Annotated in this window: 240 protein-coding genes, 6 tRNA genes, 1 other RNA gene and 4 pseudogenes (2 of these 251 only partly in view); 144 read left to right on the top strand and 107 right to left on the bottom strand. The window is 36.9% G+C overall.

Annotated elements, in window-relative coordinates; genetic code table 11:
- The 8 genes from MTT30_RS08695 to MTT30_RS08660 all read right to left on the bottom strand — a co-directional run.
- Positions 1-482 carry the beginning of a type VI secretion system domain-containing protein gene (locus MTT30_RS08695; protein WP_429801672.1) on the bottom strand. Its footprint begins 793 nt before the window's first position, so the window shows 482 of its 1,275 coding nt (coding positions 1-482); the start codon lies at positions 480-482; the stop codon falls past the left edge of the window.
- Positions 483-1,247 (bottom strand): type IVB secretion system protein IcmH/DotU, encoded by a 765-nt coding sequence (icmH, locus tag MTT30_RS08690; protein WP_429801671.1) that lies wholly within the window; start codon positions 1,245-1,247, stop codon positions 483-485.
- A gap of 8 nt (positions 1,248-1,255) precedes the next feature.
- Positions 1,256-2,650, bottom strand: coding sequence for a type VI secretion system baseplate subunit TssK (tssK, locus tag MTT30_RS08685; protein ID WP_429801670.1), 1,395 nt, complete (start codon positions 2,648-2,650; stop codon positions 1,256-1,258).
- 1 nt (position 2,651) lies between these two features.
- Complete coding sequence (gene tssJ / locus MTT30_RS08680; RefSeq protein WP_085658356.1) at positions 2,652-3,119, bottom strand: type VI secretion system lipoprotein TssJ; 468 nt, start codon at positions 3,117-3,119, stop codon at positions 2,652-2,654.
- Positions 3,120-3,364: 245 nt separating this feature from the next.
- A complete protein-coding gene (locus MTT30_RS08675) occupies positions 3,365-3,649 on the bottom strand; it encodes a hypothetical protein (RefSeq protein WP_429801669.1) in 285 nt (94 codons plus the stop codon).
- The gene (locus MTT30_RS08670) at positions 3,646-3,936 is read right to left on the bottom strand and encodes a hypothetical protein (protein WP_429801668.1); all 291 of its coding nucleotides are present in this window, start codon (positions 3,934-3,936) and stop codon (positions 3,646-3,648) included. The genes MTT30_RS08675 and MTT30_RS08670 overlap by 4 nt, the downstream gene beginning before the upstream one ends.
- A 632-nt stretch (positions 3,937-4,568) precedes the next feature.
- Complete coding sequence (locus tag MTT30_RS08665; RefSeq protein ID WP_429801667.1) at positions 4,569-5,129, bottom strand: hypothetical protein; 561 nt, start codon at positions 5,127-5,129, stop codon at positions 4,569-4,571.
- An 8-nt stretch (positions 5,130-5,137) separates the two neighbouring features.
- On the bottom strand, positions 5,138-6,073 hold the full coding sequence (locus tag MTT30_RS08660) for a hypothetical protein (RefSeq protein WP_429801666.1): 936 nt from the start codon (positions 6,071-6,073) through the stop codon (positions 5,138-5,140).
- A gap of 97 nt (positions 6,074-6,170) precedes the next feature.
- Here MTT30_RS08660 and MTT30_RS08655 point away from each other — a divergent pair, with 97 nt between their 5' ends.
- The 5 genes from MTT30_RS08655 to MTT30_RS08635 all read left to right on the top strand — a co-directional run bounded on the left by MTT30_RS08655 (position 6,171) and on the right by MTT30_RS08635 (position 9,753).
- Complete coding sequence (locus MTT30_RS08655; protein ID WP_429801665.1) at positions 6,171-6,809, top strand: site-specific integrase; 639 nt, start codon at positions 6,171-6,173, stop codon at positions 6,807-6,809.
- A gap of 81 nt (positions 6,810-6,890) precedes the next feature.
- Positions 6,891-7,142 carry a type II toxin-antitoxin system Phd/YefM family antitoxin gene (locus MTT30_RS08650; protein ID WP_087586862.1) on the top strand — a complete coding sequence of 84 codons (252 nt, stop codon included), beginning with the start codon at positions 6,891-6,893 and terminating at the stop codon, positions 7,140-7,142.
- Entirely contained in the window at positions 7,132-7,419 is a 288-nt protein-coding gene (locus MTT30_RS08645; protein ID WP_103580817.1) for a type II toxin-antitoxin system RelE family toxin, read from the top strand. Before MTT30_RS08650 ends, MTT30_RS08645 begins: the two co-directional genes overlap by 11 nt.
- Before the next feature lie 364 nt (positions 7,420-7,783).
- On the top strand, positions 7,784-8,113 hold the full coding sequence (locus tag MTT30_RS08640; RefSeq protein WP_429801664.1) for a plasmid mobilization protein: 330 nt from the start codon (positions 7,784-7,786) through the stop codon (positions 8,111-8,113).
- A gap of 47 nt (positions 8,114-8,160) precedes the next feature.
- On the top strand, positions 8,161-9,753 hold the full coding sequence (locus tag MTT30_RS08635) for a mobilization protein (RefSeq protein ID WP_429801663.1): 1,593 nt from the start codon (positions 8,161-8,163) through the stop codon (positions 9,751-9,753).
- A 525-nt stretch (positions 9,754-10,278) separates the two neighbouring features.
- Here the strand turns inward: MTT30_RS08635 and MTT30_RS08630 are convergent.
- From MTT30_RS08630 to MTT30_RS08600, 7 genes are read right to left on the bottom strand one after another with little or no spacing between them, the layout of a single operon-like run.
- Positions 10,279-13,257, bottom strand: coding sequence for a type I restriction endonuclease subunit R (locus MTT30_RS08630; RefSeq protein ID WP_429801662.1), 2,979 nt, complete (start codon positions 13,255-13,257; stop codon positions 10,279-10,281).
- A gap of 50 nt (positions 13,258-13,307) precedes the next feature.
- Complete coding sequence (locus MTT30_RS08625; RefSeq protein ID WP_429801661.1) at positions 13,308-14,609, bottom strand: DUF3732 domain-containing protein; 1,302 nt, start codon at positions 14,607-14,609, stop codon at positions 13,308-13,310.
- An 8-nt stretch (positions 14,610-14,617) separates the two neighbouring features.
- Positions 14,618-15,292 (bottom strand): AAA family ATPase, encoded by a 675-nt coding sequence (locus MTT30_RS08620; RefSeq protein ID WP_429801660.1) that lies wholly within the window; start codon positions 15,290-15,292, stop codon positions 14,618-14,620.
- The gene (locus tag MTT30_RS08615) at positions 15,289-15,765 is read right to left on the bottom strand and encodes a three component ABC system middle component (RefSeq protein ID WP_429801659.1); all 477 of its coding nucleotides are present in this window, start codon (positions 15,763-15,765) and stop codon (positions 15,289-15,291) included. Before MTT30_RS08615 ends, MTT30_RS08620 begins: the two co-directional genes overlap by 4 nt.
- Positions 15,746-16,891, bottom strand: coding sequence for a hypothetical protein (locus MTT30_RS08610; protein WP_429801658.1), 1,146 nt, complete (start codon positions 16,889-16,891; stop codon positions 15,746-15,748). The genes MTT30_RS08615 and MTT30_RS08610 overlap by 20 nt, the downstream gene beginning before the upstream one ends.
- Positions 16,891-18,210, bottom strand: a complete 1,320-nt coding sequence (locus MTT30_RS08605) for a restriction endonuclease subunit S (RefSeq protein WP_429801657.1) — start codon at positions 18,208-18,210, stop codon at positions 16,891-16,893. Before MTT30_RS08605 ends, MTT30_RS08610 begins: the two co-directional genes overlap by 1 nt.
- Positions 18,211-18,212: 2 nt before the next feature.
- Complete coding sequence (locus MTT30_RS08600) at positions 18,213-20,561, bottom strand: type I restriction-modification system subunit M (protein ID WP_429801656.1); 2,349 nt, start codon at positions 20,559-20,561, stop codon at positions 18,213-18,215.
- Between the two features lie 218 nt (positions 20,562-20,779).
- Between MTT30_RS08600 and MTT30_RS08595 the strand changes: the two genes are divergently transcribed.
- Positions 20,780-20,881, top strand: a complete 102-nt coding sequence (locus MTT30_RS08595) for a type II toxin-antitoxin system RelE family toxin (RefSeq protein ID WP_369406596.1) — start codon at positions 20,780-20,782, stop codon at positions 20,879-20,881.
- Positions 20,882-21,267: 386 nt separating this feature from the next.
- Positions 21,268-23,409, top strand: a complete 2,142-nt coding sequence (locus MTT30_RS08590; protein WP_429801655.1) for a tyrosine-type recombinase/integrase — start codon at positions 21,268-21,270, stop codon at positions 23,407-23,409.
- A 416-nt stretch (positions 23,410-23,825) separates the two neighbouring features.
- On the opposite strand, the gene MTT30_RS08585 is transcribed toward MTT30_RS08590, so the two are convergent.
- The 8 genes from MTT30_RS08585 to MTT30_RS08550 form a co-directional block, all read right to left on the bottom strand.
- Entirely contained in the window at positions 23,826-24,338 is a 513-nt protein-coding gene (locus MTT30_RS08585) for a hypothetical protein (protein ID WP_122863256.1), read from the bottom strand.
- A gap of 237 nt (positions 24,339-24,575) precedes the next feature.
- Positions 24,576-25,649, bottom strand: coding sequence for an ABC transporter substrate-binding protein (locus tag MTT30_RS08580; RefSeq protein ID WP_429801654.1), 1,074 nt, complete (start codon positions 25,647-25,649; stop codon positions 24,576-24,578).
- Between the two features lie 17 nt (positions 25,650-25,666).
- The gene (locus tag MTT30_RS08575) at positions 25,667-26,614 is read right to left on the bottom strand and encodes an aldo/keto reductase (RefSeq protein WP_429801653.1); all 948 of its coding nucleotides are present in this window, start codon (positions 26,612-26,614) and stop codon (positions 25,667-25,669) included.
- Between the two features lie 23 nt (positions 26,615-26,637).
- Positions 26,638-27,423, bottom strand: coding sequence for an ABC transporter ATP-binding protein (locus MTT30_RS08570; protein ID WP_429801652.1), 786 nt, complete (start codon positions 27,421-27,423; stop codon positions 26,638-26,640).
- Positions 27,420-28,442, bottom strand: coding sequence for a FecCD family ABC transporter permease (locus MTT30_RS08565; RefSeq protein ID WP_429801651.1), 1,023 nt, complete (start codon positions 28,440-28,442; stop codon positions 27,420-27,422). Before MTT30_RS08565 ends, MTT30_RS08570 begins: the two co-directional genes overlap by 4 nt.
- A 41-nt stretch (positions 28,443-28,483) precedes the next feature.
- The gene (locus tag MTT30_RS08560) at positions 28,484-28,786 is read right to left on the bottom strand and encodes a hypothetical protein (RefSeq protein WP_149706643.1); all 303 of its coding nucleotides are present in this window, start codon (positions 28,784-28,786) and stop codon (positions 28,484-28,486) included.
- A 97-nt stretch (positions 28,787-28,883) separates the two neighbouring features.
- Positions 28,884-29,783: a L(+)-tartrate dehydratase subunit alpha gene (ttdA, locus tag MTT30_RS08555; protein WP_429801650.1), complete on the bottom strand. Its 900-nt coding sequence runs from the start codon at positions 29,781-29,783 to the stop codon at positions 28,884-28,886.
- Positions 29,784-29,796: 13 nt separating this feature from the next.
- On the bottom strand, positions 29,797-30,216 hold the full coding sequence (locus MTT30_RS08550; protein WP_429801649.1) for a DUF2809 domain-containing protein: 420 nt from the start codon (positions 30,214-30,216) through the stop codon (positions 29,797-29,799).
- Positions 30,217-30,459: 243 nt separating this feature from the next.
- On the opposite strand from MTT30_RS08550, the gene MTT30_RS08545 reads away from it, so the two are divergent.
- Genes MTT30_RS08545 through MTT30_RS08530 form a run of 4 tightly spaced genes read left to right on the top strand, consistent with a single transcriptional unit; the run spans position 30,460 to position 33,249 of the window.
- Entirely contained in the window at positions 30,460-31,518 is a 1,059-nt protein-coding gene (locus MTT30_RS08545) for a hypothetical protein (RefSeq protein ID WP_429801648.1), read from the top strand.
- Positions 31,496-31,864: an ASCH domain-containing protein gene (locus MTT30_RS08540; protein ID WP_103580452.1), complete on the top strand. Its 369-nt coding sequence runs from the start codon at positions 31,496-31,498 to the stop codon at positions 31,862-31,864. Before MTT30_RS08545 ends, MTT30_RS08540 begins: the two co-directional genes overlap by 23 nt.
- 10 nt (positions 31,865-31,874) lie before the next feature.
- On the top strand, positions 31,875-32,789 hold the full coding sequence (locus MTT30_RS08535; protein ID WP_232037819.1) for a hypothetical protein: 915 nt from the start codon (positions 31,875-31,877) through the stop codon (positions 32,787-32,789).
- Complete coding sequence (locus MTT30_RS08530) at positions 32,776-33,249, top strand: GNAT family N-acetyltransferase (protein ID WP_122863436.1); 474 nt, start codon at positions 32,776-32,778, stop codon at positions 33,247-33,249. Before MTT30_RS08535 ends, MTT30_RS08530 begins: the two co-directional genes overlap by 14 nt.
- Before the next feature lie 2 nt (positions 33,250-33,251).
- On the opposite strand, the gene MTT30_RS08525 is transcribed toward MTT30_RS08530, so the two are convergent.
- The 6 genes and pseudogenes from MTT30_RS08525 to MTT30_RS08500 all read right to left on the bottom strand — a co-directional run bounded on the left by MTT30_RS08525 (position 33,252) and on the right by MTT30_RS08500 (position 38,103).
- Positions 33,252-33,566, bottom strand: a complete 315-nt coding sequence (locus MTT30_RS08525) for a hypothetical protein (RefSeq protein WP_429801647.1) — start codon at positions 33,564-33,566, stop codon at positions 33,252-33,254.
- Between the two features lie 96 nt (positions 33,567-33,662).
- Positions 33,663-34,409 carry a nickel pincer cofactor biosynthesis protein LarB gene (larB, locus tag MTT30_RS08520; protein ID WP_429801646.1) on the bottom strand — a complete coding sequence of 249 codons (747 nt, stop codon included), beginning with the start codon at positions 34,407-34,409 and terminating at the stop codon, positions 33,663-33,665.
- Complete coding sequence (gene larE / locus MTT30_RS08515) at positions 34,396-35,175, bottom strand: ATP-dependent sacrificial sulfur transferase LarE (RefSeq protein ID WP_122873473.1); 780 nt, start codon at positions 35,173-35,175, stop codon at positions 34,396-34,398. Before larE ends, larB begins: the two co-directional genes overlap by 14 nt.
- Complete coding sequence (gene larC / locus MTT30_RS08510) at positions 35,147-36,565, bottom strand: nickel pincer cofactor biosynthesis protein LarC (protein ID WP_429801645.1); 1,419 nt, start codon at positions 36,563-36,565, stop codon at positions 35,147-35,149. Before larC ends, larE begins: the two co-directional genes overlap by 29 nt.
- 35 nt (positions 36,566-36,600) lie before the next feature.
- Positions 36,601-37,227 (bottom strand): annotated as a pseudogene (locus tag MTT30_RS08505) (lactate racemase domain-containing protein); the annotation flags it as partial.
- Between the two features lie 156 nt (positions 37,228-37,383).
- The gene (locus MTT30_RS08500; protein ID WP_083827858.1) at positions 37,384-38,103 is read right to left on the bottom strand and encodes a transposase; all 720 of its coding nucleotides are present in this window, start codon (positions 38,101-38,103) and stop codon (positions 37,384-37,386) included.
- A 4-nt stretch (positions 38,104-38,107) separates the two neighbouring features.
- Between MTT30_RS08500 and MTT30_RS08495 the strand changes: the two genes are divergently transcribed.
- Positions 38,108-38,347, top strand: a complete 240-nt coding sequence (locus MTT30_RS08495; RefSeq protein WP_122873470.1) for a hypothetical protein — start codon at positions 38,108-38,110, stop codon at positions 38,345-38,347.
- 304 nt (positions 38,348-38,651) lie between these two features.
- Positions 38,652-39,866: an ATP-binding protein gene (locus tag MTT30_RS08490; RefSeq protein WP_429801644.1), complete on the top strand. Its 1,215-nt coding sequence runs from the start codon at positions 38,652-38,654 to the stop codon at positions 39,864-39,866.
- 42 nt (positions 39,867-39,908) lie between these two features.
- Here MTT30_RS08490 and MTT30_RS08485 read toward each other — a convergent pair whose 3' ends face one another.
- The 13 genes from MTT30_RS08485 to dnaG form a co-directional block, all read right to left on the bottom strand.
- Entirely contained in the window at positions 39,909-42,359 is a 2,451-nt protein-coding gene (locus MTT30_RS08485; protein ID WP_429801643.1) for an aminotransferase, read from the bottom strand.
- Entirely contained in the window at positions 42,349-42,711 is a 363-nt protein-coding gene (locus tag MTT30_RS08480) for a hypothetical protein (protein ID WP_429801642.1), read from the bottom strand. Before MTT30_RS08480 ends, MTT30_RS08485 begins: the two co-directional genes overlap by 11 nt.
- A gap of 152 nt (positions 42,712-42,863) precedes the next feature.
- On the bottom strand, positions 42,864-43,409 hold the full coding sequence (locus MTT30_RS08475) for a hypothetical protein (RefSeq protein ID WP_429801641.1): 546 nt from the start codon (positions 43,407-43,409) through the stop codon (positions 42,864-42,866).
- On the bottom strand, positions 43,387-43,689 hold the full coding sequence (locus MTT30_RS08470; RefSeq protein WP_429801640.1) for a hypothetical protein: 303 nt from the start codon (positions 43,687-43,689) through the stop codon (positions 43,387-43,389). Before MTT30_RS08470 ends, MTT30_RS08475 begins: the two co-directional genes overlap by 23 nt.
- Before the next feature lie 490 nt (positions 43,690-44,179).
- Positions 44,180-44,401, bottom strand: a complete 222-nt coding sequence (locus tag MTT30_RS08465) for a hypothetical protein (RefSeq protein ID WP_429801639.1) — start codon at positions 44,399-44,401, stop codon at positions 44,180-44,182.
- Positions 44,402-44,659: 258 nt separating this feature from the next.
- Positions 44,660-44,736, bottom strand: a tRNA-Met gene (locus MTT30_RS08460).
- 105 nt (positions 44,737-44,841) lie between these two features.
- Entirely contained in the window at positions 44,842-45,831 is a 990-nt protein-coding gene (locus tag MTT30_RS08455) for an argininosuccinate synthase domain-containing protein (protein ID WP_429801638.1), read from the bottom strand.
- Between the two features lie 59 nt (positions 45,832-45,890).
- Entirely contained in the window at positions 45,891-47,114 is a 1,224-nt protein-coding gene (gene pepT / locus MTT30_RS08450) for a peptidase T (RefSeq protein ID WP_429801637.1), read from the bottom strand.
- Positions 47,115-47,125: 11 nt separating this feature from the next.
- Positions 47,126-48,436, bottom strand: a complete 1,311-nt coding sequence (dcuC, locus tag MTT30_RS08445) for a C4-dicarboxylate transporter DcuC (protein ID WP_149719691.1) — start codon at positions 48,434-48,436, stop codon at positions 47,126-47,128.
- A 14-nt stretch (positions 48,437-48,450) separates the two neighbouring features.
- The gene (gene pepE, locus MTT30_RS08440; protein ID WP_429801636.1) at positions 48,451-49,149 is read right to left on the bottom strand and encodes a dipeptidase PepE; all 699 of its coding nucleotides are present in this window, start codon (positions 49,147-49,149) and stop codon (positions 48,451-48,453) included.
- Entirely contained in the window at positions 49,146-50,465 is a 1,320-nt protein-coding gene (locus tag MTT30_RS08435; protein ID WP_429801635.1) for an amidohydrolase, read from the bottom strand. Before MTT30_RS08435 ends, pepE begins: the two co-directional genes overlap by 4 nt.
- Positions 50,466-50,475: 10 nt before the next feature.
- Positions 50,476-51,711 carry a M20 family metallo-hydrolase gene (locus tag MTT30_RS08430; protein ID WP_429801634.1) on the bottom strand — a complete coding sequence of 412 codons (1,236 nt, stop codon included), beginning with the start codon at positions 51,709-51,711 and terminating at the stop codon, positions 50,476-50,478.
- 104 nt (positions 51,712-51,815) lie between these two features.
- Positions 51,816-53,495 carry a DNA primase gene (dnaG, locus tag MTT30_RS08425; RefSeq protein ID WP_429801826.1) on the bottom strand — a complete coding sequence of 560 codons (1,680 nt, stop codon included), beginning with the start codon at positions 53,493-53,495 and terminating at the stop codon, positions 51,816-51,818.
- A 55-nt stretch (positions 53,496-53,550) separates the two neighbouring features.
- Here dnaG and MTT30_RS08420 point away from each other — a divergent pair, with 55 nt between their 5' ends.
- From MTT30_RS08420 to aroC, 4 genes are read left to right on the top strand one after another with little or no spacing between them, the layout of a single operon-like run.
- Entirely contained in the window at positions 53,551-54,582 is a 1,032-nt protein-coding gene (locus MTT30_RS08420; protein ID WP_232524590.1) for a tetratricopeptide repeat protein, read from the top strand.
- Entirely contained in the window at positions 54,560-54,994 is a 435-nt protein-coding gene (rnhA, locus tag MTT30_RS08415; protein WP_021090299.1) for a ribonuclease HI, read from the top strand. Before MTT30_RS08420 ends, rnhA begins: the two co-directional genes overlap by 23 nt.
- Entirely contained in the window at positions 54,991-55,662 is a 672-nt protein-coding gene (gene rnc, locus MTT30_RS08410; RefSeq protein WP_429801633.1) for a ribonuclease III, read from the top strand. The genes rnhA and rnc overlap by 4 nt, the downstream gene beginning before the upstream one ends.
- A gap of 8 nt (positions 55,663-55,670) precedes the next feature.
- The gene (aroC, locus tag MTT30_RS08405; protein ID WP_429801632.1) at positions 55,671-56,738 is read left to right on the top strand and encodes a chorismate synthase; all 1,068 of its coding nucleotides are present in this window, start codon (positions 55,671-55,673) and stop codon (positions 56,736-56,738) included.
- Positions 56,739-56,815: 77 nt separating this feature from the next.
- Here the strand turns inward: aroC and MTT30_RS08400 are convergent, their stop codons facing one another.
- On the bottom strand, positions 56,816-57,412 hold the full coding sequence (locus tag MTT30_RS08400; RefSeq protein WP_429801631.1) for an autotransporter domain-containing protein: 597 nt from the start codon (positions 57,410-57,412) through the stop codon (positions 56,816-56,818).
- Between the two features lie 262 nt (positions 57,413-57,674).
- On the opposite strand from MTT30_RS08400, the gene MTT30_RS08395 reads away from it, so the two are divergent.
- Together MTT30_RS08395 and MTT30_RS08390 are read left to right on the top strand one after the other, a co-directional pair.
- Complete coding sequence (locus MTT30_RS08395; protein ID WP_429801630.1) at positions 57,675-58,937, top strand: DNA repair protein; 1,263 nt, start codon at positions 57,675-57,677, stop codon at positions 58,935-58,937.
- Complete coding sequence (locus MTT30_RS08390) at positions 58,927-59,235, top strand: YolD-like family protein (RefSeq protein WP_429801629.1); 309 nt, start codon at positions 58,927-58,929, stop codon at positions 59,233-59,235. The genes MTT30_RS08395 and MTT30_RS08390 overlap by 11 nt, the downstream gene beginning before the upstream one ends.
- Before the next feature lie 31 nt (positions 59,236-59,266).
- Here MTT30_RS08390 and MTT30_RS08385 read toward each other — a convergent pair whose 3' ends face one another.
- From MTT30_RS08385 to typA, 7 genes are all read right to left on the bottom strand, one after another.
- A complete protein-coding gene (locus tag MTT30_RS08385; protein ID WP_429801628.1) occupies positions 59,267-61,708 on the bottom strand; it encodes a molybdopterin-dependent oxidoreductase in 2,442 nt (813 codons plus the stop codon).
- A 20-nt stretch (positions 61,709-61,728) separates the two neighbouring features.
- Entirely contained in the window at positions 61,729-62,298 is a 570-nt protein-coding gene (locus MTT30_RS08380; RefSeq protein WP_429801627.1) for a hypothetical protein, read from the bottom strand.
- Positions 62,299-62,712: 414 nt separating this feature from the next.
- Complete coding sequence (locus MTT30_RS08375) at positions 62,713-63,402, bottom strand: tetratricopeptide repeat protein (protein WP_429801626.1); 690 nt, start codon at positions 63,400-63,402, stop codon at positions 62,713-62,715.
- A 19-nt stretch (positions 63,403-63,421) separates the two neighbouring features.
- Entirely contained in the window at positions 63,422-64,081 is a 660-nt protein-coding gene (gene proC / locus MTT30_RS08370) for a pyrroline-5-carboxylate reductase (RefSeq protein ID WP_429801625.1), read from the bottom strand.
- Positions 64,082-64,196: 115 nt separating this feature from the next.
- A complete protein-coding gene (locus MTT30_RS08365) occupies positions 64,197-64,325 on the bottom strand; it encodes a hypothetical protein (protein WP_429801624.1) in 129 nt (42 codons plus the stop codon).
- On the bottom strand, positions 64,322-64,831 hold the full coding sequence (locus MTT30_RS08360) for a hypothetical protein (RefSeq protein WP_429801623.1): 510 nt from the start codon (positions 64,829-64,831) through the stop codon (positions 64,322-64,324). Before MTT30_RS08360 ends, MTT30_RS08365 begins: the two co-directional genes overlap by 4 nt.
- A 379-nt stretch (positions 64,832-65,210) precedes the next feature.
- Positions 65,211-67,013 (bottom strand): translational GTPase TypA, encoded by a 1,803-nt coding sequence (gene typA, locus MTT30_RS08355; protein WP_429801622.1) that lies wholly within the window; start codon positions 67,011-67,013, stop codon positions 65,211-65,213.
- 161 nt (positions 67,014-67,174) lie between these two features.
- Here typA and MTT30_RS08350 point away from each other — a divergent pair, with 161 nt between their 5' ends.
- From MTT30_RS08350 to MTT30_RS08340, 3 genes are read left to right on the top strand one after another with little or no spacing between them, the layout of a single operon-like run.
- Positions 67,175-68,566 carry a flagellar hook-length control protein FliK gene (locus MTT30_RS08350; RefSeq protein WP_429801621.1) on the top strand — a complete coding sequence of 464 codons (1,392 nt, stop codon included), beginning with the start codon at positions 67,175-67,177 and terminating at the stop codon, positions 68,564-68,566.
- Between the two features lie 8 nt (positions 68,567-68,574).
- A complete protein-coding gene (locus tag MTT30_RS08345; RefSeq protein WP_021090228.1) occupies positions 68,575-69,282 on the top strand; it encodes a flagellar basal body rod modification protein in 708 nt (235 codons plus the stop codon).
- 5 nt (positions 69,283-69,287) lie between these two features.
- A complete protein-coding gene (locus MTT30_RS08340) occupies positions 69,288-70,889 on the top strand; it encodes a flagellar hook protein FlgE (RefSeq protein WP_429801620.1) in 1,602 nt (533 codons plus the stop codon).
- Positions 70,890-70,934: 45 nt separating this feature from the next.
- Here MTT30_RS08340 and MTT30_RS08335 read toward each other — a convergent pair whose 3' ends face one another.
- Positions 70,935-71,360, bottom strand: coding sequence for a hypothetical protein (locus MTT30_RS08335; protein WP_087586502.1), 426 nt, complete (start codon positions 71,358-71,360; stop codon positions 70,935-70,937).
- Positions 71,361-71,472: 112 nt separating this feature from the next.
- Here MTT30_RS08335 and ffs point away from each other — a divergent pair.
- Positions 71,473-71,570, top strand: an RNA gene (ffs, locus tag MTT30_RS08330) — signal recognition particle sRNA small type.
- Here ffs and MTT30_RS08325 read toward each other — a convergent pair.
- The 5 genes from MTT30_RS08325 to dnaA form a co-directional block, all read right to left on the bottom strand.
- Positions 71,557-72,792: an HD domain-containing protein gene (locus MTT30_RS08325; protein ID WP_103580290.1), complete on the bottom strand. Its 1,236-nt coding sequence runs from the start codon at positions 72,790-72,792 to the stop codon at positions 71,557-71,559. The two genes, ffs and MTT30_RS08325, sit on opposite strands and share 14 nt — an antisense overlap.
- Positions 72,792-73,412, bottom strand: a complete 621-nt coding sequence (queF, locus tag MTT30_RS08320) for a preQ(1) synthase (RefSeq protein ID WP_429801619.1) — start codon at positions 73,410-73,412, stop codon at positions 72,792-72,794. The genes MTT30_RS08325 and queF overlap by 1 nt, the downstream gene beginning before the upstream one ends.
- A 17-nt stretch (positions 73,413-73,429) precedes the next feature.
- The gene (gyrB, locus tag MTT30_RS08315) at positions 73,430-75,739 is read right to left on the bottom strand and encodes a DNA topoisomerase (ATP-hydrolyzing) subunit B (RefSeq protein WP_429801618.1); all 2,310 of its coding nucleotides are present in this window, start codon (positions 75,737-75,739) and stop codon (positions 73,430-73,432) included.
- A gap of 14 nt (positions 75,740-75,753) precedes the next feature.
- On the bottom strand, positions 75,754-76,827 hold the full coding sequence (gene dnaN / locus MTT30_RS08310; RefSeq protein WP_084041987.1) for a DNA polymerase III subunit beta: 1,074 nt from the start codon (positions 76,825-76,827) through the stop codon (positions 75,754-75,756).
- A 154-nt stretch (positions 76,828-76,981) separates the two neighbouring features.
- On the bottom strand, positions 76,982-78,292 hold the full coding sequence (gene dnaA, locus MTT30_RS08305; protein WP_054195855.1) for a chromosomal replication initiator protein DnaA: 1,311 nt from the start codon (positions 78,290-78,292) through the stop codon (positions 76,982-76,984).
- A 122-nt stretch (positions 78,293-78,414) separates the two neighbouring features.
- On the opposite strand from dnaA, the gene ruvC reads away from it, so the two are divergent.
- From ruvC to MTT30_RS08285, 4 genes are all read left to right on the top strand, one after another.
- Positions 78,415-78,894, top strand: coding sequence for a crossover junction endodeoxyribonuclease RuvC (gene ruvC / locus MTT30_RS08300; protein WP_178140253.1), 480 nt, complete (start codon positions 78,415-78,417; stop codon positions 78,892-78,894).
- Positions 78,895-78,910: 16 nt separating this feature from the next.
- Positions 78,911-79,600 carry an MOSC domain-containing protein gene (locus MTT30_RS08295; RefSeq protein WP_429801617.1) on the top strand — a complete coding sequence of 230 codons (690 nt, stop codon included), beginning with the start codon at positions 78,911-78,913 and terminating at the stop codon, positions 79,598-79,600.
- 134 nt (positions 79,601-79,734) lie between these two features.
- Positions 79,735-80,250 (top strand): S-ribosylhomocysteine lyase, encoded by a 516-nt coding sequence (luxS, locus tag MTT30_RS08290; RefSeq protein ID WP_072595298.1) that lies wholly within the window; start codon positions 79,735-79,737, stop codon positions 80,248-80,250.
- A 1-nt stretch (position 80,251) separates the two neighbouring features.
- On the top strand, positions 80,252-81,358 hold the full coding sequence (locus MTT30_RS08285) for a DNA adenine methylase (protein WP_429801616.1): 1,107 nt from the start codon (positions 80,252-80,254) through the stop codon (positions 81,356-81,358).
- Between the two features lie 49 nt (positions 81,359-81,407).
- Here MTT30_RS08285 and thyX read toward each other — a convergent pair whose 3' ends face one another.
- The 3 genes from thyX to MTT30_RS08270 all read right to left on the bottom strand — a co-directional run bounded on the left by thyX (position 81,408) and on the right by MTT30_RS08270 (position 86,101).
- Positions 81,408-82,037: an FAD-dependent thymidylate synthase gene (gene thyX, locus MTT30_RS08280; protein ID WP_429801615.1), complete on the bottom strand. Its 630-nt coding sequence runs from the start codon at positions 82,035-82,037 to the stop codon at positions 81,408-81,410.
- 118 nt (positions 82,038-82,155) lie between these two features.
- Positions 82,156-84,612: a flagellar hook protein FlgE gene (gene flgE, locus MTT30_RS08275; RefSeq protein WP_429801614.1), complete on the bottom strand. Its 2,457-nt coding sequence runs from the start codon at positions 84,610-84,612 to the stop codon at positions 82,156-82,158.
- A 121-nt stretch (positions 84,613-84,733) separates the two neighbouring features.
- On the bottom strand, positions 84,734-86,101 hold the full coding sequence (locus MTT30_RS08270) for a Na+/H+ antiporter NhaC family protein (protein ID WP_429801613.1): 1,368 nt from the start codon (positions 86,099-86,101) through the stop codon (positions 84,734-84,736).
- 119 nt (positions 86,102-86,220) lie between these two features.
- Here MTT30_RS08270 and pyrE point away from each other — a divergent pair, with 119 nt between their 5' ends.
- From pyrE to MTT30_RS08195, 15 genes are all read left to right on the top strand, one after another.
- Positions 86,221-86,829 carry an orotate phosphoribosyltransferase gene (gene pyrE, locus MTT30_RS08265; RefSeq protein ID WP_429801612.1) on the top strand — a complete coding sequence of 203 codons (609 nt, stop codon included), beginning with the start codon at positions 86,221-86,223 and terminating at the stop codon, positions 86,827-86,829.
- A 244-nt stretch (positions 86,830-87,073) separates the two neighbouring features.
- Complete coding sequence (locus MTT30_RS08260) at positions 87,074-87,763, top strand: response regulator transcription factor (RefSeq protein WP_429801611.1); 690 nt, start codon at positions 87,074-87,076, stop codon at positions 87,761-87,763.
- Entirely contained in the window at positions 87,753-89,180 is a 1,428-nt protein-coding gene (locus tag MTT30_RS08255; RefSeq protein WP_429801610.1) for a c-type heme family protein, read from the top strand. Before MTT30_RS08260 ends, MTT30_RS08255 begins: the two co-directional genes overlap by 11 nt.
- Before the next feature lie 96 nt (positions 89,181-89,276).
- Positions 89,277-91,343 carry a multiheme c-type cytochrome gene (locus MTT30_RS08250; protein WP_021090404.1) on the top strand — a complete coding sequence of 689 codons (2,067 nt, stop codon included), beginning with the start codon at positions 89,277-89,279 and terminating at the stop codon, positions 91,341-91,343.
- Between the two features lie 44 nt (positions 91,344-91,387).
- Positions 91,388-92,146, top strand: a complete 759-nt coding sequence (locus MTT30_RS08245; RefSeq protein ID WP_072595292.1) for an FKBP-type peptidyl-prolyl cis-trans isomerase — start codon at positions 91,388-91,390, stop codon at positions 92,144-92,146.
- Positions 92,147-92,166: 20 nt separating this feature from the next.
- Positions 92,167-92,838, top strand: coding sequence for a 4Fe-4S dicluster domain-containing protein (locus MTT30_RS08240; protein ID WP_072595319.1), 672 nt, complete (start codon positions 92,167-92,169; stop codon positions 92,836-92,838).
- Position 92,839: 1 nt separating this feature from the next.
- The gene (nrfD, locus tag MTT30_RS08235) at positions 92,840-93,805 is read left to right on the top strand and encodes an NrfD/PsrC family molybdoenzyme membrane anchor subunit (protein WP_429801609.1); all 966 of its coding nucleotides are present in this window, start codon (positions 92,840-92,842) and stop codon (positions 93,803-93,805) included.
- Positions 93,806-93,819: 14 nt separating this feature from the next.
- On the top strand, positions 93,820-96,435 hold the full coding sequence (gene ccsA, locus MTT30_RS08230) for a cytochrome c biogenesis protein CcsA (protein ID WP_429801608.1): 2,616 nt from the start codon (positions 93,820-93,822) through the stop codon (positions 96,433-96,435).
- A gap of 8 nt (positions 96,436-96,443) precedes the next feature.
- A complete protein-coding gene (locus tag MTT30_RS08225; protein WP_429801607.1) occupies positions 96,444-97,268 on the top strand; it encodes an SEL1-like repeat protein in 825 nt (274 codons plus the stop codon).
- Positions 97,269-97,342: 74 nt separating this feature from the next.
- Positions 97,343-98,464, top strand: a complete 1,122-nt coding sequence (locus MTT30_RS08220) for a nitrous oxide reductase accessory protein NosL (protein ID WP_429801606.1) — start codon at positions 97,343-97,345, stop codon at positions 98,462-98,464.
- Between the two features lies 1 nt (position 98,465).
- Complete coding sequence (locus MTT30_RS08215) at positions 98,466-98,651, top strand: hypothetical protein (RefSeq protein WP_054197437.1); 186 nt, start codon at positions 98,466-98,468, stop codon at positions 98,649-98,651.
- Positions 98,641-99,750, top strand: a complete 1,110-nt coding sequence (locus tag MTT30_RS08210) for an ABC transporter permease (protein ID WP_429801605.1) — start codon at positions 98,641-98,643, stop codon at positions 99,748-99,750. Before MTT30_RS08215 ends, MTT30_RS08210 begins: the two co-directional genes overlap by 11 nt.
- Positions 99,747-100,415 (top strand): ABC transporter ATP-binding protein, encoded by a 669-nt coding sequence (locus MTT30_RS08205; protein WP_429801604.1) that lies wholly within the window; start codon positions 99,747-99,749, stop codon positions 100,413-100,415. Before MTT30_RS08210 ends, MTT30_RS08205 begins: the two co-directional genes overlap by 4 nt.
- Entirely contained in the window at positions 100,412-101,365 is a 954-nt protein-coding gene (locus tag MTT30_RS08200) for a hypothetical protein (RefSeq protein ID WP_429801603.1), read from the top strand. The genes MTT30_RS08205 and MTT30_RS08200 overlap by 4 nt, the downstream gene beginning before the upstream one ends.
- The gene (locus MTT30_RS08195) at positions 101,362-101,871 is read left to right on the top strand and encodes a hypothetical protein (protein WP_103649230.1); all 510 of its coding nucleotides are present in this window, start codon (positions 101,362-101,364) and stop codon (positions 101,869-101,871) included. The genes MTT30_RS08200 and MTT30_RS08195 overlap by 4 nt, the downstream gene beginning before the upstream one ends.
- Positions 101,872-102,169: 298 nt before the next feature.
- Here the strand turns inward: MTT30_RS08195 and MTT30_RS08190 are convergent, their stop codons facing one another.
- From MTT30_RS08190 to rsmA, 4 genes are read right to left on the bottom strand one after another with little or no spacing between them, the layout of a single operon-like run.
- Complete coding sequence (locus tag MTT30_RS08190) at positions 102,170-102,943, bottom strand: pseudouridine synthase (protein WP_103568648.1); 774 nt, start codon at positions 102,941-102,943, stop codon at positions 102,170-102,172.
- 1 nt (position 102,944) lies between these two features.
- Complete coding sequence (locus MTT30_RS08185) at positions 102,945-103,898, bottom strand: KpsF/GutQ family sugar-phosphate isomerase (RefSeq protein WP_429801602.1); 954 nt, start codon at positions 103,896-103,898, stop codon at positions 102,945-102,947.
- Positions 103,899-103,907: 9 nt separating this feature from the next.
- Positions 103,908-106,037, bottom strand: coding sequence for a ribonuclease J (locus MTT30_RS08180; protein WP_429801601.1), 2,130 nt, complete (start codon positions 106,035-106,037; stop codon positions 103,908-103,910).
- Positions 106,003-106,845, bottom strand: a complete 843-nt coding sequence (rsmA, locus tag MTT30_RS08175) for a 16S rRNA (adenine(1518)-N(6)/adenine(1519)-N(6))-dimethyltransferase RsmA (RefSeq protein WP_429801825.1) — start codon at positions 106,843-106,845, stop codon at positions 106,003-106,005. The genes MTT30_RS08180 and rsmA overlap by 35 nt, the downstream gene beginning before the upstream one ends.
- A 106-nt stretch (positions 106,846-106,951) precedes the next feature.
- On the opposite strand from rsmA, the gene MTT30_RS08170 reads away from it, so the two are divergent.
- From MTT30_RS08170 to rlmN, 4 genes are read left to right on the top strand one after another with little or no spacing between them, the layout of a single operon-like run.
- Positions 106,952-110,236, top strand: coding sequence for a DEAD/DEAH box helicase (locus tag MTT30_RS08170; RefSeq protein WP_429801600.1), 3,285 nt, complete (start codon positions 106,952-106,954; stop codon positions 110,234-110,236).
- Positions 110,233-110,988: an imidazole glycerol phosphate synthase subunit HisF gene (gene hisF / locus MTT30_RS08165; protein WP_429801599.1), complete on the top strand. Its 756-nt coding sequence runs from the start codon at positions 110,233-110,235 to the stop codon at positions 110,986-110,988. The genes MTT30_RS08170 and hisF overlap by 4 nt, the downstream gene beginning before the upstream one ends.
- Positions 110,988-111,668 carry a purine-nucleoside phosphorylase gene (locus MTT30_RS08160; protein WP_429801598.1) on the top strand — a complete coding sequence of 227 codons (681 nt, stop codon included), beginning with the start codon at positions 110,988-110,990 and terminating at the stop codon, positions 111,666-111,668. The genes hisF and MTT30_RS08160 overlap by 1 nt, the downstream gene beginning before the upstream one ends.
- Positions 111,665-112,801, top strand: a complete 1,137-nt coding sequence (gene rlmN, locus MTT30_RS08155) for a 23S rRNA (adenine(2503)-C(2))-methyltransferase RlmN (protein ID WP_429801597.1) — start codon at positions 111,665-111,667, stop codon at positions 112,799-112,801. The genes MTT30_RS08160 and rlmN overlap by 4 nt, the downstream gene beginning before the upstream one ends.
- Positions 112,802-113,074: 273 nt before the next feature.
- Here the strand turns inward: rlmN and MTT30_RS08150 are convergent, their stop codons facing one another.
- Positions 113,075-113,989, bottom strand: a complete 915-nt coding sequence (locus MTT30_RS08150) for a pseudouridine synthase family protein (protein WP_429801596.1) — start codon at positions 113,987-113,989, stop codon at positions 113,075-113,077.
- A 185-nt stretch (positions 113,990-114,174) separates the two neighbouring features.
- Between MTT30_RS08150 and purB the strand changes: the two genes are divergently transcribed.
- From purB to MTT30_RS08070, 16 genes and pseudogenes are all read left to right on the top strand, one after another.
- Positions 114,175-115,506: an adenylosuccinate lyase gene (gene purB, locus MTT30_RS08145; RefSeq protein WP_429801595.1), complete on the top strand. Its 1,332-nt coding sequence runs from the start codon at positions 114,175-114,177 to the stop codon at positions 115,504-115,506.
- Between the two features lie 61 nt (positions 115,507-115,567).
- Positions 115,568-117,982: a pentapeptide repeat-containing protein gene (locus MTT30_RS08140; RefSeq protein ID WP_429801594.1), complete on the top strand. Its 2,415-nt coding sequence runs from the start codon at positions 115,568-115,570 to the stop codon at positions 117,980-117,982.
- Positions 117,983-118,087: 105 nt separating this feature from the next.
- Complete coding sequence (locus MTT30_RS08135) at positions 118,088-120,463, top strand: ribonucleoside-diphosphate reductase subunit alpha (RefSeq protein ID WP_429801593.1); 2,376 nt, start codon at positions 118,088-118,090, stop codon at positions 120,461-120,463.
- A gap of 132 nt (positions 120,464-120,595) precedes the next feature.
- Positions 120,596-121,444, top strand: a pseudogene (locus MTT30_RS08130) (ATP-binding protein); the annotation flags it as partial.
- 324 nt (positions 121,445-121,768) lie between these two features.
- Positions 121,769-124,051: pseudogene (locus tag MTT30_RS08125) on the top strand (ribonucleoside triphosphate reductase).
- Between the two features lie 84 nt (positions 124,052-124,135).
- Entirely contained in the window at positions 124,136-124,810 is a 675-nt protein-coding gene (locus MTT30_RS08120; protein WP_429801592.1) for an anaerobic ribonucleoside-triphosphate reductase activating protein, read from the top strand.
- Positions 124,811-124,884: 74 nt separating this feature from the next.
- A complete protein-coding gene (locus MTT30_RS08115) occupies positions 124,885-126,030 on the top strand; it encodes an iron-containing alcohol dehydrogenase (RefSeq protein ID WP_429801591.1) in 1,146 nt (381 codons plus the stop codon).
- 28 nt (positions 126,031-126,058) lie between these two features.
- Positions 126,059-126,700 carry an NAD(P)H-binding protein gene (locus MTT30_RS08110; protein WP_429801590.1) on the top strand — a complete coding sequence of 214 codons (642 nt, stop codon included), beginning with the start codon at positions 126,059-126,061 and terminating at the stop codon, positions 126,698-126,700.
- Positions 126,697-127,467, top strand: a complete 771-nt coding sequence (locus MTT30_RS08105; RefSeq protein WP_429801589.1) for an SDR family NAD(P)-dependent oxidoreductase — start codon at positions 126,697-126,699, stop codon at positions 127,465-127,467. The genes MTT30_RS08110 and MTT30_RS08105 overlap by 4 nt, the downstream gene beginning before the upstream one ends.
- A gap of 69 nt (positions 127,468-127,536) precedes the next feature.
- Positions 127,537-128,973: a subtype B tannase gene (locus MTT30_RS08100; RefSeq protein ID WP_429801588.1), complete on the top strand. Its 1,437-nt coding sequence runs from the start codon at positions 127,537-127,539 to the stop codon at positions 128,971-128,973.
- Positions 128,974-128,989: 16 nt separating this feature from the next.
- A complete protein-coding gene (locus MTT30_RS08095; protein WP_429801587.1) occupies positions 128,990-129,670 on the top strand; it encodes a putative quinol monooxygenase in 681 nt (226 codons plus the stop codon).
- Between the two features lie 7 nt (positions 129,671-129,677).
- Positions 129,678-129,806, top strand: coding sequence for a hypothetical protein (locus tag MTT30_RS08090; RefSeq protein WP_258030422.1), 129 nt, complete (start codon positions 129,678-129,680; stop codon positions 129,804-129,806).
- Between the two features lie 62 nt (positions 129,807-129,868).
- The gene (locus MTT30_RS08085; protein WP_429801586.1) at positions 129,869-130,429 is read left to right on the top strand and encodes an NAD(P)H-dependent oxidoreductase; all 561 of its coding nucleotides are present in this window, start codon (positions 129,869-129,871) and stop codon (positions 130,427-130,429) included.
- A complete protein-coding gene (locus MTT30_RS08080; RefSeq protein WP_429801585.1) occupies positions 130,426-130,650 on the top strand; it encodes a DUF2798 domain-containing protein in 225 nt (74 codons plus the stop codon). Before MTT30_RS08085 ends, MTT30_RS08080 begins: the two co-directional genes overlap by 4 nt.
- Positions 130,651-130,743: 93 nt before the next feature.
- Complete coding sequence (locus MTT30_RS08075; RefSeq protein WP_021091887.1) at positions 130,744-131,388, top strand: ferritin family protein; 645 nt, start codon at positions 130,744-130,746, stop codon at positions 131,386-131,388.
- A 100-nt stretch (positions 131,389-131,488) separates the two neighbouring features.
- On the top strand, positions 131,489-131,779 hold the full coding sequence (locus MTT30_RS08070) for a DUF5339 domain-containing protein (RefSeq protein WP_429801584.1): 291 nt from the start codon (positions 131,489-131,491) through the stop codon (positions 131,777-131,779).
- Between the two features lie 29 nt (positions 131,780-131,808).
- Here MTT30_RS08070 and rmuC read toward each other — a convergent pair whose 3' ends face one another.
- Both rmuC and ilvD read right to left on the bottom strand, forming a co-directional pair.
- The gene (gene rmuC / locus MTT30_RS08065; protein ID WP_429801583.1) at positions 131,809-133,377 is read right to left on the bottom strand and encodes a DNA recombination protein RmuC; all 1,569 of its coding nucleotides are present in this window, start codon (positions 133,375-133,377) and stop codon (positions 131,809-131,811) included.
- A gap of 79 nt (positions 133,378-133,456) precedes the next feature.
- On the bottom strand, positions 133,457-135,130 hold the full coding sequence (ilvD, locus tag MTT30_RS08060; RefSeq protein WP_429801582.1) for a dihydroxy-acid dehydratase: 1,674 nt from the start codon (positions 135,128-135,130) through the stop codon (positions 133,457-133,459).
- A 244-nt stretch (positions 135,131-135,374) separates the two neighbouring features.
- On the opposite strand from ilvD, the gene MTT30_RS08055 reads away from it, so the two are divergent.
- Together MTT30_RS08055 and MTT30_RS08050 are read left to right on the top strand one after the other, a co-directional pair.
- Entirely contained in the window at positions 135,375-135,578 is a 204-nt protein-coding gene (locus tag MTT30_RS08055) for a hypothetical protein (protein ID WP_429801581.1), read from the top strand.
- A 75-nt stretch (positions 135,579-135,653) separates the two neighbouring features.
- Complete coding sequence (locus MTT30_RS08050) at positions 135,654-136,004, top strand: hypothetical protein (protein ID WP_087586550.1); 351 nt, start codon at positions 135,654-135,656, stop codon at positions 136,002-136,004.
- A 35-nt stretch (positions 136,005-136,039) separates the two neighbouring features.
- Here the strand turns inward: MTT30_RS08050 and MTT30_RS08045 are convergent, their stop codons facing one another.
- From MTT30_RS08045 to MTT30_RS08030, 4 genes are all read right to left on the bottom strand, one after another.
- Positions 136,040-137,809: an aryl-sulfate sulfotransferase gene (locus MTT30_RS08045; protein ID WP_429801580.1), complete on the bottom strand. Its 1,770-nt coding sequence runs from the start codon at positions 137,807-137,809 to the stop codon at positions 136,040-136,042.
- A gap of 265 nt (positions 137,810-138,074) precedes the next feature.
- Positions 138,075-139,199: a cytochrome d ubiquinol oxidase subunit II gene (locus tag MTT30_RS08040; protein ID WP_429801579.1), complete on the bottom strand. Its 1,125-nt coding sequence runs from the start codon at positions 139,197-139,199 to the stop codon at positions 138,075-138,077.
- The gene (locus tag MTT30_RS08035) at positions 139,192-140,727 is read right to left on the bottom strand and encodes a cytochrome ubiquinol oxidase subunit I (protein WP_429801578.1); all 1,536 of its coding nucleotides are present in this window, start codon (positions 140,725-140,727) and stop codon (positions 139,192-139,194) included. Before MTT30_RS08035 ends, MTT30_RS08040 begins: the two co-directional genes overlap by 8 nt.
- 1 nt (position 140,728) lies before the next feature.
- On the bottom strand, positions 140,729-140,944 hold the full coding sequence (locus MTT30_RS08030; protein ID WP_072595258.1) for a DUF4492 domain-containing protein: 216 nt from the start codon (positions 140,942-140,944) through the stop codon (positions 140,729-140,731).
- A gap of 125 nt (positions 140,945-141,069) precedes the next feature.
- On the opposite strand from MTT30_RS08030, the gene MTT30_RS08025 reads away from it, so the two are divergent.
- From MTT30_RS08025 to MTT30_RS08000, 6 genes are all read left to right on the top strand, one after another.
- A complete protein-coding gene (locus tag MTT30_RS08025; RefSeq protein ID WP_429801577.1) occupies positions 141,070-142,704 on the top strand; it encodes a CTP synthase in 1,635 nt (544 codons plus the stop codon).
- A gap of 81 nt (positions 142,705-142,785) precedes the next feature.
- On the top strand, positions 142,786-143,364 hold the full coding sequence (locus MTT30_RS08020) for a hypothetical protein (protein WP_107775632.1): 579 nt from the start codon (positions 142,786-142,788) through the stop codon (positions 143,362-143,364).
- A 200-nt stretch (positions 143,365-143,564) separates the two neighbouring features.
- Entirely contained in the window at positions 143,565-143,687 is a 123-nt protein-coding gene (locus MTT30_RS08015) for a hypothetical protein (protein WP_257638069.1), read from the top strand.
- Complete coding sequence (gene recJ / locus MTT30_RS08010) at positions 143,677-145,251, top strand: single-stranded-DNA-specific exonuclease RecJ (RefSeq protein WP_103640673.1); 1,575 nt, start codon at positions 143,677-143,679, stop codon at positions 145,249-145,251. Before MTT30_RS08015 ends, recJ begins: the two co-directional genes overlap by 11 nt.
- 225 nt (positions 145,252-145,476) lie before the next feature.
- Positions 145,477-147,474, top strand: coding sequence for a TonB-dependent receptor domain-containing protein (locus tag MTT30_RS08005; RefSeq protein ID WP_429801576.1), 1,998 nt, complete (start codon positions 145,477-145,479; stop codon positions 147,472-147,474).
- A gap of 188 nt (positions 147,475-147,662) precedes the next feature.
- On the top strand, positions 147,663-148,247 hold the full coding sequence (locus MTT30_RS08000) for a hypothetical protein (RefSeq protein WP_429801575.1): 585 nt from the start codon (positions 147,663-147,665) through the stop codon (positions 148,245-148,247).
- A 37-nt stretch (positions 148,248-148,284) separates the two neighbouring features.
- On the opposite strand, the gene MTT30_RS07995 is transcribed toward MTT30_RS08000, so the two are convergent.
- The 6 genes from MTT30_RS07995 to MTT30_RS07970 form a co-directional block, all read right to left on the bottom strand.
- On the bottom strand, positions 148,285-148,917 hold the full coding sequence (locus MTT30_RS07995; RefSeq protein WP_429801574.1) for a protein-L-isoaspartate(D-aspartate) O-methyltransferase: 633 nt from the start codon (positions 148,915-148,917) through the stop codon (positions 148,285-148,287).
- Between the two features lie 60 nt (positions 148,918-148,977).
- A complete protein-coding gene (locus MTT30_RS07990) occupies positions 148,978-149,745 on the bottom strand; it encodes a carbon-nitrogen hydrolase family protein (protein ID WP_429801573.1) in 768 nt (255 codons plus the stop codon).
- Positions 149,746-150,237: a hypothetical protein gene (locus tag MTT30_RS07985; RefSeq protein WP_429801572.1), complete on the bottom strand. Its 492-nt coding sequence runs from the start codon at positions 150,235-150,237 to the stop codon at positions 149,746-149,748.
- A complete protein-coding gene (locus MTT30_RS07980; RefSeq protein ID WP_009494790.1) occupies positions 150,224-151,246 on the bottom strand; it encodes a ribonucleotide-diphosphate reductase subunit beta in 1,023 nt (340 codons plus the stop codon). Before MTT30_RS07980 ends, MTT30_RS07985 begins: the two co-directional genes overlap by 14 nt.
- 71 nt (positions 151,247-151,317) lie before the next feature.
- Positions 151,318-152,442: a PepSY-associated TM helix domain-containing protein gene (locus tag MTT30_RS07975; RefSeq protein ID WP_429801571.1), complete on the bottom strand. Its 1,125-nt coding sequence runs from the start codon at positions 152,440-152,442 to the stop codon at positions 151,318-151,320.
- Positions 152,443-152,659: 217 nt separating this feature from the next.
- Positions 152,660-152,735 (bottom strand) — tRNA-Ala (locus MTT30_RS07970).
- Positions 152,736-152,840: 105 nt separating this feature from the next.
- Between MTT30_RS07970 and MTT30_RS07965 the strand changes: the two genes are divergently transcribed.
- The 10 genes from MTT30_RS07965 to MTT30_RS07920 all read left to right on the top strand — a co-directional run bounded on the left by MTT30_RS07965 (position 152,841) and on the right by MTT30_RS07920 (position 156,527).
- Positions 152,841-152,915: transfer RNA gene (locus tag MTT30_RS07965), tRNA-Gly, on the top strand.
- An 8-nt stretch (positions 152,916-152,923) separates the two neighbouring features.
- Positions 152,924-153,010, top strand: a tRNA-Leu gene (locus tag MTT30_RS07960).
- 6 nt (positions 153,011-153,016) lie between these two features.
- A tRNA-Cys gene (locus tag MTT30_RS07955) sits at positions 153,017-153,090 on the top strand.
- Between the two features lie 32 nt (positions 153,091-153,122).
- Positions 153,123-153,278: a hypothetical protein gene (locus tag MTT30_RS07950; protein ID WP_167496266.1), complete on the top strand. Its 156-nt coding sequence runs from the start codon at positions 153,123-153,125 to the stop codon at positions 153,276-153,278.
- A gap of 58 nt (positions 153,279-153,336) precedes the next feature.
- A tRNA-Ser gene (locus MTT30_RS07945) sits at positions 153,337-153,426 on the top strand.
- 157 nt (positions 153,427-153,583) lie between these two features.
- Entirely contained in the window at positions 153,584-153,784 is a 201-nt protein-coding gene (locus MTT30_RS07940) for a hypothetical protein (RefSeq protein WP_429801570.1), read from the top strand.
- 139 nt (positions 153,785-153,923) lie between these two features.
- On the top strand, positions 153,924-154,847 hold the full coding sequence (locus tag MTT30_RS07935; RefSeq protein WP_429801569.1) for a tyrosine-type recombinase/integrase: 924 nt from the start codon (positions 153,924-153,926) through the stop codon (positions 154,845-154,847).
- Between the two features lie 62 nt (positions 154,848-154,909).
- Positions 154,910-155,065, top strand: a complete 156-nt coding sequence (locus MTT30_RS07930; protein WP_429801568.1) for a hypothetical protein — start codon at positions 154,910-154,912, stop codon at positions 155,063-155,065.
- A 7-nt stretch (positions 155,066-155,072) separates the two neighbouring features.
- On the top strand, positions 155,073-155,582 hold the full coding sequence (locus MTT30_RS07925; protein WP_429801567.1) for a hypothetical protein: 510 nt from the start codon (positions 155,073-155,075) through the stop codon (positions 155,580-155,582).
- Between the two features lie 12 nt (positions 155,583-155,594).
- Positions 155,595-156,527 (top strand): hypothetical protein, encoded by a 933-nt coding sequence (locus MTT30_RS07920; RefSeq protein ID WP_429801566.1) that lies wholly within the window; start codon positions 155,595-155,597, stop codon positions 156,525-156,527.
- A gap of 290 nt (positions 156,528-156,817) precedes the next feature.
- Here MTT30_RS07920 and MTT30_RS07915 read toward each other — a convergent pair whose 3' ends face one another.
- The 10 genes and pseudogenes from MTT30_RS07915 to MTT30_RS07870 form a co-directional block, all read right to left on the bottom strand.
- Positions 156,818-157,189: a hypothetical protein gene (locus tag MTT30_RS07915; protein WP_429801565.1), complete on the bottom strand. Its 372-nt coding sequence runs from the start codon at positions 157,187-157,189 to the stop codon at positions 156,818-156,820.
- A gap of 1,136 nt (positions 157,190-158,325) precedes the next feature.
- Entirely contained in the window at positions 158,326-159,120 is a 795-nt protein-coding gene (locus tag MTT30_RS07910; protein WP_429801564.1) for a class I SAM-dependent methyltransferase, read from the bottom strand.
- Positions 159,117-159,851 carry an ABC transporter ATP-binding protein gene (locus tag MTT30_RS07905; RefSeq protein WP_087580454.1) on the bottom strand — a complete coding sequence of 245 codons (735 nt, stop codon included), beginning with the start codon at positions 159,849-159,851 and terminating at the stop codon, positions 159,117-159,119. The genes MTT30_RS07910 and MTT30_RS07905 overlap by 4 nt, the downstream gene beginning before the upstream one ends.
- Positions 159,851-160,852, bottom strand: coding sequence for a FecCD family ABC transporter permease (locus MTT30_RS07900; RefSeq protein WP_429801563.1), 1,002 nt, complete (start codon positions 160,850-160,852; stop codon positions 159,851-159,853). Before MTT30_RS07900 ends, MTT30_RS07905 begins: the two co-directional genes overlap by 1 nt.
- Complete coding sequence (locus MTT30_RS07895) at positions 160,845-161,894, bottom strand: ABC transporter substrate-binding protein (protein ID WP_429801562.1); 1,050 nt, start codon at positions 161,892-161,894, stop codon at positions 160,845-160,847. The genes MTT30_RS07900 and MTT30_RS07895 overlap by 8 nt, the downstream gene beginning before the upstream one ends.
- Before the next feature lie 32 nt (positions 161,895-161,926).
- The gene (locus tag MTT30_RS07890) at positions 161,927-162,889 is read right to left on the bottom strand and encodes an ABC transporter substrate-binding protein (RefSeq protein WP_429801561.1); all 963 of its coding nucleotides are present in this window, start codon (positions 162,887-162,889) and stop codon (positions 161,927-161,929) included.
- Between the two features lie 930 nt (positions 162,890-163,819).
- The gene (locus MTT30_RS07885) at positions 163,820-165,235 is read right to left on the bottom strand and encodes a hypothetical protein (RefSeq protein WP_429801560.1); all 1,416 of its coding nucleotides are present in this window, start codon (positions 165,233-165,235) and stop codon (positions 163,820-163,822) included.
- 365 nt (positions 165,236-165,600) lie between these two features.
- Entirely contained in the window at positions 165,601-165,822 is a 222-nt protein-coding gene (locus MTT30_RS07880) for a hypothetical protein (RefSeq protein WP_429801559.1), read from the bottom strand.
- A 166-nt stretch (positions 165,823-165,988) separates the two neighbouring features.
- Positions 165,989-166,183 carry a hypothetical protein gene (locus MTT30_RS07875; RefSeq protein ID WP_429801558.1) on the bottom strand — a complete coding sequence of 65 codons (195 nt, stop codon included), beginning with the start codon at positions 166,181-166,183 and terminating at the stop codon, positions 165,989-165,991.
- A gap of 232 nt (positions 166,184-166,415) precedes the next feature.
- Positions 166,416-166,730, bottom strand: a pseudogene (locus MTT30_RS07870) (winged helix-turn-helix transcriptional regulator); the annotation flags it as partial.
- 14 nt (positions 166,731-166,744) lie between these two features.
- Here MTT30_RS07870 and MTT30_RS07865 point away from each other — a divergent pair.
- On the top strand, positions 166,745-167,029 hold the full coding sequence (locus MTT30_RS07865) for a hypothetical protein (RefSeq protein ID WP_261788557.1): 285 nt from the start codon (positions 166,745-166,747) through the stop codon (positions 167,027-167,029).
- Between the two features lie 10 nt (positions 167,030-167,039).
- On the opposite strand, the gene MTT30_RS07860 is transcribed toward MTT30_RS07865, so the two are convergent.
- The 5 genes from MTT30_RS07860 to MTT30_RS07840 form a co-directional block, all read right to left on the bottom strand.
- Positions 167,040-168,725 (bottom strand): hypothetical protein, encoded by a 1,686-nt coding sequence (locus MTT30_RS07860; protein ID WP_429801557.1) that lies wholly within the window; start codon positions 168,723-168,725, stop codon positions 167,040-167,042.
- Positions 168,712-168,969, bottom strand: coding sequence for an ABC-three component system middle component 8 (locus MTT30_RS07855; protein ID WP_087584939.1), 258 nt, complete (start codon positions 168,967-168,969; stop codon positions 168,712-168,714). Before MTT30_RS07855 ends, MTT30_RS07860 begins: the two co-directional genes overlap by 14 nt.
- Positions 168,959-169,492, bottom strand: a complete 534-nt coding sequence (locus tag MTT30_RS07850) for a hypothetical protein (RefSeq protein ID WP_429801556.1) — start codon at positions 169,490-169,492, stop codon at positions 168,959-168,961. Before MTT30_RS07850 ends, MTT30_RS07855 begins: the two co-directional genes overlap by 11 nt.
- Positions 169,482-169,667, bottom strand: a complete 186-nt coding sequence (locus MTT30_RS07845) for a hypothetical protein (protein WP_035160681.1) — start codon at positions 169,665-169,667, stop codon at positions 169,482-169,484. Before MTT30_RS07845 ends, MTT30_RS07850 begins: the two co-directional genes overlap by 11 nt.
- A 93-nt stretch (positions 169,668-169,760) precedes the next feature.
- Positions 169,761-170,066: an HK97-gp10 family putative phage morphogenesis protein gene (locus MTT30_RS07840; RefSeq protein WP_429801555.1), complete on the bottom strand. Its 306-nt coding sequence runs from the start codon at positions 170,064-170,066 to the stop codon at positions 169,761-169,763.
- Positions 170,067-170,203: 137 nt separating this feature from the next.
- On the opposite strand from MTT30_RS07840, the gene MTT30_RS07835 reads away from it, so the two are divergent.
- The 3 genes from MTT30_RS07835 (at position 170,204) to vapC (ending at position 171,570) form a co-directional block, all read left to right on the top strand.
- Complete coding sequence (locus tag MTT30_RS07835) at positions 170,204-170,350, top strand: hypothetical protein (protein WP_429801554.1); 147 nt, start codon at positions 170,204-170,206, stop codon at positions 170,348-170,350.
- Between the two features lie 561 nt (positions 170,351-170,911).
- On the top strand, positions 170,912-171,163 hold the full coding sequence (locus MTT30_RS07830) for an antitoxin (protein WP_429801553.1): 252 nt from the start codon (positions 170,912-170,914) through the stop codon (positions 171,161-171,163).
- Complete coding sequence (gene vapC / locus MTT30_RS07825) at positions 171,163-171,570, top strand: type II toxin-antitoxin system tRNA(fMet)-specific endonuclease VapC (RefSeq protein ID WP_429801552.1); 408 nt, start codon at positions 171,163-171,165, stop codon at positions 171,568-171,570. Before MTT30_RS07830 ends, vapC begins: the two co-directional genes overlap by 1 nt.
- 971 nt (positions 171,571-172,541) lie before the next feature.
- On the opposite strand, the gene frr is transcribed toward vapC, so the two are convergent.
- The 5 genes from frr to MTT30_RS07800 all read right to left on the bottom strand — a co-directional run bounded on the left by frr (position 172,542) and on the right by MTT30_RS07800 (position 175,521).
- Positions 172,542-173,099: a ribosome recycling factor gene (gene frr, locus MTT30_RS07820; protein ID WP_072595202.1), complete on the bottom strand. Its 558-nt coding sequence runs from the start codon at positions 173,097-173,099 to the stop codon at positions 172,542-172,544.
- The gene (locus MTT30_RS07815) at positions 173,089-174,048 is read right to left on the bottom strand and encodes a polysaccharide deacetylase family protein (protein WP_429801551.1); all 960 of its coding nucleotides are present in this window, start codon (positions 174,046-174,048) and stop codon (positions 173,089-173,091) included. Before MTT30_RS07815 ends, frr begins: the two co-directional genes overlap by 11 nt.
- 2 nt (positions 174,049-174,050) lie before the next feature.
- Positions 174,051-174,380, bottom strand: coding sequence for a preprotein translocase subunit SecG (secG, locus tag MTT30_RS07810; RefSeq protein WP_021091090.1), 330 nt, complete (start codon positions 174,378-174,380; stop codon positions 174,051-174,053).
- Positions 174,381-174,446: 66 nt separating this feature from the next.
- The gene (locus tag MTT30_RS07805; protein ID WP_429801550.1) at positions 174,447-174,830 is read right to left on the bottom strand and encodes a thiamine-phosphate pyrophosphorylase; all 384 of its coding nucleotides are present in this window, start codon (positions 174,828-174,830) and stop codon (positions 174,447-174,449) included.
- A complete protein-coding gene (locus tag MTT30_RS07800; RefSeq protein WP_429801549.1) occupies positions 174,823-175,521 on the bottom strand; it encodes a Bax inhibitor-1/YccA family protein in 699 nt (232 codons plus the stop codon). The genes MTT30_RS07805 and MTT30_RS07800 overlap by 8 nt, the downstream gene beginning before the upstream one ends.
- A gap of 170 nt (positions 175,522-175,691) precedes the next feature.
- On the opposite strand from MTT30_RS07800, the gene MTT30_RS07795 reads away from it, so the two are divergent.
- The 5 genes from MTT30_RS07795 to MTT30_RS07775 all read left to right on the top strand — a co-directional run bounded on the left by MTT30_RS07795 (position 175,692) and on the right by MTT30_RS07775 (position 180,513).
- Positions 175,692-176,336 carry a carbonic anhydrase gene (locus tag MTT30_RS07795; protein ID WP_072595207.1) on the top strand — a complete coding sequence of 215 codons (645 nt, stop codon included), beginning with the start codon at positions 175,692-175,694 and terminating at the stop codon, positions 176,334-176,336.
- Positions 176,329-178,173 carry a mechanosensitive ion channel domain-containing protein gene (locus MTT30_RS07790; RefSeq protein ID WP_429801548.1) on the top strand — a complete coding sequence of 615 codons (1,845 nt, stop codon included), beginning with the start codon at positions 176,329-176,331 and terminating at the stop codon, positions 178,171-178,173. Before MTT30_RS07795 ends, MTT30_RS07790 begins: the two co-directional genes overlap by 8 nt.
- 10 nt (positions 178,174-178,183) lie before the next feature.
- Positions 178,184-178,342, top strand: a complete 159-nt coding sequence (locus MTT30_RS07785; RefSeq protein ID WP_180997316.1) for a hypothetical protein — start codon at positions 178,184-178,186, stop codon at positions 178,340-178,342.
- Positions 178,343-178,388: 46 nt separating this feature from the next.
- Complete coding sequence (locus MTT30_RS07780) at positions 178,389-179,468, top strand: GGDEF domain-containing protein (protein ID WP_429801547.1); 1,080 nt, start codon at positions 178,389-178,391, stop codon at positions 179,466-179,468.
- Between the two features lie 106 nt (positions 179,469-179,574).
- Positions 179,575-180,513, top strand: a complete 939-nt coding sequence (locus MTT30_RS07775; protein ID WP_429801546.1) for a GGDEF domain-containing protein — start codon at positions 179,575-179,577, stop codon at positions 180,511-180,513.
- Between the two features lie 25 nt (positions 180,514-180,538).
- Here MTT30_RS07775 and MTT30_RS07770 read toward each other — a convergent pair whose 3' ends face one another.
- From MTT30_RS07770 to MTT30_RS07760, 3 genes are read right to left on the bottom strand one after another with little or no spacing between them, the layout of a single operon-like run.
- Entirely contained in the window at positions 180,539-181,822 is a 1,284-nt protein-coding gene (locus MTT30_RS07770; RefSeq protein WP_087577414.1) for a TRAP transporter large permease, read from the bottom strand.
- Positions 181,823-181,832: 10 nt separating this feature from the next.
- On the bottom strand, positions 181,833-182,375 hold the full coding sequence (locus tag MTT30_RS07765; protein WP_087586675.1) for a TRAP transporter small permease: 543 nt from the start codon (positions 182,373-182,375) through the stop codon (positions 181,833-181,835).
- A complete protein-coding gene (locus MTT30_RS07760) occupies positions 182,375-183,367 on the bottom strand; it encodes a DctP family TRAP transporter solute-binding subunit (protein ID WP_149725215.1) in 993 nt (330 codons plus the stop codon). Before MTT30_RS07760 ends, MTT30_RS07765 begins: the two co-directional genes overlap by 1 nt.
- A 444-nt stretch (positions 183,368-183,811) precedes the next feature.
- Between MTT30_RS07760 and sodB the strand changes: the two genes are divergently transcribed.
- Complete coding sequence (gene sodB / locus MTT30_RS07755; RefSeq protein WP_103618629.1) at positions 183,812-184,429, top strand: superoxide dismutase [Fe]; 618 nt, start codon at positions 183,812-183,814, stop codon at positions 184,427-184,429.
- Positions 184,430-184,924: 495 nt separating this feature from the next.
- On the opposite strand, the gene MTT30_RS07750 is transcribed toward sodB, so the two are convergent.
- Positions 184,925-186,091 carry a MalY/PatB family protein gene (locus MTT30_RS07750; protein ID WP_429801545.1) on the bottom strand — a complete coding sequence of 389 codons (1,167 nt, stop codon included), beginning with the start codon at positions 186,089-186,091 and terminating at the stop codon, positions 184,925-184,927.
- A gap of 99 nt (positions 186,092-186,190) precedes the next feature.
- On the opposite strand from MTT30_RS07750, the gene MTT30_RS07745 reads away from it, so the two are divergent.
- The 3 genes from MTT30_RS07745 (at position 186,191) to tpx (ending at position 188,544) form a co-directional block, all read left to right on the top strand.
- Complete coding sequence (locus tag MTT30_RS07745; RefSeq protein ID WP_429801544.1) at positions 186,191-186,646, top strand: DIP1984 family protein; 456 nt, start codon at positions 186,191-186,193, stop codon at positions 186,644-186,646.
- 216 nt (positions 186,647-186,862) lie between these two features.
- Entirely contained in the window at positions 186,863-188,005 is a 1,143-nt protein-coding gene (locus tag MTT30_RS07740) for a trans-sulfuration enzyme family protein (protein ID WP_429801543.1), read from the top strand.
- Positions 188,006-188,019: 14 nt separating this feature from the next.
- Positions 188,020-188,544: a thiol peroxidase gene (gene tpx, locus MTT30_RS07735; protein WP_429801542.1), complete on the top strand. Its 525-nt coding sequence runs from the start codon at positions 188,020-188,022 to the stop codon at positions 188,542-188,544.
- Between the two features lie 45 nt (positions 188,545-188,589).
- Here tpx and MTT30_RS07730 read toward each other — a convergent pair whose 3' ends face one another.
- The 4 genes from MTT30_RS07730 to MTT30_RS07715 all read right to left on the bottom strand — a co-directional run bounded on the left by MTT30_RS07730 (position 188,590) and on the right by MTT30_RS07715 (position 194,168).
- Entirely contained in the window at positions 188,590-189,141 is a 552-nt protein-coding gene (locus MTT30_RS07730) for a ribonuclease HII (protein ID WP_429801541.1), read from the bottom strand.
- Entirely contained in the window at positions 189,141-189,995 is an 855-nt protein-coding gene (locus MTT30_RS07725; RefSeq protein WP_429801540.1) for a hypothetical protein, read from the bottom strand. Before MTT30_RS07725 ends, MTT30_RS07730 begins: the two co-directional genes overlap by 1 nt.
- 78 nt (positions 189,996-190,073) lie before the next feature.
- Positions 190,074-191,168 (bottom strand): ATP-binding protein, encoded by a 1,095-nt coding sequence (locus MTT30_RS07720; RefSeq protein WP_429801539.1) that lies wholly within the window; start codon positions 191,166-191,168, stop codon positions 190,074-190,076.
- A gap of 36 nt (positions 191,169-191,204) precedes the next feature.
- The gene (locus MTT30_RS07715) at positions 191,205-194,168 is read right to left on the bottom strand and encodes an Eco57I restriction-modification methylase domain-containing protein (protein ID WP_429801538.1); all 2,964 of its coding nucleotides are present in this window, start codon (positions 194,166-194,168) and stop codon (positions 191,205-191,207) included.
- 257 nt (positions 194,169-194,425) lie between these two features.
- On the opposite strand from MTT30_RS07715, the gene rpsJ reads away from it, so the two are divergent.
- The 43 genes from rpsJ to MTT30_RS07500 all read left to right on the top strand — a co-directional run bounded on the left by rpsJ (position 194,426) and on the right by MTT30_RS07500 (position 220,677).
- A complete protein-coding gene (rpsJ, locus tag MTT30_RS07710) occupies positions 194,426-194,734 on the top strand; it encodes a 30S ribosomal protein S10 (protein ID WP_009295257.1) in 309 nt (102 codons plus the stop codon).
- Positions 194,735-194,754: 20 nt separating this feature from the next.
- On the top strand, positions 194,755-195,333 hold the full coding sequence (rplC, locus tag MTT30_RS07705) for a 50S ribosomal protein L3 (protein WP_002941563.1): 579 nt from the start codon (positions 194,755-194,757) through the stop codon (positions 195,331-195,333).
- Positions 195,330-195,944 carry a 50S ribosomal protein L4 gene (rplD, locus tag MTT30_RS07700; protein ID WP_021092445.1) on the top strand — a complete coding sequence of 205 codons (615 nt, stop codon included), beginning with the start codon at positions 195,330-195,332 and terminating at the stop codon, positions 195,942-195,944. The genes rplC and rplD overlap by 4 nt, the downstream gene beginning before the upstream one ends.
- A 1-nt stretch (position 195,945) precedes the next feature.
- Positions 195,946-196,227 carry a 50S ribosomal protein L23 gene (locus tag MTT30_RS07695; RefSeq protein ID WP_002941535.1) on the top strand — a complete coding sequence of 94 codons (282 nt, stop codon included), beginning with the start codon at positions 195,946-195,948 and terminating at the stop codon, positions 196,225-196,227.
- Between the two features lies 1 nt (position 196,228).
- The gene (gene rplB, locus MTT30_RS07690; protein ID WP_084041048.1) at positions 196,229-197,062 is read left to right on the top strand and encodes a 50S ribosomal protein L2; all 834 of its coding nucleotides are present in this window, start codon (positions 196,229-196,231) and stop codon (positions 197,060-197,062) included.
- A gap of 2 nt (positions 197,063-197,064) precedes the next feature.
- On the top strand, positions 197,065-197,346 hold the full coding sequence (gene rpsS, locus MTT30_RS07685; RefSeq protein WP_002941639.1) for a 30S ribosomal protein S19: 282 nt from the start codon (positions 197,065-197,067) through the stop codon (positions 197,344-197,346).
- A gap of 11 nt (positions 197,347-197,357) precedes the next feature.
- Positions 197,358-197,690: a 50S ribosomal protein L22 gene (gene rplV / locus MTT30_RS07680; RefSeq protein WP_009295259.1), complete on the top strand. Its 333-nt coding sequence runs from the start codon at positions 197,358-197,360 to the stop codon at positions 197,688-197,690.
- Between the two features lies 1 nt (position 197,691).
- A complete protein-coding gene (rpsC, locus tag MTT30_RS07675) occupies positions 197,692-198,390 on the top strand; it encodes a 30S ribosomal protein S3 (RefSeq protein ID WP_002941650.1) in 699 nt (232 codons plus the stop codon).
- Positions 198,391-198,392: 2 nt separating this feature from the next.
- Entirely contained in the window at positions 198,393-198,818 is a 426-nt protein-coding gene (gene rplP, locus MTT30_RS07670) for a 50S ribosomal protein L16 (protein ID WP_021091116.1), read from the top strand.
- A complete protein-coding gene (rpmC, locus tag MTT30_RS07665) occupies positions 198,805-198,999 on the top strand; it encodes a 50S ribosomal protein L29 (RefSeq protein WP_002941625.1) in 195 nt (64 codons plus the stop codon). The genes rplP and rpmC overlap by 14 nt, the downstream gene beginning before the upstream one ends.
- 1 nt (position 199,000) lies before the next feature.
- Positions 199,001-199,252 carry a 30S ribosomal protein S17 gene (gene rpsQ / locus MTT30_RS07660; protein ID WP_021091107.1) on the top strand — a complete coding sequence of 84 codons (252 nt, stop codon included), beginning with the start codon at positions 199,001-199,003 and terminating at the stop codon, positions 199,250-199,252.
- A complete protein-coding gene (gene rplN / locus MTT30_RS07655; RefSeq protein ID WP_002941516.1) occupies positions 199,252-199,620 on the top strand; it encodes a 50S ribosomal protein L14 in 369 nt (122 codons plus the stop codon). The genes rpsQ and rplN overlap by 1 nt, the downstream gene beginning before the upstream one ends.
- Positions 199,620-199,856, top strand: coding sequence for a 50S ribosomal protein L24 (rplX, locus tag MTT30_RS07650; protein WP_002941666.1), 237 nt, complete (start codon positions 199,620-199,622; stop codon positions 199,854-199,856). Before rplN ends, rplX begins: the two co-directional genes overlap by 1 nt.
- Positions 199,857-199,861: 5 nt before the next feature.
- The gene (gene rplE, locus MTT30_RS07645; protein ID WP_002941643.1) at positions 199,862-200,407 is read left to right on the top strand and encodes a 50S ribosomal protein L5; all 546 of its coding nucleotides are present in this window, start codon (positions 199,862-199,864) and stop codon (positions 200,405-200,407) included.
- 1 nt (position 200,408) lies between these two features.
- A complete protein-coding gene (locus tag MTT30_RS07640) occupies positions 200,409-200,594 on the top strand; it encodes a type Z 30S ribosomal protein S14 (RefSeq protein ID WP_002941532.1) in 186 nt (61 codons plus the stop codon).
- A gap of 9 nt (positions 200,595-200,603) precedes the next feature.
- Positions 200,604-200,999, top strand: coding sequence for a 30S ribosomal protein S8 (gene rpsH, locus MTT30_RS07635; RefSeq protein ID WP_021091129.1), 396 nt, complete (start codon positions 200,604-200,606; stop codon positions 200,997-200,999).
- A 189-nt stretch (positions 201,000-201,188) separates the two neighbouring features.
- Positions 201,189-201,725 (top strand): 50S ribosomal protein L6, encoded by a 537-nt coding sequence (gene rplF, locus MTT30_RS07630; RefSeq protein WP_429801537.1) that lies wholly within the window; start codon positions 201,189-201,191, stop codon positions 201,723-201,725.
- 10 nt (positions 201,726-201,735) lie between these two features.
- Complete coding sequence (rplR, locus tag MTT30_RS07625) at positions 201,736-202,092, top strand: 50S ribosomal protein L18 (protein WP_429801536.1); 357 nt, start codon at positions 201,736-201,738, stop codon at positions 202,090-202,092.
- 15 nt (positions 202,093-202,107) lie between these two features.
- On the top strand, positions 202,108-202,551 hold the full coding sequence (gene rpsE, locus MTT30_RS07620; protein ID WP_002941646.1) for a 30S ribosomal protein S5: 444 nt from the start codon (positions 202,108-202,110) through the stop codon (positions 202,549-202,551).
- A gap of 15 nt (positions 202,552-202,566) precedes the next feature.
- Positions 202,567-202,968: a 50S ribosomal protein L15 gene (rplO, locus tag MTT30_RS07615; protein ID WP_021089212.1), complete on the top strand. Its 402-nt coding sequence runs from the start codon at positions 202,567-202,569 to the stop codon at positions 202,966-202,968.
- Positions 202,968-204,230, top strand: a complete 1,263-nt coding sequence (gene secY / locus MTT30_RS07610) for a preprotein translocase subunit SecY (protein WP_107953396.1) — start codon at positions 202,968-202,970, stop codon at positions 204,228-204,230. Before rplO ends, secY begins: the two co-directional genes overlap by 1 nt.
- 1 nt (position 204,231) lies before the next feature.
- The gene (gene map / locus MTT30_RS07605; protein ID WP_149702549.1) at positions 204,232-204,990 is read left to right on the top strand and encodes a type I methionyl aminopeptidase; all 759 of its coding nucleotides are present in this window, start codon (positions 204,232-204,234) and stop codon (positions 204,988-204,990) included.
- 32 nt (positions 204,991-205,022) lie between these two features.
- Positions 205,023-205,241, top strand: a complete 219-nt coding sequence (gene infA / locus MTT30_RS07600) for a translation initiation factor IF-1 (protein WP_002848031.1) — start codon at positions 205,023-205,025, stop codon at positions 205,239-205,241.
- A 189-nt stretch (positions 205,242-205,430) separates the two neighbouring features.
- Positions 205,431-205,544, top strand: a complete 114-nt coding sequence (gene rpmJ / locus MTT30_RS07595; protein ID WP_002941545.1) for a 50S ribosomal protein L36 — start codon at positions 205,431-205,433, stop codon at positions 205,542-205,544.
- 3 nt (positions 205,545-205,547) lie between these two features.
- A complete protein-coding gene (gene rpsM / locus MTT30_RS07590) occupies positions 205,548-205,916 on the top strand; it encodes a 30S ribosomal protein S13 (protein WP_002941610.1) in 369 nt (122 codons plus the stop codon).
- Between the two features lie 22 nt (positions 205,917-205,938).
- Positions 205,939-206,331 (top strand): 30S ribosomal protein S11, encoded by a 393-nt coding sequence (gene rpsK / locus MTT30_RS07585; protein ID WP_021091081.1) that lies wholly within the window; start codon positions 205,939-205,941, stop codon positions 206,329-206,331.
- A gap of 25 nt (positions 206,332-206,356) precedes the next feature.
- Positions 206,357-206,983, top strand: coding sequence for a 30S ribosomal protein S4 (gene rpsD / locus MTT30_RS07580; RefSeq protein ID WP_148799576.1), 627 nt, complete (start codon positions 206,357-206,359; stop codon positions 206,981-206,983).
- A 14-nt stretch (positions 206,984-206,997) separates the two neighbouring features.
- Positions 206,998-208,014, top strand: a complete 1,017-nt coding sequence (locus MTT30_RS07575; protein WP_087578016.1) for a DNA-directed RNA polymerase subunit alpha — start codon at positions 206,998-207,000, stop codon at positions 208,012-208,014.
- An 11-nt stretch (positions 208,015-208,025) separates the two neighbouring features.
- On the top strand, positions 208,026-208,382 hold the full coding sequence (gene rplQ / locus MTT30_RS07570; protein ID WP_002941584.1) for a 50S ribosomal protein L17: 357 nt from the start codon (positions 208,026-208,028) through the stop codon (positions 208,380-208,382).
- 275 nt (positions 208,383-208,657) lie between these two features.
- The gene (locus tag MTT30_RS07565; protein ID WP_429801535.1) at positions 208,658-209,662 is read left to right on the top strand and encodes a hypothetical protein; all 1,005 of its coding nucleotides are present in this window, start codon (positions 208,658-208,660) and stop codon (positions 209,660-209,662) included.
- A 123-nt stretch (positions 209,663-209,785) separates the two neighbouring features.
- Positions 209,786-210,394, top strand: a complete 609-nt coding sequence (locus MTT30_RS07560; RefSeq protein WP_429801534.1) for a hypothetical protein — start codon at positions 209,786-209,788, stop codon at positions 210,392-210,394.
- Entirely contained in the window at positions 210,391-211,140 is a 750-nt protein-coding gene (locus MTT30_RS07555) for an ABC transporter permease (protein ID WP_429801533.1), read from the top strand. The genes MTT30_RS07560 and MTT30_RS07555 overlap by 4 nt, the downstream gene beginning before the upstream one ends.
- Positions 211,137-211,829 carry an ABC transporter ATP-binding protein gene (locus MTT30_RS07550; protein ID WP_429801532.1) on the top strand — a complete coding sequence of 231 codons (693 nt, stop codon included), beginning with the start codon at positions 211,137-211,139 and terminating at the stop codon, positions 211,827-211,829. Before MTT30_RS07555 ends, MTT30_RS07550 begins: the two co-directional genes overlap by 4 nt.
- A gap of 77 nt (positions 211,830-211,906) precedes the next feature.
- Complete coding sequence (locus MTT30_RS07545) at positions 211,907-212,824, top strand: NrtA/SsuA/CpmA family ABC transporter substrate-binding protein (RefSeq protein ID WP_429801531.1); 918 nt, start codon at positions 211,907-211,909, stop codon at positions 212,822-212,824.
- 208 nt (positions 212,825-213,032) lie between these two features.
- Positions 213,033-213,308: a NifU family protein gene (locus tag MTT30_RS07540; protein WP_021091089.1), complete on the top strand. Its 276-nt coding sequence runs from the start codon at positions 213,033-213,035 to the stop codon at positions 213,306-213,308.
- The gene (locus MTT30_RS07535) at positions 213,295-213,849 is read left to right on the top strand and encodes a hypothetical protein (RefSeq protein WP_021091130.1); all 555 of its coding nucleotides are present in this window, start codon (positions 213,295-213,297) and stop codon (positions 213,847-213,849) included. The genes MTT30_RS07540 and MTT30_RS07535 overlap by 14 nt, the downstream gene beginning before the upstream one ends.
- A complete protein-coding gene (locus MTT30_RS07530) occupies positions 213,827-215,110 on the top strand; it encodes a UDP-N-acetylmuramoyl-L-alanyl-D-glutamate--2,6-diaminopimelate ligase (RefSeq protein WP_429801530.1) in 1,284 nt (427 codons plus the stop codon). Before MTT30_RS07535 ends, MTT30_RS07530 begins: the two co-directional genes overlap by 23 nt.
- A 2-nt stretch (positions 215,111-215,112) precedes the next feature.
- On the top strand, positions 215,113-215,460 hold the full coding sequence (gene panD / locus MTT30_RS07525) for an aspartate 1-decarboxylase (protein ID WP_002941539.1): 348 nt from the start codon (positions 215,113-215,115) through the stop codon (positions 215,458-215,460).
- 3 nt (positions 215,461-215,463) lie between these two features.
- Positions 215,464-215,778, top strand: coding sequence for a YbaB/EbfC family nucleoid-associated protein (locus MTT30_RS07520; RefSeq protein ID WP_107785678.1), 315 nt, complete (start codon positions 215,464-215,466; stop codon positions 215,776-215,778).
- Positions 215,775-216,884 carry a DUF7488 domain-containing protein gene (locus MTT30_RS07515; protein ID WP_429801529.1) on the top strand — a complete coding sequence of 370 codons (1,110 nt, stop codon included), beginning with the start codon at positions 215,775-215,777 and terminating at the stop codon, positions 216,882-216,884. Before MTT30_RS07520 ends, MTT30_RS07515 begins: the two co-directional genes overlap by 4 nt.
- Entirely contained in the window at positions 216,881-217,780 is a 900-nt protein-coding gene (locus tag MTT30_RS07510) for a polyprenyl synthetase family protein (protein ID WP_429801528.1), read from the top strand. The genes MTT30_RS07515 and MTT30_RS07510 overlap by 4 nt, the downstream gene beginning before the upstream one ends.
- 134 nt (positions 217,781-217,914) lie before the next feature.
- A complete protein-coding gene (gene tkt / locus MTT30_RS07505) occupies positions 217,915-219,825 on the top strand; it encodes a transketolase (protein ID WP_429801527.1) in 1,911 nt (636 codons plus the stop codon).
- Between the two features lie 57 nt (positions 219,826-219,882).
- Complete coding sequence (locus tag MTT30_RS07500) at positions 219,883-220,677, top strand: undecaprenyl-diphosphate phosphatase (RefSeq protein WP_429801526.1); 795 nt, start codon at positions 219,883-219,885, stop codon at positions 220,675-220,677.
- A gap of 109 nt (positions 220,678-220,786) precedes the next feature.
- Here the strand turns inward: MTT30_RS07500 and MTT30_RS07495 are convergent, their stop codons facing one another.
- From MTT30_RS07495 to moaC, 3 genes are read right to left on the bottom strand one after another with little or no spacing between them, the layout of a single operon-like run.
- Positions 220,787-222,025, bottom strand: a complete 1,239-nt coding sequence (locus MTT30_RS07495; protein ID WP_429801525.1) for a hypothetical protein — start codon at positions 222,023-222,025, stop codon at positions 220,787-220,789.
- A gap of 10 nt (positions 222,026-222,035) precedes the next feature.
- A complete protein-coding gene (locus MTT30_RS07490; RefSeq protein WP_429801524.1) occupies positions 222,036-222,302 on the bottom strand; it encodes an HP0495 family protein in 267 nt (88 codons plus the stop codon).
- Entirely contained in the window at positions 222,277-222,753 is a 477-nt protein-coding gene (moaC, locus tag MTT30_RS07485) for a cyclic pyranopterin monophosphate synthase MoaC (RefSeq protein WP_180382178.1), read from the bottom strand. The genes MTT30_RS07490 and moaC overlap by 26 nt, the downstream gene beginning before the upstream one ends.
- 418 nt (positions 222,754-223,171) lie before the next feature.
- On the opposite strand from moaC, the gene MTT30_RS07480 reads away from it, so the two are divergent.
- The 8 genes from MTT30_RS07480 to MTT30_RS07445 all read left to right on the top strand — a co-directional run.
- Entirely contained in the window at positions 223,172-223,990 is an 819-nt protein-coding gene (locus tag MTT30_RS07480) for a hypothetical protein (RefSeq protein WP_429801523.1), read from the top strand.
- A gap of 12 nt (positions 223,991-224,002) precedes the next feature.
- Positions 224,003-226,591, top strand: coding sequence for a Sec-dependent nitrous-oxide reductase (nosZ, locus tag MTT30_RS07475; protein WP_429801522.1), 2,589 nt, complete (start codon positions 224,003-224,005; stop codon positions 226,589-226,591).
- Positions 226,592-226,674: 83 nt separating this feature from the next.
- Positions 226,675-227,430 (top strand): cytochrome C, encoded by a 756-nt coding sequence (locus MTT30_RS07470; RefSeq protein ID WP_072595072.1) that lies wholly within the window; start codon positions 226,675-226,677, stop codon positions 227,428-227,430.
- Positions 227,423-228,679 (top strand): nitrous oxide reductase family maturation protein NosD, encoded by a 1,257-nt coding sequence (locus MTT30_RS07465; RefSeq protein ID WP_429801521.1) that lies wholly within the window; start codon positions 227,423-227,425, stop codon positions 228,677-228,679. The genes MTT30_RS07470 and MTT30_RS07465 overlap by 8 nt, the downstream gene beginning before the upstream one ends.
- A complete protein-coding gene (locus MTT30_RS07460; RefSeq protein ID WP_429801520.1) occupies positions 228,672-229,349 on the top strand; it encodes a 4Fe-4S dicluster domain-containing protein in 678 nt (225 codons plus the stop codon). Before MTT30_RS07465 ends, MTT30_RS07460 begins: the two co-directional genes overlap by 8 nt.
- Positions 229,346-229,894 carry a c-type cytochrome gene (locus MTT30_RS07455; protein WP_103560094.1) on the top strand — a complete coding sequence of 183 codons (549 nt, stop codon included), beginning with the start codon at positions 229,346-229,348 and terminating at the stop codon, positions 229,892-229,894. The genes MTT30_RS07460 and MTT30_RS07455 overlap by 4 nt, the downstream gene beginning before the upstream one ends.
- Positions 229,894-230,355 (top strand): c-type cytochrome, encoded by a 462-nt coding sequence (locus tag MTT30_RS07450; protein ID WP_054197253.1) that lies wholly within the window; start codon positions 229,894-229,896, stop codon positions 230,353-230,355. Before MTT30_RS07455 ends, MTT30_RS07450 begins: the two co-directional genes overlap by 1 nt.
- A 2-nt stretch (positions 230,356-230,357) precedes the next feature.
- Positions 230,358-230,686 carry the start of a NapH/MauN family ferredoxin-type protein gene (locus MTT30_RS07445; protein WP_103644287.1) on the top strand. It continues 571 nt past the right edge of the window, so only the first 329 of its 900 coding nucleotides appear in the window; its start codon is at positions 230,358-230,360; the stop codon falls past the right edge of the window.

Raw genomic sequence — 230,686 nt, 5'->3', positions numbered from 1 at the left:
ATTTCTTCTTTTTTTTCTTCTATATAAAGCGTATCAAAACGTGTGCCAAGCTCTTGCGAAAGCTCAGGCACAAGATCATTAAAAGCTTTTGCGTCAGCTTGAGCCAAAGCTTTATCATTAGCTTGCGTAAAAAGCTCTATTGTTTGAGCTATTATCTTTTTTTTAGCAGGTAGTTGTTTTTCATTTTTTGCAAGCGAATTTGGCTCTTTTTTTAAAATAGATAGAAAAAAGGCAAAGGCTTTTATAAGTGTCTTAAAAGCCTCTTTGTCGTTTAAATTTATAGCAGAAATCGCTAAGAAATTTAAAAGCTTGGCGTCAAGACTAAATTCACTTAATGCCTTTAAAGATGAGCTAAATACGTAATCCCACTTTATGCTATCATGCATTAAAGTTTTATACTTTGACATTTCATCAGTTAAACTAATATAAAGCTCATTCTCTAAAAAATCTTCATTAAATTTATTACAAAAATTATCTTGCACTTACTTGTTATCCATAAAATTCTCTATCTTATTATTTAGGACACTATCGTTTCTGATATTGTTTTGATCCATAGAATATGTACTATATAAAAACGCGGCTGCGATCATAGCAACGGCTAGCAAAATGAAATAAAATTTTAAACGCTTTAGCGAAAATACCTCAAGAAAGCTTTTCTTTGTCTGTTTTAAGTAACTCTTTTCAAATACATTTTCATCAGCCTTTATTAGCGGAGAAACGGCCGCAGCTATATTTTCACAAAGATAAGAAATTTTTTCATTGCAATCTTCTTGGGTTTCATATTTTCCTTTATAACCAAGTACCAAACAAGCATATATAAATTCTAAGAAATCTTTATTTTTGCCAACATTTTCAAACCACTTATCCATAATGCCAAAGAATTTATTTCCACCTAGATTTTCATTAAAAAATCTTGTTGTCAGGGTATTATTGGCCCAAAAGCTGTTCATAAAAATTTCATTTTTTAGCAAGCTCTCATCTATAAAAACACAAAGGCAATATCTAAGCCTAATAATATCGTCTTCCTCGTAAATACCTAGATTTGATATCTTTGAAGTAGTGCTTAAGATATCATTTATCAATTTTTCACGTAAATTTGCCATTTCGCTTTGTGAAAAATTTTGTAATTTTGAAACCCTATTTGCCAAAAGGAGCAATGGCAACACATGATCTAGTGCAAGATTTGTGCCAAGGCCCAAAAGATTTGTTTGACTTAAAACTGAGGTTTCATTTTGATTTTCGTTCATTTTTATCCTTATAATAAAGCCCACATTTTAATGTCAGCATTCGGTAAATTTGCCGTTATATAAACGCTAATCACATTTTGATTTGCAAAGCTTTTAAAAATTTCATCTTTTTTGTCTATCTTATAGTAGATATAATCGTTTAACTTCGGTAAAGTACTAGGAACAACAGAAATTTGCTCTACGTTTATACCTCTTAGCTGTGAAGAAACTATGCCTTTTATATTTGATTGAGTATGGATTTTGCACTGCTCTTTAAAATTTTTAAGAAGATACTCATTTTTCGTATCGCTGTGAATAGCAAAATAAATTTCTGAGTTTTCAATAATGCTTGGATTATCAAAAATACAGTCATAAAAGCCGTGATTGTTTTTAACAATTTGCGCCATTATATATTTTGGAGATAAGATATGTGAGAACAAAAGTCTTAGATTATTTATCAAAGGCACAAAAGTTTGAGTTAGATTATTGTGATCGTAGGCTATAAATTCGCTAAAACTATTATCGTGGCTAAGTGCTAACAAATCAGCCTGGAAATCAACTAATTTTTCATAGAAATACTCTGGGTGAAATTTATCTTTCTTTAACAAATAAGAGAATATTAAATGCCATTTTTTTAGCATATTTAGTGTTAAATACGTTGAAAAATCAAGTCTATTTTTAGCTTGGTCAACACCTCCTAACAACCCAAAATAACTCTCTTGATGTTGCTTTGTAGCAAAGCTAAGCTCCTCTATAAAATTTGTTATAAAGGTATTTTTACTGATGTCAACACAAGTTGGAATAAATTTTTCATCAAGTGTTATTTGCTTATTTAGGTCTATATTTTTTATTTTACAAATTGGTATACTAAGCTCGTAAGGCATCTTTGAGCCAAATACTCCAAGAGATGATCTTTGGCTTGCTAGGATTAGATTTTCTTTATCTTGTGTAAAGGCAGAAGATAGTTCAAAATCATCTTTATCATCTAGCTCGTTTAATATATCGTTGCTAGCTTCATCATGCACTCTTGAGCTAATAAGTGCTTGCTTGGCTGTAAATTTTAAATTTGGTAAATTATTTTGCAAGCTAATATCGACCAGACCTGAGCTAATAGGTAGTTTTAACACTATAATGGCTGAGTTTAGTTCGCTTGGGCTTATCTCAAGCGGTTCTGGTAATTCATCTTGATCTGGCGCATTGAAAATCGTGCCATCTTGAGAGATACAAGAAATTTTAGTTAGCCCTACTTTGCCTTGAAGCAAAAGATCGCTTGAAATTTCTAAATCTAAAACACCGTATAAATTTGAAAAAGAAGAGATGGTTTTTAGGTTTAAATTTCTCTCAAAATATCTTTCTTGTTGCTCGAAATGAACCTTATCAACGTTCATTCCGTTATACCAAACGACTTTTAGCTTTTCAGACATTTTATTTGCTTGCTTGTATTTTAGAGCTACTAGCGTCTAAAACATTTACGCCATTTTTTGTTATTTCAAAAACTATATTTTTTTCTTTTATCTCTTTTGTAGCCTTATAAGCCTTGATATTTGTCTTGCTCTGATCAGCATAAAGTACCAAAATACCGACATACGGAACTTCGTCAGGATATACATTTGTAAAAGCATATCTATTTGTATTTGGCTGAATTTGTGTTTTTATAGAGTCAATCTTATCATAACCTAGTATCTCACCATTTTTCTCGGCTAGATCGATAATGCTAGCTTCTTTAAATTTAGCCACATCTCTTAATTTATAAGCTATGATAGTTATAGGAACATTATCGCCATGATAGTTCAAATTTGAATTTGGCATATTGCTTATAATAAGATCTTTTGCACATCCTGTAAGAAATAGCATAAATACTAAAAAAGATAGAAATTTAAATATTTTTTTCATGAGTTCCTTTACCTGATTTTAATAATATTATTTTTGCGTAATTATATCTAAAAATTTAGATGATGCTCATTTTAAAATTAATGTTCTTAAACAAAACTTTTATATCAGTTCTCATTCTTTTTTATCGTCTTTATTATTTTTATTATCTTTGCTACTCATACTATCTACAGCCACCTGTGTTATTCCAGTAAATATACTTGCCACAGCTTCAGCCGCGGTCTTATTCTACTCGCCCACTTTTATGTTTACCCTCTTGTTGCATTGTAAAGAAGCCAAAATACAAAAACTAAAAAAGAGTGGATTAAAGCGACACCACCTCTTTTTATTTCCATTTTTTGTATATATTCTTTTTTAAAATCGCTCTTTTTTATACCGTTTTTTATCATAAAACATACGTTTGCAAATATTAGCAATACAGCCATAGCATCAATATAGTGTTCTCCAAAGAAGTAAACTAATATTCTTAAGCAAATAAGCAAAAACACCACAACAGCAATTATTACTAAAAATTTAAGAAAACCGTTTTTCATTTTTTATCGTCTTTTTTATTTTTATTATCTTTACTATTCATACTATCGGCTACTGCCTGTACTATTCCGGTAAATATACTTGCCCCAGCTTCAGCCTCAGTCTGCAAATCTCCATCGCCAACTTTTATATTTTTACCAAAAGTCCCACCTAAAAACAATTTATTAAACGCTCTATCTTTATCCAAATCTTTTGATTTATTTTTAAGCTTAGAATATAGCTCAGTAGATGAGTTAACAAAAGCACCTCTGACTATTGCTGAGAATAAATTACCAGCACCTATTACCATACCGACTTATAAATTTATTTTCTTAAGTATATTAATGATATCCATAAGATAGACTCAATAACTGCATAGAATAAAGCTACGCTACCGTACTTTATCTCCATGTGTTTAATCTTTTTGATACCATTTTTTGCTATAAAAATAAAGATACGAATATACACATAGTATATATCGCATCTATATAATAAATTTCTCCGAAAAAGTATTTTAATAGCTTTACAAATAGTAGTGCTACGGCACATATTGCTATAACACCACTGAATACTATCGCAATTTTCTTCATTTTTTATTATCCATATAGGTAAAAGTACAAACAAAAAACGAGACCAAGAAAAGATTAGCTTCACTCCAGCCTCTAATATAGTATTCCATAGACTATACACAAAACAAGCTCTACAAACAATATCCAACCTATAGCCATTCTTTCACTTTTTCCATGCCATTTCCCATCTTGGCAATGTCGCCCAAATTTTAAATGAATTTATATGAAATTTACATGGCAAAAGAGATAGCACTATATTTTAGGCGCTTTTTGTCGTACTTGTCGTTAATTTAGTGGCTTGCCGAAGTCTAGAAACTAAGAGATATCTTTACCTACCCTAGATATCTTACCACAATAGTCACTCCATTCATATTTAATTTTTTTCTTGTTGTTTTTTAAGTTTTACAGACCTACATCTAAACCAAAAAAATAATATTGCGCCCACTAGTGCCACCACACCAGGAAGTAGACATATTTTTCCCGTTTTAAATGTAAAGACAACAAATAAAAGAATCAAAAGTGCTCCATAAAAAATTATCAAGCTAGTTGATGATATCACTGTACATATATTGTATTTAAAAGTTATTTTTTCTATACTCATATTATAAAGATCATCCATATTCATATTGTCTATTCTAATTTTATGAGTTACTTTATAGTATACATCTCTAAATTTTCTTTCTAAAGATAAAAAATAAGCATCTAAACACCAAAATAATATTATTAAAAAACCCAGCGCAATACTAGCATATGGCTCAAGCTCTTTACCCTTTTCATACATAAATGCGAGAAATGCACCAGTCATAGTTCCTGCCACTGTTTTTATCTGAAAAGAGTTGGTATTCATCCTTGTAATTGTATTTTGGATAAACTGTAAGTGTAGCCTTATATGTTCATTTAGTATAGGGTCTTTTAAATCAATTTTATCACTCATATTTTTCCTTACTTTATATATTCAACTAATTCGTCTTCGTTGATAATTTTATCTAACTTAGAATAATTCATAGGAAAATCAAACAATGGAAAATCACCAGGTTTTGCATTGCTAAATATTTCATCCAAGCTTACTCCACCATGTTTATACTTATCGCACCATTCTTTTTTAGTAAAGTAATTAGCAGATATTTGATTTTCATAGTATATCCAAGATGACAGGGTTTTATCTATACTAATATTGCACGAATTTGAAGTAGGCATAAATACAAAATAATCACATTTTGACATAATTTTCTTAAGCGATATCGCAAGCATAACATCAAAAGCTGAATATACTCGCCTTTGTAAGGCATTAATTAAATTTATATAAGCTAGCTTATGAATATCATAGCATTTTTCTTTTAGCTTAAGATATGGGTATATTTTTTGTATCTCATCTTGTGTTAAATCATAAATACGCTTTCCGCAAATATATTTTTTTATTTCAAAACGCATAAATTTTTCTATCTCATACATACTTTCCCACTCTTCTGAATCCACAAATACTTTTTTCTCAGTTTTATCTTCGATATATTCTTTCATTTTTAGCACCTCTGATATATCAGAATGAGAATGAGATAAAAAAACATTGTAAGTCTCTTTTGTTGAGAAGATAGCATCAGTAAGCCTTTCAACCTGCAAAATGCCCTCTTGTAGTATTTTTATGATATTACTTTTTTTAAAATTTTCAGCTATTTCTAATATTTCATCAGAATAGGTACTATTTTTTATTTCATTAAAAGATAAATTTGCAAAAGCATCTCTTATTTCATTGTCTATATCTAATTTTTCACGAGGGGAATCTCTAGATACTTCATCAATCTTGTCACTTTTATAAGGTTCTTTATAATATTTTTCTTGTATCAACTTAGTTAAATTTACCCCAGCATAAAAAATTTGCATTATTTACTCCTGCTTGTTTTTATTAAAAGTTATATTATACATCAACACGCTATAAAATAAGGCAGTTATAGCATTAAGTAAAAGAATAACTGCAAAAATGAACGTCAAGATAAACGTAGATCCTAGTGAGAGGGCGGTACTTCCATACGATGCATCAGAAGCTAGGAAGATCTTTGAGATAGTAACTAGTATCAAACAAAGTGGTAAATCGCCAAGCTCAAGGATAGAGGCGAGTGAGCTCTACTACGTCACAATGATAGCTGCTTATAGTGGCATGAGGATAAAAGAGATCACACAGCTTCATAAGGAAGATATAGCCTTAAAGGATGGAATTTACTGCTTTAGCATAAACACAAATGATGGCAAAACCACCAAGACTAAAAATAGCATTAGGTTTGTGCCTATCCATAGTAAGCTCATAGATCTAGGCCTGCTAGAATATGTTAATAGCAAAAAAAGCAGAAATATATTTAAGGTAAGCAATAAGGACTTCTCTGAAATTTTCAGAAGCCAGATCCAAAGAAAGTTTATAGACAAAGACTCTAAAAAGACCTTTTACTCTTTTAGGCACTACTTTATAGACTATCTAGTGCAGCGCGAGGTAGAAGCTAACCTTATAGCTCAGATAGTAGGACATGAAAAGCAGTATAAAATTTTGCTAAACACTTATGCCAAGCCTATTAATGCAAACACACTAAAGAGTAAAGTAGAGATGGTATCGTATGAAAATGAATAGGGGCAAATTTCAAAGCATGAGTTTTAAGACTATCTTTATATCTTATTTAGTATTCTTTTAGGTATTAAATAAAGGATAAAAATGCAAACCATACAAGCAAATTTTACAGCTAGCATAAGCGAGCTAAAAAAGTCTCCAGCTCAAATTTTAAAACAAGCTGGAGATAATGTCGTAGCTATACTAAATCACAATGTCCCTAGTGCATATCTAGTACCTAGCTCTGTCTATGAAAAGATGACAGAGATAATAGAAGAGTATCATCTAAGCAAAGCAGTAGATACTGCCCTAGCAAGTGGTGAAAAACCAGTAAAAGTAAGCCTAGATGAGCTATGAGTTAGAGTTCTTGCCAAGTGCTTTAAAAGAGTGGCAAAAGCTTGACAATAGCATAAAAGTGCAGTTTAAAAAGAAGCTAAGTGAGCGTCTAGAAAACCCAAAGGTTGCAAAGGACAAGCTACGAGGCTATGAAGATGTCTATAAGATCAAGCTAAGAGATGTCGGCTACCGCTTGGCATATCAAGTAAAAGATAGCGAGATCGTAGTGCTTGTGCTAGTTGTCGGCAAAAGAGAGAACAATGAAGTATACGAGATGCTAAAGGATAAATTTAACTAAGTATAAAGCTAGACTTTAGTCATCTGTGATTTGCTAGTAACTAATTTTATGTTATTAGCTTGTCCTATTTAAAGTGCTCTTTTATGATGAGCACAACCCCTATATTTTTATTATTTTTACCATTTTAATTTCATACCAGACTAAATTTCTAAGAGAAATTTAAAAGCTACAAAAATTATATTATATATTTCATAGTATTTTTAAAAAACACGCATTTTAGCGGCCTAAAGCCTATCAGATTCCTTGTTTTAGGCTGTGAAATTTTATAAAATAACCTTAAAAGATATTTAAAGAGCAAGTCTGCCAAAAATTTTATGACATAGGATTTTTGAGTGGCTTCTTCTTGGATTAGGAGTAAATTTACGTGAGTTCTGAAAAGATAAAAAAACGCAATGTAACCAAAGTCATAACTAAAAGACTTAGACTAAGTAATGCAGAATGGTTGGTAATTAATGATAAATTACAAGAAAGTGGCCTAACTTTCTCAAAATTTGCCCTAAGAGCTATGTTGTCTAAGCAGATTTATGCACCAATTATGAGAGAGCTTTTAGCTGAACTATCTAGACATGGACAAAACATGAACCAAATAGCTGCCAAATTAAATAGTGGGCAAAGCCTAGATAGAGTTGGTATTGAGATCATAGCGGACGATAATGATGTCTTACATAAAGTGTATGAAGCATTGGGTAAATAATATGTTGCTTGATTTACTTTGCATCAATACAAATAAAGGCACTAGTGATGCTAGTTAAATTTCTTCGTACTTATACTGGTGGTGGCCTTGGGAGCATAAATTATCTTTTAAATGAGAGAAAAGCTGCTGGAACAGCAAGAGTTATAAAAGGTGATGAAAATTTAACTAGAGCTATTATAAAAGGCATCACCTATAAACAAAAGACCTGCTTTGGTGTTTTATCATTTGAAGAGAAGTATGACTTTTTGACTGAAGAGCAAAAACTAAAAATCATTAAGGATTTTGAACGTGCTATTTTGGGTGAATATATGCTTGAACGTACAAATGTATTATGGGTAGAGCATTCTGATAAGGATGGACGGCTTGAGTTAAATTTCCTTATCCCTAAGATAGATCTTGAAACAGACAGGTCATTTAATCCTTATTTTGCCAAATATGATCAAACGAGAATAGATCTAATCAAAAAGATCATTAACGATGAGTATGGACTATCAAGTCCAGATGATCCAGCAAAAGAGCAAACTATATTGTCTAGCAAGAAAAACATCAATCATTATAAAAATTTAGAAGAGCTAGACCAAAAGCTGCACAATCTGGTTAAGCAAGGCTATATTAAAAATAGAGACCACATGATTGAACTTCTTAAACAAAATGGTATCGAAATAACCAGGATCAACAAAAAAGGCATAACGATCATACTGCCTACTAAAAAAACAAAAAATCGTCTAAAAGGAGGAATATACGATGCAGACTTCACCAGTGCTCAAAGACTTGGAGAACTCAGCCAAAGCTCAAGCAGAAGAATTAGAGAATTCCATGATAGAAATACACAAGCAGAGTGCAGAGAAAATAGGCGAAAATTTGAGGAGCTTATTGCTAAAAGAGATAGATTTAATCAAGAAAGATATGTCGAAAGAACTTCAAAAAACAATATCCTTGCATCACAAGGACAGATCGGTGATAATCTCGTTGTCAGTGGCTACCACACTAATTTTGGGAGTAGTAATTGGTTGGGTAGTGCACGCAATGATATTGAAGGAAGAAGTAGCTTGGACGATACCAAAACAATGGAGATACAGCCAACCTACTGCGGACAAGACCCAGAGAGAGTATTACATATCGATTCCAAAAGACAAAGAGATAATAGAGAACGAGAGCAGGAAATTTATATTAATGAAAATGGAGTAGAGGATGACAGCATTAGAGAAAGCATTGCTAGAAGAGAACGAGCGCTTGACCAAGATGATCGAAGACGAAAGGAACAGACACGAATTAGAAATAATGAATTTGCAACAAGACTGCGAGAAGGAGCTTGTGATATTACGGACAAATGTGACTGCGCTAACAAAGAAAGTCAAGAGCTTGAACAAAGATTGCAACGACGCCTTAACGGAATCTTTGCAGCAACAAAGAGATATGTACGAGAGTTCAATATCTTGCTTGGAAGAAAAATTAAAAAATTCAGAAGAAAAATTCCAAAATTTGAGAGAAGCATACGAGAGCTTACAGATAGAGCACAAGATGCTACAAGAATATGTAGAGAATTTATAGAGGAGCGTGAATACTCCAAAAAAACCAGCATACATCACCATGTAAGTGATGTATGCAAGGAAAAAACTCAAAGTCTAGATATGTTTTAAACGTAGAGGCTCTACTAAGTTTATTGCATAATCATCTAATTTATTACTTCCAAACATTATTTGTTACGTTGCCATTTTAAAAATATACTAAAATATATTTTGCAGATCACAAAAAATAATTTAGTCTAATTATTTTTTATACTTATGCCTGCCTTTAATAAACTTAAGCTTTTATTAAAAAAGCCTATCTTGCATAGCCACTTTAATAAAGAAAATATTTTTTTAAGCGTGGGTCAAGGGAGCGGCAAGCTCTCCTTGCGAGCCTCTATGGAGCTGTGAATGGTAACATTTTGTAGCTACGTAGAGTATGCTCGCCCTATTAGAAAAAACAAAAAAGAACCGATGCAAAAGTTAAGAGAAATTTTGGCAAAACCTAGATACAAACCAACCATTTAAATGTAGTATATTTGATATTACTTATCATAAATAATAATTGATAAATTGCTCCAGTGGTTCAACAGTAGCAATATAAAATTAAATATTATAGTAAATATTTTTCTAAATATAATACAAATATATTATATTTTAAACTCTAGTTTTCAAAGCCATTTCTATATTTTCCCTTAGCCCTAATTTAAACGCCTCATTTGTCGCAAAAAGCTTATAAAGCTCAAGCTCCTTTTTTCTCTCTTTGTTTATCACTTCATCTATTATTTTTTCGATAGCGAGTCTTCTGTTAATTCCATCTGTATTTTTCTCGTAATTCTCCTCAAAATCTTTATGGGCTCTTACTTTATCAATAATGTGTATAAATTTAGCCCTTTGCTCATCAGGCGTAGCGTCCCAGCCCTTAAACCATTTCTCGTTAAAATTTTTTATTATCTCATCTAGCGGATCTTTTTTCTCATCATCGGCGTAAGCGCCTCTTAAATTTGGATTTTGTGGCTCTAGCTCCGCCTCGCTTGGATCTAGCTCTATTTTTGCGCCAAGCTTTACTCTTTCTAGTCCGTAAGTAGAAAGATCGACCGCATTTAAAAGCTCATCTATCCTATCTTTGTCTTTATCTTTTACGACCATTTTAGGTATTAGAAATTTCAAAAACCAAAACAGCTTCTCGCACTCTACTATTTCATAAGGCATGATTGACGCCATCTGCGCGTAAATTTTTACAAACTGCTTCGCTTTTATCTTGTAGTCGGCTTTATCGTCATCTTCAAGGCAAAGTTTATTGTTAAATCTATCCGCCACCGCGTCTATCATAGATGATAATTTCCCAGACTCTTCGCCTTTAAAATAGCTCTCAAAAAACTCATCCACTTCGCTACGCTCATAAATTCCACTATCATCAAGTACTGATTTTAGTTCGTGTAAAACATTTATATCTGTCTCTTCTTTTAATGACGTTGATGTATAAAAAGGATCAAAAGATGCCTTAATATCTTCAATCTTGTTAAAAAAATCAAGCACAAAGAGATCTTCTGTTTTTTTAGAGTATTTTGGTGCAGCTCGGTTTAAGCGTGAGAGAGCTTGCACGGCGAGAACCCCATCTAGCTTTTTATCCACATACATCGCACAAAGCTTTGGCTGATCAAATCCTGTTAAAAATTTATTCGCCACCACTAGCAACCTATACTGATCGCTATCAAATTTATCGGCTATATCTTTTGAATCAAATTCGTTTATGCTATCTTCCGTATATTCTATCCCGTCAAGCTCTTTTTTACCGGAAAATGCGACGATAGCTCCAAATGGATCGCCGATTGCATGGAGTTTTTTAATAATAGACTTGTGATAAAGGATGGCTGTTTGTATATCGGCAGTTACCACCATACCTTTTGCTTTGCCTTTTAGTTTGTTTGTTTTTACTATATTGTTTATGAAGTGGTCTAAGATTATTTCCGTTTTTGTAGCTATAGTAGATGGGTTTTTCTCGACAAAGCCCCTAAGCCTTTTTTGCGCTTTATCCGTCTTAAAATGGGGATTATCCTCTATGGATTTTACTATCTCATAATAGCTTTTATATGTCGTATAGTTTGATAAAACATCTAGTATAAAGCCCTCTTCAATCGCCTGCTTCATTGAGTATAGATGAAACGGAACAAAACTGCCGTCATCTTGCTTTGTTCCAAATTTTTCAAGTGTTGAGTTTTTAGGCGTGGCCGTAAATGCAAAATACGAAGCGTTATTTTTCATTTTTCTACTTTGCATTACTTCAAGCACCATATCTTGCACGTCCATATCATCGTCAAAATCTTTTTTACCCATCGCTTCATTCATCTTATGATGCGCCGTTCCGCTTTGAGACGAGTGTGCCTCGTCGATTATGATGGCAAATTTCTTATCGCTAAGATCGCTTATGCCGTCTACTATAAAAGGAAATTTTTGAATGGTTGTTATGATTATTTTTTTACCGCTTTCTAAATTTGACTTTAGCTCAGCCGAGCTAAATGCCGGAGCGGCGATATTTTTTACCTCGCTAAAACTAGCTATATTTTCCCTTAGTTGTTTATCTAGTATCTTTCGGTCAGTTACCACTACGACGCTATCAAATAGCGGATACTCCATGTCTTTATCGCTTACTCCCTCTTTTGCGGGATATGTTTCTATGAGTCCATATGCGCACCAAGTTATAGAATTTGACTTTCCGCTTCCTGCACTGTGCTGTATGAGATAGGTTTTGCCGACTCCGTTGTTGCTTACGTCGTCTATTATTTTTCTTACTACGTCTAGTTGATGATATCTTGGGAAAAATAAATTTCTACTCTCTAGCTTGTCCGTATCTTTCCCGTCAAGCCTAACGAAATGTTGCAAGATATCTGCCAAAGACGTTTTAGAAAAAATTTCCTCCCAAATGTATGCGGTTTTGTGTCCGTTCGGATTTGGCGGGTTGCCCGCGGAGTTTTTATCCCCTTTGTTAAACGGCAAAAAGAAAGTCTTGTCTTTATCTAGCCTTGTAGTCATATATGCTTCATCGGTATCAAAAGTAAAATGCACCAAACATCTAGCGAAATTTAAAAGCGTATCTTTTGGGTCCCTACCTTTTTTGTATTGATTTATGCCGTGATATTTAGCCGTCTGCCCGTACCAGCTCATCGCGCTATTTTTAAGCTCTATAGTGATTATAGGAAGCCCGTTTATAAAGATCGCCATATCTATTTCGAGGCTTGGATTTTGCTTTGAATAGGCTAGTTGCCTTGTGACGCTAAACTGATTTTGGCTAAATTTCTTTCTAGTCTCATCGCCGCTTGAAGCTATCGGTGTAGGGTAAAATAGGGTAAAATTTACGTCAGCCACACTAAGGCCCTTTTTTAAAATTTTAAGCACGCCGTATTTGCTTATCATCTTGCTTAGCTGATAGAGTATCTTTTGTTTATAATTGCTATCTCTTTTTAGCTTGTCAAGCTCATCTTTTTGCGAAATTTCCAAAAAGTCAAAGAGCCTAGTCTCATCTATAGCATACTCTTTGTTAAAATCTTTGCTATACCCTTTGACATATCCTTGATTTTGCAAGAGATACTTTTCTATACTGCTTTCAAATGCTTCTTCGTTTGTCTTGCTAAACATTGCTTTTCCTTGTTATGTTTTTCTTTAATATTATAAATTTAGCGTTTCATTTACTTATTTATAAAACCCTTAGTTCTCCATCTTCTACCATTTACAAGATCTTCAAAATCCACGCTATCTAACTCTAACTTATCAGCATGATCTGTAATAATAATTTGTGGCTCTATTCCAGTTTCTTTTAGGATAGTTTTGCAAAAAAAAACTAATTGATTAAATAAATTTGTAACAGCTTTCAAATCTTCATCTTTTGTATCAGTTCCTTTTTTCTCTTCGATATGATCAATATTAAATTCATCATTCTCATCTTTTATTGAGGTTGGAAAATAAACTTGACTAGGTTGATCTAAGAATAAAATGGGCGGTATTAAAGATTTATTGCCTAAAGAACAAAAGAAGCTGTGTAGTGCCAAAAATAAAGTTATGTGACTATATAGCCAATTAGCGCCACTTCCCATAGATCTTAAATAAACTTTATCTTTATTTTCTTTTTCATGCCATAAATCAAAATTAGTTAGTGAAAATTTTAAATTTATTGGCTTGTATGAACTTTCAAAATCAAGCTTATTTCCAATTTCTTTCATTTTGTTATTGATATATTTTTCCGCTTCCTCAAGTTGTTTACCTAAATTAAATTTATCTTTCAGCAATTTTTCATATTCCGAAATCTCTTGTTCTGTCGCTTTGATTTTTTCTTCAATATTGTTATCTTCTCTATCTATGAGACTTTCAAGAAGATTTTCTATTTTTAATTTTACTTTTAAAGCCTGTTCGTTTAAGCTTCTGTTGTTTTCTAATGCTTTTGTGATATTTTTTAATTGCTCAATCTCATTTTTAATGCTTTTGAGTTTTTCATCTTTGTCTGATATTTCTTTTTTAATGTTATTTTTGTCACTTTCAAACGAGTCCAATAAATACGGAGATTTTCTAAGTTCAATATTTAGCCATTTTATAGCTTCTTCTAATTGATTTGCTTCATTAGCAATAACATTTGTCTCTTGTGTGCAAAATGGACATGTTGCGACATTGATACTAGCTTCGGCTATAGCTTGATTATTTGATAATTCTTCTTTATATTTTTTAGCATATTCTATTGAAGAATTAATATTGTTATATCTATAAACCAGCTTTCTTTTCTCTGATAAAAGCCTATTGTACTCTTTCTCTAAAGATGATAGTTTTTCAATAGATTCATCATTATTTTCATCAATAGATATATCTTTAGCAACAAGCCTATCTATATAATTTGCTGGATTGGAAAGAATAATATTTGAAGCTTCTTCAAAAAGTTTATTTCCGCTAATTACTTCATATTCCAGTAATAGGCTGTCAATCCTTTTTCTATTAAATTCCATTTGATTTTTTATAGCTTTTTTTCATTATCTAATTTTTTAAATTGTTTTTCACTATTAGCCAAATTTTGTTTTAATATATAATATTCTTGAGTAACAAATCCTACAAAAATTTTAAACTGATCGATAGTTTGTTCTCTCTTTTCATTTTCATCAAATCTATAAAATAACGAATGTTTGTTTGCTATTAAGTTTTGGTGTTGAATTAGGTAAGGAATAATATTTCTTACAGATGGTCGACCCTTCTTTTGTCCTGTGTATTGTGACACGCTTTTATCTTCATCTATATCATTTATATCAAGTCCAAAATAATGTCCTAAATTTACCTTAAAATCACTATTTGATATAAAAAATTTATTATCAAAATATTCCTTGTTAAGCACTTTTATATCTGGCAAATTTGATTCTTCTTTTAAAAATATTTTTTTATCATTTTCTTTTCTAGCCAAGACCAAGAATGTTTCTTTGATTGATAGAATTACAAAATATATATCCGCATTATCCGTAATAACTCCAGATGGAATGTTAAATTCGCTACTCCCCATACAATAATCAAATATCTCAATAATTGCGCTTTTGCCAGTTGAAGATTTGCCAGTAATTATATTTACACCTGTGGTAAATTGAACACTATGTATTTTGTCTTCTTTGTCAACCAGCCCAATATATTTGACATAACTTTTCATAACTCTTTAACCCACAGTTGTTTATAAATAGAAACCACATCCAAATTTTGAAAAATATTACAAAGCTTAGACGATGCTCTAAAGGCACTATCTAGACTTGCTATGCTATTTTTTTGCTCTTTTAAAAAAGCTACCGATAAATCATCGTTTAATTCCAACCATTTATTTTTAATGGCATATAAAATACATTGATTCGTAATCTCTTTGTATTCTTGAACTCTTTTGGGCAATCCATAAATATTTTCTCTTTTGCCTTTATCCTTACTATCTAAAAAAGTAAAAATGCTACTTGTTGTTCTCGAATTTTTAATTTTCTCCTGGCTAGTTTTGTGTAAAACCAATGGTAAAACCAAATATGATAATAATAAATTTTTAGGATTTGGCTTTAAATTTTGATAAAAAGCTACAAACAGTGGCGTAAAAACAAATATATTATTGTTGATCTTATAAACACTATCTACATATTTGCTCATCACTCACCTCTAGTTTCCAGACGATATTGTTTGGATTCTCGCTGTCATTTGCTAGCTCATGCAAAATACCATTTCGATACGATTTAGGCGTATCATTAAAATTATAAAAATTAGATGCCGCTTCGCCTGTTGTATCATTATAAAGTTTTTTGGACTTATTGATACGATTGCTAGAATTCACATCAAGCAAAGCATTCCTACGTTTTGCTTGAAAACTTTTAAGAAGTTCATCTTCATAATGCTTATACTCTTTTTGTGATATTTCATAGTTTTTTAGCTCCTCGTTAAGTATTGTCCTAGAATATATAAAATCACTTATAGCTTCACTTTTGACTTCGCAATAATCAATATTTTCTATTTTTTTCACAAATAAATAAGACTGATGCTCTTTTATAATATCATCTGTTATTGAAGGGGTTTCTATTTTTGGAAAAATTTTAGTTGTTGAGGTATATGTTTCTATTAAGGATTTAGTTTGCTTTCTGAAGTCTTTGTTTTTTATCTCCCATCCACCAGATGTAATTTCGGGTTTAATTATATAGCCAATAAGAGAATCTAAATATTCATCCTTTTTTTCTTCCAAAATTCCATCTGTTCTAGTTTCTTTTAGCTTCTTATACAAAACTTCATCATTATTGGCTTCGCTTTGAATTGTAAATTTCTCTAAAATTTCTAATAATTTATGATTTTTATCAGGCTTTAAAACATCATTTAGTAACTTTCGTGTTGAATCTGATTTCTTTTTTTGTTTATTAATTTTATTTGCTATTAAATTTAGTATCTGATATTTTTCGTCTTTATTTTTAGTATTCCAGTCAATAAATTTTGAAGACTTGCTAATTGTTTGTGTTGTTGATAAAATCAAATTTTTGTATTTAGTTGCTTTAAAATTATCATCTAGCCAATTTTTCAAAGTTTTCCAAACATTATGATCTAAATCTGTCAAATTCTTTTGATAATCTTTAACTTCGATTTGTATCCCGCTTGAACTCGTAACATCACCATATTTTTCAATCCAAACCGATTCGTCATCTTGCATTTCAAAACACTTTTCTAATGCAATTAGAAATTGATAAATTATAGGTTTAAATGTTTTTGTTGAATCATTGATTAAAATTTCGCTCATCATACGATCTTTACTTTCCCAGTTACTACGCTATCAATTAGTGACTCCTTATACTCTTTTAGACTTTTTATATACTCTTGCTCTAAATTTACTAATTTATCGATTTTGGATATCTTATTTTCTATGTATTCTACTATTTTTTCCTGCTCGTCTTTTGGGGGAAGCGGGATTAAAATATCACCAAATTTATCAAAATATAATCTTAATCGCATATCCATAATACCGCGAGAATATTTTTTCATTTCTTCTGAAAATACGTTTAATCTAAATAGTTCATGATAGAATTTTCCTATAATAGGTATCTTTGCTCTTAAAATATCATAAGCAGGACTTGTTACACCTTTATATTCAGAAAGCCCAATTGCACCCATCCATGCTAAAAGCTTATTTACAATAAAATCTCCCTTTTTTACCTTTAAGTATCCGTCTATTGTTGAAGCTTTATTTCCCTTTTCTATTAATTCACTTCTTGGTTTAACCCCTATATCTGTATATATTGAAAGTAACTTTTCTTTATTTCCTATTGGTGCAGGGTCTATTATTAGTTTAAAAATATTTTTAACTTTTCTTATCTCCCAATGGCTAGGAATTTCCCCGAGCCACTCTACGCCGCTGTCTTTAAATTTGGCATTTTTATTAAGTCCTTTGGTTACGGCGTTATTTATGATTATCTGTTTTTGCTCTTTTAGTAGTTCTATGAGTTTTACTTTCCCGCTTATCGCCGTATCTATTTTTACTATTTTCTCATCAAGATATGAAGCGATTTTTTCCTGCTCTTCTTTTGGCGGAATTACAACTTGTACATTTTTAAAAACATTTCTACCGATAATTTTTCTAGTAGTTCCTTTACCCAAACTAGAAAACTGACCAAGCACAAAATTATTATTGGTTAAATATTTTTTAAAACGATGTTCTATATATTCTTTATTAAAATGCAATCTTATAACATGATAAGAAAAAGATGTATTTTCAAGCTTTTCATCGACGAGAGCAGATAAACCTAAATCTTTATATGTTTCAGAACTTGGCAAAAAAATTAAATCCCCCTTTTGGACTAAATTTTTAATACGAATATTTTCAGGAGTTGTAACCTGTATGTATGGGATAGAATTATCCAATATATGTTTAGAATTTGAATAAATATCAGTAAAATTAATAATTTTTACAAATGGCTCTCTTTTTCTTATATTTTTATCAATACCACTTGAAGAAAAAAATCCAAGCACACCCAATCTAGCTATCTCCCAATGGCTAGGAATTTCCCCAAGCCACTCTACACCGCTGTTTTTATACGAATCATATCTTTTAAATTTATCCATAATCATTCGCCTAAAATTCCTTTGATAAGCCCGTCACTTAGCTTTTCAAGTTCTAAAATTTCGCTTGCCACCTCGTCTATGCTTCTCAGCGGTTTATGAGTGTAAAAATATCTATTAAAGCTTATCTCGTAGCCGATTTTAACGCTATCTATATTTATCCACGCGTCATTTACGTGCGGTTTTACCTCTTTTAAAAAGTAGTTCAAAATACTATCTTTTAGCGCGATATTTTCGCTATCTCTTAGATCGCTATCGCTTTCGTATTCGATGTATTCGTCTCTTTTCTCACCTTTAAAATAGCCAAAATTTTCAAGCTCATCGGCGCTACATCTTAGATGAGCGAGTAAATTTTCAAGCTTTTCTTTGTTTATTTTGCTTATCTTTTTTATCACTTTTGCAGCGCTTTCATCTTGCCACGAGACGGCGTTTAAGATAGTATTTATCTGCATTGCGGATAGCTTGATGTCTAGCTTTTTTATCGCTTTTGAAACTAGCTCTTTAAAGGCATTAAAATCGCTATATTCATCCGTACCGATCTCTTGTTTTAGCCTATTTGCGCTAGCAAATAAAATTTGGTGCTTTTGCCAAAGCTCTTTTGAGATAAGGGAGTTTTTTTGCTTTGCGTTTAGCTCTAGTTCCTCGGCTTCTAGGTACTTTTCTATCTCTTTTTTATGGTTGTGAAGCCCATTAAAGCACTCATCTTTAAATTTATCCAAGCACCATTTCATCGGCTCTTCTAAGCTTTTATCAAATTTTAAAGTCTTAATTAGCTCATCTTTAAACTGCGCTTTTAATCTTTTTGGGCGTTCGATATTTACTTTATAGTATCCAAAATCAGAGTTTGAAAAAATCTTAGATGAGATTTTTTTATCATCTACAAATTCGTCGCAAGTTTGGAAATTTTCGTAAATTTGCATGATCTTGGTGATATGTTTTGGTTCTAGCTCACAGTTTTTATCGCCTAAATTTTTCCTTAGCTTTGAGTATAGCTCGCTAGCGTCGATGAGCTGAGTTTTGCCCTGTCTGTGGGCTGGTTTGTTGTTTGAGAGTATCCAGATGTAGGTTGTTATGCCGGTGTTGTAGAAAAGATTATTTGGAAGCTGGATGATCGCATCTAGTAAATCATTTTCTATGATATATCGCCTGATATTACTCTCTCCGCCGCCTGCATCGCCTGTAAAAAGTGAACTACCGTTATGAACAGAGGCTATGTGGCTACCTAATTTGCTTATCAATGTAGGCTTTATCTTGTCTACCATTTCCATCAAAAACAAAAGCTGCCCGTCGCTGCTTCTTGGTGTGGCGTCACACTCACTGAAATTTCCCCAGTAGTCGCTAAGGCTCACGACAAATCTGCTATCTATTATCTTTTTGTCGTCTTTTATGTATCTTTGTTCGCTTGACCATGATTTGCCGTAAGGGGGATTTGAAAGCATAAAGTCAAATTTCATGCCGGCAAATTCATTGAGTGAGAGTGTGGAGCCGTTTTTGATATTTTCAGGGTCGTTGCCCTTTATCATCATGTCTGATTTGCATATGGCGTAGGTTTCGTCGTTTATTTCTTTGCCGTACAGATATACGTCGCTTTTAGCTCTTATCTCGCCGTTTTCGTCTTTGATAAAATTTTGAGACTCGGTTAGCATTCCGCCGCTTCCGCATGCGGGATCGTAGATGGTGATAACGGGCGGAATGGTATTTTTGATGGGGTTAAAGACGATATGCGTCATCAAATTTATAACTTCTCTAGGCGTGAAGTGCTCTCCTGCTTCTTCGTTGTTGTCTTCATTAAATTTTCTTATAAGTTCTTCATAAACGTATCCCATGCCAAGATTTGTAAGTGCAGGCAGTTTTTTGCCATCTGGATCAAGCGTCTCTTTGTCGGTTAAATTTATATATCGCGATGTAAATTTTTCCAAAACATCTAGCAATACGTCTTTGCTTGCCATGTGTTTTATCTGCGCTTTTAGTTTAAATTTGTCGATTATTTCTATAACGTTTTGGCTAAAGCCGTTTAGATACTCGGTAAAATTTGCCTCTAAAATAGCCGATGAGTTTGTCGCGGTGTTGTAGAGTTTTTGAAGCGTCCATTTGCTAGTGTTGTAAAAGACATAGCCACTCGCATCTTTTAGGCCGCTATCATCTAGCTCTTTAAGCCCGGCCGTGTTTATTTGAAAATCTATCTCGCTTAGCACGGCTTCTTTTGTGGGCTCTAAAAGTGCGTCAAGCCTTCTTAAAACGACCATAGGCAATATCACATCTCTATATTTGCCACGCTTGTAGACATCTCTTAAACAATCATCGGCGATCGACCAAATAAAACTAACTAATTTATTGTGCACTGCTTGGTTCATCGGTTAATCCTAAATTTGTATTTTGTAGAATATATTCTGCCCTAAAATAGATTTAAAAAACATATAAAATCATCTGTTTCCCAAAGCACTTTTTGTATATACTGTATTAGAATTAGCATTAACTTATGTGGCTCTAGAGATAATAAAAGAGTATCATCTAAGCAAAGCAGTAGATACTGCTCTAGCAAGTGATGAAAAACTAGTAAAAGTAAACATGGATGAGCTATGAGCTAGAATTTCCACCAAGCGCTTTAAAAGAGTGGCAAAAGCTTGACAATAGCATAAAAATACAGTTTAAAAAGAAGCCAAGTGATCACTAAAAAACCAAAAGGTTGCTAAAGGTCAGCTGCGAGACTATGAAGATGTCTACTTGAGGTAAAATTTTATCTAATCAGCAAAAATAAAAGCAAATTTATAGAAAGCATCTTGTAAAATAAATCTATCCTGAAAAAATGTACCGCTTTTTATAAAAACTGTACCATACTTTTAGGAAATTTTAAAGAAAGGGAAACTGCAAAAAGGGCAGTTAAAGTATCGATAAGTAGGACATCTATGGTGTCACGGGGGAGACTTGAACTCCCGACCTCCGGCTTATGAGGGTTTAAAAATAAACCTTGTGTAAGCACCAAAAAGACGGCACACAGCCAGTTTCACACTAGGTATCTGCTACATTTTGCTACAAAGTTATATTGCATATGCAACAAAGATGCAATATCTAGTCAAACGAAATGGCATATACTACTTTAGAGTAGCTATCCCACTATATTTGAGGCCTTATTTTGGTAATAAAACCGAATATATAACCTCCTTCCTCACAAAACGCTTTGATACAGCAAAAAATCGTGCTAAGATCTACTCTATAATTTTTAACGCGATCAAAAAGGCATGGAAGATGAATTTGAGCAGCGAACTTATAGAGCACTTGGTACTTATGCTTTTAAAAGCCAAGGAGGCCAAAAGTATCAAAGAGCATGATATGCTTGGCAGATATATAAATTTAGATGGACTACTATCACTAAATTTGTTTTTAAAACAGAGTTTAAAAGAAGATAGCTTGCCCAGCGCCATATCAAAAGAGGTTGATGATATCTGCAAAAAGCTATCTTGTACTGATTCTCACACCAAAAAGCTTCTTGGCAAAAGAGTGCTTGAAGCAACGATAGATAACATAAATCACATATCATATAAGATGTGCAAAAACCAAAAGCTACTAAATGATAAGCAACAGGCATTTGTGCCATTTGGCAAAAAGCACAAGAGTGTAAATTTAGGCAGTAAGAGCAAAGATAAGATAGCAGAGAGTATTAAAGAGGCTAACATAGATAGCTATCAAGACGACATAGAAGCTTTAAAAAAGCAGGATTTGGTGCTGCCTTTTACTAAAAAGTCTTTAAAGCACTCTGTTTGCGAGTTAAGAGATTCTATAAATGAGCTAGCTAAGCAAAAAGGCGCACTCACACAAAACGATATCCTAAGAATATTTGGTTGTGAGTTATTGCCAGATGGAGACAACGAGCTAAGTGATGATCTAAAATTTGGGTATGGAAATTTAAATGATCCTACCTTTGGTGGTCAGGTAAAGCTATACAAGGCAGATAAATATGAAGATAAGGGCATAGTTTTAAGTGACATTGAGGCTAAAGACCTTGCGATAGATGACACAAGCGATGCTAGTGGCATGACTTTCAATGAAGCTGTAAATTTCTTTCAAAAGCTCTTCTCAAATAGAGCTAAAAGTCTTAGATATAAACTAGACTCTTCTACTAAAAATGAGAGTAAAGCTAACTTGGTCACACTAAATAGCGCATTTGAAAACTATGTATCAAACACAAGCATTTCAAACAACTGGAGTGATAGCACATTTGGTCTTGTTAGACATGTAGGACGGCTAATGTCTATGAAATTTGGCGATGAGCTAGATATTAAAAAGATAAAAAGAGATGACTTGCTAAATTTTAGGAATGTCTTACTACAACTACCAACCAAACTCTCTCAAAATAGTCTCTATAAAGATAAAAGCTTAGATGAGATCATAGTTTTAGCAAAGGATAGACCAAAAATTTCTAAATCAACCATCAAGAAGTATATTGTTAGAGTTAGTGAGTTTTTTAAATACTGCTACGATAGTGACTATATAGATAAGAATCCAGCTATAGATCTGCAAATAAATATAAACCAAGATGACGTTACAAATAAAAACCCCTATGAAGATAGTGACGTAAACGCGCTTTTGGATATTGTGAGTAAGATTAGATCAAGTGGAGATACCAAAAGTCAAAGGATTAGCAAAGATGAGCTATTTTTCGTTACTCATATAGCAGCTTATTCTGGCATGAGACTAAATGAGATAATCCAGTTAAACACAGATGACATAGTTGAAAAATATAACATAGTATGCTTTAGTTTAAATACAAAAATAGATGTAAAAACAGGCAAGAGTAAGACTTTAAAGACTAGAAACTCTGTAAGAATAGTTCCTATCCATTCTAAGTTAAGTAGCATTGGGCTGTTTGAATTTATAGAGAGTAAAAAGAAGTTAGCTAGGAAATGCGGCAAAGCAGTTAGGCTATTTAGCTGTGATAATAAAGACTTTTCTGAGTATTTTAGAAAGAAGATCAATACTAAAGTTATAAAAGGTGGTGATAAAACAAGGACATTTCACTCATTTAGACATACTTTCATAAACAAGCTCATCCAAAGCGGCCAGAGGATTGAACATATAGCTGCTCTGGTAGGACACGAACAACAATACAAGATCACTATGAATACTTATGGCGAACCAGTAACTCCTAAAATTCTAAAGGATCTAGTTGAGGAGGTAAATTTTTATCAAGGAGGGGAAAGGTGAGCGTAGTAAAGATTGATTTATAATTTAAGGTTATTTAAGATTCTAAAATTATGCTTAATTTTATGATTTTTTAATATTTTGCTATATGTTATTTGATTTATCTTAAACGGATCGATAAACAACGAAAAACATAACCTAAACCAGCTTGCATCTGTATATATTGCATCTGCTATCAAAAAGCCATCTTGTATTTCATCTGGGCGAGGATACTTTTTGTCTAACAAGTCAGACAAAAGACCTCGTTAAGGATTATCCCTAAAACCCCATATTCATTATACAGCCTAAAAAATTACTGTATTTTGTTCCATAAGAACCAAACACTAATAACTCAAACGCATCTTTATTTTCAAAAAAATACCCTCCTTACTGGTTTGTCCAGTAAAGAGGGTACATATCAAAACCCTTCTCTTTTTCTTTTATAGAACTTTTGCGTTATATACTTCTTCGGGCTTAGCGGCCAATAGTCTTGCTGCCATATCTTTTTTCATCTGAATCAAAGTAGTCTCTTCTTCTTCACTTCTATCTTCTTTTCTTGATAATTCAATAAATTCTTTTAGTACAAAACCTGGCTTTATGGTTATAACAACTGTTTTATCTCTATACTTGAATTTAAAATAATATCTTCCATGGGGACTTTCTAAGACTTCTTCAGCTTCTTTTAAATTAATATCAACGGAAATTCTACCACCTGTTACGCATCTTGTTACCATTTCAAAAGCATCTAGCCCTCCCGGTCCCGGAAATGCTGTAATAAGATATATCTCTCTTCTTTCTAATAATTTCCCATCATCTAAAAGTGGAAAGGCTCTACTCATGACTTGAAATGCATGAGCTACTCCCCCGGGATAACCTACACCATGATAGTTTAGTAAATTATCAAAGCTATATTCTAATTCATGTCCTTTTTCTAATACTTTTATTTTATCCATGTTTCTTCCTTTCTTGTTAAAACTACTTCCTCAATATTGTAGCAACTTCATCATCTGATAATGTGTAATCATATGCATATTCAAAAAATTTCTTTAACTCTACTTCCATATCCATGTCTGAAAATAATTGTGGATACTGGATTTTTGCAGCCCATTTAACCATAAGCGGAGTTTCAACCCCGGGTGGATCCCACCTATACTTTTATTTTATCCATGTTTCTTCCTTTCTTGTTAAAACTACTTCCTCAATATTGTAGCAACTTCATCATCTGATAATTTGTAATCATATACATATTCAAAAAATTTCTTTAACTCTACTTCCATGTCCATATCTGAAAACAATTGTGGATACTGTATTTTTGCAGCCCATTTAACCATAAGCGGAGTTTCAACCCCAGGTGGATCCCATCTATAAACACCTATAGGAATTTTGTATACTTGTTTGTTAGCTACAGCTTTAATTGTTGACCAGTCTCTACCTTCCTGCTTATTTTCAAGAAAGTCTTCCGGCATTAAGTCTGAATGATTTCCTAAATAAATGATATCAGGGTTCCATAGCATCATTTGCTCCATATCCACTTCAGCTAATTTACCTTTAAGCTCGTGAGCCGGATTATAGGCTCCACTTGGTATCATCCAATGGTCGTATGATTTTACAGCTATTTTCATATCACTATAAAACTCTACAACTTTTGGTTTATCTTCATCTTTTATTTCAGCTAACTTTGATGCTACTTCATTAATTCCTTTGTCCATATATTCAACTAATAAGTCGCCACGTTCTTTCTTTTTAAGTACTTCAGATATTATTTTTATATTTTCTTTTATACTGTCAAATTCTGCCCTCTTTAAAGCTACTACCTTAAGTCCTGCCGCTTCCATTTTTTCAATTTCTTTCTCACTATTCAAATAAATAAACACTACATCCGGTTTTAGCTTCAATAACTCTTCCACGTTAACAACTGAGTCTTTTGAACACCATTTAGTATTCGCATTAGCTAGTTGTGGATACATGTTTTTTAAAACACTTTCTTCAAAAGCTTTAATAAAAGATGGGTTGCATCCTACAATTTTATCTGTCTTTCCATCAATTGCATATATTATAGACGGAAAAGGCTTGTCCACCGTTGCAATTCTTTCCGGTGTTTTTTCAAATTTAATCGTTTTTCCTCTAACATCAGTAACCGAGTATTCGCTTTCTTTTACCTCTTTAACTTCTTGCACTTGACTAGCTTCTTTTTCGCTGCCGCCATAAGCATTTAAAATTAATGCTAGTACTAAAAATAATAATAAACTAATCCTTCTTTTCATTTTTCCTCCTTTGAAAATTATACACTTAGTGGATAAACTCCAAACAAATCTGCAACTTCTTCTCTTAATATATGAGGTCTTTGTCTAAGAGCTTTGCCAACTTCTATCTTTCTTTCTAAATCAACTTGATTAATTCTTTCTTTTAATTTTCCTTCTTGTTCATTCCTTTCTTTAGCAGAGTAAGGTTCTTGATATAGGGTTTTAATAGCTTCATTAATTTCATCTTTTGAATTAAAGGTTCCCAGTATAGAATCTATAAAAGGAAAGGACAGAATATATGCATATGCCGCTTGAACCAAAGTTTGGTCTTCTTTTATACGAATAGCGTTAAATATATCTTCATAAAGCAACAAGTCTCCTGTTGCCAGCGGATTCATAGCTATTGTCCCTATATCTTTTTCATGAGTCTTCATTATTCCTTTTAATCTGTATTTGGAATTAATTATATTAAAGCCCTGTAAACTATAATCAAATTTATACTCCCCAATCATCTCAATTAGTTCTTTATTTTGTAAGTGTGAAGAAAAAGTAATATGCTTAATAAGTCCTTCTTCTCTTGCTTTTTCCATCTCTCTTATAGCTCCATAGTTTTTAGCTCCTCTCCATTCTTCAAAAGATTTTACACCCCAAAGACAAGTAAAGGAGTCAATACAACTTATTTCTAAATTCTTCAAAGAATTTTCAAGATTTTTTCGAAATGTTTTAGAATCTCCGGCATGTGTCTTTGACATAATATAAAATGGTTTTTTATGCTTCTTCATTTCTTTTATGGCTGCACCTAATATAAGTTCTGAACAATTGTTTCCATAAGTATCGCCGGTTTCAAAGAAATTTATTCCTTGTTTATATGCATAGAAGAAATTTTCTGCATGTTTATCTATATCTTGGGGATTCTTTAAGTGATGACTTCCCATAGATATTCTTGAAATTTGTATGCCTGTAGATCCTAATTTTCTATATTCCATTCATTAACCTCCTTCTAACAGTTCTATATGGTTTTATAAGGTGCAACTGTTTTGTATTCAACTTCTTCTGCTTGAAAAATTAAAATTTTAGCTTTGATCTGAAAATACTTTTGTAAGTTATCTTCAGTAATGGCTTTCGAACTTTCATCAAAGGTTGTTTTGTAGTCATTACCGATAAACAAAGTTTTGTTAGATATCTGCAATGCATGACTAGGAAAATGAGTGTTTATTATGCAAGCAGATTTTTTATTTACATTTATATGTTTAATTGCCTCTATGATTCTAATTTGATTCTTCATATCCAGGTTTGACTCCGGTTCATCTAAAATAAGAAGTTTTGGATTAGAAACAAGAGCTCTCGCAATCATAACCATTTGAAGCTCTCCTCCGGATAGCTCATCACAGTATCTATTTGATAGCTTTTCAACTCCTAATTCTTTTAAAGTTTCATAAGCTTTATCATAATCTTCCTTCGTAGGGATATGGAAAAAACTGTTTTCCTTGTCTAAACCCATCACAACCATTTCTAAAACCCCATAACTAAACACACTTTTCTTAACTTGAGGAACATAACTTAAGTTTTCCCATAATTCTTTTTCTGCATATTCATTTATATCTTTGCCGAACAATAAGGCTTTTCCCGTGTCCCATTTTAAAAACCCCATAAGACACCTTAAGAAAGTAGTTTTACCCACCCCATTGGGTCCAAGAATGGACATTACTTCTTCTTCTTTTAAATCAAATGAAATATCTTTTAAAATTTTTCTCTTGTCATATGAAAAAGTACCTTTTTTAACTTGGAGTATCATCTTCTTTCTCCCGAATTCTTTCTAAGTATAGTTATGAATAATGGCGCACCTATAAATGCTGTTAATATTGAAATTGGAATTTCATTGCTTGTAGCTGCTCTTGCAAAGGTATCTATCAGTAATAAATAAATTGCTCCCATAACACAACAAGTTGGAATAAGGTACCTATTATCATTTCCGATAACCATTCTCGCCAAATGGGGAATTATTAAACCTATCCATCCTATAATTCCACATACAGAAACTGTAGTTGCAGTTATCAATGTTGAGAGTAAGATAACCACAATACGTAATTTTTTTACATTAATTCCTAAAGACCTAGCCTCATCAGAATCTAGAGATAAAAGATTCAATTTCCACCTTAATAGAAAGAAGCCGAAAATACAAGGTATTATTATTATTGAACAAATAACAAGGTCTCTATAGGATACACTTGCTAAACTTCCCATCAACCACATAGTGATAGTTGGAAGCTTATCTTCCGGATCTGCTATATATTTAATAAATGATATTGAAGCATCAAATAGTGACTTTACAATTACTCCGGATAAAACTAACACATACAAATCTGTTCGTTTTTTTACTCTGGATAGGTTTAAAACTATATAAACTGCTAAAAGCCCCAGAAGCAAAGAAACATGCTGAGTCACTATCATGTCTAGGGATAATAATATAGATAAAGCCGCCCCAAAACCTGCTCCTGAAGACACCCCTAGTAAGTCCGGGCTAACTAAAGGGTTTGAAAAAACAGTTTGATATGCTGCTCCTGCCAGTGATAGCCCTGCACCTACTAAAACTGCCATAAGTATTCTAGGTAGTCTTATGTCAATTACTACACTAGTTTCATGTACGCCTAAGCCGCTAACATCTCCGGTTATTGTTTTGTATATAATCATAAATGCTTCATAGGGGCTAACCGGATATCTTCCTAGACAAATAAAAGTTAGTATTAAAAGCAATAGCAATACAGAGAGAACCAATATGCATAATTTTTTATTCTTAAAGAAACCTTTCCCCATTTATCTACTCTTTCTAATTAATAGTTATATTATAGCACTTGTTATATTTGAAAGTCAAGATATTGATACGCATATTCATCTTTAAAATGGTCATCATCATACTCTTCATATACATAATCATAATTTAACCTAAAATGCACATTACCAATGTACGCATCTACCATTGTTGTGTTAGCAGTCGGTTTTTTAGTGTAGGCTTCTATGGTCAGGCTTGCTGGCATAAAAGAGTTTTGGTAGTTAAATTCACTCCTAGCAATAACACATTTTTCATTTAGGTATGAATTGCAAAATTCTAAAAACTTAGCTCCTAATTCATCTGCTAGCTCTCTTTGTGTGCTAGCCAAATCTACAAACTGATGTGCCCCGTGAGGTAGATCACGTCGCCGATCTTGATATCCGCTAGATCCTCGGGCGCGATCGGCGTGGTTAAAATTTTCTTACTCATAGCGCAAACTCCTTGTGCGATTTTACGGCAAAATTTAGCCCCGCGTCCCAGACGATGTGCCCTTTACGGTGCAACCAGCAGCCCACGTTTACGGCGACGGCGATGACGCTAGGATGGCGAGCGCAGTTTTCGATATGCACGCCCATCACGGAGCTTGCGCCGCTCATGCCCTGCGGGCCCAGGCCGATCTTATTTATGCCATCTTCGAGCAGCTTTTCGGTTAGCGCGGCGCGTTCGTTTGGATTATGCGAGCCAAGCGGTCTCATCAGCGCCTTTTTAGATAGCAAGGACGCCATGTCGATCGAGGTGCCGATGCCTACGCCCACTAGCAGCGGAGGACAGGCGTTTATGCCGTAGCTGGTCATTATATCCATGACGAATTTCACGACGCCCTCATAGCCCATGCCAGGCATCAGCACGGTCGCCTTGCCAGGTAGGCTACAGCCGCCGCCCGCCATGTAGGTGTGGATTTCGCACTCGCCGCTATCTGGCACTATCTCCCAAAATACGCTCGGCGTGCCCTTGCCGACGTTTTTGCCGGTGTTGTACTCGTCAAACGTCTCGACGCTGTTGTGGCGCAGCGGAGCCTCGCGTGTCGCTCTCAGTACGGCCTCTCGTAGTAGCTCCTCAAGCTCGCCGATGAGCGGGAAATTTGCGCCACAGCGGACAAAAAACTGGATCACGCCCGTATCCTGGCAGGACGGACGGTCTAGCTCCTTGGCTAGGCGCTGGTTTTCAAACATCGTTTTGTAGATCTCCTTTGCCAGCGGCTGCGTCTCGCGCTCACTAAGCTCGCTTAGCTTCGCCGTCACGTCGTCAGGCAGCACTTTGCCCGTGTAGCCGACGAATTTCGCCATGACCTCGGTCATCTTTTGCACGGCTCTTTCTTTATCCATCGCTTCTCCTTTGTCAAATTTTACTTTCAAATTTTTCATAAGCGCCCGCCAGGACGCAGCCTGCAGCGTAGCAGAGCAGATCGGCGAAATCAAACGTTCCGCCGATCATTACTTTTAAAATTTTATTTTCTACGCCTAGAATTTGCACCGCGCCAAAATACTGCGCGAGCTCCAAGGCTGCCGCGAACGCGAAAATTTTAAACGGCAAATTTAAAGGCGGCGCGTTAAAAATAACCCGTGTCAAAACATAAAGCAAGATGACGGCCAGAACGTCACCCGCGTAGTGGCGCACGAAACCGCCCTTTACGCAGATCGCTATGTAAATTTCAGCCGCTAAAATCAGGACTGCCATGACCAAAAACGCTAGCCTCGTTCGCACGCTTTGCCTTTTTACTAGAGCTTCCTTTTGTAAGCTTAAATTTATCTCTTGCAACGCTTTCCTTTTAAATTTAGCCTTCAAATTTAGCTGTAAAAACCACGTTTCAAATCAAAGTGGGCTAAAACATCACATTTTTCACTTTGATTTGAAACGTAAATTTTTTTAATCTTTTTATTATCGTTTTAAATTCAAAAAATACCTTTAAAGATCCTTGCCGATATTGCGACGATGGCTTTAAAAGAATAAAATTAGATAATCTTTGATACAATTGCTTGGAAAATTTCAAGAGGTGTTAAAATGTCAAATATCCAAGAGAAATATATACGTGAAATTAACACATCTGATTCCTTTTTCGACTCTTTAAGGCAAGACTATAAAGGTTTTGATACATGGATAGCGAAAAAAGCGGACGCTGGCGAAAAAGCATATATACTCTTTGATGATACCAAGATAGTGGCTTTTTTGTATCTAAAAATAGAAAGCTCAATAGATAATACGGATATAAGTCCGGCACTTGACACAAATGTGACATGGCTAAAGATAGGAACTCTTAAAATAGATGCGCATGGGACAAAGCTTGGAGAGCGTATTATAAAGAAGATTTTTGATTTTGCCGTAGCAAACAATATTTATAATATCTATGTAACGTCTTTTGAAAAACAAGCACCTTTAATAAAATTATTAAAAAGATATGGGTTTGTCCAGCACGGCAAAAAAATCAATGAGCTAGTATTAATAAAAAATATACCGACTCAAGTGCAGGCACTAAAAAATGATATACTGCTGGACTATCCGGCTATTAATGCGACAAGCGACAAATATCTTTTAAGTATATACCCAAAATATCATACTGGTATGTTCTCGGACTCTATGCTAAACACAGAAAGCTATGACATACTAAAAGACATGTCTGAATCAAATAGTATTCATAAGGTGTATATAACGGAAATGAAAGGTGTCGAGCAACTCAAGAGAGGCGACTGCTTGCTCATTTATAGAACAAAAGATAAAAATGCCCAAAGCGCGAACTACTCATCCGTCGTAACCTCCTTGTGTGTTGTAGAAGAATATAAAGATTTATCCAGTTTTAGTGACTTGTATGATTTCATCAAGTACTGCAAGCCTCATAATATATTTACTGATGATGAATTAGAGAATATATTTATCAAAAAAAGTTACACAAAAATAATAAAAATGGCATACAATATATCATTTAAAAGACGTGTTATTTTAAAGAAGATTAGAGAAATTATAGGTTACGAAGAAGCCTACTGGGGTTTTGTGAAGCTTACAGATGAGGCTTTTTTTGCAATTTTAAAAGAAGGTTTAGTAAATGACAGCATTATTATCCATTAAGCCGGAATTCGCTGAGGCTATTTTTGATGGTACGAAAAAATTTGAGTTTAGAAAGGTAAAATTTAAAAAAAACGTTAATAAGATTAAAGTATATGCCACAAAGCCAGTTGGAAAAATTATAGGAGAATTTATAGTTGATAATATTTTGGAGGCAAGCCCAGAAGAGCTATGGGATAAAACGAGTATGGACGCTGGCATAGATAAAGAAAGATATCTAAAATACTTTAATGGCAAGAGTACCGGTTTTGCCATTAAGATTAAATCCGCAAATAAATATAAAGAGGCAATTTGTCCTTATTTGCAATACCCAAATTTTGTGGCACCACAATCGTTTATGTATATTTAGGAATGTAAAGATGAAAATAAACCCATATTGCACACAAGCTATATTTATAAATTTAGATTCAGATATCGCCGATAAAATAGAAGCAGTACTACATTTAAATATATTTTTGCCAAACGATAGAGAGTATTCGTATATAGAAATAGGTATATTGATTTCTAGAAAAGAGTATAATAATCTTGATAGAAATTTTAATATAGAGATCATGTTTCCATTTGACATACTTAAGGATGAATTTATAGACATAAAAGATAAGCTTCGTGATGGTAAGACATTAAATATGATTTTTAACGAAGAGACTCATTTGGATAAAAATAAATTAAATTTTAGACTAAGAGAATATAAGCTTGGAGATATAAAACTTTGTAAGACCACTATAAATAGCGATTCTAGTATAACAATGAGTGTAGAAGAAAAACAGAAAAACAGCTATTTTAGATTTAGGATTAAGAATATTAGAGATAAGATAACAGATACTGTTCTTTCAGATACAAAAGTCAATCCGTTTATAAAAATGATAAAAACAATTGGAATTTCAATAAATTTAGATAGGCAATTTACTAAACAATCAGACAAAAGGATAAAATTTAAAGAAATTAATACTTTCGTTATACTTGACTCTACAACTGAATTGATTGAAAAAAGCAGACCTATAAAAAGCTTTAGGGTTTTAGAAGATAATCTATGGAATCAATATATAGGAAGTGATGCAAATCAAAAAATGACGGTCTATCAATTTAAAGATAAAATATTAGGCGACGGTACGATAGACAATTATCAGCTTTTCTTAAAAAGCCTTCATCATAAAAGCTCAAAATTCGAAAAATATAAATTCTTATCATTCGTAATATTTGTGGCCATAATATCTAATGCTATTTACAATGCTATTTGCTGCTTATTAAAACGGTTTTTTAATGTTACCTTTTGACAATACAATCGACCTAACACTGCATCATACCCAGCTGATAAAGGCAGAGATACAGAATAAATATACATTATATAACTATATCAAAGATGCAAAAAAATACTATCCAAGTTTTGATATTTGGTATTTTACAAATGTACTGCCGTCATTAAAAGACGGGACAAAAAAAATTATAACTTCCTGTGATGATAATAATCTCAGGGGTCTTGCTATACTAAAATATAACGAAAAAAAATTATGCCACTTATCTGTTATGCCCCCTTATAAAAATAAAGGCTACGGCATAAAACTTTTTAAGCAAAGCTTTATAGAATTAGAAACAGAAAAGCCTTTCCTGACAGTGTCCGAAGAAAAATTAATAGAATTTAAAAAAGTATTTGATTACTTTGAATTTGAACTTACAGACATTATAGATGGGTATTACCGAAAAGGCAAAAAAGAGTATTTTTATAATCAAATATAATCCTACCCCTCAAACTCCAGATAAATCATATAGCTTATAGTGTTTAGATTGTGCGATACGCTTTTAATACTAAATTTTACATTTTCAAGTCTGGTTACGCCGGTTATTTTTAGTTTTATGCCGGCCCTTAGTTCTCTACCAGTGGCGGTAAGCGAGCCGTTTATTCCGCCGCGTCGTAGTTCGTTTAGCTTGGCTTCGCCCTTTTTAAAGGCTTCATTGTCTGATTTTGGCTCGGGGACATTTAGCTTATAGGTTTGCTCTCCGCCGCCGATCTTAGCTTGTTTATCTTTACCGTCTTTACTATCGTGCCACTGCACTATTACGGCTTGGTAGCTGTTGCGGTTTGCTTCTGTGATCGATAGGCTCTCGCACTCAAATTTATTCCGTTTATTTGTCTGAGTGCGGGCGTAATTTTACAAATGATTTATCAGACTTGCATTATACGCAGCGCCAAAGCCGTTATCGATATTTACGACGCTAACGCCGTTTGCGCAGCTGTTTAGCATCGCTAGTAGCGCCGCTAGCCCGCCGAAACTCGCGCCGTATCCCACGCTGGTGGGCACCGCGATCACCGGCACGCTCACGAGGCCTGCTAGCACGCTAGCTAGCGCACCCTCCATGCCGGCGACCGCGATCACGACCTTTGCGCCGCGTATCTGCTCTAAATTTGCGATCAGCCTGTGCAGCCCCGCCACGCCCGCGTCGCTAAATTTGCGCGCGTCGTTGCCTAGAAATCTCGCCGTCTCGTACGCCTCCTCCACTACCGCGCCGTCGGTGGTGCCTGCGGAGACTATCGCGATGTAGCTTTGCGTGAGCGCGGGCTTGCTAAATTTGACGCTGATGATGCGGCCGCGAGCGTTAAACTCCGCCTGCGGCAAGATTTCGCGCACCCGCTCAAAAACCCGCTCGTTCGTGCGCGTGATTAGGATATTTTGCTCTCTCGCGCCGATCGCTTCTGCGATGCGTAAAATTTCATCATCCGTTTTGCCCTCGCCGTAGATCACCTCGCCCGCGCCGTTTCGCAGGGCGCGCTGAGTGTCGATTTTGGCGCAGCCCACGTCGCTAAAAGGAAAATCCCGTAAAAACTCTATCGCTTCGCGTTCGCTTTTTTCGCCCGATTTTACGGTACGGATGAAATTTAAAGCCTCATCTTTCGTCATTTAAAATCTCCCCGCGAAGCCCCTTTAAATCAAGCAAAATATCATACTCGCCAAGCGCGGCGATCTCGCGTACGACGGCGCTAAAATCTCCCGCGCAAAAGCGCCTAGTCTCGCTCGCACCCATTTGCAGCTTAAAGGCTTTGCCGTCAAATCGCGCGCGAATGTTTAAAAATCCGTGCGAGATTAGCAGATTTTCGGCTCGCTCCACGAGCGAAATTTCCTCCGCGGAAAACTCCCTATCGTGCGGTAAACGCGTCAGAAGGCACGCGTAGCTGGGCTTATCCGCGGTCGGCAGTCCAAGCTCGCGGCTAAGCTCTCTAATCTCTGATTTTTTGAGGCCTTTAAGCGGCGAAAGCACGCCAAGCTCGTCTTTTGCTTTAAGCCCCGGGCGGTATTCGCCAAGGTCGTCTAAGTTCGTACCGTCGGCGACGTTTGTAAAGCCTAGATGCTTTGCCAGCTCGATTAGTCGCGTAAAAACCGCCTTTTTACAGACGTAGCAGCGATCTTGCGGATTATTTTTTACCGCTTCGGGTGCTTCTAGCTCTAAAATTTCATGCCTGATGCCGTAAGTACGGGTAAATTCCATCGCCTCTTTTATCTCGCGCCCCGACATATAGGGCGATTTTAGCGTGATAGCTACCGCGCGCCGGCCTAGCGTATCGGCAGCAACGCGCAACAGTAGCGAGCTATCCACGCCGCCGCTAAACGCTACGGCTAAATTTTCCAGCTTTTTTATATCATTTTTTAGAATTTCTAGTTTCGTCATATTTTTTTAAAGTCTCGTTTCTAACCTCGCGGATCGTCGTTTGAAATCTCTGCGCGGCTTTTCTGCAGTCCTCGAATTCGGGCTTGATTTTTAAAATTTCGGGGTAATTTCGGGCTAAATTTTCGTCCGTTAAATTTTGTTCGGCGTTAAAATCGCAAACTCGGCCACGCGAAATTTTAAGCCTTATTTTGCCGTATTTAGTCTCTACCTCGCAAAACTCGCGCGCAAGCTCCGTTTTCCTCACGGCGCACTCTCTAACTCCGATCGCCGTCGTATGCGCGAAAATTAGCCCCTTTATCCGCGCGGCGTCCTGCTTGCGGCACAGCGCGTTTAGCTCAAAGCCCGCGCGCCCCTTTTTCATAAAAATAGACCTGCTAAATACGTCCAGCGCGCCGCTATCTCGCAAAATATCGCACGCAAAGGCAAAGCTCTCGGCGTCCATGTCGTCGATATTAGTGGAGATTAAAATCCGCTCGCAAAGCTCGCCATAGCCGATCTGCACGCTCAAATTTGGCTCATCTCTCAAGCCTAAATCCTCGCTCGTTTCGCAAAGTATCACGCGAAGCGCGTTGGCAAAATCTGCGACGTCTTTATCGCCAGCGCCGTAGCCCGTGCTTAAAATTTTAAAATTTCGCGGCGACTCGCGGCGGTCTTGCTCCCTTAAATTTAGTGCGCAGGCCTTTAAAATCGCCGCTCCTGTGGGCGTAGTCATCTCGAAATTCGCTCGCCCTAGGCTTACTTGCGCGCCTTTTAAAATTTCGCAAACCGCAGGCGCCGGTACGGTCAGCCTGCCGTGAGCGCAGTGCGCAAAACCGCCGCCAAGCTCGATAGGCGAAGCAAAAATTTGCGGCGCACCCAAGGCCTCCAAGCAAATAGCCGCGCCCACTACGTCCGCGATGCTGTCCGCGGCGCCCACTTCGTGGAAATGTACTTGCTCTGCGCTGGTGCCGTGGATTTTGGCCTCGGCCTGCGCGATAACGCTAAAAATTTTGCTTGCCGTTTTTTTTACGAAAGCGCTTAGGCTAGAACCCTCGATAAGCTCTAAAATCTGCGTGAAATTTCGCGGATGCGGATGGTTTTGGGCGGGCTTATCCGCTCTAAATTCGGCGCCGTGAATTTTGCCGTTTAAATTTTGACGCGGGCTAAATTTAGCGCCTAAGAGGGCAAGCGGAATTTGGCTCAGATTTGCCGCGCAAACGACGTCTATTTTGGTTGCGGAGATACCGCATTTTAGCACTTTGCGCTTGCGTAGGTAAAATTCGCTAGCTAAATTTAGCTTAGCAAGCTGGGCGCAAAGATAGCTAAAATCCGCGCCCAGATCCACCAGAGCGGCCAAGTTCATATCGCCGCTGATGCCAGCGCTCGCGTCGTAATATAAAATTTTAGCCAAGCCTAGGCCTTAGGCACCGTCATCGAGCCAAACGGCAGGATGATGATTTTGGCGTCGGAGCTTAGTGCGAGCTTGTGGTTTTGCGTGATGCTCTCATACGACGCTGTGCCCGGCAAAAAGGCCTTTCTGCCGCCCGTGTAGCCCGCGAAATAGTGCGGCTCGACCGAGCCTATGACGATCACCTTTTTCGCCTCTGCTACGATTTTGTTTAGATACATCTGCGTGCCGTTTTTGCTCTCGCCTAAAAATACCATCTCGTCGTGCTTGGAGTCGTGATCGTGAACTTCGCCTTTGGCGTTAAGCTCCGCGTAAATTTCTTTGCCGAATATCATCTCGTACTCATCGAGCGTGCCCTCTCTATGGCAGCCGGTGGCGATGATGAAAATTTTATTTTTCTCGCGGATTTTTGGGTAAATTTGCTTTAAAATTTTAGCTGTAGGAGTCGGACGAGTGCCGTCGTTTACGATGATGACGATTTTTTCATCGCCAGCGATCAACTCATCAAAGCTTTTTTGATTTATCGGATTTGCCAGAGCCTTTGCGATGAGTGCCGTTTCGTCGAATTTAGCCACGGGGTTGGGGTTAAAAACTCCCAGTAAATTTTTTTCCGGAACGCTTAGGTCGATGATATCATCTTTGCCGTAGCGAATAGGAATTTGCACGTTTGCTCCTTAAGTATAATCATTAATTTTTTATCTTAGGATTATATATAAATTTTTCTTTTAAATGTATTTAAAAAGGGTATTCAATTTTTAAATTTATAGAGCGGATAAAATTTATTATGGTTCTTTGTCAATAGTGGGGGTGTAAAAACACCTCTATCTATTGCAAAGACGTAAATATATCAATTTTCTAAATCTTTCATAGTTTCTTAGTCCATAAGATACTCTTTTTATTACTTTTATTTTGTTGTTATTTCCTTCTACAAACCCATTGTTTATTTTATATTCTACTATATTTATTATCTCTTTTTTCCAACTTGTTATTGTATCTGCTAGTTTTATACTTTGCTTTATATTAAATACTCTCAATTTTTCAATTAATTGCTCTATTCTCCTTCTCATTGTCTTTACTGTCTTGCTCTCAAACATCTTGTAAAATTCTTTTATTATTCTATACATCTTTTTCAATGTCTTATCTACTTTTAATATCTCTTTTAATATTTCTTTTTGTCTTTGACTAAACTGACTTATTGGGCTTTTACTTAGTATTTTCCAATATTTTTTTAACTTCTTATACTTTTCATTGTCTTTGTTAAATAATTCTACTCTTAAATCTCTTAATGCCCATATCCCTTGTCTTATTACATGATATTTATCTGCTACTATTTGGGCCTGAACTATATTACTATTTATTACGCTTCTAAATGGCTTAAACATATCCATTACAACTACTTGTGGTTGTATTTCAAATTCGTTTATTATATTTTTTATTGTTTGTGAATGTCTATTTCTTAATATATCTACTAGTTTACGGTTTTTATCATACATCGCTAGCTGATATTTCTCTTTTTCTATATTTCCTTTAAATTCGTCTATATATATGACTGATGTATCTGGAGAGGTTTGTCTTTTTAGGGCGATTGCGTTTTATGAGGGAGATATTAAGCATATTTATTTTGTCGCAGAGACTAAAGGGTCTATGAACTCTATGCAACTTCGCCAAATCGAAGAATCTAAAATTCACTGCGCAAAGGAGCATTTTAAGGCTATAAGCAATGATAGCGTGGTCTATGACGTAGTGGATAGCTATAAATCACTACTGGATAAAGTTATGAGGTAAAAAATTTATTAGGAAGTTAGGTCGCAGTATAAAAGAGCCTGTGCAATATTCCAAAAATGGTTATTGTGCTGCTCCTTTTGAGGGAAAATTTGACTGCCATTTGTCAATATGAAAATCTGAGGTGATATTGCTTAAAACTCTACCAATAAAATACTCAGTATGATAGAAAATCACAGCGACTGACTTAATCTTACCAGTTTTAATTCGAATTAAATTTAAATATACAATTATCTTAACCAAAACATCCTTGCAAATTTATATAAATTATAGTATTATACTCCTAAATATTTAAGGATAAAATACTATGTACATCAAACGAGCCATAAGCGATGAAATAAAAGAGTATATGAAAAGCTTTCCAGTGCTTTTGATAAGCGGAGCTAGACAAGTTGGCAAATCAACCCTTGCTTTAAATTTAGATATACCAAACTACGTGACGCTTGATGATATAAATATCTATGAAGCAGCGAGAAACGATCCAAAAGGCTTTATAGAACATTGCGAGAAGCCTATCGTGATAGATGAGATACAAAGAGTTCCCATACTGCTTCTAGCCATAAAAGAATTTGTAGATAAAGATAGAACAAACGGGCAGTTCATACTAACTGGCTCTGCAAATTTAAAAGGCTTTAAAGATATATCAGACTCACTTGCTGGTAGGATAGGCATAGTGGAACTCTACCCGCTTTCTCAAAAAGAGTTAAGTCATAGTCATGAAAATTTGATAGATATTTTAAGTAGCGATATAGGCCATCTGGTGTTTAGAAAATATGACAACGACGGCTTATCTGAAAAGATCATAAATGGCGGTTACCCAGAGATCACAAAGATAAGCTCTGAAAAATCAAAATATCTCTGGTTTAGCTCATATATAAGAACATATATAGAATCAGACGCCAAAGAGATAGGTAACATAAGAAACATGGATAAATTTATCACTATGTACCGCCTATGTATGCTAAGAAGTGGCAATATCTTTAACAAAAACGAGCTATGCTTGGAGTCTGGGCTTGATAATAAGACATTTGATAGCTATTTTAGCGTACTAGAGCATACATACCAGATCCAAAAGCTTCAGCCGTATTTTAATAATGCTCTAAAAAGGCTTATAAAAACACCTAAAATTTTTGCTACTGACACCGGAGTACTATCGCATCTGCTACAAATTTCATCACCAAATGAGCTTGCTAGCTCGCCATACAAAGGCGCAATATATGAAACATTTGTATTTGACGAACTTCTAAAAGCAAATACTAGTAGTAAAAAACGAGCCAATATATACTACTACCGAACGAGCGATCAAAAAGAGATTGATTTTATACTTGAGATATCCGGTAAAGTCATAGCGGTAGAGGTCAAATCTTCAAAAACTATCAGTAAAGATGACTTTAAGCATATCTACCACTTAAAAGAGAATTTGCAAAGTAAATTTGATAAAGGAGTAGTCTTTTACGCCGGAGATACGGCTATAAAACTAGATGATGATATGTTTGCATTGCCGTTTGGTTTTATGGGGTGAGTGATGGCTAATAATTTGGCTTCTATAACAGCTTATAATAGCCTACCTTCCCAAACCATCATATTTTGACTTCACATTTTGCTCTATAGTTTTTATCTCACTTGATTGTTGTGTTGATTGCTCCATTCCAAAGTCCTTATCAAGTCCTTGATCGTATAGCTCTTGCTTTGTTATTTTTAGTGAATCAAATGATATATGATCATTTGTTAGATATATCTTATCTGTTTTATAACGCTCCTTTAGTTTATTAAAACCTTGCATATCCTGCCAATCTTTCATATAGGTTTTTATATTATAAATTAGGCCTTGGTAGTTAATTCGAACTATATCTGATAGATATTTTTTAAAGTTTTCTATTCTATTGATAAACACCAAATAGTACCTATTTATATCTAGATGACCATCAATACCTTTTACAAAGCCTTTATATTCATTTTGTGTAATACCTAGCTTTTTAATGAAATCATCATCATAAAATCCAGTTTTTATCTTTCTAGCTGCTTCATAAAATTTATCTCTAATGTAGATATATGGAGTATAGTGTCTATTTTGGTTAAAAGAGTAGACTGTGTTTTCTTCTGGCAGGTATAGGTATCTGCCACTCTTACCAGAAAGTATTTGATGATCTTTATATTTTTTAACCATAGTGCTCTCGTCAAAGCATTCTATTAACTCTTTTATAGGAATCTTTGATGATATAGCTTGGTAGCTTGTTCTTTTAATATGTGAGTTGGTATCTTTTGGTTCATGACCAAGCTCATATCTTCTTAGCTTTTGTAAATTTTCATATATGGCTTTAATATCCATATTATTAATATCTGTTTTTAAGCCAGCCTCTTCAATAGCTCTTGTATTATCAAAAGTTTTTCCTCTAATGCTTACAACCTCAGATCCTGGCACTGGAGTGTAGTGAAATTTACTAGGATGCAAGCTGGAGTTATTTACTATGTTATATAACCCAAGCTCTCTTGTTATCTCTTTTATGTATTCATCATATTCATTTAAGCTTGGAGCATCTGTTGTGGGTATGATGAGTTTAAATTTCTCTAATTTTGTATCCGGTGCTTGATAGGTGGTTGGGTATATGAAGCCTTTTATTCCTTTACTTTGTAGTAAATTTTGAGCATCATTTGCACTAAATTTAGAGTTATCTATATCATATATAAGCGTAGGAGTTATGCCATCAATACTACTAGCTTCTTCACTTTTTTCTTTGAAACTTGCCACTGTTATAGCTGAATAGTTTTTAAGTACAGATTTTAGGTTATATGGCTCTATTTGTATCGTTTTCCAGCTATTTAGCACTTGAGTTTTTGGGTCCTTATTTGGCGCGCTAAAGTCACTGCTTACACTTAATGTTATCTTTGGCTCATTTTTATTAGCTTGAAGTTCTACAAGCATTTGCTCTAGCTCATTAACTACGTGAAATAACGCTCCTTTTCTGCCATTATAGACTATCTTACACATTAGATCAGTTAGATTATAAGTTCCTTTAAACCCATCCACTCTTACTTTATATTTGTCATTTACCATTTCAGGTTTTACGGTGATGTTAAATTTTGCATTGATCATAGGCAAAAATTCTCTTATATCCACTGCATTAAGTTTCTTTGCCCTATCATAGTAGTCTTTTTTGAAACCATCATCTTCTTCTATCATTCTTAATAGATAATCAGCTGTAGAATTTTTAGCATCAGCTAGTAGCTCTTCAACACTTATATTTTGCTCTTTTATATTGGCTTTTGGCTCGATCACCACATCTGTTTCTATCTTCATCTGCGTATCTTTTTCTTTGCCTTTCTTAACCTTTTGTGCTGCACTTTTAAAGCTTTCATATTGCTTTTTTAGTTGGTCTTCATCCATGCTTAAAGGCTCTATATTATTCAAACCATACTTGTTAGATAAGATGTCATTAACTACTCTTTTAAATTTCTCTGCTGATTTAGCCATAATAGCTTTTACTTGTTGCTTGGCTGCACCTTTTGTATATATTACTCCACCAGTTTTTACACTATGAGTAAATTTCATATTTTCAAAAGAGACTATTAGATGAATATGAGGCTCTCTTTTTAGCGGTTCGCCATTTTTATGTTTCTTGTTTAATGTTCTATTTTCTAGCGCCCCTTCTAGGCGAGGAATATATGGCTCTTCTTTTATTATAGGCAGATGAGCTTCAGCATAAAAAAGTAGCTCATCTATGTCGTGATTTGGGAAAGTGAGCCTCAAAAAGTCCATTATAAACTCATCTATATTGCCACTTTCATATAGTCTGCTCCACTCCTCTGAAGTAAATGACAAGGATATGTGATAGTAGTTATATTTTTTACTCTTTTTCTTGCTCTGGTGCTTTTCAGACATCTCGATAAGATCTAAATTTCCAGCCAGTGGCAATCTATCATCTTTTTCATCTCTAGTTAGCTTTGAATCTCTTTTCTTACCAGTTTTTAGATAATCAGCTATGCCTTTTTCTCCCTTTGAGATCTTAACTATCATATCTACTCCTTATTAGGCTTAAAATTTCAGTTAGCACTGATTGAGTTTTGTACAAATCTTCTTGTGTCTGCAGTATCGTTTTTAAATCTATATTGACACTAGTCTTATAAGCTATATTTAGTCTCTTTGCTATTTGATTAATGTTATTAAAAGGTCTAGCAAAATATGTAATGATTGTTGGATATAGCTCTTTCTTTTTTATGGATTCAGAATTTATAGTGCCATTATCTATAAGATAGGAAATGATTTCTGATTTTGATATTTTTAGTTCTCTAGCTATATCAGATAATTTGCTATTTTGCTGAGAAGTGATCCTTATAGAGAGCACCTTATCCTTGATATTTTTTGGCATATGATATCCTTTCATAAAATGTGATAGTGAGAAGAAGCGTTTTAACGCTTCTTATATCTCGCATTGTAGCCCTCGGCAGAGCAAGATTATACAAAGTATGAAAACGAAGTGTCATACATTGTATGTGTCTTGCTATTAGAAAAATTTGCTTACTACTGAACATTGCCGTCACCATTTTTGTTTAGCCATTTAGTAAAATCTTCACTAGCTTTTTGGCTATCTTGGTTGTAGATATGGATAATAAAACCTTTAAGATTAGACACATCATAAAGTGCTTTATCTAGCCTATTTTGTAGTGCAGATTTGTTTTCATTTGTCTTATGGTTATCATAAAACAAGTAGCAAAAAAAGAAGGTCGCTTCTATAAACAAAAAAGCAATTAATGCATATACTATCTTTTTCATCAAGGAGCTAAAAGATGAGTTAATTTCTAATATAGTTTTATCTGCACTTTTTAGAGTTTTTTGAAAATTGTTTTGGACCTCTTTTGTTGCATTTATAAGTTCAGCACCTCCTTGCTCTATTAGCTCTATTTTTTCTTCAAAATCTCCATTAAAACTATCCGCAGTTTTATTAAAAAGCTCAATATTATTTCTAATATTTTCACTAACCTTATTGCCCATTTCAACATGTTTTTGTAGTGCAATTAAGGCATTTGCCGCAACTGCTGTATCACTACTCTTGATTGTTAACGCCATTGCTTAGTTCCTCACTTTCTTTCTTGTCTTCTTTGGACTCTGGAATATGATATGCATGAGAGGATTGATGTGTGTCTTTTGCATCATACTCTTTCCTCCATTTAGAAAACTCCTTATTTGATAGCTTGATGTTAAAACGACCTTCGATTACTAGCCTACACTCTTTGATTGTAGCTTGTTGTGGAAACAAGACTTCAAGGCATACTTGTTTAATCTCCTGTTTTGTTTTATTTTTTCTAATAGCCTTTAAATCATTTAAAATTATTTTTTTATTTGGCATTTTTTCTCCTTTTTGCCATTTAAAAAATCAAGAGACAGTAATAGCCATCTCACCAAATGGACATACCTATAGTGTGCCTTTTATTTTGATATGGTAGTTGTTGATAAGGTTTTTATTTAAGTAGTTTAAAAGTAGAGAACGATTACAATAAGGGTTCTCGCAACTTATCGTAGGGGTTCTCTTTAATTAAATACTTAAATAGAACCTCTACTTTTAATTAGTTTTATTCATGCTGGTTCCTTTTTTAATTAATATATTTTTAAAAATTGTGAGCATTATAATCTTTTTTTTATAGTCGAGTCAATGAATTTGATAGTAAGTAGAATAAAAAAATGATTTTATGTTTTAAAAAGCACGATATATCAAGGGGTTTTTGCTTATAATTGATTGTATAGCATAAAAATACTTATAAATTACTTAATGCTAGTATTTATATGAGGAATCAAAACAAATATCTTAAAATTACCAAATAAAAATTATTGCATCATCATCAATTGCGCACCAAATACTCTCCAAGCAAATTCTCAAATTTTGCCTTTAGATATTCTGGATCTTTTATCTTTATAAATGGCAGCCAGTATTTGACCACGCGCAGGATCTCGTGATGCTTATGTAGCCTATCTCTATTTTGTGTTTTATTGCTAGGAGATATGAATGAATCATAATCATCAAAAATATTTTTTAGCCCATATTCAATAGCTACAAGCGCCATTTCTACTATACATCAATACTCATTTTATTTAAGTCATGATAAAAATTTAACCCAGTAGAGTGACAGATTATATCATAGTAGATGATTCGTTAAAAAATTTTTACTTGTTTTTTAAAATTTTACAAAAAAACGTGTTAAAATTACTGCAAGCTTAAAAATTTGCTACATAAAATTTTATTTTGCTACAAACATTAAGCTATATTTTATGAAAGGTGACTGCAATATAATATTGTAGAAACATCGTAGTTTAGGTATTTATGGTGTCACGGGGGAGACTTGAACTCCCGACCTCCGGCTTATGAGACCAGCGCTCTAACCAGCTGAGCTACCGTGACACTTTAAAATAAGTTTCGGATTATATAATTTTTAAACTTATTTGTAGATAAAAACCATCTTTATCTACAAACACAAAGTAAAAGCACCAAGAATCGATAAAATATCTATTTTACGAAATAATTTTGAGCTAGAGATTTATCCTCAGGTGTGATGCTAAATTTCTCGCCAGCAATGCTAACCTCAAATTCATTTTCTTTGCTTGCTTTTGTATAAGCAATTGCGAGCCTTGCAGCTAACTCTTTATCAGCTTTACTAGCATTTTTACTTATAAAACTAACAGCTCCCACGATGTCATCGCTCTCTTTAAATTTTACCTGATCAAATTTATCGTTTGGATGTGCTAAAAGTGCGTTATTATCGCTCTCGTCACGTCCTATTATCATTTTAGCACCATCTGGCAAGCGCAGATGCCTACCAAGCTTTAGCCACGTTACATCGATATCTCGCATCTCTTTATCAAAATTTAGATAATCCTTTATCTTCACAGCAAAGCTCTCGATCGTTAGCAAACATCCGCCCCCAGGCGTTGCAAAGTCATCAAAGCCAAATTCCTTTGCCAAAGCAAGCTGCGGCTTTCTATCACGCCCACTTATGCCAAGTAGCTTCTCTCTATCGACCCAGCCCTCACGCTCAGGCTTTGTTGGCGGTAGAAGCTTGGCGCACATCGGACGAAGCACTAGATCGTCCTCATCATCAGCTAGACGTTTAACCTGGAAAAGTGCATCTCTGCGCTGGCTCATCGGCCTTTGTCCCACTACTTCACCTGTGATTATAAAATTTGCATTTTCGCTTTTTAGCATATTAAGAGCTGTTTTAAACATATATCCATGGCAGTCAATACATGGGTTAAACTGTTTGCCGTAACCGTATTTTGGGTTAAAAAGCACATCACGAAGATATTCATTTCGTAGATCAACGACCTTTAAGCTTGCCCCAGCCATAGCCGCACGCTTTCTTAATATCTCGTGCTTTTTCTCATCCGCACCAAATCCAGTATCCATATAAAGTGCGACTACTTCAATGTTTTGATCGCTTATTAATTTCATTGAGAGCATGCTATCAAGCCCTCCGCTAAATAAAGCTAAAGCCTTCATTTTTATCCTGAAAGTAAAATTTAAAGCCTAAATTTACTAAATCTAGGCTTTTATGAAGTTTATTTAGCAGCGTTAATTACGATTTTTTTGATGACTTCGCTCGCGGCTTTTAGACTGCTAACTGGCAAATACTCGAAGACGGAGTGAAAGTTATTTGCCCCTGTGAATAAATTTAGCGTTGGCACACCTTTTGCAGATATCACAGCGCCGTCATATCCACCACGCATAGGCTTTATATTTGGCGTGATATTTAGCTCACTAAAGGCATCTTTTGCTAATTTTATAGGCAGTGAGTTTTCATCTTTTAAAAATTTAAAGACATTTTCATAGCGTGTTTTTAGCGTGATTTCGCAACGCTCTCCATAAATTTTGTTAAAAGAATTTGCCATATCGCTTAAAAACTCAAGCCTTTTTTGAAATTTCGCCTCGTCAAATTCTCTTATGTCGATCTTGAGCGTCGTTTTTGCGCTGTTTCCGCTAAGCTCTTTTACCCAAAAATAGCCCTCTTTGCCCTCGGTGCACTCTGGCACTTCGCCGCCTGGCAAAAGCGAGATAAATTTATGCGCAAGAAGTAGCGAATTTACAAGCTTGCCCTTTGCATTCATCGGATGGGCCGAAACGCCTTTAAAGACCATCGTGCAGTCAGCCGCATTCCAGTTTTCATATATTAGCTCGCCTATCTCACAGCAGTCTAAGCAGTAACCAAAATCAGCTCCAAGCAAATTTACATCAAGTGCTTTTGCGCCAAGCAAGCCCTGCTCCTCATCAGGCACGAAGCAGATCACGATCTTGCCGTGCTTTACATCAGGATTTTGCATAAAGTAGCTAGCCATATTTACGATGCTAGCAATCGCAGCCTTATCATCAGCTCCAAGCAAGCTAGTGCCGTCAGTCACGACTATCTCATCGCCAACGTATTTTTTAAGCTCTGGATTGTCGCTAAATTTTAGATAAATTCTCTGCTCTTCGTTTAAGCAAATGTCGCCACCTGTGTATTTTACGATTTTAGCTTTGGTATCATTTTTTTGCTCACTACTTGTATCTAAGTGCCCAAAAAAGGCGATACTTGGAGCATTTTCGCAGTTTGCAGGAATTTTTGCTATCAAGATAGCATTGTCTTGCAAAATGATATCTTTTATGCCTAGCGAGCCAAGCTCTTCTTTTAAAAACTTAGCCAGCTCATACTCGGTTGGGTTAGAAGGCATGACACCTTTTAACCCATTTTCTTTATTTGTTGTGGTGTTAAATTTTGTGTAGTTTAAAAATCTCTCTACGATATCCATTTTTCATCCTTTTAGATGACAAAAAATGCAATCGCTACAACAGAGACAAACATCCCTAAAAATGTTCTTTTAGCGATTTCAACTGGACTAACCATCGCAATGCCTGCACAAACGATAGCAGCACCGGCAATCGGGGAAGCCGATCTACCTAAAGCACCAGCAATAGCTGCTGCCATACCAAGCTTATCTTGTTCAAAGCCAAGTGCAGCGGCGTTTGTTGTGACGGCTTCATTAAATGCAAATGTAGCAGCGTCGCCTGAACCTGTAACTATACCCATGATAAATGGCACAAATGTTCCGCCAAATTTAACGTAACTTTGATCTGTTTTTAGCCATGCGATGACCACATCAACGGCTCCACATGCCTTTAAACCAGCGACAAAAACACCAGCTGCGATGATGATGCCCATAACATCAGCATAAGCGTGGCCCATTCCGTTAAAAAATTCTTTTGTGATCTTTTGCGGATTTGTAAGCGTAGCAAAAATAGCTATGATAGCACCTAGTATCATCGCCTCAGCAACGCCCATCTTTGTCCATGCAAGAAAGCTATAATCTTTTGCAAGGCTTGTTCCGCCAATAACCAAGATAACAAGTGGAACTAGAGGCATAATAGCGTAGATGAAATTTACTTTAAATAGCGGTTTCTCTTCGCTAGCAGTACTACTTTCAAGAGTGAAATTTGTATTTTTTTGATAGTCTTTAAGCAGTATCGCAACAACAACTAACGCGATCACTACGATAACAAGAGCAGTAAATGCACTTGGAATTTGTACTTTTATGACATCTTGAACTGTGTAGCCTTCAACCGTCTTTTTAACAAGGTCAGCCACATAGACGTTGTGAGCCGATCCTGGGCTTAAAACTCCACCAAATGTCCCTGCAAAAACAGCAGCACCAGCCATAGCTGGGCGGATACCTGAAGCCATAAGAAGTGGTATAAGTGTCGCACCAACAGCGGCGGAGCATCCTGCAGCTGAAGGGATAGCGATATTTATAAAATAAGTTAGCACGGTTGTTGCGGGGATCAAGATAAAGCCTACATTTTTAAGTGGCTTTGTAAGAAGCGCAACAAGGTGTTTATCACACATTGTGTATTTCATAACAAATGCAAAACCCATACTAGCACAAATCGCTTTTATAAGCCCTGCTTTAGTCATATAGTCAGTAAAAGCGCTTAGTGCCCCCATTGGTTTTAGTGCGATTATACAAAGCACCAAACCAACACCTATTAGCACCGTTCTTGTCTCTTTTTTTAAGACAAGAAGTGCTACAACAGCTGCGATGCCAAGAATGGCAGCAATTAGCTTAAATGTTTCCATACCTCTCTCCTTGCTTAGATTTTAAATTTAGTTCCAACTTCTATTTTTTCTATCTCTTTTTGATACTCAAATTTTAAAATTTCACTGTGTCCTATGGCCTGGGCCTCGCTACCCTCTATGAGCAAAGCCGTGCCTTCAGGCAAAGCGTAGATAGTCTCTTTTGGATTAGCTATTAAAAATTCCTCCAATCTCTCCTCCCTGCTCTCGCCGTTATGGCCTGCTAGCTTGCCACTTATGAAGTGCGGATTTATCTGATGAGGAAAGATATTTAGACTATCAAATGACTTTGGCATAATGATAGGCATATCATTTGTCGTCATCATCGTCTTGCCAGCTATGTTTGCGCCAGCTGACCAGCCAAAATACTTTGCGCCATTTGCCACAGCTTCTTTTATAGGCTCGACTAAATTTAGCTTATAAAGCATGTAAAGCAGCATAAAGGTATTTCCTCCGCCAACTGCGATGCTTCTAGCATTTTTGATAGCTGAAATTTTATCCTCGTAGTGATGGATTGATTTTATATTGCTATTTTTTAATCTATCAATTACTTTTTGCTCATACTCGTCATTTGTTCGCCTAACTCCAGCGTAAGGGATAAATAAAATTTCTTCCTTGCCACATTCACCTAAAAATTCCTTAACCCAGTTTTTGCAGTGCCTTAAATAGCCAGTATCTTGATAGCTTGAAGCACTGATTAGTAAAGCATTTTTCATTTTTTTACTCCATTTAATTTGTAAGCAGATCTTAGATAGACATCAACCCCAGCCACCAAACACTCCTCATCAAAGTCGAATTTACAGTTGTGATGGCCTGCTTTTAAATTTGTGCCGATCATCATATATCCGCTCTTTGCGCCCCTATCTTGCAAAGCTCTCATAAAATGAGCAAAATCTTCACAAGCACCAAAATCAAGCTCTTTTACGATATTGTCATCATCTATAAATGGACTTTGCTTTGCAGCTTCATAGAAAATTTCAGTTACTTCTTTGTCGCTATCGGCTCCGTTTGTACCGCCAGTTTTTACGACTTTACTCTCTACGCCATAAATTTCACTCACACCTTTAACGATATCCATGCATCTTTCATACATAAAATCATTTAAATTTGTGTCTTCGCCTCTTGTTTCGCAAGCTAGATAGCCGTTTGGTGCTATGACGTTTCTGCCTTCACCTGCTTTTAAAACGCCTACGTTTATCCTAGTCACGCCTTTTGCATGTCTTGTGATGCCATGCATGCTTAACGCCATTTGAGATGCAGCTAAAAGTGCATTTGCGCCATCTTGTGGTGCACCTGCTGCGTGAGCTGAACGACCAGTGATATGTACGTCAAATTTTGAAGTTGCAAGTAGTTTATTTGTCCCACAGATGATGCCTCTATTGGTTTTTGCTTGAAAGCCGATGTGACCGCCTAATAGATACTCTATGCCATCAAGCACACCAGCAGCTTCCATAGCCACAGCTCCTCTTGTACCTTCTTCTGCTGTTTGGAAGATAAATTTAAATTTGCCGTTAAACTCATCTAAATTTTCAGCTATAAGTTTTGCCACACCAAGGCCTATTGACATGTGACCATCATGCCCGCAAGCATGCGTGATACCAGCGATATCTGAGCCAAAACCCTCTTTATAAGGTCTATGAGTAAGCTCGTCGCTCTCTGTCACATCAACACTATCAATGTCAAATCTAAATGCTGTAAATTTACCAGGCCTTTTCGTATCTATAAAGGCAGTTAGGCCAGTTAGGCCATCTTTCATATAAGGAAGATATTTTGCCTCTTCAGGACTTAGGAGTTTTTTGGCTCTTTCTATTGCTTTTTCGCATTGCTCTTTTGAGCCAAGGCCAAGTCTTGCATCAGCTTTAACGACTTTGTCACCAAGGCTTATTTCATAACCAAGATCACTAAGCCTCTTGGCTAGCACAGCGGTTGTAAAAAATGTAAACCAGCCAGTCTCAGGATGTGAGTGAAAATACCTGCGATCTTTAATAAGCTCATCTTTTAAAGAAAGAGCCAAATTTGCTATCTTATCCATAGGTTTCTCCTTATTCATTTGATAGTTTAATTAGTGCATTTGTTAAAATTTGTGTAGCTTTGAAAGCATCATCAAAATTTATAGCCTCTGCTATATTGTGACTTATGCCACCAACGCAAGGTATAAAAAGCATGCCAACGCTACTTGCAAGTTTTGTTAGATTCATCGCATCGTGTCCAGCTCCGCTTGGCAAAGTAAGCGTTTTTATGCCAAGTTTAGCAGCCTCTTCGCTTAGTAAATTTATAGCATGCTCACTAAGTTTTACTGGCTCATCACTACTTAATTCTCTTATCTCATAACTAAAATTTAGCTCACCGCTTAGCTCTTTTATAAAATTTCTAAGCTCTAAATTTAGCTCTTCTAAGCTCGCTTTGTCTATATCTCTTAGATCAACTCCAAGCCTCGCCTCACCTGGCACGACGTTTAAAACGCCTGGTTTTGCATGAGCGTAGCCAACGGTTGCTACAGCCGTTTTTTTGTTTTTAGCAAATTTATTTGCAGCGATTATTATGTGTGAAGCAGCGAGTAGGGCGTCATTTCGCATATTCATCGGAGTTGCACCGCTGTGATCTGCCTTACCATGAATAATAATCTCAAATCTAATAGGAGCAGCAATACCGCTTACTATACCAACGCTTATATCACTTCGCTCAAGCACTGGACCTTGTTCAATGTGAAGTTCTAAATATGAATGAAGTGAGTGTTCTTTTAAAATAGAATCATTTAAATTTTGTGGCTCAAGTCCAAATTTACTCATCGCCTCAAAGAGCGAGATACCATCTTCATCTTTTAGCTCATGAAGCCTTTGCAAACCAAGTTTGCCGCTTATTATTTTACTTCCGATAGTTGCTGTCTTAAACCGACTTGACTCTTCGCAGCAAAAGTTAATCAGCCAAAGCGGACGCTTTAGTTTAATGCCAGCTTCTTTTATCGAGGTTAATGCTTCAAGTCCAGCCATAACGCCAAGCGTACCATCATAAAAGCCGCCATTTGGCACGCTATCTATGTGAGAGCCTACGCAAGCTGGCTTCTCACCTTGATCACAGCCATCATCATAGACGGCAAAGATATTGCCAACATTGTCAATTTTAAGTTTAAAGCCATTTTCTTCTATTAAATTTATAAGAAAATTTCTAGCTTCCAAGTCTTCTTTGCTAAATGCAAGCCTTGTTAGCCCTCCACCTTTTAATGCTCCAAATCTGCTTATAGCATTAAAATTCGCCTCAAATCTTTTAAAATTTATCATAATAAATCCTTAAAAATAAAACTAATCTTAAAAACATTTATTACTTTGAACATTTTACATTTAGTTTTATGATTTAAAGCTGAATAAGTGTTAAATTTTGAAATCTAATTTTTTTGTAGCTTGTTATGTAAGCCTTTAATGATCTCTGAAATTTTTTGCATTATTTCGATTTTATTTGGTTTTTGTGATTTTCTAGTATCTTCGCGAAACTTCTCATAGTATTTTAGTTTTAGCTTTAAAATGGCCTCTTTAAGGCTATCTTCACTAGAAGCTATATTTGAGCTCTCATCAACATAAATTTCTCTAACAAGCACCGCATTATCTTCAATATTTGGCAATAAAACAGCCTGAAAATAATCTTTATGGTGCAAGAAGAATTTCTCCTCAAGCTCGTTTAAAACGATAGCTTCGTAATTTTTATTTGCTAGCATGCTCTTTAAAACACTAAATTCTAAAATATCAGTTTTATCTTTTTTTTGAGCCGTTTGCTTATTTGTTGTTGCAGCATTTGTAAAATTTTGATCTTGTCTATTTATATATCTTTGCCCATGAAGGCTAAAAGTATTTAGCTCTATTTTGAGCAAATTTGCGACTAACGACTCATAACTTTTTGCGATTATTGGCTTTAGAGAATTTGTAAATTCCACTATCTCTTCTAAACACTTTTGCTTTTGTACTGGGCGTGATATGTCGTATTTCTTGGCAATTTGCTCGATGTAAAACTCTCCAAGTTCAGTACCAGAACCAAACATCTCTTTTAGCTCGTCGCTTCTACCTGCAAAAACCATATCTGCAGGGTCTGCACCATCTTTTATGATAACAACACTTCCGTCTATCTCGTTTTGAACCAAAAGGCGAGATGATTTTATAGCTGCACCTATACCAGCTCCATCACCATCAAAACAAAGAACTACACTTATCTCTCCTCTTTTTAAAAGTGGTAAGTGATTAGTTGTAAGTGCGGTTCCAAGTACGGCAACAGCGTTTGTAAAGCCTGCAAAATGAAGCATGATGACATCTAAATAACCCTCTGTGATGATGATCTGCTTCTTTTCAAAGATGCTTTGCCTAGCTAAGTGGTAGCCGTAAAGTAGCTTTGACTTGTCAAAAACTATGCTTTGAGGAGAATTTACATATTTTGCAGGATGATCCGAGATCGTTCTACCACCAAAGCCAACTAATTTTGCCGTATGTGCATATATGGGAAATGTAATACGCTCGATAAAACTAGCATAAATTCCCTTCTCATTTTGCTTTACGATACCGACCTCAAGTGCCTCTTTTGGCTCGATATTTTCATTTTGTAAAAGCCTAATAGTACTAGCACTATCCCCAGCCCAACCAAGCTCAAATTTCTCGATCATCGCATCATTTATGCCACGTGAATATATATACCTCACAGCGGCTTCATGCTTGAAAAATTCGCTCCTATAAAAGGCATTTACCTTTTCTAAAATGTGCTTATTTTCTTTTTGTGTTGGAAGTTTATCGCTTGTGTATTCAAGGCTAAAATTTACAAGGCTAGCTATTCTCTCGATAGCTTCTGGATAGGTAAGCTTCTCATAATCCATTACAAATTTAATCGCATCTCCGCCAGCCTTACAAGCAAAACAGTGAAAAATTTGCCTGCTTTGACTTATGCTCATACTAGGATTTTTGTCGTCATGAAATGGGCAGACGCATTTGTAGTTTGCTCCCATTTTTTTGACTGGCACAAAGTGCTCTATAATGTCAACGATATCGATTTGATTTTTAAGCTTTTCAATGGATTTTGGATCTATCATAAGCAAAATTATACAACTGCTTTGTTATAATTAAAGTAAAATCTTATTACAAAGTATGAGCGTGGATATTTTTTTCATTGGGCATAGAGATCCGATATTTAGCCTTATTATTTTATTTAGCATTATATTGATGATAGCCGCGCTAAGCTATGCCTGGGGTATCTTTTCAAGCAAAGATGAGAAAAAACGCATTGAAAAATTTATAAGAAAATTTGACAGCAAAGATGGCATAAGCGACGAGCATAAGCAGATGCTACAAAGTCCGGAGATAGACGCTCAAAGCCTTTGTATGCTAGGGCAAACTTTCGCCAAAAATGGCGACTTTGAAAAGTCTATTAGCATCTATCTGATCGCCCTTGGCAAAGCTAGAGACAAAAATGAGAAAGAATTTATCCTAAACGAGCTTGGAGAGGTCTATTTTAAGGCTGGCTTTTTAAAAAAGGCTAGTGAGGTTTTTGAAAAGGCACTCGAGCTAAGTCCTAGAAATGTCATCGCACTTCGTTTTCTGACAATGATAGATGAGAAGCTCAAAAACTACAAAGAAGCACTTTATGCACTAAATTCGCTTGAAGAGCTTGGAGTAAATGTAAAAGATCAAAAAGCTTATATAAAGGCTATCAGCACGCTTGATGATAGAAATTTAAGCTTTAATGAAAAGATAGAAGTTCTCTCTCGTCTTAGCCAAAATTTTGAGCTTTTAAAACGCATGATCTTGGTGCTTTTTATAAGACACAATGAAAATTTAGAAAATTTAAAAGATTTTGCTCGTTTTGAAGATGTGATCGATCTGCTTTACAACCTAAAAACGCCTATAAATTTAAGCGATCCAAAGTACAAATCACTCTTTTACGCAAAGGGCGATATAGATGAGCCATGTGAAATTTATGGCTTTGAGCTAAACGTCATCAAAAAACTAAAAGACGCTAAATTTGACGCGGCTGGGCTAAGCTTTAACTACGTTTGCAAGAGCTGCAAAAACTCATTTCCTATGCATTTTTACCGATGTCCAGTCTGCCACGAGTTAGGAAGTGTTAAAATTTTATCCCACATCACAGAAAAACCAAGTGAAGATAGTAACACTTTTTAGTGACGGCTCGTGCCTTGGAAACCCTGGAGCTGGTGGCTGGGCGTATATATTGAGATTTAACGAAGCGCAGAAAAAAGCAAGTGGCGGCGAGGCATATACGACAAATAATCAAATGGAGTTAAAAGCTGCGATAATGGGATTAAAAGCACTAAAAGAGCCTTGTGAGGTGAGGCTATTTACCGATAGTTCATACGTGGTAAATAGCATAAATGAGTGGCTTTCTAACTGGCAAAAGAGAAATTTTAAAAATGTAAAAAATGTCGAGCTTTGGCAGGAGTATTTAGAAATTTCAAAGCCTCACAAAGTCGTGGCAAGCTGGGTTAAGGGGCACGCTGGACACCCTGAAAACGAGGAATGCGACCAGATGGCAAGAGATGAGGCATTAAAAATAAAAGATGAGAATGAAAGATGAAAATTTTAGAAGAATTTGAAAAGAATCTTGGATATAAATTTAAAAAAACTGCACTTTTAGAAGAGGCGCTAACACACAAGAGCACAAAGCAGGCTCTAAATAACGAAAGGCTCGAGTTTTTGGGCGATGCGGTGATGGATCTGCTCGTGGCTGAGTATCTTTTTAAAAAATTTAGCAAGATCGCAGAGGGCGATATGAGTAAGCTAAGAGCCGCACTTGTAAATGAAAAAAGCTTTGCAAATATGGCAAGGCATCTAAAAATGGGTAAATTTTTAAGGCTAAGCACGGCTGAAGAGAACAATGGCGGTCGTGAGAAAGATAGCATTTTAAGCGACGCATTTGAGGCAGTGATGGGCGCTATCTACCTTGAGGCTGGACTTGATAAGGTGCGAGAAATTTCGATCGCTCTGCTTGAACTTTGCTATCCACAGATCGACTTTGCACACCTCGAAAAGGACTACAAAACCGCTCTTCAAGAGGTCACTCAGGCCAGTCTTGGTGTCATACCAACATACGAGCTCATCGGCACGTCAGGCCCTGATCATAAGAAAGAATTTGAGATAGCACTGCTGCTAAATGGCGAGGAAATTTCAAGAGCCATTGGCAACTCTAAAAAGCAAGCCCAACAGCTAGCTGCAAAAATCGCACTAGAAAAAATCAAAAAATAGGAACAAGCTTGAATACATTTGGCAAAAAACTAACCTTAACAACCTTTGGCGAGAGCCACGGGGTGGCGATCGGTGGCGTGATAGATGGACTTCCAGCTGGGCTAAAGATCGATACAGATTTTATCCAAAGTGAGCTTGACAAGCGTCGCCCTGGACAAAGCAACTTTACAACCGCAAGAGATGAAGCCGATAAGATAGAAATTTTTAGTGGCGTCTTTGATGGCATGAGCACCGGCGCGCCGATAGGCTTTGCCATTTTTAACAACAACCAAAAGTCAAACGACTATGAAAATTTACGTGAAATTTTCCGTCCTGGTCATGCTGATTTTACATATTTCAAAAAATATGGCTTTAGAGATCACAGAGGCGGCGGACGCTCAAGCGCAAGAGAAACGGCCGTTAGAGTAGCTGGTGGGGCTTTTGCGCAGCTGCTTTTAAATGAGTTTAATATAGAAATTTTAAGTGGAGTGCTTGGTATAGGCAAAATTTTTAGCGACAAAATAGACTTTAACTTTGCTAAAAATTCTCAAATTTACGCACTTGGTAACGAAGAAGCGATGAAAGAAGTGGTAAATAAAGCTAGAAATGATCACGATAGTGTCGGTGCAGTTGTTTTAAGCGTAGTTAAAAATGCTCCAGCTGGTCTTGGAGAGCCACTTTATGATAAGCTTGATAGTGCCTTGGCGGCGGCTTTAATGGGTATAAATGGTGTAAAAGCCGTCGAGATAGGCGCTGGTATAAAAGCAAGCGAGACATTTGGGTCGGTAAATAACGATGAGATGGACGAGCTTGGCTTTTTAAGCAACAACGCAGGAGGCATACTTGGCGGTATAAGTAGTGGCGAAGATATCATACTAAAGAGCCATTTCAAGCCTACACCCTCGATATTTAAAGAGCAAAAGACACTAAATTTAGCTGGCGAAGTGGTAGATTTTGAGCTAAGAGGCAGGCATGATCCTTGTATAGGCATACGAGGAAGCGTCGTTGCAACCGCGATGATAAGGCTAGTTATCGCCGATATGTTACTACTAAATACTAGCACAAAGCTTGAAAATTTAAAGAAAATTTACGGCTAAAATCTATAAAATAAGTAAATTTAGTGGCCAAAAAGCCACTAAATTTTTAGAACCTATAAGCAAACTGAAGTTTTGCGCTACTTTGATCTTTTTTGCCAAAAGATTGTGCTATGCCAAAAATTTATGAGTGTTGCATAAGTTGGTGTATATCTTAGACCGACCTCAACCTCTGAGCTTGTGCCTTTTTGAGTTAGGCTGATCTCCTCGTCTTCTTGGATCACTGCTATTTTTGACTTGGTGTTAAATTTATACTCAGCACTAATTTTTCCATAAGGATTAAATTTACCAGCATCATAGGCTATCTTTGAGTAAATTTTAGCTCTGCTTGATGTAACGCTGCTAAATTTTAATGTGCTTTGTCCGATATCTGCCTCATCGCTACCGACATAAGAGAGTGTGTAGTTTAGCCCACTATCAAGCATAAAACTATCAAATTTTATCTTTTTGCCTACGCCAAAGCTAGCATTGTAATATGGCATTGAGATTTTATAATCCACATCTTTCGCATCAACCTTAGTTTGACTCCTACCAGCTTTTGCCATGAGATCGATATAAAAATCACGTGGTAAATTTAGTCTTGAAAAAATACCAAATCCATAGTTTCTAACTCTGCCATCTATTTTGGCATCTTCGTTGCTGTTATCAAATGTTGGTATAGCAAAAGCCCCAAGCATATACTCGCCATTTTTATTTTTACTTTGCTAAAATTTACATCACTTCTATCTGTTAAATCAATATAAACACCTGATTGTCTACTTTTTTTGATAGTAGAACCAATTATATTAACTTCGTTGTGCATTGCATTTACCCTAGCTCCACTAGTAAAATTTATCCATTTTACTTATTTTGTTTCTAAAAAATTTTTATTAGAAATTTTAGCCTTAAGATCGATTTTTCAAAAACGAACTTTTACTAATTTTCATCTATAATCACCCAATGAAAAACGAAGCACAAAAATTTTATGCCGTCATTGATCTAAAGTCCTTTTACGCCTCAGTTGAGTGCGTAGAGCGAGGGCTTGATCCGTTTAAAGCCGATCTAGTCGTGGCTGACGATAGTCGTGGCAATGGAAGTGTTTGCCTAGCCGTTAGCCCAGCTCTTAGAGCCAAAGGTGTGAAAAATAGATGCAGGCTTTTTGAAATACCAAAGGCTATAAAATTTATCATCGCACCACCTAGAATGCAGTTTTACATCGACTATGCGGCTAAGATTTATGAGATATATCTAAAATACGTCTCAAAAGATGATATCTATGTCTATTCTATCGATGAGGCCTTTATCGATCTTACTTCTTATGTTAAATTTTATAATACCGATGCAAAATCCATAGCCAAAAAGATAATGGATGAAATTTTAAAAACTACTGGCGTGACGGCCACCTGTGGTATGGGCACAAATTTATACCTTGCAAAAATCGCCCTTGATATCCTGGCTAAGCACAGTGATGATGGGATTGCATTTTTAGACGAGCAACTTTATAAAGAGCGTCTTTGGACGCATCAACCGCTAGATGACTTTTGGCGTATCGGTAAGCAAACTAGGCTAAAGCTGGAAAAACATGGAATTTTTTGTATGAAAGATATAGCAAATGCTCCGCGAAGCTTGCTTGAGAAATTTTTTGGAGTTGATGCCTATATAATGATAGATCACGCAAATGGCATAGAGCCAACGACAATAGCTGACATAAAAGCATATAAACCAAGCACAAAATCCTACTTTAGCTCTGAAATTTTACCAAGAGACTACGAGCGTTGCGAGGCGGTAGTCGTACTAAAAGAGATGGCTGATAGGCTAGCGCTTAGGATGATAAACAAAGAAGTAATGGCAAGTGGAATAACGATAAATATAAAATTTGCCGACAAACTCGAGCCACTACAACGCGCGAGCGTTCGGTTTAAGACACCAACAAATGTCTCAAGCGTACTAATGAATTCAGCCGAAGAGTTACTCTTAAATAAGATAAAAAATGTTGGGCTGATTAGGCAAATTAGCATCAGTGCAAATGACGTAGCAAAAGAAAGCCTAGCTCACTCTAGTCTTTTTGAGGATGACACTAAAGAAAAGGCTGTTTTAAAGTCCCTAAATCTCATAAAAGAAAAATTTGGTAAAAACTCGGTTTTAAGAGCGATCGATCTACTACCAGAAGCCACTGGGCAAGACCGAAATAAAAAGATCGGAGGGCACAAAAGTGGCGAGTAAAGATAGAGCAAAAATTTTTAGCTCGTTTAATCCCCTATCAACCTTAGAGCGAGCCTTGCGACAAAAAGAGCGAGAAAAATGCGAAAAACTAGAGCTTGATGAGAGCAAGGTCGATGAAATTTTTAAAAAGATAAGCGAGCTAAGGCCAGCTGATGAAGTATATGTGAGCTATCATGACGGCTATACCTATGCAAGTGCTAGTGGACTAATCTCTGACGTAAATTTCAAAAATAAAACTCTTATGGTTGTAAAAACTAGGATCAAATTTGAAGATATAAATGACCTAAAAATAATTTAGCCCCCAAACGAGGGCTAAATTTATATAAATTCTACAAAGATTGTAAAATTTTTGGTTTAGAAAATGCGGTGATCGGCTTGATCTCGCCTTTATATTTTTCAAGATCAGCTAGTATCGTATGTCCGCAGTTACTTTGAGCGATGCTAGATGTGCCTTTGTCGCGTGTTAGGACATTTATGCAACCGTGCTTGCAAAGGCTTCTTTCACCAAGCACTTCAGGGTCGTACCATGCACCCTCGCAAATAGCGATGACACGCTCTGGGATGATATCAGTGACAAGCGCTCCTACTAAAATTTCGCCCCTGTCGTTAAAGACTCTCACTACATCACCAGTTGCGATGCCTTTTTTCTTAGCGTCATTTATGTTTATTAGCATCGGCTCTCTTGCGCTCACTTCAGCGTAGTTTCTGATTATTGAGTTATTTAGCTGAGAGTGCAAGCGGTATCTTGAGTGTGGGGTTGTGATGCTAAATGGATATTTCTTAGCTTTTTCACTACCAAGCCACTCAAACGGCTCGATCCAAGCAAAGTGTGGAGCAAAGTCTTTGTAGCCAAATTTAGCAATAGTTGGAGAGTATATCTCTATCTTGCCAGATGGCGTACCAAGGCGATTTTTATGTGGATTTTCTCTAAATGCACTAAGTCTTGTGTAGTATTTTGTCTCTTCATTGTCTTTGTCAAATTTGACATAGCCCTCTTTCCAAAACTCATCAAAGTTTGGCATTTTGAGATCTAGTGCCTTAGCTTGTTCCACCGCGTCTGCGTAAAATTCTTTCGCCCAGCCAAGCTCATCTTTGCCCTCAGTAAAGACCTCTTCTCTGCCCCAGCGTTTGCAAATTTGTGAGCATATCCAATAGTCACTTCTGCTTTCGCCCATTGGCTCAACCACTGGCTTGTATGCCACGATATATTCGCTTGATGGGACACTTTGGTTAATGTCATTTCTCTCTACCTCAAGTGCCACTGGTAAGACGATGTCGCTTAGTTTAGCTGTGCTTGTCCAGTATGGCTCAGCTGTGATAACAGTATCAAATTTACGCCACGCTTTAACGGCATTATTTACATCCTGGTGTCTTGTAAACATCGAACCAGAGGCCATATAAGCTACTCTCATATGTGGAAGTTTGATCTTAGAGCCATCATAATCTATCTCTTTGCCAGGATTTTGCAAGGCTTCTATTGATCTTGAAGATGGGATGGTTACGTTTTTAAATTTCTTCCACGGAGCACCATCTACGTTTTCATATTTCTCGCTTATCCTAGTACTGATACCTTTTAGAGCGGGTGCTATCTTATCAGTGCTGCCGTTTCCGTAGTAGAGGTTAAACTCAAATCCAAGACCCTCTTTACCGATGTGGCCAAGCATCGCACTAAGAGTTACAATACCCCAAAAGCCCATCTCGCCGTGATCTTGTCTTTGAAGTGATCTGCCAGCGATGATAGTGCTTGGCTCTTTTGCAAGCACTGTTGCAAATTTAGCTATATCTTCAGCTTTTACACCACAAATTTTACTAGCCCAGTTTATATCTTTTACCACTTTGTCGGTTGTGCCAAGTAGGTAGTCTTTAAATTTATTAAAACCAACTGTGTATTTTTTGATAAATTCCTCGTCATAGAGTTTGTTTTCATAAAGATAGTGGCACATGCCAAGCATCATTGCTACGTCAGTGTTTGGACGAACGATGATAGTTTTAGAGTCAAGGTATCTTGTGGTGTCATTTTTAAAGACACATACACTATAGGTTTTAATGCCTGCCTCTTTTATCTTTTTGATGCCAAGATAGCCATCATGTGTTGGTGGCTGCCATGAAATTTGACCAGTTACAAGCGGGTCAGTACCCCAAAATACAATGTTCTTAGCATTTTTAACCATAGCTTCCCATTTTGTAGGAGCGTCATAAACCGCACTATTTCCAAGGACGTGAGGCATGATGACAAGACCAGCTCCAGTTGAGTAGTCGCCGCTCTCTTCGACGTATCCGCCAAGCACTTTTAGCATCCTGTGACCAACGGTCCTACCCCAGCTGATCTTACCGCTGCCACCCCACCAGTAGCATTCGCCGTAGATGCTCTCAGGGCCATATTTGTCAAAATTTTCTTTTAAGGCTTTTGCAGCAAGGTCAAGTGCTGTATCCCAGCTAACACGTACAAATTCTTCTTTGCCACGAAGCTCACTTTTTGCTGCGCCTTTTGCCTTTAAGTAGCTTTTTCTTACGTACGGATAGAGTACGCGACTTTCATTTTGGATGAGATCTGGCAAGCTATTATTCATTGTATTTGGAAATTTATCGCCCTCAAATGGATCAACGGAGACGATTTGATTTGAGTTGGTATTTGCCCAAAATAGACCAAATCTATTTGCTCCAAAAGTTTTGTTTTGGTCAAAAATAGTTTTTGTCACGCCCTCTATCTTGTTTGCCTGCGCTGCAGTGGCTGCAAGTGCAGAAAATTTTATGAAATCTCGTCTTTTCATATTTTCTCCCTTATGAAAATTTATTTTACTTTTTTGGCATTGTGTTGTAAGTATTTGAGCACTAAATTTAGGTCAGTTTCATCTAGTGCTACAAATTTCGCATCGACCATTCCAGCTAAATTTGCTGGCCACTGAGCCGCTGTAAAGCTATTTGGCTCATGAAGTCTATGACACGCAGAGCAGGTCTCTTCATAAATTTGTTGTGCTTTTACGTAAAGCTTTTTTGTGTCGCCACCAAGCGCGTCATTTGGCACTTCATAAACACCCTCTGCTTGGTACCATACTTCGCCATACTCATCTTCAATATCTTTTACTTTTTTAAAATTTGTCCCACTTTCATCATTAAAAGTAATAAAAACTTCCGGATTTTCTATGCTTCTTTGAAGCTGGGCTAAATAGTTCGTTGAAACCACACCATTAACCTTTATCTTGCTTGTCTTTTCACCTTTTTCTATAACCTCAACTGGCGTTAAAACTTCGATCTTTCCAATCATCTTGCCATCTAGCGTTATATTGGCATCTTTTGCGATGACATCGGCACTAAAAGCAAGACTACATGCTAAGACAGGGGCTAAAAATAGCATTTTCATGTTGCAATCCTTAAAAATAAAATTTAAAAAAATTTTATAACCTAATAACTTAAAATTACATTGTTATATTTAGATTTATTTAAGAAAATTAATATTTGCTTTTGTTAAAAATAAGGTTTAGTAGAAAATTTATAAATGAGTTTTGTTGATTGTCTTAATGATTAAAAGTATAAGCAAACACAAGCTTTGTAAAAATTTTACTTTTGGATATAGTGAAGTAAAAATTTAACCTTACTTCACTAACTACTATAAAAAAGTATGGCAGAGCTTTTATAAACTTAAACTAGCAAACTTCTTGCAGAATTCAAAAATATGCTAAAAGTTACTACTCTAAATTACTAGCTATGTTAAGACTTTATAGAGTTTTATCATTTTATCATTTTAAAATTTTTGTCAAAACGCCTTATTATCAATCTAACAGCTTTGCTTATCGCCTAGCTCGCACGCTTTTTTTCGCATTTGCTTTGCCTTTTTCGCGTCTTTTTTTACTTGCTCGTATCTGTTTTCGTTGAAATTTCCCTCATACAGCCACGCCGCCCTCTCGCAGCCGCCTACGTAGCCTAGCTTACACGAGCGCTCGTAATACTCCATCATCTCGCCTATATCGCCTCCCGTTCGCTCTATCATCCAGCCCACGTTGTAGCATCCGGGAGCGTATTTTTTGTTGCATAGAGTATTGTTTATCGCAAACGACTGCACCTCGTCGCCCAGCTCTTCTTGCATGAAATTAGCTAGCGCCAAGCAACCGGGCAAATACTCGTAAAGGACGCAGCTAGCCTTGTAATACGCGCTAATCTTGGTCTCGCGCTCGCTCTTATCTGCGGCTTTTACTAGGTTGTTTTTATAAAGTTCGCCTAGATAAAAGCAGCCCTCGCCGTCTCCTTTGGCGCAAGCTAGGCTAAATAGCCCCTCCGCCGCGCCGTAGTCTTGCTTTAAGTTTGCCGCTACCATACCCGCCTGTACGCACTCTTTGGTAGAGTTTAGGTCGGGATTTTTGCATTTTTTGACCTTTTCTAGCGTATCTGCGGCTAGCAATGGCGAAAGGTCCGGCTCGCTAGCGAATAAATTTAACGTCGCAAGTAGCGCAAATAATAAATTTTTCATTTTTATCCTTTAAATTTACCTAACCCCTCGCTTTGGCGATGCAAGCGGCGACGGCCTGCATCAAAGCGCCGCGAAATCCGCCGTTTTCAAGCGCGGCAAGTCCCTCGATCGTGGTTCCCGCCGGCGAGCAGACCTCGTCTTTTAGCGCGGCCGGGTGCTTGCCGCTTTGGATCAGACGCGCCGTTCCTTCCACGGCCGCACAGACAGTATCGTAGCAAAGCTGCCTAGGCAGTCCGCCCCGCACGCCGGCATCAGCCGCAGCCTCGATAAAGGCGCACGCATACGCGGGCAGGCTTCCCGCGATGCCTGTAAATGCGGCAAACTCGGCCTCGTCTATCTCGTAAATTTTACCGATTTTTGCGATTATCTCGCGCACGGTCTCTTTCTTGGGCTCGCTAAATCCCGCGTCAAAGCAAAGAGCCGTAGCCGACGCGCCGATGCAAGCGGCGATATTTGGCATCGCGCGAGCGATATAAACGCCCTCGCCTACGATTTGCCTAGTGCGCTTTATGTCAAAACTCGGCGCCAAAAGAAGCAAAATTTTGCCCGCAAGCTCGGGCGCGATCAGGCGCAAGATAGCCTCGTAGCTAGCGGGTTTAGTAGCCAGCACGACCGCGTCCGCTTCGCGCGCTAGATCCGCTTCGCTCGCTGCTATTTTTACGCTAAATCTTTGCCGCAAAGCCTCGTTTTTACTTCTGGCATAGGCTAGGATTTCAAATTTTGCCTCTTTTTCGCATTCGCGTTGACTCGCGTTTTTATCCGTTTGCGCTAAATTTTCCGTCCCGCGAGCCTCGCTACCGCCGCTGGATTTTCGCTCGTCCTCGGCCGAGCTTCGCCCCGCCGGGTTGCGCGCGCCAAAGCGCCTCTATCATCGCGCCGCCCATATTTCCGCCGCCGATGAAGCCTATTTTTACGTTTTTCATTTCGCCGTCTTTTTTAGAGTGCCGATTTTGACCGCTTTGCCCGCGATCGCCGTATTTACCGCCGCACTATCCGCCCAGATCGCGCCCGTAACCTGCCCAGGCGTCAAGGTATAAACGCCGCCCGTTTGCGCCTCGTCGCTCGCCTTAAACTCGTTGCCCACGACCAGCTCATAAACGACGTTCGTGTCGTTTTCAAATTTGATCGCCGCTTTTAGCGTCGGCTCCATTTTCTGTTTAGCTGCGCCCGCGTACTGCTCGAGTATGTTTTTGCTAAGCTTGCCGTAGACGTCGCCGTCTTGGCTTAGATATATCCGCACGGCGCGCTTATCCGAGTTTTTGCCGCCTTTTTCGCCCTTGCCGGCGCTAACGCTCATCTCATAGGCGGTTTCTCCCGTCGGGAAGTCCTTAAATTTAGCGTCCGGAGCGAAAACCCGCACGTTATCCGTTACCGTTTTCGTAACGTGCGTCTGCGGAGTTATACCCGTTAGCACGATCGTTGATTTCACGTCTGCGCCTTTGTCCGAAACAAGCGCGGAGATCGGCACGCGAGTAAGCAGCGTAGTCTCGTAGCAGCCGCTAAAAATAAACGCTGCGGCGAGAGCGAAGATAAATTTTAGTTTTTTCATCTGTTTCCTTTAAATTTTCGCCGATTCTAGCATAAACTAAGCATTTTTGTATTGATTATATTAAAAGTAAAAATAGAAAAGTAGGTATGGTATTTTAAAGCATAAATAGTTTTAAGGTTGATAAATTTTAATCGTCTTAAGCAAAGCCAACTTAAATAAATAATGCAAAAAAGATATGAGAAATTTATATAAATTTATTTGCTGTTTTTAGAGTTTAATTATTAGCCCCTTTACAAAGGGGCTAGATGACAAATTTTGATTAGAGTTTTGCTTTTCTTTTGCGCTCTGTTGGGTCTAAATAGCGCTTGCGAACGCGGATATTTATAGGCGTAACCTCGACTAGCTCGTCATCTTCTATCCACTCTAGCGCGCGCTCTAAGCTTAACTTTCTAGGCGGGACAAGTTTGATCGCATCGTCACTACCACTTGCACGCACATTTGTTAGGTTTTTGCCCTTGATAGGATTTACATCAAGGTCGTTTGGACGGCTGTGCTCGCCGATGATCATGCCCACATAGACTTTTGCCTGTGGATCAAGAAATAGCACGCCACGATCTTGCAAATTAAATAGCGAATAAGCAAGCGTTACGCCATTTTCCATCGATACCAGTGCGCCATTTGTTCTGTGCTCTACGGTGCCACTAAGTGGTCTAAACTCCAAAAAGCTGTGGTTCATAACGCCCTCACCTTTTGTATCAGTCAAAAACTGGCTTCTAAAGCCAATAAGTCCGCGAGCTGGGATCTCAAATTCGATCCTTGTTTGGCCATCGCCTGTTGGGTTCATAGAAACCATTTCGGCCTTTCTTTTGCCTAGTTTTTCTATGACTGTGCCTGTCGTATCATCAGGTGCGTCGATGACTAAAAGCTCGTATGGCTCGCATTTTACGCCGTTTATCTCTTTTACGATGACCTCAGGTCTGCCAAGTAAAAATTCATAGCCCTCGCGGCGCATATTTTCAGCCAAAATAGTAATCTGAAGCTCACCACGGCCACTTACTTTAAATTTGCCCTCACCGATGTTTTCGTATTTCATCGCGATATTTGTCTTCATCTCGTTTGCAAGGCGCTCATCGATCTTATTTGATGTGACGTGCTTGCCCTCAGTACCTGCTAATGGGCCGTCATTTACAGAAAACACAACGCTAAGTGTTGGCTCTTCGATGTGAAGTGGATCAAGTGGATGAGGATTATTTGGATCAACGACGCTATCGCCAACATCAAGCGCATCAAAGCCAGCGATCGCTACGATATCGCCAGTGCCAGCTTCGTTAATATCAGTTCTTTCAAGACCCATAAAGCCAATTAACTTTGAAATTCTACCAGTTGTCTTTGTACCATCAGCCTTTGCAAGCATGACATTTTGGTTTTTAGATATCTTGCCGTTAAAAATTCTTGCAATACCAATCTTACCAACATAATTGTCATAATCAAGAGTAAAAACTTGGAGCTGAAGCGGATTTTCGTCGCTACCACTTGGAGCTGGTACATGAGCTAGGATAGTCTCAAAAAGTGGCTGCATATCTTTGTTTTCATCACTTAGTTTTAACTTAGCGTAGCCATTTTTAGCAGCAGCATAAACTACTGGAAATTCTAGCTGCTCGTCATTTGCATCAAGTGCGACAAAAAGGTCAAAAATTTCATTTATAACGCGGTCTGGATCGCCTGCTGGCTTATCGATCTTATTTACGACAACGATTGGGCGAAGTCCTAGTGAGAGTGCCTTTTTGACGACGAATTTAGTCTGTGGCATAACGCCTTCTTGTGCATCGACAAGCAACAAAACGCCATCAACCATCTTAAGAACGCGCTCAACCTCACCACCAAAGTCAGCGTGACCCGGAGTATCGATGATGTTGATCTTTGTATCTTTGTAACGAATAGCAGTATTTTTAGAAAGGATCGTGATGCCACGTTCTCTTTCGATGTCGTTGCTATCCATGACACGTTCGCCAACGCTTTGATGTTCGTTAAATGTTCCTGACTGCTTCAAAAGCTCATCAACCATTGTTGTCTTACCGTGGTCGACGTGCGCGATAACGGCTATATTTCGTATTTTTTCCAAATTTTTCTCCGTTTATTAGTTTGCTATTTTTCGTTTGTCAGTTTTAAAATAGGGGCAGATTATAGCCAAATTTTTATAAATTTTAAGCTGATATCAAGAAATTAATTTTTGGAATAGATTTTGCATGTTTGGCATTAAGTTTAAAAATTTGAAAGGTTTAAATGCAAGCTTATACAGCGAAAAACAACGTAGATTTGCTGGCTCCTGCTGGAGGTAAAAAGCCCTCTGTTTCTAAAAAATCTCAAAACAACGGCGAATTTTTGTCGATGGTTTTAGATGCAGCTGCGAGCAAGGCAAATAGCGGTCAAAAAATCACTGAAAAAGATGTCAAAGAGATAGTAAAAACGGTTACAACTCAAAAAGAGACATTGCAAAAAGCACAAAGCGAAAGTGCGGCAAAAATTTCAACTGCACTTGAAGAAAATTTGGATGAAAATACAAAAAATGAGCTCTATGAAAATGCAAATTTCATGCAACTTTTGCAAGTTTTAGAAATTCTAAATGGCAATGAAAAAGTAAGTAAATTTCCAAATTTCAGCGACAAAATAGCAAATTTCTTAAGTGTGCCTGAAAACGTCGAAGAGCTTAGCAACGTTAAAAGCGTTAGCGATCTTATCGACCTTGCTAAGAAATTTGACCTTGGCCTTGAAAATATAGAAATTTCAAATGAAGATGTGCCAAAACTAAATGAGATGTTTAAAAATTTAGGTAAGAAAGAATTTTTTACACCGAAAAAGACCGAAGAGAAGCCTTTTTACCTAAAAGAGCTAAAAAATGAGGTCGAGCAAACCATCATCAAAAATGAACCAAAAGAGGTCGTAAAGCTTGATACCTTATTAAAAGAGGTAGTGGCAAATCCAACTAATGAAACTAAAAATTTAGTAAAAGAAGAGCCTAAGAAGCTAGATAGTGAAGTAAAGCTTGATGATGAGATAGTGGATGTTGAGCCAGACGAGCAGCCTAAAGTAAAGGTAAATTTACGCGAGCAAAAGGCGCAAAAAGCCCCAACTCTCGAGTCGCTACTCTTTCCTGAAAGAGAACAACAAAAAAATGAGAATTTTGAGAGCAAAGAGACATTTAACAGCGATAATAAATCAGAACTAAATCAAATGGTAAAAGATATCGCTAGTAGCGCCAAACACCAGCTTCAAACAAAGGCTGAGATAAAAGAGACGCTTAGTAACTTCTCTTCTACGTTAAAAGAACAGGTGCAAAACTATAAAGCTCCGATCACTCGTTTTAACATCACGCTTAATCCACTAAATTTAGGAGAAGTTGAGATCACTATGGTAAATCGCGGCAATAATTTGCATGTAAATTTTAACTCAACCACAGCTACGATGAATTTATTTTTACAAAATCAAGCCGAGTTTAAAAATAGCCTTGTAAATATGGGATTTACCGAGCTTGAGATGAATTTCTCAGATCAAAATCAAAGACAAGATAAAAAAGAACAAGCAAAGAATAAATACAGCTCAAATCAAAGCGATGAGAGCGAAAACACTCAAGCGGAACAAAGCTTGCTTGAGCTAGTAATACCAAGATATATTTAGGAGAGATCATGGCTTCAGTTTCAGATATAACTACACAAACAACACAACAAAAAAATGCCGAGAAAAAGGCAAAAGCAAAGCAAGATGCAGCAGCCGGCACAGGAACTAACCCAAATGCGCAGCTAGATAAAGATGCATTTATGAAGCTACTTTTAACAGAGCTTCAGTATCAAGACCCAACAAGCCCTATGGATACTGAAAAGATGCTCACACAAACTAGCCAACTAGCATCACTAGAGATGCAACAAAATACAAACTCAGCTATGAAAGAGCTTGTAAATCAGTTAAAATCAAATGCAAATGCCTACGCTATCTCAGCTCTTGGAAAAATGGTCTCAACTGGTTCAAACTCAGTTTTACTAACAGATGAGCAAAAAACTGTAAATTTTGCACTTTATTTTAAATCAGATCTTGCAAATGGTAAGCTCGAAATTAAAAATGCAAATGGAGAGGTCGTCCGTTCAATCGATATAAAAGATCTAAAGTCAGGAGTTCGCAGAATATCTTGGGATGGCAAAGATGATTCTGGAAAACAATTACCAAATGGTGCATATACAGTCTCTGTTAATTATACTGGAAAAGATGGTAATTCATACAAGACTCAAGTAGGTAGCTATCCAGTTGAGGCAGTAAAATTTGTAGATGGTAAAGCCATGATAAAAATCGCAGGCGAATATGTCCCAATGGATAAAATATCTGAATTTTACGAAGGATAAAAGCCATGATGAGAGGTTTTTACAACGGAATTAGTGGTATTAAAACACAAAGCTTTGGCATGGATGTTTGGGCAAATAATATTTCAAATATCAACAACGTAGGTTTTAAAGCTTCAATCCCTGAGTTTAAAAATTTAATCAATCAACATATGGCTTCCGCTGGAAGTGGTCCAACTAACAATCAAGTAGGTCTTGGAGCTACGAAACAAACGACAGCTTTAAAGATGACAAATGGTAGTTTTCAAAATACTGATAATAACTTTGACCTAGCCATAGGTGGTAAAGGCTTTTTTGGTGTCGTTGATAAAAATGGTAGAAACTACTACACAAGAACAGGTAGCTTTGATATAGATGGGGCTGGAAATTTAGTAGATAATAAAGGCAACTTGCTTCTTGGTACGTTAACAAGTTTTACTCCAGTCACCCCAAGTGCTAATGCTCTTAGAAAATATGGTCAAACAAAAGGTACCACGCAGGCATTTACTGCAAAAGAAGAAGATCTAAAACTAGGCGATACTGGCTCACAAAAAGGTATAAATTTACCTCATTTTTTATATATGCCAGCCAAGCAAACAAAAAATATAAATTTAAAAGGAAACCTAGACTCAAGCCTTATAACAGATAAGCGAACAACAGCCATTGATGCGGCAAATTTTAACTATACACTCGATAATACAAACAAAACTATCTCGCTAAATGGGCAAGTCCCGCTAAGCCAGACAAGATTTGGTGCAAAAGCAGGTGACAGCGTGGTAGTAAAAGTAAAAGACGGTGATGGTAAAATTAGTGAGTTTTCAACCACACTAGAGAGCGATGGCAGCTGGCATATAAATAATAAAAGCCTAAAATTTATGGATTTTGCTAGCTTAGATGTAAAAGCCGAAGTTACATCACTAGTTGAAGTAGCTAATAAAGAAAAACTAAGCTCAGAGATATATAACAGTGATGGTACAAAGAGCTTAGTAACTATAAATTTTACAAAGCAAATCCCTCAAGGTGGCAATCAAACCATTTGGAATGCTACAGCTACAATAACCGATGCTAATGGTGTTGTACAAAATACAGCTATGGGAACACTTACTTTTGATGGTACCGGTAGGCTTGTTGCAAATACATTAACAAGCGTTGGAAACGTAGCTTTAAATTTTCTTGGCGATGGAGATGCAAATGTTTATAATGGCATAACAAGCTCGGCCAATTCAAAAAAAGACTTTGTCATAAAAGCAGATGGCTACGCCGAAGGAAATCTCTCAAAATATAGCGTCGATGACCGTGGAAATATCATGGCAAATTTTGACAATTCTCGCTCATTTATAGTTGCAAAAATAGCTCTATATCACTTCCAAAATGAGCAAGGCGTATCAAAAGTAGGTGATAATCTCTATGAAGCAACTCCAAATTCAGGTGAAGCATTTTTTTACAAAAATAAAGCTGGTGAGACCATTTATGGAGCGCAAATTTTAGCAAACAAGCTTGAGATGAGTAACGTCGATCTTGGTCAAGCGCTAAGTGAGGTTATCGTTACGCAAAAGGCTTATGAGGCTAGTGCAAAAAGTATCACAACAAGCGACGAGATGATTCAGACTGCTATTCAGATGAAGAAATAATTTTTATGCTAGTTGATGATTAAAAATTTAAAATGAATGATAATTTTAAGAATAGAGTTTAACTTCGTTTATCAAAAACTCGTAAACTCTTTGCTGAACTAAAATTTCTTCCTCACAGCCACTCATCAAGCGACGAAGATGTGAAAAATCTATCTTTTTGGCGTATCTTTTATGATCTTTTAGGTCTTTATCAATGCTTAAAAGTAGTGCATCAAGTGTGATTCTATCGTTTCTTTTAACTCTGACTACATACTCTTTAACAGTTTGGATCAAAAAGTCTTTTCTGGTTTGGTCATTTTCATAAATTTCATTTGTAATGTCATTTAAAACAAAAAAATCATCTTCATCTGGGTCAAATTTAGCTGAAATCATAGCAGCAAAAATTTTTGCACGAAATTCTAAAGATTTGTGATGATAGATAAAAAAATCTCTAAAAGCTGATAAAAAACGAAGTTTAAACTTTCCAGACATTACTCTACTTTTTATGAAATTTGGGCTGATTATATACTTTTAAAGCTAAATTTTTAAAAATGTAACTATAAAACAAAATTTAAGTATAGTTTCTGTATGATTGCGAAGCTCCTTCTTAGACCTGTGTAATGCTTTTTATGAGCACCGCTTCAGGGTGGGAACACAGCAGAGCACTTGTATTAAGTGTGTGCCGCAGTCATCTGAGAGGGGGTCTTTCTAAACCAAAATGCTCATTAAAATCATCGCAAATTTCTAGAAAATCCACTCCATCAATCTTAGGTTTTTCACTAAAAAATTTATACATATTATTAAAGCCATCAGTTAGCTCTTTTGACTTGACGCCGTAGCTTATAGAAATTCCGGCTTCTATGTAGGCTGAGAGCTTGTCGCAGTATTTTAGCGCTTTGCCGTCGATCGGGTTAAATTTATCCTCATTTACGTTTTCCATAGTCCCTTCGTGGCAGATGATCTTGCGCTCATAAGTTCTATTTTCAAACTCATCTTTGATAAATTTCTCGCCATCTTTTCTGATACCAAGGATGTAGCTAAACTCGTCTTTGATTTTTTCAGGCACAAATGGCAAAATCCTCTCATCAATAAGCCTCATCTCATACTCGCTGATGATCTCATTTAGCCCTTTTACGCCATATTTTACAGGGCTTATGATGTCCCTTGTAAGGCTCTCTGGCAGATCGTGAAATAGCGCGCAAAAGAAGTTATTTTCTAGGCGTTTTTTGCAAGCTTTTGCTTTTAGTGAGTAAAAATAACTAAGTATCGCAACTACTAGCATATGTCCTAAGACCGCAGTTTCTGGAATGCGAGGCGTTTGTGCCCAGCGCTTTTGAAACCTTAGCCTACCGCTTAGATCAACAAGGCGGGCTAATTTTTGATTCATAGCGATCTTTCTAACGCCAATTAGCTCATAATAATCCTCCATCTCCTCTTCAACCTTAGCTTTAAGCTCGTCGATGTCGCTTAAAAACTGACTCGTTTGATAGACGATGGAAAATTCCCATCTAGTGGCAAGATAGCTAGCTGCTTTTAGGATAAGGCGTTCTTTTTCATGCTTTTTATCACTTTTAAAATAACTTTTAAATCTCTCTAAAAACTCCCCATCTTCAATATCTGAAATAAGGCTATCAAGATTACTTAAGACCCAGCTATTTATCTGCTCTTTTTTTGTCTTTTGGATGTGGTGAAAGACGTCTGGACGTATGTCTGTGACTACAACCCTACTTAAAAACTCAAAAATTCCAGCCTCAATGATATAGTTCATATCGGCGTCTTGCTCTTGTTTTGCTATGAAATAAGCGATGATAAATTTATGAGCTTGCTTATCAAGCTCGACTAAATTTGTCATCTTTGGATAGTCGTTCCAACGTGATATAGATGCTGCTTTAAAGATATGTTCTATAAGCTTAGCACTTATCATTATTTATCCTTTTTGACTACTTTTGGCTTCTTATCATCGGCATAGCTTATCTTTCTAAAGCCCTCTTTATTTGAGCTTCTTCTTGGTTTGTCATCTTTTTTAAATTTATCATCTCTGCTGCCTCTGCTACCACGATCACTTGTACTTCGTCTCTCACGTGGCTTATCGTTAAAGCTTCTCTCCCTACTTCTTGGAGCGTATTCTTTCTCTTCAGCTGGCTTTTTTACCACTAGATCAGAGCTGATCTCGATAACCGTATGGACATTTCCACGTGGGTTAAAGTCACCAACTATCTTCATAAATTTAGGCTCAAGCTTTTTCTCTAAAACAGAGTAAATTTCATTTATACTATCTTCGTGGCTGATGTTGCGGTTCATAAAGCTATTTATATAAAGCTTTATCGCTTTTAGCTCGACAACAAGCTTGTTTGGTATGTACTCAAGATATATCGTCGCAAAGTCAGGATAACCAGAGCGAGGGCAAAGGCAGCAAAACTCAGGCAGAGTGATCTTTATGACATAGTCCCTTGTTTGCTTATTTTCCCAGACCTCAAGGTCACTCTCTACGTCAAATTCTTTCAAAATTTTCTCGCCATATTTCATCTCTAGCTCTTCGCTCATTTTTTATCCTTTTTCTTTTAAATATCTAAGTGTTTAACATCTTTTGCGTGGTCTTGGATGTAATTTCTTCTTGGCTCGACCTCATCGCCCATGAAGAGATTAAACGTATCAGAAGCACTTATAGCATCGTTTATATCGATCTTTAAAAGTCTTCTGTTCTCAGGGTTCATCGTAGTCTCCCAAAGCTGCTCAGGGTTCATCTCACCAAGACCTTTGTAGCGCTGGATATATGCACCTTTTTTCGCATTTTTCTCTACTTCATCAAGCACGTCTATAACGTCACTATGCAAGTCTAAGCCGCGCTCTTTTATCTTTTGGCTAATGTAAAGCGCCTCTTCATAAAGTGGATTTGTGAATAAATTTTCATTTACTACAAGCTCTTCTAAGCCGCTTTCAGTTTGCACATAAATTCTAACCTCATCTTCGCTAACGTAGTGGTTTAGGATATTATGACCCTCAGCCTTTAAGAAATTCTTTAAAATTTCAAAAATTTCATTGTAGCTTTTTGAGACGATGTCTGGATTTTCTATCATATATCGGATCGCTGAAAGGACGTTAAAGCGTTTTTCAAGCTCTTTTAAGACACTTCTATAAGCTGCAACGATCTTTAAGAAATCAATCAAATCAGCACTTCCAATGCCCTCTATATCAACGCCCTCGATGCCAGTTTCGATAAGAAATTCATTTAATGCCTTTTCATCTTTTAGATAAATTTCTTTCTTACCTTTTTTATAGCGGTAAAGTGGCGGCTGAGCTAGGTAAATATGACCATTTTCTACAACTTTATTTAAAAATCTAAAGAAGAAAGTTAAAAGCAGTGTCTGGATGTGACTACCATCGACGTCGGCGTCGGTCATGATGATGATCTTATGATATCTAAGCTTCTCAGCGTCAAATTCATCTCCAATGCCGCATCCAAGTGCTGTTATCATATTTTTTATCTCATCAGACTTTAAAATTTTATCCAGCCTTGCCTTTTCAACGTTTAGAATTTTACCCTTAAGCGGTAATATAGCTTGGAAAACTCTGTCACGTCCCTGCTTAGCAGAACCGCCCGCAGAGTCGCCCTCCACTAGATATAGCTCGCTAATTACTGGGTCTTTACTTTGGCAATCAGCTAGTTTGCCAGGGAGTGTACCTACGCTCATGCTCTCTTTTTTGCGAGTTAGATCCCTAGCTTTTTTAGCAGCTTCTCTACCACGAGCTGCCATTAGGGCTTTGTCCATTATCGCTCTTGCTTCAATAGGATTTTCTTCAAAATACTTTGTAAGCACGTCAAAAACCATCTTTTGAACTATAGGTTTTACATAACTTGAGCCTAGCTTACCCTTTGTTTGTCCCTCAAACTGCGGCTCTGGCACTTTTACGCTAACAACTGCAATGAGACCCTCGCGGATATCTTCTCCAGTTATCTTTGTATCTTTTTCACGTGCAGCAGCGTTTGCTTGAACGTAGTTTGTGATAACTCTTGTAAGACCCGCTCTAAAGCCAGCCTCGTGAGTACCACCATCTGGAGTTTTGATGTTATTTACAAAACTTAGTAAATTTTCACTATAAGTGTCGTTGTAAAGCAGTGCAAAATCAACAAGCACGTCATCTTCGCCGCCACTAAATGATACTGCTTTACTGACAGCATTTGCCTTATTCATATCAGTTACAAAGCTCTCAAGTCCACCCTCAAAATGAAAGCTCTCGCTTCTGCCATTTCTTTGATCTTTAAAATTTATAGTTATCTTTGGGTTTAGATAGGCTAGCTCGCGAAATCTTTTTACTAAAATTTCATCATCAAATTCAGTCACCTCAAATATGTTATCATCTGGCCAAAACTCGACTTGAGTGCCTGTGCGGTTTGTAGTTTTTATGACTTCAAGATCGCTTTGAGGGATGCCTTTTGCAAATTCTTGTCTGTGAAGCTTGCCATCGCGTTTGATATTTACGACTAACTTTTTAGAAAGGGCATTTACGACAGATACACCAACGCCGTGAAGACCGCCAGAGACTTTATAAGTGTCCTTGTCAAATTTACCACCAGCGTGAAGCACAGTTAGAACAACAGTCGCAGCTGAAATTTTCTCAGTCGGGTGCATATCCACTGGGATACCACGGCCATTATCACTAATGATCGCTGAGCCTTCTCGTGTAAGCTCAACGTCTATCGTATCGCAGTATCCTGCCATCGCCTCATCAATAGAGTTATCAACGACTTCGTAGATCATATGGTGAAGACCGCTTATATTAGTATCGCCTATATACATGCCCGGGCGTTTCCTGACCGCCTCAAGACCTTTTAGTACTTTGATATTTTCTGCGCCGTAATTATTTTCCATAATCTTGCCTTATCTTATAAATTTATCGGCATTATTACTGTTGTTAATTCTTTTGAATTTACAACAAATGCTAGTGAGCTTTCATTAAATCCAAGCTCAAAATTTTCATCCTCGATGCTACTTAAAAAGTCAAGTAGATATCTATTTTTTATACCTATAAAAAATTCATCTCCAAGCTCTAAACCAGTTTGATAATCTATCGTAGTTTTTGCTTCAGAGTTATCTTCTATAACACTTTCAAATGTTATATTGTCCTTCGCAAAAGATATTTTCATTGTATCACTTAGCATTGAGATAGTTTTTATACCCTCTATCATCTTATCTCTACTTAATTGAAGTCTTTTTCTAACCTCTTTTGGTATGACACGCTCGTAATCTGGGAATTTGCCATTTATAAGTTTTGTGAAAAATTCAAAATTTTGACTTTGAGCGATTAATATATTTTCATCATAGTAAATTTCTATCTTGTCAAAAAATAGTTTTTGTATTTCATTGATAGCTTTTTTAGGGATTATTAGTGAAAATTCTTTTTCGGTTGGTGTTTGAAATCTAAATACACTAAGTCTTCTTGTATCAGTACCAACGATATTTATAAAGTCTTTTTTAATATCAAGAAAAGCTCCGTTTAGTTCAAATTTTGGGTTATTACTATCAATACTTGGTAAAATTTTCTTTAAACTTCTTCCTAACATAACAGCGTCAACGTCAAATTTTGATTTACCCTCAATCGTTGGAAACTCTGGAAAATCTTCAAATTTATACATTGGAAGTTTATATTTTGAGTTTTTTTGTTTTATGTAAAGATAGTTATTTACAGTTTCTAACATTACTTCTTCATCTTTTAGACTTTTTATAATGTCAAGTAGTTTTTTGCCATTTGCAGTTGCGTAACCTTCATCAACGATTTTTACATTACTTAGTTTATATGCTAGACCTATTTCATGATCAGTTGCTTTTATATTTAAAACACCATCTTTTGCTGAGATATAAATGTGAGAAGTTATAGCACTAAGATCTCTTTTTTCAAGATATGGATTTGTATTTGTTACTATGCTTTCAAGCATATTTTTGTTTATTAAAACCTTCATTAAAAACTTCCTTCTATTTTTAAATTTAATTTTTTTGTTTTAGTAGGTGATGTTAAAAAGTGAAAAGTGCTTTTAAACACCGAAATACAGCTATTTGAAATGTGAAAAATTATATTTTCTTTTTCACATTTATTCACAAATTTCATATTGTATTTTATCCTTTTGTCAAAATTTTGTTTTTTAATTCAGTAACTTTTAGACTAAAAATTTCATTAGTTTGTATTAGCTCATTTATCTTTTTAATATTATGACTAACGGCACTGTGATCTTTCATACCAAAATAGTTTGCAATTTGTGGCATTGAGTTTGTTGTAAGCATCTTTGCAAGATATATGATGATTCGTCTTGCTTCTACGATATTTGTAACTCTTGATTTGCTTTTTATATCACTTTGTTTAATATTTAGTTCTTTACTAACTATTTCAACGATAGTATCGAAATTTATATTTTCACGTTTTTCTTTGATCAGATCTTTTAATATACTTTTTGCAAGATCGAGTGTGATCTCTTCTTTCATAAGAGTTTTAAATACGTTTAAATTTATGATAGCTCCCTCGATCTCACGGATATTATCCCCCATGTTTGTAGCTATGTAGTTTATGACCTCTTTATTTAGATCGATTTTATCAAACTCGCATTTTTTGATGATGATGGCTATCTTTGTATCAAGTTCAGGCGGCGTAATATCAGCCATAAAAGCCTTATCAAATCTTGAAATCATCCTATCCTCAAAGCCTTTCAGCGTTTTTGGAGGTCGATCTGAAGTCATAACTATTTGACCATTTTTTGCTAAAAGTTCATTATATGTGTTGAAAAATTCCTCTTGAATTTTATCAGTTTTACCAAGAAACTGTACGTCGTCTATTAGTAAAACATCGCAGTTTCTATATTTTTCACGAAATTTTGGCATTGAGTGGTTATTTATGTGACTAGTAAAATCTATCATAAATTGTTCGCTAGTTACGCAAATAACGGTTTTTCCTTTATTTAGGCAGTGATTTCCGACTGACTGGAGTAAGTGAGTCTTTCCAAGTCCTGTTGTTCCGTAGATAAAAAGTGGGTTGTAGAGCACGCCTGGTTTTTCTGCGGCTGCTTTTGCGCTTAAAAATGCGTATTGATTTGAAGCTCCACAGACAAAATTTTCAAATGTGTAGCTTGGATTTAAAATGCTACTTTGTGTTTTTATTTGCTTGACGTTTATTTGATTTTGTTTTGATACCTTGCTACTTTTAGTAGATGAAATTTCTATATTTGGTTTTATGCCTGTTCTAACTTCATATAGATGAGCGATTTTATCAGCATATCTTGTATTTATAAATTTAGCCATCAACTCATTTGGTGCAGTAAATACGATAATATGATCGTCTGAAGCCTTTTCATTAAATTTTAATTGTTTGATATAACTTTGGTATTCTTCAGGTGAAATTTGTGTTGAAAGATTTTCTAAAATTTCGTCTGCTATCAAATTTTTATGCCTTAAATTTCGAGAATTTTTATAGTGATACTATCTTAATTTTAATAAAACCTTTGTTAAACTCCGACAAACTTTTTCACATCGTGAAAAAGTCGTGAAAAAGTATTGAAAAGATAGTGATGAAAATTTTAGGAATCGATCCAGGTACGAAGAATTGCGGTTACGCGATACTTGAAAAAAATAAATTTAAAACTACTCTTCTTGAAGCAGGACTCATAAAAATAAAACCAAACACACTTCAATATCAAATTACCGAGCTTTGCGAGGGGCTTGATCTCATCTTTAAAAATCATAAATTTGATGAGGTCGCCATCGAAGATATATTTTTTGCTTACAATCCAAAAACGGTTTTAAAGCTCGCTCAGTTTCGAGGGGCACTTAGCCTTAAAATTTTACAGCTTCATGGTGATTTTGCCGAATACACGCCGCTTCAGGTGAAAAAGACGGTCACTGGCAAGGCTAAAGCTGATAAAGAGCAAGTAGCGTTTATGGTGAAGAAAATTTTAGGTATAAATAAAGAGATAAAACCGCTTGATATCACCGATGCGATCGCGATTGCACTAACTCACGCAAATAATTTAAGAATAAGCTAAATTTGATAGGAAAAAGATGGCAATAGTAAAAGCATTATTAATTGGCGAGGTGAAAAACTATGGCTCGCAAAGTGCGACTGATAAGCTAAATTTACCTTGGAGCTCAGCTATATTTAAAGTAGCTCAAAATGGTGAAATTTTTGCAAATGAGCTTGGCTTTGTGGGCGATAGCGTCGCTGATACAAAACACCATGGAGGCCCTGAAAAAGCTATATTTGCAAATTCGTTTTCAAACTATGCCCAGTGGGAGAAATTTTTGGGATTTAAAAATTTAGCTTATGGAGCTATGGGTGAGAATTTATGCATTGACGGTTTTGATGAGAGTAGTATCTGTGTAGGTGATATACATAAAATCGGCTCACTAGTCCTTCAAGTATCGCAGCCAAGAAAGCCTTGCTTTAAACTCTCAAAAAGATGGGGCAATGAAAATATGGCTACTCACATCTTTGAAACTGGCTTAACTGGCTGGTACTACCGCGTCATCACTCCAGGATCGTGCAAAGTGGGCGACGTGATAGAAGTTATAGAAAAAGATCCAGTTCATATGAGCATTTTAGAAGTAAATAGACTTTTTTGCGCTCCAAGTAAAAATTTAAATTTACTAGAGAAATTTAACTCTCTTACCACTCTTCCAAAAAGTTGGTATAGTGATATGGAAAGACGTATTCAAGGTATTTATAGTACAGAATATATGAGAAATTTATAATAGTAAGTAAAATTTTTATTATTTTAATACCCACAAATATTCAAATATTACAAGGCTTATGTAAAATTTTGCATGAGCCTTTAAATTTTAAACATTTTTTACGCTAGAATTACCAAAAATTTAAAGGAGAAGATATGCCATTACTTGATAGTTTTTGTGTAGATCACGTAAAAATGCAAGCCCCAGGAGTAAGACTAGCAAAAAGTATGAAAACGCCAAAGGGTGATGATATAAGTGTTTTTGACTTGAGATTTTGCAAGCCAAATGAAGAAATTTTGCCAGAAAAAGGTACTCATACATTAGAGCATTTGTTTGCTGGCTTTATGAGAAACCATCTAAACGGCAATGGAGTAGAGATCATTGACATCTCACCGATGGGCTGTAGAACTGGCTTTTATATGAGCGTGATCGGTACGCCTAGCGAAGAAGCCGTAAAAAAGGCATGGTTAGCCTCTATGAAAGATATCTTAGAAGTTAAAGATCAAGATAAAATTCCAGAGCTAAATAAATTTCAATGCGGTACTTACAAGATGCACTCACTTGATGAAGCACACGCCATAGCAAAGAAAATTCTTGATCTTGGCTTAGTCATCATAAATAACGATGAGATCAAGCTTGACGTTGATGCTATGGGACTAAAAAAGCACTGATTTGAAGCCAGCAAAACAAGAAAATCAAGCCTATTTAAAAGAGCAAATTTTAACCTATCTTGGTAATAAACGCTCTCTTTTAGGCTTTATCGAGCGAGGCGTAAAATACGCAAAAGACGAGCTTAAAAAAGAGAAGCTTAGCTGCTGCGACCTCTTTAGTGGAAGTGGCGTAGTGGCTAGGTTTTTAAAGCAAAATAGCGAATTTTTAGTTGCAAACGACTTGGAGCTTTATAGCTTCATCACAAACTCATGCTACCTGCAAAACGCCACAAATGAACTAAAAAATGAGATAAATTTCTGGCAAAAAAAGCTTGAAAAAGAGATAGAAGATAATCTTTCTGAAGGCTTTATAACAAAACTTTACGCCCCACAAGATGATAAAAATATTACCGAGGGCGAGCGGGTCTTTTACACAAGAAAAAATGCTATGTTCATTGACACTGCTAGAAGGCTTATAGATGAGCTAATGCCAGAGGAGATGAGAAAATTTTTCATAGCTCCACTACTTTATAATGCAAGTGTGCATGCAAATACGAGTGGAATTTTTAAAGGTTTTCATAAAAATAAAGAGGGCATCGGTCAGTTTGGTGGCAGGGGGCAAAATGCCATCTCAAGGATCACTTCTGATATAAATTTGACTAAGCCAATTTTTTCAAATTTTAGCGTGCCTTTTGAGGTCTATCAAAAGGACGCAAATTTGCTCGCAAAAGAGCTTGATGGGCTTGATCTAGTCTATCTTGATCCACCTTATAACCAGCACCCATACGGCTCAAACTACTTCATGCTAAATCTCATCGCAAGCTATGAAGAGCCAAGTAAAATTTCAAAAGTTTCAGGTATCGCAAAGGACTGGAACAGATCAGTTTTTAATAAAAAATCATCAGCAAGCGAGGCATTTTTCGAGTTGATAGCAAATTTAAAGGCAAAATTTGTGCTTATCTCGTTTAACTCAGAGGGCTTTATCAATCAAGATGAATTTGATCAAAACCTAAATAAAATTGGCAAAGTTCATCTGCTTCGCCAAAAGTATAATGCCTACCGCGGTAGTAGAAATTTAAAAGCTAGAAACATCCACGTAGACGAACTTCTTTACGTTTTGAAAAAGTAAATTTACCTATTTCATCACTTCTAAACCATAAATCGCACTAACTCAAATGTTAGTTTGACTCATATTCTGGCAAACACTTCTCAAATATAAATTTATGCTCATCAGGTAAGGCATCGTAGATAGCATTTGCTAAATTTCTTATCTCCCAAAGGGCTGATTTTGAGCTACGAAGTGAGATAAAATTTTGCAAGCTTCTAGCGTTTATACTCCATGTAAGCTCTGTCTTATAGCACTCTGGCAAGCAGTATTTTACGATATCTAGGCTTTTTGTAGTTGAGGCTAAAATTTCACGTAAATTTTCAAGCGCTTTTATGCTCGCGTTATCCACTAGCTCGTCATTTGTTAGTACGATAAATTTAGCCGCACGCTCAAACTGTCCTACTTCAAATTTCTCCTCTTTTTTTAGCTCTTTTAGTGTGTAGCGGGTTGATTTGACGCTTAGACTTGCCAAGCGGTGACGAGCTAGCTCTTGAAGTAGCGCACGAGAGATACCTTGGATGTAGAAGTTATAGTATAGGTGCTCTAAGGTAGAGGCGTGTTTAAATTTATTGCCTACTCTATCTATTAGCTCAACATCTTTTTCGCCACCGTTGTCGCCTTTATCAAAGCTTTGCCAGCATGTTCGGATAGCGTGAGAGCAGATATTTAGTGGAGTGTGATTTAGTAGTGTTACTTGCATTTTTTCTCTTTTGTAAAATTTTTTAACATTTTACAAAAATAAGGCTGATTTTATTCGTAAATTTAAAGCATAAATTTCAAAGGGAGGCAAACGCTCCCTTTTGTAAAAGTCTTAGTTATTATTGTTTTAATTGAAGAAGTGTATTTAGCATCTCATCGCTTGTTGTGATAGTTTTTGAGTTTGCTTGGAAACCTCTTTGGATTACGATAAGATCTGTTAGCGCACGGCTTAGATCGACGTTACTAGCTTCAAGTTTTGAAGCCGCGATCGTTCCCTTATCGCCTGTGCCAGCTGCACCGATAACTGCTTCGCCTGAGTTTGCAGTTTGTGAAAAGACATTTCCGCCCTCGCTTTGAAGACCTTCGTTGTTTGTAAAGGTAGCAAGTGCTACTTTAGCTAAGCCAAAGCTTTGACCATTTGAAAATGAGCCTATTATCGTTCCAGTCTCATCTATTTTTATGCCATTTAGAGTGCCGCCTGTGTAGCCATCCTGTGAGATTGAGTCAGTTGATGAGTCTTTATCAAAGCTTGTTAGTCCGTTAAAATCAGTTCCCAAACCAAAATTTAGATTGACACTTTGTCCACCTTGTGAGCCATTGTTAGCTGAAAATGTTATCGTTGATGGGTGAAAACTTGCAAGAGAGCCATTTGCGTTAAATCTAGCTGTTCCAGTCACAACGTTATCTGGGCCTTCTCCTGAATAGTTTATCTTAGCAGGCTCTGGCACTTGGATCACCATATTCCACTCAGTTCCGCCATCTTTTGTAGTGCCTACTTTTGCCCATTTGATACTAACTGTGTGTTTTGAGCCAAGTGAGTCAAAAATTTCAGCCGTTGAGCCATGGCTTGACATCATCATCTTACCGCTATTTCTTAGAGCTTGACCTGGGCTTAGTGCGCCATCAAGTGCTTTCATCATAGTTGTAAGTCTAACATTTTCATTTACAGCAGCAGTACTAGCATCTTTTGCTGGCTCTGTTAGTCCGGTAACTGTCATATAAAGGGCTTGATCGGCCACGTCATCTGCTGGATTTTCTAGTTGAAATTGACCAGATTTATTTACTGTTATCTTAACGCCATCATTTAAGTTGCCAGCTGCTGCTTTAAGGCCAGCTTTTATTTTATCGTCTTCACTTGCAGTAGGGTTTTGAGTTACTAGAGCTGCTACAGCTGCGTCATATTTGGCTTTATAAGGTGGGTTGATCACACCAGAAACAGCAGCACTTGTAGGTAATCCAAGTGCTTTTACCCTTTTTATCTCGGCTACAGCACCAGTATCGGCTGGTATTGTTCCATTGCCATCACCATTATAATCAACATATTCTCTAGCATCTTTTTGCATAGCACGGCGAAGATCTTCTGTTGTAGTTACTTGTCTTGGCTTTGCATCATCGTTTTGGTGAATAGCTGTTGTTTGAGAGCTTGTATAGACATATTGGTAAGCTGTGATAATGGTTGTATTTGTTAAACCACCACCTGGAGCTGCTGCTAGGTCGTCGCCAGGATTTACTGTTAGGTGTATGTTTTTTGTCTCTTTTGTAGTGCCAGAGTTGTTTCTATTTATGAGTGTTAGCTTATTTCCCTCTGAAATTTCAGCACTAACGCCAGTTTTGTTATATTGGGCATTGATAGCAGCTGCAACATCACTGATGCTATATACAGTTTTTGGACCTATTGTTTCGCCATTTAAGGTTATATTTAAAGTTCGAGCTCCACCAAGTGAACCAATATTTGGATTACCGCTACCAATAGTAAATTTATGCGTTTTCGCATTTGCGTAGCTTACCCAGATACCTTGTTTATCTCTTAGGGCAAGGCCATTTCCAAGCTCGTCAAATGTAACACCAAGATCAACGCCACGCTCTGTTAAAATTTGCTCGTTTCTTGAGTTTGTAAAAAATTTATCGTTATTTACATCATTTTCGTTGTGAGCTTCATTTGCACTTACTTCGCCGTCATTGTCATAGTCTATGCCATTAGCGACAGAGTCTAGTGAATAAATAGGAGTGCTTCTTTGTCCTATGGTATTGCCTGAGTCAAGGTTGCCTTTTATCTTTACTTCTGTTGTTGCTCTTGCTGGAGTAGTAAGACCCTCTTTGATCACAATATTTTTTATCGGTCCTGTTGAGTCGATAGTGCCAGTCTCTTCATCTCTTGTCCAGCCTTGAACGATATAGCCACTATTGTTTACAAAATTTCCAGCTTTATCACGGACAAAGTCACCATTTCTTGTATAGTATCTTGTTGTTCCGCCATCTGGAGATACGACGAAGAAACCATTTCCTTGAAGTGCAAGGTCTGTTTGCTTATCAGTAGATGTTAGTGTGCCTTGTGAGAAAATTCTTGTAGTTGAGTTTATAGTCGTTCCTAGACCTATTTGCATAGCATTTTGACCGCCTAGCTGACCTTGTGGAGCAGTAGCAACTCTTGGAGTTTGGCTTAGTATATCAGCAAAATTTGCACGGTTGTATTTATAACCATAAGTATTGACGTTTGCGATATTATTGCCTTCTACGTCCATGGCTATCTGGTGGGCTTGTAGGCCTGAAACACCAGACCAAAGTGATCTCATCATTGACTTATCCTTTTTGCGTTTTAAATTTTTATATTTTTTAAAAAGCAAAAGATGTTCCAAAATTTATATTGATAAAAAGCAGAAGAAATAAAAAGAAATTTGGCGTTAATTACGCCAAAATTTATCCAAGTATCATTGCACCTACGATGCCACCGATGATAAGTGGGATATTGAAAAATATAAATGTAGGCACACAAGTATCATATATGTGATTGTGCTCATTATCAGCATTTAGACCGCTTGTCGGCCCAAGTGTGCTATCGCTTGCTGGGCTTCCAGCATCTCCTAGAGCTGCAGCTATGCCAACTAACAAAATGATGGCTGGCACGCCAAAACCAAGATTAAGACAAAGTGGCACATAGATAGAAGCTAAGATCGGTATCGTACCAAAGCTAGTGCCTATACCCATTGTGACCAAAAGACCGATAAGCAGCATCAAAAATGCACCGCCTATCTTGCCGCCAGATACCAAGCTAGCGTATTTTACAAGCTCATCTATGCCGCCACTCTCTCTTAAGATAGTGCCATAACCTGCCGCAACTAGCATGATAAAAGCGATAAATCCCATCATAGCAAGGCCGTTATCCATGATCTTATCTACTTTTTTATACTCGATACCGCCAAAAACGACCATAACCAAAAGTCCAAGTAATGCGCCAAGAGGTAGCAGCTCAGTATAAATTTGCACACCAAAAGCCACAACTGCACCAGCTAAAACCGCCCACTCTTTTTTAGTCATCTCAAGGCTTTTTGCGCGCTCGATCTCATCAAGCTCTTCTTTTTCAAATTTTGAAGTTTTATAAACTCTTTTTTTACCATAAAAAAGTATGGCAAGGATAAGTCCAATAAGCATCGAAGCGCCACCTATCCACATAACAGAAGAGATATCAGAAATAGATGTGGTTATGCCGTTATTTGCTAGCTCTTTTTTTAGGATATTATGAAAAAGCAGACCAAATCCAACGCTAAGGCTTACATAAGGTGCTTGAAGACCAAATGTCAAAGCACAAGCAACAGCACGTCTATCTATTCCCATTTTGTTCATAATAGCAAGAAGCGGCGGGATTAAAATAGGTATAAAAGCTATGTGAACTGGGATTAAATTTTGAGATAAGCACGCTATAAATGCAATAGTTAGTATAAAAATCACTTTATTCGAGCTAAGGAATTTACTCAAAGCATTTATCAAGATAGCAGTTAAATTTGTATTTGCGATGGCAGCTGCTAAAGCACCAAGTAAAATATAACTAAGCGATGTCTCAAGATTTCCTTGCATACCGCTTATGAGGCTTTGTGTAGTCTCTTTTAGGGCTGTAAAGAGGCTATCGATCCCACCTGCAATGCCACTTTCAAATCCACTAAATCCATGCTTATACATTACTCCCGCAACAAGAGCAGAGATAAGGATAGAAAGCAAAATGTTAAAACGCAATAGACAAAGTATTGTCATTACCAAAATGCTAAAAACAACAGGGTTAAATATAAGCATGAGCGTCCTTTTTGTGAGTGTTGAGAGATTATACAAATGTGTGGCTTATTAAATTTTAAAAAGAGTGGCTTAAGTGGGCTTGTGTTAAGATTTTGAGTAAATTTTAAAAGGAAAAAACGATGGATTTAGAGAAAATTTATAAAGAGGCTGGAGCGTATTTGGAGGGACATTTTTTGCTAAGCAGTGGTAATCACTCACAGTTTTATCTTCAAAGCGCAAAGGTGCTTGAAGACCCAGCTTTGGCAGGCAAGCTAGCTGATGAGCTCACTGCTGTGATAGAGAAATTTGGCATTAAATTTGATAGTGTTTGCTCGCCAGCACTTGGTGGAATTTTGGCTGGTTATGAGCTCGCACGTGCGGCAAAGAAGCGTTTTATCTTTACAGAGCGAGTTGAAAAGATAATGAGTCTTAGACGTGGTTTTGAGGTGAAAAAGGGTGAGAAATTTATTATTTGTGAAGATATCATCACGACTGGCGGCTCAGCACTTGAAGCAGCGCACGTAATAGAGAGCCTTGGCGGCGAGGTAGTTGGCTTTGCAGCGCTTGCAAATCGCGGCTTTTGTAAGGTTACAAATTTAGACAATGAGGCTAAGCCAAATGCAAAACTGCCAAGCGATAAGCCGTTTTTTGCTTTAGGAAATTTTGAGTTTGAAATTTATGAGCCTGAGCATTGCCCACTTTGTAAAAATGGAAGCAAAGCGATCAAACCTGGAAGCAGAGGCAACTAAAATTTATACTATAAATATAGCTATCTTTCTTTTTTAAATTGATCGATAGCTAAAATTTTTAGAAAAATCCAAAAATAGTACTTATAGAAAAATTTTAATCAAGACTTCAAATCATTTCAACAAAAATTTATAGTTTAATTTTTAAAAGTAATCTGTCTTTTATATTGGTATGAATTATTTTTTAGATAATCTTATTTTTTAAGCTACCAAGTGATAATATCTGCTCAAAAAGCGAGATGAAGCTATGCAAGAATATGATATTTTAGACATTTTATCAAACAAAAAGGTCCTTTGCCTTGAAGATGAAGAGGCGATTTTAAAAAATATTTGTGCTTCTTTGGAACTATTTTTTGCCGAAGTAAATGGCGTAACAGATGGCTATGATGCACTTGAGCTAGCGATGAGCGATGCTTATGATGTTTTGGTGCTTGATATAAGCGTGCCAAATATCGATGGCCTAGAGATCGCTAAAAAAGTAAGAACTATAAATCAAAAAATTCCTATCGTGATCTTATCAAGCCATGTCGAGCAAGAGTATTTGTGGAGAGCAGTTGAGTTAAAGATCACAAGGTATCTTGCAAAGCCATATGATAAAAAGTCATTTATAAAAGCCCTAGAAGACGTTGCTTTAGAGCTTGTTGGACGCAAGCCGACTATTAGGCTAAATGATGAATTAGAATACGATTTTGGTAAAAAAGTACTTTATATAAATGGTGAAATTTCTCATCTAAGTAAGAGTGAAAGTAGGCTTTTGGAGTATTTTTTAAACAACAAAAATCAAACTATAACTTATGAACAAATTTTTGATTATATTTGGGAGTATGAGCAGCCAAGCAAAGAGGCGATAAAGACGATCGTAAAAGAGCTTAGAAGGAAGCTTGGCAAAGATGTGATTAAAAATTTATACGGTGTAGGTTATCTTTGTGAAATATAAATTTCAGCTAATCGTTAGTGTTTTTATCTTTGTATATCTCTTAATATCCGCACTTGTTTTAAATTTTTATAATAATCTTGCAATGAAAGATGCCAAAAAAGAGGCGTATTATGTGCTTGAGAGTATAAATTCTGTAAGAGAGTACATCGCAGGCGTTCAGCGTCCGCTAATAGAGCAGCTAAAGCATGATGGTATTATAAAAGAGGATTTTTTTGACGAGAGATTACTCTCATCTTCATATATAAGCCGTGAAATTTATAATATCCAAAAGAAAAAATACAATCTTGACTTTGACTATAAACTAGTCGCCATGGCACCTTTAAATAAAGCTCATGAACCAAATGAATTTGAAGCGCAGGTATTAAGAGGCTTTAAAGAGAATAAATTTAGTGAATTTTCAAAGATTATAAAAGATGAAAATGGCTCACAATTTTTTGTAGGGCTTCCTATAAAAAGTCAAAATACATCTTGTCTAGCCTGTCACAATAGCGAAAGTGCTCCAAAACAGATGTTGGATCGTTATGAAATTCCAAATGGAAAAATTTCTGAGGCAAGTGAGATGATGGCAATGCTATCTTTTAAAATCCCACTACGTGCCATTTTTTCTTACCATTTAAAAGAGGTTGTCATCATAATGAGCGCGATAGCCTTTATATTTGGGATATTTTTGCTACTTGTTTATAAGATGCATAGGCGTGGCGAAGAGAGTAAAAGGCAGACCGAGCAGCTAATGATACATCAAAGCCGCCTAGCCTCAATGGGCGAGATGATAGGCAATATCTCACATCAGTGGAAGCAGCCTTTAGCTCAAATCAGCTCAGCTTTAATAAATTTAGAACTCTATCAGGAGCGAAAAAAGCTTGATGAAGCAAAAATTTATGAGTTTATAGAAGAGACTAGCAAGCAGATAAATTTTATGTCTGAAACGGTTGATGATTTTAAAAACTTTTTTAAACCAAATACTTTAAAAAGGGAGTTTAGCGTAGAGGAAGTGGTAAATCAGACTATAAAAATTCTAAACGCCTCACTTAAGAAATATCAAATCGAAATAGAGATCGATATAAGAGAAAATTTTACGATTTTTGCGAATTTTAATGAAATAATCCAAATTTTAATAAATATTATAAATAACGCAAAAGATGCATTTAAACAAAGTTATGTAAAGCCAAGAGTAATAAAAATTTATACTTTTATAAAAGATAATCGTAAAAATTTATGCGTGCAAAATAATGCAGGAGTGATAAAGGCTTCGTTTTTAAAGGTTATCTTTGAGCCACACTTTAGCACAAAAGAGTCTGGCAGCGGGCTTGGCCTATATATGAGTCGGCTAATCGCTAGCAAAAATAACGCCCTAATCTTTGCTAGAAACGTAGATGAAAATAGTATTACATTTACAATTAGTTTCGAAAATTTATAATTTATTAAAATTCCCCCTTTTCTACCCTTTTTTGGTGTTAGTATTATCAGTATGAAATCATTTTGATTTTAGGATAAAAAATTTAAAGGAGGGCACATGAGAAATCTACAAAAAGCCTTAGCTGGTTTGCTCATGGGTGTTAGCATCTTCGCTTCACAAGCCTGTTGCGAAGAGCATAATATGCAGATGTCCGATAAAGCACGTGATGTTATCGCAAATCCTAAAGGCACACTGCAAAGTAGAGGTGTTATCTCCTTGCAAGACTACGTTGTAGAAGAGCAAGAGATGTATAACTGGTTATTTAAAAACCACCCTATTTTTACAAAATATGGTGGTAAAACCGTCGGTAAAATGGTCGTTCACGACCGTGGCTTAGAGTGGCTTGCCGAGGGACATGGCTTTGATATGTCAAAGCTTAGTAAAAGAGATGGCGGTAAGGGTTATAGCTCTATGATGTATAGAATTCCAGCCACTTCATCACTTCAATTTCCTAACAAATTTGTAGGACCAGAAAAGTGCGGTGAGTGTCACCCAGCTCAGTATGAAGTGTGGAGCAGATCTCGCCACGCAACTACTATGCGTTTCCCTGGTGAGCACCCAGAGGTTAATAACAACCTAACTGAGCCAGTATTTGACAAAGATACTGCTTCTATCCTTCCAAAAGGTATTACTCCAGATGTTATCTACGCAACCGTTGGTCACTTAAGAACCAAAATGGGCTACGTTGATGCGTGGCTACTTCGTGGTACTTACTACGTTGAGGGCGGTTTGCTAAGAGATGGTACAGGTCAGATCGTAGCTGGTGGTAACCAATGGCAAAGAACATGGGCGTTAAATTTAGACGACGCAACTGTTAAGAAAATCAAAGAGCTTGTCCCAGAATTTCCTGGCACTCTTGAAGAGTACGGCGACAATGGCGGATATGTCAGAGGTCTTGCCTCATACGCCGCAAAACATAAAAAATCAATGTTTTTCCAAGCAAACTCATCATATTGTGAAGTTTGTCACCCAGTTAAATTTGATTTCAAATCAAAAGCAGAATTTTACGCAGCACTTGGTAACGCTAAAGAGCTTCAAAAACACACTATCTCAAAAGGCGTAAGCTGTGAGGAGTGCCACGGAGCTGGCGGTCACCTTGATGGAGCTACAAATTTTAGAACATCAAACTGCGAACGCTGCCACCAAAGGTTTAACTTTAGCCCAGATCTAGCTCGTGCTAATCCGCTTAATAACGGTAAGCTTGATCTATCACTTAGCTCTAAATTTAAATCAATGGGGCCAGGATGTGGTTCTGAAGGTTCACAATCATACTTTACAGCTCACTATGACAAAGGTATGAGATGTGTTACTTGCCACGATCCACACGACAATACAGGTCCAGTTGTAGGTGATAAGAGTGTAACAGGTATGAACTATAACTCAGAGCAAGGCTATCTAAGCTCATTCTATACTAAACCAAAAATTAGAAAAGAGTGTAAAGATTGCCACGAGACTCAAGCATATATCGCATCTAAAGCAGATACTCACAAAGACAATACTTGTGCATCTTGCCACATGCCATTTATGATGAGTTGTGAGAATTTCTACGCTGTTCAGTTCCAAGACAACGCTGGTTTTGATACTCAAAGAAGATCTCACATCTGGAAGATTATGGTTGATCCAAAAGAGAAATCTCTAGTACCAGGCGATGCTGCTAAAGGTCCAAGAGATGCTAAAGATTGGCACTTTGAGAGAGATAAAAATGGCCATAACTACGTTGACTTGATGTGGGCTTGCGCTAGAACATCTTGGGCTGATAAAGATATGAAAGATACCAAAGGCTGCCATAGCCCAGTACTATCTGAGCTAAAACCAACACTTCACTTCAAAAACCAAAAACAAGTTTATGATGAAGTCATGGGATGGCAAACTCCAGTTAAGAATGAATTCTCTGAAGTTAAGATTGGTATCGAAGGACTTTACTCACTACTTGAGACTAAAAAACTTGATGCAAGTGATAAAGTAAGAGTTTATGAGCTTATCCAAAATGCTCAAGAGATCATCGATATGGTTGAAAAAGATGGTTCGTGGGGTATGCACGGATTTAAATTTACTAAACAAAAACTCGATGCATCAAAAGAGTATATAAAAGAAGCTCAAAGAATTTTGAATAAAAATTTATAGCATTTAGGGGCTAGTTTTAGCCCCTTTAATCTTAAGGGTTTGATATGAAAAATAAGGTTTTAAAATTTACGCTACTTCTTAGCTTAAGTGCTTCTGGCTTGCTTGCAAATGTAGATTCAAATGAGTCTTATGCAATGGGAGCAACAAGTGGTGGATATGTTTTAAAAGGGTTGCTTGAACAAAAACAAATAGGCATTAGCTACGATGCTGAGGCCGTTATCAAAGGTTTTAGTGATGCACTAAAAGGAGAGCTAAAACTAAGCGATGATGAGATAGCAAAGCTACTAAATAAAAGAGCTGAAAATTTAGACAAGATAGTAAAAGAAAAAGAAGCCGCCATACTTAAAGAGAATTTAAAGCAAGGTAAGGCTTTTATGGATAAAAATGCAAAAAATAAAAATGTAAAAACGACAAAATCAAAATTGCAATATGAAATTTTAAAATCAAGCAAAAAGGGAGCGACTCCAAAACAAGAGAGTATCATCATAGCAAACTACAAAGCTAGCTTTATCGATGGCAAGGTCTTTGATGAGACAAAAGAGGCTCCAGCTCATCTTTCTATGCTAAATTTGATCCCAGGTCTTGAAGAGGGCTTAATGCTCATGAAAGAGGGCGATAAGTTTAAATTTGTTATCCCGCCAGAACTTGCGTACGGCGATAGCGGCATGGAGGGCATACCTGGAGGCGAGACTATCGTTTTTGAGATAGAGCTTGTTAAGGTCTTAAAGCCAGGTGAGTTAGCCGAGGCTGCAAAGAAAATTCACGAAAAAGAACTAAATGAGGGCATCAAAAAGCCTCATTAAGATATAAAATGGAGTTAAAAATGCAAAATCAAAAAAATAGAAGAGCCTTTTTAAAAAGCATGGTAGTTGTGGCTGCTGGTGCTGGTGCGGCAAGTAGTGGTTTTGCTTTTAAGAGTGAAGAAAGTGTAAAAAAACCACATTTTGGTATGATATTTGACCAAAATAAATGTGTTGGCTGTACAGACTGCGAGATAGCTTGCAGAAAGGTAAATTTAGTCCCAAAAGGGCAGATGAGACTTTTTATAGAAGATAAGACTAATCCTAAAAATTTACTCGATAAAAGATTTGTAAGAGTATCTTGTCAGCAGTGCGTCGATGCGCCTTGTGTAGCTGTTTGTCCGACCAAGGCTTGTCATAAAGACGAAAAAACTGGTATACAAACTACAAACATAGATGATTGTATCGCCTGTAAATACTGCATCGTAGCCTGTCCATATGATGTGAGATATATCGATAAGGTTACGCACTCAGCTCAAAGCTGTAACTTTTGCGTAGATACAAATTTAAAGGACGAAAAAGAGCCAGCTTGCGTAGAAGCTTGTAGATATGAAGCGATCGTCTTTGGTGATCTTAACGATGAAGATTCTCACATCAGCAAGCTACTAGCCGTAAAAGATAGCATAAGGCTAAGAGCAGAGCTTGGCACAAAACCAAGCCTTAGATATATTCCTAAAGTAAAAATGGGGGTGTAAGATGGATGGTGCATTAAATTTTACTGCAACATTTTCGCATGGAGTAGAGTGGGGCTGGCCGATCGCTGTTTATCTTTTGCTAGCTGGTATGAGTGGTGGAGCGCTAATCGCTGCCATACTTTTAAAACACTATAAAAAGCAAGAGAACTTTAGTCCATTTTTCAAGGCTGCTTCGCTTTTAGCCTTTGTTAGCATCATGCTTGGTATGGTTTGTTTGATAGCTGATCTTGAAAAGCCGCTTTTATTTTGGAAAATTTTGATTAATTATAATTTCACATCAGTTATGTCTATCGGTGTTGCTGGACTTTGTGTATTTATACCGCTTAGCTTTTTGATGTGCCTTTATGCATTTAATGATGAAATTTCAAATTTCTTAGCCAAAAGTTTAAAATCCTTTAGCGCTCTTTTTGCACTAATAATGAAAATTTTAATACCGCTTTATCCATTTTTAAGTCGTATTTGTCTTATTTTTGCTGTAATAATTTGTGCTTATACTGGATTTTTGATCTCAGTTTTGATTAGATTTCCACTCTTAAACACAGCTGTGCTTCCAGCTTTATTTATAGCTTCAGGACTAAGTGCTGGCATAAGTGGTAGTAGCTTGGTCGCAGCAGCTTTATTTAAGGAAGATCCACATTCAAGCGACCTTCATTCGCTTCATAGCGTAGAATTTAGCGTTTTGGGAGCTGAAATTTTACTCATTTTAATGCTTTTTGTATCGCTTTTGCTTGGTTCAAGTTATCAGCAAAATGCAGCTGTTGCTTTTTATAGTGGCGTTTGGGCAAATTTCTTTTGGCTTGGTGTTGTGCTAGTTGGCTTTATTGTGCCTTTTGTTTTAAATTTTGCATTTGGTAAAAAAGTAGCTAGCCTAAAATTTAGCTTTTATATCAGTTCATTAGCGGCTGTTATTGGTGTTTTACTGCTTAGGGTGTTTATACTTTATGCGGGACAAACTTATAGCATCTAAGGCAGAGGCGAGCGATGAGAATTTTAAATATCTACCGCTTGTCTTTGATATTATTATTTATTCTTGCTTTTGGTGCAGGACTTGCGACCTTTTTAGAAAATTTTTATGACACACAAACGGCCAGAGTGCTTGTTTATGAAGCGCTTTGGTACGAGTGTGTTATGTTTGCTTGCACCATTTGTTTAACCATTAGTATCGTAAAAACCAAGATGTATAAAAAATTTGGCGCATTTTTGATACATCTTGCTTTTATTGTTATCTTCATCGGGTCTGCGTTTACAAGGTATTTTGGCGAAGAGGGCGTGCTACATCTAAGAGTTGGCGAGAGCGGCAACACCATGCAAAGCGTAAAGCCTTATCTTATAGTCGAAATGCTTGGAGAAAATTTTAGTTATCCATTAAAATTAAGCTTATTTGGTAAAAACGACTTTGAGTTTAAAAAATTTATAGATGGCAAAGAATTTATAATTAACTTGCTTGGATATAAAAAAGATGAGAAAAACGCTCCTGCTACGCTTAGTTTAGAGATAAGCTTTAACGGCGAAAAAAAGAGTATTAAACTAAAAGGCGGAGCTGGATATGAGCTGGAGCCTAGTGTGCTAAGTTTTGGTGGGCAAGAGGTGAAATTTTACTTTAGCTCAAAGGCTTTAAATTTACCATTTTCATTAAAACTTGACGAGTTCATTTTAGAGCGATATGCAGGGCTAAATAGTCCATCATCTTATACAAGTAAAGTAAGTATCGCTGGCGGCAAGTACGACATCTCGCTAAATAATCCACTGACAATTGATGGCTATAAAATTTTTCAGTCTTCATACGATCCTGATGAGCTTGGAAGCGCTTTTGAGATCAGCCGTGATCCTGGCAAAATCCCAACTTACATAGGATATTTCTTGCTTTGCCTTGGCTTTGTGGCAAATTTATTTAGTAAAAAGAGCCGATTTTTTAGACTGCTAAATTTTATAAAAGGTTCGCAAATCGCATTTTTGGCGATTTTACTTTTAAACGCTACTCCAAATTTTGCTAATGAAAATAATAAAAATTTAGAGGCACATGCAAGCAAATTTGCCAAAATTTTGACTCAAGCTGATAGCAGAATCGCTCCAGCTGGCTCTTACTCAAGAGCTGTGATAAGTAAAATTTCAACCAAAACTACGCTATTTGGGCTTAGTAGCGAGGAGCTAATGCTCTCTTTTGCCATCTCGCCAAAAGAGTGGATGGATAAAAGAGTAGTAAAGATCACAAGTGAGCGTGTGGGCGAGCTTTTGGGAGTTAATGAAAAATTTGCTAGTTTTAACGATGTTTTTAACGAAAATGGCGAGTATAAGCTGGCTAAATTTGTAGAAGTTGCAAATGAAAAATCCGCCTCAAAAAGAGATAAATTTGATAATGACGTGATCAAATTTGACGAGAGATTAAATGTCTTGTATCTTGCACTAAAGGGAGAAATGCTTAAATTTATCCCAGCTAAAAATGGTGATAAGCTCACGTGGCTAGGCGTAAATGAAGCCTTTGGCTCAAGTGAAATTTCAAACGAGTTTAAAAGTATTTTGGGCGCTTATATAGAAAATTTAAGCCTTTGCGTAAAAAGTGGTGAGTGCAAAGAAGCTGATAGGAGCTTGGAGAAAATTTCAAGCTATCAAAGAAGCACTCTAGGCTCCCTTGCGCTAAGCGAGGCAAAGGTGGAGCTTGAAGTGCTTTATAACCAAATGGAAATTTTTAAATTTCTTATATATTTTTACATGATCCTTGGGCTAGTTTCGCTCGCTCTTGGCTTTTATAGGCTATTTTCTGGAAAGAAATTTAGATTTGAGAGCGCATTAAGCCTTGCATTTTATTTTGGTTTTACGGTGCATTTGCTAAATTTAGCTCTTCGTGCTTATATCTCAGGACATGCACCTTGGAGTGATGCTTATGAGAGCTTAGTCTATATTTCGCTTGCAAGTGTACTAGCTGGAGTTTTATTTTTTAAACATCAAAACTTTGCTCTTGGAGCTGCTTCACTTTTTGCAAGTGTGAGCTTGCTTGTAGCTCATCTAAATTTTATAAATCCACAAATAACAAATCTAGTCCCAGTTTTAAAGTCATTTTGGCTTAGCGTGCATGTAAGTGTCATCACAGCAAGCTACGGCTTTTTAGGCTTTAGCTTTGTGCTTGGGCTTCTTGGGCTTCTTTTAATGGCTATAAAAAATCAAAAAAACGAGCAAAAGCTTAGTGAGCAGATAAGATACCTCGCTGCAACTGATGAGCTAAGCCTCATCATAGGACTTAGTTTGCTAACTATTGGAAATTTTCTTGGCGGCGTCTGGGCGAATGAGAGCTGGGGCAGATACTGGGGCTGGGACAGCAAAGAGAGCTGGTCGTACATTACGATAATTATTTATGCCATTGTACTTCATTTAAGATTTATCCCAAGATTAAAAAATATTTTTACCTTTTTAGTAGCTAGCGTGCTCTCTTTTGGTTCAGTTATTTTTACCTATTTTGGTGTAAATTTCTATCTAAGCGGACTTCACTCATACGCAAATGGCGATGGATTTAGCGTTTCAAATTTGCTTTATTTGCTTTTAATGCTCTTGGCTTTGCTAATCGCCTTTGCTTATAGAGGTAAGGATATAAAAGAGATTTAGGAGATATGATGAAAAAGAGTTTAGTTTTATTGTTTGCTTGTTTGGGGCTATTAAATGCTGGCTATATCAAAGAGGCTTTAAACGCAAAAGAAGATCACAACAAGCTAGCACAAATTTATGAAGATGCTTGCGATAAAGAGAAAAAGGCATCAGGCTGCTACAATCTAGCTGTGCTTTACAGCAGAGGTGATGGTAATGTCAAAAAGGACGAAGCAAAGGCGGCGATGCTTTATGAGAAAGCTTGCGATCAAAATTTTTCTATGGCTTGCAGTAATCTTGGCTACGCCTATGAAAAAGGCAAAGGTGTGGAGAAAGACCTAGAAAAAGCGGTTAAATTTTATGAAAGAGCTTGTAAGGATAATGAGGGTTGCACGGAGCTTGGCTTGCTTTATGCAAATGGCACCGGCGTGACAAAGGATCTTAAAAAGGCAAAAGAGCTTTACGAAAAGGCTTGCAAGGCAGGTGATGGCATAGGATGTAGCAATCTCGGCTATCTATATGCGCAAGGTGAAGGTGTAGAGAAAGACTATGCAAAAGCCAAAGCAAACTACGAAATGGCTTGTGCAAACGAAGCTGGCATAGGGTGTGATAATCTCGGCTTTTTATATGTATATGCACAAGGCGTTGATCAAAACCTCACAAAAGCCACAAAACTTTATGAGCAAGCCTGTATATATGGATATGAAAAGGGCTGCAATAATTACGCTATCATGCTAGCTGAAGGCAAAGGCGTAAAAGAAGATATAGAGAAAGCACGTGAAATTTTTACTAGAAGCTGCAAAAATGGCTTAAAAGAAGCGTGCGAGAATTTAGAAATTTTAGGAAAGCATTGATGCTTGATAAAGTTAGCCTAGCGGCATTTAAAGCTTATAAATATAAAAATAAAAAAATACTAAAGGAGATAATTATGATTTTACGTTCTATCTTGGGTTCAGCACTGTTAGCTACCTTGATTTTTGGTGCCTTGGCAAATGAGCAAACTGTCAAAATGAAACCGATGTTTCAAAGCGTGGATCCTAGCAAGGCTACACTAGTAGGAAGTGGCGAGGGTAAGGAGTACTGCGCCGTTTGTGGAATGAATTTGGTTAAATTTTATAAGACCAATCACGTATATAACGGCAAGCAAGTAGCATCACTTCACTGCTTATACGAGCTAACAGAAGGTAAGATCCCAAGCGACGCACAAGTCGTCGATACTAAAAATCTAAATTTAATCGATGTAAATAAAGCCTTTTATGTCGTTGGTAGTAGTGTCAAGGGCACAATGACTAGAAATAGCAAATATGCCTTCTCAACTGAGGCTGATGCGAAAGAATTTCAAGCAGCAAATGGCGGCGAGATAATGAACTTTGCCAAAGCTTACGAGGTAGCTGGACAAGACTTCGCAGGCGATAATAAGATGATCAAAGCTAAGCGTGAAGATGGCGTTTACGCACATGGTAAGGAATTTTACGAGGCAAACTGCGACAAAACTGATCCAAAAAGCTTTAAGGTTATCTCTGAGCTAAAAGCTCATCTCAAAAAAGTATGCGACGCAAAAGAGGCTAACAAAGCTCCAGAGTACGACAAGCACTTGCAAGCCGCTGCTCTTTATCTATGGGACGCTCCGGCAAATTTAAGTACTAGCAACCAAGCTTCAAAACCTAAACAAGAAATAAAAAAATCTGAGAGAATAGTCGTGCCAAAAGGTGCAAGATGTGCGGTATGTGGCATGATTGTCAAAAATTCTCCATGGGCGACACTCATCAAAGCAGATGGCAAGGATTATTATTTTGATGGTGTAAAAGATATGGCACAATTTTATTTTGCGGACGGTAAAATGAAAGATGCTTATGTGAGTGACTATTACACGCTAGAAAAGCTTGATGCAAAAGATGCGTTTTATGTTCACGGCTCAAACGTTTATGGGCCAATGGGTGATGAGTTTATCCCATTTAAAGATGAAGCAAAGGCAGAGAGCTTTTTAAAAGATCATGCTGGCAAAGGTGTCATAAGATTTGACGAGATAAAGAATTTTATCGGTAAATAGTGTGAAATTTCTAGTTTTTTTGGCGTTATTTTTTGGACTTTCTTATACGCTTTTAGCGGCACACTATCTTAGCTTTGATCATAAAGCAAAGCAAGATGAGCTAAGAGAAATTTCTAAGATAACAAGAGCAAATGCTGCTTTTAGTTTTAATCAAAAGGGGCAAAAAGGCTTTGTCTATGATAGGTAAAAATTTTATAAACTACGCCGTGGTTCTGCTTTTTAAAGATAGAAAGGATCACCTTTTTAGCTTTTGCCTCTTTGCACTCATTATCTTTGTGCTAAGCTCGGTACTTTTCATCTCTGGATCGATCCAACATGATCTTATAAATTTAGTAAAAGATAGATCCAGTATCGTAGTGAGCGCATTTCGTGCTGGCAAAAATGATCTCATGCACCCTGGCTATATCTATGACATCTCGAAGATTGATGGCGTAAGTGATGTAAGGGGTGTAGTTGATGGAGAGTACTACTTCGTTCAAAAGCGTGTTTGGTTTCATCTATATGAAGATGATAGCTTAAAAGAAGATGAGATGATCGTCGGAGAAGGTGTAAAGGCAGCTATGAATGAGCTTTACTACGATGAGAGCTTTAATTTTCTAACTGAAGAGCGCATGATACCAGTAAAGATATTAAAGACCATGCCGGCACAAAGTGGCTTAATCACAAATAACGCTATATTTTTGCATCCAAATACGCTAAGGGCTATCTTAAATTTAAAAGATGAAGAGTTTACGAAGCTCTACGTTGAGGTGCCAAACACAGATGAGATCAGTGAAGTAGCTTTAAAGATAGAGAATTTATATCCAAATTCTTTTGCTCTTAGTATAGAAGATGAGGTGGCTAAAGTTAGGCACCTTTACTATTATAAAGGTGGAATTTTTATGAGCATTTACGTTAGCGTTATGCTTATATTCTTTGTCTTGCTTAAAAACCAAATTTCACTCGCTTATGGTAGTAAGAAGCGCGAAATAGCTATTTTAAGGAGCATTGGTTTTTGTATAAAAGACATTATATTTTTAAAATTTATACAAAATTTCATCGTTAGTGTTAGTGCTTTTTTACTCGGTATTATGCTGGCTTATTTCTTTGTTTTTGTATTAAACGCCCCACTTTTAAAAGGGATATTTTTAGGTGATGAGCTTTTAAATTTTACAAATTTCACGCCTATTTTAGAGTTTGATAAGCTCTTTTTGATCTTTGTTTTTGGCGTGATACCATTTTTAGCATTTGTGCTCATACCTTCATGGAGAGTAGCAAGTAGTGACATAAATGAGGGGCTAAAATGATAAATATAAGAGGTGTTAGCCTAGTTTATAACCAAAACAAACAAAATGAGTTTTGTGCTTTAAAAAATATAAATTTAGATATTAATGACGGCGAGCTAGTAATACTAAAAGGCATTAGTGGAAGCGGTAAAAGCACCCTACTTTCTCTTATTGCCCTACTTCAAAAGCCAACTAGTGGAGAAATTTTGATAGATGGCACTAACATTGCAAAGCTACCTGATGCCTTTTGCTCCGAGTTTAGACACAAAAGGCTTGGATTAGTTTTTCAAAATTTTAACCTCATCGAGGGACTAAGTGTATATGAAAATTTACTAGCTCCATTTGCTCTAACAAATTTCAAGGCAAATGTGCGAGATGAGATGATAAGAAAGGCTCTTGAGCTTGCAAATATCGCTCATAAAAAAGATGAGAACGTATCAAATTTAAGTGGTGGCGAGCGTCAAAGATGTGCGGTAGCTAGGGCTTTATCTATGGATGCTAACATCATCTTGGCTGATGAGCCAACGGCAAATTTAGACAGACAAAACGCACGTGCATTTTTAGGCTTGCTAGAGTCTTTTAAAGCTCTAAAAAAGAGTATTATTGTCGCTACTCACGATAGTATTTTTGATGAGCTAAGTGCAACAGATAGGGTTGTTTCTTTACAAAACGGAGAGATAGTATGAGTGTCTTTTTATCAAACGCCGTTATTGCCTTTTTATTAGCGGAGTTTGTACTGTTAGTTTTGATGAGTATTTCGCTCTTTTACGTCGTTAGGATCGTGAGGTCGTGGGACTACAACGCACTAACATCGCTTCAATACTCGCTTGAAAAACAAAACTATCTTGTAAATACGATCTTGCTTTTTTGCGTCTGTATCAAGATCGTATTGTTTATATTCTTTGCACTTTGCCTAAATGAACTCTCTGACATCGTACCTGGTGCCATGTGTTCAGCTGGCGTGATCGGCTCAAATAAATTTGGCGGCATCCTGATGCTCACTAAAATTTTGCTGATCTTTGGACTTGGTATTTGGTTGGTTATAAATAAGCTTGACTTGCAGGCTCTAAATTTCCCTTATTTAAAGAAAAAATACGCCATTTTTATCTGCCTTTTTGTCATGATATTAGTCGAACTTGGTATAGAAATTTCGTTTTTTTACAATATCCCACTAAAAGTGCCGGTCTTTTGCTGTTCTGTTACTTTTCAAGCTCCAAAGCTACCATTTGGCTATACAAATTTTGGCTTAGTGAGTGCATTTTATGTGCTCTTTTTTGTCATTTTGGTGCTAAATTTTTTAAAGCAAAGTATGGCGAGCTTTGTGGCAAATTTGTTGTTTTTGGTGCTTAGCTACTATGCCATTACCTACTTTTTTGGCCTTTATGTTTATGAGCAGCCAAATCACAAATGCCCATACTGCATGCTAAAAGGTGACTATTTTTATATTGGCTACCTCATCTGGGGCAGTTTGTTTCTCGGTGTATTTTACGGCCTTATGCCATATCTTGTTGAGATTATCACAAAGACAAACTACTCACACAAGCTTAAATTTTCATCTATCTGGCTAAGTGTTTGCGTGCTGATCTGCGCGCTTTATGTCCTAAAATATTATTTGTTAAGAGGATTTTTATTTTGATAAAACAAATTTTTTCTTTGTGTTTGTTAGCTCTAGTCTTAGCCGTACTTGCCTATAATGCCGATATAAGTGATGATAAAATTTTGGTTTTAAATAACGGCAAATCAGAGCCGATCGAAGAGCTAACACCAAATAAATATATATGTTATGAGAGTAGGACACTCATCGCTGATAATAACGATACAGCCCAAGCTATCATGCCAAATGGCAATATCTACTTCTTTAACGATATTACAAATTCTTTTATATGGTATATGGCAGAAAAAGATAAAGAAAAGATAAAGCTATATGTATACACAAAGGATACAAACCGCTATATCCTAGCACAAGACGCTTGGTACTCAAGGGTTGACATCACACCGATGGGATATGGCATAGGGGCATATGAGTTTCACTTGTATGGCATATGTGATAACTATTTTAAAGAGGTTTTGCTTTACGCAGCACGTGGAGAAACGTTGCTAAATCCATACATAAATATCCTACTTTCAGAAAATAAGATATAAATTTGTAGGGCTCTAAATTTAGTAGAGCTCGTTTGGTCGATTTTAGTATTAAAGGTTTTTTCGTTTAGCTTTTATAGGTATAACATCCTTTTTAATCTTCTAAATCACAACAATTATCATTAGCTCATCCGTTACAAATTTTTAATTGTTCAGCTACTATTGATCACTATTTGTTTTTTTGGTAGATTTTCAAAACAATTTATCTATCATCCAAATAGACTTTTGTGGTTTTGGTGAGTGTTTGTAGTAGAAATATGTTTAGCTTGCCTCTCTTTATTAGAGAAGGCAAACTAAAATATTAGTATCTAACGTTATTAACTTTTAAAAAGTCTCTTAGGTCTTCGTATTCGCTATTTTCGAAGTAGCGCCATTTGCCAGGCTTTAGCATATCAAGGCTAACACGCCCAAAACTAACACGTTTTAGATCCATCACTTCAAGGTCAAAGCAGCCAAAGAAACGGCGTAGCTCTCTGTTTTGACCCTCGTTGATGATGACCTTTAGTTTTGTGTAGCCACCGCTTGAGCCAAAGACTTTGTAAGCTAGAAATGGCTTAAATTCCATTGATTTTATAGTGGTTTTTGCGTGAGCGCCTTTGGTGGCGTCCTTGGCGAAAAAGCCATTTGTCATCGCCTCAATTACCTCTTTTGTCACTTCGCCTTTTACTTTTAGATAGTATTCGCGCTCTAAGTCGCTATTCATCAAAGCTGTGGCGATCGCTGGGGCGTCAGTTAGTAAAAGTAGACCTTCGCTCGCATAATCTAAGCGCCCTACGCTAACAAATTTTGCAAATTTCTTATCTAATGTGTCGTAGATCGTCTTTCGTCCGCGGTCATCTTTTTTACTAACAAGCTCACCCTTTTGTTTATGATAGACGATAACAGTAAATTCTTTTTTTAGCTTTATCAAACGGCCGTTTATACGCACTTTATCATCTTCATCCACGCTTGTGGCAAGGTCGCTAACCACTCGTCCTGCTATGCTAACCTTACCAGCTTTTATCAGCTCATCTGCCTCACGGCGTGAGTAGTTTGTGTTATGTGAAATAAATTTATTTAGTCTTGTTTTTTCCATTTTATAGTCCTAAATTTGCAAGGTCATGGATGTGTAAAACGCCCACGGGCACGCCATTTTCTACAACGGCTAGAAGCTGAATTTTATACTTTTCTATTAAAGCTAACGCATCCACGGCTAACATTTCCTTATCGTTTATCTTTTTTGGATGTAAAGTGGCATATTTCATAGCTGGCTCATTTAGATCAAAGTCTTCTCTCATAAGCGCACGTCTAAGATCACCGTCGCTTAAAATAGCATCTAACACACCATCTTTATCGACGATTAGGACTGTGCCAAGTTTACCGTGTGTCATAGTATCGATTGCTTTTTCTAGACTCGCATTCCAGCGAACTATCGGTAAATTTTCACTTCTCATCACATCTTTGACCTTTAAAAATAGCCTCTTGCCAAGGCTACCACCTGGATGAAAATTTGCAAAGTCCTCTTTTTTAAAGCCTCGCTTTTGCATTAAACAAACAGCTAACGCATCGCCAAGAGCTAACGTTAGCGTGGTTGATGCTGTTGGAGCGGCATTTAGTGGGCACGCCTCTTTCTCTACGTCAATGCCAATAAATGCATCGCTAAATTTACCAAGCGAGCTTGTTTTGCTCCTTGCCATTGCGACGATCTTTACGCCAAAGCGCTTTACGTGAGGTAAAATTTTGATAAGCTCATCGCTTTCGCCACTAAAGCTAATGGCTAACAAAACATCATCCTTTTCTATCATGCCAAGGTCGCCATGCATAGCCTCTGTTGGGTGTAAGAAAAAGCTTGGTGTGCCGGTGCTTGCAAGCGTGGCAGCGATCTTTGCGCCTACGTGACCGCTCTTGCCTACGCCTGTGACTATGACCTTGCCTTTTGTATTAAATATCAAATTTACAGCATCTTCTATCTCTAAGTTTTTAGCATGTCTTAAAAGCTCGTTTGCTTCTATCTTTAAAACTTCGGCTGCGATTTGGTTGATTGTTTGCATAAATTTCCCTTACATTAGATAGATAATTGGCACGATAGTTGGGTACTTTTTGACCTTTCTAAAGATATGCTTTCTGATCACTTGACGCACTTGTGACTCGAGCAGTCTGCCATCTTTTAAAAGCTCCTCTTTGACGTTGCTTAAAAACTGCGTCAAAATTTCTTGCATCTCTTTGCTAAACTCCGCATCTTGTTTATTGCCCACAAGGCCGTAGCTAATGACGCGAGGCTTGTTTATAAGTTTTGCACCATGACGTGAAATTTGAGCGATTATCATGACGACACCTGCTTCGGCAAGATTTTGTCTATCGATGACGACATCGTCTGAGATTTGTTTATTTATTTGATTGTCTATGAAGACTTTGCCGGTTTTTACCGTTTTTACACGTTTTAAGTATTTTTGACAGATCTCCATTTGATCGCCATCGCTCATTAGATAGATGTTTCTCTCATCCACACCACAGCTAATGGCCGTCTCTTTGTGCTTTGCGATGTGGTTGTATTCGCCATGCACCGGTAAGAAAAATTTTGGTTTTATAAGACGTAGCATCAGCTTTTGCTCTTCTTGTGCCGCGTGACCGCTGACGTGGATCTCGCTAAAGTCTTGATAAGCGACGCTTGCGCCTGATTTTATTAGGAAATTTAATACAGTTGAGATGCTGCTTTCATTGCCAGGGATCGCCTTTGAGCTGATGATGATCTGATCGGTTGGCTTTATTTTGATGTATTTGTGTTCATCAGTAGCCATTCGGTAGAGTGCGCTCATAGTCTCACCCTGAGAGCCTGTGGTAACGATCAGCACTTCGTTATCTTTAAATTTGCCAACCTCGTTTGCATCGATAAAAATTTTCTTATCAAGTTTGATGTAGCCAAGCTCCATTGCAGTATATAAATTTCTCTCCATTGATCTACCGATGACACAGACTTTGCGGTTGTATTTTAGCCCCCACTCGATCGCCTGATAAACGCGGTGGATGTTGGAGCTAAACGTACTCATTATCACGCGTCCTTTGGCCTTTGAGAAAATCGCATCAAAGGTCTTGCCAACACTACTTTCGCTTTTAGTAAAGCCCTCTCTGTAGCTGTTCGTACTATCGCTCATTAGACATAATACGCCTCTTTCGCCGTAGTATGCTAGTCTGCCAAGGTCAGTTGGATAGCCGTCGATCGGCGTATGGTCGATCTTAAAGTCGCCCGTATGGATGATGGTGCCCGCCTTTGTCGTGATCGCAAGTGCGGAGGCGTCGATGATGGAGTGAGTGATATGTATCCACTCGACCTCAAAGTCGCCTATTAGATATGGCTTTCTTTTCTCGACAGAGCGGAAAAGTGAGCGCTCCTGCTTTAAGCCGTGCTCTTCAAATTTGTTATTTATCATACCAAGTGGCAAAGGCGTGGCGTAAATCGGAAATTTAAACTCTTTGTAAAAATATGGTACTGCACCGATATGATCTTCGTGCGCGTGAGTGATTATGACACCTTTTATTTTATCTTTTATTTTGCGAACGTAGTCAAAGTCAGGGATTAGTATATCCACGCCGTGCATGCTCTCGCTTGGAAAGCTCATTCCGATATCAACGATGATGGCGCTAGTTTCGGTTTCAAAGATAGTCATATTTCCGCCGATCTCGCCAAGACCACCAAGTGGAGTTATGCGAATTTTATGCTCACTTGAGTTTAGATACTTCATCGGCTCCAGACGAAGCTCGTGAACGGCCTTGTTTGCCACCATTGCACTTGCGATATCTTGCTGCCATTGTTCATTGCCGTTTAGTTTAGCTGGTAAATTTTTCTTTGGCTTTTTAGCCTTTTTTGGCTTTTCTTTTTGTTCTTGTGTTTTGGTTTTTGTTTCTTGCGATTCTTGTTTTTGCTCTTTTGGCTTATTGTTTTCGCCATTTTTATTTTGATTTTTGTTATTTCTTGGCTTTTTTGGGCGAGAATTTTGGCTCTTTAGCTCGGCGTGCGTTTCAGTTTCAGCTTGCTCTACTGCAAAGAAATTATCTATCACGCTTTTGCTTGCTAGTGAGGTTTGCTCGGTAGTTTCGCCCTCTTGTTTTGGTTTATTTTTTGGTCTAAATCTTCGTCTTTTGTTGTTTTTGCTTTGGTTAGTTACAACTTTCTCTTCGTTTTTGTCGTTCATTATCTTCCTTTAATCTTTCAAATACTTTTAGATAAGAATCGACATCTAGCTCGTGCGGACGTAAATTTTGAGCTAAGCCTAGGTCTTCAAAAATTTCTTCTAACGCATTTTTGTCAAAATTTGTAGATAAATTTTTCAAAAGCGTCTTTCTTGGAGAAGCAAACGCAGCTTTTAAAAATACTTTAAAAGCTGCGTATTGTTTTGCATCTTTGAAAATCCCGTCTTTGCCAAAAATATTTTTTGTTTTTTGTAGTTTGATGACTGAGGATGTGACCTTTGGAGGTGGATTAAAAAGCTTTGCATCCACGTCAAACAAGAGCTCACATCTGCCCTGGAGTGAAGCGAGGATCGATAAAGCGCTAAATTCTTTATCCTTGCTCTTTGCACTAAATTTAAGAGCAACCTCTTTTTGTATCATCACGATAAGTCCAAGGCATTTTTCGTCATCTATCGCATTTAGTATCATCTTCGTAGCAACGTAATAGGGTAAATTTGCGACCAAAAAGTAGTTCTTGCTACTTAGTCCGCCCTCTTGCTGCCACTGCTCTAAAGCATCTTTACAAAAAAGTTTTAATTGTCCATTTTGGATCTCATTTGCAAATTTGGCCTTTAAAATTTGAAATAGCTCACAATCTATCTCAAAACAGGTTGTCTTATAAATTTGCAAAAGTCTAAATGTCAAATCACCTAAGCCAGGCCCAATCTCAACGATGTTTGCTACATCATTGGGTATCGCTTGGATGATCTTATCTAGTGTCGCTTTGTCCTGTAAAAAATTCTGTCCAAAGTGCTTTTTTGCCTTTATCATAGCCGCGATATTAGCCAAAAATTACTTATACAATGATTACAAGTTTAGTTTAATCATATATAAAATGGACTATAATCACTAAATAACAACAAAATAAGGCACAAATTTGAGTAAGGCAAACACCTTAAAATACTTTTTATTATCACAATATTTAGAGCCAAAAACCTTAGACGAGCCAAAAAAGACAAATACCAAATTTAAAAAATCAATAGATCTTGACATCGCAAATTTCGATGAGAAATTTCTACAAATTTTAAGGGCATTTGACAGGTCGCTTTTAAAAAATGGTATAGAAATTTCAATTTATGGTGGCATTTTTGAAACTGACCTGCTTGCTCTTTTTATCTCAAAGATGGCAAATGTGAAATTTGAAAAAGAGCAAATTTTAGAGGAACTGCGCTCTGAGCAAACGAGCTTTGATAAGGCGTTTTGCTATAAATTTAAGCTTACTGGTGATTTGGTATTTTGCAAAGATGATCAAAATTTTGCTTTAAAAGATGTAAATTTAGATGATGATTTAACTTTATTTTTTACACCAAACTCATCTGATGATCTTTTCATCTCAACAGCTCCTTGGGCAATAGCTCGCCTAGATTATCTAAAAGAGATAAGCCAAAGTGATTTTAGCAAAGAGTGTGAGCGCATCAAGGATAAAATTTCTATCCACAAAGAGAAAATGAGGCTTAGCGACTATGTAAAAGTAGTCCATGAGGAGCTAAAAAGCTCGCTAAAGACGCCATTTTGCAAAGATGTGATCAGGCTTGAGATAAGGATAGTTGATTCAAATTTCAAAGAGAACGATACCCTTTTAAATAGCTTTTTTATAGATGATATAAATTTACTCATCAAATTTTATGAGTCAGGCAGGACGCACAAGCTAACGGATCAGTTGTTAGACGAGGGCAGTGAGAATAAATTTGAGAGACTTGACGTTAGAGATGAGCTAAACCAAAGGGCGGTTAGGGACTTTTTTAGGGCTGAGCGTTACCCAAGATCGGCCTTTGCAAGTGATTACGCTTTAAATTTCTCGCAGCAAATGGCGTTAAACAATATCATGGAGAAATTTAAAGAAGGAAGTGGTGGGATTTATAGTGTAAATGGCGCTCCAGGCACTGGAAAGACGACGCTTTTAAAGGATGTGATGGCTGAGGTCGTGACGCTTAGGGCGATGAAGCTCGCGCAAATGAGTAGACATGATATCTTTGAGCCAGTTCGAGATAGTAGCGATAAGGTGCTTTATTTCACTCTAAATAAAGAACTTCAGGGCTATGAGATGGTTGTTAGCTCTTGTAATAACGGTGCGGTTGAAATTTTAAGTAAAGAGCTTAGCCAACTAAAAAGCATCGGTAGTTACGCAGGCGAGATTGATTATTTTAAATTTATAGCTACAAGGCTTCTCTCGGCTGATGAAAAGACAAATTTTGGAGAAAAATCTTTTATCTCAAAACCTGCATGGGGGCTTTTTTGCATACCTCTTGGCTCAAAGCAAAATAAGTCAAATTTTGTTTTTAACGCGATTAATGGCGTAAAGATCGAAAAAACGCATAGTCAGTTTGAAGATATTTCAAAAGAATTTAAAGAATTTATAGAACAAGATGGCTTTTTAATGGGGCTTGGCAAATACTTGGCTACTGGAGAAGGAGTTGATGATTTTGATGCGGCAAAGGAGAAATTTAATCAAGCCCTACACGAAGTAAATCTACTTTTTAGTGAGATCAGGATCAAAGAAGAGGAGCTAAAAAGTATAAATAGCGAGCTTATAAATATCGATAAAAGACTTGATAACTATAATTCAGCAAAGCAAATAGGCGAGCTCTTAAGGCCACTAATAGATGAACTAGATTTGAGCAAAAATGAGCTAGAGCAAAAGGTGGCTGAAGCTAACGAGCTAACAAAGCTTATTGGTCAAAATGAAATTTTACAAGAGTATCTAAGTGCGCCTATAAAGCCATCATTTTTTATTTTCCAGCAAATTTTAAGGACGCAAGCTTTTGAAAAATATAACAATGAAGTGCAAAAAGTTAGTGAAATAAATCACCAAATAGCTGAGCAAAATTTGAAAGCAAGCAAGCAAAATAGTGAAAATAAAGAGAAGAGTGAAGTAAAATTAAACGAACTAAAAGCTCAAATAACTCAGCTTGAAGAGAAAATTTTAGAGCTTAATACCAAGATAGACCATTTCAACAAGCTTAATAATGACTTTATTAGACGTCAAAAATTAATTGGCAGAAGTGAAGAGCTTGATAGCTTTTTAAATGGTAGTTTTAATCAGAGTAATGAAGAAATACAAAAGAGTATGCCATTTATGATGGAGCATGGCCTTGATGAGAAATCCCACAAGACGAAGCTTTTTAAGGCAAGAATCAAGCTTTTTAAAGAAGCGCTTAATCTGCATAAAGCCACTATCTTTGCTTGCAAAGAAGCTGTTAGAACAAATTTACGAGCTCTTAGTGTTATATTTAATGATGAAAAAATGGCTGAGAAAAACGGGCTTGAGACTAGAGATAGACGTGAAATAATAAAAGGATTGTTTCTACTAACGCCAGTTGTTAGTTCTACTTTCGCATCTTTTAATAATACCTTTAAAGAGCTACTAAATGGTGATATAGGCTTGCTCTTAATAGATGAGGCAGGGCAGGCAAATTTAACTAACGCATTAGGTGCACTGCTTCGTTCAAACATGGCTGTGGTGGTTGGTGATCCACTTCAACTTGAGCCCGTTGTAACATTGCCACCAGCTTTAAATAACGCCATTTTACGCTACTGCGATGCAAAGGATGAGTTTAATCTACTAAAATCATCAGTTCAACTTCGAGCCGATAAAGTACAAAATATTGGTACATATATAAAAGGAGAGGGTAAATCCATTTGGGTTGGTTCGCCACTTATCGTTCATAGAAGGTGCGCCAACCCTATGTTTAAAATTTCAAACGAAACAACATATGATGATATGATGATACTTGGCAGAAGTAGTGAAAGTAAACTTAGTGATCCTAATATCAAAACAGAATGGATTGATGTTAGTAGTGATGAATGGATAGGTAATTATAATAAAGCTGAAGGCATGATCGTTAAAGAGCTTTTAGATGGTAAGCTAGCCAAGCTAAAAGGTAGTGTTAAAATAATAACACCTTTTAAAGATGTTTGTAAAAATTTAAAAGGGGCTGGTACTATTCACACCATGCAAGGTAAAGAAGCTGATGTTGTTATCTTTGTTCTTGGTGGTGCCACAAAAGGTGCTAGAGCATGGGCTGCTAGTACGCCAAATTTACTAAATGTAGCACTAACAAGAGCGAAAGAGGTTGTTTATATAGTTGGTAACCGAGAAAATTGGTCTAATTTGCCATATTTTGAGGTAGCAGCTAGAAAAATAGATAAAGGACAGATTTGAATCATTTTGCAAAACGTATAATCCCATGCCTTGATGTAAAAGATGGCAGAGTTGTAAAAGGTGTAAATTTCGTAGGACTTGTCGATGCTGGAGATCCTGTCGAAATAGCTAAAAGATACAATGACGAGGGCGCTGATGAGCTTTGCTTTTTAGATATCACTGCCTCTCATCTTGGGCGTGATACGATAGTTGATGTCGTAAAAAAGGTTGCAAGTAAGCTTTTTATCCCACTAACAGTTGGTGGCGGTATACGCACGTTAGATGATATATCACGCCTTTTAAATGCTGGCTGCGATAAAGTAAGCTTAAATTCATCAGCCATACAAGATCCAAATTTGATTGATGAGGCAGCTAAGAAATTTGGCTCGCAATGTGTCGTAATTGCGATCGATGCTAAAAAGATTGAAAATGGTTATAGTGTTTTTATAAATGGTGGCAGGATCGATACCAAAAAAGATGCCTTTTCTTGGGCGAAAGAGGTCGAGTCGCGTGGAGCAGGGGAGATATTGCTAACCTCTATGGACAATGACGGCGTCAAACAAGGCTTTAACCTTGAGCTAACAAGAATATTTAGTACGCTTTCTATACCAACTATCGCAAGTGGTGGTGCAGGTAAGATGGAGCACTTTAAAGAGGCTTTTGAAGCTGGGGCTGATGCGTGTTTAGCTGCTTCGATATTTCACTTTGGCGAAATCGAGATAAAAAAGCTAAAAGAGTATCTCAAGGCAAATGGTATTGAGGTTAGGTTCTGATGTTAGTTATCTCTGCTGGAAAAAATGAAATTTTTGACTTTGCTTTACCAATGGGTGTGGGGCTAGTTGATATGGCGATAAATTTGACAAAATTTTTGCAGAAACGAGCATGTATTGTGGTAGATGAAAAGGGTATAAATTTAAAAAATATCGATCCGCACTATCTTGCAAAGATTGAAGTTAAATTTGCAAACTCATCAAATCCAGAGCTACAAAATCTAAGCCAAAATTTGACAAAAAATCCCGAGCGAAATTTATACCAGATGCCAGAAAAGATAGTTTTTGTTGGCTCGGCAGGTTTATATAAAGATGGTGAAATTTTACAAATATACGAAAGCTCGGTTGGGGTAAATATTGAAATTTCTAGCATAGAAAATAGATCTTACTCGCCTATCGAGTGTGAAATTTCTTCTATCGTTTCACGTGGAACTATCAAAACAAATTCATCAAATTTCATAACTACAGACAAAAATTTGGCTCATAAGATGTTTGAAAAGGGTTATTTTTTAGAAAATATGGAGTTTTTTTCTGTTCTAAAAGTGGCTCAAATTTTTAAAATTCCAGCTTATGGAATTTTTGTAGCGACAAATTTTTGTGATGAAAATGCACATGCTGATTTTATAAAAAATCACTCTACAGCCAAAGAGCTACTAACAAAATATGTAAAGGAAAATATGTGATAAATTTGCTTGATCTTAGTATTGATGAGCTAAAAGAGTTAGTTTCTCCACCATTTAGAGCAACACAAATCTACGAGTGGATATATAAAAAAAATGCAACCGAATTTAGCCAAATGCTAAATTTACCTAAAGATATGCGTCAAGATCTGGCTGAAAAATTTTATATCGATCCTTTAAAATGTGTAAAATTTGAGCAAAGTAGTGATGGTTCGATCAAGTATCTTTTTGAACTAAAAGATTGGCTAAAGATAGAGAGTGTCTTACTCCCGATGAAAGAAGAGATTAGTGATGAGAATGGAAAGATCAGTCGCCATGCTCGCTATACGGTTTGTGTTAGTTCGCAGGTTGGCTGTAAAATGGGATGTGCTTTTTGTCTAACAGCAAAGGGCGGGCTTGTTAGAAATTTGACTGCAGGCGAGATTGTGGGGCAAATTTTATGGATAAAAAGAGAAAATAAAATACCTTATGAAAGACGTATAAATGTCGTTTATATGGGTATGGGTGAGCCACTTGATAACCTTACTAACGTTAGTAAAGCGATCAAAATTTTAGCTCTAAATGAGGGTCTGGCCATATCGCCACGCCGTCAAACCGTTTCAACTAGTGGTCTTGGTAGCCAGATAAAAAAGCTTGGCGAGATGGATCTTGGTGTGTTATTGGCCATATCGCTTCATGCTGTTACTAATGAGCTTAGAAGCCGCCTAATGCCGATAAATAAGGCATATAATATCGAGGCTGTTATGGATGCTGTTAGGGGATTTCCTATCGATATGCGAAAGCGTGTAATGTTTGAATACCTCGTTATCAAGGATTTAAACGATAGCGTGAGTGATGCTAAAAAGTTGGTAAAACTACTTCATGGCATAAAAGCGAAGGTAAATCTTATATATTTTAACCCACATGAAGGTAGCGAATTTGGACGACCTGAGCTTACCAGCATGCTAAGATTTCAAGAATATCTAAGGGATCATGGCGTTACTTGCACGATCAGACAGAGCAAAGGGCTTGATATAAGTGCGGCTTGCGGACAATTAAAACAACGCAATGAAAATGCAAAATTTAAAGCTATTTCCAGCGATAAAAATTTAAAAACACATTCGCTTGAAAATAATAGTAAAGCCAGTGTGAGTTAGAATGAGTGCACTTGATATAGCCGAAATAGTCTTTGTTGCTGTTGTGGTTTTACTTGGACTAGGGCTTATTTTAAAAGTTTTAAAAGATGAAAAAGATAGGCATAAATTCTAAGCCTTAACATCAAGATAAAGCCTAGCTCTCATAAAGAAATAAAATGGAGCATTAATTGCATAAACTACAAAATTATCATTATGGTATTTAAAAGTGATAAACTTTGGCAAAACGTAGGTAAAGGTTTATGAGAAATAGAAATTTATTAAAAAAATTTTGGACTAAAGTAAACTCTCTTTTGCAAATCTATAAAACTCGTTTTCAGCGTCAAATTTGCTTTTTATATTATAAAAAATTTCATCAAATTTAAAAGAAATCTCGTCCGAGTGAAGCAAGAGCCTTTTTGCTCCAGTTAAATTTATCCGTTCACGCTCGCTCATCTCTTTATCTAAAATTTTCTCGATCTGCGGACGTGACAAACCATAAAGTGGTTCGCCAAGTATCTTGTGTTTCACATGAAACAAATGTAACCGAATTTGATGTTGTCTGCCAGTGAGTGGAATAGCCCGAACCAAAGTCGTATTGATATCGTCAAAATATCTGATCGGCAAAATTTTAGTCAAAGCACTCTTACCGTTTTCGCAAATTTGCATTCGCATTTTTACATCGTCGTAGTTGTTTGCTAGATCCATTTTGGCATCGATCGTAAATTCTCGTTCGATCTTGCCTTGTACCATCGCGACGTAGCTTTTAAAAACCTCTCTGTCTTCAAAAATTTTCTTTAGTCTAATCGTAGAATTTCTGTCTTTTCCAACGACTATCACGCCACTCGTCTCAAAGTCTAGCCTATGTGCCACGCTCGCATCTCGTCCAAAAAGCGTGTAAATTTCATCATTTAGTGAGTATTCACAGTGTCTACCATTTGGATGGCTCAGCACCCCGCTTGGCTTGTCAAATACAGCAAAGCTTTCGCACTCAAAGATCGGCTTAAGTCCCTTTGGCTCAGCCTCATAGTCGATCAAAAAAATATCGCCACTCAAAATGGCATTTTTCTCACTCACGACACTGCCGCCACATATCAGCCTACCTTTATCTATTAGTCGTTGCGCCTCTCTCATACTAAAGCCAGTTTTCATTAAAATTTCATACGCTTTTTGTTTGTTTGCAGTGGCAATAAATTTATTTACGTATGGCAAGGTAATCCTTTTAAAAACGAGTGAGCTATCTTAAGCACAAATTTATAAGTATATAACCGACATTTCAGCACGGATTTTATATAATCCAAACTTAAATTTTATAAAATTATACGATGTGATTTTTGGCTTTCAAGGCTAAAATTTACTTTTATGATAAAGAAAAACTAATACAAAAAGGTTCAACAATGGTCGAAAGATACTCACGCAAAGAGATGGCTGATAAGTGGAGTATGCAAGCAAAATACGACGCTTGGCTCAAGGTAGAAAAAGCTGCTGTTAAAGCTTGGAATAAGCTTGGCTTCATAAGTGATGGCGATTGCGAGAAAATTTGCAAAAACGCTAAATTTGAAGTGGCTCGTATCGATGAGATAGAAAAGACGACAAAGCACGACGTCATCGCATTTTTAACAAGCGTCAGCGAGAGCCTTGGTGAGGAGAGCAGGTTCGTGCACTACGGCATGACCTCAAGCGACTGCATCGACACAGCTGTCGCCCTTCAGATGAAAGAGAGCCTAGAGCTCATCATCAGCGACGTAGAGGAGTTTATGCAGGCAGTCAAAGACAGAGCAAACGAGCACAAGCACACGCTCATGGTTGGCAGAAGCCACGGCATCCACGGCGAACCGATAACCTTTGGCCTTGTACTTGCCATCTGGTATGACGAGATCGCAAGGGCGCTAAAGCTTATCAAAGACGCAAAAGATACGATCAGCTATGGCAAACTCTCAGGCGCTATGGGAAATTTAGCCCACGCTCCGATGGAATTTGAAGAGCTAACATGCGAAGAGCTTGTCCTAAAAGCTGCCCCAGCGTCAAATCAAGTGATCCAGCGCGACCGCTATGCCCATGTGGTAAGCGCCATCGCAGTTCTAGCCTCTACTTGTGAGAAGATCGCAGTTGCCATTAGACACTACCAAAGGACCGAGGTTTATGAGGCAGAGGAGTACTTTAGCCCAGGACAAAAGGGCTCAAGCGCGATGCCACACAAACGCAATCCAGTCCTTAGCGAAAATATCACCGGCCTTTGCAGGGTGCTACGCTCATACGTCACGCCAGCGCTAGAAAATGTCGCCCTTTGGCACGAGCGCGATATCAGCCACAGCTCGGTTGAGAGATTTATCCTGCCAGATATGTTTATCACGGCTGATTTTATGCTGGTTCGCATCAAAAATTTGATAGCAAATTTAGTCGTCTATCCAGAAAATATGATGAAAAATTTAAATTTAACAGGCGGACTAGTCTTTTCACAGCGTGTACTTTTGCAGCTGCCACAGCGTGGAATTTCTAGAGAGGATGCCTACAAGATCGTTCAGCGCAATGCTATGAAGGTCTGGGCAGACTTGCAAGAGGGCAAAAAAGCGATCGACGAGCAAGGCCACAGCCTATTTTTGCAAAATTTGCTAAACGACGAGGACCTAACTAAGAGCCTTAGCAAAGATGAGATTAAAGAGTGCTTTGACTACAACTACTACACCAAAAACGTAGACAGAATTTTTAAGAGAGTGTTTGGACAATGATTAAGTGTAGATATGATACATTTTTAAACTTATTGCACAAATTAGTTTTAAGAGAGCTTGCTTGACATCATCATTGGAAGCATCAGATGCATTTAATTTAGCCAATGAAAAACTAAAAGAAATTTTTGGCGATGACAAAGTTTGTAAATGCACTTTAGGTGGAATTAATGGCATTGAGCAAACACATATTGTAAAAGAAATATGTCAAATAGATACTATAAATAATAAAAATTTACGAGATATTTTAAAGCAACACAATATAAAATTTCAAAATTGTGAATTTAGCTTTTTGGCAATAAACGATTTCAAAAATATAGAATTTAATAATTGTAAAATTGAAATGTTTGACTCTAATACATCTAATGCAAATATAAAAGAAAAATTAGTTTTTACAAAGTGTGAATTTTATTCAAAATCATATAATATAAACTTTGCTTCAACAAATTTTAAAAATATCGTTTTTAAAGAGTGCACTTTTAAATCAAATATAAATATAAAGAATGCTAAATTTCAAAATTTTATATTTATAAAGTGCGATGTTTTTGGCGATTTTATAGCTAACGACTGCACTTTTAAAAATGCAAAATTTAAAAATAATAAATTTAACGGCTTTGCTAATTTTAAAAATACTATTTTTAAAGACAATGCCTACTTTAACAATTCCGAATTTAAGCAATTTGCAGATTTTCATGAGTGCAAATTTAAAAAAATAGCTTCCTTTTACGGAACAAGATTTCATAAAACACCAAATTTTAGCAGTGTAACTTTCTTAGAAAAGCCGATTTTAATTAATATGAAATTTGATTCGCATAGCTTTAGTGGCATAAAACAAGATTGTGATGATGAGATAAAAAGAAGACTTGAAAACAACAAAGAAGCTACTGAAACAGAAATTTATCAAAAAGTATATTCTGACTTTAGAAACTCATTTTCTATATTAAAACACATGTTAAATCAAAATGAGAATCTAATAGACGCAAGCAACCATCACAAAGCAGAGCTTTATTGTAAGGAAATGGGACTTGATTATGAAATTAAAAATGATGAAAAATCAAGAGTAAATTTTAATAAAAACATAAACTCATTTGAAAAAAGAAATGTAAATTATTTATATTCTAAGATACTTTTAGTTGTATTTGCAGTTATCATGACAACCTCTTTATTCTTTTTGAAATTCTGTAAAGAATTCGGTTTTTTGGAGAGTTTTGTTTATTCATTGATTGGTAGCGTTGCATTATATGGCGCATATATAATAGTCGCAGGACTTACATACAGCATATTTAATATAAAATATTTTATTAATCTTATAAATATCACATTATTTAAAATGAAATTGCCAAATATAACTAAATGGGTTGAGGCGTTGCAATTATATCTATACCGAAAAACTAGTGATCATCATACAAATTTAAATAAAATTTTTCATTTTACTTTACTGATGATCGTAAGTTATTGGTCGTGTCTGTTTTGTATTAATACAATAGGCGAAATTGGTTTAAACGAAACAACATATTTTTGTTTAAATTTAATAACGCTTGCCCTGCTTATATTTATACCAATACTTAGTAGTGAAAAGATAAGCGACGTAGGCACTTTAGTTATCTCGTTTTTATTTACCATTTTTTTATTTATTATTTTTATCTTACAAAATATATCATATATAACTTTTGGTATTTTGCTGTATATGCTTATTTTTTCTTTTGCATATTTTATTTTTAATAGGAGTAACAACCTAGCAATTATCCTAACGAAAACTCTTACTTATACCGGATTTATTATAGTATTATTAAAGAGTCCAGAGCTTGTAAATCCAACATTAAACATATTTAATAAAGAAAATATAGAAAATAAAATTTTGTCAGAAAAGCTTGCTAAATTAGATTATAAAGATCTGGCAAATTTAACAAGACTATCGTTTGGGGATTACAATATCGATACAAATGTAACATTTCTAGAAAGCAATATAGTAAATCAAAGAGGGCTTATTATAGCTAACAAAACAACATTAGAGAATGTTTTAGGTATTTTGTTTCTAAAAAAAGAAAAAGAGGAATTGGATAAAATCCTAAAGAATCTCCCCAATAAAGACAATTTAAATACAACACTAAAAGAACCTAAAAATAGGAGTATTGCGCTAGATTTGATTTTTGCAGCAGATAAAGTACATAAACGCGGTCTTTACGATATGGAGATAAGTGATAAATTTAGGTTAAGATTTGGTCTTGCCGACGAAAAAGAGATCCAAAAAGAAGTAGATTTGATTATTTATAATCTTGCAAGAGTTGAAGATATATTGCAAAAAATAGCTCCTATCATAGAAAAACAAAAAAATTATCTTGACATTTACAATTCGATAAGACTAGATAAAATAAATTCACAAACATACAAATCGACATATATTTCATATGTTATTATTATGGTTTTGTGTTTGTATTCATTAACAAAAACATCACGTAAAAATTCGGTAGTATCATAGCCACAAGAATTGTAATTATTGGTAGGTAAAAAATGAGAATATTCTAAGTAGTTTAAAAACAACCGTTAGATACAATTATAGTAATTATAAAAAGAAAGAGAGTAAATGAAAGTAGTAAAACGCAACGGCAGAACAGAAGAGCTTGATATCAGCAAGATCAAAAAATACACAAACGAAGCGGTTCTAGGGCTTAGCAACGTAAGCCTTAGCGAGCTTGAGGTAGACGCGAAAATCCAGTTTAGAGATATGATAACTACTGAGGAAATTCAGCAAACTCTTATAAAAACAGCAGTCGACAAGATTGACATCGACCGCCCAAATTGGACATTTGTTGCTGCGAGACTATTTTTGTTCGACCTTTACCACAAAGTGACCGGCTTTAACGGCTACAATCACCTAAAAGACTACCTAGTAAAAGGCGAAAAAGTAGGCCGCATCATCCCTGGGCTAAAAGAGAAGTACGATCTTGAGGACCTAAACGCTTATATCAAGCCTGAGCGTGACCTTCAGTTTGCATACCTTGGTATCAAGACGCTTTATGACCGCTATCTCATAAAAGATAAGAATGGTATGCCAATCGAGCTGCCACAGCATATGTTTATGGCGATCGCGATGTTTCTTGCGCAAAACGAGCTAGACAGCCAAGGCTGGGCTAAGAAATTTTATGACCTCATCTCTAAATTTGAAGTAATGCTGGCCACCCCAACGCTCTCAAACGCAAGGACTACACGCCACCAGCTAAGCAGCTGTTACGTAGGCAGCACGCCTGATAATATCGAGGGCATTTTTGATAGCTACAAAGAGATGGCGCTACTTTCAAAATTTGGCGGCGGTATCGGCTGGGACTGGAGCAAGGTGCGTGCGATGGGTGGTAGTATCGACGGACACAAAAACGCAGCTGGCGGTATCATACCATTTTTAAAAGTGACAAACGACATCGCAGTGGCGGTCGATCAGCTAGGAACTAGAAAGGGCGCGATCGCTGTTTATATCGAGCCTTGGCACATGGACGTGAGCGATTTTCTCGACCTTCGCAAAAACTCAGGCGAGGAGAGACGCCGCGCACACGAGCTTTTCCCTGCGCTTTGGATAAACGACCTATTTATGAAGCGTGTCAAAGAAAATGGCCGCTGGAGCCTCTTTGACCCAGCTCAAGTAAGCGACCTTTGCGACCTTTACGGCGAGGAGTTTGAGAAGAGATATTTAGAGTATGAAAACGATGAAAATATCCAGAAAAACACCATTCTCGCAAAAGAGCTTTGGAAGAAAATTTTAACTAGCTATTTTGAAACGGGCATGCCGTTTTTGTGCTTCAAAGACAATGCCAACAAAACGAATCCAAACGACCACGAGGGCATCATCAGAAGCTCAAATTTATGTACCGAAATTTTCCAAAACACAGCGCCAAACTACTATAAGATCAAGATCACTTATGAAAACGGCGGCGAGGAGCTATTTGACGAAGAAGAAGACGTCACTGTCGATAGTGGCATAACTAAAAAGGCCAAAAAGCTTAGCGCGCTTGATAGCCTAAAAGGCAAGCAAATTTTTATCGTAGAAAAAGAGAGCATTGAGGGCAAAACGGCAGTTTGCAACCTTGCAAGTATAAATTTAAGCAAGATAAACAGCAAAGAGGACATCGAGCGTGTCGTGCCGATAGCCATCAGAATGCTTGATAACGTTATAGACCTAAATTTCTACCCACACAAAAAGGTAAAACACACAAACCTAGCTTCTCGCTCGATCGGCCTTGGTGTCATGGGTGAGGCGCAAATGCTAGCTGAGAAAAATGTAAAATGGGGCAGCTATGAGCATTTGGCGCTAATAGATAGCATAATGGAAAACATAAGCTTCAACGCGATCTACGCTAGCTCAAATTTAGCCGTAGAAAAGGGTATCTATCCAAAATTTGAAGGTTCAAAATGGAGTAAAGGCATCATGCCGATAGACACTGCAAACGAGAACGCAAAAGCGCTTTTAAACGACAAAGGCGGGCTATTTGACGAAAATGTCTGCGACTGGGACAAACTAAGAGAAAAGGTTAAGCGTGACGGAATGAGAAATGGCTACCTAATGGCGATCGCTCCAACTAGCTCGATCTCGATCCTTGTTGGCACTACTCAAACTATCGAGCCAGTCTATAAGCGCAAGTGGTTTGAGCACAACCTAAGCGGTATGATCCCAAATGTCGTGCCAAATTTAAGCCCTGATACTTGGCAGTTTTACACGCCAGCTTATGAGCTTGATCAGAGAATTCTTATAAAAGCAGGCGCGATCCGCCAAAAGTGGATCGATCAAGGTCAAAGTCTAAATATCTTCATGAGCTTAGACAAAGCAAGCGGCGGATATCTAAGTGAAATTTACACACTTGCATGGGAGCTTGGACTAAAATCAACCTACTATCTACGCTCAGAGTCACCAGACAGTGAAAAACTAAACGACGTAGCTGACCGCTCGATCGAGTGTGAGGGGTGTCAGTAAATTGTATATAAATTTATAATTGGCAAGGACTCAAAATGGTAGAAGAGGACTTTATAAAAATTATTGAAGTTGATGAAAGTGGAAAGTTAAAGCATAGAGAAAATACTAAATTAGAATTTTAAATTAGAATTTAAAGCCAACTATAATAAAAATGATCTAATAACGTATTCAAAAACGATGGTCGCCTTTGCTAATAAAAAAGGTGGCTATATAGTATTTGGAATTAGTGATAATCCAAGAAAAGCTAATGGTATGACAAATGATAATTTTGACAATATCGACAATAAAGATATTAGTGAAGTTCTTAATAACCACTTTTCTCCAGAAATAGAATTTGAAACTTATAGTTTTTCATTCAGTGGTAAAAAATTTGGTGTTTTCGAAGTAAATGAAAGTAATAATAAACCTGTAGTCTGCATAAAAACAGATGGGAAAAAAGACAATAAACCCATAATTAATGAATGTGATATTTTTTATAGATATAGTGCAAGAAGCGAAAGAATAAAATATCCAGACTTAAAAAGTATTTTTGATAATAATATAGAGTTAGAACGTATAAAATGGAAGGAACACATAGAAAAAATAGCAACTATAGGTCCAAGAAATATAAAAATGCTTGATTTGATTAGAGGTAAAGTTGTCTTGGATGGTGATAGAAGTATAGTTTTAGACAAAAAGCTATTAAAAAATATAAAATTTGTTGAAGAAGGAAAATTTGTTGAAAAAGATGGAGCCCCAACGTTAAAACTAGTCGGAGAAATTCAAAATGGGGAACTAATATGCCCAAAAATAAATCTAGAAGACGATTATTATACGGCAAAGGATTTATTTCAAGAATTAGATCTAAAATTTGCTACAATTTATATGCAACCTTTGGTACGCGAATTTGGTCTAGATAAACAAAATGGCTTCATGGAGACAAAGAAAGGAAATAAGTATTATAGTATTAAATGCTTAGAGTATCTAAGAAACAAAAAATAACAAATGATGATATAAAATCGCTGTGTAAAAAATACAAAAACTGATTTTCACGTTTTTAAATTTTTATAATAACTAAAATTAAAGCTAGAATTTTCAAATCTACTATTTTAAAAAGTAAAACTAAAATAATTATTTAAGTAAGATAATCAAAAATTAATTTAAAATACTTAAATAACGTAAATTTATGCTTTAAGAAAACTTCATAAAATTTTATATTTTTTGATAAATATTATTAAACAAAATAAAATAGTTATCTATTATTTAAGCTTTCTTGTCCTATACTTTTAAACTTTATATTGAAAAATTTAGAAGAAAGAGCGAGTAATGCGTGAGATTTTGAAGAGAGATGGCACAAGACAAGAATTTGTAGCATATAAGATAGTAGATGCGATAAAAAAAGCATTTGCTAGCGAAAATTTAGCTTATGATGAGAAAGTTTTTACAAATGTTGTCCAAGATATCTTTCAAAAATCAAGTGCGATAACAGTCGAAGACATCCAAGATGCGATCGAAAAAGAGCTATTTAATAGCGGATATTTCGATGTTTTAAAGAGCTTTATGCTCTACCGCCACACGCATAAGCTTCAACGTGAGCAAATTTTAGGCCTAAATGACGATACAACCTACATAAATTCAACTCAAACGATAAATGAGTATATAAACGGCACCGACTGGAGAATTTCTGCAAACTCAAATACAAGCTATTCAAACGCAGGGCTTATCAACAATACTGCCGGTAAAGTCATAGCAAACTACTGGCTAGACGCTGTTTATAGTAAAGAAGAGGGTCTTGCTCACAGAAACGGCGACTATCACATACATGATCTTGACTGCCTTACAGGATATTGTGCTGGTTGGAGCTTGCGAGCCTTGTTAAATGAGGGCTTTAACGGCGTTCGTGGCAGAGTTGAGAGTAAAGCACCAAAGCATTTTAGAGAGGCGCTTTATCAAATGGCAAATTTCTTAGGAATTTTGCAAAGTGAATGGGCTGGCGCTCAAGCGTTTTCTAGTTTTGATACCTACCTTGCACCTTATGTTTTCAAAGATGATCTAAGTGATGCTGAGATCAAAAAGGCGATCACTAGCTTTATTTTTAACTTAAATGTACCTGCGCGCTGGGGACAAAGTCCATTTACAAACGTAACTATCGACATCACTTGCCCAAGCGACCTAAGAGATCAGATCCCAACGAGCGATGATATACACCTTTTTTCAAATGTAAAAGATGAGAAAATTTTGAAAAAAGCAAACGAGCGTGGCAGAGAAAAACTAATCGATATGACTTATAAGGACTTTGAGCCTGAGATGGCACGCATAGACAAGGCATTTTATGAGGTTTTGACAGCTGGTGATAAGTGCTCACAGCCTTTTACATTTCCGATACCAACGGTAAATATTACAGAGGATTTTGATTGGGATAGCGGAGTGGCGGATGTACTCTTTGAAAATACTGCCAAAATGGGCTCAAGCTACTTTCAAAATTTTATCGGCTCACAATACACTTACGATGAAAATGGCAACAAGATAGAAAACGAAAAAGCCTACAAACCAGGACATGTCCGCTCTATGTGTTGCCGTTTGCAGCTTGATCTAAGAGAGCTTTTAAAACGAGGTGGTGGTCTTTTTGGTAGTGCTGAGATGACAGGCTCGATCGGAGTTGTGACTATAAATTTGGCTCGCCTTGGATACAACTACAAAGGCGATAAGGTCGCACTTTATAATAGACTTAGCTATCTTTTAGAACTAGCCAAATCGACACTTGAAAAAAAGCGCAAATTTATCCAAGAGATGTATGACAGAGGGCTTTATCCTTATACGGCTAGATATCTAAAGCACTTTAATAACCACTTTAGCACGATTGGCATAAATGGTATGAACGAGCTTCTTAGAAATTTCACAAATGATAAGGAGAATATCTCAACAAAATTTGGACGCGATTTTGCTATTGAGATGGTTGAGTTTTTGCGCGATAAGATAAGGACATTTCAAGAAGAGACTGGAAATTTATATAACCTTGAGGCGACTCCAGCTGAGGGCACAACGTACCGCTTTGCCAAAGAGGATAAAAAGCGCTATCCAGACATCATCCAAGCAGGCGGCGGGGAGAATATTTACTACACAAACTCAACCCAACTTCCAGCAAATTTTACAGACGATGCTTACGAGGCACTTGATTTGCAAGATGATCTTCAGACTTCATACACTGGTGGCACAGTATTTCACCTTTATATGAAAGAAAGGATCAGCTCACCTAAAGCTTGTAAAGAGCTTGTAAAGAGCATAATCTCAAATTATAAGCTTCCATACATCACGATAACGCCAGTATTTAGCGTTTGTTCAAAACATGGCTACATTGCTGGAGAGCATGAATTTTGTCCGCTTTGTGATGCAGAATTAATAGAAAAAGAGAAAAACAATTCCAAATAAGGAGAGGAAATGACAGAAAAAGAAATTTTGGAAAAAGTACAAGACAAACGCACAAAATGCGTAGTCTATACTCGTGTTATGGGTTATCATCGCCCAGTTGAGAGCTTTAACCTTGGTAAAAAAGGCGAGCATAAAGAGCGTATTAAATTTGATGAATACGCAAGTTGCTGCAAAAGATAATCACCGCAGCCAATAAAAACATAAAAACTCAAATAAAAAAGGCACAATCTTCTGTGCCTTTTAAATCTCAAAAGGTCCATAAATTTGCATAAAGTCTTTAGTATAACGCCATTTACTACGCTTGATTATCCAGACAAAGTGGCTGCGGTAGTTTGGTTTGCAGGCTGTAATATGCGATGCGTGTATTGCTACAATATAGAAGTTGTAAATTCAAATGGCAATATAGAAATGGCTGAGGTTTGTAACTTTTTAGACCGCCGCATAGGTAAGCTAAATGGCATCGTCTTTAGCGGTGGCGAATGCACGGCAAATCCTTTGTTTTTAAAACTTGCAAGAGAGGTTAAGTCAAGAAATTTTTGCCTAAAGGTCGATACAAATGGCTCTCATATTGAGATTTTAAAAGAGGCGATAGGCGAAGGGCTGATTGACTATATCGCACTTGATTTTAAAGCACCAAAAGAGAAATTTATAGGCGTAACTGGCTCAAATTTATATGAAAAATTTATTAGCACACTAAAATATCTGCTTGAGATAAATTTTGATTTTGAAGTAAGAACAACCGTGCATGCAGATTTTTTAGATGAAACAGATATTTCTTTGATGTCTGAAATTCTTTATGACCTTGGATATAGAGGTAATTATTATTTGCAAAAATTCCTTAGCACAGGTGAAAATTTTGGAAATTTGGTTGATGCTAAAAGCAGCTTTGATCCGAAAAAAATCATCTCGAAACTTCCTATCAAACTAAGAAATTTTTAAATTTCTACTCATTATTTTTAACAAAAATTTTTGCTTTGCAAAACTATAATCATTAAAACTAATAAGGAGAAACTATGCAAAATTTTAGCTTTTTAAACCCTACAAAAATAGAATTTGGCAAAGATAAAGAGCAAAATATCGGCAGATACATGAAAGAATTTGGCGTTAAAAAGACGCTCATCATATATGGCAGTGAGAGGATCAAACAAAATGGTCTTTTTGACCTAGCAGCAAAGAGCTTAAGTGCAAATGGTGTCGAGTTTTACAAGATCGGTGGTGTGAAGTCAAATCCAGTGCTAAGCAAGGTGAATGAGGCTATAAATTTAGCAAAAAAACAAGGCGTCGATAGTGTGCTAGCCATAGGCGGTGGCTCAGTGCTTGACACGGCAAAGGCCGTGGCTGCTGGAGCTAAATATAACGGCGACGTTTGGGACTTTTTTACCGGCAAAGATCCAAGCGAAGCGCTTATGATCTTTGACATCATAACGCTTGCTGCAACTGGCTCAGAGATGAATGGCGGCTCGGTCGTCACAAACGAAGCCACAAAAGAGAAATTTGCCATGCACGGCACTTGTCTTTACCCAAAAGTATCGGTGGTAAATCCGCTTCTTCAAGCAAGCGTTAGCAAGGAGTACTTGGTCTATTCAGCCTCTGACATCATCGCTCACAGCATCGAGGGCTACTTTACGGCGAGCGTTCAGCCTGAGATCATAAATTTATACATCGAAGCAAACATCAAAACCGTCATGAAAACGACTGAAATTTTACTAAAAGAGCCAGAAAACTATGGCGCTAGAAGCGAGTTTGCTTGGGCTGCTACGATGGCGCTAAATGGCTTAACTTACGTCGGCACGGCTGGTTACTCTTATCCAAATCACATGATCGAGCACGCCATAGGTGCAGTGGTTGATTGCGCGCACGGGGCTGGGCTAAGTGTGGTGATGCCAGCTTGGATGAAGTGGTATAAGAGTAGAAATTTAAAGGCATTTAAGCGCTTTGGCAAAGAAATTTTTGGCGTGGATGACGCAGACGAGGCTATTAAAAAGCTAAAAGAGTGGTTTAGCAAGATCGGCACGCCAACAAGTCTCATCGAAATTGGCGTTGATGAGACAAATTTAGACGAGATCATGGCACTAGTTTATGACTATGCCAAGGGCAGGGGCTTGGAGCAAATTTATACAAAAGAGGCAATAAGTGAAATTTTTGCCTTAGCGAGATAGAATTTATCTAAATTTACAAAGGAAAGATATGAAAAAGATCGCCCTTATAGCTGGAGCTAGCGGTGCTGTGGGAAGTGAAATTTTAAAAGATTTATGCGAGAGTGAGCACTATAGCAAGGTGGTTGCTCTCGTTAGGCATGAGCTAGAATTTACTCACGAAAAGCTTGAAGTAAAAGTAATAAATTTTGACGAGCTAAAAGATGAGGTGCCATTTATCGCTGATGATGTCTTTTGCGCGCTTGGTACGACGATGAAAGTGGCAAAGCACAAAGAGCAGTTTTATAAAGTCGATGTGACCTATCCGCTAAATTTTGCAAAATTTGGCTTGGAGTGCGGGGCAAAACGCTTTGTCTTGCTCTCGGCTGCAGGTGCTAGCAGAAAGTCAGGCTCATTTTACCTAAAGGCAAAAGGCCAAGCAGAAGCAAAGATAAAAGAGCTTGGATATAGCTCATTTCACATCGTTAGGCTGCCGCTTATTGAGGCTGAGAGGAAGGAATTTAGGCTTGGCGAGTACATGGCGATAAAGGCGTTTAAATTTATCCCAAAAGGCTTTTTTGACGAGTATCGTCCGATGAAGGCGGCTGATATCGCTAAAGTGATCGTGCAAGTAGCGCAAGATGACCACAGCGAGGGTGTCAAAATTTATAGCCCGATGGAGTACGCGAAGTGAAAAGATACATCGCCATCACTGGAGCAAGCTCAGGTATAGGAGCAGCCGCGGCAAAGGCATTTGCAAGGCGCGGGGAGAATTTGATCCTTGTTGCTAGACGTGGTGAGCTTTTAGAAAATTTAAAAAGCGAGATAGTTAAATTTTCGGGTGTTGATGTTGTCATAGATATTTGCGACCTCTCAAAGCAAGAAAATGTCCTCTCTCTTTGGCGAAATTTAGAAAAATTTGAGCTAAAAGCGCTTATAAATAACGCTGGCTTTGGCGACTATAATAAGGTCGGCGAGCAAAATTTAGAAAAAGTGGCGCAGATGATAAATTTAAATATTATCTCACTTGTCACGCTCTCAACGCTCTTTACTAAAAAGTATAAAGACAAAGATACACAGCTTATAAATATCTCTTCGATAGGTGGCTATAAGATCGTGCCAAACGCCGTCACATACTGCGCTAGCAAATTTTTCGTAAGTGCCTTTAGCGAGGGGCTTTACCACGAGCTAGCACAGGACAAGCAGGCAAAGATGCAGGCAAAAGTGCTAGCCCCAGCTGCTACAAAGACAGAATTTGGCATGGTAGCAACCAGCAAAAAGAGCTACGACTACGACAAGGCGTTTAAAAAGTACCACACGAGTGAAGAGATGGCGGAGTTTTTGCTTCGTCTTTATGATAGCCATTACTGCGTTGGCGCGGTGGATAGAGATAGCTTTGAGTTTAGTCTAAGTAAGCCAAAATTTGACTACGCTATCAAATACGAGCCAAAAGATAACTAGGCGCTAAAGCCCTGGTAGCCTACGCCAAGGCTAGTAAAGCAAAAGTAGGACAAAATGAAAAGGCAGATCATGAAATGCGTTAGAGTTGCTATTTTAGGGGTTTGTTTGGTAGGCGCTTGCTTTGGCAGCGAGCTTAAATTTGATGAGAGTAAATTTGAGCTAAAAAGCGTACAAGTTGGCGAGAAGACGCTTAAATTTAGAGCCTACGAGGGCATAGTCTATGTGGCAAAGCCAGCTAGCGACTACGAGGTGCTAAATTTCTACGTGCCAGAGGGTAAATTTGACGATAAAACTACGGCTATTTTTATGCCAAATGGCATAGGCGGCTACATGCCAGCCAAACCTCAAAAGCCAGAAACCAAAAACGAAAAGCCAAATGCCACTCTTGAAGCGCTTCTTAGAGGCTACGTCGTGGCAAGCGTTGGCGCTAGGGGCAGGACGCTAAAAGATGGCGAGAAATTCATCGGCAAAGCCCCAGCTGCGATAGTTGATCTAAAAGCGGCCGTTAGATATCTTAAATTTAACGACAAATTTATGCCAGGCGACGCAAATAAGATCATCTCAAACGGCACGAGCGCAGGCGGTGCGATGTCGGCACTTCTTGGCGTTAGTGCAGAGGCAAAAGAGTATGAGCCATATCTTAAAGAGCTAGGAGCTGCAAGAGCAGAAGATCAAATTTATGCCGTCTCAGCCTACTGCCCTGTTACAAATTTAGAGCATGAGGATGAGGCGTATGAGTGGATGTTTGGGGATTTGGATAAATTTGAGAGGATTGATTTTTCAAGTCCTGATGCGAGCTCTTTTAACGACAGGAGTAAAAAGCCAAAGATGATCACAGGCGAGCTAAACGCCACGCAAAAAGAGCTCTCACGTGAGCTAAAGAGTAAATTTCCAGCCTATCTAAACTCACTAAATTTAAAAGACACCAAGGGTCATGCGTTAAGTCTTGATGAAAAGCGCGAGGGCAGCTTCAAAGAGTATATAAACGCCCTGCTTTCAAGAGCATTTACAGCTTCAAAGAGTGGTGATAAAAATACGCTAACACCTAAATTTATCACGCTTGACACGCAGGGCTGCCAGCTTGGATATACTTTTAAATTTGAAGACTTTATCGCCTCGCTAAAACGTGCTAAAGCACCAGTCGCCTTTGACGGCCTTGGGCTAGAAAATCCTGAAAACGACCTTTTTGGCGATAGCAAAACGCCCGCAAAGCACTTTACTAAATTTGCAAAAGAGCGAAGTGGCGGCGAGATGGCAGAGGCTGGCGTCATAAAGATGATGAATGCGATGAACTACGTCAAAAATAAAAATTCGGCGAAATTTTACCGCATAAGACAGGGCACAAACGACACCGACTTAGCCCTTGCCGTACCTGCTATGCTCGCGCTTTCGCTTAAAAATGCTGGCAAAGAGGTTGATTTTGAAGCGGTCTGGGGACAAGGACATGGTGGCGACTACGACCTTGATGAGCTTTTTGCTTGGATGAAAAGAGTGGTAGAAAGATAAATTTATAGGAGTTTTGATGTTTAAAAAACTATTTTTATTAGTACTTTTGGCGACTTTTGCCTTTGGAGCGGAGGCAAAAGTGAGCTTACACGAGCTACTAGCGACGCCAAATAATAAGACTTTGCTAAAAGAGCTTGGCAGGGAAAATATTCTTAGCTCCAAGAGCGAACCAGGCACGCAGGCGATATTTTTCATGAGCGCAAAGAGTAAGCCGGAGCTATTTTATGTGCTTGAGTTTTACAAGGATGAGGCAACTTATAAAAAGTATACTAGCTCAGAGCACTTTAAAAAATTTGCAAGTGAGAGTGCTGAAATTTTAGCTAGTAAAAAGGCTTTTAGCGTAAAAAAACGAGCTGCTTTTTCTAAAAATTTAACCCCAGAGCGCCTAAAAGATGCCTACTTTCACATGACAAATTTAAGCCTAAAAGCAAAAAGCGATGCGAAATTTGAAAAGATCATCAAAAAATATATGCAAAAAAGCGTAGATGAGGGCACACTAGCCCAGTTTGCATTTAGCCTAAAAGAGACACCTAACAAGTGGGTGATGGTTGAAATTTACAAAGATGAGTCTAGCTTTGAGAGCTACCGCCACAGCGAAAATTACAAAGCTTATGCCAAAGAGCGAGCAGGGCTCATAGATGAATTTGATGGCTTTGCTCTCAAGAACGAGACCTCATTTAGCAAGGTAAAATTTTAGGAGATTTATGAAGAAAATTTCACTTTTTTGTGCACTAGCACTTGTTAGTAGCACGGCTTTTGCCCTTGATAAGGCAGGATGCGAGAGTTTAAAAGATGTGAAAATTTTAAACAACGAGATGATAGATGCGGTGTGAATGAGAGTGGAGATACCAGCAAGGCAAGTAGCTTTGTTTGCAAGTAAATTTAAGGAGAGAAAATGAGTGAAATTTTAGTTGTATCAGGTCACACTGACCTTGAAAATTCCTTTGCAAATAAGATAATTTTGAGTGAGCTAAAAAAGCAGGTGTCAGAGGCTAAATTTGACATACTAAGCGAGCTTTATAAAAACTATGCTATCGACGTAAAAGCCGAGCAAGAAAAGCTAGTAAAGGCCGATATGATCGTACTTGTTTATCCATTTTTCTGGTACGGCGTGCCATCACTTTTGCAAAAGTGGTTTGAAGATGTGCTAGTTCATGGCTTCTCTCATGGCAGTAAGGGAGATAAGCTACATGGCAAAAAGCTAGTGCTTTCATTTACCTCTGGTGCGTCTGAGGAGCTTTATAAAAAAGATGCGCTTCAGCGCTACGAGATAGAGGAATTTTTGCCGCCACTTAAGGCACTAGCAAATACTTGTGGCATGGAGTTTGCAGGATATGTTTATAGCGGAGGGCTATCATATCAGAGTAGGCACGATGAGGCAAAGCTTGCTTTGATGAAGCAAAAGGCGCTTGATCATGCAAAGAGGCTAGGCGAGCTGATAGGTAAAATTTCATGATACCAGCAAAATTTTATAAATATGTTTTTGCGTTTATAATGTCAGCATTTATGGCGTTTTTTATGTCATTTGTGCTGACATATTTAAATCTTGGTTTTATTGATGGCTTTGTAAAAATTTGGCTAACCGCTTACGTAAAAGCCTTTGTGGTAGCGTATCCTGTGCTTTTGCTAGTCTCTCCATTTGTAACGAAACTCACACAAATTTTATGCAAAGAATAAAATAATAATATACGTTATCAATAAAAATTATTATTTACTTATTTTAATTATTTGGTTATAATCCGATCAAAATTTATCAAAATAGGAGTCAAAATGAGACAGTACGAAACATACAAATGCGAGAAATGCGGCAACGAGATCGAGGTACAAAAAGTTGGTGGCGGCACACTAACCTGTTGCGGCGAAGAGATGAAATGTGTGACTGAAAATTTAACAGCGGTAAATTTGATGAAGGCATTTGCTGGTGAGTCACAAGCTAGAAACAAGTATGAGCTTTATGGTGATCTAGCCAAAGAAGCAGGCTATCATGCTATTGCTAGACACTTTTACGAAGCAGCTGAAAATGAAAAATGGCACGCAAGAGCAGAGTTTAAAAAATATCACGAGCTAATGAACGATCCGATCGATAAGATGGATAAAAATTTACTTGATGCGGCAGCTGGCGAAAACTACGAGCATACAACGATGTATCCAGACTTTGCAAAGATCGCAAAAGAAGAAGAGCTAAGAGATGTTGAGAGGCTATTTAACGCGATCGGCAAGGTAGAGGTTGAGCATGAGAGGGAGTATCTAGAGCTTAAAAAGATGCTTGATGAAGAGGGCTTTTTTGAGAGCGACGAGGAAGATATCTGGGTTTGTGAGGTGTGCGGACACGTTCACAGAGGCAAAAAAGCTCCAGGTGCTTGCCCGCTTTGCAAAGCTCCAAAAGAGTATTTTAAGCGCGAATTCCTAGGCTAAAAAGCCAAAATAGTCAAGGTGTTTACCTTGACTATTAATTTAAGTTATAAAATATTATAAAAATGATACAATCCTTTCAAATTTTCACAAGGAGAAAGAGATGAAAAAATCACTTTTAGTTTTAGCTACTCTTGGCTTTGCACTAAGCCTAAACGCTGCAGATCTTACAGATACTTGCAAATCATACTTCTCAGATATCGACAAAATGGTCGAAGCTTACAAAAAAGCCGGTCAAGAGCAACAAGTAAAAATTTATGAAGATCAAAAGAAACAATCAATGGAACAATTTGCTGCACTTCCAAAAGAGCAACAAGACGCTACTTGCAAACAAGCTAAAGAGATGTTTGCTCAAGTAATGGAACAAATGAAAAAACAAGGTCTTTTAAAATAAATTTTATGGCTAGTTTTTCTAGCCATATCCTAATCCTCTTTTTCTAATTCGTTATTTACGCCGATCTCTTTTACTTCTATATCTTTTTGATCGTCTGGAGACAAGCGTTTAAAATTTTCAAGTCTACTAACAAGACCATCTCTACCACTAAAACTTGATGCAAGGGCGTTAAAATGTTTGTTTGCAGTATTTAGTGTATTGCTAAGTCTATTCATGTGCTCGGCTACATTGCGGACTTTATCATAAATTTTAATCGCACTCTTTACGATATTTTTGGCCTCTTCATTGCCACGCTCTATGCGCCATAAATTTGCCACTGTGCGAAGAATAGGCATAAGCGTAGTGTGAGATACTAGTATTACGCGCTTTTGAAATGCGTAGTCAAAAAGTGAACTATCAAATTTCATAGCTTCGATATATGCTGGCTCAATTGGTATAAACATCAATACAAAATCAGGACTATCAGGTACGATCTCACCGTAATTTTTGCTATTTAAGCTATCTATGTGATTTTTCATAGAAGCAATATGCTCTTTTAATGCTAAATTTAGCTCCTCCTCATTGCTGGCTGTGATAGCCTTTTCGTAAGCTATAAGTGAGACTTTAGAATCAACTATTAGATGCTTGCCATCTGGTATCTTTACTATAAAATCAGGAATAAGACGTTTGCCTTCTTCGTTTTTGAAATTTTGTTGTGTCAAGTAATGCTCATCTTTTACAAGTCCAGAAGCCTCAAATGTGCGTTCAAGCTGTATTTCACCCCAGTTTCCAAGTGTTTTATTGCTACCTTTTAATGCAGTGGCTAACGAGTTTGCCTCTTTTGACATCGAGATACCAATCTCACTTATGTGCTTAATCTGCGTTCCTAGCGCGCTCATGCCTTTAACGGATTCGTCGTGGACTGCATTTACGCGCTCTTGAAAGGTTGAAATTTGCTCCTTTAGCGGCTTTAGTAAAAGATCTAAAGAATTTTGGCTATTTTGTGTGAAATTTGCACTTTTTTCTTCAAATATTTTATTTGCAAGATTAGAAAATTCCAAATTTAACTCATTTTTTACTTTTAATAAATTTGCCTCTTGCTCTTTTAGGCTATTTTCTTTTGCTTCTATTTCATTTCTAAGCACAGCCATATCACGTTTTAATCTATTTTCTCGCTCACTTGCTTCAGCTAAAGCATTTTTATTTTGATTTAGCTCGGCTAGAGTTGCAGTGAAATTTGCCTCGTTATTCTTAGCTCGTTCATTTGCTGTACCGATACTCTCTTTAAGCTCATTTATCACGCGCTCCATCGCATCTTCAGCTTCGTCTTTTTGTGCTATTTTGGCTTTTAGCGTATCTATCTCACTGCTAAGCTCGTCTATTCGCTCGTGATTTGACATAAGCCTTGCTTTTTGCTCGCTGATTAGTTGCAGATTTTCACTATTTTTAGATACTAAATTTGTTAGATTTGATGAAATTTCAAAATTTTCTTGCTCTTTTTGTGTCAAATTTCTTTTTAGCTCGAGTTTGTCTCTATTAAATGAGTAGATAACAAATATCGCAATCAAAAATAGTACTCCTAAAAATATGGCGGCATAAAAATAGAAATCTTGTTGCATTTAGTATCCTTAAAAAATGAAGAAATTTTAATATTTTTATAAAAGCAAAGAGGCTACTCCTTGCTTTTATGATAAATTTTTATGCTTCTAGCACTGCTCCGTTGCTTGCGTTTGTGACTAGTTTTTGATACTGCCTTAGCCAGCGAGAGGTTAGTGCCTTATCTACTGGCTTAAATTCTGCTCTTCTCTTTGCGATCTCAGCTTCACTTAGGCGCACGTTGATCTCGTATTTATCGACGTCTATATCAATGATATCGCCATCTTGTAGCAAGCCTATCATACCACCCTCAGCTGCCTCTGGGCTCACGTGACCGATGCTTAGACCCCTTGTCGCTCCGCTAAAGCGACCATCTGTGATGAGAGCCACGTCTGCGCCAAGGCCTCGTCCCATGATGAGTGAAGTAGGGCTTAGCATCTCTTGCATACCAGGGCCTCCACGTGGGCCTTCGTAGCGGATGACGACGACGTCGCCTTTATCTACTTTACCGCTTGAGATACCAGCTATCGCTTCGTCTTGTGAGTTAAAGCAGACCGCTTTGCCGCTAAATTTACGCTCGCCAACGATGCCAGCTGTCTTGATGACACAGCCTTGCTCGGCTAAATTTCCAAATAAAATGGCAAGTCCACCAACTTGCGAATAGGCGTTTTCTACTTTGTGAATGATGTTTTCATCTTTGATGTCACTTACCTTTACGCGCTCTCCTAGAGTTTCGCCGCTAACTGTTAGGTTGTCCAAATTTAGCATGCCATTATCTCTGCGTGAAATTTCTTTTATCACTGCATTCATGCCACCAGCCCTGCCGATGTCCTCCATGTGCACGTTTGGCAAGCTTGGACTGATCTTAGCGATGTGAGCGATGTTTTGGCTGATTTTATTTAGCTCTTTGATGTCTAAATTTACGCCAGCCTCTCTTGAGATGGCTAGCATGTGAAGAACGGTGTTGCTGCTACCACCCATTGCCATATCAACGACAAGCGCGTTGCGGATCGCTTTTTCATTTAGTATGTTTCTGATTTTAAATTTCTCATCAAGTGCGATTTCACAGATCCTGCGAGCAGCCTGTCTAATAAGTTCCTCACGCTCTGGAGTTAGCGCTAGGATAGTGCCGTTGCCAGGGAGCGCTATGCCCATCGCCTCGCAAAGCGTGTTCATAGAATTTGCTGTAAACATACCGCTACAGCTACCACCACTTGGACACGCGTTGCACTCGATATCTTTTAGCTCGGCCTCATCTATCTCTTTGGTCTCAAATTTACCAACCGCCTCAAACGCAGTCGCAAGGTCGATTGGCTTGCCATCTTTTGTGTAGCCTTTTTTCATAGGGCCACCGCTTACAAACACGGTCGGTACATTTACTCTTAAAGCGCCCATAACCATGCCAGGGACGATCTTATCGCAGTTTGGCATACAAACAAGCGCATCAAGCGCGTGCGCGTTCATCACGGTTTCTATCGAGTTTGCGATGATTTCGCGGCTAGGCAAGCTATATAGCATGCCTCCATGCCCCATCGCGATGCCGTCATCTACGCCGATGCAGTTAAACTCAAATGGAATACAGCCATTTTTACGAATTTCATCTTTTAAAATTTGTGCATATTTGTTTAAGAAAAAATGCCCAGGTATGATCTCTATAAAGCTGTTTGCAACGCCGATAAAGGGTTTAGCAAAGTCATCGTCTTTTAGTCCAGTCGCACGTAAAAGTGAGCGGTGTGGGGCTCTTGTGTAGCCTTTTTTTATTATGTCGCTTCTCAAATTTGATCCTTTTTTAAAATTTGAGAGGATTTTATCACATATAAAGTATCAAAGATTTTAAAAAAAATTTTGCAAATTTAAAAATTTTTTTATTACATAAATAACACATTAAATTTGTAAAATTTATCCAAAAAGGATGAGCTAAATAGCTACGAAATTTCGGTAATTTTAATCAAAGCAGTATGCAAAATAATAACGTAAAAATATTATCAATGTGTTATAAATATTGATTTATAGGGCTTTATTGTACCTTGGTACAATTTACAAGACCTATGAAAATTTATACAATGCGATAAAATTTTTTAACAAGGATGAGAAAATGATCGCAAAAACAGAGGGCATAAAAGTGACGCCAATGAAAACTAAAATTTTAAATTCTGGCGCAAACTTTTATGAAAATAACTTCACAAATACAACTTTAATTTTTCCTTTTTACGCGAAGAAGTAAAACAACTTCTAATCTCCAAAACAAGAGCGATTTAGCTTTTATTTTAAATTTAATTTATAGTTAAGAGAGTTTTATATGCAAAGTGAAAAAACAGAAATTTTACTTGATGAAGTAAATGAAACAATAGATTCGATATTTAGAACCTGTAATAAAAATGGTGGAACAAAGAAAGCTTTGGAAAATAGAAAGCTAAATAAAGAAATTTTAAAAGATAAATTTGTATCGATCTTTTTAAAATTTGACCAGATAGACGATGATAATTTTAAAAGCACAGTTCTTGCAAGTGATGAGACAAAAGAGCTAAGCGATATGGTAAAAGCATTCGAAGCGGATAAAGATATAGACTTGCCAGAACTAGAGCGAGCGATAAATTTTAACCTTACTAGAATCAAAGAAGCAATCTATAAATTTCAAAATAACAACTAAAAGCTGGTGCGAGAAAAATCTCACACCAGATACTGCTAATAACTAAATACCTCCGGATCAATAACCATCGCCCTATAAGCAACATCATCTCTTGAAGCAGAGTCCACATCCATCTCAAATTTGATCTCATTTGTCTTTGGATCGATCTCAACTAAGACCATTTTGATAGTCTTGTCAGGGCGAAGTAAATTTACGTTTGAGCTTGAGATAAAGTAGGTGCTTTTATCCTTTTGCCACTCGACATTGCTAGTAACCGCGCTATAAAAGTCAAAGCCACGCTCCTTTCCAAACTGCCAAGTTTGTTCAACCGTGCCCTTTTTCTCATCTATCTTGTACTCAACCGCACGTGAGTATTTATCCTCTTTGAAAGCTGGCTGCTCCATACCTCTGCCGTCGCCATTATCAAAGACGCTTAGGTGTTTTACACTGCCTTTGTTGTCGTATCTTGGCGTTAGCCATGCGGTGTGCTGAGTCCATGACCAGTCAAATTTGCCCTCGCATTTTGAGTTTTCACATTTGATCTTGTTGCCTTTGCTATCAACTGGAGTTAGCACTTTGGCTTTAAATTCTTCACTCCAGCCTTCAGGCGAAGCTAGTATCCACTTGACCTTTTTGTCGCGGCCAATTTTGACGATGCCTTGGTGGCGAAGTGAGAGAATGATGCTATCGTCGCTCTCGTCATACGAGATAGAATTTACATGAGCCCAGTTTCTACCTGTGCCAGTAGAGGTGATGTCACCAAATGGCTGATCGTCGCTTATCTTTATCTCTTTTGCGTCCATATCGATGTTTAGGCAAACAGCTCTTGCATCAAGCGCTTTTATAAGGTTGCTGCGGTAGACGTTGTTGCCAAAAATTTCATTTAGATCCCACTCTTCGACCACTTTGCCGGTGCTATCTACCTCGATGATGTGGTCTCTTATAGTGTGAGAAATTTTGCCATCTTTGTGGTGGTAGTTGTATTTGCCAACTCTAAGAAGTGCGTGATCATCTTTTAGTGGCATCACCTCGTGGCTTAGATCGATGTAGCCTCTTGGAAGCGGACGGTTATAAATTTCTTTTCCCATAAGGTCATATCTTAGATATCTTTGCGCCATGCCAAAGCTGATATCGCCGTTTTTGAGCTGATGAAAGCCCATCATCATACCCCCATCCATCACTCTTCTCTCGCTGCGGTCATAAAATTTCTGATAGTCAAGATACCATCTGACCTCGCCTTTGGTATCTACGATGTAGTTTTCGGTAAAGTCATTCCAGCTAGCAGCTCCGCCATTTTTCCAATCAAGTGGTTTGTAGACGCTTGTGATCGTGTTGTTTATGAGATAGAGCCTGTTTTTAAATGCAGGATCGACCTTTTTGACGCGAGTCTTTTGCATGTGTGAGAACCTATAATCACGGCTATATGTGACGATAGGCTGGGCATAAATTTTATACGTTTCTACCTTTTTAGCTCCGTTAAATGTGTAGCTTACGACTACTTCATTTAGATAGTCAGGGTAAAGCCCCCAAATAGGCACGCCGTCATGTGTGAGCAAGGCATGCTCTGAGACATTGTAGTCGATATCGATACCACCATCTGGCTTGCCTTTTACTTTGACATGGATATCTTTGATATCTTTGCCAGCCCTATCTATAACCGCAGTTAGCGGCGATACGTCGTAAGGGTTTATAAAGACTGATCCAAGCTCGCCTTGAACCTTCACGTGATGAGCCAGGACTCCAGCCTCTAGTGGTGTGATACCTATACTAAGACCACTAACCAAAACAGCCGCAAGGGCAACAGAACCTAAGAAATTCTTGCTCATTTTCGCTCCTTTAATAAAATTTAATGATATCTTACTACCCAAATTTCACACAAAACTAACGCTTATATGAAAAGTGGCTTAAGTAAATTTATAAAAGAGTCGTTTTAAAGGGTAAAAATAAAAAGAAGAATTTAGGAGCAAAAGCCCCTAAATTTTAGTTATTTGCTTCAAATTTCTTTAAAGCAAATAGTACAAATTTGTAGCTAGCAAACAATGTCACTGGCCAAAGTATCAAAAAAATTCCTGCTTCTAACATCTATAATCCTTAGTATGCGTGATGATCGTTTTTGATCTCGTCTTGTGTGATCTTCTTGCTGTCTATCGCTCTCCAAACTATGACGATGTAGGCAAGCACTACTGGCACTAGCAAACTAACATAGGCCATAACGCCAAGTGTATAGTGGCTAGAGCTTGCATTTTTGATAGTTAGCGAGCTAGAAAGGTCACTAAACGATGGATAAAATGCTGTGCCATTTAGACCTGTTATCAAAAATAGTGCAGTCACAGCAAGCGTAACGCCAACGCCGTAAGCAAAAATTCCACGAATACTTTTTGTAAATGCCCCTTGGAAAATTCCAACAAGTACCAAAACAACGCCAATAAGAAGCAATATACCAACGATAGGCATTTCGATCAAATTTATAGCGTATTTGTAAGGCATAAGGCTAACTACGCCATTTGCGTCGTATGCAAAGCCATCTTTTGTAAGCACCCAAGCAAGAAATCCTAGAAAAAATGGCAAGAATAGCACGGTGTTGATAAGTAGCTGTTTTCTGGCGTTTTGTATAAATTCGCCATCTGCGATGTTGTTTATAAGATATAAGCAGCCGCCTATGCGAGATAGGAAAAACATCGCTATGCCAAGCAAGTACAAGTAAGGATTTGCCAAAGCTTCAAGGCCACGAAATGGAGTCTTCCACTCGACAAAGTTGTGCTCATTTAGCACAAAGTCACTGCCGCTAAAAAATGTACTAACAGCCATACCGATAAGGATAACGCCAAGTGAGCCATTTATGAAAAGGAAAATTTCATAAGTTCTAGCTCCTAAGAAGTTATCAGGCTTTTTTCGGTACTCGTAGCTTACAGCTTGGACGATAAAGCAAAATAAAATAGCCAGCCAAACCCAGTAAGCACCACCAAAGCTAGTAGCGTAAAATAGTGGAAACGCCGCAAAGCACGCGCCACCAAACATAACAAGCGTCGTAAATGTAAGCTCCCATTTTCTACCGATAGAATTTATGAGCATATCTTTTTTAAGCTCATCTTTGCCAAGGCTAAAGATGAGCGACTGACCGCCTTGAACGAACATCATAAAGACCAAAAGTCCGCCAAGAAGGCTAACTATAAACCACCAATAAATTTGTAAATTTTCTAAGCTTAAACTATGCATGGTCGTTAAATCCTATCTTTATTTGCTTAAGCATGATTTTGATCTCGGCAATCAGCAAGACCGTAAATAAAACAGCAAATAATGTAAATGAAATTTTGATATTTGAGTCTGCTAAATTTGTAGCCCCAACGCCAACGGTCATGAGATCTTGTATCGCCCAAGGCTGACGACCAACCTCTGCTACTATCCAGCCAGCTTCAGCTGCTATGTAGCCAAGCGGTATGGTAAAGAGGCAGACCCACAAAAATACTCTTATGTTTTCAAATTTATATTTTTTTGAAAGATTTAGATAGAGCGTAATAGCAAAAAGAGCTATAAAATATGTACCAAGTGCTACCATGATGTGGAAGCTATAAAATGTAAGCGCAACTGGTGGCACAGCCTCTTTTGCGTCTTTAAGATAGCCATATCCTAAGAAATTTAGGTTGCTTTCTAAATTTGAAAGCGAAGTTTTCATTAGGCTCTCGTCATTTGCTTTTTTAGCCTCTTTGTAGTTTTTAAGAGCTTCAATAGCTACTTTGCCCTTTGCCATCTTCTCTTCAACGCTTATTAGATTGTGCTCGCTATTGCCATAAAGTAGGTCATTTATACCTGGTGTAAATGAGTCAAGCTCTCTGTTTGCCATGATGCCAAGTGCGTAAGGCACCTTTATCTCAAGCAAAAATGGCTCGCTCTCGTCGCCAAGCTTTTTAGCTAGGTTTAAAATACCAGCGGCAACTAGACCAGCGTTTTTCTCGCCATTATAAAGTCCTTCCATCGCAGCAAGCTTCATAGGCTGCTTTTGAGCTACAAAATATGCGCTCTCATCGCCACTAAGTAACAAAAATGCCGAAGTGATAAGGCCAAATGCGCTAGCAACCACGATACTTTTTTTAGCTAGCAAGATGTGGCGTTTTTTGATTAAAAACCAAGCAGAAATTCCTATCACAAAGATAGCTGAGATGGTGTAGCCGCTAGTTACTGTGTGTAAAAATTTGCTAATGCCAAGAGGATTTAGCGCAACTTCAAAGAAATTCTCCATCTCCATTCTGGCGGTATCTGGGTTAAATTTCATGCCTATTGGGTATTGCATCCAGCCATTTGCGATTAAGATCCAAAGCGCGCTTAAATTTGAACCAATCGCGACAAGCCAAGTTGAAAGCAGGTGAAATTTCTTACTAACCTTTTCCCAGCCAAAAAACATAATGGCAAAAAATGTACTCTCCATGAAAAATGCGAGCAAGCCTTCTATCGCAAGAGGAGCGCCGAAGATATCGCCGACAAACCAGCTATAATTCGCCCAGTTTGTACCAAACTCAAACTCCATGATGATACCAGTAGCCACACCGATAGCGAAATTTATACCAAAGAGCTTTAGCCAAAATTTCGTTATCTCAAGCCAGGCTTTGTCACCAGTTTTGACATATATCGTCTCCATAATGGCGATGATAAAACTTAGCCCCAACGTAAGCGGGACAAACAAAAAGTGGTAAATGGCAGTCAGCGCAAACTGAGCCCTAGACCAATCAACAAAATCCATCTCAGACATTTTATTCCTTTATTAAATTACGAATTACAAATTCGCTTTTTTCTTCGTCGGTTTGAAATTTGGTATTAAGGGTCTCGTCAAAGATGAAGACCTTTAAAATTCCAAACATAATGATAAGCTTTATTATTATGAGAAGCCATAATTTCTTGCCTATTTTCATGTTTTTAAAGCCCTCTATATATAAAGAGGCAATGATGTTTAAGTAGTTTTTTATCATAGTTTTTGAAGTCTATAACAAAAAGACTTAAAGAATAATTTTTAAAATTTATACGATTAATGCCTTACTAAATATTTAAGGGGTATAATCCGCAATTAAAAAATAAATAAATTTAAGGAAATTTAATGGCAAAAGAGACGAAGTACATTTTTATCACAGGTGGTGTTTTAAGCTCGCTTGGAAAAGGCATCGCAGCTGCGTCTATCGCGACTCTTTTAAAAAATTCCGGACTAAAAGTAAGTGTTTTAAAAGCTGATCCATATATCAATGTAGATCCTGGCACGATGAGTCCGCTAGAACACGGCGAAGTTTTTGTTACGGATGATGGTGCAGAGACAGATTTGGATTTGGGGCATTATGAGAGATTTTTAGATGAGAGCCTAAGTCAAGATAATAACTTCACAACGGGCAGAGTTTATAGCTCAGTGATCGAAAAAGAGCGCCGTGGTGACTACCTTGGAAAGACTATTCAAGTGATCCCTCACATCGTTGGCGAGATAGTTGATCGCATCAAAAAAGCAGGTGAGGGCAAAGATGTGCTCATCGTTGAGATTGGTGGAACAGTTGGCGACATCGAGGGCTTACCATTTTTAGAGGCGATAAGAGCTTTAAGAGTAGAAGTTGGCAAAAAAAGAGCGCTAAATATCCACCTAACGCTTGTGCCATTTATAAAAGTGGCTGGCGAGCTAAAGACAAAACCAACCCAGCATAGCGTAGGAGAGCTAAGACGTATAGGCATAACACCAGATATCATCATCTGCAGATCTGAAATGCCACTAAACCGCGAGCTAAAAGATAAGATAGCAGCAAGCTGTGGTGTTGAGAAAAATTGTGTCATAGAGAGCTTGGACAGCGCAAGTATCTATCAAATTCCACTTTCATTTTTAAAGCAAGACATACTAACTCCAATCGCTGAAAATTTAGGCTTTAATGAGCTAAAACCAGATATGGCAAAGTGGGATAGTCTAGTAAAAAGGATAATCGCTCCAACAAATGAAACTACAATAGCATTTGTAGGTAAATATATCGACCTAAAAGAGAGTTACAAGAGCCTAACTGAGGGCATCATCCATGCTGGAGCAAATTTAGACGCTAGGGTAAATTTACGCTGGATAGATAGCGAAAAGATAGAAGAGAACAATGTAAATGAGCTTTTAAAAGACGTTGATGGCATCTTGGTCGCTGGCGGCTTTGGCGAGAGGGGCGTTTTAGGCAAGATGCAGGCTATAAAATTTGCTCGTGAAAATAAGATCCCTTATCTTGGAATTTGCCTTGGTATGCAGCTAGCACTCATTGAGTTTGCAAGAGATGTTTTGGGCTTAGAAGATGCAAATTCTATGGAATTTGACAAAGAGTGTAAAAACCCTATCATCTATCTAATCGATAGCTTTATCGACGCTCACGGCAAAAAACAGATAAGAACGCACACAAGCCCACTTGGCGGCACGATGAGGCTTGGAGCATATAACTGCGACATCAAACCAAAGACACTTTTAGCTGAAATTTATGGCAATGCAAAGAGTGTAAAAGAGCGTCACCGCCACCGCTACGAGGCAAATCCAAAATATAAAGAAATTTTTGAGAAAAATGGTCTTTTGGTAAGCGGTGAGAGCGATGGACTTATAGAGGCTATCGAGCTAAAAGGCCATCCATGGTTTGTGGGCGTGCAGTGTCATCCTGAATTTACTAGCCGTCTAACTAAGCCAAATCCTGTGATACTAGGCTTTATAAAAGCAAGCTTGGCCAATCACGTAAAATGATAAATTTGCAAAAAGTATTTAAGTAAAAATAAAGTATATGATACATAAAATTGTAGTGCAATTACTATTGAGAGGATTAACATGCAAAATTGTGTTTTAAAAGGTATTTTAGCACTTTCACTTGCTAGCTCATTTGCATTGGCTGAAGGTGGATTTGCTGGAGTTGAGGGTGGCTATGATTTTAGCTCAAAGCTAACTAGTGGTGGTAGCATAAAAGATAATAGACCAAACATAGGCATAAAAGGTGGTTATGATTTTGATACAGCTAGAGTTTATGGTGGATATTTCTACCATGCTAAAGCTAAAGACAGCTATAGCAATATAGTGGATGCAAAATGGACAAATCATAAATTCGTAATAGGTGGTGACTACACACCAACCATAGCTGACAACTTTAAACTAGTTGCTGGTCTTTATACTGGTCTTTCAGTGATCAATTTTGATGCTACTGCTAATACAAATGCGGGCAGACTAATATATGATGTTACAAAGTCTGGCTGGTTATTTGGTGCTAAACTAGGTGGTGAGTATAGTTTTGATAAAAATAATGCACTTGAATTTGGCTTAAAAGCTGATAAGTCTTGGTATTCTTCATCTGATTATATTGATCTTAAAACAACAGATGTTGGCGCTTATCTAGGCTACACATATAAATTTTAATTTTTGGGGTCTTATGGCCCCTTATTTTTACTTAAAATTTCTCTTATTTTTTACTTCAAATTTACAATGGCTAATTTATAAAGAGTATCAATTTAATAAAAGTTTTTTGCCCTAAAAATCTTACTTTCATTTAAAATTATAAGAAATTAAATTTCAAAAAGATATAATCCAAGCATTCAAAATAAAGACGAAAGATTGCGATGAAAAAGAAGTATTTTTATAGCCAAATTTTTGGCAATATGGGTGTAAATTTAAGTGAACAAGTGGCATTAAATAAAGTTGGTAAGTTCTTTAAAAATTCTTGCCAAAACCATGCTAAATAAAGAGGATATAAGGAATTTACTAGCGCATAGATTTTGTAACGACATACATAAAAAAATTAGTGAAATTCCGACACCAAGTGCCTTAAAAGATATCTATAAAGGCGCTAATCGCATAAAAGAAGCGATTGAGAAAAACGAGCGCATAGCCATTGTGGGCGATTATGATGTTGATGGTGTGGTTTCAAGCGTTATTTTAGCTGAGTTTTTTGATGATCTTGGCATAAAAGACTACCTAGTAAAAATTCCAAATAGATTTAAAGATGGATATGGGCTAAATCCTGAGATAATAGATGAACTCTCAGCCGATGTAAGCTTGATTATCACCGTTGATAATGGCATCTCTGCAAACGATGCGGCCATTATCTGTAAAGAAAAAGGCATTGATCTTATCATCACTGATCATCATATGCCTCCAGCTGTTCTCCCAGAAGCTTATGCGATCATTAATCCAAAACAAGAAGACTGCAACTTCCCAAATATTGAAATTTGTGGTGCTGAGGTCGCTTGGTATTTGGTTGGAGCACTAAAGGATGTTTTTGGGCTAAATTACGATATGAGCAAATTTCTAGAGCTTTTAGCTATCGCGATAATCGCTGATATGATGGAGCTAAGAGATATGAATAGAATGCTTGTTCGCCTTGGCATTTGTAAGCTAAATGCGTCTAAGCGTTCTGCATTTCATGCTATAAAAGAGTTTTATGGTAAGGAAAAATTTGAGTGTGATGATATTAGCTTTCTTATAGCTCCGCTTATAAATTCAGCCGGACGCATGGACGATGCGATGAATTCATTTAACTTTTTGCGCGCAAAGAGCATAGAAGAGGCTTACAACTACCTTGATACGATCATTGAATTTAACAACTCCAGAAAAGAGGAAGAGCGCCAACTATTTGAGTGCTCGCTAAAGGACGTAAAAGAAGATGATGAAGTCATCATCACTTGGGGTGAGCAGTGGCACGAGGGTGTGATAGGCATCGTAGCTAGCCGCCTAGCAAAGCACTTTGCAAAGCCAGCTATCGTCTTTAGTATCGATAAAGGCCGTGCAAAAGGTAGTGCTAGAAGCATTGGTAAGCTTGATATATTATCTCTTATAGCAAGCCACGAAAATTTGCTAACAAGCTATGGCGGTCATAAAGGAGCGGCTGGACTTACACTTGCGCCTGAAAATTTGGTGAAATTTAAAGAAGCGATAAATAAAAGTTGCTCATGCCTAAATATGCAAGAGTGTAAAAGCTCAGACGAGCTACTTGGTGACATAATGCCAAGCGAGATAGACTTTGAACTGCTTGAAATTTTAGAATTTTATGAGCCATACGGACAGAAAAATCCACGCCCAGTCTTTAAGATAAAAAATGCTCTTGTTAAAAACGAAAGACTTATAGGCAGGGATCAAAATCACCTAAAGCTCATCTTACAAAAGGATAATAAAACACTTGAGGCTCTATTTTTTAACTTTACAAGACATGCTAGAGTTGGCGAGATGATAGATATTATCTTTTGTATATCAAAAAATTCATTCCGTGGACTTGTTACTCCACAGCTACTCATAAAAGAGATTTTATAAATTTTATCTCGGTTTTATAATGCTAAAATTTTAATAAAACCGAGATTGCTTCGATTTTAATTCACCAAAATCATTTCTTTATATATTAATGTAGCCCGACTAAAATAATACTATTTGAGTCAAATTTCTGTATTGTAAAATTAATGTTATATAAATATTTATACTTTATTTAAGTTTATTTTTGCTTTAATTTTAATTTTAAATATTAATTTCATAGGACTAAACATGAAAATTTCTTACGTTTTAGCATTTGCTTTAGTACCAAATTTAATGCTTGGTGCTGAAGAAACGATAGACCTGGCTCCGGTTACCGTTTCTGCAAAGATACAAAAATCCATTCTTGACGAACCGACAAAGGCTCAAATAGTAGGCAAAGGCGCGATACTAGAAAACGGCGACATCGCTAAATCGCTTTTAAATTTGAGCGGCTTTACGATGGAGCGTAAGGGCGGAGGCGGCAGCGAGGTTTATTACCGCTCGCAGACGGCGGCTAGACTGCCGGTACTAATCGACGGTAGCACGCTAAACGGCGGTTGCGGTATGCGAATGGATACGCCCATCACTTACATCTCGGCACAAAATTATAGCTCGGTTCGCATCGTAAAAGGCCCGCAAGACGTCAGATACGGTGCACTCATTAGCGGCGGTATATTTTTCGATAGAGAGATAGCAAGGCTGTCAAAACCGAGCTTTGGAGGAAACGTAAGCGTACTTGGTGGTAGTTTTAGAAGATTTGAAACTGCTGCAGACGTAGCGGCGGGTAACGAGCTTGGCAGCTTAGAAATTTCCGGCGGACACTACCAGAGCGGCGATTATAAAAGCGGCGACGGACAGAAAATGCATACGCACTATAAACGCAACAGCGTTTCGCTCGTGGGTACACTAACGCCCACGGATACTACCGCATTGCAGCTAAGCGCGGACCTGGGTAATGGAGAAGCGGCTTATGCCGATAGGATGAGGGACGGCGTGCAGTTTGACCGCAAGTCTTTCGGACTAAAATTTGAACAAGACGTTGGCGAGCACAAGATCAGGCTAAGCTCGTACTATCATCAAATCGATCACATAATGGACAACTTTACCATGCGTCCGGTGGTGCCGGGCGTTGGACGCGGCAAGGGATATAGCATCAGTCACCCGATACGCGATATGTACGGCTTTAAGGCTGAGGGCGAGTTAAATTTCGATAATCTAACCAGCTTCATTGGCGCCGGTTATTCGCAAGACTCCTTTAAATGGCGAGGCGCCGGAACGGGCGGAGCCGGCGTATCTAAAGCCGACATGGACGCCGCCCTATCAAAGCCGCACGTAAAACAGCGCAAGGTAACGTATAAAACTATATACACTCAAAACGAATACATCCTTGAAAACGACTACGGACTTTTCGGCGGACTTAGGCTAGATGTCGGCGAGAGTAAGCAGCTACTAACGCATAAAAGTAGGAGCGAAAATTTATTCTCCGGCTTTTTTAGATACGAAAAATATCTACAAAATTTAACGCTTTATGCGGGACTAGGTCACGCGCAAAGGTTACCGGATCACTGGGAAACGAATCAAGACCCAGATCTTAAGCTAAATAAAGAAAGAAACACTCAGCTTGACTTCGGTACCGTGCTAAAAGATAAAAACTACGAGCTAAACGCGAATTTCTTCGTCTCGAAGATGGATGATTACATAATGATAAAGTATAACCCTATGGGTATGTCTTCAAGCGCATTTAATACCGATGCTTTACTATACGGCGGCGAGATCGAGGGCGATACGCTACTGGCCGATATATTTAGACTGGGTGCCGGCATATCCTACGTCTACGGCAAGGTGACTAAAAAAGCGGGCGGCTTAAAAGACGGTGACGCATTGCCTAAGGTTTCTCCTCTAACGTTTAAACTAAGCGCCGGTCTAGAAAAGCCAGACTGGTTCGTCAAAGCCGACTTCTACGCTAACGCGTCGCAAAACCGTGCGCAAAAAGGCTACGGCGACGTGGGCGGCATGGACCTGGGCAAGAGCGATAGCTTTTGGACGCTGGGGCTAAGCGCGGGCTATAAATACAAAAATTATCAATTTTTGCTAGCGGTGGAAAACCTAAACGACGCCAAATACGCCTATCATAACTCAAAAGGCGGCTACGGCGGCGGTATCGCAGGCTACGAGACTATCCCGAACGGCACGAGGCTTTATGAGCCCGGCAGAAGCTTTTGGGCGAAATTTAAAGTGCATTTTTAGGGCGTAACTTAATAAATTTGGCATGGCTATGGGCTTAGGATTTGCCCTAGAGCTGTGCCAAATTTAAGTATTTTTACTTCTTATATTCTTAACAATACTCACGCTTACTACATTTACTATTAGTAATAAATTTATAGCCAAATTAAAAGCTTAGATATAAAATCTCAGAAATTTTTTAAAGGATAGATATGAAAAATTTACTTGTAAAATCAAGCTTGATTCTAGCTTTGGTAAGCTCAGCAGCACTAGCTCAAGGTGCATTTGTTGGTGGTGAAGGTGATTATTCGTTTAACTCAAAAATCAAAACAAAAAACATAGCAAGTAGTGAGAAAAATAACTTCAAAAAAGGTCACTATGGTCTTGGCTTTTATGGTGGTTATGATTTTGACAGCTATAGAGCGTATGGCGGTTATTATTATGACTTTAAAGCCAGGAAAAATGCTGGCGAATCAGATGCAAAATGGAGTAAGCATAAATTTTTAGGCGGTGTTGATTATACCCCAAGCATCACTGAAAATTTTAAAGCCGTTCTTGGCGGATACACAGGTCTTGGCTACTTGAGCGTTAGAGAGAGATTTAATAACGAAACAAGTAAGAAAAATTTTAAAGGCTTGCTAGTTGGCGCAAAAGCGGGCGGTATCTACTCATTTGATGAGCATAACGCGATCGAGTTTGGTTTAAAAGCTGATAAGACTTTTTATAAGAAAAATAGCGGCGCTCAACTAAGAGATACAAGTGTAGGACTTTACACTGGCTATACTTATAAATTCTAATCTTTTTGGCAAAGCTTAGGCTTTGCCTCTCCTTAGCTTACGCCCTACCTTCAAGAAGTGGCACAAAAAGGCACTCGTCCAAGTATTCCTTTTTTAAATTTCCGTTTTCATCTTTTCTAAATTTAGCGATAAACTGTTTACCATCTTCTTTCATCGGAGCGACCAAGATGCCGCCATTTTTTAGCTGGCTAAATAAATTTGGCGAGATCTCATCAGCAGCAGCCGAGAGCAAGATACGGTCAAACGGTGCGTAGCTTCGCCAGCCGTTGTTGCCGTCGTCATATCTTACGTGTACGTTTCTGATTTTTAGTGCCTCGAAGCGTTTTTTTGCCTCCATAGCCAGCTTTTCTATTCGCTCGACACTAAAAATTCTATGTGCAAGTTTGCTTAAAATAGCTGCTTGATAGCCACTGCCGCAGCCTATCTCTAGGATGTTATCCATATTTTCGCACTCTAGCGCCATTGTCATTTTTGCCACAGTTAGCGGCGAGCTGATCCATTGATTGCCCAGTATGGGCTGCGCGTCAAGCTTATAAGCATGGGCGGTGATGGGTACAAAAATTTCACGCTCAGTGGTAGCTATCGCATCGAACAAAAGCGGACTTAGTGTGATCTCGTCGGCTATATCGCTAGCTAAATTTTGGCATTTTATCGCTTCTAGTTGGGTCAAAATTTATATCCTAAATAAAAATTAAATCGTTATTATACGATTTAAAACTTATCTTAAAATTTATAAAATCCCTAAATTTGTCTTGATCTCTTTTATTAAATTTGCATCAAAAATCGTTTCTTTAACAAGTGTGCCATTTGGTAAAAATACACCAGTAACTTCTAATGCAAGTGAGCTTGAGATCATGACGTAGCAGTTGTTTGCGATCGCAAGCGCCTTGCAAAGGCTAAGATAAGCATCCTCTCTAGCCTTGCCCCACATGGCTGGTACCATGATGATGTCACATCCTTTTAGCTTTGCCCAAAGCCTGCTATCGCGTAGTTCAAAGCATATTAGCACGCCAAGTTTGAGTCCTCTAAAATCAAAGGCATTTATATCGCTCACATCGCCAGCGGCAAAAATTTCATGCTCCAAATTTGGCCGAAAAAGCTCAGCCTTAAATTGTGAGTGAAAGACATTATTTGAGTTAAGAAGCAAAAATTCGTTATAAATTTTTGGCTGGTGCGGATTTAGATTTGAAATTTGAGCGAGCCCTGCGCTTTTGTTTAGGCTACTAAGGTGCGTAAAACCAAGAAATTTATTTGGACTAAGTGCCTCTTGCAAGCGTTCAAGCAGCATTGCATCAAAGCTGCCTATCATGCCACCAAGCATAGCTTTGTTCGCCCCTGCAAAAAAACCGTCAAAGTCATATCCGCTGATGCAAAGCTCGCTTGCAAGAATAAGTGAGTTTTCAGGCGCAGCCTCAACTAAATTTGCAAGCTCCTCTAGGCGATCGGTTGCGTTTTTTGCCTTTAAAGTTAGGCTTATTAGGTTTAAATTTTCGCTCATTTATTTTCCAAATACAAATGTTATGGGTTTTTCATCATGGCAGTCTTTTGGAATTTTGCAGTTTATATCCGTGCCACCTATGTTTGGTGTAGCTTTTAAAATAACGCTTATAGCTGTGATTTTATCATTTCGCTGAGAGAGAGGATCATTAAAAACCCAGACTTCAAAGCCAAAACCTCTAGCCTCATCATGTGAGACCACTCTTACCTCTTTTAGGTCTTTTGGCTCAAAGCCACACTGCTTGTTTATGCCAAGCATCACGTCATTTCCTAGCACGGATCCTAGTGGCGCGAAACTTGGTGCAATTTCGCCGTTTGGCATCTCTTGATAGACTTCCGCTTGGCTTGTCTCTTTTATCTTGACAAGCTTGTAGGCGTAGAAATTTTCGAGATTATTTTTATTTGCTTGATCAATTATTCTTTGGCTACTGCTCGCACACCCTATAAAAAGCATGCAGGCAAGGGCTAAGATGCCATTTTTAAAAGTCATCAAAGCTGATGCTTCCCTTGCTGTAGTTTGTCACCTTTGCTTCAAAGAAATTTGACTTTTGGTCGTTAAATTTCGCAAAGTCATCGACCCATTTGATCGGGTGAGCGACGTTGTATTTACGCTTTAGACCGATCGCAACTAGGCGCTGGTCGATGAGATAGTGGATGTACTGCTCGATGATATCGTCTGTAAAGCCCATTATCTGATTTTGAGTGATGTATTTGCCCCATTTTATCTCTAAATTTCCAGCCTTTTCAAACATATCATAAATTTTTGCCTCAGTTTCAGGCGTGAAAAGGTCAGGTCTCTCTTTGCGGACCGAGTTTATCATGTTTTGAAATAGCAACAAGTGTGTGATCTCGTCGCGTTGTATGAAGCGGATCATCTGCGCTGAGCCTAGCATCTTGCCAGCACGTGCTAGAGCGTAGATCGCTGTAAAGCCACTGTAAAAGTAGATGCCCTCTAAAATTTGGTTGGCAACCATCGCAAGAAGTAGTTTCTCGTCAGTCACTTCGCCTGCAAGCTCCTCATAGACGCTTGAGATGTAGTCGTTTTTTTCACGCAAGACGTCGTCATGTTTCTCCATCTCGTAGATGAGGTCGGTGTTGTCACAGATCGCCTCGACCATGACGGCGTAAGACTTGCTGTGGTTTGCCTCTTCGTAGGCTTGGCGGCTTAGCACGGCGTTGATCTCTGGTGCGGTGATGTAGGGGTTGATGTTGTCAGCTAGGTTGTTTGTCTGAAAGCTATCCATCGAGATGAGCTGGCTCCAGACGAGATCGTACATGCGTTTTTCAGCCTCTGTGAGGTTGTAGGCGTAGTCGCGCACATCGTCGGTGGTATCGACCTCCTTTGGAAACCAGGTGTTTGCCTCCATGAGGTCCCAAAGCTTTAACGCCCACTCGTATTTTGCCTTGGTGAAATTTAAAATACCGTGTGGGTTGCCGTTAAAGACTCTTCTATCGGTCAAATTTTCATTTGAACTTGGGTTGTAGATACGTTTTCTATTCATAAATTTCTCTCTTGTTTGTAGTAAAAATTTCTCAAAATCTTACCCAAAGCAAGGTAAAAATTTACTTTTATTTAGAGTGCCTTGGTCCTTTTTATGGTCATTAAAAATCCAGTTATGATCAGTAAAACTGCGATCACGCATGATACTGCAAATACGATCTGACCGATCTCACCAAACATCTCACCAGTATGTAGACTAAGTACTTTGCGACCAGCCTTTTTAGCCTCTGGGATGCTCTCACTCTTGCTAACAAGTTTATTCTCTTTGATCTTGCCAGCGCTAGCGTCAAGCTTTAGTTTGCCCACTTGGCTCTCGCTAGTTTCATAGTTTATAGTGTAGGTGCTTTGGTTGTTTTCAGGCACGTTTATCGTAAGAGTTTTTAGCTCTAATGTGACATTTTCTTTAAAAATTTGCTCCGCAGTCTCTATCTCTTTAAATTTTTCGTCGCTTATTGGGATCAAATTTCTTTGTGTCATGGACTTCTTCATCTCGCTTGGCTTTAGGTCGAAAAATATGCTATTTACGCTGCTTCTGACCCAGCCATAAGACCAGTAAAGGCCAGTTAGCGACATCACGACAAGCAGGATCGCCACGTAGGTGCCAAGGCTCGTGTGGAGGTTGTAAAAGCAGGCATAGCCCTTTGCGTTTGGCTTGATTTTGAGCGAATTTAGCAAATTTCGCTTAATCGCTGGGGCGTAGAGGATGAGACCGCTTATGGCAAGAAGTGCCATGATGATCGAGCTAATGGCGACTATTTGCTTGCCGATGTTGGCTGGGACTTTGCTATCAAGCAGGGCAAGGCCTAAATTTCTATGAAGGCTTAGGATCACCACGCGAGCTTTTTCACCCCAGTCCTCGCTGATCACCTCGCCACTTCTTGGATCTATGAAGAAATTTAATTGCTTTTTATCCTTTGTAATGCTTATACGATAAGCTTCATTTGCTCCACCTATTTGTAAGCTTTCAAGCGTATCAAATTGAATCTCACTTTTTGCTTTAGCTAGGAGTTCATTTAAGCTTAAATTTTCTTTTTCGCTAGGAACTAAGTTTATAAAATTTTTATTTATCGCACTTTTGATCTCTTCTCTATAAGACGCAAATGGGGCTGAAAGAGTCATGAATATTAGTGGAATAGCCGCAATTAGTCCAATTATTAGGTGAATGTTGAAGATGATTTTTCCTTGTTTTAAAAACATTTTTTTCCTTTAAATTTTAATAGCGAATATTATTTTATTTTTTGTTAAAGCAAGATAAAAATTTATAAAATTATTTTTTAGTTATTAACTTTTACTAATGTTGATAAGGGTCTTAATATTAATTACCCATTAAATTTTTACATATTGGTATCTTATTTTTGGTAATAAGTTATTTTTAGCAAAAGGTATAAATTAATGATAGATACATTTAGATTTATGGTGGAGTTAAGCGGGATCGAACCGCCGACCTCTTGAATGCCATTCAAGCGCTCTCCCAGCTGAGCTATAACCCCAAATAGATTTTGGCATTCTATCTTTTTATGGCTTACAATATTTTGAAATTCGTTTTAGTAAAATAAAATTTTAAGCAATTTTTGGATAATATTGCAAACTTTAACGCGGGAATAGCTCAGGGGTAGAGCACAACCTTGCCAAGGTTGGGGTCGCGAGTTCGAATCTCGTTTCCCGCTCCATTAACTTAGCCCGAGTGGCGGAATGGTAGACGCAAGGGACTTAAAATCCCTCGGTAGTTTTTATCGTACCGGTTCAAGTCCGGTCTCGGGCACCACGATATGGCGACATGGCCAAGTGGTAAGGCATGAGCCTGCAAAGCTTTGATCCCCGGTTCGAATCCGGGTGTCGCCTCCAAACTTCAAAAATAACTACTCAAAGGAATAATAGTGAGAAATTTATTTTTAGCAGCTTGTATAGCATTTTTTGTAGCTGGTTGTTCAAATACTTGGCATGGCGTAAAAGAAGATACTCATAATGCCAAAGAATGGACCAAAGAAAAGATAAATGATGGAGCTACATATATTAAAGAAAAAACAGAGTAAATTTTAGAGATTATAGTAAATTTTAAGCAAAGTTGGTTATAATCACAAATCTTTAATTCGGGAGATGGCTGAGCGGTCGAAAGCGGCGGTCTTGAAAACCGTTGAGGTGTGAAAGCCTCCTGGGGTTCGAATCCCTATCTCCCGGCCACAACCACTCTTAAAATATATCTTCAGATATCTGTATTTCAGCATTTTTAAGCAGCCTATATCACCATATTTTCGTCTCAAATTTCGGACGATTTTATTTTGTTACACCGAATTTGGATTTCTGTTACATCGTTTACTTATTAGATTAGGAGTTTGCAATGACTTCTAAATTAATAACTCGAATCAAAAATAGACCAAGCTACTACTATTTCGATAAGGCTTTGAAAAATGATAAAATTATCACCGTCAAATATTGTCTATTTACGGACAATGAGTTTGAGGCCAAAGCCATCGCTTTAAAAATAAAAAACGAAGCCGATAATAGACGTAATTCTGCTCAAACCAAAAAAATTTATTGATTTACCGTTAAGATACAAGATACGCACCATTCAAAAAAATATTAAAAACAAATCGCATCGACTATCGACGACCGAATATAAAGAAATATTTGAAAAAGTTATATCGGGTATTTATGGGATTACCAAAGCCGACAACGATATGTTTGTCAATAGAAAAGAATGTCAAGAAAACGATAGGCCAAAGAAAACACAAAAATCAATAAAATTTACGGATATAGCATCCAGATACGCTCAAAACGAAAGTAAGAAGTCAAATAGTAAAAATACCGGATACTATCAGAGGGTAGCCAAAGCACTTGACATTTATTTTAAGCACAAGCAGATAACCCAAATTTCTTACCAGGACTGCGAGGATTTTCAATTACATCTCTTAAATAATAAAAGGCTTAACAAAAAGACCATCAATAACTACACGTGCTACGCAAGTAGAATGTTTGACTATGCTATCAAAATAGGCCTTATATCTCAAAACCCGTTTAAGCTTTTAAGCTCGTTTAAAATTTCCAAAGATCAAAAATCGCCGAAGGATAATTTTAGCATGGATGAACTCGTTAAAATTTTTAAGACGGATAAAAAAGAGCTTAAAGATTATATGGCGTTTGCCTTGCACACTGGACTTAGGCTTAGCGAAATTTGGAGCTTAGATGAAAGTAGCGTAAGCGAGCGAGACGGTATTAAATTTATCAAAGTTCAAACTGCCAAGCAAAAAGGCGGAGATGTTAAATTTAGAGAGCTGCCGATACATAAAAATATATATCGTCTAAGCGATATGAAGTGGTTAACGAAAATAAAAAAAGGCAAAAGCGATTGTAATTATCTTGGAAAAAGGCTTAACAAACATATTCATACCGTTTTACCGGACTCCAACGTAAGCTTTCATAGGCTAAGGGCAAATTTTGCGTCCGCTATTAAAAATTACTCCCTAGAAAATGGTTTTACGGATGTTACCTCGGTACTACTCGGGCACGCTACCGATCTAGCAACAGACGTATACGCCAAGGATATCTCGCTAAAAGCAAAGCTAAAAGCTATGAATGGTCTAAATATATTTTCCAATCTCTAGCGATGAAATTCTATTGAATATCTTTAGCTAGTTATATATAATTTGGCAAAAAGAGGTGAAATATGAAGAAAGAGATTTTAAATTTACTTGACGAAGAAAACGCAGACTTCGGTAGGCTTTATAAGTTTTACTCTGGCATAAAAAAGGCTTTTATAAACAAAACAGACAATATCAAGATGGGCTTTATCGGAAACACCCTAGATAAAGGAGCAGCTTGAGAGAGATATGGACTATTGCCTAAAGAATTATGTCAGAAATACAAAAGACAAAGATAAATGGCTAAAAAGAGCGGATATTTTAAAAAAATTAAACGACTCAAAGCCTACCAAATATTATATTCAAGTCGTTTTCAAAGATACTGCAATGAAAATTCAAAGCGTCATGAATTCGGTTAACGAACTTGATATGCAAAATGAGCCAAAAACAAGCGTAATAGATCTTAAAAATTACGATATACCCGAAGAAGTAATAAAGTACGGCATTTTAACGGATGAAAAAGTAAAAGGCGGCAGATTTATCAATAACCAATTTGTATCCGACAATATTGCAGGGTACTTAGAGAGCGAAACGCTTAAAAAATTACCGAAAAAGCAAAAAGAGCTTTTACCGAAAAATCAAAAGCTAGAAATTAGTATAAATTTGAAGACCATATGCAATAAATTTATAGAGCGCGAATGTGATAAACGAGGATACACGCAAGAAACAAGGCTAAGATACATAAAAGACGTGAACTGACTAATTAAATATATGGAGGAAAATAAAATATACGAGATTGAAAAATTAGATGTAGATGAATTTCAAAACCATATATTTACAAAAAAAGATGAGAAAGGTAAAACAATAAGCAAAAAAACATTAAATAATATAATAGGTAGGTTAAGAATTTTTTTCGACTATATGGTATTAATAAAGCAAGTAAACAATAATCCGTTTGAAAAACTTAGTAACTACGGGGTAAATAAAAACGTAACAGATAAAAGAAATTTTACCCTTGAAGAGCTCAAAAAGATATTTAGTGGCAAACATGATAATACGCGCAAAGAAATTTTAGATTGTTTAAGATTTTTATTATTAACGGGTGTCAGGACGGAGGAATTTTATAATTTAAATAAAGATAGTTTTTGCACGGATTGCAATCATCCGTTTTTAAAGGTAAAAACCGCGAAGCAAGGCGCCGGAAAGGTGTTTTATAGAAATGTGCCTTTACATCCATTATTGAAAGACCTTTATAAACACAGCTGGGTTGCAAAAATTAAAAAAGTATATTCAAACAAAGGAACTCTATCGAAAGCTCTCAATGCCGAAATAGATAAGGTAATAAAAGATAATACGGTAAGCGTCCATAGACTTAGGGGAAATTTTGCTAACGCGATCGATGAATGGCTGGTTCTTGCTGGCTTTAAGGACTATGTGGGTACGGATAAGAAATTGCTCGGGCATTCGGAAAATTTAAAAAAAGACGATATCGAAGATCAAGTAAAATATAAAATAACCAAAACTATACTGGGTTATGCACCCGATATGACACAGGGTACATACTCGCAATCCGAGTATGCGGATTCAAAAATATTAGCGATACGAGGGCTTAACGTCTTTGAAGGCATGTTTGAATATTTGAATATCCCAAAAAATCAAATCGGACACGTAAAGCCTAGAAAATCTAGAAAAACAAAAAAATAAACCCATCGCCATGATTGCAAAATGAAATAAGACACCGTAATCTGCCGAATTTTGATAAAACTTAGTATGTAGACATGGGTATAAAATCGGTTTTTCGGTTTGACTGGTAGTCGCAAGCCCAAATTTAAAGCTATACCCAAATAGCCCCGCTATTATGGCAAAGAGTTCGCTTCCGGCTACCACTAGCTCGGCTCCGTATTTTATATCTCTTAGCACGGGTTTTATGGAGGCTAGTTTTATTTTTGAGCTTGCGGTTTTTTCGCCTTTGCTCGGCCCTTCGGCAGCTTTTGCTATGCTTGCGTATTTTTTATCGTTTCTATTACGCCTTTAATCTCATCGGGTAAATTTTCGTCAAGCTTTTCCGGAATCGAAACGTATAAATTTTCCTTACTTCTGGTTAGTAGCACATAAATTTTTCTAAAAAATAGCTTGCGGTCGTTTTTTAGCGTCGTTTGCAGAAACGGCAAAAAGTTGTGTATAACGATATTTTGAGCCTCAAGGCCTTTGATAGATTGCATCGTAAGTACGTCTATGCTTTTGTCCCTTGGCAAGGCGTATTCTTTTATGGCCTCAACCGATTTTTTACTATTGATTAAAACTACGCTAGTTTCGTTTATGGGCAAGGACTCTAAAACTCCCCTAAGCTGCGAAAAATCATCCATCGCCTTTATATTCACGCTTCCGTCTTGCAGTACTCATTCGATATCTTCCAGAAAGCTTTTATCTAAGAGCAAGTGACATCATTTATCATAATAATGTGCTTTGTTTTAGTATAAATAGAGATGATGGCAAGAGTACTAAAAATATAAATTCCATAAGGCTCGTGCCAGTACATAGCAAGCTAATAGAGCTTGGACTAATGGAGTTTGTAAAACAAAGAGCTAGTGCAAATAAAAGCATCTTCAAAGTAAGCAATAAAGACTTTTCAGAAATTTTTAGATCACAAATACAACAAAAACTAATAAGTAACGATAAGCAAAAGACTTTTTACTCCTTTAGGCACTATTTTTTATAGATACGCTTGTCCAACAAGAAGTAGAGCCAAATATCATAGCTCAAATAGTAGGACATGAGAAACAGTATAAAATTTTATTAGGAACATATGCTACAAATATAAATGCTAGTGTATTAAAAGCAAAAGTTGAAATGGTAAGTTACTAATATATCTCATAATACATTTTATTACGTAACTTTACTTCACTATACCTTACTATACTTAACCTAACTTCACTTAACCATACTTCACGTGACTTCACTATACGTAAAATACGTAATTTACATTACTATACTTAAGTATACCTATTTTACGTGGTTTTACTTTGGCATACATGTTTTACCTTACTGTACTTTACTATACGTGTTTTACGTGGTTTTACTTTATGTAACATTACGTAAAATTATGCTACCATACACTTTAATTATCTAGATTCACTTCTATTAAACATCAACATATAAAAATGTTGATAAACTTACTTAGCAAGCTCAAACTGAGCTTGCTGTAAGGTCTTGGCAGACGGCCAAAATTTTTATTTGGCCGAGCAAAAGAAAAATATAAAAACTTAGATGAGATTTATACACTAAATATGACTTTTAATGATAAAATGTCTAAGTTTTTCTTAATAAAACCTTGTTTGACTTCTTACAAAAAATAACAATGAGTAAAATAAAAACCAATACTTTATCGTAAGTTTTACTAAAATTTGATATTTCTACCTCAACGTTTTTTAGTAGCTAAAATAAAAAATAAAATTATAGAAACTTAAATTTTTAGATAGAAAAATAAGTACCGGCTTATACTTTATTTATCTACTCTTATGAAAGCCCAGTTCATATATTCTTGTTTTTGCTCAAAGTGGTTGCCGTTAAAGTACTTATTGAGATTATAAACTTCCGGCTCCGTAAGCTCTCTCGAAAGTCCCCATTGTATTTTTTTAACAAGATCGTCGATAGTTTCAGGTATTCCGTCACCGCATGAAGTTTGTATATACTCTAGCTTTGGAAGATATCCCATTTGGAATAAAATATTTATTAAATATATAAAGTCTGGTCTTTTTTCAATATTGCTTCCAAGAGCATTTAAAACGTCTTCATTAATGAAACTACCGACTTTAAAAGTAATATAAAGGGCTTTTTTTGTCTTTGAAAGTAATTTCTCTAGGGCTTGTTTTAAGTCATCTACATCAAGGCAACGAGATGCAAATGTAATATCGCACTCAGGTACGTCGCTAAAGTCGTCTTCGAATGCTTTTTGCGCGAATTCAATATTTTTACAATTAAAATCCCGAGAGTTTTGTTTTGCGAATTCTAGCATTTTCGACGAAAAATCATAACCGTAAATTTTGTCTACCTTATTTGCTGCGGCTATGCTTAATGCTCCGGCACCGCATGCGAAATCAAGAAGCGTTCTTGCGCCCTCAAAATCGACTCTTGAGATAAAATCTTTAACATAGCCGCTCTTAAGTACGCTCTCGCTAAAGCTTGCTGCCTTAACGTCCCATTTGGCTACTGATTTCCTAATAAAAGAACTATTTGTTCTTTGCTCCTTATAAAGCTTATTAAAATCCAGCCTATCGTAATTAGAAGGTAATATCATAATTTGTCCTCATATTTTTGATAATCTATTCCGTAAATCTTATCTATATTTGATGGATTTATCAATTCATCGCACTTTCCAAAATCTAGTATCTTGCCGTCCTTTAAAAACAATACTAGATTTGAAACAAATTTAGCGTGACGAGGGTAATGAGTGGTTTGTACGAAAGTATACCCCTCGTCTTTTAGCGTCTTTATCATTTCAAGTAGTTTGATTTGATTGCCGAAGTCAAGCCCGGTCGTAGGTTCGTCCATAAAAATAACTTTGGCACCTTGTACTAAGGTTCTAGCGATATATGCCAGCTGCCTTTGTCCGCCGCTTATTCTAGTATAAAGTTCATCTTTTAGCTCTAAAATACCCATTCTTTCCAATGCATACTCGGCAAGTTTTTTATCGGCAAGGCTAAAGTTAGAAAATAAAGACGTTCTGCACAATGCGCCCATTAATACTATGTCAAATACGCTATATTCATATGACGGGGCATGCGTTTGAGGAACGTAGGCTATAAGCCTCGCAAGTTCTTTTTTTTCGTAACCCCTTACGCTTTTACCGCATATATTTACCGTACCCTCGAATTTTAAAAATCCAAGCATAATACGCAGGAGGGTGCTTTTACCGCTACCGTTTGCGCCCAGAATACTAAGCGTATCGCCTTTTTTGATACTAAAACTTATACCGTTTAGTATATTCTTATCTTTGTATCCGAATTTTAGATTTCTGATTTCTATCATTAAAAACTCTTTTTAGCTCTACGAAGCACTAGAATAAATATAGGTATTCCAAACAGTGAAGTTACTATACCTATCGGGACTTCAAAAGTAAACATAAGTCTCGAAAAGTTATCGCAAAAGAGTAAAAATATAGCACCTATCATAGCTGAACTAGATAATACGGCACGATTATCCGCCCCAAATATAAAACGAGCCATATGTGGGACTATGAGACCTATCCATCCAATAATGCCGGCTATCGTTACGCTTAAGGCGCTAATAAAAGTAGCAACCAAAATAACGAAAATTTTAACCCTAGCAATATTTATGCCCAGACTTTTGGCCTCTTCTTCTCCCAAACTCAGCGCATTTAAATATTTGCCGCTAAAGGCCAACAATAGTATTCCCGCAAACATCGGTAGAATCGAAATTTGAATAAAATTCTTTGAAGCAAACCCTAGGCTACCCATTAAAAAATAAGTAATAGCCGGCAATGAGTCGTTTGGATCGGCTGCGTATTTTAATGCTGATAGTAAGGATGTGAAAAGAGAACCGCTAATAACGCCACCAAGAACCAATACTATAATACTACCTGAGCGCGAGTAAAAAGCCGATATACTTAAGGCCGTCAGTACCGCTATAAAACCAAACACAAAGGTACTGAGCTGAATAAGATATTCGTTTAATCCAAAAAACATTCCTATGGCGGCGCCGAATCCGGCACCGCTTAAAACCCCAAGTATTGATGGACTTACTAGAGGATTTACAAACATGGCTTGGTATGCTGAGCCAGAAATAGCCAAACTAGCGCCTATCATAATGCAGGCCATTATTCTAGGAAGGCGAATTTCCGTTATCAAAGTGTGCATAACTTGATAATTTTTTAAGTCTTCGCCTTTTATAACGGCTTTAAAATACGTTAGATAATCTTCCGCATTAAAGCCATATTTTCCTATTAGTACCGAAAGCAACATAAACCCTAGCAATAAGATACTTAAAAACGTAAAGGCTTTTTTACTCACCTATAAGCTCTTTTACTTGGTTGTCGCTTATGTCAACCTCTAGGAATAATTTATAAAAGTCCTTAACTTCCTTATTCATATTGAATTTAAATACATCAGGATGAGTTAAATTTATAAGCCATTTAAGCCCTATGAATCTCATAAATGAAGGCGGGCGATCAAACCAAGAAAACGGTTCGCGAGGTAAGTAATAAGCTCTTTTATTTTTTACGGCTTTTAGTATTTGCCATTTAGGATCGTCATAGATTTTATCATAAAAGCTCTTCTCGAAAATTAATATAATATCAGGATCGTATTCGGCTACTTGTTCAAAGCTAATTTTGATGTGCCCATAAGCCGTAGCATCCGGGTTTCCGCTACATTTATGTACATTTTCGGCACCGCTTAGCTCTATAAGCCTAGTGTGCCATGAGCCCTCGCATTCGGTAGCTAGTCCATCGGGATCTTCGGCATAGTATATTTTAGGCTTAACAACCGAGTTTTTTACTATATATTCATTAAGCTCTTTTGAAATATCCATGGTTTTTTTAGAATACTCTATTAGCTTTTTTGCTCTATCTTGCTTATCTAAAATTTTACCCAAAACTTCAAGAGAGTCGATATAGTCTTCTAATTCATAGCCTTTTAAGTACAGCATAGGTTTTTTTATTTCACCCAGGGTTTCTTTGAATTTCTTTTGAGTATTTTTAGAATCAGAATTTACCAGTATCAAATCAGGATCTAGCTTTAAAAGCATTTCCATATTTGGAATTTTGCCTTGCCCGAAAAATCCTCCTACTACCGGCTGGTTAATCATGCTCTCTTTTAGGTACGGCTTTTCTCTTTTGCCGAAACTAGAATTTATACCGCTGACTTTCTCAGGAGCAACGGCATATAGCAAAAATAGTAACGGCGGATTACTGGCGTAAACTTTATTTGGGACTCCATTTAAAGTCTGAATATCTACGCTATTTTTTGATATAAATTCATCAATCTGTTCGTTTGTCATAGCAAACGAAATATTTAGAGAAATAAACAATAAACACAAAATATGTTTTAACATAGCATTATCCTTTTTTATAAATTTATCTTTAATTATAGAAACAAACTCTTGTCGGGCATCTTACCGCCCAAAAGCTTTGGATTAAACTCAAAAATAGTTTCAAAAAATAACATTATCTCATCTTGCATATCGCGAGCTTTTGTTACCGTCAAATTTGCCCTATCAAATGCATTAACCAGTGCCGGCTCTGGAACCGGTAGATATTCGGCTCCTATTTTGGCAGCGCTTTGCTTATTATCTTTAATCCAAGATAGAGCGTTAGTTAAGTCGTTATGAAGCGTATCAAATAGAGGCAAATTTACTTTATAAAAATCTACGTCGACTATAATGCCCGCCATCGGAATGTACGGCTTGGTATTAAAGCTTTCTCCCCAGACCTTAGGGATATCTACTCCGTAATGTATTGCTATCCCCATTTTCTTCCCGCGTAGTATGGTTGCTGCCGGAAGAGGTTGAGGGGCTATTAAAATATCATAATCTTTTTGCAAAAATAATCCTGCAGCTTCCGGCGGCGTCTGCGTATACGTAATGTCTATTTTGGAAATATCTACTCCTCGTTTTTTACAAAGCGCTCGCAGAACCAAATCAGGCATATCACCCTTAAAAGGAATTATTAATTTTTTGCCGATAAAATCTTCAAAAGTTTTTATATTCTCATCTTTTACCATGGCTTGTATCGTACCAAGGCTAAGCAAATTTAGCATAGCTAAATTTAAGCCGTGATTTCGCATGTTTGCTCCCACGTTTGATGGCGCCATAGTGATTTTTATTTCCCCATTAGCTACGCCTGCTCGGAGTTGATCCGTACTTTTCCAAATACGTAACCTCACGTCATGAGTCTTTGCTAGCTCGCCTTGTAAGCTTGCTACGGCCATTATCACGCTAGGGATTGCCGGTGCGCCCCACATCGTAAAATTTTCCTTTGCAAAAAGATTGGGAGCCATCGCTGTTACACTTAATGCTGCACTAAGCCTCATAAAACTACGTCTATTCATATTATCTTTCCTTAATATATAATATAGTTGTCTTAAAAACTAATAAATATCGCCATTTCTAATATATGTAATACCAAATTGAGATCCAGCGTTTTTACATATTCTCTACTGATAAACTCAGCTTATCTTTTTAAAATAATTCTTGGCATCCCATCTAACTCCACAGTGTTTTTAAAGTTTAATTCATCTATAAATGTCTACTCCTAAAAACAATCATTCCTTGGTATGCAACCGAATTGATTTTTGAGGAATATACCTTAAACGACATTTGACATATAAAGTAGCAAAAACTCAGATCCTTTATAGACTTTACAATACTGGATTTACACTATTTTAAAATAGTACTGTCGTAACAACTTGGCTGATAGCTAATCTCATTTAAAATATTTATAGATATAATTATGATTTTTTATATCAAAAATTAAAAAAAATTATAGTGCAATAATTTTTAAATAAACTTGATATGAAGTAATAAAATATTCTATATAGTTATATAGAATATTATTTCCACTATTACTATGTAATATTTGATTTAGATTCGGTATTCAATATATTATAAATTTTCTTTTTTATATCTCTACATTTTTAAGTAAAGTGTTTTTATATATTTTTTATTAAAAACGACATAAAAAAAGATAAAAGAAATAGGAGCTACTCTATCAAGTAAGATAAGATTAAAAATTTCCGATGTAGATAATCTCTTTTTCGATACGCTCTGGGGCGAGCTACCTGAGTGCTATGATGATATAAGTATCTCGGCGTGCAGAGAGAAAATTTACGAGTATGCCTATATGAGATATAGGAGTGTTGCGTAGAATATATAGCGATCTTGCAAGCCCATGTAAATTTTGCTACATAGAATTTACATGGCTAGCTTGATCTGGGTAGTTTAAATTTATGAATTACGCATTGTAAATTTTAAGAATACTTTTACCCCATCTCCATCCCAGTATCATCTTTTGTAAATTTACCCCTTAGCTCTGGTATTTCATTGACTATCATCTCTCTTATCTCTGGGTTGCTATTTGCTATTTCTAGTAAAAGACCCAAGCTTTTGTCATTAAAGTCTCTTAGTTTGATATTTTCACTTTGTAAACTTTTATTTTTATATGTTAGAGCCAGATTTTCTCTATTCTTACTCTCTATCAATACATTTTGTTCATCTATCTTTGTTTGCTGATTAGTATGTGCTTTTAGTTTGTGTCTAAGAATTGTTATCTCATTATCTTGCCCGGCCTTGGTCTCTTTTAAACCATCTAGCTCTTTTTCTAGCTGCTCTTTTTCTTTTAAGACTTCTATATTTTTCTCTTTATTTTCCTCTATGATCTTGTTTTGTTCTGTTATTTGCCCAGCAAGAAGCTCTACTTGTTCTTTTAGCTTTTTATCAGATGTGATGGTTATGTTCTCTTGCAGCTGTTCATAAACTAAATTTGCAAGACTAGATAAATAAGCCTCTTTCTTGTTAGCTTCTAGTCTAAAATTCTCATCAAACCATAAAAACTTTTCCTTTGTCATATACTTATTTACTCTCTTTTCCATAAGCTCTCTAATCTTACTCTTTAACTCTTGCTCGCTCTTATATTCATCTGCTATTTGATGCATTTGTGTTAAATTCTTATGCCTATTTTTACTTGGCTTACCACGAAGTACCTGACCTTCAAATGCCTCTGCTCCCATATCTTGTAGCTCTTGGCCAAATTTTGCTGTTTGTGCCTTACCGCTAAATCTCAAATTTGCATGTTTCTCAAAGTTGTAGTTTGTAAAGATGATGTGATAGTGCTTGGTCTTCTCATCATTATACTCAGCTATAAGCAGACACTTTACACCATACTTTGAGCAGTATGCATTTATAAATCTCATTACTCTATCCATGCGTATGTTTTCATTTATAAATTTTGACTCTTCTTCGTTTAATCCTCCTTTTGGCTCTTTCTTCCTATCTGTACCAAATGTGATGATAATCTCACAAAAACCAGCCATATCTTTACGCCAAGACTTATTTATAAGAGTTTCTATGCCTTTTCGTTTTTGTGTATAAGACTGCTTGGTATAGTCTTTCTCAAAGCTTTCTTGAAAACCTTTAAGTAAATTCTTTACAAAGGCTATATTGTGTAGTTCATCATCTTTGCTGTTAGCATCTCTCATATTGCCATTATTATTAAATTCACTTAGGAGCTTATAACGATTAATAGTGGCTGGATTTTTGTTGAGATACTTTATATGCTTCTTTTGATTTTTTTCACGACATGCATGTGCAAATCTACCTATAGCTCTACCATATGTTAAAAAATCTGACCTTACGTTTATAACTAGGTTGTGGTTATTTACCGTATATGCATTAGCCATGGCAAACCACCTCACTATATGAACTTTCTCTCATGCTAGCGGTGCTAGTTACTATTAATGAAAAATTTTTCATTTTTATCCTTTTAAAAAGTATTTATAGTAATTACACCAATTTTGGAAAAAATTTCAGCTAGAAATGCAAAATTTTGTAAAAAAGTTTATTTTTTAGAAAGAAAAATTAAAAATATTAAAATGATGGAGATTAAAAGTGTGTATTTAAGGGAGTTTGAGATAAAAAGCTAGAAGCAAGAATTTAAAACAAATTTATTTTTATGGTATTAAAAGGGTGATGGCTTTATAATCTTTGGAATTTTTAAGAGACTGTCCCACTTTAGCAACTAAGTGTTCCACTCTTAAAGGAAATTTTAAAGAAATGGAAAGAACAAAACATCACTGCTAGTGCCTAAAATAGGATGTTTTGGTGTCACGGGGGAGACTTGAACCAAGGGCGTCCGGCTTATCTCGCCGCTAAGCGCCTCGATCGTATCGCCGTCAAGTTCTATTACGTTGATTTTTTCGCCAAATAGCTGCTTCATAGCGTTAATAACATCACTAATCAGCGTAAAGCCGTCTTTAGTTTGAAGCATAACAGCATTCGTTATTTTTTGTTCCTTAAATTTTTACTTAATATAGCACGATTGATATTATTTTTGCCAAAGGTCAAATTTACGGTTTCACGCCTCCACAACGCTAATTTTTGGGTCTTTTAAATTCTTGTCGCAACCGGGGTTATAAATCATAGTGTGCTTTAGCCTACATATATTTTTTTAATGGACTATGAATATGTCTGCAAAGAAGTGGAGCTATGACGCGCTTGCTAATAGCGTTATAAAGCTTTTCGCTACCGTAATTATCGCTGCTAGCGCCCACAGAAGCCTTTGTGTATGCAGGCGGTACATGAGATAGTAAAACATCACACTGGGGCAAATTTTCATAGCTAGGCCTCAAATATGTAGCGCAACCGAATTTTATTCCGTCTATTTCTTTTACGGCATTATCGGCGTAAATATTTAAGATATCGTTTAGCCACTCTTGCTCGTAAGCCAGCCCTACGTCGTGATTGCCACTGCAAACAAATCTGTCGCGTAGAGGATTGTCATTGGGTTGCCTTGAATTTTATTGAAATTTTAGTATGAGTCTAAGCTAAGCGGATTTTATAAAGTCGCATTAGGTTTCGCTTTTAAATTTGCTCCTTAAATCCGTCGTTATTTTTGCTTACTACTTCTACTTTTTCGCCGTTTTGCACTCTGTTTTTGATGATCTTTTCGCCGAAATCCGACATCAAAAGCAAAATTTTCCTTAAATTTTTACCCCTTGGGCTTAGAGAATATTTGATCCGCAGAGGTACTTCGTTATAGACTTTTCTAACGATTATTTCGTCTTTTTCCAGATCCCTTAGCCCGGCCGTTAAAACCTTTTGCGAGATGTTTAGGATGAGTCTTCTTGGCTCGCCCGTCCTCATAGTTTTGTTGCCCAGATGATACAAAATGCTTAATTTATACTTGCCTTATGAGCGTAGCCGAAAAGGTAAAAAGACGCTTTCCTTCAAGGGCGCAAGGGGTCTATTTTACACAAAGCAGCAAAGAGGTTATGGCTTTAAATTTAAAAAAGCACTTTGAGGATAAAAGTATAATCATACCAAACGATCCAGCGCTCATCGCCGATCTTCACGCCATAAAGCAAAAGGCGGGTGCTAAAAGCTTTATCTACGACAGCGACCGCAACAAACATGGCCACGCCGACCGCTTTTGGGCATTAGCTTTGGCGCTTAGCTACTTTGAAAAGGTGATATAATTAGGTAAAATCAGAAGTTGCCCATAAGCTTGTATTCTTCTGATAAAACCATGATTGTTTTTTCGTCGACCTTTTTCATGTCTAGCACGGAAGATATGACATCGTCTATTGAAGTTATAATAACCTGTATTCCCTGACTTGCTAGTCTTAAAATAGCTTCAAAAGTACCTTTTTGCCACTCGTTTTTATCGCCGTCAAAAGGACTATCAAAAGCCAAAAAATGAAAAAAATTATCATCTTTATACATTTCTAAAAGTGCTGCAGAAAAAATAAAGCACAATAATTTTTTTATGGTTTTGCCTTTTTCTAAATCATTGTCAAAACCTTTTTCTCCTGCTATTTTTAAATCAAATTCTATATTATCTTCTTTGTTAAAACCTACAGAAAAAGCAGCATCTTTACCGAACACGATAGTGCTATATTCGCTTATTTTTTCTTGTATTTGTTTTATAAAAGAGGTTTTTACAAGCTCTTTGTTTCTTTCAATTACAAGATTTAAGTTATTTTTTTGTGAAACTATTTCCGCTTTTTTATTATTGATAAAATCAAATTTATCGAGTCTATCTTTATGTGAGTTTATCTCTATTCTTAAATTTGTTATCTCTTCTTGAAGCTTTTTAAATTTATCCATACTGTCCGTATTTTCTAGGACTGATAAAATTTGCATTCTTTTCTTATTGAGTTCTTTTAGTTTAGCGTCTATATGATCCAAATCTTTTTCAAATTTTACTTTATTTTCGTTAAAGGTCTTTGCTCTTTCTTCTGCTAGCTGTTTATTAAAATGTATAACGCTTTGATAATTTTTTCTTAAATCTTCTGGAAACAAGACTTTCATTTCTTTAAATAGAGCCTCCAAATCACCTTCTTTAACGATTATCTCTTGATTTATAAATTCATCTATATAGGCAATTTCTCTCATAATAGAGTTTCTCTTTTTGTTTAATGTGGATATGTCTGTTTCTATTCTATCCACAAGCTCTTTGCTAATATTTTTTTCAGATAGATAAAAATCAAACTTCTCATACATGTCGTCCTTTTCTTTTAGGCGTCGTTCATATATCAATAATTCCGCTTCAATTTGTTCTTTGGTTATATAGTCGCCTAAGCCTTCCTCAAGCAAAGCTATTTCTTGCTCTATTTTTTTTATATTATTTTCTATATCGTATTTTTCTTTTATGTTTTGACCATCTATAGAAAGCAAATTAGCAACGATCGGCTTAAAGTCTATATCATTGGTTCTTAAAAATTTATTGAGCCTAAAAATATCGCTTTGATTATCCTGATCTCTTAAAAAATATGATAAATAGCTTCTAAAATTATCGACTTTAAAATTTAATATAGAGTTTAGATGCTCTTTTATAGTATCTAACCCGCCTGTTTTATCAAAATCGTCACATTCCAATAAATGCTCAGAAATTTGAGTCTTTTTAATGCCTATATTAGCCCTACCTTGAGTTGGCCGTTTTATGGTTATATAGTAGTCTTTAAATTTCAATTCCAAAAAGAAGACGAAATCTTTAAAATTTTCTCTACCGAATACGCCCTTGTCTTTTTTTAGTAAACAAAAATCTATTAAAGCAAATAGCGTACTTTTACCTACGCTATGATCATTACTTAATATAAAATTTATATCATCGTTAAATATTATAGGTTTAAAAATTTCACTATTATTTGCATAAATTTTAGATAGTTTCATTCTTTACCCTTATAAGCTCATCATACTCTTTAATATACTCAATCTGCCCTAAAATAAACAAAAAATTTAAAGCATATGCAAAATCTATTTGTTGAATATTGTTTTGCTTTTTTATCTCTTTGTATATAAGACCCAGTTTTATTCCATACTGCGTATTTAGTCTATTTAATATCTCTTTAGCTACGACTAGCGGACTTCTTTTTATATCTTTACTTCTATGCGTCTTTATATATCTAGTTTCCATCTTTTTCACCGATATAGCAGTATCTGTATAAATAAAATATAATAAGCTGCATTACGTCTTTTATCTCGTTGTTGTCTATAATTGATGTATGTTCTTGTATAATCTGATTAAAAATATCGGGATTTAATTTATTAGAGTTTCTATTTTTAAAAGAAAGTATACTTATCCTGATACTTTTGGCTGAGTTCTCTATATGCTTCGTTAAATTATTGTCTTTAAAAAAATCGTCCAAAATCGCAAGTTTAGCTTCTTCTTCCTTTATAAACTCCGTATAAAATCGCTCAAGTTCGTTTATTTTGTTTTTAGTATCTATCTTGATAAAATAGTCGTCATATTCTATTGCTAGACAATCGCTTTCAAACTTGTTTAATAGCTCTATAATTTCCTTTGCATTGGTCTCACAAATGCTTGATAATCTCCCTATGTCAATATTTATCTTTTCAACAATATTATTTATGGTTTGATTACTGTTTACTGCGATATTGCTATTGAAGTTGTTTGAAAAATCATTATTATCTGGCATCGTTATTTATATTCTGATCGCCGTTAATTACGATATTGCTATTGCTATTATTTGAAATATTATTGTTGCTAATATTTATTTTAGTTTTCTTTTTATAAACCTTATATCCAATGGCGCCTATAACCGTAACAACAAAACCGACGATAGAGATAATATCCATAATTGAAAAATTCATAAAAAAACCTTAAATATTTACGCTTATTATATATAATTTCCCCTGAAATCAACGTAAAAAATAAGAATTTTTGTATTTATAGGCTTTTTGGGTTTATTTGAATATGACCTTAATATCTTTTACTATCTCTTTATCTACATTTTGTGCTAGCTCATCGCTGGCACGTTTTAAACCGCCGTTTTTGTAGATATTCCAAGCATTTAGAAGATAAGGATTTGCCTTTATGCCGGGGTGTTTTACCTTTTTACCGAAAAATAATCCCGCCTTTTTATTGGCTAAAGCTTTTTTATTTTTGGATTTTATGACGTGCGCTTTCGTGCCGCCGTGGACGTATTTGGCGTATTTCGCTTTTAGGGTATTGCCCACCTTTACCTCGCTTGCGGTTACTTCAAATACCATTATGTCTCTTTTAAGATTGCCCGTTTTTATGGGCGCGGTCTTGTGTCGTAAGTCATCAAAATTCTGTCGTAAACCCATCTGATCTTAAAGCCCAAAACAAATCAAATGACAATGCCGAAGAAAACAGCATTATAGCCGTGCCATATTTTGAAGATACCTACGTGAGCACCGTAGATGGAGCGATAAACTACAACGAAGCGCCGACTGCGTTAGCTTTTACAGAGAACTTCTTGCAAGGCTTTTTGCGCATCGGTGGCGACCTATCCAAAAGTCCATATAATTAACGCCAAAGGCAACAGTATGGAGCCTACTATCGCTAATGGTGAACTGCTTTTATAGGTACCGCAAATGTGGGTGACGTCACTAGCGGCAACGTATATGTTATAAACTACGAAGGCGACGTGTTCGTTAAAAGGATAGAAAAACTCGACAACAAGAGCTATAACGCTATTTTCTGATAACGAGAAATATGAACTAATCGCAATCGACGGCAAGAATTTAGAAAATTGTAGTATCATAGGGTGCGTCGTAGCGCATATCAGAAAAGGTGTGATTTAAAGGGGTTTTGAAGTTTTTGAGGCAAATTGAAGTTTGGATTTCAAAATGCGAAAAAATGCCTAGATTTTTGCATTTTAAGTTCCCATTTTTTACCTTACGTCCATACCTATACAAAAAACGTTCTTAACGCTATTTGCTCCACATTTTTATCCATTATTACTTTTTATCTTTTGCATAAGATTTATCAAAAAACATTGCAATGCCGATACTATAAACGAGCAAAATCTAAGAATATTTTTATCTTGTTCAGTATATACTTAGAAAAATATATACGAGAGGTTATAATAATGCAGGCTAGATTAAAAGTATTTAAAAGCGGTAACTCTTTGGCACTAAGGCTTCCAAAAAGCTTAAATTTAGACAACGTAAAAGAATTTATATTAAAGAGCTTTGATAATAACGAAGTGATTTTGACTCCGGTTAAAGATGATGAATGGAGCGGACTATTTAAGACTTTGAACGAGCTAAAAGATGCTGGAGTTAAATTTGAAAGAGCCGAGCCAAGCTTGCCTCAAGAGCGAAATTTTGGATTTAAATAATGTTTTTGCTCGATACTAATATTTGTAGTTACTTGATTTCTAGCACCGAGCCTTACAGTCAAAATATACTAAGCCATTTGACCAAACATGGCAAAAAAGATATTTTTATTTCCAGCATAACGATAGCCGAAATGTTTTACGGTATAGAAAATTCCACTCAAAAAGAGCTAAATTTAAGACTCATGAGCGATTTTATATCAAATTTCGGCGTTTTGGATTTTACGAGCAAATGCGCGGCAAGCTACGGCAAAATAAGACTTGAGATGAGAAATAAAAACAGAAGGATAGGCGATATGGACATGCTGATTGCCGCCGTAGCGCTTAGTAATAATCTTATTTTGGTTACGAATAACGAAAAAGATTTTAAAGATATAAGCGAGCTTAGGATGGAAAATTGGAGCATTTGATATAATATACGGTAAATACAAAGCCTTTTGTTGGTTATATCGGAGGTTAGCTTAAAGCTGGAATGTGCAACCAAAACAAAAATGACTAAGCTCATGAAAACCAGTTGCGCCACTCTCGATAGACTACTAAACCCAGACAACGATTCGCTAACGCTAAGCACGCTTGAAGGTGCGATAGCGTCAGGCAAAAGACTAAGTATCTAGGTAACCTGGCGGTTGCCGATTAATATATTTAAATAAAAATCGTCTAAAATTTTGGACGAAATTTTATATAAAATATCGCAGAAGAAAGGAATTAATGGTGCTAGACTTGTTACATAGGCTTGTTACATCTTTTTACCCAGAAAGAGTCAAAATTTATACTCTTAAAAATGCCATAGAAATCCAATTTTTAGGTACTTGTAGTAATGAAAAATGTTTTTACACTCTAGGTGTCCCTATCTCCCGGCCACCATCTCATTCCTTGTATATTCTATAAAGCATTACCTAGATTTATTATTCATAATGCCTATAAGAAAATTTCCATAAATATTCAGCCCAAAATTTACTAGAACTAAAAATATCAGTAAATTTCTTATTTAAAGTAAGACATTGTAAGATAAGGGAAAGTTTAAGAGTTTTTATATTTTATTTTTAGTTACATTAAATTCTTAAAATAATATTTGTAATGTATATCCAAAATACATAATAGGTAGTAATCCAGTGTATAAATATACATAAAATTAATAATATTGAGTGAAAAGTTAAGACAAACTCAAAATAAGAAATTAAATTAAAAATTCATGGAAATAGCTTAAAGACAAAGTGGTGGCTATATTTTATATAGTTAGGTTCTATTTATATTTAATAGGTAAAAACACAACAGATAAAAAATTAAATTAGCTACTAAATAAATATTTTTCTAAAATATTATTTTGAGAAAATATCTAGCCACATAAAAGTAGCTAGATAAGGAAAAATTTCTAAAAATTTTAGATTTTTAAAAGCTCGGCTTCTTTTTCTTTTACAAGAGTATCGATTTTTGCAGTGTAGGTGTCAGTTATTTTTTGAACTTCATCCTGCCCCTTTTTGCTCTCGTCCTCAGTTATAGCTTTATCTTTTTCAAGCTTTTTGACTTCATCATTTGCGTCTTTTCTTACGTTTCTTATACTAACTTTGGCTTTTTCTCCCATTGATTTTGCATGTTTTGCATTTTCTTGGCGTTGCTCGACAGTCATAGGTGGAAAAAATAGCTTGACACTCTCACCATCACTATTTGGATTGACGCCGATATTTGCTGCCTGGATAGCTGAAGAGATCGCTTTTATCATGCTCTTTTCCCAAGGTGTGATGGCGATAGTTGAAGCGTCGCTTGTAAGCACAGTAGCTACTTGGTTGAGCGGAGTTGGCGAGCCGTAATAATCAACCATTACATGATCTACAATATTAATGTTTACCTTGCCCGTTCTAAGCGTTGTAAAGTCGCGTTTTAATGAAGCTATTGCTTTCTCGCAGCCTTCTTTTTGTGTTTCATAAATTTTATTTAGCATTGATGTCCTTTATTAGAAGTTTTGTACTTCGTTGATGATCTACTTTTAGTGATATTAAAACTTTGCGTTTATCGAGCGGTGGGTTAAATTTACACTCAAAAACACCATTTGTCATAGGTACTTTTTTAAAGCCGTCAAAGCCAGTCATGAAAAAGCTACCTTCGCTAGCATTTGTATCGGTTTTGATAATTAGCTTATCGATCGCATTATTTTGTGGATAGCTATCTGGAAATATCCACTGGGCATTTAGGAATTTACTATTAAAAGTTAGTGTTATTTTTGTACCGTTCATTACGGGCGTTCTATAAAGATCGTAAACATCACTTTTGTCTGAAACAGCACCTGAGTTTTGATTTAAAAGGGCTAAAAAGCCAAATTCTTTTGCCAAAGAGACAACTCTGTTATCGATCTCGCCGTATGGCACTGCAAAATATTTTGGCTTATAGCCCATATGTTTTTCAAAAGTCTCTACACCCTTTTGAAAATCCTCTCTTAATGCCTCATCGCTAAGCTTTGTCATTCTTGGATGAGCGTACGAATGGTACCCAATCTCGCCATAAGCCTCAAGTTCTTTAATCTGATCAAAATCTAAATAATCACCATATTTATTTGCACTAGCTTCCACATAAAGCATTAGCGCAAATGGATAGTTGTACTCTTTAAATACACTAAGGGCCTTGTCATAGAAACTTTTATAACCATCATCTACAGTAATGACAACCCAGTTATCAGGTATTCTTTCGCCAGCATTTACAGCATCAACTAACTTTGAGAGCTTAACGACTTCATAGCCATTATTTTTGAAATATTCAAACTGCTCTCTTAAATTTTTAATAGAAATATCAGTGCTTGTGTGTCTTGGGTCATCAAAGCGATGATAGACTAAAATATGAGCGTCTGCTAAAGCAAATGTTAGCGTCAAAAATGACGCTAAAAGTGTTTTTATCATTGTTATTTTGCTGGAGTTTGTGGTGCACTAGGAGCTGATGGTACGTCGTTTGACTTTGGTATGACTAGAGATTTACTATCGACGCTATCAACGATAGAGCGTTTTAGATCTTTATTGTAGAAGTATCCAAGTGCAAGTGTATTTAAGATAAATAAAATACCTACGATAAAAGTAAATTTAGCTAAAAATCCAGCTGGTCCTTTTGCTCCAAAAAGACTCTCGTTGCTTCCGCTATATGCCCCAAGTCCGATAGATGAGCTTTTTTGAAGTAAAACAGCGATAGTTATGATGACAGCTAGAGCAAACTGTAAGATCAAAAATATTAAACTCACGAAATTTCCTTTAAATTTTTAAAAATAATTGTTTGCGATTATACAAGAAAAGATTTAAATTTTTAGTTAAAGTTCTTTTTCAAGCTCATAAAGCTCGTATCTTATCGACTTAAAAAGTTCAGCATACTCTAAATTTATAAGTTTAAAACACTCTTCAAGCACGCGAGCACTCTCCTGGGCACGCTTGAAATTTGCAGTAATGATCTCGTCTAAATTTTTTCTAGCTTGCTCGCTTTTTGTGCTAGTTTTTAAAACATCTTCTTGTGAATTTCTAAATTTTAAAAATTCTTTTTGTGAGATCTTTGCTTTGTGGCGGAGGGATTTTATTTTGTAGGCGAGCTTAGCGTCATCAAAGACGTATCTTTTTATATCTTCAACAACGCGAAGCCCTTCTTTTAGCCTATTTAGATTCGCATCTATTACTCGGTAGATGCGCTCATCTTTAGTCATTTCTATTAAAAATTCCTAAAATTTGTAGTAATGATGTAAATAGATTTACAAAATCAAGATACAAAGCAACTGCGCCTTCAACTGGAGTTTCGTAGTTTCCACGGATAATATTTTGCGTATCAAAAAGTATATATGCGCTAAATAGGATCGATGAAATACTTGCGATTACAAGTTGAAACATTGTGCTTTTAACAAAGATATTGATAATAGCTGCTGCAACGATAACAATTAACGTTATGAACAACATTTTACCCATTGTTGTAAAGTCGCGTTTTGTATTCATTGCAAAGACACTTAACGCACCAAAAGCAACTGTTGTTAGTCCAAATGCTTGAGCTACGATACCAGCTCCACTTGGCATAGCCAAGATCGCTGAAAGTAGCGGAGTTAGCGTAAGACCACTTATGAAAGTAAACGCAAATAGAAGTATTAAATTTAATCCCTCTTTACGTTTAGCTGCCATTAAGCCAAAAAGTAGTACAAACTCGACTATAACAAGTCCCCAAAACAAAAATCTATTTGCCGCAAAAACGCTAGCGATACTAATACCTACATAAGCGCCAGCTGTTGCTGAAAGTAGTGATGCTGCAAAAAGTTGATAAGTTTGTTTTATAAAAGTGCTTAGTGAGCTTTGAGAATACGCAAGTTCTTCTTGATTTTGTTTTGCGTAATTCCTATCATACAGACTCATTTTATCTCCTTATGAATTTTTGAATGAGTTTAGCCTAAAATAATTAAACAATGAATAAAAAGAATTTTAACAAATTATATTAGTTAAAAATTTATATATTAAAGTATTTTTTAGATTAAATAAAAGTTGCTATAATCGCGTAAAAATATAAAAAATGGAGATAAATTTTTATGGATGACTCGCTACTTGAAGGTGCGGTAAAATTTATGGAAGATGGCTTTTTGGAGCATGAAGAGCTCTTTAAAAGTCTACAAAATAGACAAGACCCGCATACTCTTTTTATATCCTGTGTTGATTCAAGAGTGGTACCGAATTTGATAACAAACTGCCTTCCAGGCGAGCTTTTTATGGTACGAAATATCGCAAATATTGTGCCACCTTATAGAGTGAGCGAGGAATTTTTGGCAACGACTTCGGCTATCGAATATGCATTAGAGCTTTTAAATATCAAAAATATCATTATTTGCGGACACTCTGATTGTGGTGGATGCGCAGCGCTTTATATGGATGAAAAAAAGCTCAAAACTACGCCAAATGTTAGAAATTGGATAAAGCTAATAGAGCCGATCAAGCGAGAAGTGCTTAAATTTACAAGCGACGATCCAGCAAAGATGGCGTGGCTAACTGAGAGATTAAATGTGATAAATTCGATCGAAAATATAATGACTTATCCAAATGTAAAAGAGGAGTATGAAAGAGGAAACCTTCAAATTTATGGCTGGCACTACATTATAGAAACTGGTGAAATTTTCAGCTACGATTTAAAAGAGGGCACATTCAAACTTTTAGCAGATAAAAGGGGTGAAAATGCGTAAAATTTTAACCATCGTCTTGCTCTCATTTTTAACTCTTTTTGGTGCCGAAGATAATAAAACGCAAGAAGAAAGCATCATAAGCCTAACAAATCAGATCTTAACTTTAAACAATCAAATCCAGATTATAAAAGCACAGCAAAAAGATACAAACTCAACAAAAGCTGATAACTCAAATTTAGCTGGACTTCAAAAGAAAAAAAATGACCTTTTGGAAAAGATTCCACTATATGTTATGCAGATTGAGGTAACTCAAAACGATATTGATAAATTTATTTTGCAAAAAAATAATTTAGAAAAAAAAGTAGCTAGATTAGAGAAGCAATTAAATAAAGATGCTTATGTTCAAAGTGCTATTGAGCTTGAGAAAATGAAGATAGATTATGCTTATTTCTCAGCTTTAATTAATCTTGAAGAGATATTTAAAAAGGGTGCTAAGGCAAATTCTATAAAAGATGTGATAAATAACGGACTTTTAAATTTACAAACAAATTCTTACGTCAGTATAAAAGAGCTAAAAGATTCGCTAAATGAGACTTCAAGCTCTTACGATAACGCATTTGCTGAGCTTGATTTAAAAAAAGAGACTGATGAGGAAATTTTAATCTATCTTAAAAATAATGCCGATCTTCTAAGTTCAAGCATGATCTTATCAGGGCTAAATTTAGTCGATACGGTCGAATATATAAATAAGCTAACTTCTATAAATTCGGCAAAATTTAACGTTGGTAAGATCGTAGTTATAATCGTAGTATTTTTATTTTTTGTCTCACTTACAAGAATTCTTGCCAAACTCACGTACTGGCTTATGTCACTTATTGCATCAGGCGAAGGCGTAAAGGAGGCAAAGGATCAGATAGTAGATATCGTTAAAAAGCCTATCTCCGCACTTCTTATCATTTATGCACTAAATATTTGTATCGGTGTTGGCTTTTATCCAGTGCCAGTGCCACTAACTCTAGCAAATATCTTCTCGATCGTCTATATAGTCGCATTTTCATGGCTTGTTTTAACTATCCTAAATGGTTATGGCATAGTAATAATCGATAAAATTGCTCAAAAAAGCAGACGAAAAGAGGTCGTAAATTTAGTTTTAAAAGTAGTCTACGTAATTGTATTAATAATCGCACTTTTACTGATTCTTCAAAAGCTCGGCTTTGATATATCAGCGCTCATAGCTTCGCTTGGTATCGGCGGTCTTGCTGTTGCATTTGCTGCAAAAGACATCATCGCAAACTTCTTTGCTTCTGTCATGATGCTCTTTGATAACTCATTTTCGCAAGGAGATTGGATAGTTTGTGGTGATATAGAGGGCACTGTTGTTGAGGTTGGCTTTAGAAAGACGACTATTAGAAGCTTTGATAATGCTTTAATCTTTGTGCCAAACTCAAAACTGGCAAGTGATCCTGTTAGAAACTGGAGTAGAAGAAAAGTCGGTAGACGTATCAGAATGCTAATTGGCATTGAATATGGAGCGACAACTGATGAGATTAAAAAATGTGTAGATGATATAAAAACTATGTTGATAAATCATCCAGATATTGCCAAAAGCGAGGATATAACAGCCAAGAAAAAAGGGCTAAAATATAGACAAAGTATAGTTTCAGTTGATGACTACGCTGGATATAAGTCAAATTTATTTGTCGTGGTTGATGATTTTGCAGATAGCTCAATAAATATCTTAGTTTATTGTTTTGCAAAGACTATCGTTTGGGGAGAATTTTTAGATGTCAAGCAAGATGTAATGCTAAAGATTATGGATATTTTAAAGCAAAATGGTCTAAATTTCGCATTCCCAAGCCAAAGCTTGTATATTGAAAGTGTCAAAGATAAAATTTAAGGAGAAAACAATGAGTGATGAATTTGATTATGAAGAAGTAGAAGAAGACTACTCTGAATTTAATGACGATGAGGACGATAGTAGCGATAGTTATGACTATAATTACGATGAAAATGACTACAACTACGAAGATAGTGACGAGGACGAGGATAGTTACGACTCTTATTAGAAATACTTAATGAAATTTAATGGAATAAATTTACAGGGAGTTTTGTTTGACACACGATTTTGTAGATCAAAGTAGTTATAAAGCGATCGATGATATCTATAAAACGATATTAGACGTTATGATAGCTGCAAATGCACTATCTTTGTTGCTTTTTATGATCATAGCTACACCACTACTTTTTATGTGCTTATTATTTATAGCAGCTGGAATATTGCTTAGAATAAAATTTGACATAAAATATAGAGTATTAATATCCCTTGCATTTCACCTAAATATCATATTACTTGTTACTATTATTGTTACTACTATGGGTTGGAATACTGGAATTTGGATAATACTTGTTGGTGTAATTTTTATAAACTACTTCCTAGCGTTTGATTCAAAGAGTCTTACTTATATAATGGCATTTTTAGAATTAATCTTGCTTATACTTCTTTATTTTATTCACAAAGATGAGGCACCGCTGATCCCATCTGCTATACGAGGGGCGATAGTCGTGTGCAGTATTGTTTTTGCTTTTTTTATTGTTTTAAGACTTTCAATGTTTGCAGATGTTATCACGTCTAGTGGATATCAGCAAATAAGAAAAGAGACGGAAGAGCTTGAAAAGGACTCAAAGCATGATTTTTTAACGCAGCTTTTAAATAGAAGAACAATAGAAAAAACTTTAAGATTTGAACTAGTTGCTAATAAGGAAAGAAGCGGTAATACAAATTTAGTCATAATGCTAGGCGATATTGATAATTTTAAAAAAATAAACGATACATATGGGCATGACTGCGGTGATGAGGTCTTAAAAGATGTAGCCAGTGCTTTAAAGAAATCATTTAGAGGTAAAGACTATGTTTGCCGCTGGGGTGGAGAAGAATTTTTGATAATCTTGCCCGATACAAAGATAGAATTTATCCACGAAGTGAGCAAAAGGCTTAAAAAACAGATAAACAACGCAAAGCTTCCAGATAAAACTCCAGTTACTATGACCTTTGGTATGCTAATATGTGCAAATGGTGTTGAGGTGGATTTTGAGCAAGCCATAACTTTAGTAGATAAGCTGCTTTACGAAGGCAAGCTAAATGGCAAAGACCGCATCGAATTAGAAATTTTAAAAAAGGGCTTGGATGCGTAGAATTCCACTCTATACGGCTCAAAAAATTATTATATTTTCAATATTATTAACTCACGTCTGTTATTTTTTTATTTTTTTATTTATGAAAGAAGAAATTCTGGCGGTTATGAATATATTTTCAGTAGCAACCTATCTTTTTCTTTTAAGGCTTATTTACGATAGTCCTGAAAATAACAAGATAACAATGGTAATAGTCCAGCTTGAAATTTTATTTCATGCGTTAGTTTGTATGCTAATACTTGGATGGGGATACGGTTTTGGATTATTGTTTTTAGCATCGTCGCTAATACTATTTTTTACTTCATTTACCTATAAATTTTTTAACTACATAATAGTTGTGGTGCAAATAATTTTATCCATAGCCTGCTATGTATATTTAGATGGCCATCCTGTAAAAAATTTTGACGGCTTTAAAGATCTACTTTTTGTTTTTAACTTAAGTATGGTTTGCATATTTTCGGTTATTGTTTCGTATCTTTTGGAGAGCTCAAATTTATTTATATTTTTAAGTATCTTAGAGGAAAAAGAGATGGCTGAAAATATCTTAAATCACGATCCATTAACAGGACTTTTAAATCGTACTTCGATGCAGAAAATTTTAAGTCAAAACGATCTTTATAAAAATAGGGACTTTGCTATCGTTATGTGCGATATTGATAACTTTAAAAAGATAAATGATACCTATGGACACGGCGCAGGAGATGCTGTTTTAAGAAGCTTATCAGGCATATTTAAAAACACATTTAGAGATAAAGATAGAGTAGCTAGATTTGGTGGAGAAGAATTTTTAGCAGTCGTCTTGGGCGTAAAAAAAGACGCAGCTGTAAGTATCGTAGAGCGTGTGAGAGAGACTTTGAGTAAAAATATAGTTGAGTTTGAAAATATAAAGATCAACGCAACTATGACTTTTGGAGTAGTTGCTCATGATGGCACGGGAGAATTTAGCTTAGAAAAGATGATAAAACAAGCTGATAATCTACTTTATGCTGGTAAGCGAAGTGGTAAAAATATCGTTATGAGTGCGGATTACGACCCAAAAGCATAAATTTAGAGGCAAGAGCCTCTAAATTTTAATGTCCGTACATTATGTTTGGCAACCAAAGAGAAATTTGCGGTATATAAGTAACCAAGATAAGGCCAAAGAACAAGGTCAGCGTCCACGGTAAGCACGCCATGATGACCTCTTTTAAGTTCATATTTGTAAGACCGCTTGCGACAAATAAATTTAGTCCAACAGGCGGAGTCACCATACCTATCTCCATATTTACAACCAAGATGATACCAAAGTGAATAGGATCAATGCCAAGCTGCGTAGCTATCGGAAGCAAGAGTGGCACCATGATCATGATAACACTTGAAGGCTCCATAAACTGACCCATGATAAATAGCAAGATATTTACAAATATCAAAAATCCTATCATGCCGATATTTGCGTCAAGTATCATTGATGCGATCGCTTGAGGGATCTGTTCGCTAGTTAGCAAATATGCAAAAACAACGGCGTTTGCGATAATGAAAAATATCATAGCTGTTGTAAGAGCCGAGTCTAGGCAGATATCCCAAAGATCTTTTATCTTTATATCTCTATATATAAAAAGCGAGATAAATAACGCATAGACCGCGCTTGCCGCAGCAGCTTCTGTCGGAGTAAAAATGCCTCCATAAATTCCGCCGATGACCACAACAACGATCAAAAGAGCCCAAAATGCTTTGGTAAATTTCTGCACTCTTACTTTAAATGGTTCAGCCTTAGTTGCTTTAAAGCCAAGCTTTTTTGCGCCAACATAAGTTTGAACTAGCATAAAAGCTCCAAGCATGAGGCCAGGCACAACGCCTGCCATAAAGAGCTTGCCAATACTTACCTCAGCAGTTACGCCATAAACTATCATAACAACTGAAGGTGGGATCAAAATTCCAAGCGAGCCAGCTGTAGTTATGCCGCCCACTGCGTACTCTTTTGGATAGCCGGCCTCTTTTATCGCTGCAAACATAATTGAGCCAATAGCTACAACCGTCGCAGGTGAGCTTCCAGAGACCGCTGCAAAGATGATGCAGGCAAATATCGCACTCATAGGCAAGCCGCCAGGCAAGTGTCCGACCATAGACTTTGCAAAGTCGATGATACGTCTTGCTGAGCCACCTTTACTTAGTAAATTTCCAGCCAAGATAAACATCGGGATCGCCATTAGCGAAAATTTATTGATACCATCAAAAATTAGCTGTGGGATCGTAGCGATGTCTATGTCTGTAAAAAATATCATCGTTAAAACAGTGCTAGTTCCCAGTGAAACAGCCACAGGCACGCCTATTAGCATTAGTGCAAAAAGTAGGATAAATAAAAATGCTATTGTCATCTTTTTCTCCTTAATCTTTGACTACGCTACCATGAGCTAGCTCATGTGCTTCGTTGCTTACGACATTTTCTGCAGGCGTTAGAGCTACTTTTATGGCTTTTTCAGTCGAGCGGTAGCTAGCTGTAACGAAGGCTATTGGAAGCACTAACATAGGGACCCATTGAGGTATGCCAAGGTCTATTATCATCTGCTCGATCTCGTGCAAAATTTTGAGATAATCAATCGAATAAACTGCGATAAATATCAAAAAGACAGTTGTTAAGATGTGTGAAAAGAGCAGGCATACTTTCGCGAGCGCTGGTGGAAATTTTTCCACCAAAATAGTTACACTGACGTGAATGCCCTTATTAAAGCCGTATGCCGCGGCAAAAAACGCCGACCAGATAAAAAGATAGTTTGATAGCTCGCTTGCCCAAGACCAGCTTTTATCGAAAAAATATCTAGCCATAACATTTGCAAAGGCTAGCAATGTTCCACTTGCGAGCCCAACTACTGCGATAGTTTTATTTAGTGAGGCTATCGCTATATCAAGGACATTAAAAAAACTCTTCATTATTTTGTTCCAAGAGTCTTTTCTATGAGGTCTTTACCGATAACATCATAAAATTTAGGATAGATTGACTGCATAACCTTTTGCCATTCTGCCTTTTGTGCGTCATCGATCTTATAAATTTCTAGTTTTTTACTAGCAGCGATATATTTTTCAAGTTCAGCTATGACGTGAGCGTCCTCTTTTGCTGTCTCTTCTCTCTCAAAAGCTGTCGCTTCGCTTAGAGCTTGTTTTACATTTGCTTTTAGATCATCTGGTAGCTTGCTCCAAAATTTATCGCTCATAACGACTAAATAGCCCAAATATCCGTGACTTGAAAGTGTGAGCGAGCTTTGAACTTCGTGAAATTTTGAGTTATAGAAATTTGAAAGCGGGTTTTCAGTCGCATCAACTACGCCTTGTTGAAGTGCAGAGTAAACCTCTGAAAATGGTAAAACTTGTGGGTTGCCACCAACTACTTTAATTTGTTCTTCAAGTACCTTTGAGCTTTGGATTCTAAATTTTTGTCCTTTTGCATCTTCTGGCACAAGAACTGGCTTTTTGCTTGAGCTAAAATGCTTAAATCCAGCATCCCAATAATCAAGCGCCACAAAGCCTTTTTTAGTTACAAGGCCTTTTAGCTCCTCACCGACCTCGCCATCTTGGACCTTATGAAGGTGCTCTGCATCTTTAAAGATGAAAGGCAGGTCAAATAGCTGAAACTGCGGCACAATAGGCGTAAATTTTGAAAAACTTGGAGCTGCCATTTGAACGTTGCCAAGCTTTAACGCACCAAAAACCCTATCATCATCAAGTAGCTGCGCTGATGGGAAAACTTGAACTTTTAGTTTACCGCCACTTAGCTCCTCAGCACGTTTAGCAAAAAAGTCAGCCGCCTTGCCCTTTGGCGTAGAAGCTGCGACAACGTGAGCAAATTTGATCGTATAGACCTTATCCGCACCAAATGCTAAGCCACTGATGGCACAAGTGAAAAGTAAAGCTTGTAAGAATTTCATCTTTTATCCTTTGTAATGGTTTTGTTAAACGCATTATAAATTTCAAAAATAAAAATTTAGAAATTTTGTTTCGTAAATTCACAGCTATTTATTTTTATATGTGTATTTTAGTAACAAATGTGCTTTTAAAAGCTAATTTATATTTTCAAAAAATTTTTATAATTTTTCAATAACTAAACTTTTAAAGTATATTTGTTACTTTTTTACACATAAAATTTATTTTATTTTTACTTTTAATAAATTTTTGAATCCATTTAAATAAATGCATGGGATATTTTGCTCTAAATTTTTCTTTTCTATAAGTTTAAAAGCCAGCCAAAAAAATGTAAGTTTAGTCTTGCTTAAATTTAGCCTATATTTTATGGCTAAATTTAAAAGATTTTTATTTATTAATTTTTTATGGCTATAATACGAAACAACAAATTTTATTATTAAGGAATTATTATGTTTGAACTTAGAAAACTTCCATTTGATGCAAATAGTAATGCAGTAGTTAGTGCAAAAACCTGTGAATACCACTACGGCAAGCATCATGCAACTTACGTAGCAAATTTAAACAATCTCATAAAAGATACAAAATTTGCTAACGCATCTTTTTATGAAATTCTAACAAATAGCGAAGGTGGGCTTTACAACAATGTCGCTCAAGTTTACAACCACGACTTTTACTGGGACTGCATCGCTAAAAAAAGCGAGATGTCAAGCGAGCTAAAAGCTGCGATCGAAGCAAATTTCGCTAATTTTAAAGAGGAATTTCTAAAAGCAGCCACAACGCTTTTTGGCTCAGGCTGGGCGTGGCTTGTATTTGATCCAAGCAGCAAAAAGCTAGAGATCGTACAAACTAGCAATGCAAAAACTCCAGTGAGCGACGACAAAGTGCCACTTCTAGTCGTTGATGTTTGGGAACACGCTTACTACATCGACAACTTCAACGCTCGCCCAAAATACCTAGAGACATTTTATGAGAACATAAACTGGGAATTTGTAAGCAAAGCTTACGAGTGGGCGCAAAAAGAGGGTCTAGGCTCAGTTGAGTTTTACACAAAAGAACTTCACAAATAATATCTGGCGGGGTTTCCCGCCTTTAAATTTCTACTTTTATCTAAATTTTTAAAATCATCAAATTTATCAGCAAAAACTATCTTGTTTTAAAAGAAAGTGTAACATCAAAAATGGCTCAAAATTTTGTTTTAGCAAACAATTTCTCTTAAATTTAAAACCAGCATAAGCTATCTTAACTTCAAATTTCTGCTTTGTTGAAAATTTTAAACCACTGCTAAATTTTATAAGCCATGGGTATAGAATTTATTACTTCAAAAAGGTACAAATTGCTCGCTTTAATCTACTATATCGTGATTGAGAGAGGTTATATACTTAAATTTAAGCAAGCAAATAAAAACTAGTGTAGGTCATCTTGCCTTTAAAATTATCAGTACAATTTGATTTGATATTTAAAAATATTGGGGCAATATTCACTGCTTCAAAAATGCCCCGAGCTGTATTAACTAGGCATGGGTAGCTTTAAATTTCAAAGCTACCCAGTCAAATTTACTCAATTTATTTTTTTGAAGTGTATAAATTTATACCATTTTGTAAGCGTTTTAGCCCTTCAAGCACTCTGGCTCTTTGGGTTGCGATATTCATACGGAGGAAAAATCTATCTCCCCTGTAAGCATTGCCATCATTTAGCCAAAGTCCAGCTTTATCACGCAAGAAATTCATAAAGTCGCTCGAATCCTCGCAAAACGCGCTGCAATCAAGCCATAAAAGATAAGTCGCATTTGAAGGCAGAAGCTTTACTGGCAAATTTTGCTCTTTTATGAAATTTATAACGATTTTTTTGTTTTCAAAGAGATAATTCCTAAGCTCATCAAGCCATGTTTGGCTATCGTTAAATGCCGCTATTGTCGCAGTTATTGCAAATGCGTTTGCCTCACCTATCTCATCATAATTTACAGCCGCATTTATTCTGGTACGTATCTGCTCATTTGGCGTGATGATGGCTGAGCTTTGAAGTCCAGCTATATTAAAGGCTTTTGTAGGTGAGACGCATGTGATTGAGTTATTTTTGCACTCTTCGCTAACGCTGATAAATGGCACGTAGCTTAGCCCAGGATCAGTTATGTCGCAGTGGATCTCATCGCTGATAACCAAAACATCATGCTTATAGCAAAGCTCACCTATCTTTTTAAGCGTCTCTTTGTCCCAAATTTTTCCTATTGGATTGTGAGGATTGCAAAGGAGCATCATAGTTGTTAGTGGTTGAGCTAGCTTTGCCTCAAGGTCTTCAAAATCAATCTCATAAGAGCCATCTTTATAGACAAGGTCATTTGATAAAATTTCACGACCATTATTTTTAATGCAGTTAAAAAATACGTGATAGACGGGAGCTTGAACTAAAATTTGATCTCCTGGGCTGCTAAATCTTCTAATCGCAGTAGAAATCGCTGGTATAACACCAGTACAAAAGCACATCCAATCGTTTTCAAAGCTAACATCATGACGCCTTTTCCACCAGCCTTTAATCGCTTCGTTCCACTCTTTTGGGATAAATGAGTAGCCAAAGACGCCATTATCAAGACGCTTTTGTAGGGCATTTAAAATTTCAGGTGCAGCCTTAAAATCCATATCAGCAACCCACATTGGCAAAACATCATTTTTCATTCGCCACTTCGATGAGTTGGTGCCATCTCTGCTAATAAGCGTATCAAAATCGTACTTCATAGCTTTTCCTTAAAATAAAATTTTAAATCAATTATAACCCAAAAGATACTAATATAATTTGAAATTTTCTCTCAATTTAATATTTAAAAAGGAAAAATGATGAAATTAGCTCAGGCTCTCATTTTAAGGGCCGATACACAAAAACGCTTAGAGCAGCTAAAAGGTAGGTTGCTTGATAATGCAAAAATGCAAGAAAATGAAAGACCTAGCGAAGATCCAAAGCTTCTTTTAAAAGAGCTTGATAGGCTAAGCGATGAGCTATTTAGACTGATCTTGGCTATAAATTTAACAAACTCAAGTGCAAAATTTGAAGGCACGAGTCTAACTGAAATGATCACTAAAAAAGATACGCTAAGCCAAAAAGCAAGCGTGCTTAGGGATTTTGCCAAAAGCGCAAGCCAAAAGGTCGATCTTTACTCAAATAGTGAGATAAAAATTTTAAGTAGTGTTGATGTTGTCACGCTCCAAAAGCAAATAGACGAGCTATCCAAAGAGATCAGAGAGCTAGATATGAAGCTACAAGAGGCAAACTGGCAAGTTGATCTTGTAGAGTAAAATTTATGGTGAAAATGTAGCTAAAGGCGAGTAAAAAGAAAAATTTATTAGGCTTGCGGGGAGAGAGCAAAAGCTTAAATTTATCCCAGCAATTTAAAAAATGCATTCTTAAAAATAAATGTTACTACCACTTACTGATTTAGCTACGTTTTGGGTGGGTTTGGGGAAGATTAATCTTTATTATGTAAGATTTCACAAATTTTTAAAAGGAAATTTATGAAACTTGACACCTTGATCGTAAAGGGCATTGAAGCTAAAAATAATCCAAATAAAGCTGTCATTCCGCCTATTTTTTTAGCAAGTACATTTGTGCAAGATGATCTTGAAAATTTTCAAGAATTTGCATATTCGCGTGGTAGCAACCCAACCAAAAAAGCATTTGATGAAATTTTTGCAAAAGTTGAAGGCAGCAAATACGCTTTTAGCTTTGGTTCAGGCATGGCAGCAACAGCGGCGGCACTTAGCCTTATAAAAACTGGACAAAAGGTCCTGCTAAATAGCAATGTCTATGGTGGCACTTATAGATATGTTACAACTGTTTTTGAAAGCCACGGCATAAAGAGCGAATTTATAGACGATCTAAATTTTTTAAGCGAAGATGACATAAGTGACGACGTGGCGGCGATATTTATCGAAACTCCGTCAAATCCTCTCTTAAGAGTGACAGATATCGCTAGAATTTCAAAGATCGCTCACAAAAAGGGCTCTCTAGTTATCGTGGATAACACATTTTTAACACCTTATTATCAAAGAGTACTTGATCATGGAGCTGATATCGTGGTTTATAGCGCTACAAAGTATATCGGTGGACACGCTGATGTGATCGCTGGTATCGTCACGCTAAATGACGATGCTTTGGCTGAAAAGATAAAATTTGCTAAAAACACTCTTGGTGGCATCATCAGCCCGATGGATGCCTACTACCTAATACGTGGTCTTAAAACGCTTAGCGTTAGGTTTGATAGGCAAACGCAAAATACACATAAAATCATCAAATTTTTGCAGAATAATGACGCTGTTAGCGTGGTGCATTTTGCCGGCTCATATAGCGAGCAAGAGGCAAAGATACAAGCAGCTCAAGCAAGCGACATCGGTGCTCTCATCTCATTTGAGCTCGATGAAAAATACGATGTAAATAAATTTGTAAAAGCACTAGAAATTTTTGATCTAGCGGTAAGCCTTGGTGGCGTAGAAAGCCTCATTTGCAGGCCTGCGACGATGACGCATGAGGCATATCCAAAAGAGGTGCTAGATAAGATCGGCATAAAGCAAAACTTGCTTCGCTTAGCCATCGGTATCGAAAACGCTGATGATCTAATAGCAGATCTTGATCAAGCATTTAAAAAAGCAAAAAAATAATAAAGGAGATAGATATGGCAACTACAAAATTTAAAGGTAGTGAGGTAAATTTAAGTGGAAACGAGGTCTTTGTAGGCTCTTATGCGCCTGAGGCAAGAGTCGTAGCGCAAGATCTTAGTGAGTTTAGCGTAGGCGGAAATAATGGCGCAGAAGTACTTGTTTGCCTGCCATCACTTGATACTGGCGTTTGCGCGGCAGAGGCTCGTAAATTTAACGAAAAAGTAGCTGGCAAACATGGTGTAAAACTAAGCATCATCTCAAATGATTTGCCATTTGCGATGGGTAGATTTTGCACGACTGAAGGCATAGCAAATTTACATGTCGGAAGTGACTTTAGATATGGAGAATTTGCTAAAAACTATGGCGTTTTAATGAGTGATGGCCCACTAAAAGGACTACTTGCAAGAGCGGTATTTGTCATCAATGATGGCGTAATAATTCACAAACAAATCGTCCCTGAAGTGACAGAAGAGCCAAACTACGATGCTGTATTTGATGCTATTAAAAGTAGTGGTAGTTGTGGTTGTGGCTGCCATTAAAAAAGGCGTTATCTAAGCATCTATTTGATGCTTAGATAATTAATCTTAGTCAAATAGAGATTTTTCAAAAGATTTTACTACAAAGCTTTTTCTATGAAGGCCTGAATAGCCAAACTTGGCAATGGCATCTAAATGCGCCTTTGTGCCGTATCCTTTGTGCCCAGCAAAGCCATATTTTGAGTAAAATTTATCCCAGCCTTTCATTAAACTATCACGGCTAACTTTTGCTAATATGCTAGCAGCGCTTACCCCAGCGACTTTGCTATCAGCTTTTATCATCGTTGTGATACCAACACCATAGTCTAAATTTCCATCATAAATAATCTCAAAACCCTCAAAGTGCGCCTTAAAAATTTTGAGCGCTCGTCTTAAGCACTCGCTTAGCCCAAGTTCGTCTATTTGCGCATTTGAGAAGTAGATGATGAGAAAATTTGAGCTTTTTATGATCTCTTTAAAAAGCTCCTCACGCTTTTTTACAGTTAGTTTTTTGGAGTCGTTTAAACCTGAAATTTCTTTATTTAGCACGCAGGCCGCTACGCTTAAAGGCCCAGCTAAAGCCCCACGTCCAGCCTCATCTATGCCACAAATTTTTGCCATTAAAGTCCGATTTCATCGCTAAAGTAAGGTCTTAGCTCATCAAGTGGCACGCTAATTTGCTCCTCATTTAAAAAGGTAAGCCCAAGCGGCGAAAGTACAAAATTTTCACTAACACCTGCTGTTGCGAGGATTGCTTTTAGATGAGGGTCGTTCATATCTTTAAAAATCTGCTTTAACTTTAGCTTTTTGTTGGTTTTAAGCAAGACGACATCGCAGCTAGTTTTATTATTTTTATAGGTGCAGATACTTTTTATTCTGTCATTTATATAGTAGATGTTATCTAGGCTTTCAAATTGGTTATTTGGCCATTTTTTACGCTCGCTTTTTAGGTCATAAAGTGTCGAGAGTAATTTATTTTTATTTTTTTTAGCCGATTCTTTGGCAAATATATCGTTAATTATAGCTTCGTATCTCGTGCCATTTGCTTCGATCATTTGGATGCCAATATTTAGCATTTCATACTCTTTTTCTTTTTTGATAGTTGCATTATAGGCTTTGTTTTTAACGATTATTTTGCCCTTTAGCTCACCATTTTCATTTTTAACGTCTAAATTTATCTTATCAGATACAGCATTTAGCGATGAAATTTCACTGCTATTTTGCTCAAGATTACCTTTTTCGTAGTCATATTTTGTACCATCAAAAAAGATATGTCCGCTTATCTTGGCCGGCACTTTAAAGCTCTTACTTTGCTTAAAATTTTCAAATTCATCTTTAAAATAGTTCATATAAACTTCAAATTTTATACCATTTGCCTCACCAATAAATTTATAAAATTTTGCCCAGTTTTCGTGATTTATCTCATAGCCAAATAGGCTTACTATAAGTATAAAAATCCCAATAAATACTCTCATGTCCGTCCTTCATAGTTTTTTTGATTATAGCTTCTTTACTTTAAGCTTTTAAAACAATAATCAAATAAAGATTTAAATTTATAAACCTAGACTCCACCTAGAAAATGGCAAAATTTCGCATTTTATGCCCTCAAAGCTAAGCTCAGCTTGGTTTGCGACGCTGATTATCTGAAGTTTACTAACGCCTAGCTCTTTTAAGCTTGCGTGGAGTTTTTTAAATTTTAAAAAGATGATCTCTGGTGCAGAAAACGGTACACAAATGATCGCGATCTTCCTTTTATTAAGGAAGAAATCAATCTCTTTTGTGTAGTAAATTTCATCTTTAAATTTAAGCAATTCGCAAAAAATGACATTTGCAAAGACAGCTAAAAAATCCTTTTTTAGATACAAAGCGTTACGAAGTGCAAAATTTGTAAAGTAGAGCTTTTTGCTCGTGCTGCTCTCATCTAAATTTGGTACTAATTCTATAAAGCCATTTTCATTAAGGCTGGCTACTGTGTTATAGACACTATCTTTTGAAATTTTCATCTGCTCTTTTAGGTTTTTGTAGATACCAAAAGTACTAAGCACATCGTGGCATTTTTGAGCACATTCTTTTAAAATCGCAATGCTTTGCTCGCTTAAATTTGCTCTTAAAAGCTGTTGCAAGTGAGCTGTGACCTCGCTGGAGTCTAAAAAGGCACTTGCTATCTCGTTGCCGTGAGCCAAAAAGTAGCTAAACAGTAGGTCTTGGTCCAAATTCTTCTTAAAAAATAGTATAAATTCCTCGTAATCGAGATAGTTTAAATTTATGCGAGCAAAGCCGTCAATCGTGAGTGAAAATTCCTTGCTTGTAAGGATGATATTTTCAAGTGTTGCGCCCTTTAAAAAGTCTAAATTTGCAAGGTCAGCAGCTTGTAAATTTTCAACTGCGAGCACCTTTATCTGGGTATTTTTTTCTAAAAATTCTTTCAAATTTGCTAAAAGCAAGGCTCTGTCTATCCTTAGATCGCCTAAATTTACATAAAGTCTCTCCTCGCTTTTATAACGACTCAAGAACTCATAAACAAGGGCTGTTTTGCCACTTGAAATGGCGCCTATTATAAGCGTTTTTGGCGAGATGATTTCGTATTTTCTGGGGATAAATTTACTTGATTTAAGCGGCTGATTGTAATAAAGCTCTAATTGGTTCATTTTCTCCCCTTTGTAAGATGCATATGTAAATTTTTACTATACCGTCAATTTCCCCCCCCCTGTTATAAGCGCGATCTCATCGCTTGTTAGTTCATAAAGCTCAAAAACAAGTTTGTCCATTTTTTCGTCACTTGCCTTGATTTTATCGTTTAGCGCGTCGATATTTTCTTTGGCTTCTAGCTTTTCATCAAGAGTTAAAGTAGGCATATGCTTCTCGTAAAGCTTGATTTTTTCAATGGCTTTTAAAATTTCATCGACCAAATTTATTATCTCGTTTGCTAAATTTTCATTTTGCGGCGTTATTTGGGGAATAGGCAAAATTTCTAAGCGGTTTATTTTTATTTCGCCTTCAAGTCCACCTCCGGCATAGAAAAAGTTGAAAATTTTATAAACACCTGTTGAATTTAAAAAAGCTAATAAAAATTTTAAATTTTCGCCAGTTATACAATATGCAGTATTGTCTGGAATATTATTATTTGTATCGTAAGCAAATTTTGGGCTTTGCACCATTCTTGCACATAAAATTTTCTCTTTTTCAAATTCCTCCAAATATGCACAGTTTCGTAGATTATAAGGCGTGGCTCCTTTATCAGAGCGCTTGGAAAGTTTTGGCTCAAATTTATCAAGATATAGTTTTAGTTTAGGAAAATTATCTATATTGATGCGAGGCTCGGTGCCATATCCATTATGGATATTTATGAGCCATAGCCCAGCCCACTCATAGTCATAACGCTTTATATCTCGACCCCTTAAGATCGGTCTAATGAGCTTTTGCGTCTGTTCTCTTTCGTCCCCAATGCAAGTGCTTAAAATTTTATCACGAGTTTCGCTATCAATAATGAAAGCTTCGTTTAGCCCACTTTTGACACCATAATTAATATTTACACCCCAATCTTTTAATGGCTTTGCGACTTTTTCGATCTTGCTTTTTAGCTCAAATTTGCTCTTATCAAGGAAAGTGAAATTTGTTTCGTTTAGTGTGGATTGTGGTATTTTGATAAATTTTTGCGTTTTTAAATTTATGGTGCTTGAAGCTAGGAAATCAAATTTTGAATTTTCACCAGCTCTTATTTTTCTAAAAATAGTAACCGCACTATCTACGCTCGCATCTTCAAAAACTTTAACCCCATCAAAATCAATAATGTTTGTTATTTGCGTATTTTCTAATATAAATTTACGTAAATTTTCACCATAGCTGGCACGGAAAAATTTATTTGAACATATAAAACCTAAAAGCCCACTTTCTTTTAGATGCGTAATGCCAAGCTCATAAAAATAGACAAACAAATCAGCCGTGCCGCTATAAACTTTATATTTTTGTAGAGCTGGCTTTTGCTCTTTTATCGCCTCTTGTCTAACATAGGGCGGATTGCCGATAACGACATCAAATTTAAAGTCAAAAGGAAATTCTAAAAGCGAGTTTGCAGCTACTAAATTTTTACTAAGATCTGTTAAAACTCGTCCCTTGGCAGCTGTGCGGAGCCAAAGAGATAGTCTGGCGATCTCGACTGCATCGGCATTTATATCTACGCCGTAAAGGTTATTTTCTAAAATAGTGCTTTCTATATCGTAAAGTCCCAAGCCCTCGCCCTCATATACTTTGCGGTAAGTGTCTAATGCGCCATGCTCGCTAATGAGAAATTCTAAAGCTTGATTTAAAAACGCACCAGAGCCACAAGCTGGATCAAGTATCTTAAGGGATAAAAGCCACTCGCGGTAAGCATAAATTTTATCTTTGATCTCACTTTCTGCTTTGGTTAATTTTTTGGGATTTTTGGGTGCTAATAGCTCATTTAGATCAAGCCCTAGCTCATCTTTTTTGGCTTTACAAAGCGTACCAAGCGAATTTTCAACTATAAATTCTGTTATAAACTCTGGCGTATAAAATATGCCATCTTTTTTGCGTTTGCTCTGTTTGGCATCAAATTCATTGCCATGTATTTGCGCATTTAGCTCCTCAAGGTCGTTTAGTGAGCTTTCAAAGATATGTCCTAGGATATTTACACCGATGTCGCTTAAAAAGTCATAGTCGCTTAAAAACTGCGCTTCAAGCACGCTATCGTCTATCTTTAGTGCATCAAGCTCAGTATCTGTGGCAAAAAGTCCGCCATTGTAGCGTTTAATATCAAGACGTTCACTGCCTTCATCAATGGCTTTAAAGTAAATTTTGTAAAAGTCATAAAAGCTTAGCTCGGTAACTTGATTTTGAAATTTATCTTTTATCTCGGCTATCGTGCGAAGTCTTAGTAGTCCGCGGTCTTCGGCAAATAGTATAAAGACAAACCTATCACATAGTTTTTGCGTAAGACTTAAAAGCCTATTTTTATCAATGCTAGCATTGTTTTTACAAATATTTTTAAAAAGAGTGAGCCTAAATGCGCTAAAGTCTTTATAAAATTTGTTTGAAATTTCACGCTCGTGAGTGGCAAATTTCTCTTTTAGCTTTAGCGGCAGATCCGTGCTAATGCTCTCAAAGCTAAGCAGTAAATGAAGTCTTTTAAACTCGTCAAAGTTTGCTGTAAAAAGGTCAAATTTTTCAAATGTTGTTTTATTGCCGATGTAAAAGCGTAATTCGTTAAAATTTGAAACAACGACATATTTGGCATTTTCATGCGAGATAAAATAGCGAAAAGCTTGATCTACCGGGCTAAGCTCGCGGTTGGACGGGGTTTTATCAAGATGCTGTGTGGTCTGATCTTTTAGCTCGATCACGCATCTAACTTCGCCATTTATCAGTATCGCCCCGTCTGCCTTTTTGCCGTCAGTTTCGTTCTTTTTTTCACGCTCAAGATTGAAATTTGTAGGATTAGTAGTGTCCAAAGTGTAGCCAAGGCAGTTTTCAAAGATATCTTTTAGAAACTGCGTTTGAAATTTTTCTTCCTTGAAACTCTTAATTTCGCTAGCTTTTGACTGATATATTTGTAAATTTATATAACGCTTTTTAAGCTTCTCCTTGTCTTGTTCTTGAGTTAATAAGAATTTTGAATTAAAGATCGGCATCTTTTCTCTTTAAAATTTTAATTTCTTGGAATCTTATCTTTTTAAATTTTATATCTTCCTTATTAAAAGGAAATAATTAATCAAAATTCATCAAAAAACAACGTTTTTCTTGACAACTATAATAGCTTTTTTGTAAAATCGCGTTCTCTTTACGAAAAGACAAGCGTCTTTGCTCGTACGATCGCTTGATCCTATGCGGGTTATTTTGATGTAAAGAGGTCGCGAGTTTGCGACAAGTTCTTTTTAAAGGAAAACACATGGAAAGAATCAGGTTAAAGCTAAAAGCTTACGACCATAGAGTTCTAGACCGCACTGTTGCAGCAATCGTAGAAGCTGTCAAACGAACAGGTGCCGACGTTCGTGGCCCGGTACCAATGCCTACAAAGATCAAACGCTATACAGTCTTAAAATCTCCACACATCAACAAAGACTCACGTGAGCAGTTTGAGATGAGAATACACGCTCGTATGCTTGACATCGTAGCTGCTACTCCAGAAACTGTAGATAGCTTAACAAAACTCGACCTAGCTCCAGAAGTTAATGTCGAAGTTCGTGCGATGAAGTAAGCGGACAAAAGGATAAGAGTATGGAATATATTGTAGAAAAAATAGGTATGAGTAGAACGATTGCCACGAAGAGTACGCCAGTTACACTACTTAAGCTAGTTGAGGCTAAAGTATGTGAGATCGACGAAAACAAACGTGCTATCGTAGCGTATGCCCACACTAAAGCAAACAACAAAGCTATCGCTGGTCAGCAAAAGAAATACAATCTGACTGCAGAATTTAACAAATTTGCTACGCTTGAAGTAGCTAATAGCGAAGTTGGAAACCTAGACTTTACACCATTAAATGAGGCTAAAATTTTAAAAGTTAGTTTTAACTCAAAAGGTAGAGGCTACCAAGGTGTGGTAAAAAGACATGGTTTCGGTGGTGGTCCAAAAAGCCACGGCTCACGTTTCCATAGACGCCACGGTTCAATTGGTAACTGCGAATGGCCAGGTCGTGTTCAGCCAGGTATGAAAATGGCAGGACACATGGGCAATGAGAAAGTTACTGTTAAAAACGAGCTAATAAGTTTTGACGCTCAAAATGGCATTGTAGTTGTAAAAGGTTGCGTTCCTGGTCACAATGGTGCAATGGGTAAAATAAGGATTGTAAAATGAGTAAAATTCACGTATTAAACGATAAATTTGAAAATTCAGGCGAGTTAGAGCTTCCTGCAAGCTACGCTGAAGTAAATCCGCACAACCTATATCTTTATGTAAAATCTTACCTTGCTGGTATAAGAGCAAATACGGCTCATACTAAAAGCCGTGCTTTTGTAAGCGGTGGTGGTAAAAAACCATGGAGACAAAAAGGACGTGGTGGTGCAAGAGCAGGTTCGACTAGAACTAACGTTTGGGTAGGCGGTGCAGTTGCATTTGGTCCAACAAACGAGAAAAATTATTTTCAAAAAGTCAATAAAAAACAAAAAAGACTAGCTCTTGAGTACGCTTTGGCAGTAAAAGCACAAGATGGTAAAATTTTCGCAGTAGATAGCATCTCAATCGAGTCTGGAAAGACAAAAGATGCAGCTAATATCATCAAAAATTTAAAAGTAAAAGACGCGCTTATCGTTAAAGATTTACTAGACGATAAAACACTACTTGCTTTTAGAAATTTAGCAAACTGCTATGTAGTAGATGCAAATGAGGTAAATGCTTATCTTGTCTCTACATTTAGTTCGGTTATCATTGAAAAAGCTGCACTAAAAACTATAACAAAAGAGGGCTAAAATGGCGGATATAACTGATATCAAAACAATTATTTATACAGAAAAAACTCTAGGCCTTCAAGAACAAGGCGTTGTTGTTATCCAGACTTCACCAAGAGTTACAAAAAACAGCTTAAAAGCAGTTTTACAAGAGTATTTTGGAGTAACGCCTGTTCGCGTAAATTCACTTAGAATTAGCGGCAAGGTTAAGCGTTTTAGAGGAAGAGCAGGCCAACGTGACGAGATAAAGAAATTCTACGTTAAGTTACCTGAAGGCGTAAGCCTAGAAAATACGGAGGCGTAAGATGGCTATAAAATCATATAAACCATATACACCTAGTCGCAGATATATCACTGGACTAAGCTCTGAAGATATAACAGCTAAACCAAGCGTTAGAAGCTTGCTTGTTAAACTACCTGCATCTGGCGGTAGAAATAACAATGGTCGTATAACTTCAAGACATAAAGAAGCAGGTGCAAAAAAGCTTTATCGTATCATCGACTTCAAGCGTCGCAAATTTGGTATAGAAGGTAAAGTTGAAGCGATCGAATACGATCCGAACAGAAACTGCCGTATCGCTCTTATAGCTTACAAAGATGGTGAAAAGCGCTATATCATTAGACCAAATGGCCTAAATGTTGGTGACGTTATCGCATCTATCGATGAGGGCTCACTAGATATTAAACCAGGTAACGCTATGAAATTAAGATTTATCCCAGTTGGTACTATCGTTCATAACGTAGAGCTAAAACCTGGTAAAGGCGCTCAGATAGCTCGTTCAGCTGGTGGTTATGCTCAGCTAATGGGTAAAGAAGAGAAGTATGTTATCTTAAGAATGCCAAGCGGCGAGATGAGACAAGTACTAGCTGAGTGTATGGCAAGTATTGGTGTAGTTGGCAACGAAGATTGGGCCAACATTACTATCGGTAAAGCTGGACGCAATCGCCACCGCGGTATCCGACCACAAACACGTGGTTCTGCTATGAACCCAGTTGATCACCCACACGGTGGTGGTGAAGGTAAGAAAAATTCAGGCCGTCACCCAGTTACTCCATGGGGTAAACCAACTAAAGGTGCTAAGACTCGCCGTAAAAAAGCTAGCGATAAGCTTATAATTTCAAGAAGGAAAGGAAAATAGAGATGGCAAGATCACTCAAAAAAGGTCCTTTCGTAGATGATCATGTAATGAAAAAAGTTATTGCCGCAAAAAATGCAAACGATAACAAACCAATCAAAACTTGGTCAAGACGTAGCACGATTGTACCTGAAATGATTGGACTAACATTTAACGTTCACAATGGCAAGAGCTTTATTCCTGTATATGTTACAGAAAATCATATAGGCTATAAACTTGGCGAATTTGCTCCAACACGCACATTTAAGGGTCACAAAGGCTCAGTGCAAAAGAAAATCGGCAAGTAAGGGGAGATAATATGAGTAAAGCAATTATAAAATTCGTAAGACTTTCTCCTACAAAAGCAAGGCTTATAGCAAGAGAAGTTCAAGGCATGAATGCCGAGCTAGCACTTGCAAGCTTGCAATTTATGCCAAATCGTGGTGCTAAATTTATAGCAAACGCTATTAGCTCAGCAGTAGCAAATGGCGGATTTGAGCCAGAAGAGGTTGTAGTAACTAGTTGCCGCGTTGATGCTGGTCCTGTATTAAAGAGATTTAGACCAAGAGCAAGAGGAACAGCGAGCAAAATTCGCAAACCTACTTCTCATGTAATGGTAGAAGTATCTAAACCTGAAAAGAAGGAAGCATAATATGGGACAAAAAGTAAATCCAATAGGTCTTAGACTAGGAATTAACCGCAACTGGGAATCTAGATGGTTTCCAACCAAACAAAGTCTTCCTGAAAATATCGGTGAAGATTACAAAATTCGTGCATTTTTAAAGAAAAAACTTTATTATGCAGGAATCAGCCAAATTCTAATCGAAAGAACGGCTAAAAAACTTCGTGTAACCGTAGTTGCAGCTCGCCCTGGTATCATCATTGGCAAAAAAGGCCAAGATGTTGAAAACCTAAAGAACGAAGTTAGCAAACTTATTGGCAAAGAAGTAAATGTAAATATCAAAGAAGAAAGAAAAGCTCAAGCTTCAGCTCAACTTGCTGCTGAAAACGTAGCTATGCAGCTTGAAAAGCGTGTCGCATTTAGACGTGCTATGAAAAAAGTTATCCAAGGTGCTCAAAAATCAGGCGCTAAGGGTATCAAAATTTCAGTTGCTGGTCGTTTAGGTGGTGCTGAGATGGCAAGAACCGAGTGGTATCTAGAAGGTCGCGTTCCGCTTCATACTCTTAGAGCAAAGATAGATTACGGTGTAGCTGAGGCTCATACGACTTATGGAAACATAGGTATTAAAGTATGGATTTTTAAAGGTGAGGTTCTTCAAAAAGGTGTTCAGCCTGAGAAAACTGAAGAAGAAGCACCTAAGAAAACACGTAGAGCAAGAAGAGGTAAATAATTATGTTGATGCCTAAAAGAACGAAATTTCGTAAGCAAATGAAAGGTCGCAACCGTGGTTATGCGACTCGTGGAGCATCTTTAGCAACTGGCGAATTTGCACTTAAAGCTGTTGAAGCTGGTAGAATAAATTCTCGCCAAATAGAAGCTGCTCGTCAAGCTCTAACTCGTCATGTAAAAAGACAGGCTAAAATTTGGATAAGGGTTTTCCCTGATAAGCCACTTACTAAAAAACCTCTACAAACTCGTATGGGTAAAGGTAAGGCTGGAGTTGAAGAGTGGGTTATGAATATCAAACCTGGTCGTATAATATTTGAAATGGCTGGTGTTAGCGAAGAGTTAGCTCGTGAAGCCCTAACTTTGGCCTTACACAAACTTCCTTTCAAATCAAAATTTGTAACGCGAGAGAGTGAAAATGAAATATACTGAGTTAAAAGATAAGAGCGTTGCAGAATTAAACGCGTTGCTAAAAGAGAAAAAGGTGCTTTTATTTACTTTAAGACAAAAGCTAAAAACTATGCAGTTAAGCAACCCTAATGAGATTAGTGCTGTTCGTAAAGAGATAGCTCAGATCAACACTGCAATTAGTGCAACAAGACAAGGGGCGTAAAATGGCATTAAAAAGAGAAATTCAAGGTGTTGTTTTACAAAAAGCTGGAGATAAAACAGCTACTATTTTGGTAGAAAGACGCGTTATGCACCCAAGATACCATAAATTTGTAAAACGCTTTAAAAAGTATTTAGTTCACGATGAGAAAAATGAGACAAGAGCAGGCGATACAGTTGTTGCGATCGAGTGCAGACCACTTTCAGCTCGCAAGAATTTTCGCTTAAAAGCTGTATTGGCAAAGGGAGTTGAGTAATGATTCAAAGTTTTACAAGACTTGCAGTTGCTGATAATAGTGGTGCAAAAGAGTTAATGTGTATAAAAGTTCTTGGCGGCAGCAAAAGAAGATACGCTACACTTGGCGATATCATAGTTTGCTCTGTTAAAAAAGCTCTTCCAAATGGTAAGATCAAAAAAGGACAGGTTGTAAAAGCTGTTGTTGTAAGAACTAAAAGAGAGGTTCAAAGAGATAATGGTTCGCTAATCCGCTTCGACGAGAATGCAGCTGTTATACTTGATAGCAAAAAAGAGCCAGTCGGCACTCGTATTTTTGGACCAGTTGGACGTGAAGTTAGATATGCTAACTTTATGAAGATTGTTTCGCTAGCTCCGGAGGTTTTATGATGGCTAATGTAAAATTTAAAGTCAAAAAAGGCGATACCGTTAAGATCATCGCTGGTGACGATAAAGGCAAAACTGGTAAAATTTTAGCAGTTCTTGCCAAAAAAGGTCAGGTTATAGTTGAGGGATGCAAAATAGCTAAAAAAGCTATCAAACCAAGCGAAAAAACTCCAAATGGTGGTCACGTAAATAAAGAGATGCCAATTGACATATCAAATGTCGCGAAAGTTGAAGGATAAGAGATATGAGTAGATTAAAAGATAAATTTAACGAAACTATCAAGCCAGCTCTCGTAAAAGAATTTGACATCAAAAATCCAATGCTTATCCCTGCACTCGAGAAAATCGTGATCAGTGTAGGTGCTGGAGACTCTGCGAAAGATCAGAAAGTGCTTCAAAATATGGCTGATACCATCTCACTTATCGCTGGACAAAAAGCGGTTATCACTGATGCTAAAAAATCAGTTGCTGGCTTTAAAGTTCGCGAAGGTTTCCCTGTTGGTATCAAAGTAACTTTGAGAAAAGAGCAAATGTATGCTTTCTTAGATAAGCTAATCAGTGTTGCTCTTCCAAGAGTTAAAGACTTCCGCGGTCTTCCAAAAAATGGCTTTGACGGACGTGGAAACTATAACTTCGGTCTTAGTGAGCAGCTAATGTTTCCAGAGGTTGAGTATGATAAAATTTTACGAACTCATGGTATGAATATTACGATTGCTACTACGGCTAAAAATGATAAAGAGGCATTCAAATTGCTAGAGCTATTTGGTGTGCCGTTTGCAAAAGGAAAGTAAAATGGCAAAGAAATCAATGATAGCAAAAGCTGCACGCAAGCCAAAATTTGCGGTTCGTGGCTATACTAGATGCCAAATTTGCGGTCGTCCGCACTCTGTTTATAAAGATTTTGGAATTTGCCGTGTTTGCCTAAGAAAAATGGCTAACGAAGGCCTAATACCTGGTCTTAAAAAAGCAAGTTGGTAAGGAAGAGAAATGTTAAACGATTTAATATCAGATGGATTAACACGCATTAGAAATGCAAGTATGAGAAAGCTTGAAACTGCGAAATTGCTTCATTCTAAAGTTGTTGAGGCTACTCTTTCTATCCTTGCAGCAAAAGGCTATGTGGAGAGCTACAACGTTATCGAAGAAGGTAACAAGAAATTTATAAATGTAGTTTTAAAGTATGATGAGTACGGCAGAAGCGTTATAAACGAGCTTAAAAGGGTTTCAAAACCTGGTCGTCGTGTTTATCAAGGCAAAGACGACATTAAGCGTTTTAAAAATGGTTACGGAACAGTTATTGTTAGCACAAGTAAAGGCGTTATGAGCGGTATTGAAGCAAGTAAAGCTGGTGTTGGTGGCGAGGTTCTTTGTACGGTTTGGTAATAAACTGCATTAAACGCTATTTAACCTTATGATTTTAAGGTTAAATTTTAGCTTGGTAAAATTTTAGATTTTGCCAAAGCTAAATTTAGAAATTCAAATGAAGGTTTCGTCAAATTTGACGATAAAATTTACGGCATTGTGGTGTTTATTCGTAAATGTAGGAACACCCTAGACAAGTAAAGGAAAAAAATGTCACGTATTGGAAAACAGCCTATCGCTATCCCAAGTGGTGTAGATGTTAGCGTTGAAAATAATGTCCTAAAATTTAAAAAGGGCAATCACTTAAAAGAGCTTGACACAAAAGGTCACGTTGATGTCAAGATAGAAAATGGTCATATAGTTTTTGCTCCAAAAGGCGAAGATCGCCAAAGCAGAGCTTACTGGGGAACATATAGAGCACTTGCCAACAACATCGTAACTGGTATCACTGCGGGCTTTACTCGCCAGCTTGAGATCAACGGCGTTGGTTACAAAGCAGCCGCAAAAGGTAAAATTTTAGAGCTTTCTCTTGGTTTTTCACACCTTATCAACTATGAGCTACCAGCAGGCGTTGAAGCTAGTGTTGAGAAAAACGTTATTACTATCAAAGGTGATGACAAACAAGTAGTAGGCCAAGTGGCTGCTCAAGTTAGAGGATTTAGACCACCTGAGCCATACAAAGGCAAGGGCGTTAAATACATAGAAGAACGTATCATCCGCAAAGCGGGCAAGACATCTAAGAAGTAAGGGGCGGTAAATGACAGCAAAAGTACTAAAAAGAAAAATCGCTCTTAGAATTAAGAGAAAAAGAAGAATCAGAGGTAAAATTTCTGGTGTTGCAACTTGCCCAAGAGTTTCTATTTTCAAATCAAATAGAACTATTTATGTTCAAGCGATTGACGACATTACAGCTACTACACTAGCTGCTGTTGATGGTAGAAAATTAGGCATAAAAGCAAATAAAGAAGGTGCGGTCACTTTAGCTAAAGAATTTGCTAAGGCTTTAAAAGCTAAGAAGATAGATGTTGCAGTTTTTGACAGAAATGGCTATTTGTATCATGGTGTTATCGCAGCATTTGCTGAAGCTTTAAGAGAAAATGGCATCAAGCTATAACCCAAAGGAAAATCGATGGAAAAATATAATAGAGAAGAATTTGAAGAAGTAATCGTCGATATCGGTCGGGTTACAAAGGTTGTTAAAGGTGGTCGTAGATTTAGATTTACAGCTTTAGTTGTTGTTGGTAATAGAAATGGTCTAGTCGGCTTTGGATATGGCAAAGCTAAAGAGGTGCCAGATGCGATGAGAAAAGCAATTGACGACGCATTTAAAAATATTATCCACGTTAAGATCAAAGGCACAACTATCCCTCACGATGTAGAGGTAAAATACAACGCAAGTAGAATGCTACTTCGCCCAGCTAGCGAGGGTACTGGTGTTATCGCTGGTGGTAGTGCACGTCCTATTATCGAGCTTGCAGGTATTAAGGATATCCTTACTAAATCACTTGGCTCAAACAACTCAGCAAACGTCGTTCGTGCTACTATAAAAGCACTTAGTTTGCTAAAAAGCTAAGAGAAAGGAGTTAAGATGGCATTAGAAAAATTAACACCTGCTGCAGGTTCAACTCATGCAACCAAAAGAATAGGTCGTGGTCAAGGTAGCGGCAATGGCAAAACTGCTGGCAAAGGTAACAAAGGTCAAAGAGCAAGAAAAGGCTACAATGAGAAAAGAGGTTTTGAGGGCGGACAGCAACCACTTCAAAGACGTCTTCCAAAGGTAGGCTTTACTTCTAAATTTGAAAAACCTTATGTTATTAATGTCGAGAAAATTGCAGCTATAAAAGAGCTTGCTGAAATTTCAATAGCAACAATAGCTAGCGTTCATAAAATTTCAAAGAGCGTTACTAAGATAAAGCTAATCGGTGCAAGTGCAAAAGCTCTTGCTTCAAAGATTAAAGACGAGAACGTTAGCGTTAGCGGAACAAAATAATGGATAAAACACTGACCAACAAGATTTTAATCACGTTGGCATTTTTGTTCGCATACAGGATACTGGCTTATGTACCAGTTCCTGGTGTTAATGTCGACGTAATTAAAGAATTTTTTAATTCAAACAATAGCAATGCCTTGGGCTTATTTAATATGTTTAGTGGTAAAGCTGCTGAGCGTTTAAGTATCATATCTCTAGGTATCATGCCTTACATCACAGCTTCGATTATTATGGAGCTTCTAGCAGCGACATTTCCAAAGTTAGGTCAGATGAAAAAAGAGCGCGACGGTATGCAAAAATATATGCAAATTATACGTTATGCAACTATCGTTATCACTCTTGTACAATCAATCGGCGTTTCTATTGGACTTCAAAGCTTAAGCGGGCGCGGTGGCGAACAAGCTATCATGATAGATATAAATTTATTTATCGCGATCTCTGCTGTATCTATGCTAACTGGAACTATGCTACTTATGTGGATAGGTGAGCAAATAACGCAACGTGGTATAGGCAATGGTATAAGCCTTATCATCTTTGCTGGTATCGTCTCTGGCATACCTAGTGCAATCGGCGGAACTATAAATTTGGTAAACACCTCTGAGATGAATTTTCTAACAGTTATCGCTATTTTGGCAATTATCTTAGCTACCATTGGTGCTATTATATTTGTCGAGATGGGTGAAAGGCGTATCCCTATTTCTTACTCAAGAAAAGTTATAATGGAAAATCAAAACAAACGTATAATGAACTATATACCGATCAAAGTAAATTTAAGTGGCGTTATTCCACCGATATTTGCTAGTGCGATTTTGATGTTTCCTAGTACTATTTTGCAGGCTAGCACAAATCCAGTAATCCAAGCTATCAACGACTTTTTAAGCCCAAATGGCTATATGTTTAACTTTTTAACATTTTTATTTATCATCTTCTTTGCGTTTTTCTACGCATCAATCGTGTTTAACACAAAAGATATAAGTGAAAATTTAAAGAAACAAGGCGGATTTATCCCAGGCGTTAGACCAGGTGAGAGTACAGCTAGCTATCTAAATGAAGTAGCTGGAAGGCTAACTTTAGGTGGTGCTTTATACTTGGGTATCATTTCAACACTGCCTTGGGTACTTGTAAAGACTATGGGTGTTCCATTTTATTTTGGTGGCACGTCAGTACTTATCGTGGTCTCTGTCGCTCTGGATACTATGAGGCGTATAGAAGCTCAGTCTTATACAAACAAATATCAAACTCTAAGTGCCGTAGGTCTATAAAATGGCTATCACGCTAAAAAGACCGGCTGAGATAGAGAAAATGAGAGCGGCGAATAAGATCGTCGCTCAAACTCTTGATCATGTTTCTGCGATTATAAAACCTGGAATTTCACTTCTTGAGATAGATAAAATTTGTGAAGATATGATAAGGGCTGCTGGAGCAAAACCTGCTTTTAAAGGGCTCTATGGCTTTCCAAATGCAGCTTGCATAAGCGTCAATGAAGTGGTGATCCACGGAATCCCAAATGAATACAAGCTAAAAGAGGGTGATATCGTTAGCGTTGATATCGGCTCAAATTTAGATGGTTATTTTGGCGATTCGGCTAGGACTTTTGGGGTTGGTAAAATTTCAAAAGAAGATGAAGCTTTGATCGCTTGCTCAAAAGATGCACTATATTTTGCGATAGATTTCATAAGAGCTGGTATGCATTTTAAAGAAATTTGCTATGAGCTTGAGAAATTTATACTAGGTAGAGGATATGTGCCTTTGCGTGGATATTGTGGTCATGGTATAGGAAAAAGGCCACACGAAGAGCCAGAAATTCCAAACTACCTTGAGGGGCACAACCCAAAAGCTGGACCAAAGATAAAAGAGGGAATGGTTTTTTGTATAGAGCCGATGATCTGCCAAAAAGACGGCACGCCAGTTTTAGGGAGTGATAACTGGAAAGTAACTTCAAAAGATGGTTTGAGAACTAGCCATTATGAGCATTGCATGGCGATAGTTAATGGCAAAGCCGAAATTTTAAGCCAAGCATAAAATAGAGTAAAAATTTAGAGAAAGGAGAATTTGTGGCAAAAGACGATGTCATTGAGATTGATGGAAATGTTGTTGAAGCACTGCCAAATGCAACTTTTAAAGTTGAGCTTGATAACAAACATATAATTTTATGTCATATCGCCGGAAAGATGAGAATGCATTATATAAAGATAATGCCTGGCGACCGCGTAAAAGTAGAACTTACGCCATATAGCCTAGATAAGGGCAGGATCACTTATAGATATAAGTAAATTTAGCCTCTTGGCAAATATGCTAAGTAAATTTAAAGCTGGTTTTAGATAAAATCCAAACTTTGCGAAAAGCTGTATGAAGAATTATTTTCAAAGTTCCCCACTTATTTTGAAAATAGTTGGTCTAAATTCTTTCTTTAGACCTGATGCAGCCCCTAAAAAAGTGGAATAAATTTTTAGGAGACTAAAATGAAAGTTCGTCCTTCTGTAAAGAAGATGTGTGACAAATGTAAAATTGTCAAACGTAGTGGCATAATTCGTGTTATCTGCGAAAATCCAAAACATAAACAAAGACAAGGATAAGGCATGGCACGTATTGCAGGTGTAGATTTACCAAACAAAAAGAGAATAGAGTATGGTTTGACTTATATCTATGGTATAGGTCTTTATAAATCTCGTCAAATTCTTGATGCAGCTGGAATTTCTTATGATAAGAGAGTCTATGAGCTTAGTGAAGATGAAGCGGCAGCTATCCGTAAAGAAATTCAAGAGCATCATATCGTTGAGGGTGATTTGAGAAAACAAGTTGCTATGGATATCAAAGCTCTTATGGATCTTGGAAGTTATAGAGGTCTTCGCCACAGAAAAGGTCTTCCTGTTCGTGGTCAAAAGACTAAAACTAATGCTAGAACCAGAAAAGGCAGACGTAAAACTGTCGGTGCAGCTACTAAGTAAGGCAAGGGTTAAAGGATAATAAATGGCGAAAAGAAAAATTGTTAAGAAAAAAGTAGTTAGAAAAAGCATAGCCAAAGGTATCGTTTATATCAGTGCAACATTTAACAACACTATGGTAACTGTAACTGATGAAATGGGAAATGCTATTGCATGGAGTAGTGCAGGTGGCTTAGGCTTTAAAGGTAGTAAAAAATCAACCCCTTATGCAGCTCAACAGGCAGTTGAAGATGCTCTAAATAAGGCGAAAGAGCATGGCATAAAAGAAGTTGGCATTAAGGTTCAAGGTCCAGGTAGCGGACGTGAAACGGCTGTTAAAAGTGTAGGAACTGTTGAAGGAATTAAAGTATCTTTCTTTAAAGACATTACACCTTTACCACACAATGGTTGTAGACCGCCAAAACGCCGCCGCGTATAATTAGAGAAAAATAGGAGAAATTATTATGGCTAGATATACAGGACCTGTTGAAAAATTAGAAAGACGTCTTGGTGTGTCTCTTGCGTTAAAAGGCGAAAGAAGACTTGCTGGTAAAAGTGCTTTTGAAAAAAGACCTTATGCGCCAGGGCAACATGGACAAAGAAGAGCAAAAATAAGTGAATATGGCTTACAACTTCGCGAGAAGCAGAAAGCTAAATTTATGTATGGTGTTTCTGAGAAACAATTTAGAAGATTATTTCAAGAAGCAGCACGCCGCGAAGGCAATACTGGTGCTCTTTTAGTCCAACTACTAGAGCAAAGATTAGATAATGTTGTTTATAGAATGGGCTTTGCAACAACTCGTCGTTTTGCTCGTCAGCTAGTAACCCATGGACATATTTTAGTAAATGGCAAAAGAGTAGATATACCATCTTACAGAGTTGAGCCAGGTGCAAAAGTAGAGATTGTTGAAAAATCTAAGAATAACCCACAAATTGTTCGCGCAATAGATCTTACAGCACAAACCGGTATTGTTGCTTGGGTAGATGTTGAAAAAGAGAAAAAATTTGGAATTTTCACCAGAAATCCAGAAAGAGAAGAGGTTATCATTCCTATTGAGGAAAGATTTATAGTAGAGCTTTATTCAAAATAATAGAGGGTATAAAGATGAGAAAGATTACTACATCAGCTTATATGCCAACTGAAATTGAAGTTAAAAGTGTTAGTGAAAATGTTGCTAACATTACAGCATATCCTTTTGAGGCGGGTTATGCTGTTACCTTGGCTCACCCATTGCGTCGTCTTCTTTACACAAGCACAGTAGGTTTTGCTCCTATCGGTGTAAAGATAAAAGGCGTTAGTCATGAATTTGATAGTATGCGAGGTATGCTAGAGGACGTAGCTTTTTTTATTATAAATTTGAAAAAGATCAGATTTAAATTAAAAAGCACCAGTGAGCGCGAAGTTATAGAGTATAGCTTTAAAGGACCAAAAGAGATAACTGGGGCTGATCTAAATAATGATCTAGTTGAGATCGTTAACCCAGACGCATACCTTGCTACAATAAACGAAGATGCTGAGTTAAATTTTTCAGTTATCATTCAAAAAGGTATCGGATATGTTCCTAGTGAAGAGATCAGAGAAGAGATCGAAGACGACTATATCGCACTTGATGCTTTTTTTACACCTGTTAAAAAAGCAGTTTACGATATACAAAATGTCTTGGTTGAGGATGATCCAGACTATGAAAAGATCGTATTTACTATAACAACTGATGGTCAAGTTAGCCCAATAGAGGCTTTTAAAAATTGTTTAGAAGCTATGTATCAGCAAATGTCAGTATTTAAAGGAATTTTAGATATTGATGTCAGTACTCCAGTTGCTAGCTCAAGTGCAGGCGGTGAGTTTTCAAAGTTACTTTCTAGTGTAGAAGATCTAAATTTAAGCGCTAGAAGTTTCAACTGCCTTGACAAAGCTGATATTAGATTTATCGGCGAGCTTGCATTAATGGACGAAAATGAGCTTAAAGAGCTTAAAAATTTAGGTAAAAAATCTCTTGAAGAGATTAAAGCGGTTATGGAAGAGATAGGCTATCCAGTTGGTGCCGATGTGTTAAAAGATGGCAAAGAGCAACTAAGAAAGAAAATAACCGAGCTTAAAGCACAAATGAGTGTAAAAGAATAAAAGGACAATAGATGAGACATAAACACGGATATCGCAAACTTGGTAGAACGTCATCTCATAGATCTGCATTGCTTAAAAATTTGGCGATAGCTATCATCAAAAGCGAAAAGATAGAGACGACTTTACCAAAAGCAAAAGAGCTTAGAAGCTATGTTGAAAAGCTAATCACAAGAGCTAGAAAAGGTGACTCTAACGCTCACAGAGCAGTATTTGCTTCTTTGCAAGATAAAGAAACAACAAATAAATTAGTTACTGAAGTAGCTCCAAAATTTAAAGAGCGCAATGGCGGCTATACAAGAATCATCAAGACTCGTGTTCGCAGAGGCGATGCGGCAGAGATGGCTTATATAGAGCTAGTAGCTGAATAATTATTAGAGAGCTTCGGCTCTCTTTTTTATTTTTTATATAAAACCTCCACTTTTAAAATAAATCCTTCTTCTAAAAGCTTTCTCAAACTATAAATTTCTTTAATTATCTACCAAAATTATTAACCAAAAACCATAAAATTTCATAGTTAAAAGTTGTAAATTTTCTAATCTAAAATCATGCATTTTAAATTTTTACCTTTGAGCTCTATGCTAAAATTTTATTTTATAAAGACGATATTTGTTTCAGACGTCTAATAAATTTCAAAGGATTTGAGATGATAGGTAGTGTAAATGGAGTTGGCACAAATTTTTATGTTGGCTCGCAAAGTAGTAGAGCACAAGAGTTTGATACTAAAAATACTAAATCCAATATAGACAAAAATTCTTTAAATGATTTATCTAGCAGTTTAGTTGATGAACGAAAAAGTCATACCGATACTATAGGTGGGCCAATAAATTTAAATGAAACAAATACGATAAAATTTCAAAAAAATAGCGAGAATCTAACATTTGCTAGCAATTTCTCACTCTCGGGCATAGCTGCTAATGGCAAGATAAGCATCTGGGGCAAGCTCATGGGATACGACAAACAAGTCAGCCAAGATGAGATAAATGATCTCAAAAATTTTATCAACGAGACCAAAGCACTTGGCTTTGGCAGAGCTCACGAAGAGATCATAGGATATTATCCAACAGATGTCGATCTCTTTGCAAAAGAGTACACATCAAAACTTGATGGCAACACACTTCTTGGACTTGGTCACAAGAGTCACGTGGAAGGGTTTGAGATACTTGATAAGGACCTAAGCATAGATGAGTTTAAAGATAAGTGGATTGATTATGCACTTAGGCAGTATCTTGGCGAAAGAGTCGGTGTGGAGAGCATTACGATAGGCAAAAAGGCTATCTCCATGCTAACTAGCACTAATAAGCCACCAATCGAGTATCAGACGCTACAAAATATAAATTTCACTGACGAAGAGAGCAGACAGAGATTTCTTACGCTCATGAAAGCTGGCATGAAGAGTGGGGCGGATTTTAAAGAGGTGGTAGAGGGCGTGCTCTCGCTTTATAATGTGCAAAATACGGACAAACTCGATGGCAACAAAGTCTATGCTTCAGTGATCGGACGAAGTGAGAAACTGGCTACTTACGACATCAACAAAGATGAGAAATTTGCCTATCTTAAGGAACTAATGCAGCTTGAGAAAAACGGAGTTGATATACTAAAGCTAATGGAAAAAGTGGAGCAAAAACAGAAATTAGACATAAAAGTATAGGCTAAGTTTAGTTTTTTGTACGACCCCTCTTTTGTGATTTTAGTCATAAGAGGCTCTTTTTACTTGGTTTAAATTTTTAAATGATAGAATCTTGATTTCTATTATTAAAATTATGGAGAACTCTTGAGAAAGCTACTTTGGCTAAATCCCGTTGTAAAAAATATGTATGACTTCTCTGCGTTAAAAGAGCTTTTGCAAAATAAGGGCTTTGACATAGTAGAGTGCGAAAAAGATCACGTTTGTGATGCCAAAAATTCATATAAAAATTTATGTTCTAAAGGCATGGTTTTAGACAGTCGCTGTCCAAGAGCTGTAAATTTTATAAGATCGAATTTCAAAGATTTTTCAAACAATATTTCAAACTTAAATCCCATTTTAATTGAAAGCGCCATTGAACTTAGCTCGAAACTAAAAGAAGATGAGTGGCTTTATATAACAACGCCTTGTGATGACTTGGCTGAGCTTGGAGATTCTTTAAAATTAGAGCGAACTACATTTTTAACATGGAAAAATTTTAAAGAGCTAAACGACATAAATTTACAAATAAACAAAATAGAATCAAGCCCGATTCCTCCTGGATTTTTTGAAAATTTAGGTATAAAAACACTAAGCTTATGCAGCAAAGAAAAGATACAAAACGCATTTTCATATAAATTTAGCGAGCTTAAAAACTATCAGATCATCGAGCTTTTATACTGTGAAAATGGCTGTCACAATGGAGATGGGCTGTGATAGAAATTTTTAAAAAGAGCATTTTGATCCTAGCGATCTTTGCCCTCTGGCAGGTTGTTTGCGAGCTAGAAATTTTCACGCCCTATATCTTGCCAAGTCCTATTACGACACTTAAAACGATGCTTGATATGAGCTTAAGTGGTGAGCTAATAACGCATGTGATAATTAGCTTTAAGCGTATATTTATTGGTTATATTTTGGCTTTTATTTTGGCATTTGCTTTTGGCGGAGTGGCGGCGCTATTTCCAAAAGCTAGTATTTATTACGAGTGGATACTAGAGTTTTTTAGAAATGTTCCACCACTTAGCCTTATTACTATTTTGGTGCTTTGGTTTGGTATAAACGAAACACCAAAAATTATTATTATCATCTTAGCATCGTTTTTTCCAATGTTTTTAAGTATCCAAAAAGGGCTAACTAGCTGCGATGTGAAGCTTATTGAAGTTGGTAAAATTTTTTGTTTTAGCAAATTTGAAATTTTTTACAAAATCATCTTAAAAAATGCCATAAAGGATATTTTTGTAGGTATGCGCATAGGTTTTGGCTACGCTATGCGAGCGATTGTGGGAGCGGAGATGATCGCAGCTTCTAGTGGACTAGGCTATCTTATACTTGATGCTGAGGAGCTTTCGCGCGCGGATAGGATATTTGTTGGCATATTTACGATTGGAATTTGCGGCGTACTCATAGATAGGATATTTTTATTTCTGATATCTAAATTTAGCCTTTTGCGAAGTGAAAAATGATAGAAATTTTAAATTTATCAAAGCATTTTTTTATCCATGATAAGCGTATCGACGTTTTAAAAGAGCTAAATTTAAGCATAAAAAAAGATAAGATCACCGTCATACTTGGTAGAAGTGGTTGTGGTAAAACGACTCTTTTAAGGCTTATTGCTGGACTTGAGGGCGTAAGTCTAGGCGAGATAAAATTTAGAGAGCAAGCAAAGATCGGTTTTGTATTTCAAGAGCCTAGGCTTATGCCTTTTTTAAATGTCTATGAAAATATAGTCTTTCCACTTAAAAAGTGCGAGATAGACGAGGCAAAGATAGACAGGCTCATATCGATGATAGGGCTTAGCGACTTTAAATTCGCCGCTGTTTCGCAGCTATCTGGCGGCATGAGTTCGCGCGTTTCGCTTGCAAGAGTGCTTGCGTACGAGGCAAATTTGATCCTTATGGATGAGCCATTTGCAGCACTTGATGCTTTTACGAGAGCCAGCATGCAGGCTGAAATTTTAAAGCTCCAAGCCGGCAAAACCATCATTTTTGTCACTCATAATGTCGATGAAGCCCTATATTTAGCAGACGAGATCATCTTGCTTGAAAAGGGCGGGATAAAATCAAACTACGACCTATCAAATTTAGCAAGGCCAAGAGATCTGTTAAGTGAGGAGCTAATAGCCGTAAAACGCAAAATTTTGAGCGAAATTTAGTATTTTGTAAAATGATAATTAAAACCAAAACGAAGCAAAAAGTTATATAATTTGGAAAAATTTTTAAAGGAGCAAATATGAGAAAGTTTTTTAAGATTTTGTGTGCAGCCTCTTTGCTTTGCCTAGTAGCAAACGCAAGTGAGCTAGATAAGATCGGCATGACCTACGTCAAATCGCCGCTAAACGTTCCCTCAATCGTCGATAAATTTAAAGGCTTTTATGCTAAATCTTTTGGCATGCCAGTCGAGTACTCCGAGATCACCTCAGGTGCGAAACAAACGCAAGCGCTTGCTTCAAACTCACTTCAGTTTTTAAACTGCGTGGGTGGAACTTCAGTCATACTTGCCGTGGCAAATAAAGCTGACATAAAGATCATAAGTGCATATTCAAGAGCACCTGAAGCTTTTGCGATATTTGCTAAAGATAAAGGCATAAAAACCGCTAAAGACTTAAAAGGTAAAAAAATAGCAGGCCCAAAAGGTACGATATTAAATGAGCTTTTGGTTAGGTATCTTGCTCTTGGCGGTCTAAGCATAAATGACGTAGAATTCGTTTCTATGGGCATCCCAGCTGCACAAGCTGCACTTGGAAATGGTAGCGTTGATGCAGCACTTCTTGCTGGACCAGCTGCTTATAATGCTAAAAAATCAGGACTTAGTGTCGTAACAACAGGCAAGGGAGTCATCACTCCAGTCATCGTCACTGCCACAAGCGGAGAATTTTACAAAAAGCATAAAGATCTAGTTGAAAAATTTAAAAAGGCTCAAGATGAAATTTTAGCTTTTATGAAAGCAAATGAGGAAGAGGCATTAAAATTTACAGCTGAAGAGACCGGGCTTAGCATAGAGGCGGTAAAGAGTATGTATCCGCAGTATGACTTTAGTCCAAAGATCACGGCTGAAGATATAAAAGCACTTGAAGCTACGCAAGAATTTATGCTTGAGAGCAAGATGATCGAGCAAAAAGTAGATATAAAATCACTTCTAATAGATTAAACAAAAAGGGCGAAATTTGCCCTTTTATCCTAAAACTTATAATCAAAAATTTACTAAATTTTAGCTCAAATATTTAATAATCAAAACTGACTAGGCGTGTCAAAAAGGTTTAAATTATAAAGCAAAATTAGCACTAAGCAAAAATATAGCCATTATTTTTTGCATTTTTATTTTGCTATAATAGCCCAAAAATTTAATAGGAAAAGATATGATCCCATTTAGCGATGAAGAACTTTTAAAACCAGTCAGTGCGAGTTTGCAAAAGGTATTACCGATGCTTGAAAATGATGGCGGTGGCATGGAGCTACTTGGCATAAAAAACGGCAAAATTTATGTAAGACTTACAGGGCATTGTCATGGATGTGCAGCTAGCACAACTACACTAAAATATGGACTCGAAAGACAACTTCGTATGGATATTCACCCAGAGCTTGAGGTCGTAAATATCCCGATTGGCGAGGAATTTGACATTGATAGATTATAAAAAAATAGGCATTAAACACTTTAAACGCTCAAAATTTAAAGAAGCGATCTTTTACTTCTCTCTAGCTTACGAAAAGACACAGGATAAAAATTTACTATTTTTGATACAAATTTGCTCCCTTGGCGAGAAAAATGCAGAGGAAGCAAAACTTTTATTTGACTATTTTATGGATAAACTAAGAGCTGGCGAAGATGATGAAGGAATGGATGAAATTTTAAAAATTTTAGAATCAAGATTAGCTAGCGATGAGTATTTTGAAGAGCAAGACGCGATCAGCTATGAGGACTTTAAAAAGGCTGTTTATAAGGACGGGAGCTTCAAAAAGGTCTTTGAAAATATCATGTTCTCAACCAAGGTAATGATCTCAAATAAAGATGATTTTTTAGAATTTTTGGGAAATTTGATAAAAAATGACTTCATCGAAATGAGTATAAACTATCTTGAGAGTGCGGCAGTGATGTTTGGCGGTGATGAGCGCATAGATCAGCTTTTTAAAGAGATACAAAAAAGACAAAACGATGAAAATATCAGTAGAAAATAGCTTCATAACAGATGACTCAAACGAGTGCGAAAATGGCTCATTTTTCGTGCAAACTGCTGCAAATACAAAATTTGCAGAGGCGGCGGTAAAAAATGGTGCAAAGATAATCAGCCTTGAAGAGTGTAAAAAGCTTTTAAAAATAGACGAAAGCTTAAAGATAGTTGGCATCACAGGTACAAATGGCAAGACCACAACGGCTGCTGCTATCTATGAAATTTTGCGAAATTTAGGCAAAAAATGCGGCCTAAGTGGCACAAGAGGGGCATTTATAGAGGGTAAGCAGATAGACGATAAGGCGCTTACGACGAGTGCTATTTTAAAGACGCTCTCATACCTCAAAGCAGCTAGCGAGCAGGGCTGCGAGTACTTTGTGATGGAGGTTAGCTCGCATGCGATCGCTCAAAAGCGCATAGAGAGCTTGAAATTTGCTCTAAAAATTTTTACAAATTTGACTCAAGACCACCTCGACTACCACAAGAGCATGGAGGAGTACGCTAGGGTAAAGTCAAGCTTTTTTTATGATGATTGCATGAAGCTTATAAATGCTGATGATAATGGCATTAAATTTAACCCAAAAAACGCTTATACGTATTCGCTTAAAAAACCAGCTAGCTTTGCACCAGTGGTTTATGGGCTAAAGGGCGGCATAGACGCAGTTATCAAGACGCCAAATGGCGATGTGGAGATAGACTCAAGTTTACAAGGTGAGTTTAATCTCTACAACCTACTTGCCGCACTTGGAGCTGTTTGCTTGCTAGAGCGTCCAGACGCAGCCGCACTTTCAAAGGCGATAAGTAAATTTAAAGGTGTGAGCGGCAGGATGGAGGTCGTTAGCACCGATCCGCTAGTCATCGTGGACTTTGCTCATACGCCAGATGGTATCGAGAAGGTGCTAAACTCGCTTAGACATCTAAATTTGATCGCAGTCTTTGGTGCAGGCGGCGATAGAGACAGGACGAAGCGCCCAAAAATGGGAGCGATAGCCCAAAAATACGCAAGAATTTGTATCATCACAAGCGACAATCCAAGAAGCGAAGAGCCAGAGAGCATAATCGATGAAATTTGCGCTGGCATGAGCCAAAATGAAAATTTGATACGAAACGCCAACCGCAAAGAGGCGATCGCTCTAGCCATTAGTAAGCTAGAACACGGCTGGGCGCTTATCATACTTGGCAAAGGCGACGAGCCATATCAAGAGATAAAGGGCGTCAAGCACCCATTTAGCGACAAAGAAGTAGTAAAAGAGCTTTTAAAGAGGTAGAAATGAATATAGAAATTTTAGCTAGTAAGATCCACAGAGCCGTCGTAACAGACGCAAATTTAAACTATGTTGGCTCGATCAGCATCGGCGAGGAGCTTATAAAAGCTGCAAATTTGATAGAAAATCAAAAGGTTGAAATTTTAGACGTAAATAATGGTGAGAGATTTGCCACCTACGTGATAAAGGGCAAAAAAGGCGAAATTTGCCTAAACGGCGCGGCCGCTAGAAAGGTCTGCGTTGGCGACGTTGTCATCATCGTGGCGTATGCTAGTATGAAATTTAAAAAGGCTAAGAAATTTAAGCCAACCATCGTGCATGTAAATAACAAAAACGAGATCATAAAGGAGTAGGCGATGTTTGAGGGATTTGACTTTTCAAAGATGGGGCAGATGCTTGAGGATGTGCAAAAGCAGGCCAAGCAGATAGAAGAAGAGAGCAAAAATAAAGAATTTGGGGCAAAAAGCGGCGGCGGACTAGTGAGTGTGAGGGCAAACGGCAGTGGCGAGATACTTGATATCAGCATAGATGATAGCTTGCTTGAAGATAAAGAGAGTATGCAAATTTTACTAATAAGCGCCGTAAATGACGTGCTAAAGTCAGTCGAGGCCGATAAGAAAAATACTGCATCAAGGATGCTTGGTGGCCTTGCTTCGATGGGGATAAAATGAGACTAAATTATAAATTTGTCCTTGCTTTTTTGCTATCATCTCTTTTCTTAAACGCCGATCCTAGGCCTACACAAGAGGACTTTAACGCCTGCTTTGAAAAGAACAAAAACTCAATCGTCTCGGTAAATAAACACTTTGGTGTGGCTATCACTAAAAATTTAATCGCAGTGCCAAAAAGCGAGGGAGCTCCACTTGGCGAATATGTCAAATTTGACCCATATTTGCAGCTCTTTTTGGTCCGCTCTAGCAAGGAGCTAAGCCCTGTCGTAATGGCTGATGAGACCAACGAGGAGCGCATCAAAAAGAGCACTTGGGTTGGCATCTTAAATGACGCAAACAACACTGTCATGGGTCACATCAAGTCTTTAGGGCAAAATTTAGGCGACTTTGACACGCTAAGTTTCGAGTATAACGCGACTGGCGAGATAAACACACCTTGTTGCAAAATGATAGGCATAGCTATTGGAGCTGATAAATTTATACCAAATCGCTATCTAAAGCACTTTGTATCTTATGATGACGTCTATTACGGTGATATCGGCGTGAAATTTTTACAAAAAGAGAATAAATTTTTTGTAGGGCTTGTTGACCCTTTGGGCCGTGGCAAGATGATGATGGTTGATGATGAGCTTGTTACGATAAATGGCATCAAGCCAAAGAGCTTAAGAGAGCTAAATGAGATGGTGCTTTTTGCTCCAAAGGGCGCAAAGCTTGACATCATTGTGAAGCGCGATAAGCAAGAAATGCTCTTTCAAGTGCCAGTAAGCGGGGAGGTAAAATTTAACCAAAGTCTTGATGTAGATGCCCCTTCAAGTCTTGATATACCAAATTTCAACATCATGCCAAAAGAGCCACAAACAATGCTTGATGATAAGATTTTGGTTGATTATGGTATCACGGTGGATAAAAATTTAGTCGTTACCAAGGTCGAGCCAAAGTCGAATGCAGAAATTTTTGGCATCAAAACCGGCGATAAAATTTTGGGTTTTGATAAACAAAGCGTGAGTAGTCGTGAAGAGCTTTTAGAGAAGCTTGGTGAATTAAAAAATTTTACGCTTCTATTTACTAGAAATGACTTTCAGTTTTTTGCAAGAGTGCCAAAATGAGCCTACTGGAGGACTTTTTAAAATTTTTAAACGAAAATTTGCCAAAGGTGCCTAGCTTTCACCCTTACTACGAGGAGGCGCTTGGCGTTATGCTAAAGGCTGGAGGCAAGCACTTTAGGGCGCTTTTGCTTCTTGGTGTGGTGGAAAACGTCGATAAAAGCCTCACGCAAAAGGCCATGAGAGTGGCTTTGGGGCTTGAGATGATGCACACTTATTCGCTCATTCATGATGATTTACCTTCGATGGATAACGCAAGCCTTAGGCGCGGCACACCAACGCTTCACGTCACATATGACGAGACTACTGCTATACTTGCAGGGGATGCACTAAATACGCATGCTTTTTATGAAATTTCACGCGCTGATCTGAGTGCTGAAACACGTATAAAATGCGTGGAAATTTTAAGCCAAAATGCTGGCGTTAGCGGCATGGTGCTAGGTCAGGCGCTGGATTGTTTTTTTGAAAATACAGACAAAGAGGACATCAAAAGAGTAAAGGCTAAATTTGGCCTCTCTGGCAAGATGCTAAGCCTTGATGAGCTAGTATTTTTACATATCCACAAAACCGCAAAGCTCATCGCTGCTAGCCTAAAAATGGGTGCTGTGATAGTAAATTTAAACGAGACTGAGTGCGATAAAATTTATGATATCGGACTAAAGCTTGGGCTTGCTTTTCAGATACAAGACGACATCATCGATCTTACAAGCAACGAGGCAGCCGCTGGAAAGCCCGTGCATAACGACCTAGAGAAAAACTCATTTACAAATTTACTTGGTTTAGAGGGCGCTAAAAAGAAAAAAGATGAGCTAATATGCGAGATAGAAGAGACGTTAAATCAGATAGACGCTGGCATAGCAAAGATGATCTTGGAGCTTACGGATAAGCACCTTAGATAAAAGCTAGAAATTTCTAGCTTTTTTACTACTAAAAATTTAGAAAATTTATATCACTTTTTAGACATTTTTGACAAAAATGCAAGGCAAGTTTTAATCACTTTTTTGTATAATCTGGCGCAATAAAAGGAGATCATATGCTAAAAAAACAAGCCGATACTATAAGATTTTTGTGCGCTGACATGGTGCAAAACGCTAACAGCGGACACCCAGGTGCACCTATGGGTCTAGCTGATATTATGGTGGTTTTAAGCAACTTTTTAAAACACAATCCAAAAAATCCAAAATGGCTAAACAGAGATAGGCTTGTTTTTAGCGGTGGTCACGCATCAAGCTTGGTTTATAGCTTCTTACATCTAAGCGGCTACGATCTAAGCCTAGATGAGCTTAAAAATTTTCGCCAACTTGGCTCAAACACTCCAGGACACCCAGAAATTCACACTCCAGGAGTTGAGGTGGCTACTGGCCCACTTGGTCAGGGCGTGGCAAATGCAGTTGGCCTAGCTATGGCAGAAAAATACGCTGCAAACGTGCTAAACGAGCCAGATAATAAAATAATCGATCATAAAATTTACTGCCTTTGCGGCGATGGCGACTTAGAAGAGGGCATAAGCTACGAGGCATGTTCGGTAGCCGGAAATTTAAGACTAGACAACCTTGTGCTCATCTACGACTCAAACAACATCACGATCGAGGGCGATACAGCGATAGCATTTAGCGAGGATGTCAAAGCTAGGTTTGAGGCGCAGGGTTGGGAGGTCGCACGTATCGACGGACACGACTATGATCAGATCGAATTTGCACTTGAGCAAGCAAGCGAGAAAGAGTCGCCATATCTCATAATTGCAAACACACGCATAGCACGTGGCGCAATGGAGCTTGAGGGCAGCCACCACAGCCACGGCGCACCGCTTGGCGAAGAGATCATCAAAAAGGCAAAGGCTGCAGCTGGCTTTGACCCTGAGAAGAAATTTGCTATCGACGAGGACGTGCTTTTAAGATTTAGAGGCGCGGTAGAAAAGGGCGACTTGGAAGAGGCTATGTGGAACAAAAAGGTTGAGGCATTAAGCAGCGAGGGCAAAAATTTACTAACCTCACTTCTTAATCCAGACTTTAACAAGCTCGAATTTTCAGACTTTAGCGACAAAAAGCTAGCCACAAGGGATACAAACCATGTAATTTTAAATGAGATAGCTAAAAAACTACCTGGCTTTATCGGTGGTAGTGCTGACTTAGCTCCTTCAAATAAGACTGAGCTAAAGGGTATGGGCGACTTTCCAAATGGCAAAAATATCCACTACGGCATCAGAGAACACGCTATGGCGGCCATCAATAACGGTATCGCTAGATACGGCCTTTTCTTGCCATTTTCAGCAACATTTTTCATCTTTAGCGACTATCTAAAGCCAAGTGCAAGGATAGCAGCACTCATGGGCATCAAGCACTTTTTTGTCTTTACACACGATAGCATCGGTGTTGGCGAAGATGGTCCTACACATCAGCCGATCGAGCAGCTTAGCACATTTAGATCGATGCCAAATTTCTACACTTTCCGCCCAGCTGATGGCAACGAAAATGCAGCCAGCTGGAAAGTGGCTCTAAATTTAAACGCTCCAAGCGCATTTGTGCTTAGCCGCCAAGGGCTTGATCCACTTGCTAAAGGTGAATTTGGCGAGGTTAGCAACGGCGCATATCTTTTAAGCTCGTCAAAAGATGCGAAGATAACATTTATGGCAAGTGGTAGCGAGGTATCACTCTGTGTAAAAGCAGCTGAAATTCTTGGCGAACAAGGCATTGGCGCAAATATCGTATCAGCACCTTGTTTTGACCTACTTTGCGAGCAGCCAGATGAGTATGTGGCTAAAATTTTAGATAAAAATACAACCATCATCGCAGTTGAAGCTGCAACCGGCTATGAGTGGTATAAATTTGCTGACGCAGTTTATGGCATGAATAGCTTTGGCGCTAGTGGCAAGGCGAACGAGCTATTTGATCACTTTGGATTTACTCCGCAAAAACTTGCAAATTTTGCTAGCGAACTTATATAAATTTAATCTTGGGGAGTAAAATCCCCAACTGCAATCTAAAATCAAAAAAGGCATTTTATGGAAATTTCTCACGTTATTGTTTTGGCCTTGGTGCAAGGCATAAGCGAATTTTTGCCGATATCTAGCTCGGCTCATCTTATCTTGGTGCCAAAGCTACTTGGCTGGCCAGATCAGGGGCTTGCCTTTGATGTGGCAGTGCACGTTGGTACGCTAAGTGCGATACTTTTTTATTTTAAAGATACGATTTTTAAGCTACTTCGTGACTTTTTTGCCTCGATCATACAAAGAAAGATGGTGGGCGATAGCTTGCTTGTCTGGTGCGTCGGCTTTGCTACCATTCCAGTTGGGATTTTTGGACTTTTGTTTAACAATATTATCGAAGAATACGCAAGAAGCGGCGTTGTGATCGCTATTACTACGATCGTCTTTGGCATAGCACTTTACTTTGCAGATCTTCGCTCGACAAATAAAAGCGAATATGAAATGACGATAAAATTTGCTCTTATTATCGGCCTTGCTCAAGCTGTGGCGCTCATCCCTGGCGTCTCAAGATCAGGTATAACGATGACAGCAGCCTTATTTTTAGGTTTTAGCCACAAGGGAAGTGCGAATTTCTCATTTTTGATGTCGATCCCAGTCATCATCCTAGCCGGCGGACTTGAGAGCATCAAGCTAATCAAAGATCCAAACGCTTTGCCATGGAGCGACATCGCCCTTGGCGTCATCATAAGTGCTGTTAGTGCTTATCTTTGCGTTAAGCTATTTATGGGTATCATCTCAAGGATTAGAATGTTGCCTTTTGTCATCTATCGCTTGATCTTGGGAGCATTTTTGCTTTATCTATTTTTATGATTTTAAAGTTTTAAAAAGTAAAAGCCAAGTGTGGAGAAATTTTTCACACTTGGCAAGAATATTTAGCGTGAGTATCTTTCAAGAAAAATTTCAAGATAAGCTTGATAATTTAATCCTCTTTTTTATCTTTTTTAATAACATTTAACAGATCTTTTGCAGCTTGGTAAGCCCTATCTCCAAATTTCTTAGCTTCTGATTTGATGTCTATTTGCTTAATGTCTTCAAATTTTTCATTGGCTTTTTTCTCAAGATTAGCGATCTCTTGTTTGATCTCTTCGATTTTATCGTTTGTATCAAAATTTAGTTTTAGCTTTTTACTCTTGTCATTTAGCTCTTGCTTTAGGGCTTCAAATTTATTATTTGCCCCACTCATAAGCTTTGCCATGCCGTTTGACTTTAGCTCTTCTATCCTTGAAATAATCTGCTCTCTTGCTTGATCGCTAATGCGTTTAAATTTTGCTAGGTTTGTATCTAGTTCGCTATTTATCACATTTTCGATCTCATTTCTTGCTACACCTTCAAATTCTTTTTCAAGTTCCCTAAGCAAGGCTATAAATTCTTCATCAATATTTTTTAAATTTAGTAGTTGTGAGTTTAGCCTAAGCTCATCTGGAGCAAATTTCGCCTCATCTTTGAGCTTTTCTATGGCTCTTAAAATACCATCTCTTGTGCCACTTATCGCTCCACTTATCAACTCTTTTGCAAAGATATGACCCTCGTCTGCCAAATTTGCTGCTGCTATGATGATGTTTTTTGAAATTTCAAGTATCCGCTCTTTGCTAAACTCTCCTCCAATTATCGCAACATAGGTCATATTTTTAGCTATCGCACCAGCTGTTTCCTCGACATCTTTTGCACCTTCAAGAGTTGTTAAAAATGCGATTTGAGCACTTTCTTTTAAGATACCAAGAAGCCTTGTTTCTCTAATGATCGCATTATTTAAAAGCTCTAAAATTTCCTCTTTTTCACTAAAATTTCTATCTTTTACGACTTCTTCGGCTGCTTCAAATGAAATTTTGAGCCTATTTTTTATCTCTTCACGTTTTGCTTCTATTGCACGATTTAGCTCATCTTTTTTATCAAGTAGCTCGTAAAGTGCCTTTTCCTCAGCACCGACAATGGCTTGATTTATCCCCTCCATGGCACTTTTTAGATTTTTTGCATTTATGAGATCTTCTTTGTTCATCTTGTTATAAAGATCATTCATTTTAGCCTTTAAAATTTCTGGCAAAGCATTTATATCTTTGTTTGCAGCATCTTGAAAAAAGTTATTGCAAAGAGCTTTTATGCTTATTAATAAGCCATCACTGTTTTTATAATCATGTAAATTTTGTTCTAAATTGTCCATATCTTTTACCTTATAAAACGTATTTTGCTTCGTGTTTTAGTGCTGAAAATATCTCTAGCCTCTCTTCTTCGCTCAAAACTAGTACAGCTAAGTCATAGCTTGCGTACTTTTTATCTTTGCTAAATTTTGAAAAGACTAGCTTAAATTCTCTATCTTTTAATATCTCTTTTACCTTTTCTTCTACATTGACATCTGCATCAAATATTATTTTATATTCCCAATGCGTTGGGTAATCAATTTTTGCTTTTTTGTTATTTAGATCGCATATACTCGCCACTTTTTCCTCCTGTTTTACTCTCTAACACGATATTACTTATTTCCATGCTTTTATCTATAGCTTTTACCATATCATAAATGGTCAAAAGCCCCACGCTAACGCCAGTTAATGCTTCCATCTCAACGCCTGTTTTACCCTCTATTTTTACACTCACATAAAGCTTAAAAGCACAAATTTCAGGTAGCTCTTCGATATCACAATCCACACCTAAAATAGCTAGTGGATGACACATCGGGATTAGCTCGCTTGTCTTTTTAGCACCCATGATCGCAGCGACAACGGCTGTTTGGATGACTGGGCCTTTCTTGCCAGTATTTTCTTTTATCGCTCTAAAGGCCTCTTTGCTCATTTTGATGATCCCGCTAGCAGTTGCTACTCTTTTTGTAGGATCTTTTGGGCTTACATCGACCATTTTTGGGCGGTCTTTCTCATCTAAATGCGTTAGCATTATCTCTCCTTTTTTGGCGGATTATAGCCTATTTAAACAAATTTAAATTACCAATGGCTTTAAGCTAAAAATATATCAAATGTATAAAATTTAACTTTTTACTTAAATGCTGAGAAAAATTCTCATTACTTAATATAATTATTTAATTTAAATAATTTTCTTAAGAAATAATTTAAATCTAAATTTTTATGCAAATTAGTACTAAAAATAAGCGATTCAATAGATAATAAATTTTATTAAAGCCATATTAGTATTGATTAAATCATAATGTCTATATAATGTAAATAATAAAATTTAAAAAAAATTATTGATATTTTTCTTTAAAAGCTTAAAAAAATAAATTAATCGCTAATTTGCTTTTAAGAGTTAAGTATGTATAGTTTTTTTGCTTAATAAATTTATGATGAAAGTGCCTTGGATTATGAGATTTCTGCTTTGTATAAGTTTGTTTTTGATAACAGCTTTTGCCCAGCAATTAGGCTGCTTTATTAATGAAAGCAACCAAAGCATCGTCTTTATAAAAGATGGACAGATTAAAAATTTGGATCTAAAAGATACGATTTATAAAAATCAAGAGTGCGGAAATGATGGAGAATCCTTTTATATTGCAAATTTAAACAATGAGATTATTGAGGTAACAAATGAGAAAAATTTCTTATTTGCTATGCCAAATATTGGCTGTAAAATTTCGCAAATTATGGCAATTAAAAATAAAATTTACGTAGCTTGCGATATGGCTAATGAAGTAAGCATAGGCGTTTTTGATAAAAATCTAAATAAACTTTTAACTAAAAATTATAAAGATGTTTATAAAATTTCGAGCCTTTTGCCAATTGATGATGAACTATTTTTTACGAGCTTTAATGGAAAAGCATTTTTGCTTGATAAAGAGCTTAATTTAAAAGAGAAAAAGCGTGTCGGTTTTGCTCCGCTTAGTGCCTGTAAATTTAAAGAGAATGATATTTTGCTTGGCTTTAGAGATGGAGAAATTTTAGATTTTAAAAGTGGAATTAAAAAGCAAGTTTTAAAATCTAAAATTTCAGCTCTTGCGTGTATGGAGGATGAAATTTTTATAGGTGATGGGGATGGAGTAGTCTATAAATTTGACAAAGATCTTAAACTAAAAGGGCAAAAGGCTCTTTTTGGCAATGAGATAAAAAGAATTTTTATAGATAAAGGCGTCTTAAATGGCGTAAATTTAGACAATGAGATAAAGAGTTTAGAGATAAATTCATTTTAAAAAGGAGAGTAAATGCAAAAGTTATTTTGTGTCGCAAGTGCTGCGTTGCTTGGGCTATCTTTAACTACTGCTTGTGCTGCTAGTAGTGACCTTGAAAAAGTCATGAAAGAGCGTGGGCTAAGCGAAAAAGATGTCCTTGCAGCTGCTAAAACTTATCAGCCTAGCGGTAAAAAAGATGATTTCATCGTCTTTTCATCTGGCGGGCAAAGCGGTCAAGTGCTAGTTTATGGCGTTCCGTCGATGAGAATTTATAAATACATCGGCGTTTTCACACCAGAGCCTTGGCAAGGATATGGCTATGACAATGAGTCAAAAGCTGTTTTGAAACAAGGCAACATCAGGGGCAAAGAGATAACATGGGGCGATACACACCACCCAAATTTCACTGAGAAAAATGGCGAGTATGTTGGTGATTATCTATTTATCAACGATAAAGCTAACCCAAGAATCGCAGTTATAAATTTGCATGACTTTGAGACAACTCAAATCGTTGTAAACCCTATCATGAAGAGTGAGCACGGCGGTAGCTTCATCACTCCAAATAGCGAGTATGTTATCGAAGCTAGCCAATATGCAGCTCCGCTTGATAACAACTATCACTCAATAGACGACTATGAAGCAGTCTATAGAGGCGCTGTAACATTTTGGAAATTTGACTATCCAAAAGGTAAGATCGATGAGAAAGAATCATTTTCTCTTGAGCTTCCACCATACTGGCAAGATCTAAGTGATGCTGGTAAAGGCGAGAGCTACGGCTGGGGCTTTACAAACTCAATAAATACTGAGATGTATACTGGCGGTATCGAAAAAGGTCTTCCTCCATTTGAAGCAGGTGCAAGTAGAAATGACACTGACTTCTTACACGTTTATAACTGGAAAATTTTAGAAAAACTTGTTCAAGACAAGAAAAACTACAAAGTTATAAATGGACACAAGGTAGTTACAATAGACGCTGCCGTAAAAGCTGGTGCGTTATTTTTGATCCCAGAGTCAAAGAGCCCACACGGTTGTGATGTAAGCCCAGATGGTAGATACATCATTATTGGTGGTAAGCTTGATACTCACACATCAGTTTATGACTTTAGAAAGATAAAAGAGCTAATCGATAAAAAAGAGTATGCTGGCACTGACCCATACGGAATTCCTATATTAGATAGAGAAAAGTCAATGCACGGACAAGTAGAACTTGGACTTGGACCACTGCATACATCATTTGACTCACAAGATGGCGTACTTTATACTTCACTTTACGTTGATAGTCAAATCGTAAAATGGGACTATAAAAATTTAAAAGTGCTTGATAAGATAAATGTTCACTACAATATCGGCCACCTTGATACAATGGAAGGCAAATCAGCAAAACCAGTTGGCAAATATGCAATCGCTCTTGATAAACTTTCAATCGATCGCTTTAGCCCAGTTGGCCCACTTCATCCACAAAATCACCAGCTAATAGACATCACTGGTGCAAAAATGGATCTAATCTATGATATGCCAATACCACTTGGTGAGCCACACGATGTTGTGTCAATAGCTGCTAGCAAACTAGCTCCAGCGCTTACTTACAATATGGGTACAAACTCAAGAACAGGCGAGGCTAGCCCATATGCAACTCTAGCTGGTCAAGAAAGAGTTGAGAGAAACGGCAAAAATGTAACCGTCTATGCAACGATGATCAGAAGCCACATCAACCCAGAGCACATCGAGGTAAATAAAGGTGATAACGTAACAATTCACCTAACAAACCTAGAGCGCGCTCAAGATGAGACTCACGGCTTTGGCATCGACCTTTACAACATTCACGCTTCACTAGAGCCTGGCAAAACTGCTTCAGTAAATTTCGTAGCTGATATGGAAGGTGTCTTCCCATACTACTGCACCGAGTTTTGCTCAGCACTTCACCTAGAGATGATGGGCTATTTACTTGTTAAAGATCCAAATAAAAAATATGAATCTGCAAAAAATAACAAGCTAAAAACTCTAAGCCCAGAAGCTTTAAAAGCTGAATACGACAAAGTAATCGCAACTAATAAGGCAACTGATGATGTTATCCAAGAGGTTGTTAAATACCTAAAAGAGAAACATTATGAGAAATATCCAAAAGTAAAAGCCTTGGTTGATGACGCACTTGATCAATACGGTCACATCAAAGAGGTAAAAGCTAAAGCTGACGAAGCTTACAAAAAAGGCGACGTAAACGGCGCTATCCTTTGGGAGTACCAAGTATGGCAATACATGGTTAAAACAGCTGACGTTGGCTTAAGAGCTAAAAATAACCTAGCTAAAGAGATCGCAACTCCTATGAGTCCAGCTGCTGCAAAAGGTGAAGAGGCTTATCTAAAAGGCGGATGTAATGGCTGCCACGTTATCGGTCAAGTAAGCTCAGGTCCAGACCTAACAGGCGTTTTGCTAAGACATGAAAACGGCGAAAAATGGGTAGCAGAATTTATCAAAGATCCTGCTAAGTTCTATAGTGATGACTACATTAAATCAATGATTGATTACTTTAACCTTAGAATGCCAAATCAGCATATGAGCGATGAAGAGATCAAAAATATCATCGAATACCTAAAATGGGTAGATGAAAACGCTGGTATGTAGTTTTTAAAGGGGCATTTTGCCCCTTTTTAAATTTTAAAATTTTATTTTTAGCAGATTAAATTTTAAAATTTAAAGGAGAGATCATGAGTAAATATAAAATTTATACCATTGTTGCACTTGTCTTAATGACTGTTTGTTTTACTTTGCCTGTTCTTGGTTGGCACGGAGCAAAAGAGCGTATAGCTGATGGAGATGAACTACCATCTTATACTTACGGTATCTATAATCTTTATAGCTCATTTCAGTATAAAAATCACCTTTTATCAAAAGATGTAGCAAGCGATCTTCATAAGATGATCGAGCAAAAAGCAGAGATAGGCACACCATCTTTTCCTATCTGGTACGTCTCTCTTGAAGCTCCAAATTATCCAAAATCAGCCTTTCCTGATGGAATTCCTGTATATTTTCACGTAGATGGATATAGTGGTGACGTGCATGAGATGAATACGATAAATCACTACATCGGTATGTATCCTATGGAGCATGGCGGAAATTTAGAGCGAGCGATAGCGCCTTATTATTTGCTTATTTCAACGCTTTGTATGCTTGCATTTTTGTATTACAACGGTAAATTTAATTCACTTCTTATGGTTCCAACGATTATCGCCCCTGTGCTATTTATGAGCGCATTTGCAGGATGGCTTTACTGGTATGGACACAATATGCAAGAGTGGGGTGCATTTAAGATTAAACCATTTATGCCAACAGTTTTAGGCGATGGTAGCGTTGCACAATTTACAACACACTCTTATCCAAGTATCGGATTTTGGGTTATGATCGCCATGAGTGTATTTTGCATACTTGCAGTATTTTCAAAGAAAAAAGAGCTAAATGCGTAAAATTTTTATTTTTGCCCTTGCTTTCTTGCCTATTTTTAGCTCTGCAAATATCCTTCAAGATGCAATAAATAACGCTAGCCCTGGCGACGTTATAAAGCTAGGAGACGGCATCTATGAAGGAAGCATAACTATAAATAAGCCGCTTAGTATCGTTGGTGAGGGCAAAAACGCTCACATAAAAGGAAATGGTAAAGGCACAGTTGTAAAGATTATTGCCTCAAATGTTACGCTTAGAAATTTAAAGATAAGCGGTAGCGGAAATGACCTTGGTGAGCTAGATGCTGGCATTGGCTGTGATAAAGCAAATAATGTCTTGATTACGCAAAATGACTTGAGTGATGTGCTTTTTGGGATTGATTTTAAAGAGTGCAGTAGCTCAAAGATCACTGAAAATAACATCACTTCTAAAAAGGGGGCCAGTCTTGGCTTTAGAGGTGATGCGGTTAGACTTTGGTATAGCCATGAAAATTTAATCGAGGGTAATTATATTTATGATAGCCGCGATATGGTTGCATGGTATGCGAGTCACAATAAATTTTTAAAAAATAAAGCGATCCGCGGTAGATACTCGCTTCACTTTATGTATGCGAATCAAAATTTAGTCGAAAACAATGATTTTATCGGCAATGCAGTCGGTATGTTTTTTATGTATTCAGCTGGCTCAAATATAAAAAATAATCTTGTTATGGATAGTGACGGCGCTTTTGGTATCGGTATCGGTCTAAAAGATGTTTCAAATTTTACTATCGAAAACAATACGCTTATCTATAATGCGAGAGGAATTTTGCTTGATAACTCGCCTTTTCAGCCAGGCTCAACGATAAATTTCTTAGGCAATAAAATTTTACACAACGTAGTTGGCGTATATTTTCACGCTACTCAGGGGACAAGCATATTTGAAAATAATGATTTTATAGGCAATATGGATATCGTTGCGAACGACACTCCAGGTGATAAAATGGCATTAAATCGGTGGAGTAAAAATTATTATGATGAGTATGAGAGCTTTGATAGAGATAAAGATGGCTATGGCGATACGCCGTTTATGCACCTATCGTATGCCGATCAGCTTTGGCAGTATTATCCGAATTTGCAGTTTTTCTATGGCTCAAGTGTCTTTAGTATCTTAAATTTTTTAGCCAAACTCGCGCCATTTTCTGAGCCAGTAAAGCTACTTGAAGACAGCACGCCAAGGATAAAACCACTTGATGCTTCAAATTTTAACGCGTTAAGGGCAAAACGTGGATAGAAGAAAATTTATAATTTTAGGCTCAGTCGCAGCTGCCGCAGGATATGGCATAGGTAAAATTTTGCCAAAAAGTAGCGGTGATAAACTCTATCTTAGACCACCAGGCGCGGTTGATGACTTCGATGATCTTTGTGTCAAATGCGGTCAGTGTGTGCAGGTATGCCCTTATCACAGTATAAGTTTGCTTGATATAAAAGATGGATATTCAAATGGTACAGCATACATCGATCCTAAAAAGAGAGGTTGCTATTTATGTGATCTTTTCCCATGTGTACTCGCCTGTCCAAGTGGTGCGTTAGATCATGCTACAAAAGTTGTTGATGATGTGAAAATGGGTGTTGCTGTCTTGAGTAATACAAATGCCTGTATGTGCCTAAAAAGAGAAAAACTAAGCGAAGATAGCGTTGAAGATTTGCTTGTTCGCAAAATTTATAACGATAGGGAAGAGGCAGAAAAAGATAAGATAAAAGGCAAAATCGGTCAAATTTGTGACCTTTGTGTCAGCATTTGCCCAGTTGGCGATAGTGCAATAGTAATGAGTGAAGCAAATTTACCACTCATAAAGCATGGCTGCGTTGGGTGTGGGGTGTGTGCTGAGGTTTGCCCTGTAAAAATTATAAATATAGCCCCAAAAATGAGTTATGATGAAATTTATAAGGAGAAAGAATGAGATTAATAATGTCTTTAGTAGCTACCGCTTTGCTATTTGTCGGCTGTGAAAAGAGTGATGACAAAGCGCAAAAAGCAGCCAGTGAGCAACCAATAAATGTAGCCACGAGTGCTAGCATAAAGGTTGAAAAAAAAGAAAATAATCAAAGTACAAATAAACAAAATGACTTCATAAAATATGATATGCACGGCGAAAAGAGCGTAAAATTTGGACTTGAAGATAATAACGTAAGCCGTCAAATCGGTGCTTTAGCAATGGTAAGAACCCCTCTTCAAACTATAAATTTAAGACTCATAAAGGGTAGGCTTAGCAAGAATTTCATCACAAAGTGCTCAGCTTGTCATGATGATTATGCAAATGGCATCATCGGGCCATCACTTTTAACAAAAAGCGAAAATGAAATTTATACAATGATAAATGCTTATAAAAATAAAGAAAAAGTCAATGTCTTGATGCGAGATCTTGTTAAAAAAATGGATGATAGTGAAATCAGAAATTTAGCTAAAGAAATCAGTGATTTTAATACACAATTTAGGAGCAAATAATGAAAGTAGGAAAGATTATAACCATTATTTTAGCAGTAGCAATTTGCGGTATCATGGTGTTTATGTTAAGCCAGACTCCGCCTAAAAAGGAAAAGGTAACAACTAATGCTCAGCCAAAAGTAGAGCAAAATTTTACAAAAGAGCAGCTAAAGTCTAGCGAAGAATTTGCCAGCGAAGATGAGCTAAAAAAGGTAAAAGAGCTAAGTCTAAGTGTGGCTAAAGTGCACAATGAAGGCGTTAGTAAGCAGTATCTAACAACTTGTGCCCCGTGTCATGGTGCAAATGCAAAAGGCGTCGTAGCTCCTGATATAACACACCTAAGTAAGGATGAATTACTTAAAAAACTAGCTGATTATAAAGCTGGTAAGGTACAAAACTCACTTATGAAGGGGCTACTTACAAATGTTAGTGATAGCGAGCTTGAAAGCCTTGCAGATGAAATTTCTAAATTTAAAAAGTAAAAATGGACAAATATAACACTCGTGCGACGATTAGAAATGTAAGCTTTCTAAGCACGTTAATCACAACTACAAAAGATGGCAAAAAGCGTCCTAGTATACGATTTTGGCGCATATTTAGCATTATTCTAGTTCATCTTTTATTTGTGCTTTCATATAGAGTTGATATACAAATTTTAGAAGGCGACATCAGTGCCTCAAGGATATTTGGTTTTCACTTGGCAGATGCTTTTATGAGCCTGCAAGTATTTTTGGCGACGCATGAAATCCATGTAAATTTAATAATTGGCTCACTTAGTATCTTGGCATTTTATATCATTTTTGGCGGTAGAGG

The organism is Campylobacter concisus (assembly GCF_050447445.1).
Classification (GTDB): domain Bacteria; phylum Campylobacterota; class Campylobacteria; order Campylobacterales; family Campylobacteraceae; genus Campylobacter_A; species Campylobacter_A concisus_BI.
Note: the sequence above shows the minus strand (reverse complement) of the source record. Positions and strands in the feature narration are given on the sequence as shown.

What these genes read in the sequence shown, in the direction of transcription:
- icmH (WP_429801671.1), bottom strand. Translation starts at nt 1,247, where the DNA reads ATGAACGAAAATCAAAATGAAACCTCAGTTTTAAGTCAAACAAATCTT.
- tssK (WP_429801670.1), bottom strand. Translation starts at nt 2,650, where the DNA reads ATGTCTGAAAAGCTAAAAGTCGTTTGGTATAACGGAATGAACGTTGAT.
- tssJ (WP_085658356.1), bottom strand. Translation starts at nt 3,119, where the DNA reads ATGAAAAAAATATTTAAATTTCTATCTTTTTTAGTATTTATGCTATTT.
- MTT30_RS08675 (WP_429801669.1), bottom strand. Translation starts at nt 3,649, where the DNA reads ATGAAAAACGGTTTTCTTAAATTTTTAGTAATAATTGCTGTTGTGGTG.
- MTT30_RS08670 (WP_429801668.1), bottom strand. Translation starts at nt 3,936, where the DNA reads ATGGTAATAGGTGCTGGTAATTTATTCTCAGCAATAGTCAGAGGTGCT.
- MTT30_RS08665 (WP_429801667.1), bottom strand. Translation starts at nt 5,129, where the DNA reads ATGAGTGATAAAATTGATTTAAAAGACCCTATACTAAATGAACATATA.
- MTT30_RS08660 (WP_429801666.1), bottom strand. Translation starts at nt 6,073, where the DNA reads ATGCAAATTTTTTATGCTGGGGTAAATTTAACTAAGTTGATACAAGAA.
- MTT30_RS08655 (WP_429801665.1), top strand. Translation starts at nt 6,171, where the DNA reads ATGAACGTCAAGATAAACGTAGATCCTAGTGAGAGGGCGGTACTTCCA.
- MTT30_RS08650 (WP_087586862.1), top strand. Translation starts at nt 6,891, where the DNA reads ATGCAAACCATACAAGCAAATTTTACAGCTAGCATAAGCGAGCTAAAA.
- MTT30_RS08645 (WP_103580817.1), top strand. Translation starts at nt 7,132, where the DNA reads ATGAGCTATGAGTTAGAGTTCTTGCCAAGTGCTTTAAAAGAGTGGCAA.
- MTT30_RS08635 (WP_429801663.1), top strand. Translation starts at nt 8,161, where the DNA reads ATGCTAGTTAAATTTCTTCGTACTTATACTGGTGGTGGCCTTGGGAGC.
- MTT30_RS08630 (WP_429801662.1), bottom strand. Translation starts at nt 13,257, where the DNA reads ATGTTTAGCAAGACAAACGAAGAAGCATTTGAAAGCAGTATAGAAAAG.
- MTT30_RS08625 (WP_429801661.1), bottom strand. Translation starts at nt 14,609, where the DNA reads ATGGAATTTAATAGAAAAAGGATTGACAGCCTATTACTGGAATATGAA.
- MTT30_RS08620 (WP_429801660.1), bottom strand. Translation starts at nt 15,292, where the DNA reads ATGAAAAGTTATGTCAAATATATTGGGCTGGTTGACAAAGAAGACAAA.
- MTT30_RS08615 (WP_429801659.1), bottom strand. Translation starts at nt 15,765, where the DNA reads ATGAGCAAATATGTAGATAGTGTTTATAAGATCAACAATAATATATTT.
- MTT30_RS08610 (WP_429801658.1), bottom strand. Translation starts at nt 16,891, where the DNA reads ATGAGCGAAATTTTAATCAATGATTCAACAAAAACATTTAAACCTATA.
- MTT30_RS08605 (WP_429801657.1), bottom strand. Translation starts at nt 18,210, where the DNA reads ATGGATAAATTTAAAAGATATGATTCGTATAAAAACAGCGGTGTAGAG.
- MTT30_RS08600 (WP_429801656.1), bottom strand. Translation starts at nt 20,561, where the DNA reads ATGAACCAAGCAGTGCACAATAAATTAGTTAGTTTTATTTGGTCGATC.
- MTT30_RS08595 (WP_369406596.1), top strand. Translation starts at nt 20,780, where the DNA reads ATGAGCTATGAGCTAGAATTTCCACCAAGCGCTTTAAAAGAGTGGCAA.
- MTT30_RS08590 (WP_429801655.1), top strand. Translation starts at nt 21,268, where the DNA reads ATGCAATATCTAGTCAAACGAAATGGCATATACTACTTTAGAGTAGCT.
- MTT30_RS08585 (WP_122863256.1), bottom strand. Translation starts at nt 24,338, where the DNA reads ATGGATAAAATAAAAGTATTAGAAAAAGGACATGAATTAGAATATAGC.
- MTT30_RS08580 (WP_429801654.1), bottom strand. Translation starts at nt 25,649, where the DNA reads ATGAAAAGAAGGATTAGTTTATTATTATTTTTAGTACTAGCATTAATT.
- MTT30_RS08575 (WP_429801653.1), bottom strand. Translation starts at nt 26,614, where the DNA reads ATGGAATATAGAAAATTAGGATCTACAGGCATACAAATTTCAAGAATA.
- MTT30_RS08570 (WP_429801652.1), bottom strand. Translation starts at nt 27,423, where the DNA reads ATGATACTCCAAGTTAAAAAAGGTACTTTTTCATATGACAAGAGAAAA.
- MTT30_RS08565 (WP_429801651.1), bottom strand. Translation starts at nt 28,442, where the DNA reads ATGGGGAAAGGTTTCTTTAAGAATAAAAAATTATGCATATTGGTTCTC.
- ttdA (WP_429801650.1), bottom strand. Translation starts at nt 29,783, where the DNA reads ATGGATAAAGAAAGAGCCGTGCAAAAGATGACCGAGGTCATGGCGAAA.
- MTT30_RS08545 (WP_429801648.1), top strand. Translation starts at nt 30,460, where the DNA reads ATGTCAAATATCCAAGAGAAATATATACGTGAAATTAACACATCTGAT.
- MTT30_RS08540 (WP_103580452.1), top strand. Translation starts at nt 31,496, where the DNA reads ATGACAGCATTATTATCCATTAAGCCGGAATTCGCTGAGGCTATTTTT.
- MTT30_RS08535 (WP_232037819.1), top strand. Translation starts at nt 31,875, where the DNA reads ATGAAAATAAACCCATATTGCACACAAGCTATATTTATAAATTTAGAT.
- MTT30_RS08530 (WP_122863436.1), top strand. Translation starts at nt 32,776, where the DNA reads ATGTTACCTTTTGACAATACAATCGACCTAACACTGCATCATACCCAG.
- larB (WP_429801646.1), bottom strand. Translation starts at nt 34,409, where the DNA reads ATGACGAAAGATGAGGCTTTAAATTTCATCCGTACCGTAAAATCGGGC.
- larE (WP_122873473.1), bottom strand. Translation starts at nt 35,175, where the DNA reads ATGACGAAACTAGAAATTCTAAAAAATGATATAAAAAAGCTGGAAAAT.
- MTT30_RS08495 (WP_122873470.1), top strand. Translation starts at nt 38,108, where the DNA reads ATGACTGATGTATCTGGAGAGGTTTGTCTTTTTAGGGCGATTGCGTTT.
- MTT30_RS08490 (WP_429801644.1), top strand. Translation starts at nt 38,652, where the DNA reads ATGTACATCAAACGAGCCATAAGCGATGAAATAAAAGAGTATATGAAA.
- MTT30_RS08485 (WP_429801643.1), bottom strand. Translation starts at nt 42,359, where the DNA reads ATGATAGTTAAGATCTCAAAGGGAGAAAAAGGCATAGCTGATTATCTA.
- MTT30_RS08480 (WP_429801642.1), bottom strand. Translation starts at nt 42,711, where the DNA reads ATGCCAAAAAATATCAAGGATAAGGTGCTCTCTATAAGGATCACTTCT.
- MTT30_RS08475 (WP_429801641.1), bottom strand. Translation starts at nt 43,409, where the DNA reads ATGGCGTTAACAATCAAGAGTAGTGATACAGCAGTTGCGGCAAATGCC.
- MTT30_RS08470 (WP_429801640.1), bottom strand. Translation starts at nt 43,689, where the DNA reads ATGCCAAATAAAAAAATAATTTTAAATGATTTAAAGGCTATTAGAAAA.
- MTT30_RS08465 (WP_429801639.1), bottom strand. Translation starts at nt 44,401, where the DNA reads ATGGCGCTTGTAGCTATTGAATATGGGCTAAAAAATATTTTTGATGAT.
- MTT30_RS08455 (WP_429801638.1), bottom strand. Translation starts at nt 45,831, where the DNA reads ATGAAGGCTTTAGCTTTATTTAGCGGAGGGCTTGATAGCATGCTCTCA.
- pepT (WP_429801637.1), bottom strand. Translation starts at nt 47,114, where the DNA reads ATGGATATCGTAGAGAGATTTTTAAACTACACAAAATTTAACACCACA.
- dcuC (WP_149719691.1), bottom strand. Translation starts at nt 48,436, where the DNA reads ATGGAAACATTTAAGCTAATTGCTGCCATTCTTGGCATCGCAGCTGTT.
- pepE (WP_429801636.1), bottom strand. Translation starts at nt 49,149, where the DNA reads ATGAAAAATGCTTTACTAATCAGTGCTTCAAGCTATCAAGATACTGGC.
- MTT30_RS08435 (WP_429801635.1), bottom strand. Translation starts at nt 50,465, where the DNA reads ATGGATAAGATAGCAAATTTGGCTCTTTCTTTAAAAGATGAGCTTATT.
- MTT30_RS08430 (WP_429801634.1), bottom strand. Translation starts at nt 51,711, where the DNA reads ATGATAAATTTTAAAAGATTTGAGGCGAATTTTAATGCTATAAGCAGA.
- dnaG (WP_429801826.1), bottom strand. Translation starts at nt 53,495, where the DNA reads ATGATAGATCCAAAATCCATTGAAAAGCTTAAAAATCAAATCGATATC.
- MTT30_RS08420 (WP_232524590.1), top strand. Translation starts at nt 53,551, where the DNA reads ATGAGCGTGGATATTTTTTTCATTGGGCATAGAGATCCGATATTTAGC.
- rnc (WP_429801633.1), top strand. Translation starts at nt 54,991, where the DNA reads ATGAAAATTTTAGAAGAATTTGAAAAGAATCTTGGATATAAATTTAAA.
- MTT30_RS08400 (WP_429801631.1), bottom strand. Translation starts at nt 57,412, where the DNA reads ATGCTTGGGGCTTTTGCTATACCAACATTTGATAACAGCAACGAAGAT.
- MTT30_RS08395 (WP_429801630.1), top strand. Translation starts at nt 57,675, where the DNA reads ATGAAAAACGAAGCACAAAAATTTTATGCCGTCATTGATCTAAAGTCC.
- MTT30_RS08385 (WP_429801628.1), bottom strand. Translation starts at nt 61,708, where the DNA reads ATGAAAAGACGAGATTTCATAAAATTTTCTGCACTTGCAGCCACTGCA.
- MTT30_RS08380 (WP_429801627.1), bottom strand. Translation starts at nt 62,298, where the DNA reads ATGAAAATGCTATTTTTAGCCCCTGTCTTAGCATGTAGTCTTGCTTTT.
- MTT30_RS08375 (WP_429801626.1), bottom strand. Translation starts at nt 63,402, where the DNA reads ATGAAAAATTTATTATTTGCGCTACTTGCGACGTTAAATTTATTCGCT.
- MTT30_RS08365 (WP_429801624.1), bottom strand. Translation starts at nt 64,325, where the DNA reads ATGAAAAACGTAAAAATAGGCTTCATCGGCGGCGGAAATATGGGCGGC.
- MTT30_RS08350 (WP_429801621.1), top strand. Translation starts at nt 67,175, where the DNA reads ATGCAAGCTTATACAGCGAAAAACAACGTAGATTTGCTGGCTCCTGCT.
- MTT30_RS08345 (WP_021090228.1), top strand. Translation starts at nt 68,575, where the DNA reads ATGGCTTCAGTTTCAGATATAACTACACAAACAACACAACAAAAAAAT.
- MTT30_RS08340 (WP_429801620.1), top strand. Translation starts at nt 69,288, where the DNA reads ATGATGAGAGGTTTTTACAACGGAATTAGTGGTATTAAAACACAAAGC.
- MTT30_RS08335 (WP_087586502.1), bottom strand. Translation starts at nt 71,360, where the DNA reads ATGTCTGGAAAGTTTAAACTTCGTTTTTTATCAGCTTTTAGAGATTTT.
- MTT30_RS08325 (WP_103580290.1), bottom strand. Translation starts at nt 72,792, where the DNA reads ATGATAAGTGCTAAGCTTATAGAACATATCTTTAAAGCAGCATCTATA.
- queF (WP_429801619.1), bottom strand. Translation starts at nt 73,412, where the DNA reads ATGAGCGAAGAGCTAGAGATGAAATATGGCGAGAAAATTTTGAAAGAA.
- gyrB (WP_429801618.1), bottom strand. Translation starts at nt 75,739, where the DNA reads ATGGAAAATAATTACGGCGCAGAAAATATCAAAGTACTAAAAGGTCTT.
- dnaN (WP_084041987.1), bottom strand. Translation starts at nt 76,827, where the DNA reads ATGAAGGTTTTAATAAACAAAAATATGCTTGAAAGCATAGTAACAAAT.
- MTT30_RS08295 (WP_429801617.1), top strand. Translation starts at nt 78,911, where the DNA reads ATGGCAATAGTAAAAGCATTATTAATTGGCGAGGTGAAAAACTATGGC.
- luxS (WP_072595298.1), top strand. Translation starts at nt 79,735, where the DNA reads ATGCCATTACTTGATAGTTTTTGTGTAGATCACGTAAAAATGCAAGCC.
- thyX (WP_429801615.1), bottom strand. Translation starts at nt 82,037, where the DNA reads ATGCAAGTAACACTACTAAATCACACTCCACTAAATATCTGCTCTCAC.
- flgE (WP_429801614.1), bottom strand. Translation starts at nt 84,612, where the DNA reads ATGATGAGATCACTTTGGTCTGGTGTTTCAGGCCTACAAGCCCACCAG.
- MTT30_RS08270 (WP_429801613.1), bottom strand. Translation starts at nt 86,101, where the DNA reads ATGCTTATATTTAACCCTGTTGTTTTTAGCATTTTGGTAATGACAATA.
- pyrE (WP_429801612.1), top strand. Translation starts at nt 86,221, where the DNA reads ATGGATTTAGAGAAAATTTATAAAGAGGCTGGAGCGTATTTGGAGGGA.
- MTT30_RS08260 (WP_429801611.1), top strand. Translation starts at nt 87,074, where the DNA reads ATGCAAGAATATGATATTTTAGACATTTTATCAAACAAAAAGGTCCTT.
- MTT30_RS08250 (WP_021090404.1), top strand. Translation starts at nt 89,277, where the DNA reads ATGAGAAATCTACAAAAAGCCTTAGCTGGTTTGCTCATGGGTGTTAGC.
- MTT30_RS08245 (WP_072595292.1), top strand. Translation starts at nt 91,388, where the DNA reads ATGAAAAATAAGGTTTTAAAATTTACGCTACTTCTTAGCTTAAGTGCT.
- MTT30_RS08240 (WP_072595319.1), top strand. Translation starts at nt 92,167, where the DNA reads ATGCAAAATCAAAAAAATAGAAGAGCCTTTTTAAAAAGCATGGTAGTT.
- nrfD (WP_429801609.1), top strand. Translation starts at nt 92,840, where the DNA reads ATGGATGGTGCATTAAATTTTACTGCAACATTTTCGCATGGAGTAGAG.
- ccsA (WP_429801608.1), top strand. Translation starts at nt 93,820, where the DNA reads ATGAGAATTTTAAATATCTACCGCTTGTCTTTGATATTATTATTTATT.
- MTT30_RS08225 (WP_429801607.1), top strand. Translation starts at nt 96,444, where the DNA reads ATGAAAAAGAGTTTAGTTTTATTGTTTGCTTGTTTGGGGCTATTAAAT.
- MTT30_RS08220 (WP_429801606.1), top strand. Translation starts at nt 97,343, where the DNA reads ATGATTTTACGTTCTATCTTGGGTTCAGCACTGTTAGCTACCTTGATT.
- MTT30_RS08210 (WP_429801605.1), top strand. Translation starts at nt 98,641, where the DNA reads ATGATAGGTAAAAATTTTATAAACTACGCCGTGGTTCTGCTTTTTAAA.
- MTT30_RS08205 (WP_429801604.1), top strand. Translation starts at nt 99,747, where the DNA reads ATGATAAATATAAGAGGTGTTAGCCTAGTTTATAACCAAAACAAACAA.
- MTT30_RS08200 (WP_429801603.1), top strand. Translation starts at nt 100,412, where the DNA reads ATGAGTGTCTTTTTATCAAACGCCGTTATTGCCTTTTTATTAGCGGAG.
- MTT30_RS08190 (WP_103568648.1), bottom strand. Translation starts at nt 102,943, where the DNA reads ATGGAAAAAACAAGACTAAATAAATTTATTTCACATAACACAAACTAC.
- MTT30_RS08185 (WP_429801602.1), bottom strand. Translation starts at nt 103,898, where the DNA reads ATGCAAACAATCAACCAAATCGCAGCCGAAGTTTTAAAGATAGAAGCA.
- MTT30_RS08180 (WP_429801601.1), bottom strand. Translation starts at nt 106,037, where the DNA reads ATGAACGACAAAAACGAAGAGAAAGTTGTAACTAACCAAAGCAAAAAC.
- rsmA (WP_429801825.1), bottom strand. Translation starts at nt 106,845, where the DNA reads ATGATAAAGGCAAAAAAGCACTTTGGACAGAATTTTTTACAGGACAAA.
- MTT30_RS08160 (WP_429801598.1), top strand. Translation starts at nt 110,988, where the DNA reads ATGTTAGTTATCTCTGCTGGAAAAAATGAAATTTTTGACTTTGCTTTA.
- purB (WP_429801595.1), top strand. Translation starts at nt 114,175, where the DNA reads ATGGTCGAAAGATACTCACGCAAAGAGATGGCTGATAAGTGGAGTATG.
- MTT30_RS08135 (WP_429801593.1), top strand. Translation starts at nt 118,088, where the DNA reads ATGAAAGTAGTAAAACGCAACGGCAGAACAGAAGAGCTTGATATCAGC.
- MTT30_RS08115 (WP_429801591.1), top strand. Translation starts at nt 124,885, where the DNA reads ATGCAAAATTTTAGCTTTTTAAACCCTACAAAAATAGAATTTGGCAAA.
- MTT30_RS08110 (WP_429801590.1), top strand. Translation starts at nt 126,059, where the DNA reads ATGAAAAAGATCGCCCTTATAGCTGGAGCTAGCGGTGCTGTGGGAAGT.
- MTT30_RS08100 (WP_429801588.1), top strand. Translation starts at nt 127,537, where the DNA reads ATGAAATGCGTTAGAGTTGCTATTTTAGGGGTTTGTTTGGTAGGCGCT.
- MTT30_RS08095 (WP_429801587.1), top strand. Translation starts at nt 128,990, where the DNA reads ATGTTTAAAAAACTATTTTTATTAGTACTTTTGGCGACTTTTGCCTTT.
- MTT30_RS08090 (WP_258030422.1), top strand. Translation starts at nt 129,678, where the DNA reads ATGAAGAAAATTTCACTTTTTTGTGCACTAGCACTTGTTAGTAGCACG.
- MTT30_RS08085 (WP_429801586.1), top strand. Translation starts at nt 129,869, where the DNA reads ATGAGTGAAATTTTAGTTGTATCAGGTCACACTGACCTTGAAAATTCC.
- MTT30_RS08080 (WP_429801585.1), top strand. Translation starts at nt 130,426, where the DNA reads ATGATACCAGCAAAATTTTATAAATATGTTTTTGCGTTTATAATGTCA.
- MTT30_RS08075 (WP_021091887.1), top strand. Translation starts at nt 130,744, where the DNA reads ATGAGACAGTACGAAACATACAAATGCGAGAAATGCGGCAACGAGATC.
- MTT30_RS08070 (WP_429801584.1), top strand. Translation starts at nt 131,489, where the DNA reads ATGAAAAAATCACTTTTAGTTTTAGCTACTCTTGGCTTTGCACTAAGC.
- rmuC (WP_429801583.1), bottom strand. Translation starts at nt 133,377, where the DNA reads ATGCAACAAGATTTCTATTTTTATGCCGCCATATTTTTAGGAGTACTA.
- MTT30_RS08050 (WP_087586550.1), top strand. Translation starts at nt 135,654, where the DNA reads ATGCAAAGTGAAAAAACAGAAATTTTACTTGATGAAGTAAATGAAACA.
- MTT30_RS08045 (WP_429801580.1), bottom strand. Translation starts at nt 137,809, where the DNA reads ATGAGCAAGAATTTCTTAGGTTCTGTTGCCCTTGCGGCTGTTTTGGTT.
- MTT30_RS08040 (WP_429801579.1), bottom strand. Translation starts at nt 139,199, where the DNA reads ATGCATAGTTTAAGCTTAGAAAATTTACAAATTTATTGGTGGTTTATA.
- MTT30_RS08035 (WP_429801578.1), bottom strand. Translation starts at nt 140,727, where the DNA reads ATGTCTGAGATGGATTTTGTTGATTGGTCTAGGGCTCAGTTTGCGCTG.
- MTT30_RS08030 (WP_072595258.1), bottom strand. Translation starts at nt 140,944, where the DNA reads ATGATAAAAAACTACTTAAACATCATTGCCTCTTTATATATAGAGGGC.
- MTT30_RS08025 (WP_429801577.1), top strand. Translation starts at nt 141,070, where the DNA reads ATGGCAAAAGAGACGAAGTACATTTTTATCACAGGTGGTGTTTTAAGC.
- MTT30_RS08020 (WP_107775632.1), top strand. Translation starts at nt 142,786, where the DNA reads ATGCAAAATTGTGTTTTAAAAGGTATTTTAGCACTTTCACTTGCTAGC.
- MTT30_RS08015 (WP_257638069.1), top strand. Translation starts at nt 143,565, where the DNA reads ATGAAAAAGAAGTATTTTTATAGCCAAATTTTTGGCAATATGGGTGTA.
- recJ (WP_103640673.1), top strand. Translation starts at nt 143,677, where the DNA reads ATGCTAAATAAAGAGGATATAAGGAATTTACTAGCGCATAGATTTTGT.
- MTT30_RS08005 (WP_429801576.1), top strand. Translation starts at nt 145,477, where the DNA reads ATGAAAATTTCTTACGTTTTAGCATTTGCTTTAGTACCAAATTTAATG.
- MTT30_RS08000 (WP_429801575.1), top strand. Translation starts at nt 147,663, where the DNA reads ATGAAAAATTTACTTGTAAAATCAAGCTTGATTCTAGCTTTGGTAAGC.
- MTT30_RS07990 (WP_429801573.1), bottom strand. Translation starts at nt 149,745, where the DNA reads ATGAGCGAAAATTTAAACCTAATAAGCCTAACTTTAAAGGCAAAAAAC.
- MTT30_RS07980 (WP_009494790.1), bottom strand. Translation starts at nt 151,246, where the DNA reads ATGAATAGAAAACGTATCTACAACCCAAGTTCAAATGAAAATTTGACC.
- MTT30_RS07975 (WP_429801571.1), bottom strand. Translation starts at nt 152,442, where the DNA reads ATGTTTTTAAAACAAGGAAAAATCATCTTCAACATTCACCTAATAATT.
- MTT30_RS07940 (WP_429801570.1), top strand. Translation starts at nt 153,584, where the DNA reads ATGACTTCTAAATTAATAACTCGAATCAAAAATAGACCAAGCTACTAC.
- MTT30_RS07935 (WP_429801569.1), top strand. Translation starts at nt 153,924, where the DNA reads ATGTTTGTCAATAGAAAAGAATGTCAAGAAAACGATAGGCCAAAGAAA.
- MTT30_RS07930 (WP_429801568.1), top strand. Translation starts at nt 154,910, where the DNA reads ATGAAGAAAGAGATTTTAAATTTACTTGACGAAGAAAACGCAGACTTC.
- MTT30_RS07925 (WP_429801567.1), top strand. Translation starts at nt 155,073, where the DNA reads ATGGACTATTGCCTAAAGAATTATGTCAGAAATACAAAAGACAAAGAT.
- MTT30_RS07920 (WP_429801566.1), top strand. Translation starts at nt 155,595, where the DNA reads ATGGAGGAAAATAAAATATACGAGATTGAAAAATTAGATGTAGATGAA.
- MTT30_RS07915 (WP_429801565.1), bottom strand. Translation starts at nt 157,189, where the DNA reads ATGGATGATTTTTCGCAGCTTAGGGGAGTTTTAGAGTCCTTGCCCATA.
- MTT30_RS07910 (WP_429801564.1), bottom strand. Translation starts at nt 159,120, where the DNA reads ATGATATTACCTTCTAATTACGATAGGCTGGATTTTAATAAGCTTTAT.
- MTT30_RS07905 (WP_087580454.1), bottom strand. Translation starts at nt 159,851, where the DNA reads ATGATAGAAATCAGAAATCTAAAATTCGGATACAAAGATAAGAATATA.
- MTT30_RS07895 (WP_429801562.1), bottom strand. Translation starts at nt 161,894, where the DNA reads ATGTTAAAACATATTTTGTGTTTATTGTTTATTTCTCTAAATATTTCG.
- MTT30_RS07890 (WP_429801561.1), bottom strand. Translation starts at nt 162,889, where the DNA reads ATGAATAGACGTAGTTTTATGAGGCTTAGTGCAGCATTAAGTGTAACA.
- MTT30_RS07885 (WP_429801560.1), bottom strand. Translation starts at nt 165,235, where the DNA reads ATGGCTAATGCATATACGGTAAATAACCACAACCTAGTTATAAACGTA.
- MTT30_RS07880 (WP_429801559.1), bottom strand. Translation starts at nt 165,822, where the DNA reads ATGCTTCAAACTAAAGACGGCTTTACGCTGATTAGTGATGTTATTAAC.
- MTT30_RS07865 (WP_261788557.1), top strand. Translation starts at nt 166,745, where the DNA reads ATGAGCGTAGCCGAAAAGGTAAAAAGACGCTTTCCTTCAAGGGCGCAA.
- MTT30_RS07860 (WP_429801557.1), bottom strand. Translation starts at nt 168,725, where the DNA reads ATGAAACTATCTAAAATTTATGCAAATAATAGTGAAATTTTTAAACCT.
- MTT30_RS07855 (WP_087584939.1), bottom strand. Translation starts at nt 168,969, where the DNA reads ATGGAAACTAGATATATAAAGACGCATAGAAGTAAAGATATAAAAAGA.
- MTT30_RS07850 (WP_429801556.1), bottom strand. Translation starts at nt 169,492, where the DNA reads ATGCCAGATAATAATGATTTTTCAAACAACTTCAATAGCAATATCGCA.
- MTT30_RS07845 (WP_035160681.1), bottom strand. Translation starts at nt 169,667, where the DNA reads ATGAATTTTTCAATTATGGATATTATCTCTATCGTCGGTTTTGTTGTT.
- MTT30_RS07840 (WP_429801555.1), bottom strand. Translation starts at nt 170,066, where the DNA reads ATGGTATTTGAAGTAACCGCAAGCGAGGTAAAGGTGGGCAATACCCTA.
- MTT30_RS07830 (WP_429801553.1), top strand. Translation starts at nt 170,912, where the DNA reads ATGCAGGCTAGATTAAAAGTATTTAAAAGCGGTAACTCTTTGGCACTA.
- vapC (WP_429801552.1), top strand. Translation starts at nt 171,163, where the DNA reads ATGTTTTTGCTCGATACTAATATTTGTAGTTACTTGATTTCTAGCACC.
- frr (WP_072595202.1), bottom strand. Translation starts at nt 173,099, where the DNA reads ATGCTAAATAAAATTTATGAAACACAAAAAGAAGGCTGCGAGAAAGCA.
- MTT30_RS07815 (WP_429801551.1), bottom strand. Translation starts at nt 174,048, where the DNA reads ATGATAAAAACACTTTTAGCGTCATTTTTGACGCTAACATTTGCTTTA.
- MTT30_RS07805 (WP_429801550.1), bottom strand. Translation starts at nt 174,830, where the DNA reads ATGACTAAAGATGAGCGCATCTACCGAGTAATAGATGCGAATCTAAAT.
- MTT30_RS07800 (WP_429801549.1), bottom strand. Translation starts at nt 175,521, where the DNA reads ATGAGTCTGTATGATAGGAATTACGCAAAACAAAATCAAGAAGAACTT.
- MTT30_RS07795 (WP_072595207.1), top strand. Translation starts at nt 175,692, where the DNA reads ATGGATGACTCGCTACTTGAAGGTGCGGTAAAATTTATGGAAGATGGC.
- MTT30_RS07790 (WP_429801548.1), top strand. Translation starts at nt 176,329, where the DNA reads ATGCGTAAAATTTTAACCATCGTCTTGCTCTCATTTTTAACTCTTTTT.
- MTT30_RS07785 (WP_180997316.1), top strand. Translation starts at nt 178,184, where the DNA reads ATGAGTGATGAATTTGATTATGAAGAAGTAGAAGAAGACTACTCTGAA.
- MTT30_RS07775 (WP_429801546.1), top strand. Translation starts at nt 179,575, where the DNA reads ATGAATATATTTTCAGTAGCAACCTATCTTTTTCTTTTAAGGCTTATT.
- MTT30_RS07770 (WP_087577414.1), bottom strand. Translation starts at nt 181,822, where the DNA reads ATGACAATAGCATTTTTATTTATCCTACTTTTTGCACTAATGCTAATA.
- MTT30_RS07765 (WP_087586675.1), bottom strand. Translation starts at nt 182,375, where the DNA reads ATGAAGAGTTTTTTTAATGTCCTTGATATAGCGATAGCCTCACTAAAT.
- MTT30_RS07760 (WP_149725215.1), bottom strand. Translation starts at nt 183,367, where the DNA reads ATGAAATTCTTACAAGCTTTACTTTTCACTTGTGCCATCAGTGGCTTA.
- sodB (WP_103618629.1), top strand. Translation starts at nt 183,812, where the DNA reads ATGTTTGAACTTAGAAAACTTCCATTTGATGCAAATAGTAATGCAGTA.
- MTT30_RS07750 (WP_429801545.1), bottom strand. Translation starts at nt 186,091, where the DNA reads ATGAAGTACGATTTTGATACGCTTATTAGCAGAGATGGCACCAACTCA.
- MTT30_RS07745 (WP_429801544.1), top strand. Translation starts at nt 186,191, where the DNA reads ATGAAATTAGCTCAGGCTCTCATTTTAAGGGCCGATACACAAAAACGC.
- MTT30_RS07740 (WP_429801543.1), top strand. Translation starts at nt 186,863, where the DNA reads ATGAAACTTGACACCTTGATCGTAAAGGGCATTGAAGCTAAAAATAAT.
- tpx (WP_429801542.1), top strand. Translation starts at nt 188,020, where the DNA reads ATGGCAACTACAAAATTTAAAGGTAGTGAGGTAAATTTAAGTGGAAAC.
- MTT30_RS07730 (WP_429801541.1), bottom strand. Translation starts at nt 189,141, where the DNA reads ATGGCAAAAATTTGTGGCATAGATGAGGCTGGACGTGGGGCTTTAGCT.
- MTT30_RS07725 (WP_429801540.1), bottom strand. Translation starts at nt 189,995, where the DNA reads ATGAGAGTATTTATTGGGATTTTTATACTTATAGTAAGCCTATTTGGC.
- MTT30_RS07720 (WP_429801539.1), bottom strand. Translation starts at nt 191,168, where the DNA reads ATGAACCAATTAGAGCTTTATTACAATCAGCCGCTTAAATCAAGTAAA.
- MTT30_RS07715 (WP_429801538.1), bottom strand. Translation starts at nt 194,168, where the DNA reads ATGCCGATCTTTAATTCAAAATTCTTATTAACTCAAGAACAAGACAAG.
- rpsJ (WP_009295257.1), top strand. Translation starts at nt 194,426, where the DNA reads ATGGAAAGAATCAGGTTAAAGCTAAAAGCTTACGACCATAGAGTTCTA.
- rplC (WP_002941563.1), top strand. Translation starts at nt 194,755, where the DNA reads ATGGAATATATTGTAGAAAAAATAGGTATGAGTAGAACGATTGCCACG.
- rplD (WP_021092445.1), top strand. Translation starts at nt 195,330, where the DNA reads ATGAGTAAAATTCACGTATTAAACGATAAATTTGAAAATTCAGGCGAG.
- MTT30_RS07695 (WP_002941535.1), top strand. Translation starts at nt 195,946, where the DNA reads ATGGCGGATATAACTGATATCAAAACAATTATTTATACAGAAAAAACT.
- rplB (WP_084041048.1), top strand. Translation starts at nt 196,229, where the DNA reads ATGGCTATAAAATCATATAAACCATATACACCTAGTCGCAGATATATC.
- rpsS (WP_002941639.1), top strand. Translation starts at nt 197,065, where the DNA reads ATGGCAAGATCACTCAAAAAAGGTCCTTTCGTAGATGATCATGTAATG.
- rplV (WP_009295259.1), top strand. Translation starts at nt 197,358, where the DNA reads ATGAGTAAAGCAATTATAAAATTCGTAAGACTTTCTCCTACAAAAGCA.
- rpsC (WP_002941650.1), top strand. Translation starts at nt 197,692, where the DNA reads ATGGGACAAAAAGTAAATCCAATAGGTCTTAGACTAGGAATTAACCGC.
- rplP (WP_021091116.1), top strand. Translation starts at nt 198,393, where the DNA reads ATGTTGATGCCTAAAAGAACGAAATTTCGTAAGCAAATGAAAGGTCGC.
- rpmC (WP_002941625.1), top strand. Translation starts at nt 198,805, where the DNA reads ATGAAATATACTGAGTTAAAAGATAAGAGCGTTGCAGAATTAAACGCG.
- rpsQ (WP_021091107.1), top strand. Translation starts at nt 199,001, where the DNA reads ATGGCATTAAAAAGAGAAATTCAAGGTGTTGTTTTACAAAAAGCTGGA.
- rplN (WP_002941516.1), top strand. Translation starts at nt 199,252, where the DNA reads ATGATTCAAAGTTTTACAAGACTTGCAGTTGCTGATAATAGTGGTGCA.
- rplX (WP_002941666.1), top strand. Translation starts at nt 199,620, where the DNA reads ATGGCTAATGTAAAATTTAAAGTCAAAAAAGGCGATACCGTTAAGATC.
- rplE (WP_002941643.1), top strand. Translation starts at nt 199,862, where the DNA reads ATGAGTAGATTAAAAGATAAATTTAACGAAACTATCAAGCCAGCTCTC.
- MTT30_RS07640 (WP_002941532.1), top strand. Translation starts at nt 200,409, where the DNA reads ATGGCAAAGAAATCAATGATAGCAAAAGCTGCACGCAAGCCAAAATTT.
- rpsH (WP_021091129.1), top strand. Translation starts at nt 200,604, where the DNA reads ATGTTAAACGATTTAATATCAGATGGATTAACACGCATTAGAAATGCA.
- rplF (WP_429801537.1), top strand. Translation starts at nt 201,189, where the DNA reads ATGTCACGTATTGGAAAACAGCCTATCGCTATCCCAAGTGGTGTAGAT.
- rplR (WP_429801536.1), top strand. Translation starts at nt 201,736, where the DNA reads ATGACAGCAAAAGTACTAAAAAGAAAAATCGCTCTTAGAATTAAGAGA.
- rpsE (WP_002941646.1), top strand. Translation starts at nt 202,108, where the DNA reads ATGGAAAAATATAATAGAGAAGAATTTGAAGAAGTAATCGTCGATATC.
- rplO (WP_021089212.1), top strand. Translation starts at nt 202,567, where the DNA reads ATGGCATTAGAAAAATTAACACCTGCTGCAGGTTCAACTCATGCAACC.
- secY (WP_107953396.1), top strand. Translation starts at nt 202,968, where the DNA reads ATGGATAAAACACTGACCAACAAGATTTTAATCACGTTGGCATTTTTG.
- map (WP_149702549.1), top strand. Translation starts at nt 204,232, where the DNA reads ATGGCTATCACGCTAAAAAGACCGGCTGAGATAGAGAAAATGAGAGCG.
- rpmJ (WP_002941545.1), top strand. Translation starts at nt 205,431, where the DNA reads ATGAAAGTTCGTCCTTCTGTAAAGAAGATGTGTGACAAATGTAAAATT.
- rpsM (WP_002941610.1), top strand. Translation starts at nt 205,548, where the DNA reads ATGGCACGTATTGCAGGTGTAGATTTACCAAACAAAAAGAGAATAGAG.
- rpsK (WP_021091081.1), top strand. Translation starts at nt 205,939, where the DNA reads ATGGCGAAAAGAAAAATTGTTAAGAAAAAAGTAGTTAGAAAAAGCATA.
- rpsD (WP_148799576.1), top strand. Translation starts at nt 206,357, where the DNA reads ATGGCTAGATATACAGGACCTGTTGAAAAATTAGAAAGACGTCTTGGT.
- MTT30_RS07575 (WP_087578016.1), top strand. Translation starts at nt 206,998, where the DNA reads ATGAGAAAGATTACTACATCAGCTTATATGCCAACTGAAATTGAAGTT.
- rplQ (WP_002941584.1), top strand. Translation starts at nt 208,026, where the DNA reads ATGAGACATAAACACGGATATCGCAAACTTGGTAGAACGTCATCTCAT.
- MTT30_RS07565 (WP_429801535.1), top strand. Translation starts at nt 208,658, where the DNA reads ATGATAGGTAGTGTAAATGGAGTTGGCACAAATTTTTATGTTGGCTCG.
- MTT30_RS07550 (WP_429801532.1), top strand. Translation starts at nt 211,137, where the DNA reads ATGATAGAAATTTTAAATTTATCAAAGCATTTTTTTATCCATGATAAG.
- MTT30_RS07545 (WP_429801531.1), top strand. Translation starts at nt 211,907, where the DNA reads ATGAGAAAGTTTTTTAAGATTTTGTGTGCAGCCTCTTTGCTTTGCCTA.
- MTT30_RS07540 (WP_021091089.1), top strand. Translation starts at nt 213,033, where the DNA reads ATGATCCCATTTAGCGATGAAGAACTTTTAAAACCAGTCAGTGCGAGT.
- MTT30_RS07530 (WP_429801530.1), top strand. Translation starts at nt 213,827, where the DNA reads ATGAAAATATCAGTAGAAAATAGCTTCATAACAGATGACTCAAACGAG.
- panD (WP_002941539.1), top strand. Translation starts at nt 215,113, where the DNA reads ATGAATATAGAAATTTTAGCTAGTAAGATCCACAGAGCCGTCGTAACA.
- MTT30_RS07520 (WP_107785678.1), top strand. Translation starts at nt 215,464, where the DNA reads ATGTTTGAGGGATTTGACTTTTCAAAGATGGGGCAGATGCTTGAGGAT.
- MTT30_RS07515 (WP_429801529.1), top strand. Translation starts at nt 215,775, where the DNA reads ATGAGACTAAATTATAAATTTGTCCTTGCTTTTTTGCTATCATCTCTT.
- MTT30_RS07510 (WP_429801528.1), top strand. Translation starts at nt 216,881, where the DNA reads ATGAGCCTACTGGAGGACTTTTTAAAATTTTTAAACGAAAATTTGCCA.
- tkt (WP_429801527.1), top strand. Translation starts at nt 217,915, where the DNA reads ATGCTAAAAAAACAAGCCGATACTATAAGATTTTTGTGCGCTGACATG.
- MTT30_RS07500 (WP_429801526.1), top strand. Translation starts at nt 219,883, where the DNA reads ATGGAAATTTCTCACGTTATTGTTTTGGCCTTGGTGCAAGGCATAAGC.
- MTT30_RS07495 (WP_429801525.1), bottom strand. Translation starts at nt 222,025, where the DNA reads ATGGACAATTTAGAACAAAATTTACATGATTATAAAAACAGTGATGGC.
- MTT30_RS07480 (WP_429801523.1), top strand. Translation starts at nt 223,172, where the DNA reads ATGAGATTTCTGCTTTGTATAAGTTTGTTTTTGATAACAGCTTTTGCC.
- nosZ (WP_429801522.1), top strand. Translation starts at nt 224,003, where the DNA reads ATGCAAAAGTTATTTTGTGTCGCAAGTGCTGCGTTGCTTGGGCTATCT.
- MTT30_RS07470 (WP_072595072.1), top strand. Translation starts at nt 226,675, where the DNA reads ATGAGTAAATATAAAATTTATACCATTGTTGCACTTGTCTTAATGACT.
- MTT30_RS07465 (WP_429801521.1), top strand. Translation starts at nt 227,423, where the DNA reads ATGCGTAAAATTTTTATTTTTGCCCTTGCTTTCTTGCCTATTTTTAGC.
- MTT30_RS07455 (WP_103560094.1), top strand. Translation starts at nt 229,346, where the DNA reads ATGAGATTAATAATGTCTTTAGTAGCTACCGCTTTGCTATTTGTCGGC.
- MTT30_RS07450 (WP_054197253.1), top strand. Translation starts at nt 229,894, where the DNA reads ATGAAAGTAGGAAAGATTATAACCATTATTTTAGCAGTAGCAATTTGC.